The organism is Bradyrhizobium sp. WU425, from assembly GCF_021052305.1.
GTDB classification, from domain to species: Bacteria; Pseudomonadota; Alphaproteobacteria; order Rhizobiales; family Xanthobacteraceae; genus Bradyrhizobium; species Bradyrhizobium canariense_D.
This window is the reverse complement of sequence record NZ_CP088089.1, coordinates 6,569,204-6,799,889: the sequence shown is the minus strand read 5'-3', so window position 1 is coordinate 6,799,889 and position 230,686 is coordinate 6,569,204. Positions and strand designations below refer to the sequence as shown.

The window sequence follows — 230,686 nt, the reverse complement described above, 5'->3', positions numbered from 1 at the left end:
TTCCAACCCGAAGGAAGCTGGTGAGGCGCCTCTACGTTGCTATCAGAGAGTAACATGAACGCGGGAAGGACGGCATTGTGCGTTCTTATAATTCTCATCATAGGCAGCGCGCCGCGGAGCGTCGCGACGACTTTGTCGGCGACTGCCGGCGTTACCAGGTCGGTCTTGTTGAGTAACACATAGTCCGCGACCGCCGCCTGATCGATCGCCAGCTCAGTGTTTTCGAAGTTGAGGTCCGGAAAGTTCTCGGCATCGACAATGCAAATCGTACGATCGACCTTTAGTCGGCGAGACACTGCCGGCTGCATAAATGCATCGGCGATAGCCATCGGATTGGATACGCCACTCGTCTCGAGCAACACTCCGTCGAACTTCGGCTCTGAAGATGCGATAGACAGAATTGAACTTAAGAGATCATCTTTGATGCTGCAGCACACACATCCATTTGTAAGAGAAATGATGGTGTCACTCTGCGATGCAACCAGCTTCACATCAATGTTGAGCGCCGCAAAATCGTTGACGAGAACAGCCAGTCGCTGCCGCGTCTGCTGCAGTATGTTGTTCAGAAGAGTCGTCTTACCGGCACCCAGAAAGCCGGACACGATCGTAAGTGGTAATGGTTGCTCCCGGGCGAAATGCAGCATCGCGGCATATCCTCGGTGCCTGCGGCAGCGGTTTACACTCGTCCGCCGCCCATCACACCGTTCCTGAACGAAGTGCGCGTGGCTGGAGCACCACTGAAGTTCGCAACGACGAAACCAGATCTCAAATAAATTGTCGCTACATTTCTGTCAATGTGAATTTTTTTCGAATAGTTTCATGGGACGATTGTGTTAGGCTGGGCGGCCCAAAACGCCCACGCCACTTTATACGCTCGACAATGGCATATGGGCGTCACACCAACCCGAACCGGTTGAGATGTCACCGGGGCATTCCGGCAGAATGCGTCAAGCAACTTCGTGAGACCAGCACCTGTCGCAACGACCTCGCCAAGCAGAGGACCGCCGCTGCGATTACGGATAGCAGGCCGGGAGCGGAGAGGCTCGCTGCGCCGGCGAGGTCGGCGCTTTAATTCTTTAATTGACATGCGTGCCTCTTTCACAATGCCGATCGCCAAGCTCTTTGAGCGTACATTTCTGTTACGCGCAGGCCCGACTGCTATCGCCGTTGCCCAGCGCCCCCGTCGTTCGGGATGGTTGCCCACCACCGTCCCAAGGAAGACAGGTGATTAAGTCCTGACGAGCCGCCGGTCGCCGTTTCTCTTACCCCGTTGTGTCGCGCGCCATGGAAAACTGCCCCCTCGGCGCCATGAGGAATTGCCCCCTCCTTGGGTAGCCAAGGAGAGAGCAAATGAACGAGGAGCGAATCACTAGAGGCTCGTCGTGGAGTGATCCACGGGGGCAGGTGATGAAGACGCCGGATGACGTGGCGGAGATGTTGCGCCTGAGGGCGTGCGGGTGGGGTGTGAAGCGGATTGCGCGGCAGTTGGGCTGCAGCCATCACACGGTGAAGGACTACGTGGCGGCGGGCGGGGTGAAGCCGTTTAAGTCGCCCGAGAGGCCGCAACGGCTCCATGGCCTTGAGGGCTGGCTGCGCGAGAGGTTCATTCGCCATCGTGGCAATGCAGACGTGGTGCGCCAGGATCTATTGAATGAGAAAGGCGTGACAGTCAGCCGGCGAACGCTGCAGCGCGCGGTGCGGCCTTATCGGCAGGCGCTGAAGGCGGAGGCGCTTGCGACGACGCGGTTCGAGACACCTCCGGGTCGCCAGCTGCAAATCGACTTCGGGGAGCGCCTGGTCGAGATCGGCGGAACGAAGGTCAAGGCATTCGTGTTCGTGGCGACGCTCGGACATTCGCGACGGCTCCATGTGCGAGCGTTCCGTGCCGAGAAGCAAGAGCACTGGTTTGCCGGGCTCGAGAGCACATTCACCACCTTCAGCGGTGTACCCGAGGAAGTGCTGATGGATAACCCACGCGCACTTGTGGTGCGCCACGACGCGGTGAGCCGGTCGGTTCAGTTCAACGACAGGCTGATTGCCTTCTCGAAGCACTGGGGCTTCCGTCCTCGGGCCTGCGCACCATATCGGGCACGCACAAAGGGCAAGACGGAGAATGGCGTTGGCTATGTGAAGAAGAACGCGATCGCAGGTCATTCGTTTGCAAGTTGGGAAGCGTTTGAGGCCCATCTCGCCAGGTGGGAGCGAGAGGTTGCGAACGTCCGTATCCACGGCACGACCGGCGAAGCACCGATCATCCGCTTCGCACGAGACGAGGCCCACCGGCTAAAACCGCTCGGCGGGCGGCCTTCGTTCGGATCCTTGCGCGAGCTAACCCGGATCGTCGGCAATGATTGTTCCATCGAGATCGACACCAACAGTTACTCGGTACCTTGGCGCCTTATTGGTGAGCGCGTCGCGGTGACCGTCGCGGCTGGCGAGGTGCGGATCCGCCATGGCGTGCACCAGGTCGCGGTTCACGAGCAATCGAAGGGGCGCCGGCTGCGGATCGTCGATCCGATCCATCTCGATGGTGTTGCCGGGCGCAATGGCGCGGTCCGCCGCCCGGAGATTGCAGCGGCGGTGCAGGAATCGTCTCCCCCGCATTCATTGTTGCGTCCGCTTGCCGAATATGAAGCCGTGATCGGGGGAAGCTTCTGATGACGCGCGCAAAGAAGGCAACCGAAGCACCGACTGATCCCCTTGATGCCATGCTGGCGCGATTGCAGCTCTCCGGCATCCGCGATCAGCTCGACAGCCTGCTCGACGAGGCGGCGCGCGCGAACCTGTCGGCCCGTGAGACGCTGATCCTGCTGTGCGAACGTGAGATCGCGCGCAAGGATCATCGCCGCATCGATATGGCGCTGAAGCTTGCACACTTCCCCGCCGTGAAGGAGCTCACAGGCTTCGACTTCGAGGCGCAGCCCTCGATCGATCCCAAGCAGATCCGCGATTTGGCCGCGTCACGTTGGATCGCCAACGGCGAGAATGTGCTGCTGCTCGGCCCGCCGGGCGTCGGTAAGACGCACTTGTCGATCGCACTCGGGCGAGAAGCGATCCTGGCCGGTTACACCGTGCAGTTCACCACGGCGACGACGCTCGTCGCGGGCCTGGCCAAGGCGCATGGCGAGCGGCGCCTGGACGAGAAGCTGCTCGCGCTGGCGAAGCCAAAGCTTCTTATCGTTGACGAGCTCGGCTATCTGCCGCTGGAGCCGGACGCCGCGCATCTGTTCTTCCAGCTGGTCAGCCGCCGTTACGAAACCGGTGCCATGCTGATCACGTCGAACCGCAGCGTTGCCGAATGGGGCACCGTGTTCGCCGATCCCGTGGTCGCCACCGCGATCCTCGACCGGCTCCTGCACCACAGCCACGTGCTGACGATCCGCGGCGACAGCTACCGGCTCCGCGCCAAACGGAAGAGCGGCCTCATCAAGGCGCCGCCCGCCGGTGACGGCCCTCCGGTCGGCTCCGCCTCCCTCCGTCCCGTCACCGGCGGAAACGACCATCAAACAACATCATGAAACCGAGGGTGGGGGCAGTTCTTCATGACGCAAAGGGGGCAGTTCCGGATGGCGTTTGACACCGTTGTTATGGGCCGGCGGCCCCAGAGGAGGTAACGATTGGTCACCTGCGCTTTCTCTTTCGATCACGTTACGTATGGGTTGTGTCGTACTACGGTTTGAGCGACTCTCGGACGGGCCTTGCTCGTGAAACGCTTAGGCATTGCTAGTAGTGCGGAGGAGTGATCGCCCACACGACCTTGGCAGGCTCCGTTCCAGGGTTCGCGCAGCGATGTTGCGAAATGCTACTAAAGGAGAAGCTGTCGCCTTCCTCGAGCTGAAACAGCTTCCCGTCGACCCACAGGTCCAGTCGCCCCGCGATCAGAACCCCCGCCTCATTGCCGTCATGGCTGTATTCCCCGCTGTCGGCACCGGGCTCAATTGTACTCATGAGCAGTTCTAGCGGGCCGGCGAGATTGGGTGAGAGAAGCTCCTCGGCGATGCCAAGGCCGGTGAAGGTCAATCGGCGGCGGTGCGCCTTGCGAACGACGACGTCACGTTCGTCGGGCGTAGCCTGCATGTTACCGTTGAAGAACCAGTTCATGTGCACGCCAAGGACGTCGCTTAGCTTTTTCAAAACCCCGATCGGCAGCTTGGATTGGTTTCGTTCGATCTGACTCAAATAGCCCACCGAAATGCCGGCTGCTTGGGCAAGCTGGCTCAGCGTCAGCTTCTTGAGCTTGCGTAGCTCGCGAATCTGTCCGCCCACGGCAGCCCCCAAGTCGCCCTTCGGTTCAGAGGCCGTCCATTCATCAGCTGCGCGTATCGATCTAATCGCCATGAACTCTCTCGTCCTTCACGCGGGCCGTGTTGCTCCACGACATGGCCCCCTGCAACCCAGTCAAGCAAGCCACTTTCAACACTCGGTCACTCGGAGGGCTTTAATCGTTGGAGCGCCTGCCACCCGAGCGTCAAAGTGCCCGATTCTTTATAGGAGCCACAGCTTTGGAAAAAAATACCGAGCGTCATGAAATAACTATTCACATATATGAAAAAACGTGGAATAATTTCACGATGGTCGTTGGAGTTTAGGTATGGCGGATCTTCCGAAGTCGGCTCAAGTCGTCATTGTCGGCGGCGGTATCATGGGTTGCAGTCTGGCTTACCATCTGACCCTTCGCGGTTGGACCGATGTGGTCTTGCTTGAACGTAAGCAACTCACCTCCGGAACGACATGGCACGCAGCTGGTTTGGTTGGTCAGCTCGGAGCAACGCACAATCTGACGCGGTTGGCCCAATATACGACCGAGCTCTATGGGCAGCTCGAACGAGAGTCGGGGCAAAACACTGGCTACCGCCAGATTGGGTCACTGGCAATTGCGACCCATCAGGAGCGCTTCGAGGAGTTGAAGCGCGGAGCGTCAATGGCTCGCTGTTTTGGGTTGGAGGTAAACGTCCTCACGGCGAAGGAGGCGGGCGATCTTTGGCCGTCAATGGCAACCGAAGATCTCGTGGGTGCGGTTCATCTTCCCAAGGATGGGCAGACCAATCCGGTGGACACGACGCATGCGCTCGCGAGGGGCGCCAAGCTTCGTGGGGCGAAGATATTTGAGGGCACCGCTGTAACCGAGATCGTGATCGAAAATGGTCGCGCGGTCGGTGTTCGCACCAAGGACGGCGAAATCGCCGCCGAATTTGTGGTCAATTGCGCAGGCATGTGGGCGCGGGACCTCGGTGCAAGCGCGGGTACGACCGTCCCGCTTCACGCGGCCGAACACTTCTATATTGTCACCGAGCCGCTGCCCGAGATCAAAAGGCATCTTCCCGTGCTGCGTGATGCCGATGCTTGCACGTATTTCAAGGAAGATGCCGGCAAGCTGCTGGTCGGCTGGTTCGAACCGGTTGCGAAGCCTTGGGGGATGGAGGGCATACCCGACAGTTTCGAGTTCGATACGTTGCCGGACGATCTCAATCATATCGAACCGCTGCTTGAGGGGGCGATCCGTCGCGTTCCGATGCTGGCGAAGGCGGGAATCCAGTTGTTCTTCAACGGACCGGAGAGTTTTACCCCGGACGATCGCTATATGCTTGGCGAGACGCCGGAGGTGCGAAATCTGTTCGTGGCGGCGGGCTTCAATTCCATTGGTATACGTTCCGCGGGTGGAGCGGGCAAGGTGCTTGCCGATTGGATCGTCGATGGTCACCCGCCGATGGACCTGTGGGACGTCGATATACGACGCGTGATGCCGTTCCAATCCAACCGTCGCTATCTCCGCGATCGAACGGTCGAAACGCTTGGTTTGCTGTACGCGATGCACTGGCCGTTCCGGCAGCCGGAGACAGCGAGAGGTGTCCGACGTTCTGCACTCCACGATCGCTTGCTCTCGCGGGGGGCCTGCTTCGGTGAGGTCGCGGGCTTCGAACGACCCAATTGGTATGCGCCAAAGGGGCACGAAGCCAAGTACGAATATAGTTTCGGGCGGCAAAATTGGTTCGACTATTCCGCCGAGGAGCATCTCGCGGTGCGCGAGAGCGTCGGGCTATTCGATCAATCGTCCTTCGCCAAACTCGTGTTCGAGGGCGAGGACGCCGAGCACATTCTCAATAGGATCTGTGCGAATAACGTCTCGGTTCCGGTCGGGCGCATCGTATACACTCAGTGGCTCAATGACCGTGGTGGCATCGAGGCGGATCTGACGATCACCCGCGAAAGCGAAAAGCGCTTCCTCATCGTAACCGCCGTCGCCACGCAGGTCAGGGACTTGGCCTGGTTGAACCGCAACATTCCGGAAGGTGCACGGGCGGTGGCCGTCGACGTTAGTTCGGCTTACTCGGTCCTCGGTGTGATGGGTCCGAAGTCCAGGAGTTTGTTGAGCAAGCTGACGGATGCCGATCTGTCGAACGGTGCATTTCCATTCGCGACCTCGAAGGTCATCGATCTTGGTTATGCCAAGGTGCGGGCAAGCCGCATTACCTATGTCGGCGAACTGGGATGGGAATTGTACGTTCCGACCGAGTTCGTCCAGGGCGTATTCGACGTTCTTCTGGAAGAGGGTGCTTCATTCGACATGCGCCTCGCCGGCTATCACGCGATGAATTCATTGCGAATGGAGAAGGGGTACCGGCACTGGGGCCACGACATCACGGACGAAGATACCCCGCTGGAGGCCGGGCTCGGCTTCGCCGTCGCTTGGTCGAAGCCGCAAGGATTTATTGGGCGCGATGCCTTGCTGCGTCAGAAGGAAGCCGGGCCCAAGCGCAAGATGGTCCACATTGCTTTAGGGGATCCCGCGCCGCTGCTCTACCACAATGAACCAATTTGGCACGATGGTCGGCTCGTAGGACGCGTCACGTCCGGCATGTACGGTCACAGCATCGGAGCGTCTCTTGGTCTGGGCTATGTCGAGAACCCCGACGGCGGAGGAGTCGATGCGGCTTATTTGCAGGGCGGCAAATTGGAGGTCGAGGTCGCAGGCGTGCGCGTGCCCGCCCGTGCTTCGCTACGCGCGTTCTATGATCCCGCCAACAATCGGGTGAAGGACGTCGAAGGTGCTGGGGCCCTGTCTGCGTCGGCTTCCTGATCGGTAAGTGTCATGTCTAAAATTAGCATCATATCCACCAGCCCCTTTGCACAGAGTTCGCCTGTCCCGGGATTGAAGGAACAAATCAATCGGCCCGACTTTGTCTTGACATTCTCCTGTCCGGATCGGATCGGCATTGTTCACGCTGTCTCTGGCTTCCTCACGAGCCATGGATGCAATATCCGAGACAGCGCTCAATTCTCCGATCGCAGCGTCGGCAAACTGTTCATGCGCATTTCATTCGACGCGCTGGATAAAATCGCAATCTCACGCTTGCAGTCGGAGTTTTCCGAAGTCGGAAAGTCATTTGACATGACGTGGCAATTGCATGATTCCAGTTCGAAGCCACGGGTCATGATTATGGTCTCCCGCGCCGGACACTGCCTAAACGACCTTCTGTTTAAATATTCCACGGGAATGCTCGATCTCGAAATTCCGTTGATCGTTTCAAATCATAAGGACTTCTATCGCCTCGCCGCGTCCTACGACATTCCTTTCCATCATCTGCCGATCACTGCCGACACAAAGCTCGTCCAGGAAGCAAAGCTAATGGAGCGGGTCGAGCAGGAACGCATCGATTTGATTGTCTTGGCCCGATACATGCAGATTTTGTCGGATGGGCTCTGTCAGAAGATGTCCGGACGGGTCATCAATATCCATCACTCGTTCCTGCCAAGCTTCAAGGGAGCGCGTCCGTATCATCAAGCCCAGTTAAGGGGTGTCAAGTTGATCGGCGCGACAGCCCACTATGTCACCGCGGACCTGGATGAGGGGCCGATCATCGAGCAAGACGTCTTACGCGTTGATCATTCCCTCACGCCCGAGGAACTCTCGGCGGTCGGACGAGATGTGGAGGCCGCAGTATTGACGCGAGCCGTCAAGTTTCACGCCGAGAACCGGGTCCTGTTGAACGGCGATCGCACGGTGGTCTTTCGATGAGCATCACGATACGGGCAAACGGAAGATGAGCGCAGTGCTGATCAATGGCGTTGCCGCTGCGAGGCAGCTTCACGACGAGTTGTGCAGTGCCGTCGAAACTCTCGTGGAACGGGGGGCGACCCCTGGTCTTGCCGTTGTGCTCGTTGGCGATGATCCTGCAAGCTCGGTTTACGTTCGCAACAAGGTGCGCAGGTCGGTCGAAGCGGGATTGCGATCGTTCCATCACGAGCTGCCCGCCTCAACCAGTGAAAGTGATCTCCTGGCGTTGATCAAGCGCCTGAACGCGGCCGAAGACGTTGACGGCATTCTCGTTCAACTGCCGCTACCCCCTCACATTGATGCCCAGAAAGTGACTGCCGCCATCGATCCGGCAAAGGACGTGGACGGTTTCCATCCTATCAATGTCGGCAACCTGTCGCTCGGCGCACCCGCTTTGGTCGCCTGCACGCCACTCGGATGTATGCTTTTGATCAAGGGCGTCCGTAAGGATCTTGCCGGGCTTTCCGCAGTCGTCGTCGGCCGTTCAAACATAGTCGGGAAGCCGCTGGCACAACTCCTGTTACGAGAAAACTGTACGGTTACCATAGCGCACTCCAGGACCAAGGATCTTCCTTTGGTCTGTTGTGGTGCGGACATTCTGGTTGCCGCGGCCGGACGGGCAGGGTTCATTCGTGGCGATTGGATCAAACCCGGTGCAATCGTCATCGACGTCGGCATCAATCGCATTGAACGCGACGGCAAGCAGCAATTGGTCGGCGATGTGGATTTCGAAGGTGCGCGCAGCGTCGCCGGCGCGCTGACACCAGTTCCGGGCGGAGTGGGTCCGATGACCATCGCGTGCCTGCTCAGGAATACGATCGAGGCCGCCTGCCGCCGCCGCGGTATTTCTTCGCCGCTTGCCAATGCCGCTGACTAATCGCCGCAGCGCAAGCGCTTGCCCCTCCAATACTGATCGAACACAACTTCCGACGAGGTGCTGAAGTTGGATTAGCTGGAGAGCTGACGCTCCGTCCCGGCCGCGGAGCCGTTCTCGTTGCGCGCTCTACTTCTACCAAGTGGCGGCTAACGGGGAACCGAGGTCTATGAAGCTTATTGCGAACGAGGCGGACGATGGCTTGAAAGCCAGCAGCAACGTCGGGCGGTCAGCAAGCCAAGACGTGCCACCAGGTTTGATCCCGGCCTCTTCGCTCGCGGTTTTGGATGGATGCGTACCACCTCGGCGATCGGTTCGCAGGTGAGGAACGCGAAGATGTCGGCGGTGATTTCGCCTTGCTACCAACCCGGCTCGCGCTATTTTGTCGTTAATGGTGCGATTGGACGCACATCAGCTATACGCCAGATCATCCTCTGCGGTTTGAACACCTGAAGTCGAAGGCCCTCGTCTTTAACCCCGACGACCGGATCGTCGATGTGTCGACCTGTTCGGCGAATCGCGACGGAGCCGGGCGCTATCACTTAAGCGATAGTGGGAGATGCGGGCGAGGCCGAACCCATGCCGCTTCGCACCGCCAGTGCCGACTAAACTACAATCCGGATGTCAGGATGCGTGCGATGAGTCACATATCCGAATCACATATCCGAATAGCCGGCCACTCAGGTGACCATTCCTGCTGACGCGTTGGAAAGCGGAAGGCCCTCTGCTTGATGACGACCATTTATGACGCGGCGACGGCTCACATCGTTGATCCGGTGGTCGAGATGATTCTCGTCGTCCGACAGCGTCGGCAATGTCTGCCGTCGGCTTCGATAATACGTTGCCAATCAGTATGGCGGTGATGAACCACCACGTGGAAGCGGTCGCTCGTACCAAGCCGCGCGCGTTGCTCGTCGCCGATATGCGCTTTCTCAGCTTTCACCTCGGCATTGAGGACACGATCCGTCATGCCAGTTCTGCAGCGGGGCGCGGCTGCCGTGAAGCTCAAGGCAGGGCGCAAGCGGATCGAAATGGTGCGTTTCCAGGTCGATTGCGAGATCCCAGTGATGGGCCATCTCGGCCTCGCCCCGCAAAGCGTCAACGCCATAGCGGGTCAAGGTGCAGGGCCGCAGGGCGGATGATGTCTTGCGCCTGCTCGAGGACGTCTTTCGCCTGCAGGAATCAGGTTGTTTCTCGTTGGTCTTGGAAAGCGCGGCGCGGGCAACCGAGTCATTAACAATCCTACCCATCGGAATCGGCGCGGGTCCTAGCTGCTCGCTGCAGATACTAGTGTTTGACGACCTTCCCGGCCTGACTGAGGGGCATCGGCCGAAGCTGCAAGCAATCGAAGACCAATCGAGGGGCAGGAAGTTTGTCTGCGTCTCGCCGATTTCGTGACGAGCTTCCCCGACCGCTTGCGCTCGTCCGTCGGCGCGCTCGTTTTAATCGAACGCCGACGCGTGCTGCGCCTTGTGAAGGAAGCCCGACAGGATCATCATCCGCCACTCCATTCCCTCCCATCCACCGTCCGAAAGGCGATCATCATGATGTGTTGTTAGGCTGAACGATGCTCCGCGTTGACCCAGCATAGGGAAATATTTCAGGGGCTTGTACTGCTGACAATCCCGCGGCAAAGCCGAAGTGTGAGCAAATCTGTGGAATCAATGCAAGGACGCAGAATTTCGGACAGTGGCGGCGCCCCATCAAAGAATTTCCAATTTAGATTTCGCTAAATTCCGCTGTTGTGGAACGGCATTTGCTGACGCGAGTCCCAGGCGCTTCGCCGAGCCCACGAAGGCGCACATACCTTCGGCCCTATGCATCGGTTTGTGCAGATCTTCGCTCCGATTCACCAGGAGGGTGTCTTGGCCGAACAAGAATTGGCGTCGAGACATCCGCCAACGCATAGCCATGAAGGTAACATGACGATTGAAAGCCCCCCTTCACCATTGTCATCAACCACCCTGAGGCCGAAGCTTATGCGCGAGTGTTGGGTGAACGTTTTCCGCAAGTCCGAGTCATTGTGGCGCCGGATTCTGATCGGCTAGAGCGATACATAGGTGAGGCGCACGCGTTGCTTGCTTATCAATTCCCAGTCGAATTGTTCGACCGGGCAACAAAACTGCGTTGGTTCCAATCCCTTAGCGCGGGTGTTGATTCCATGTTACCGATCCGTGACAGAGCGGACGACATAATCGTGACCAATGCTCGTGGGATGCATGGCGGCTTAATTGCGGATTACGTCATGGGCGGCGTGACGATGCTGAATTGGGATTTTCGCAAACTTCTGAGCGAGCAGGCGGACCGCAAATGGAACTTTCGATCGGTAACGCCACTGGCCGACAAAACGCTTGGCGTTGTCGGGTTGGGTTCGATCGGGACGACGATCGCTCGGCGCGCGAAGAGCGCGGGGATGACTGTTTTGGGTGCGAAGCGGGATATTTCAGTCCCGGTCGAAGGTATCGACCGGTTGTTCGGCTCCGATGAGCTGAAGGGTTTACTGCCGCTCCGCGATTTCGTGGTTCTGTCCGTGCCAGCTACGCCGGAGACAGCCGGTCTTATCGGTGCCGACGAGATCGCATGTATGCGACGTGATGCATTCTTGATCAACATCGCCCGGGGCAGCGTCGTCGTGGAGTCCGAATTGATTGGCGCCCTACAGGCGGGCACACTCGCAGGCGCGATGCTCGACGTGTTCGAGCGCGAGCCGCTGCCGCAGGATAGCCCGCTGTGGGGCATGGCAAACGTGATTGTAACGCCACATATTTCAGGAATCGTCACAGACTATGTGGAGCGAGCGTTTGAAATTGTTGCAGACAACATCGAACGCTACCTTAAAGGACTGCCGCTGAAGAATTTGGTTGATCTGCGACGAGGCTATTGAGCGCTTGACGCGAGCACCGCGAAGATGCGCGACTGCTTGTCCTAACGGTGGCAAGCTTTGCTGGCCCGGTGAGGCTCGCACAATGCCGGCTTTCTGGTCGTGAAACGGGAGCGCCTGAACGGTAGCCTGATAGTTGAGTAGTCACAGTTGGGAGATCACACTAATGCCAAGCCCGCTGCATGACTGAATGTTGACGGCACGGGCAGAACTAGACCTGGCGCGTCGGAATTGAATCCGAGAGTGGGCGACAAGCTCTCACCCAGCGAGGCACGAGGGGCACCGCATCGTGGAAATGGCAGACAATTGTCTGTTAGGTTTGTCGAGTCCGCGACATATGCTCTCAGCGCCTCGCCTCTTCCCGCCATGATGTAAGCCGTTGAAATTAATACTATAAATGGACATTCATTGGACTGCGTCAATTGGCACGAGTTTTGAGAGCCTGCCGTCAGAACCCAACGAGCTACAACGATAATCATGTCTCGAGCGAGATATCATTCTCTCCCTTTTCGCCAAAGGGCAAAACGGCGGCTGATACGGAGACTTAGTATGCGCGCGGCGCTGAAAAGCTTGTCTCGTTTTGATTACGCGGTGGTGGCCCATCTAAAGATAGAGCCAGAGCAAGAAGACTTTGTGGACTCACTGGAGTTGGTCTTCTCCGAACTTCAAAATAACTCATGGGCTGGCCTTGCGCACGCCTTCTCAATCGTCGCCACCGATGAGATCGTCGGCTTTTTTGTTCTCCGAGAAGGGGCAGCGTTGCCTGAATGGGCCCTCCCAAACGCGATGACTTTGCACAGCCTTTGCGTGGACCGAGCATGCCAGGGCAATGGATATGGTAGGGCAGCGATCAAACTTGCCGCTCGATGGGTCGCTACAAACCGTCCATCTGTTAACAGTCTCATGCTTGGCGTCAATGTACGCAATGAGACAGCTAGAGCTGTTTACCTGAAGTCGGGGTTTCGGGATACGGGCGCGACTCACTTCGGCCCAAGCGGCCCTCAAAACATTCTTGAACGCAAGATCGGTTTGGGAGGATAAGTGTGATCATTGTGTTCCTTTTGACCCTTGTGTTGGCAAGGCATTCCAGGCACCCAAATCTCAGCGAGCCTACATTGCCGGCGCGACCGGCGGTGCCTGCTTGGATGAGGGCGTTCTCAGCAGCAGATTACGGATTTCCGCCCGCGCCGCAGCGTCGCTATGCCGTCCATCCGCGGCATCCTCGGCATCTCCTCCTCCGTGCAATGCGTGAAGGGCACGATGGAATATGCGGTGCAGCGCATCCGCGCCGAGCAAGCTACTGACTAGAACCAGCCTATCGCGGCGGCAGTTGGGTCACCTCGAAACAAAATTCCACCACTGGCCCCGGCCCGCCCGCTGTGGCGTGGAGAGCAGCACAAGGGTCGTTCCACTCATTACAAAGCAGGAGGAGAGGCACGCTATGCTGCACCAGACCATAACGCAGTTGATCGGGCAGACGCCGGTAATGTCGATTGATATTCCCAACCGGGACACCCGTTTGATGCTAAAAATCGAAAAAAACAATCCCGGCGGCTCGATGAAGGACCGCATGGCGCGAAGCATGGTTGTGGCTGCACTGAAAGATGGGCGCCTCGCTCCAGGCGGCACCATTGTTGAATCTTCTTCTGGTAATACCGGTATAGGCTTGGCTCTGTCCGCGTTGGACTTTGGCCTGCGCTTCATCGCCGTGGTCGACCACCATGCGGCACCCGACAAAGTCCGGATGATGCAGGCCCTCGGCGCCGAAATCCGCTACGTCGAAGGCGAGTTTGCTGAAAACGAAGTCGCCGTTGTCGAGAGGCAGCGCCTAGCGGCACAGCTCGCCGCAGATCTTAGCGGCGCACTGTTCATGAACCAATCTGACAATCCCGCAAATCCGGAAGGCTACGCCGCTCTCGTTGATGAGCTGATCTCTCAACTTCCCAACGGCATCGACGCGTTTGTCGGATGCGTTGGGACCGGCGGGTCAATGAGCGGTATTGCGCAACGGCTCAAGCGCTACAAAGAGACGGTGCGCACGATCGGTGTGGAGCCGGCTGGATCCATCATTTTCGGAAAACCCGCGCATGCCTATTACCAGTCCGGCACTGGCATGCCCGCGGGTGACGCGGTCGGCAAAGTCCTGGACTATGGATGCATCGATGAGGGCGTACAGGTGACCGATACTCAAGCTTTCGAGACCGCGCGTTACATCGCTAGGCGCAAAGGACTTTTAGTCGGTGGGTCTTCCGGCGGAGCTATCTACAAAGCTCTGGAATTCATCGCCGCAGGCAAGCTCACCGGTACTGTCGTAACACTGGTCGCCGATGGGGGCGAGAAATATCTGAGCACGATTTTCAACGAGGACTGGATGGCAAAGCGCAGCTTGCTCGATCCAACGATCGCCCCCCAGTTGGACCAGTGGCTCTTCGGAAAGGAGTCGTCCGTGAACAAGGCTCTAAGCGATTGAGCAGGATTCAGTTTTCGGTTGCGGTGGCATTTGAGATTGTAGGGATTGGGGGCTTGAGGCCCCCAAACCTTGCAATTTCCGTTTGTGGATTGAACGAAGCCGCTGCCGCGGCGTGAGGGTTAAGGTGGCGTAGATCGCCTCCTGATTGAGAGGATATGGGTGTTGGAGCCCATCCTCCTCAGACAAGAGTATTGAGATGACCGATTTGAGCATTTGAGCCCTCTTCGCCGCCGCATGATCGAGGACATGACACTCCGCAATCTGTCGCCGGCGACGCAGCGATCCTACATCAGCGCGGTTTCGAAGTTCAGCCGCTATTTCGGCCGATCGCCTGACCGGTTAGAGCTGGAAGACGTCCGCGCCTTCCAGGTGCGTCTGGTCTCGACCGGCATCTCATGGCCAGCGCTGAACCAGATCGTCCGTGCGCTGCGGTTTTTCTACGGCGCCACGCTCGGCGAGGCGCTCATCCCGGAGCGCATCCCTATGCGCGAGAACCGCGCAAGCTGCCGGTCGTTCTCAGCGCCAACGAAGTGGTTCAGTTCCTCGAGGCTGTGTCCAGCCTGAAGAGCCGCGACGCGCTCACCACGGCCTATGCGGCCCGACTCAGGGCCTCCGAAGTCGCGGGACTGCGGATCGAAGACATCGACAGAGCCCGCGGCGTCATCCAGGTGCGCCACGGCAAGGGCGCGAAGGATCGCAACGTGATGCTGTCGCCCCAGCTGCTGGGCATCCTGCGCACCTACTGGCGGCTCGCCCGGCCGCGGCTTTATCTGTTCCCTGGTCATGACGAAGATCATCCGATCGATCAGACCGTGTTGCACGCCGCCTGTCGGTCGGCGGTGAACGCTGCGGGCCTGACCAAGCGCGTCACGCTCCACACGCTGCGCCACAGCTTAGCGACGCATCTTCTCGAGAACGGAACCGATATCCGGATCATCCAGGTCTTGCTCGGGCACAATAATTTGTCGTCGACAGCGCGCTAGACGCAGGTCGCCACCGATACGATCCGTAAAATGGACCCGCGGAGCGGGACCACCTGAGCCGGTTTGGTAGTTCGGAAACTGACCGCTCCTGATCACTTTCTATCATGCTGCTAGAGACTCTGTCTGCTGCTGTTGCTGTGGGCATGTGGTCAACGCGTCAGCGTTGTCCACCATGTCCACAGCCTTCGCGGTGCGCGTCCGGTATCAGCGGCAGTTGCGCATTCTGCGCAGCCGGCTCGGCCTGATCATCCGCGACACCCGCCGCAGGATCGAGGGCCAGCCGGCCTCCGGAGGAGGCGTTCGCCGTCCCGCTTGGCCGGGCCGTGCAGGTCCGCTCGCAGCAGCAGCGACAGGGCGGCCGGAAGCTCTATTCCTTCCATGCTCCGGAGGTGGAATGCATTGGCAAAGGCAAGGCCGCCGCACCTTACGAGTTCGCGTCAAAGCCTCCATCGTCACCAACAACCGCCGGGCTCCCAGTGGCCTGCTCGTGCTGCACGCCAGGTCGTTGCCCGATAATCCCTACGACGGTCATACCCTGCGGGACATCATCGACCGGACCGAGGCGCTCACCGGCTGTGCGATCGAGCGGGCCTACATCGACAAGGGATATCGCGGCCACGCAAAATCCCCCGTCGCGTCTTCATTTCGGGCCATAAGCGCGGCGTGTTCGTCGCCATCAAGCGCAAGCTGCGGCGCCGCTCCGCCATCGAGCCCATCATCGGACACCTGAGGCCGAAGGTCACCTTGGCCGCTGCTACCTCAAAGGCCGCGCCGGCGACGCCGCCAACGTCGTGCTCTCAGCAGTCGGCTACAAATTCCGCCGTATCCTCGCCTGGCTCAGAGAACTCTTGTGCCTCTTCATGATCCAGCTATCGCATACGCTTGCATCTCCAGTCCCGCTCAATTCGGCTTCTTAACCGACGACTACCTAATCTATCCAATGACAACGCGCACGGCTCGCTCCACAGCATGATGACCGAAGTAGAGAGGCCGCATTATCTATCGTATTTGCGGAATCGCATCTAGTACAGCCTCGTTGTACTGTTCGGCGATCTCTCGTATCAGTTCAGCCGCGCTAACGATCGAGCTCACCCCAGAAACGGAGTGACCTGCACTCCAGATATCAACCCAGCGCCGTGGCCCTTCGCTCGAATCGTTCCCGCCATATATCTGCGCGGCACGTGGCTGGGAGATGGTTTCGTCGAGTTTAGAAGGGTCAAGACCTGCGGCTACGATCGACGGCCTTAGCATACTAACTTCTAATCCCGTAAAGGCTTTGGTCAAGACCACGTCGTCCAGCGTACTGGCGACTAACATTTCTCGGTAGGAAGGGCTTGCCATACTCTCTCGTGTTGCGATGAAGCGAGTCCCCATGTACCCGAGATCACAGCCAAGCAAACGTGCTGCCGCAAGGGCAATTCCATCGCTTATGCCACCCGCAAGGATAATAGGACCGTCGAACGCGGCACGAACGGCCCTCACGAACGCAAACGGATTCGCCCAGCCGGTATGGCCTCCGGCTCCCGCGGTAAGCAAAACCAAGCCGTCAGCACCGGCCCGGATCGCCTTTTCAGCATGGCGGAGCGACGGAACGGCGGCGAGCACCAAACAGCCGATTTCGTGCAAGGCGTCGGTCACCAAGCTGGGCGATCCCATGCTGGTTATCACAATTTCCACCTTGTGACGAATGAGACAGGCAAGATCATCCTTTATTCGCGGGTGTCGTACGATCAAGTTTGGACAATGGGGGGCTGCCGGCCGGTCTAGCTGAGCCTGATCATGGTCGATTCGAGTTAGCCAGTTATCGAGCTCCTCAACCGATCGAGCATTCACAGTGGGGAAGGCGCCGATCGCACCAGACCGGCAGACAGTGGTCACAAGCTCCATCCCCGACACGAAGAACATCGGCGCTGCCACAAGCGGTACCACAAGTCTGGATGCGATAGCCGCCGGTAATCGACTTCGCTGGACACGTGCATTCATAGGTAACTCTCCCTCCAAACTGAGCTGCGCATTGCAAATCGGGCCAACTCGATCCGATCCATTTTTGACGTCAGCGCATTTTCAATCTGCTTTGCAGTCGACGCAATGAGCGAGCGCTTTCCGCAGTGAATGCCCTTTTATTGCGCGAAGTGTGAACACTCACAACAACCGGGACCGTAGTTGAGCAAAGGCAGGTCGCCTGAATTCTCGGGATGGCTCACAAGCGTCGGAAGCATTGAAAAGAAAATACCTCTGGTGTTGCATTCTGAGCAGGCATCTCTGATTCAGCGGCGCTTGGTAGGAGCAATGGCATGCGCCTTTGTTCAGGACGACTATCGAAAGAGAGGAGTTGACTTGCCCCGGGGAACGCTGGTCGCGAGAGTGCAGTTCGCAAGATATGAAGTAGCAGTGTGCTCAGGTGATCGCCTGAAAGCCGCAATTGAGCCGTAGTATGAAGCTTGCTGTGCCCAATTGTTTTAACGCACCTCGCGCATTTAAACCGCAACAACAGTCAAATTAATCCATCGGAAGACTCTACACATCCTGCGGCGCGACGCCGTGGAATCGGCTGAAGCTTTCCAACACGAAGACTGACCGTTGCCCTTTCTCGATCCGTGCAAGTTCTCAGGCCGAAGCAAGACTATAGTGCCAAGCTCTCCTCAGAACCATGCTTGGCCTGCCGGGTCCACCTCCTGCGCGCCTCCTCTGAGCCAGAGAGCACCTTGAAGATCTCTCGCCACAAACGTTGCGGGTAGGTTGGTCGGCATGCCAACAGAACTCGCGAAACTTGCTGTGGACATTTCGAAGCTCGGGCGCCAGCCGTCTCGCAATCGCTCGGCGATGGCGGGTCGCCTCGTAGCCAACCGTGCTGCGGGATGGATCACATCCCTCTCTCCTTCTTACCTCGCCGTAGCTCATGGGATCGAGACCAGCGCGACCACTCACCAAAGTGGTTACGGTGAGACCGGTTGAGTTGCCTTGCTCATAAGGGCGACCACTACCGCGCCCTTCGCGGCATTGCGCCAGAGGCGCGGCTGCGGGGCATTGATTATTTAGCGCAGCAGGAGCCTGGGCACTAACGAATTTCGTTCTCGTTGAACGATAAACCCTACTATCTCGTTTACTATTCCACTCGCGGCCTGCATCCAACCGATCATGTCGCAGCGTTCCACTTGCGATAAGCGGCGTTTTGCGCGATCCGGTCAGCGAGAAGAGCGTCCAGTGATTGTCGCGGCGGCAGTGTCACCGCGTTTCTGTCTGAGCATTGACCGACCTCATTAGATCCTCGCCGGTTTTCCAAAAAAGCCAATCGTCGTCCACAATACCCTCTGCCACCAGACGTAGTATTGAACCACCCGGTTCACATTGGGATGCGTCGTAGACGCGCTTCTCGACGGACCACCGCCCGGCAAGATAGCAGGTAAAATCGGGAGCCCACATCGCAAGAGAAACGCCCCGCATGATTCCGGCCGTGATATTGACCATACCCTGTCCCCTAAAATCTTTGCGCACCCAAAGATCGCCGTGATAGGCAACCTTTCCAGTGATCTGCCGCGCAATTGGGGCTTTGCAAATACAACGATCACCGGGATGTGCATGCTTACTTGGCTGAGCGTAGAAAAATTTCAAGTTCTCAAGATGTTCGGCAAGATTGCTGTTCGATAGGTCATATAGTCTCGCAGCTTCGACGAGAACGACCTCCTTATTCTCGTTAGCGCCTACGACCCAATAACCGTCGCCGGGTCTAATGGGGGACCGATCGGGGCGAAAATTTGGGTATGTCCGCCCCTTTGTCGGGATGCCGCTCGTTATCGAGACGTACTCATCAAAATCGAACCCTATCGAAAGCTTGACGCCTTTCTGAATAGCGGCAGTGTCATACACTTGGAGGAAGCGCGAAATTTGAAGCGGATTGGGCCGTTTCATTTTGCACCTTGTCTTCCTGTTACCGCGAGCGGTAAAGCGGTGCTAGGATGGTTGTTGTGGCCGTAGTTCAGTGCTCCGGCACTAGAGAAGAAATCAATGACCTTTCGGCCATCTTCGGTTAGCATAATAGAGCCGCGAGCGCGGCTGAAAATGGCAGGAAACGAACGTGAGTAGCGAACATTGGACTCGAGGATTTCGAAACGTTCCATTTTGCGCGACTGGTCGAGTGCGTTAGCCATGGTTGCCTCCTCGGCAGCTGGTTCGACGAACAAGCACGTTATCTTCAGACGCAGCCGCCCTATAACGGGCGGCTCGTCACGGGCCACGTCTTTCCCGATGTGGGTCTCATCTCCGCTAGTTAGCTGAGAAGCCCGTCACGGCGAACCTACTAAGAGTGGTAGTACTCTTGCGTTTGCTTAAGATGGCGAGCACGATTCGGACCTGCGCCATATTGCGGAATAAACGAACCTACGCTAGGGCGTATCTTCGCGCTGGAGCGCCTTGTTGGCGAAGAAGGTGCCGGTTAACGTTGAATCTCAACCGGTGAGGGTCATGACCCATGGTGGCTTTCACAGCCGAGCCCGCGCGAACGCAAACAGCAGCCGAAACTATCTCTCCATTAGGCAGTCGCACCGCTCAGCTGGGAAGAGTAAGCTAGGCCTATTCACGCAGTCCGACCTCGGGGGCCTTAGAGAGCGCGGCCGTCAGTGGCTATTCGGTCCCCGCGCGCCGCTGTAAGGATGCGGCTTGAGCCACCATCCTTGCTGCGAGGCGGCAGCGTCTCAATCTCTGGTGACGGCGCGATCGCGCAGATCCCTTCACATGTCTCAATTGAAGCGCGGAGGGTGTACAGCCCTTGAGCTGACAGCTTTGCCTATTTCAGTGCCAGCTTAATTCTGAATAGTAAGCGTAGCTCTGCGGCCCTCTTGAGCGAGGGTTGACGTCTATTTGAGCCGCGTGGCGCGTTCCAGCGGCCGTGAGGAACCTTCGCTTGAAGTCTGTGTCCGCGCGGCGCCCATCCCCGCAGGGGCACCATATCGGTCCTGGTACATGCCTCGTCGATGAAGACCAGCCCCTCAGTTTCGACGCGATCTTGGTACTTTGTCCACTGCGCTCGCCGCCTCGCGACCTTGGGTCGATCGCGTTCGCCACCCGCCCACGCCTTTTTTGTAGCTGAGCTTCTCGGCATGCACGAAGTCTCAGACCGAGTGGTAATCGACCTTCAGGCCGCGACGGGCGAGCTCGGCAACGAGACCGCGGATGGTGAAATCGCGGTCCCTGATCCGCTGCGATAACCACACAGCGTGGTCTCCCGAAACCGCGTTCTTGTGACCGCCCATGTGGCCAGGCTCAACGCTGCCGGTCTCATCGACACGCTGCATCCAGCCGATGGCGGTGATGATCGCCGCCAAACTGCTTGGCCGCCTGGTTGCGGACATCCCGCCCTCGATCGCAGTGGCCAAACGTCCGCTCTAAGCTCGATCCGGTTGGATTATCAAGCCCTCTCCTACCGTGCCGTCTTCGGCGAGAGGACGCTGTTTGCAGATATTCGAAAGCGGCAGCCTGGCACCTTGGCTGAAAATCACAGCGCAATCGCACGAACATTCACGTTGGTGGGATCCTGTCTACCTCAATGAGAGTGATGATTGCAGTTCTCTCAAACGCTTGATTGGCAGCGCCGTGGAGGAACATTTGCTGCCGCACACTCCAGTCGCTGCGCTGCTTTCCGGAGGGCTCGATTCAAAGGCACTCGTCGCAAAAGTCGACACGCTTTACTGAAATCGTATGCAACGATGCATACGGCGAAAGCCCTTATGCTGTCGAGGTCGCGAAATCCCTCAAGCTCTCCCACGTCTTGGTCCAGCTGCCTGGGGCAATGAGCCTGGATGTCGCTAAGCGCTTTACAGCATTACGCGGTCATCCAATCGACATGCACAACGAAGCGGCGATGTATTTGCTTGCGCGAGCGGTCAGCCACTCTCACAAGGTTCTCCTTACCGGCGAAGGTGCCGACGAGATATTCCTTGGACATAGCCGGATCTTCAGATTGCCCTTTGACCTTCATCGACTAGCGTTGCTGGCCGCTTTGCCAGATGTCATTGGCCGCCCGGCGCGGCGTTATGTCGGCTTTCCCAAGTTCAAACCGAACGAGTTCGAGTTCTTTCTCGCGCGCTACACCTACTTTCCTCAAGCGAGAAGTTGGTGCTGGCCACGTCAGCATGGAGAAAGGGAATCGTTCATGATGCAGGCCCGATCGATTTGATGATCAATGCCTACCATTCAGGCGGCGCCACTCCGGTCGAGCGCAAAATGCTATTCCTTGTACGGCGTCATCTACCGGCGCTGCTCGAGATGGTGGACAACACCACAATGGCAGCGGGGGTGGAGTCTCGCGTTCCCTTCGCAGACCACCCAATGGAAGTTCCTCTTCTGCTGGTACAGAGGGATGTTCCTGATCATTTGAGTTGTTGAGCGTTCGACGTCCGGACGCGACATGACGTCTCCTCAGATGGCTGTGGAAGAAGCTGGGCGAGGTCCCGTCCGGGGTAGGGACGCGCTGATTGTCATGAGGGCGATCGCTGTCCCCGATGACGAACCCTGGCGCGAGGGCGATCCACCAGGTGGTCAGCAAATAGTCACTGCCGAATCCCGCTATATTGCCCAAGCTGGACGGGGGCGGTTGTATCCCCATTCCCAGAAAGCTCAGGGTGCTTTCCAGGAGAACCGTCTCGGTGAGCCCAAGCGTCGTGCCGACCACGATGGTCGGTGCACAGGCTGGGAGAATATGCCTTGCGTAGATATGAACCCGCGAAGCGTTATAGGTCCGGGCCGCCGTTACATGGAGCCGATTGCGGGCCATCAAAGCAAGGCCTCTCGCGATGCGGGCTTGGCGTTCTCAGCCGTGCACGCCCACAAGACAGACGAAGGGTCCCAGCGAATTGCCAAATATCGTTATGACAAGAAGTGCGGTCATCATGAACGGCACAGCAGCCTGCACATCGACAATGCCATGACTCTCTCGTCGATCATGAAATGGACCCGCGGAACGGGATCAATTGAGCCGGTTTGTTAGTTGCAAACTGACCGCCCCTGATCACTTTCTATCACTCTGCCAGAGACTCTGTCTGCTGCTGTTGCTGTGGCATGTGGTCAACGCGTCAGCGTTGTCCACATGCCACAGCCTTCGCGGTGCGCATCCGTTCGCGCCAGAGCGCCATCGGCGCGCGATAGCCGAGCGCCTGATGAAGGCGGCGATCGTTGTAGAAGGCGATCCAGTTTGCGATCCCTGCTTTGGCCTCGCGGCCGTCGGCATAGCCCTCGACATAGATATTCTCATGATTAAGCGACCGCCACAGCCGGTCGATGAAGACGTTGTCCATCCAGCGGCCGTGGCCATCCATCGAGATCTTGATCCCTGCGCCCGCCAGCGCGCCGGTGAAGGCCGTGCTGGTGAACTGGCTGCCCTGGGCCGGTGTTGAAAATCTCCGACGTGCCGTACTTCGCCAGCGCCTCTCCAAAACCGCCACGCAGAACGAGACGTCCATCGTGTTCGACAGCCGCCACGCCAGAATCGCATGGTCAATTGCCCGATCTTGGCGTGCAGCTTTTCGATCTCGCGTTCGCGCGTTTCCTCGCTCTCCCGCCCGACACCCGCGTCAAAGGCCCGCGCCGCCTGTTCCAGAAGTTGTTTCTTCCACGCATAGATTTGGTTCGGGTGCACCTCACAGCGCTGAGCCAGCTCGGTCACCGTCGCCTGCTCCCGCGCCGCATCCAGCGCAATCTTCGCCTTCAGTGCCCCGTCCATTTTCCGTCTCGTCTTCTTCGTCATCATGCCCTCCGTCTATCAAACGGAGCGGCCCTTTTCCAACTTAGCCTCTGGTCCCCAAACCGGGATCCATTTCAATCAGTCCGCCAAGCTCGGCCGCGAGGAAGCCCAACGAAACGCCCAGCAGGGTACTGATGAAGGTCCCGCCCACCGCAACGAGCATGCTGATCTGGATCGAATATATCAAGCGAGCCAGGTCGTCCCGACCGAGCTCGTCAATGCCCAACAAATGGTCCAGCTACCGCCGAAGAATGGTGGCGGCCAAAGCCGTGCATCCAAGGAGATCTGTGCTGGAGGATAGGCGGAGATCACCTGTGCGGCAATCAACACACATCCGACAATCCATATCGCGGCACCATGGAGTCCCATTTGGGCTGCTTACGAGAGCGGCGTTGGGCTTTCGAAGAACGAAAGATGTTCCAAGTCCATTCATACGCCCAGGCAATGCTCATCTATGTCTCTGAGGAGTTCGAGCGCGGACCGAGCCAGGTGTAACCGAGATCGACGGCCAGGTTGGTGATGATCATCGCAGTGCCAGCAAGCAGGACAATTGCCTGCACCACTGGAACATCCCTGTTTGCGACTGAAGTGAGGAAGAGGTTTGTATACCCGGCCATGAGAAGACCGTCTCGACCACGGTAAGGCGGTTACCGTTCGGCCGATGAAGAGGCCAAGAATCGTCAGGATCGGAGCCGCCGCATTGGGCAATACGTGGTGGATCAACATCCGCCAGAACGGAATGCCGCGCGTAAGCGCAGCCGACACATGCCGGCTGTCCAGCGCTTCGCGAACGGCGACATGGGTGTAGCGGGCAAGCACGGCGGAGCTTGCGGGCGCTATGGTGACTGCCGGCAGAACCAGGCTGCGCCAGCTCTCCGCACCGCCGGAGGGGAACCAATTGAGGTGAATTAACAACACCAGCATCAGCACGATGCCCAGGCAGAAGCTGGGAAAGCACAGTCCCACGCCGGTTCCGATCGTGCACACACGGCCGATGAGGCTCGACGGAAGGACCGCGGCAGCTATTCCTACCGCAACGCCCGTCACCCTATATTGCGGCCTTCTGGTTTGGGGCACTAGCATTGCGGCAGCGCGGCCACCTTACAGTAAACTATCCAACAAGCAGCTATTTGCCGATCAGCCAGCGCGAACTTCGCTCGATGGGCGATGTAGCTCCACTAAATTCTCAAGCAACAAAGGGCCAATCATTTCAATCCGTTTTGAGCCACCAGCTGTTTCAGTGATTGTCGTCTCAACTCATCGAGGTTCACCGAGCAAGATGGCAGTGGGACATGTAGCCGGTGTCGTGTTGTCTTGTATTTCATCAGATCACCTGAAAGGCCGGCTTTGATAATACGCGCCGCATCAACAGGTGCCCCATCGGCCCAATAGGTTACTTCCAAATTGGGGTCGTCGTAGGAAAGCAGGACGCATGGAACGACGGCCAAACAGAGTCCGATCGCACAGAAGCAGCGATGGTGACCGTCCATGATCACAGAATGGCTGCGTTCAACTAAGATCGGCTCCGTCCACCTGCCCTCTTCCTTGATTGCCTTTGCCAGCAGCCTAGCTCGTTCAATGTCAATTTCTTCGGTGGGTCTCAGCCGCGTGACTTGCAGTTTGATTATGGAGTAGTTCGATCCAGCGTCATTCATTTAAGTAATCGCATCCCATCTTCGCTCCGCCACGGGGCGCTTGGATAAACACAAGCGATCTGCGAAAGAGCTCTGACGAGAATATGAGCAGGTATCGTGCCAAGGTAAGCAATTTTGAGGGCACTGATCGCAAGGCGCTGCGCCTTATATGTGATCGGAGGCCTGAAAATTACTGTCCGGCAATTTGCGTCTTCGAAACTCATATTATCGTAGTTCGGCCGCACTGTGGAGGCGAACATCCGGGTCAATAAGCAGCGCTTTGCGACTTTTGGTAATGCATTTTAGCGCGCCGGGGATGCACGTGAGTACGAACAAAGACTGGCGCGTTCGGCCCGGCACAGGTTGTCGGAAATCTTACGCATCGATTGTCTTTATTCTAACATCGACACGCCTGACCAGCATCGTATTGGATGGCGATGATTTCATAGAACGCTCTGTATCGCTCCCTCGAGAACGCAACCTCGAGCCATCTTGGTCCGTGCCTGTTACTGTTTTGCATAGTCGAGCCACTGACGTTCTAATTTCGGACCTCTGCCGTGAGCCTGTCGGTGCGACAATTGCGTCAAGTCCACAATCTGGAACAGCGAACCTGGCCAGGTGCGCGATGGTAGCGTGTTGTGGATCGGGTCGGGCGGGCGCTCAAGAACCGCGAGCGAATGGGTCTGAGCGACGGCTCGATCGCGCAAATCTCCTCAGCCGTCACCGCTCGGCGCTCGAGGCCACCCCTAGCCAGCAGTGCGGAAACCCGAGCTGCCGGGTCGAACTTGGTCTTGCTGTGACGGAAGTGCAGGATTCTTCTTTTCTCTCACACTCGACCGTGATCTCTTCATCCTGCGCCATCCGCATCGGATGAGTTCGCGCCCTTCGCGTGCTGTTGCGATTGTGTTCTCTTCGTATTTCGGGATGGACGTAGCGAATTGCGCCATCCACGACATCTTGTGCCAAGACGGTGTCGGATTGACGAGAAGCAAGGCTCCCGCCGTGAACATCAACTTGATGTCCTTCAGTACCGTGGACCAGCTGTTCCAGACCTCGGCGTTCGAGGCAGAGAGCCGGCCACCGTTGGTGAAGGGAGTTTCCACCGCAGCGCAGGCGTCATGGCCGCATAAAGCTATTGCGATAGCGGTCCAGCCTCCGGTCCGATCCTGGCCAGATCGAAACCGAGCGAACCAAAGCCGTGCAAGATTCCGCGCAGGCTGTTCTCAACGTCCAGCAGCTTGCTCTGCACCAGCTTGCGCGCCGTCAGCAGGGCTCGCACTTCCGTAACCCTACGCGGTAGGCCGCAGCGCGCTGATCTTTCCAGTTAACCGTTAGAGCTCGTCGGACTCCTCGGTTTTCGGCTTCATCGTCGCAGCGAGCACTTGGCGGCGTTTTTCGATGATGCTAGGGTCCTCTTTGTGGATTGCGATCAGCTCTTTGAGGTTCTCGATCCCCTCATCGGTGAACGCCATCACCCCATCTTCACCGACGCCCACGACCCATAGCTGGCCATCCTCGGGGTCCATTTCTTCGGCGACCTCGAACAGCCATTCCTCGTCTTCTCCAAGCATCTCGGCGACATGGCCGAGGGTAAACACGTGGCTGACTTTGTTGACGGGCCCCATCAAGCCGCCTGCGCCGCGAGGCCTTGCTGTTGCGCAATCTTCCAGTTCCAGGGCAGCAGCTCATCGAGCCTGTGGGCGGGGTGGATGGCGATGCGAGCGAGTACATCGGCAAGCCAGACCTGAGGATCGACGTCGTTCATCTTCGCAGAGACGATGAGGCTATACATGGCGGCGGCACGACGCCCTCCGCGGTCGGACCCGCAGAATAACCAAGACTTTCTGCCCAATGCGATGCCGCGCAGCGCTCTTTCGGCGGCGTTGTTCGAGAGACAGACGCGGCCATCGTCGAGGAAGCGTGTGAAGGAGCCCCAGCGCTTGAACATGTAGTTCATGGCCTTGGCCAGATCGTGACCGCGGGAGAGCTTGGCGCACTGCTCACGCATATAGGCTTCCAGATCGGCAACCAACGGAGCGCTCTGCGCCTGGCGGACAGCCTCTCGGTGGTCGGCGCCTTGGCCATTGATCGTGCGCTCGATTCCGAAGAGGGCGTCGATGCGACGCACGATCTCGATCGCAATCGGCGAGAGGGCGATCTCCTTCTTGCCAGCAGCCTTACGTCGCGCGTTTTCCTCAAGATCCGCCATGGCGAAGAACGGGCGCCGGGCATGCACCCAACAGGCCGCCTCCCTGATAGGCCCAGGACTTCGCGGGGGCTCGTAGAGTTTGGTGTATCCGCCGAAGGCGTCGGCCTGCAGGATACCGCTATAGTTGGCCAGATGCGCCTGCGGATGCTCGCCCCTTCGATCGCGCGAGTAATAGAACATTGCCGCCGGCGGATCTGAGCCGCCGAAGGGGCGGTCGTCCTTTACATAGACCCAGCATCGAGCGACATCGCACTTGCCCAAGGCCAGCACGGGCACGGTGGTGTCGTCGCCGTGGAGGCGTTCGGATGCCATGACGTGGGCTTCCAACAGACGCAACAGCGGCTCCAATACCGTGCAGCACGCTCCGACGGCGTCGGCTGCGGTCGACAGACTGATCGGCACGCCTTCCAACGCGTAACGCTCGGTTTGCCGGTTCAGAGGCTGATGCTGGCCGAACTTCTCATAGAGCAGCATGGCCAGCAGGCTCGGCCCCGCCCACCCTCGCGGGATCACATGGAATGGCGCCGGTGCCTGGCTGATCTTCTCGCAGTCGCGGCAAGAGAACTTCTCGCGCACCGTCTCGATTACCTTCCACTGACGCGGCACCGATTCCAGCGTTCGGGTCACATCTTCGCCGAGCTTGCGCAAGCGATTGCCGCCGCAGCATTCGCACGCCGTCGGCGGATCGATCACCACCCGCTCGCGCGGAAGGTGGTCTGGGAACGTGTTGCGCTCAGCGCGCTTGCGCGTAAATCCGTCAACCGTCTCGTCAACGCTGACACGCTTGCCGCCACCGAAGCTTCGGTCCCGCCGAAACGACACTCGCCAGGCGCGCCCGCCGCCGCCACGTGAACACCAAACTCGTCGAAATGCCGTGCCGCCGCGCGATCTCCGTCACAACCGCGCCGGGCGCCAGCGTCTCTTCGATGATCCGCATCTTATCGTCGCGAGACCAGCGACGACGACGCTCAACCCCGCCCAGGACCTCTACCCGCATCTACCGACCTTAAGGCTAGCCTTAAAGCTAGATCCTCGTCGGATACCTGCAACTCAACAAGGCGGCCCACCCCGGAGGAATACGCACTTCCTGCGCGTCGATAACTTGCAGTGCACCGGCCGTAATCAGGCTAGCCGCATCAGCTGCGCGATGTTGCGCGCGTCGTTGCGGTCCGACTTCACCGGCGTCGTGTCGAAGGCATCGTTTCCCTCCGGTGAGGGCCGCCTTGTTGGGTTAGTCCAATTGGTGCGTAACAGTCCTTATGGACAGCCATAAGCGCAGTACTCAGCTTGAACGGCTTGAGGTGGTCGAGACTGGTCGTCGTCGGCGCTGGTCGGATGACGAGAAGCTGCGGATCGTGAGCGAGAGCTTTGAAGAGCCGCGTGCTATATCGTCGACGGCACGGCGCCATGGCATATCACGTTCGTTGCTGATGACATGGCGTCGCGCGTTCGGGCCCGAGCCGATCAGCCCTCAAAGCGAACAATCTGGCTTTGCGCGGGTCATCCTGGCCGCTGAGGTCGAGCCGGCGGTTGCTGCCACACCGCCGAGTGGGCAGATGGTGATCGTAGTCGGCAGGGATCGTCGAGTGATTGTCGACGCCAGCGTCGATGCGGCGGCGCTGGCGCGGGTGCTGCAGGTTCTGGAGCTTCGATGATACCGATCTCTTCGAACGCCCGGATCTGGATTGCGACCGGCCACACCGACATGCGCAAGGGCATGCAGGGTTTGTCATTATTGGTGCAGGAAAGCCTTGGTCGTGATCCGTTCGCCGGAGATGTCTTCGTGTTCCGCGGACGCGGCGGTTCGCTGATCAAGGCCTTGTGGCACGATGGAGTTGGACTGTCGCTCTACGCGAAGCGGTTGGACCGTGGCCGTTTTGTCTGGCCGGCGACGGTTGGCGGTGTGGTGGGGCTGAGCGCGGCGCAGATGAGTTATCTGCTGGAGGCGATCGACTGGCGCAATCCGCAGCACACGTGGCGGCCACAGAGCGCAGGATAGGCTCAAAAAGTTCTGAGGTGCGGAAGAAAAGAGGCCTCAAATCGCCTCTTTTGTGATTCCATCGGGGCCATGGGTGACGACCTTGAATCGCTGCCAGACGACGTCGAAACGCTGCAAGCGGCATTGATCGTTGCACGGGCGGAGGCTGCGGCCGCCCGTGCCCGGCAGTCCGACGACCAGGCGTTGATCGCCCATCTGAAGCTGCAAATCGAGAAACTTAACCGCGACCGCCATGGTCCGCGCTCGGAGCGTACCGCGCGGCTATTGGATCAGCTTGAACTGACGTTGGAGGAGCTGGAGAGTTCGGCGACGGAGGACGAACTCACCGCCGAAATGGCCGCGGCCAAAACCACGAAGGTGGCGTCGTTCACGCGCAAGCGGCCGTCACGCCAGCCGTTCCCGGAGCATCTGCCTCGCGAGCGGGTGATAGTGCCGGGACCTGTGGCGTGCGCCTGCTGTGGCGGCGCGCGGCTGTCCAAGCTCGGCGAGGACATCACCGAGACGCTGGAGGTGATCCCGAAATCCTGGAAAGTGATCCAGCACGTCCGCGAGAAGTTTACTTGCCGTGATTGCGAGAAGATCAGCCAGGCTCCGGCGCCGTTCCATGTGCTTGCCCGCGGCTGGGCGGGGCCAAGCCTGCTGGCGATGGTGCTGTTCGAGAAGTTTGGTCAACATCAGCCGCTGAACCGGCAAGCGGAGCGCTATGCCAAGGAGGGTGTGCCGATCAGTCTGTCGACCCTGGCCGACCAGGTCGGCGGCTGCACCGCGGCGCTGGCACCCTTGTTCAAGCGCCTCGAGGCCTATGTGCTGAGCGCCGAGCGATTGCACGGGGACGACACCACGGTCCCGGTCCTGGCCAAAGGCAAGACCGACACCGGCCGGATCTGGGTCTATGTGCGCGACGACAAGCCCTTTGGAGGGCCGGCCCCGCCGGGGGCGGTGTTCTATTACTCGCGCGATCGGGCCGGCGAGCATCCCCAGGCTCACTTGGCCAACTACAGCGGAATCTTCCAGGCCGATGCCTATGGGGGCTATGGCAGGCTTTACGAACCGGGCCGCAACGCAGGTCCGATCCTGGAAGCCGCGTGCTGGGTCCATGCCCGGCGGCCGTTCTTCGTGATGGCTGATCTGGCCGAGAATGCGCGTCGCAAGGCTCAGGGCAAGAAGCCGGCAGTGATCTCGCCGCTGGCGCTGGAAACAGTCCGCCGGATAGACGCCCTGTTCGAGATCGAGCGAGGCATCAACGGCGAGACGCCCGAACGGCGCCGGGTCGTCCGCCAGGAACTGAGCGCGCCGCTGATCGCCGATTTAGAAGCCTGGATGCGCGAGCAACGCGCCAAGCTCTCACGTCGCAACGACATCGCCAAAGCAATGGACTACATGCTCAAGCGCTGGACCGCGTTCACACGCTTCCTCGACGACGGCCGCATCTGCATGTCCAACAATGCGGCGGAGCGTGGCGTGCGCGGCATCGCTTTAGGTCGCAAGTCGTGGTTGTTCTGCGGCTCGGATCGCGGCGGCGAGCGGGCGGCGGTGATGTACAGCCTAATCGTCACCGCCAAGATGAACGATGTCGATCCGCAAGCCTGGCTCGCCGACGTTCTGGCGCGCATCGCAGAGCATCCCGTCCAAAGGCTCGACGAACTGCTGCCATGGAATTGGCGCTCTGCTATCCGGAACGTTGATCAAGCCGCCTGAGCCGAAAATGACCCGCGCGCGGTCTTCGCCGGATGCTTACAAGGCATCGCTCACATGCGCGTCTCCAAAAGCTCGACTGCAAGGGCTAGCGGCCGAAGACTGTCGCCCGGCAGCCACGCCTGGCGAGGTGATAGGCCGTTGTGATGCCGGTAATTCCAGCGCCGATTACGGAAACGCAAGATGTATCGGGTGTGGTCATAGGTGTTACTTCCCGCCCACGGCGGGTGATTTGCCCCCCTCTGTCATTGGCCTATGGGCTTCATCGCACCCACTCACTAGGGCTACGACTTTCACCATCGGCGCAGAACTGCCGTCCTGCTTTTCAGAGCTAAACCCCGAAAAGCGGTACTTTTGTCTAAGCGTTTCCGGGGCGATTGCTCCGTCGGCGCCGTTTCAGCCTTGAAGCAGAAACGAACTCTCCCGCTGTTCCTGAGATTGCCCCGTCGATATCTCGAACGTTAAGCGTGGGTTACGTGCAGTTGCACATCAGCCCAAGAGAACATCCGACATTCTTTCAAGATCGCGCCAAAGTTCTTCAGCGCTTTCCAGACCAAGGCTCAGTCGGATATAGCTTCGGTGCAATTCCGAGGGCATTGCCTGCCGCTCGCCTGCGACAGTCATGGGGGCGACAATGCTTCGCGTTCCTCCCCAAGAAGCACCGATGACAAACGTCCTCAACTGGTCGAGAGCACGGTCAACTTTGCCGACATCGACGCCCTGCAGTAGAAGACTAAAAACACCGGAGCAGCCCGCGAAGTCACGCTGCCATAAGGCATGCCCAGAGAACGAAGGAAGAGATGGATGCAAGACCTTAAGACCTGACCTTTCCAAGCGATGCGCGAATAGCTCGCCAAGTGCGCCCGCGTGCCTTATCCGAAGAGCCATCGTTTGGATGCCCCGTAACGCCTGCGAGCAATCATCGGGGGATGTGCCCACCCCCAGAGCGCCCAAAGTGCTCCGAAAACGCGCATACAGATCAAGATCATCAAGAATGATCGCACCGAGAAGGAGGTCGGAGTGACCACCTGCATATTTAGTAAGCGCCTCGGCCACGATATCCACGCCCAGGCTTAGAGGTCTACACAGCAAACCAGTCGCCCATGTATTGTCGCATCCCAGAAGCGCGCCAGATCTTCTGCACCTCGCTGCGATGGCCGGGATATCGCAGATTTCCATCGTGGTTGAGCCCGGCGACTCAACCCAAACTAGCTTGGTTGCGCCAGGTCGGAACTTGGCGTCGAGGTCGGCGAGACGAGTCGGATCAAAGTACTCTGTATCGACTCCAAAGGACTGAAGGATTGTCCGCGCGAATAGCTTCACCGGAGGATAGACATTGTCGGCGATCAACAAGTGCTCGCCATGGTTCACCAGGCCGAGCATAACGGATGTTATCGCGCACTGCCCCGACGGCACGATGATAGATCGGCTTGCGGAATGAATTGCCGCCAGCTGGTTCTCCAACGTCCGGGTTGTTGGAGTTCCAGAGAGGCCATAGGTATAGCCATCCGGCGACCGTGTCGCACGCGCGCGATAGGCCGCTGCGTTTGGGAAAACAATCGTTGAAGCTCGATAAAGCGGTACCGAGAGACTAGCAAACCCTTCGAGCGACGCGGGGGGCGGAGCGACGCACAGCGTTTCGTTGTTGTTCGAGCTGATGTCCATGGGGCCTAATATCAAGCGCTTCTGCTTTTCTGCGCGGACCTATCGCGATACGTACCACCCGAAGAGGGCCGGCCGGCATCGTATGAACTGCCCGCGAGCGGCAGGTCTGGAGGGCTATTTGGGTAGTCTAACGATAGTCGATTCCGCAAAGCTATTTCGCTGTAGCAGGCGTTGCATCACGCTCAGGGAAGTCGTAGCTCATGATCGTTCTTGCGACAAAGCCTTCACGATTTTTCTGAGCGAGGCATTGATCTCGATCAAGTCGCGGAGTTATTTGTCCTCAGGTCGAAACTCAAAGGACGGACGCGTTGCGTTGATGTGAGCCAGCGCTTCGTCAAGTCCAGAGAACGCATCCTTCAATAGATCAACCGAAGCGAAGTTGCACCATTTCCCGGTGTCGAGATTCGAGACAGCGCCACGCCAGGTAAGGTAAGCATGCCACGCGCTTCATGTGACAGAGTCTGAGCGTTATCCATCACGATCATGCCTATGTGCGCTTTTGTGCCAATGCCTCCATCGCCTTCATATGATGCTTTTGACCTCCGCCGGGGCGCATCTGCGTCCTTGGTTGCAACCATTGGGTCCCTTTTTAGAATCTTCTGCAGCGCTAGAACGATTGGTAGGCGCTTGCGTCGGGCAGATTCGCTGCGCCACTTCGGGCGAGTATATCTGGTATGTCGGCTCTGAGGAAGCCGGCTGACATAGCAGTATATCGCGTATGATGTTAGCCGCCGCAGCTTCAAACCTTGGCAGAACCGCCCTCATACCGGCCAGTCGCCTGCGAAGTCGACCTCATGCAAATGAAATTAAGCGATGGAGAACAACATGGCATTGCCTCCACCTGCCTGGGTGAAGCGGAGGTCATTGCCCGCCTGTGCGCCAACATAGCAGATGCAAATGTCGATGCCGTGATTCTGACCTCATGGCAGAATTGTGATTATTACTCCGGGTTCAGAACGCTATTCTGGACTCTGGATACCAGGCCGCTGTTAGCGATTGCGCGACGTGATCGCGCCAGGATTGCAATAATCATTAGCAGCTCGGAAGAGCGCAATGCGCAAGCATGGCCGAACCGCCATGTTCAGCCCATGTATCATCATGGCTACACCGAAGTCGCAGTATCCGCCGCAGGCGAGTTTCTGAATGATCTCTCGGCCGGTGCTGCTGTTCGATTTGACTATGGACCCGACATGTTTGGGCGCGGATCGATCGCACTGATCGATTACTTGAGGGCGGCGCAGCGCAAGTGTAGGCTATCGCACCAGGCCGACCTCATCTGGCAGCAGCGGCTCGTCAAAAGTCAGCACGAGCTGGCCACCAAACGTCAGGCCCGTCGCATAGCAACGGCAAGCTTTTTTGCTGGTTTGGCCGATCTGCGCCTCGACATGGATGAATATGAGTTCGGCCAATTGCTCAAGCAGCGAATGATCGCGCTGGGGGCCGATAGCGTCGACCGGCTTCCAGTTCGCTTTGATCCCGCAGGAAAGAGTTACGAACAACCGAACTACAACGTTCCATTGGCTCCCGGCAACTTCATCTGGGTAGGCGCACGCCGTGCTGATCAGATCAGTGATCTGGATCGGGTCGCGAAAGATCAGTAAGGCAACGCCAGAGCAGGAAGACCTGACGGGTTCGTGAGAGGCGTGACAATTCGATTAGCAGAGAAGGTAAGGCCTGGGATGACCGGCGCCATGGTCTATCGTCCCTTTGAGGAACTCTGGTCGGAGCGCAACCAGTCTCGCCTGACGGCGGCGCGTCGTGTTGGCCACGGCTCAGGTAACGCGTTAACGGAACTGCCATCATTGATGGCCGGCTCGAACGAGATCATTCTGGAAGACATGGTCCTGCATCTTGAACGCAAGCTTGAGATGACGGGCGGCGTGTATCAGACCGAAGAAGTCTTTCGAGCTACCGAAAGTCGTCCTGAATTTCTGAGCGAGATCGCGCCCGAGCGATTGCCCAGTCGATCTGTAAAATCTATATCAAGCGCGCATGGTCCCGCCCTAGTCGTCGACCTGCAAGCGAAGAAAATTTCGTTGCGTGAGCCGAGCGATGACAGCCAGATCGCTTACTGAACAGGGTTAACAATGAAAAGCCGCGTGTGGAGCAAGATCGATTTTTCGGCAACTGGAATGCAGGCGGACTATGCCCGCGTCCCATATTCGTCCGACATATCCGCCTACGGCTGGATACCTGTTCCCATACTCTGTTTCAACGGCGGTAGCGGACCAACCGCTCTATTGACAGCAGGAACGCACGGCGACGAGTACGAGGGCCAAATCGCGCTACGCAATCTCGCACGGGAGTTGTCTTCAAGCGCAAATCTGCGCGGTCGAATCATTATCCTTCCTGCTCTGAATTGGCCTGCCGTTAGCGCTGGTCGCCGGAATTCTCCACTCGACGGCGGTAACCTCAATCGTGAGTTTCCGGGCCACGCAAATGGTGGGCCAACCGCAATGATCGCCCACTATGTGACGTCAGAACTTTTTCCTCTGGCGGATGTGGTCCTTGATCTTCACTCCGGAGGCCGGTCGCTGGACTATTTGCCGGTCGCGCTCGCCCGGTCCGGCCGGAACGACGCTGAGGCTGCCGCGATTTTGCGGCTTCTGAAAAGCTTTGACGCACCATTTGGGGCGATTACCCATGGCGCGGGTGCAGGTGCCGGGTCAACTCTCTACGCCGCTGCTGAGCAACACGGAATTCCTGCTCTGACGACTGAGCTGGGTTTCGGGGCCACTCTCTCACAACGTGGGCTGCGGATCGCTGAGCGTGGCCTGAGACGGGTTCTGCACGATTATGAAATTCTTCCGGCTATGGACCGCATCGAGCCCAGCTCGTCCGTGATTCTCAAATATCAAAGCCCGCACAACTCCATCTACGCGCCTTGCGACGGCCTGTTCGAGCCATTTGCCAAACCGGCCGATGAAGTCAAGGCGAACCAGCCGGCGGGACGGGTCTATCCATTAGGTGATGTTGCTGCCGAACCGGCCGAACTGAAGTTTCCTGCCTCTGGTGTCGTTGCTTACCGACGCTTTCCGACTTTGGCTCACACGGGTGATGCGCTTTTTGGTCTAATGTCGTTGATGGAGGATGTCGCTTGATACTCGCGCTCGGTGGCCATGCCACGCTGTCCTCCAGCGAACTCCCTATCATGCGCTTCAACGGAGCATGATCCGCCAGAGTTCAAGGCCGGTTCCGAAGTCAGGCTGGGACCAAAAACGGAAAGCGGTGACCATCATTTCATACATCTCAAAGCCAAGCAAGATTTCGTCTTTGTATCCTGGAGATTGCTACTAAGGCCCAATTCCAGCTGCCGTAACGCAATTCAATGCAGCACGTTGACAGAAAATGCCAAGCATAAGGTATGCCATCGCCCTGGGCTACGTGTTCGCAATCAAGGCACCTCGCTGACGATCGAGATTGCTAGGGACAGTTCCACTAGCCGCAATCGGAATGCGAATACGTTCGGCCAGAGGGAGATCGGAACGAAATGTCGACAGCACCTTCTCGTCTCCGTCCCAGCTCATCGCTTCACATCACGGTAGGCAAGGAGATTCTGAAGCGCATCTCCAATGAGACTTATCAGCCGGATGCTCCAATTCCGTCCACTGCTATGCTTGGAGAGGAATTCGGAGTCAGCTCATCACGATTAAACGGGCGCTTCGCGACCTCCAAGCTGCTGGCGTGACCCATCTCTGTTGCGGAGAAGGGCACAACGTCAAGAAGCAGGCCAGAATTCTGCGCACGCTAGATTTACGGCTCCCTCCTTTGAGGGACGACAATGAAATTGCTTTCAGAGAGAATTTCAGACCCGGTTATGCTTACCTTCCGCCCGCCGAGGGAAGCGATGCTGTGCGTCCGCAAGACGATATTTATCGACGATATGCCGTTCTTGTATGACTCGACCTATCTGTCTACAGATGTGGACGGTGAGATCGTAGACGAGTTTGCTGAGCAATTTGTCGCTCAAGCGCTGCGCCGTCACAGCATTCTTGTGACAAATACTGATCTTATCATTGATGCCGCTCCCGCCACCGGTCAGTTCGAAGAACTATTCGGAGTCCCAACTGGATATCCCATTCTTCGACGGTGTTACAAGTTCAGTACGGATACTGCAGATGATCGGTCTATGGTCTTCTCCAGGCGCCATTCGAGCGTCTTTCCTGTTCTGTCAATTTTCCAGCGCGTGGACGCGCCTCGCGCGCAGCGGGACCGCGCGTCAATGCTTCACGGCCTCGTTCCTAGCACGCCCAAGCACTCGATGAAAATCTGTACTTTGTTAAGCTCGCGCACAATGGCAAAACGCGATGCGTGAGCTGCGGCAGCACATCTAACCACACAGCTCATGCGCGTCAATTCTTCCACAAGGTACCCATCCGGTGAAGCTTTCAATTACTCACAAATTCTCCTCCAACAATGGCGCCCGGCGCGATATCGGTGAGGCGTGACGGCCCGCGCCACATGACGGTATTGACAGGCCGCGGTTCGCTGGCGCGGGGGAGATAACCGCCAGCGGGGCGATCTTGATAGATCCCGTTATGTAGCGCGTTGTGCAGGATGGCAGTGCCATGGATTTGGGCTAGCGGTTTCGAGTTTAGATCCGTAAGCGGTCGCAGTCGAGAGCCAACTGGCAGCGGCGAGAATGAGAGCATGCTTGGGAGCTTTCAGAGGCATTTCATTCGCCTTCTTCATCCCGCGTTCGCCTCGCAAGCATCGTGAACGCCTCTGTTCAGTGCTAAGTGCCGAGTCTTGTCCGACCATCCCAGAAATTTTGAGGGGTAGGTGTGAATGGCGAGCAACGCATACACCTGAATCAGCCGCCGTGTGAGCTTCCTTCAGCGTCAGGGGCAGATGTTTATCGATGTTCCGGAGCTGTCCCCGGATGTTAGGTCGCGGGCCTTGCTGGCTGATACTGGAGCGACACCGACGAGAGGCTTAGGGGCGCATCGGCCGGTTTTGAAGAAAGGAACTTTAGGTGCCAACCCTGCTGACATGGACTAACTGGGCTGCAGATATTGTTTTTCGGCCGCGGCGAATTCGTCATACCCCAGAAGCTCGAACAATGCGCTGAGCGGTGCGATATGGGATTCAATGCCCGCAATGCCCTCCTGCGCTGCGATACTGTCGCAGACGCGCCGCATTGCAGCTGCCGCAGCTCGCAATGAGTGATTGGCCCAGACGACCGTGGAGATTCCCGCCTCACGAGAGGTCGAGGCGTTCAATAGTATGTCGTCGGAACAATCACAACAGGTAGCCGGTTCCGCCACTCGCTGACAAACGAAGCATCTCGTCCGCGGTACTCTTTCGCGAATGAATCAAGATTGCGTCGGCATCGGCATGAGCACGCAAGACGGCTTCGTTCAATCCATGGCCGGCGATCAGCGCTTCGATCCTAACCACGAGAACAAGGTTTTCAGCGACCGTATCCTTCACAGCCCGCAGACGACCGGAGAATTCGTCGACATTAGCCAGCGTATGCCGCTCTCCAATGAGCGAGTTCATCTTGGAAAGCAGCTGTCCTCGAGCGAGCCACCCTGACGGAGTTTGCGTGCCAAGAGGCGCTCATTGTTGAAATTACCGAACCCCCCGTCGCCGTCAACGAGCCACAGGTAGCTCGGTCGAATCCACTATTCGTTCGACGCTCTCGACGAGCTGGGTCCATGAAGCTTCATTGGCATCGCGATAGCCGAGCGAGCTAGCAATCGACAAACCAGATCCTGACCGGTGAGCGATTGTGGCGGCCAGGCCGTCATGCGCTTCCATCAGAAACGAGAGCTCGCCATTCGAGCAGACCTGGCACGAAGCATTTCGACAGGCGACGGCCGAGTGCACTGATGACCTGCGTTGGGCCGGGCGGATTGTGGTTGGTGCTTCATAAGAAGTCCTGGAGGCCGAGCTTCGGTTGGCGCAAGCCCACTGCTCATACCGTTTTGTTGTGATGCCGATCAATGACCAGCGTTGGTAGTTGATTGGACGTGAAAGCTTGCATTATCGCCATAGGGTGGCGCCGAACAGCGGGGCTGTTGTGGTGGGTGGATCGGAGCCGACACGTTGGAAGGAAAGCTTTAGTGCAAATGAAGGATCTCGGCTCGCGAGCCGGGTGCTACGGCCTTCACACAGCATTCACCCTTTGCGGGAGGAACGCTTGACCAAAGGGTGATGTCTAGCTCACGCAGATGTTCAGCAAATATCGACCTGCTACGGTTGTCTCAAATACTGCAGTTGCGTTTTCGACATATGTCGCAATCCCGTCCATAGGGCTGCAGTTGGATTGCAGTCTCCGGAGAAGTGAACCGGCAATCTCCCAAGATCTTGTCCTGCCGCGAGAGTTTGCGGTGCCACTGACTGGTATGGCATTTGCTGATCTCGATCCACGTCCTCTCGGCTTCAGGAGAAACTCATGGCGGATGTGCAAGAGGTTGCGCTGTCGGAACGGGAAAAACAGTGCTTGCTATGGGTCGAGGAGGGGAAGTCATCCTGGGCCATCGGAGTCATCCTGAAAGTAAGCGAGAACACCGTCAACTTTCATGTCAAAAATGCAATGCGAAAGCTGGAAACGACCAGCCGTACGCAGTGCGTCGTCAAGGCACGGCGTCTGCGTCTTATTTAAAGTAACGGCCGCGCTTCCGTTCCCGCTGACGCAGATCTGTCGAAATGTAAGGGGCGACTGTGGGTTGCTCCGGCGAAATGCGCAGCGAATTGCGCGCCCGCAGCTAGCTTAATGAACTACCTTTTCGCGGACCACCAATGCGAAGATTGCGATGATCTAGCGGCTCAAATCATAAGCTGAATATGTTTGCGGCGGACGCCGCGAATCTGAGTGTTTCTGAGTATCGCTGCGAACGAGATGGCGCTACGCCCGCGAACGCATTCCACCTCAAGATAGCCCGATGCAGATGAAACTGACTAGTTCTTTAACTTGTGCGCTATGCTTGCGTAATGAAATGTGTGCCAGATGGAACAGTCGATGGTGCGTCCTTCTCTCATCTTGGGTCGTCGCAGTCGAATCAGGACGGCTGATGTTCAGGTTTATAACGATGTGGCGCTCATCGAGCGGAAGCACGATTGGCTGATTGCCGACGATAGAACCTGCAGCGGGAAGCCTGTGGGCTGCCTAATTGAAGGTTGAAGTGAGCACACTCAATAACATCGATTAGCGAGTGCCCGGCTCCGACGGGTCAGCGGATGCAGAAGGCGGTCAATCCTTCGTGTTCCGCAGTTCACGGGCTGGGAATATCGAGCTCGATCTCACGCGCCACTTCGATGATGTTCTCTGGTTGGCGTCCGTTCTTGAAGAGAGCGTATTTCAGAGCTTCGGCGCGGTTGATAAAAAGCCCGCCAAACGCGCCCCGTTTTTCGCGGGCAATCCAGTTACCAGCCCGATTTTTGCCGACAAAAACAATGGGCGGAGCGCAGTCACTTGAACGGGTATCGAGGACCTGAATCACCATGCCCCTTCGCTGGGTGACAGCTCACATTCATGTGGAACAACCCATAGCGGAGCTGCTCCGGCTCAAGCGACTGTCGACTTGTCTTGCTACTCACACCGCAGCACTCGAAACCAGCATCAGCGACTTCAAAGTTCGGCTATTGGCCGCCAATCGGCTGTGGCCGTGGTTGGGCGGCAAGTATTCATCGACCTGGAAGGAATAGCTCAAACGGGAACGGAGTTCTACTATCAGTTCTGAGAAGAGGAAAGGGGGTCCGCGAGGTGCGCTGTCCGAGCGCGCCGAGAGCGAAAAGTATCCTGTGGGCGCTGTTGATTTAGGGGGCAGACGATTCGGTCGATGGCTTCGTTACGCCCATCCAGCGATCCTGCTCGGGCAGAACGCGGGACCGGTTGTCAGCGTGCCCGCTAATCGCCCGACCGCATTGCGTGGCTGAACGGACCATTGATGCGCTGGACTCATTCATGACGCATGATGCGGCGAGGATCCGGGCTCAACATCCTGCATCCGTCTTCGACGTGCGTCAGGTTCTGCAAACCATGGATCACGAGCCCAGGCCGCCGCAGGGTGAGGCAGCTACCAGTCGTTGACATGCAGGGGCGGCGAGTGGCAACGGAGCCGGAGACGCGATATTCGATTTCTCATCGACTGACCTCGGGGGTCTTGCCCGTAGTCGCGGTGCAACTCCCGGCAAAGCCGAGCGCGTTCATGTTGGCGCGTACGCTTGCCGTCGAAGGTGTGCCATATCGCATGGATCTGTCCGGCGGAAGCAAGTTAAAAGCGCCAAAGCCAACTCTGTCGCAAATCGCAGCGACCGGTCCGGGCGAGCCTGGGCCCTATAACTCCCGGGGGAAAGCCCCTGGCGATACCTTATTCCGAAACCGCTCCCGGCACCGCGTTCGAGCAGCTATCCCGCGCCTGGGCCCCGCTCAAAGAGGCATATTATTACACTCAGCGCAGAGCGTTCGCGGCGCCACCTGCACTCAGTGATCTCAGCCCTCACGACTACGTTTTCGTAGTGCTGCCCCATGCGGCCCGCCAGCGTGCGTAATCCACGGAGGGCCAAATAGATATCATCTGGCCCACCAATCTCCCCGAAGTGAAGTGATCTGCGGCGCAAGCGTCATCATTGGCGCGTAGCCCGACCCCTCGAGCCCGTGCTGCTGCCCGCTCAAGGATGGGCGCGCATGCAACTGGTCAAGACATGCACGCTGGATGTTCCTCTTGCCCTCAATCTGGCTGCCCAATCGCGCGGGAAACTCAATTATGCGCCACGATTCCCCTATTCTGCGGACGCGCTCTTTACGGGTTAGTCCCTGTGAACCTGAGGTCGAGTGGACCCCAGAGCAAAAGAGGCCCGCTCAGCGCCACGTTGCCAAATCGAACAGCAGCTTCGGAAGGTACGGGCCTCATCTGCCGGGTTCGTCACCCTCGCGTAACTGAGGGGGGCGGAGATTGCGATGACTAGCGCAGGGGAACGGCTTTCTCAGCAAGCGCGGTCTCCCGGAATGCTGTGTGCCTCCTGTACACTAGGCCAACAGGTCAAAAAAAGCCCCGGCCATGGGCCGGGGCTTTCGATCAGCCGATTGAACGGTAGATCAATATTTGAGAAGAATCGGACGGCCGAACTTGTAATTGAGCCGTGCAGTCAAAAGATCCAAATCTTGGCGGACGCGGTCGACCCCACCAGCGGGCTCGGTGAAGCTGACCATGGCAGGCCGCATGAACAGGTGTGCGTACTCGGACCCAACCGACCGATTCGGTGCGAAGCCGTACTCGATACCGGCTGCCAACGCGCCGCCCCAAAGAACGTGCTTGCTTTCTCCACCCGGCTCGCCCGTCGTCCAGATGTTTCGAAACGTGTTGCTCGTCACCGCGGCGCCGCTTTGGCCTAAAGCAGTGCGTGGTCGAAGCCATAACCGATCTGCCCTTTACCAGGCCGATCGCATCAATCTTGGTCGGGTTGATATCCAAAAAAGCAGCGCTGGATTCCAGCCGGTCAAATCAGCCCAGTTCCCCTGGCCTTCAAGACCAAGCACGATCTGGCCCATCTGCCATCGATAGCCGATCTGGCCACCCACGCTTCCGCCGGTCGCATCATGACAGCCCTCAGGCTTGCCGCCATCGCAATCCCAGCAATTCGAGCTTGAGGCCAAGCCGCCGTTCATACCCACGTTGTAGCCGCTCCAGTCGTAGATTGCAGCCGCGACAGGCCCCGGAGCTTTGGTGTAGAGAGCTTGGCTGGCAGTCCAGTCAGATCTGCACCGAATGCCGGCGCCGCCGCGCCAAACGCCACAATGCTTCCAATCGCAAGCAACAAGTTCTTCATTTCAACTCTCTTGTCTTGGCGCCCCCAGCCTCGTGCGTCTTAACAACGTCGGTGAGAATTGCTGTAACTGCATCCTAACCTTAGCGCCTAATGGAATGTTCGAACCGAACGCTGGGTCAGGTTGCGGCTTTTCAGATCATCTCCAACGACGCCGCAGTGCTCACTCGCGTGCGAACACAGTGACGCTCAGGTGTGGACGAAAACCCGGCTGCTGATTTCAGCGGATGAAGCGCACCGCAAGCCAGATGACCCCCAGCCAAACCGCAACCGAGAAGAGCAAAGCGCTTTGCAGCGTCCTTGCGCGTATCCTGTGGCGCCACGTAAGGAGCTGCGATGAGCAACCGGTGAAGCGACGACCGCGTACAACAGCTATTACTTCATCGTAATCTGTGAACCGGAAGTGAGAGCGATGCTTGCGAATATACGCCAGCCGCTCGGTGGGTGAGAGGCACTGTGCCCACACCTCCCATGCCTCATTATCAAAACACGCGCTGTTTTCGATTACTTCGGCGAGGCGCTCGTCAGGCTTCATGATGCATCCGCTGTACTGACCATCGCAAGTAGAGTTCTAGGCAGGAAGCCGCACCTTCGAAACCTCTCAGTTTAGGTAGGCGAGTTCAGCAAATCGAACTGGGCAAGGAACTATTGGTCACGGTGAGCTCAACGTTGATCCTGATGCGAGATCAAAGCGACGTCGGGCGAGCGTTCTGGATCTCTCTTCTCTTAGCCTGACACAGCTCTGCAGATCACTTGCGGAGCAGTCCACACGCGGTGATCGTTGCAGGAAAGGAAACTCGTGATGGCGATCGATGTGGTCTGGTCAGAGTGGTGCACTTGTCTCGACGGCATCGTCCCACGCGCTGGCGCAACTGTCGTCACGCGCTGTTTGCGGGTTGGCAGGCTGCCAGCCGGCCGCATTGAAGTGCAAGGGGACCGCACTCATCCTCTGAGACCGAGGGCCGGAATTACGAGCGATGGTGCCGGAGAAGGTGCCGTAGCCATCTTTCCAGGCCTTGCCTACTGATGGAACAATCTGTGATGAGAAAGACGCTGCCTTACATGCATCGCTTGGCAGTCTCGAAAAAATGGAGGCGATGTCTTCTTGTCGCCGGTTTGAGTAGGTTAACCTAGCCCTTTCGCGGCAAGCGCTCGATGGAGCGGAGCAGGCGTCAATGCATCTTGCGATGAGCGCTGGAGATACCGATTTCGCTACGAGCATGCGGAGTGCGGTGCGGTTCGCTGGACATGAACATTTTCATTGCAGAGCCGAGCGATCTGTATGCGCGGTCGCGGGCCGCCTGCGGCAAATCGGGAGTTGCATCAATTGCAGCGCGCGCGTCGCCCACGATCTTGTCCTTTGCGGCAAGAAGCTTTGCGTCTAACATTATGTGAAGCGTCTCTCGAACATCAGGTGGGATCGAGCTGTCGCCGTCGATCATTTCTCTAAGTTTCCAAAACATACGCTCGACCGCTACCATCGACCCGAGGACTGACATCAGTCTTGGTGACATCATCGGCTATCTCCTTCTGCAGCCAGGTTCTGGCGCGCATCCCAGCGAAATCAGATTTGTTCCGTTTGACACCGGTGCGCGGGCCGAGGCCCGAACAGGCGAAATGACCTGGATACACTTGCCGCTGCTACGGGTGTGAGACGGACGTTCGAGTTATGATCAGGGAAACTCGCAACTGTGCGACTTGCGAGCAAAGCATCTCTCTTCCTATGCTCTAGGCCGTAAGCGTGCGGTGGCTCACGTTCAAAACCGAGATGGAGCGTGTGCGCCGCGTTCCATTTGCTACAAGACTTGCTGCAGCCGGGTGGAACGTTTGGTGGCACGCGTCCGTGCTCTTTCGTTTGTTCACTCGGATCCCTCTGTTGACAAGACCGAATCGACTGAGTGATCCCGGTCACGTAAAGATGGTCATCCGATGTGCAAGTGCTCGGGGCGCCGACGCGTTTTGTGATTGCGTAGGCCATCGAAATCGAGCCTCGCGGTCTTACGTCGGTGTGTTGGTCGTGCGCCACGTTCACCTCGACGAATCTCTTGATTGGCTGTCGCGTCGAGCCCAGAGGAGATACCAACGTGAACGCACAGATCATTTCCATGTGCCGCTTCCGTATCTTGATCCATTCTCTCTTACTGTCCTCGTCACTGCACGGCTATGCTGTGCAAACCGTGCATTTCACCCACCAGCGACCACCGCGTTTCTCCGCACGCAACTTGCCGCGGCGGATCCGAGAGAGCACGGCTTCGGGACTTATGTGATTCGTCGCCGCGAACCGCTGAACAGTGAGGTAGTCATCATCGAGAGGTGGCGGGGTGCTAATGCCGTGCCCAGCCAGCAGAATGCGCAGCGAAGCCAACTCCGCCAGCACGATCTCGAGCTTACGCGCGATCTCCTCCGTCCGGTCGGAGCGCCGCCGGCACTGCGTCACGACAGGCCCAACCGGGCGATAGGGCACACCCTGGAATTGTGTAAAATGCGATCGACGAACTGGCGCGCCAAAGCGGGATCAGCGTGAGCCAACTCACCTGTCCATGCCGGCCACTGTTCGGTCGATACCAACGCACGCAAAATTAGAGTCAGGGCATTTACTGCCGTTAAGCGCCCTGTTTGGTAATGTAGTCGAACGGATCGCATGCGCGTAATTGCCATTTGAACGATAAGAGCAGCCTGATCGATGCATTCGGCTGCGGTACTCACTGGCCTGGCTGTCGCCATTTATTGCCGGGTCAAGGGCGAACTTATTGGAACCGCTGTCGGGTCACCGTCAGCGATCTGCCGCTATGAGCTCGGAGTGAATGGCATTTGCGGTGTTGAGGCAGGCATCCAGTGACAGAGATCCGAAGGCGAGCTGGCAAAGGAGATAGTTGATGCCTGCCTCTTCGACCTGATCGAGAAGAGTTTGGCGCACCGAAGCGCGCGTTCCGACAACGCACAGTTCACTCTCAATTGCGGCATCCAAGGTCAGGGGCAGGTTGGACGGAGGCGGGATGTCATTGAGCTCGTACAGGAATTTAAAGCTTTTGAGCCATGTTTCGTAGGCGGGCGCGGCGAGGGAACGGGCCGCTGCTTCAGAGCTGGCAATCACGATCATGCGGAGCAACGCGAGAAATGGCGCTGAGCTGTTGGCGTCGCCCGTGACGTTTCGATTAGCGCGATAGACATCGGTGATCTTGCGAACGGCAGAAGAGGGGCCCATGCAGGCAAGATTGGCGCCATTTGCCGCCGCCCAGCGGGCGGATTCCGGCCGATTTGTTGCAATCCATGTCGGGGGACAAGGACGCTGGTGAGGTGAAAGCGTCAAAGGGACGTCGCTCAGCGCAAAATGCCGCCCTTCGTATGTGAGCGGGCCGCCATTCATCGCGCCAACGAAGATTTGAGAAGCTTCCTCGTAACGGCTCGAGGCGACATCGGCTCCAACGCCAAAATAGCTCAGTTCGATCGGCAGAGAGCCGCGACCAAGGCCGACCTCAACCCTGCCGCCGCTCAGGTGATCCAACATGCAGATCTCCTCGAATGCACGCAGCGGGTGATAGAGGTTGAGCAGCATGACCAAAGGACCGACGCGAAGTCGCCGTGTGCGTTGTATGACGCTTGACAGAAACAAATTCGGCGACGGACCCAGTCCATGTGGAGTGCAATGATGCTCCGCCAGATGATAGGCATAGAAACCGAGCCGGTCGTAGGCCTCCGCCAGGGTAAGGCGGTCAGCGTATTGCCGGGTGATATCGCGGCCGTCCTCGTCAAGATGGTCAAAGATGCCGCAGGTCAGGTTCGAGGGAACAACGTTTCTCACTCAGTTATCTCCTATATAGAGAGGACCGGAGTCCGCCGGGTTTCGGGAGTGCAAGAGGTGCTCGCTGGTAATGCGCTTTATTACTGCGAAGTCGTTCACAACGGGGCGTAATGCGGCGAATGGAGAAAAACTGACTCAGGGCTGCGTCGCGAAGCCGCATGATGTGTGGGACCGGATCGATTACGACGGAGATCTATGACATGAGTGGAAGGGACCACTAGCCACGACATCCCACTTTCCTAAGAATGCTGCCGACGGCCGCAAGAAACGCATCCATCTGGCGCTTTGTACCGATGCTAACCCGAATGCACTCTTCCAGGCCGGCATCCGGAAAGAAGGCAACAAGGACTCTCTGGTCTTGCAACGCCGCCTGCCACCATCTGCCACCCTGGCCTAACGGCACACGGGCGAGGAGGAAGTTCGCGTGCGAAGGCGTTACGCAGAATCCAACGTCTGCGAGGGCGGCCGTTACACGTTGACGCTCAAGCCTGACGTGGCGATGGTTCTCCTCATAGGCGTCCCGATGCGCAAGGATGCTCATGCCCACCGCGTGAGCGACCACATTCATGTTGAAAACGTTCTGGATGTTGCGAAGCCGCCCAATCAGCTCGGGATGGCCGAAACCGAAGCCCACGCGAATGCCAGCGGCCGAATAACTCTTGGAAAATGTGCGCAGGACCAGAAGATTCGAATGGCGCTCAACAAGGCGTAGGCCGTCCTCAGGTGCGAAATCGACGTAAGCTTCGTCCAATACGATCAATCGATCAGATCGTGTAACGAGGCGTTCGATCTCAGCGAGCGGAACAAAGGTTCCGGTCGGATTATTCGGATTGGCCAGCAGAATGAACTTGGCATGTTTAGCCGGACCGACAAGCAGCTGGTCCATCGGCAAGCAGTCAGGTGCAGACCAGGGAATTTCTATAAAGCGGGCCCCTTGCAACATGGCAAGCTTGAGATTGAAGGAAAAACCCGGCGACATCATTGCGACCTCGTCGCCCGGGGCAAGAAAGGCTCTGTAAATCAGGCTGAGGAGTTCAGACGATCCATTGCCAGCGATCACGCGATCAGTTGCAATGCCATACGCAGCTGCGGCCGCTTGCCTCAAGCTGAGATTGTCGTCTTCTGGGTAGCGGTATTGCAGCTCAAGAGCTGCAATTGCGCTTCGCATCACGATGTCTGGCAAAGGAAATGGGTTCTCATTCGTGTTCAGTTTCACGCAATTGTTGTCGGTGGTGGGACGCCCCGACGGTAGAGCATCCAGTTCGCGAGCCACCGGCGAGAGCGAGGAAAGCATAGTCTGCAACTTTGCATCCAAAGTGGTGTTCTCCCTTTTTGTCGACGAGAGTAGTTGAGGGCGTTCGGCGAGCCTACGTGGGTGCGTGCGCTTTGTTAGGACCCAAGAAGGGCGAGGCCTGCATGAATGTGAGTGTTGGGAGGCAGACCTGGCTCTAAGGGCCGTACCGGTTCAGACTCCGTCCCAAGGCCGGATAGCGATCAGCACGGATCAGGCGTCGCACGGCGTTTTCCGAACCAATACCTGTTTCCAGGAAAGAGATGGAAGGCCACGTCCCTCGACCGAACACCGCAGCTAACGATTGGCTCGAACCCGCGCAATCGGCAGAGGGAACGCGCGTGACTGACATCGTTTCAAGACGTACGTTCGTTCTAAAGAGGGCCTGACAGCTCACTCCCGAGAGCGAGGCGCGCATCAATTCCAATAGCTGGAAGAAGGCACGGATATTCGTCTGCCTTCCGAATGTGGAAGTGATGCTCATTGCAGTGGCACCAGACGAATGGGAACGTACTCTTCGGGCGGCCCTGCGGGCGCGCACGACAGCTTTGATAGCATTGCTGCGAGGGTGAGAAATGCTGCGACTGCGGCGATTGCGAGGCACGTGAGCAGCGCGTAATCGATATATCGAGGATGGTTCATCATTCGAACGCTCCGTACGGTGTTGGCACGGGCGGTCAGTTCTGCTCGACCGCTTCGACGGAATTGTCGCGCCAGCGGTAAACGATGAAGCCAGGGGCGGCATTGTCTCCCTTGGAGTCGAATCTAACAGTGCCAATAGCCGTGTCGATTGACTCGGAGCGGAGGGCCGCAGCGACTCGCATAGCATCGAAGGTGCCGGCCCGTTTGACGGAGTCGGCCCATGCTTGAACCGCGGCATAAGCGTAGAGCGTGTAACCTGCGGCGGTTAGGCTCGAACCCTTGAGCTTGGCGACCGCAGCTGCGCCTGCAGCATTCTTCGTCGGGTCCGGCATAAAGGTAAAGAGCGTGCCGTTCGCGGCCTCGCCGGCAATGGCCAAAAAGCCGGTGGTCATCAGCGGATCGTTGGCGATCACGGTCAGACGCGCGCCCGCCTCCGCGGCTTGACGCACGATCAGGCCGATCTCGTTGTAATAGCCGCCAATATAGACGAGCTGGATCCCCTCTCTCTTCAGTCGCGAAACGAGAGCGGTGTAATCCTTCTCGCCTGCAACATAGCTTTGTCGAACGGGATGCTCGCCGGCTGCACGAAGGCGCGATTCTACGATATCGGCGATACCCCTGCCTGCTGTGCTCTTGTCGTCGAGGACTGCGAGCTTTGCACCTTGGTGATGCCGCGCGATGTATTCGGCGGCAACTCTGCCTTGCTGGTCATCGCGGCCGCATATCCGAAACAGGGTCGTTAGGCCACGCTCTGTCAGACGGGGATTGGTGGACCCAGGTGAAATCTGAATTACCTCGGCTTCGGCGTATATGTCTGAAGCCGGAATCGACGAAGATGAACAGAAGTGACCAACGACGAGCTTGATTCCGTCAGTTGTCAGGCGATTGGCAACAGCGACAGCCTGCTTGGGATCGCATGCGTCGTCGGCGATTCTCAATATGAGCCTTGTGTCAGGCAGCAGACCCGAAGCATTTATCGAATCCACAGCTGCGGCCGCTCCATCGCGTATCTGCGCGCCGAGCGCCGCAGTGCTTCCCGTCATCGGATCCGCTATGGCAATGTAAACATCTTTTGCCCTGGCGCTCGAGCTCAGGGCCACGGAAAGGAGCGCAGCAGCTGCAAGCCTGTGAATGCGAAGGATCGTCATACATGACTCCCGGTGTCTCGCGAGACGACTTGGTCTGCTTCGCCATTCTGGTATGACGCGGCGGCCAACAATGATGTTTGGATTGAACTCAGGTTGCGTACGAATAGGGTCAGGTTGTTGCCAGGTTGGGCCATAAGCTTCGGGCGGGCACGGACGAGCAGACGTTCCGACACTGGTCAAGAGAAGCGGTCGTCTAGGGGCTGACAGGACCAATATCGAACATTCTGCTGATACCCGGTAGATTCGCCAGTCTCCCGTGCTCGACAGGCGTGTGCCGAGGAGGCGCTTGGAAGGCGCGCACGACCATCCATCGACTTGTTCTCGTCGAGAACTCTCACCGAGAACTTCCGAAACTAATGCCGATCATTGGAGTCTCCCTCGGTTTAACCGGCGCTCTGTCTGTCGCCCCGTCGCTGCGTCGATGCTTTAGAAGGTACAATGTGACGCTACGTACGAATCAAGTACTTCGAAGCGTGCTCGTTGAGGTTGATTGCCAAGATCGACAGAGCGAAAGACCCAACCGACAACGCAGAGTCCGAGGCGACTGCTAGGGACGAACCATCCGCGGTCAGACAGGATCACCATCACCTCATGCGGTTTAGAGACATTTCAGTAATAGGGCGTCGCGACGGGTGCGCTCAACTCATTCCCAGCTGGTCCTCCAGCGCGGCGAGGGCGAGATCGAGGTATCGCATGAGGCTTGCATCCCAGCCGGCGAGATTGTGTGGTTCGGTCAATCGCGTCAGCACCTTAAGTATCATCGAGACAGTCGAATCAACTCCTGCGATCTCAGTCAGCAGCGAACGAGCCTGACCCGCGATTGCATTTGCCCGCTCGCAGCACGGAGGCTCACCCCGGTCCATGCAGCTCCGCAGCTCGTCCCGAATCTTTCGCCACCGATCTTCGCGGCTCGCGTTAGAGGCGCACGTGCAGATGGCAGAGGGGGTACGCTCCTCAATCCGCGACATGGCATCTAGCGTCGCCGGCAGCTCGTCGACACTGACTTCTGTCTCACCTTGCGTCGTCATAGTGCGCAACCGATCCCGTAATAATGTCGCGCGCGCGACTTGAAGCTCAATCCGCTCCAGATGGTTTCGCAACAGGTCCGTGAGAGATGTCCGCCCCTCGATCGCCTTGCGGATTTCAGGAAGCGAGAAGCCGAGCTCACGTAGAGCGCGAATCTGGGAGACGCGTTGTAGGCTTTCCCGATCGTACATGCGGTGACCGCCACAGGTACGTTCCGACACCGTCAATAACCCGGTATGTTCGTAATGATGCAGAGTGCGTACGGTTACACCGGTCGCCTCTGCAAGTTCTCCAATGCGCCATCGGCGCCGTCGTGGTATCGCGTTTGTCATGATCCTCAATTTGCAAGCCTACAACCTGACGTCACGTGAGAATCAAGCTATTTCAATGATCTAGATGATGCGTCTCTTGCTGCAGGCTCCAGAAGGTTAGAGTGCATGCCGGTGCTCAAGCGGCCTAGACAAGTGCAAGCATCAAGTGCGCGAGCGACGCCAATTCGTCCCTCGCTGCGCGTTGCATCACCAGTCTGGCGATCGCTACGCGATTCTCGCTGGTTCGCATGCATGACGGTAAAGACGCGATCGCTTGATCGAACAGCCTTCCCAAGCTCGCGAGATCATCCGGATCGTAGACTCCGCTCGGCGTTTCCAACAGAAACCTCCTTTGGTGATTGCACTCGCGCCGCACGTGACGAAGCCGTTTGGCTGTGGTGGGGCAAAAAGGAGACGGAGCGGCGACGTGCGTGAAAGAATGTGACAGGTGCGTCCACGTGATGCCGTTGTGCAACCTGGCGTTTGCTTCCTCTGCCCGACAGTGGGCTAACCCAAAGTGTGCAATGTCTCCTGATCCTGCAGCAGCGGTGGCTATTCTGCGGCCTGATCATCAGGAAAGCGAAAGCATGTGCGTGACAGCCCGCTGAGACACGGCCTCCCGAAACGGCGAACCCAGACACAGCACTGATCTCATCGGATGGCTCTCTTTCAGTCGCAATCCTTCGTGACGTCTATCACCTCGGCGCGCGCTGCGGTTGATTGGGTTGATCATCGCGGATCAGTCGCACCACCAGTCGTGGCGCGGTGGCGGGCTTGGCGCCTATCAGCTTTTTCGATCGTCCGCTAGTCCTGTTGTGGCACTGTGGGCTCAAAGGCGTTGCTCGCGTGATCGCTGCCCAGGTTTTGAGTGCTGGAGATGACGGCTGCTCTTCAACGGCGCAGGTCCGCCGCCGTGAACGTCGGGAGAATGACGGAAGGCGAGCTCAAGACCATTCCTGAAGGCATCATCTCAACGCAGGTGCCCCTCAAGCGTCTGGCAAAACGTTGCTCGCAATTAAGGACCGGGTCTCGAACGATCGTGCCATATCCGTTGCATGTGGCGGCACTCAAACGCGTCTAGGACGGGCCGTGACATTGGCTGATCTCGGACGGAGAGACCATCGTGGATGCCTGCTGCCAGAATATGTTGCGCAACCACATGCTTGCAGGATCAGTATTATGAATGGCGGGCCATTGGACGGCCTCTGTGAATGTGAGAAGTCGCAGGGGAGGTTCGACAACCCGCAGCGGCATCGTCTGTGCGAAATGGGTGACCAATCTTGAGGGCATGCTCGCTATACGGTTGGTGCCCAATAACATAGGCGGAATCATGCCAAAACCCTGCACCGCGACCTCGGTGCGTATCTTGAAACCATGCTCGAGCAAGAGCCATTCGTGGAAGGAGGGCCTCAGGGACCGCCCGAACTGGGCTTCCACGTGCCCGATCGAGATGTATTTCTCGAACGTGAGACGCGAAGCGAGCTGCTTGTTCATGGGGCAGCCCACGCAGACGAAAGTGTCCTCGAACAGAGCCGCCTTCGGATGCGCGCTCGACATAAACATCTGCGGATACATGAGAAAATCGACTTCACCGCGCCGGAGAAGCTCATCAGGTTCCTCTGCGGGCGGCAGCAACTCGAAGCTGATTGTTGGTGCTTCCCGCGCGACGCGGTCCACGACCCCTCGAAGAAACACGACAGTCATGAAGTCGGACAGGATGATCCTAAATCGCCGATTCGATTGAGACGGATCGAAGCCGTCTGGAGAAATAATGGAGTGCTGAATGTGAGCGAGAGCCTCGCGAATCGGGGCTGCGAGCGCTTCAGCCCGCGGCGTTGGGACAAGCTTCCGCCCCTTCATGGTGAATAGCTCATCGCGAAAGTAAGTGCGAAGCCGCGCGACGGCGGCACTCATGGCAGGTTGACTGAGGTTGATGCTTCTTGCCGCCGTAGTGAGATTGCCTTGCGTCACCAGGGCGTCGAACGCGACGAGAAGATTCAGATCAAGGCCCTTGAAACGCATAATCCGGAACGATCCACGCTGTGAATGTGTTCTATCGATATAATCGATTTTACCATTTGTACCGAATGAGGATAGCAAACGATAGTTTAGCGAGATGTCAGATCCATCAGAATGGTTACAAATCGTTGCGCGTCTCAGCCCAGCGCTAGGTATCAATCAAGACGTCTCGATCGAGCGGTCGCAGTTTCGCGCGTGTTGCGCAAGCCATATCGCCGTGAGCTAGAACGATCGGAATCCGCAAAATTGCGTGGGCGTATACGACGAGCAAACCATCGTATGGCTTCGCCAACCCATTCTATATCCACGGTGTACCGCCGTAGAATTGAGCGAGCCCTCAACCAGGCCGTAGATTGCCGTCCGGTCGCACCCCTCCGGTTGCGGGTGCCAAATGTGCCTTGGTCGCATCCGATTGGATTGCGTCCTTGCGACGGTGAAATCGTGCGGAACATGCAAGCGAAGGCGTCCTTGGCGAATCTGATGAAAGTTGCGCACACGCGCGATGTGGTCGCGATTGTGAATGCAGATCAGTCAGTGCGTGAAGATCTGACGGATATGGTGTTTTCCGCAGGTTACGTGCCTGAACCATTCGAGACCGCAGAGGGGTTCTCGAAATCAGACCGCCGTTCGATCACGTCGTGCTTGATCGCGGACATGCACTCGAGCGCGATGAGTGGCCTCGAGCTCTTCGATCATCTGGTTGCATCCCGAGGCGCGATTCCCACCGTTCTGCTCACAGGCCATTCCGAACACGATGTGAGGCGAGGCCCTGGACTCCAGTTCATGAGCAAGCCTTTCGAAGGTAGCGAACTGCTGGCCTGCGTCAGGAGCCAGATAGCGAACAGGAATGACGCCCTATGAACATGATCGTGCCCGAATCCACACGAGGTGTTTCGGCGCGCCCTCCAGTCCGTTGGAGGTTGTGCTGGGAGAATGACCTTGAACTTGCTGACCATATTGAATTATCCGACTTCTTCCGGAAGACCTATGGTCCGACCGGGGAATTCAATGCAAAGCCCTTTGAAGGTCATCGAAGCTGGGCCGGCGCAAGGCCTGAAATTCGGGCAATCGGCTACGATGATCGTGGCGTTGCGATTCACATCGCGGCACTACGCCGCTTCATAAAAATTGGTCAGACCGATCTGCTCGTGGCTGAACTCGGATTGTACGGGGTTCGCCCGGATCTGGAGGGGCTTGGAATAACCCACTCGATCCGAGTGATGTATCCCGTATTGCGAGATCTTGGCGTGCCGTTCGGCTTTGGCACGGTCCGAGCTGCCCTGCAGAAACATATTACCAGGCTGCTCGGGCGACAGGGATTGGCGACTATTCTGCCAGGGCTCCGCGTCCGGTCCGCTCGTCCGGACATCTACCTCACTGTGCCTCCGACGCGTGTGGAGGACGTGGTCGGCCTCGTTCTGCCGATTGCGAGACCCATGAGCGAATGGCCGGCGGGTGACACGATCGAACGGAACGGGCCAGAACTGTGAAGTCCACAAACGACGCGACTGAAGCGCGGAGCGACTACCCCGATGCCGGCGGAGAGCCTTGCGTCTATCTGAGCTTTGATGATGGTCCCAACCCGCTTTGCACGCCGGCTATCCTGGATGTTCTGGCGCAGCATCGGACGCCCGCCACCTTCTGCGTGATCGGTGCATACGCGGCGGCCCAGCCGCAGCTGATCCAGCGCATCATTGCAGAAGGGCACGAGGTCGCAAACCACACAATGACGCACCCGGACTTGGCCAAATGCATAGCGGATGAGGTGGAATACGAGATCCTCACGACGAATAAGGTCATCGGAATGGCCTGCCCCGGGGCCTCTGTGCGGCACATGCGTGCGCCGTACGGGATCTGGAGCAAGGAGGCCTTCGCTGTGTCGGCGAAGGCCGAACTGGCAGCCCTGCACTGGTCAGTCGACCCGCAAGACTGGTCGCGTCCCGGCGTCGAGGCGATTGTTGCCGCGGTGCTGGCCTCGGTCCAGCCGGGCGCAATCGTGCTCCTGCACGACGGATGCCCTCCCGACGAGTTGGGACGCTGCCCTCATACTGGTCGGCGCGACCAGACCGTGACGGCGCTCGCCCAACTCATTCCAGCACTGCATGACCGTGGATTTGCAATCCGGTCGCTTCCTCAACCTCACTGAATAGATCGATTCCCATGAGCCTGCTTGCCACCATCAGCACCGCTGCTGTTGCCTCCTACGCGTTGCTCTCCAGCGTCCACAAGAGCGCGCAGGCGCTTTATGCGCTGCGAAGCGACGCTCCACTGCCGCCGTACGACCGGGTCGACGCCGATGCTCTGCCCAGCGTCGATGTCATCGTGCCCTGTTTCAACGAGGACCCGCGCACGCTGGCGGCCTGCCTGAAGTCTATCGCAAGTCAGGATTACCCAGGGCGATTGCAGGTCTACGTGGTCGACGACGGCTCGGCAAATGTCGGCGCAGTGGCCGCGGTCCACGCGAGCTACGCGTATGACCCGAGATTCACCATCATTCTGCTGCCAAGCAATGTTGGAAAACGCAAGGCGCAGATCGCAGCGATTCGCCGCTCATTCGGCGATCTCGTGCTCAACGTTGACTCCGACACGGAAATCGACAGCGACGTGGTCAGCAAGCTCGTGCGCAAGATGCAGGATCCAGCCGTCGGCGCGGCCATGGGCCAATTGAAGGCCAGCAACCGAAACGACAGCTGGCTGACCCGATTGATCGACATGGAGTACTGGTTGGCTTGCAACGAGGAGCGCGCGGCGCAGACGCGGTTTGGTGCCGTCATGTGCTGCTGTGGGCCGTGCGCCATGTACCGGCGCTCCGCGCTGCTGTTGCTGCTCGAGCAATACGAGACGCAGTTCTTCCGGGGAAAACCCAGCGACTTCGGTGAGGACCGTCATCTGACCATCCTCATGCTCAAGGCAGGGTTCCGAACGGAGTACGTTCCGGACGCCATCGCCGCCACGGTGGTACCGGACACGCTCTTGCCGTATCTGCGCCAACAGCTCCGCTGGGCGCGCAGCACCTACCGCGACACCCTGCTCGGTTTGCACCTGCTGCCCAGCCTCGACCGGTACCTCACGCTGGACGTGGTTGGACAGAACCTCGGCCCGCTGCTGCTCGCCATCTCATCGATTGCCGCGCTCGCTCAGCTCGCGCTCACGGGCACCGTGCCCTGGTGGACCGGTCTGACCATCGTCGCGATGACCCTGATTCGATGCAGCGTGGCAGCCCTGCGCGCCGGCGAGCTTCGATTTATCGGCTTCTCGCTGCACACCCCGATCAACATCTTCCTCCTGCTCCCGATGAAAGCCTATGCGCTCTGTACCTTGAGCAACAGCGATTGGCTCTCGCGCAAAATAGCGAAATCACCAGACGTTGATGAATCGAAGGGCTCGACCGAAGACGCGACAACTGGACCAAGCCTTAACCCCGGATCGGAAATGCCTGGCGCGATTCGCAGGGCAGGTCTTTCGCGCGCCCCATCGCAGCTGATCGCGCCGGATGGCATTGCGGCCGAGACTGAGTGAGCAGCTTTGTAGGAGATTAGGTCGTGAACGTGCACCAGACATATCAATCGTTGGAACGGGAGCTGTCTAATGAGGATCCGTGGCGGCTCGACGACAATCCGTTCGAACGTGAGCGTCACACCCAATTGCTGCGGCTGTCGCTGTCGAACAGCGCCGTCTCAAATGGCCTCGAAATCGGGTGCGCGGCCGGTGCGTTTACAGAGAAGCTTGCTCCTCACTGCAAACGGCTCACGGTCATCGATGTTATGCCGCGAGCGATCGGTCGAGCGGTCCAGCGGACCAAGAGGTGGTCGCATATCAGCTGGGCGGCGACTGACATTCTGCAGTTCTCGGCCGCAGAGCTGTTCGATCTGATCGTGGTCGCCGAAGTTCTCTATTATCTCGAAGACATGACACAAATGCGTACTGCAGTCGACAACATGGTCAAGATGCTTGCTCCGGGTGGGCATCTGGTCTTCGGATCTGCACGTGATGCGACCTGCAAGCGATGGGGGCATGTCGCTGGCGCCGAGACGGTCATCTCGATTCTGACTGAAGCGCTCATTGAGGTCGAACGCGTGCAGTGCCAGGGGCAGTCGGCTGACGAAGACTGCCTTTTGGTCCGCTTTCGGAATCCGGAGCCATCTTCGATCCCACCCAACGGCCGAGGCTGAGAGGAGCCACTATGCGTATCTGCGGTATCAAGTTGACGCATGACGGGGCCGTCGCTCTGATTGAAGACGGGCGAGTGGTGTTCTGCGTCGAGCAGGAGAAGCTGAACAATAATCCTCGTTATCAAACCATCGACAACCTGGATTCCGTTGTTAGCGCCCTGGCGGAGCACGGGCTTGATCCGAGCGATGTCGATCAGTTCGTCATTGATGGCTGGGATGGAGAGTTCGAATCCCAGTTTGAAGTCCTTAGTGGGACGACGACCGTCAAGCTCAAGGGCGCACCGTATATCGAACGCCAAGGCGATAGCCCCCTCGCGTCCCGCGATCGCATCGGCCTTATGCTTGATGGGAAACTATATCCCTATCAAAGTTATCCGCATGTCACCGGGCACGTAGCATCCGCATACTGCACCAGCTCGTTCGCCAAATCCGCACAATCTGCTTTCTGCTTGGTGTGGGACGGCTGCATGTTTCCGCGCCTCTACTATGTCGAGCCGCACGGCATCCGGTTCATCGAGTGCCTGTTTCCGATGATAGGCCACGCCTATGCGACCGCAGGACATCACTTCGGACCTTACAGGCGGGCAGACCGGACCAGCTGGGATCTCGGCATCGCCGGCAAGCTGATGGCCTATATCGCAATGGGAGCTCCCGACGAGGAGATTATTGCGACGTTTCAGGAGCTTTACCAGGCGCACTTTGCCACGGATGCTGAGGGCGCTTGTCATGAGCTTGCACAGATCAACAGCTCACTATCACCACTTGAAGCTCTGCACGACTTCTTCGATGCGTGCGCACTGCGATTGAAGGCCAAGCAGGCCGAAGACATCCTTGCGTCATTTCACGTCTTTCTAGAGCGCCTGCTGGTTCGCACAATTGCTGATGTTGTGCAGCGACATTCGGATCTTGCGGGGGTGCGTAACCTCTGCATAGCCGGCGGCTGTGGCCTGAATATCAAGTGGAATAGTGCATTTCGCGCGACCGGCCTGTTCGATGACGTGTGGGTGCCGCCCTTTCCGAACGACAGCGGCTCAGCGATCGGTGCTGCTTGCTCTGCACTGGCGGCACAGCAAGGCTTTAGAGCTCTGGAATGGACGGTCTACAGTGGACCGGCCGTTCGTCCCAGCGAAGTCCCGCCCGGATGGGACGGCGCGCCCTGCACTATGGGCGAACTTGCGGCAATACTCGCGAGTGACAAGCCCGTGATCTTCCTTGCCGGGCGTGCCGAGCTCGGACCACGTGCGTTGGGTGGCAGAAGCATTCTCGCGGCTGCGAGCTGGGAGGGAATGAAAGATCATCTCAACGACGTCAAGCTTCGTGAGCATTTCAGGCCGGTAGCGCCGATATGCCTGGAGGATCGTGCGGCGGAGATTTTTAGCCCCGGAATAGCCGATCCGTACATGCTGTTCGATCACCAGACGCGACCGGAATGGCGGGACAAAATTCCCGCCGTCGTGCATCTCGATGGATCTGCTCGCCTACAGACGGTTTCCAGAACATCTCAGCATAAAGTGGTCGAGCTTCTCATCGCGTACGAGAAGCTCACAGCCATTCCGCTGCTTTGCAATACCAGCGCCAATCTGCATGGACGCGGCTTTTTCCCGGATGCTGCCGCCGCGTGCCAGTGGGGACGCGTCGATCACGTGTGGTGTGACGGCCTGCTTTGGACGAAAAAGCACGCGACCAAGGACGCGGTGCGAACAACGTCCGTCGCGATCGCGTAAGCAAATGTCAAGCCCGGCAATCGACCTTTTCGAGGTGAGTAAGTCCTACAAGGACCGGACGGTCGTGGACGCTCTTTCGTTTACGGTCTCGCCAGGAGAGTGCTTCGGTCTGCTGGGACCAAACGGCGCGGGTAAAAGCACGCTTGCGCGTTTGATCCTCGGTGTTGCATCGCCCGACGCAGGTAAGATCTACGTGCTTGGCGAGCCGGTGCCGGCACGTGCGCCGTTGGCGCGTCGGGGCATCGGGGTTGTCCCACAGTTCGATAACCTCGATCTTCAGCTCACCGTGCGCGAAAACTTGCTCGTATTCGGTCGCTACTTCGGCATGAGCGCGACCGAGGTCAAAGCGGTGACGCCGTCACTGCTCGAATTCGCTCGCTTGGAGAACAAGGCGGACGCGCGCGTCGCCGAACTGTCCGGCGGCATGAAGCGGCGACTGACGCTGGCACGTGCCCTCATTAACGACCCGCAGCTCTTGGTGCTTGACGAGCCGACGACTGGCCTCGATCCGCACGGCCGGCACCTCATCTGGGAACGCTTGCGCTGGCTATTAGCGCGCGGCAAAACGATTCTTCTCACCACCCATTTCATGGAAGAGGCGGAGCGATTGTGCGACCGCCTGTGCGTGCTTGAGCACGGCGGCAAGATCGCCGAAGGGCAGCCTCATGCTCTGATCGAGCAGCAGATCGGGTGTCAGGTGATCGAGATTTACGGTGGTAACCCGCATGAGTTGCTGCCGCTGGTCAGAACCCAAGTGCAGCACGCTGAGGTGAGCGGGGAGACGCTGTTTTGCTATGCCGCGGATCCCGAGCAGGTGCGTCGCCGGCTTGCCAACCGTCCGGATCTCCGTCTTCTGCAGCGACCTCCAAATCTGGAGGATGTCTTCTTGCGGCTAACCGGGCGAGAGATGAAGGACTGAACGATGTGGCAACGTTTTGCGCCCGCGCTCCCTGCTAATCCATGGAACTGGATCGCGGTATGGCGCCGCAACTTTCTGGTCTGGCGGAAAGTCGCTCTGGCATCGATTCTTGGGAATCTGGCCGAGCCGATGAGCTCTCTGTTCGGTCTTGGCTTTGGCCTCGGAATGATCGTAGGTGGCGTTGAGGGAACTTCATACATTGCGTTTCTGGCGGCTGGCATGGTCGCCACAAGCGCAATGGTCTCCTCAACCTTTGAAACCATCTATGGGGCTTACGCTCGCATGCAGACAGGTTGCACGTGGGAGGCGGTGCTCTGTACGCCTCTCACGCTCGGCGACATTGTTCTAGGTGAAGTGGCATGGGCAGCAAGCAAGGCCTTGCTCGCCGGGACCGCGATCACGATTGTTGCCGTCGCGCTGGGGTATGCAGAGTGGTCGTCCATTCCCTATGCGTTACCGGCCATCGCCCTCACTGGCGTTGCTTTCGCGAGCCTCGCAATGGTCGTTTCCGCTCTTGCACCGAGCCACGACTATTTCATCTTCTACCAATCCCTTATCCTCACGCCCATGATGTATTTGAGCGGGGCGATCTTCCCAATCAGCCAGCTGCCAGGTTCATTTCAACGCATCGCGGCCTTGTTGCCCCTGACACATTCGGTCGATCTCATTCGTCCAGCAATGCTCGGTCGGCCGGTCGACAGCGTCGGTTTGCATGTGGGCACACTGTGCATCTACGCAGCCATTCCCTTCATCGTCTCAGCTGCGCTGCTTCGGCAACGCCTGATGCGGTGAGAGGAACAAGACCTAAAGCGAAGCGTCGCGCGTGCGAGATCAGACACGGACGTAACGAACTTTCGGTTCGCGGCCGACGCTTATACGAGCCTCGTTTCGTTGGCGATGCCTGCGGCCCCGCGGCGACGTGCAGCCTACTCGCCAAGCAAGCGATATGAAATAGGCCAACAGGCCTCTCAAAATGAACGGAGAACAAGATGCTGTGTCTAGGATTGAGTGGCGGGCTTGACAGGGTCTATGAAAACCCGCTGCAACTACCGAACACGTTTCTGCACGACGGCGCCGCGGTGCTCGTCAAGGACGGTCGCGTGATCGCCGCCGTTGAAGAGGAGCGCCTCAACCGCATCAAACATTCGAACAAGCTCCCGAGCAGTGCGATTGAATACTGTCTAGCAGCCGCGGGTGTGGAGCTTCGCGACGTCGATCGTATTGCGTTCTACGCGACTGAAGCCTACTGCAATTCGATGCTCGAACGGTTGTTCATCTCACAACCTGAGATCTCAATTCCGCTGGATGCGAATCTCCTGTTGCGGCACCTTCTCGCGGCAGAGTTCGGTACCCAAGTTGACCCTTCGCGGGTGTCATTCGTAGGCCATCATCAGGCCCATGCCGTAAGCGCTTTGGCAATGTCCGGTTTTGAAGAAAGCCTGGTTCTCGCGATCGACGGCTGTGGCGACTTCCTCTCGGGTCTGTTGGCGGTGGGGTCGGGCACCGAAATGACCGAGCTCATGACGTTTCCAGAGACCAACTCTCTCGGACTGTTCTATCTGGAAACGATCCGATACCTCGGCTACGGCCTGTTCGACGAATATAAGGTCATGGGATTGGCTCCTTATGGAGATCCCGCTCGCTATCGCGAGCTTTTCTCCCAATTTTATGAGCTCTCCCCCAACGGTGCCTACCGCGTTCACCTCGACCGTATCGGCCCGGCATTGCTGCGCAATATCGAGGTCCGGCGAAAGGGAATGCCGTTCACGCAACAACACCGAGATGTGAGCGCTTCATTGCAGGAGGCGCTGGAGCGGATCGTCTTTCACATTCTTCGGCATTATCGTGAGCAGACCGGAATGAAACGGTTGTGCCTGGCTGGCGGGGTAGCCCACAACTGCACGCTAAACGGAAAACTGCTGTACTCAGGGCTATTCGAAGAGATTTTTGTGCAGCCGGCCTCGCATGATGCCGGATGCGCATTGGGTGCGGCGCTGATGGTGTCGAAGGAGGCCGGGCAGGCTCCGCCCCGCGAACGACTACAGGCGGTTTATTGGGGGCCCGATGTCGGCAGCGACGACAGCATTGAACAGGAACTGAAGGGATGGGCCGGACACCTCGAGATTGAACGGACCGCTGACGTCGCAGCCAGAGCAGCCGAGTGGATCGCTGATGGCGCTGTGATCGGGTGGGTACAGGGCCGGTCCGAGTTCGGCCCTCGTGCGCTCGGCAACCGCAGCATTCTTGCGGACCCGAGGCCCGCGGCAAACAAGGACCGGATCAATGCGATGGTCAAGAAGCGCGAGAGTTATCGACCGTTCGCGCCATCGGTTCTCGAGGAGGATGCGGGCGCGTTCTTTGAGTTGCCGGATGGTCGCGCAGAATATCCCTTCATGAATTTCGTCGTGCGCGTGCGCGAATCCATGCGTGCATTGCTGGGCGCGATCACGCATATCGATGGTACGGCTCGGCTGCAAACGGTGTCCCGCACGAGCAATGCCGCCTATTGGGAACTTATCAATGCGTTCAAAGCTCGAACGGGCGTCCCGATTCTGCTCAATACGTCGTTCAACAACAATGCCGAACCGATCGTAGATTCCGTTGCCGATGCGATTACGGCGTTTTTGTCGACCGAGCTGGATGGCCTTGTGGTCGGGTCATTCCTCATCAAGAAGCGGGCAACAACGCTCGAAAATTGGACCGCACTCGCTGTATCACTGCCGCCCCATGTATCTCTTTACCGGGTTCGCGCTCATGCGGGCCTAGACCGCCAGGAGACAATCTGCGAGATCCGCATGGGTCACTCCAGCCATGACAGCGTACGCGTCTCGCATGACCTGTTCGACATGCTGATGCAAATCGAGAAGGAAGCTGTTCTGGCCGATCTTCTCGCCAGGGTCACCTCTGACAGGACCAGGCGCGAAGCTCTCCTGAACGAACTGCGCGGGCTGTGGGATCAGCGTCGTATTCGGCTGCATCCGTCACAGACTGGGCCGTCGTAAAAGGTGCGTAATGTGACACCTCTAGCATGACCTGCCAATCGCAGTGCCGTGCAGGATGAGTTTGCGGGTTGGGTGACTTGCGTCCAGGTGACCAGCGCCCGGCGTAGATCGGCATCGCGGATGAGTTGGTGCGCCACACTCGCGCAACGAGAAGGGTTTGATAACGTGACGAAGGAACGCTTTGTTGTTTCTCGGAGGCGCACCGGCTTTGGTGATTGCCTCTGGTCGTTGGCATCAGCCTGGTCGTACGCGCAGCGGACCGGGCGAACGCTCGTTATTGACTGGCGCGGTTCCTGTTATGTCGACCAACCCTTCAGCAATGCCTTTCCGGTGTTCTTCGAGCCGGTTGAGGAGATCGCTGGCGTGCCGGTGATTTGCGATGACAGGCTCAACCAGCTCTCGTTTCCCGGCCCGTTCTTCCCGCCGTGGTGGAATAGGCCATCGATCGACTGTATCAATCGTCCGGACGAGCAGATCTTCCGAGAACGTGACGAACTGACTGAGCTGTTCCAAGCAGGAGACGATAACGAGGCCAACACCATTGTCTGTGACGCTTGCCTGATGTGGCGTTGTGGTGAGGAAGCCGAACGACTGATCTTCCGAAACATCAAACTCAGGTCTGAGATTCGAGCGCGGATCGAGGACTTGTATGAGCAACACTTTAACGGCCATAGTATCATCGGCGTTCATGTTCGGCACGGCAATGGCGAAGATATCATGGGGCATGCTCCGTACTGGGCCGATTCGGAGCTCGCTCTTCGTCAGGTCTGCATGGCAATCCGTAAAGCCATGGCTTTGCCATATCCAAAGCCTGTTAAGATCTTCCTGTGCACGGATAGCGCACAGGTGCTCGATCACATATCGGGTCTGTTTCCCGATATCTTCGCCGTACCAAAACGGTTCCAGGCCGATCTGGCAGGGCCCTTGCATAGTGCGGAAATGGGAATTGAAGGTGGAGCTTCCGCGCTCATCGACATGTATCTTCTTGCGCGATGCGCCACCGTGATCCGCTTTCCCCCCACCAGCGCCTTTACGCGCTATGCCCGTCTGCTCGTGCCACGCATTATTGAATTCGATCTGAGCAATCCCGAGCAGTTGACCCTGGTCGATAATCCATACGAGCATTTCGCGGCTTCATGAGGTGCCGCGAATCTGAACCTGAGCAATCGTCGCCTAGATCGTCGGCCTGATACTGCTGGCTTCCACAGCATCGGGTTTCGCAACGTCCGCAGCTGAGGGCTGACCGACGCACTGCCGGGATGCAGTGGTACAGCGAATGCCCGGCGAAGCGTAGGCGAATGCCGGCGAGCTCGGCGGCCTTGTCCCGGGATACGTCGGACCGCGACGTGTAAGTCGACTGGCCGGAGAAAAGGTTAGGGTCCCGGCATCGCCGGGCCGAAACCGCCATCGGTGGCCACGCGGTGAAGAGCACGGTAATGGTGGCCCGGGCAGCCGAGGAATCTGACGTAGCAGACGGTCACGTCAGAATGTCCCAGCAGCAAGGACGCGCGTCAGGTAGACGTATCGCCGTTTCTGCGTTAATCCCATCGCGGTCAGCTCGTCTTCTGGACGACGGCCTTGTTCATGCGCTGGTTGCGAAATACTTTCGACCGCAGCTGATCAAGGGCACGAGCCCCAGCCCATCGATGTCGAACCAGAGCCGCATCTGCGGCGGCGCGTCCAACCGAGGAAATTGAACGAACTGGCCATCGATCCTGATCTCCGCACAAGGCAGCTAAACTATCTCCGCCAATTCGAATGAGCCACAGACCACCCCTGGAGTGCGACCCAGTCAACGCGCGCGGGGGCTTGACGCGGCGTTGCTGTTGTCGAAAAGCAAACAGGCCAGATGTTCAGAACCTGCCATTTGTCGCAAAAGTGCGCCCCTTATGCCCTGCGTCGCTTTGGCCCGGATCCTGCACCAGGTGCACAGCCGATGGGAGCGGAAGGGAGCCGCGTGTGAATCTAGATCTACCAGATGACAAAGCGGTCGTACCTCAATCGTCGGAAACGGACCCTAGCGGTCCAATTCACGCCGATCGAGCGGGCCGTCCGCTGCGTGAGCGAAAGACGCTGGTATTGACCGGGGCATCGCGCGGTATCGGTCGCGCCACCGGAAAATTGTTTTCGAAAGCCGGTTGGCGCATCATTTCTTGCGCGCGCCAACCATTGGACGCGGCGCGTCGCCCATCAGACTCAGAGGGCGACAGCTATATCGAAGTCGACCTGGGCGATCATCGGATGCTGCCGCGCGTGATTGCCGAGATCAAGGAGCGCCTTGCTGGCGCACCGTTGCACGGACTGGTAAACAATGCCGGCAACTCACCAAAAGCGGCAAACGGTACCAGGCTGACATCGCTGGCGACCTCAGTCGACACCTGGATGAGCGTGTTCCACCTCAATCTGGTGGCACCGATCCTACTCGCTCAAGGCCTGTTCGACGAATTGAAAAGGGCGTCAGGCTCGATCGTCAACGTGACGTCGATCGCCGGCTCGCGGGTGCATCCATTTGCTGGCTCGGCATATGCGACTTCGAAAGCTGCGCTCGCTTGTCTCACGCGCGAAATGGCCCACGATTACGCCGCGCATGGCATTCGCGTCAATGCGATCGCGCCCGGCGAAATCAAGACGGACATTTTGTCGCCTGACACGGAAGCGCATCTTGTGCCAAAGATCCCACTCCGCCGAGTGGGTACACCCGAAGAGGTAGCCAAGGTCATTTTCTTCCTATGTTCAGATGCGGCAAGTTATGTCACCGGCGCCGAAGTGCCGATCAATGGCGGGCAACACTTATAATTCAATCAGCCCCTAAAGAGCCCCGGCTGTTCTGAGCGTCATCGATGGAAGTCATGTTGGCCGGGGTGAATCCGCGCAGCGAGTTGGAAAACAAAGCGGCAAAGCGAGTTACTCTAAGTGCTGCCGACGTGCCATGAAGAGGGGTAATCTCTCGTCCCGCCCTGAGAACTGGATGTCAGATCGGGCATGCAACACGAATCCAACGAGTCCGATGGGGAGGATCGAGAAAGGAACGGAGAAGTCGTCATGCTAGACAGCATTTCCCTGCGCGAAAACCCAAACTCAACCTCCGACGCGGACGCTTCCGCTTGTATTGTGCGGTCCCAAGAGAAATCGCTAAGCACGATTGTTCAAATAGCGCACACGCTCACTGGCCTATGTCGGCTCGAGGCTAAGCTGACGAGCGTCATCGAGCGCCTGGGATCGCTCGTGCAGATGCGGCGCGGCATCGTATGTCTGTTCGAGCATGACGGCGGGCCGGAGATCATCGTAGAGGACGGCAGGAGCGAAGACCGCGACGCGCGCTGCCGGGTGCGCTTGCCGCAAGGAGCAATCGATCAAATCGTCGCGTCGGGGCAGCCGCTCATCGTGGAGAATCTAGCGCTGCATTCGGCCTTCAGTTCTTCGGAGGTCGATATGCTAAATGCCGGCGGTCATACGCGTGTTGCGTTCATCGGCGTTCCCATAGACGTTGACGGCAAAGTTGTGGGTACGCTGAGCATTGACCGCATCGCGGACAATGGGACGCGTGCGCAGCTCGAGGACGACCTCCGCCTTCTGACGATGGTCGCCAGCCTGCTAGGCCAGACGACGAAACTGCATTGCTCGTTTGTGCGCGATCGCGGGCGCCTTATGGACGAGGAGTTCCGGCTGCAGAAGCAACTCTCCGAGCTCAAGCCTCATGGGCGGGACCGTAAGAAGGTCCAAGTCGAGGGAATGATCGGCGACAGCCCGGCGCTGCGCGCGCTACTTGACAAGATCGAGGTGATCTCAAAATCAAATAGCACGGTTTTGTTGCGTGGCGAATCGGGTACCGGCAAAGAGTTGGTCGCGAAGGCTATTCACGAGCGTTCAGCGCGCGCCAAACGCCCCTTTATCAAGCTGAATTGCGCAGCCCTCACCGAGACCGTGCTGGAATCCGAATTGTTCGGACACGAGAAGGGGGCGTTTACGGGCGCATTCAACGCGCGCAAGGGGCGCTTCGAGATCGCCGACAAGGGAACACTGTTTCTGGATGAGATTGGAGAGATCTCGGGCTCGTTCCAGGCGAAGCTTCTGCGCGTGCTTCAGGAGCAGGAATTCGAGCGGGTGGGCGGCAATCAGACGATCAAAGTCGACGTCCGCGTGATTGCGGCCACGAACAAAAATCTTGAAGAGGCGGTGGCAAGGAACGAGTTCCGTGCCGATCTCTATTACCGCATCAGCGTTGTTCCTCTGCTATTGCCGCCGCTGCGGGAAAGACGCACTGATATTCCGCTTCTCGCCGCTCGTTTTTTGAAGAACTTTAACAATGAGAACGGCCGCACTCTGGTATTCGATTCAAGTGCGATTGAGGTCCTCATGAATTGCGGATTTCCCGGCAATGTCCGTGAGCTCGAAAACTGCGTGCAGCGGACCGCGACGCTAGCGCGAGGATCGTCGATCGTAAGAGATGACTTTGCGTGCTGCCACGGGCAATGCCTGTCGGCTTTGCTATGGAAGTGTGGACCGGCGGAAATGGCCCGACAGCCGAGCCCGACAATCTCACTGCCCGCGAGGCTGAGCACGCCGCCAACACAAGCCGTCACACCCGTTCAGCCGGTGAGCAGCGAGCTGACACCGCTGGGGCCACCCGGGCGCCCCGTGGTGGGTGCCGCGAAAGTCACCGATCGCGAGCGCGTCATCGCAGCCATGGAAAGATCCGGGTGGGTACAGGCGAAGGCGGCGCGCCTGCTTGGACTGACCCCGCGCCAGATTGGCTACGCCTTGCGAAGACACGGCATCGAGATCAAACGCTTCTGAGCCAAGCGTCGAGCTCGCTCCTCTCTCTCTCTCTCTCTCTCTCTCTCGCTCGGCCGACTGGCATAGGAGAGCGTGGAAAAGAGGCGCTCGCCAGCTCGGATGCATGACGGGGATGCTAGCGTTGTGCCTTGGGTTGGGATTTACTCGCCGGCGACGCGTAGGGCGTCTTCGCTTCGGCCAGTCTTGTCATCGTCTGTTTGCAACGTACGCGACCTGAAAATGGCTTTGGCGTCGAAGCGGCGCGTGATCGCTGCGGCTCCGTTGCCGCCCCTGACTCCGATCAGCTTGAGATCACGCCGGTGCGTAAACCATCGCAGTTGCGACAACCGGCTCGTCGTCAGCCTGCATTCATTCCTCGTTGGCGAAATGCCTTGGATGGTATGACATTTGCTGCGTCGGGAGTCGGCTCGGCATCTTAGGAGAAGTACATGCACAGCATCGTCTGCATCAAACAAGTCCCCGACTCCGCGCAAATCCGCGTGCACCCTGTTACGAACACGATCATGCGCCAGGGCGTGCCGACAATCATCAACCCCTATGATCTCTTCGCATTGGAAGCTGCGCTCGAGCTAAGAGATCAATTCGGCGGCGAAGTCACCGTCCTGACAATGGGACCGCCGTCGGCCGAAGAATCTCTCCGAAAGGCACTGACATTTGGTGCCGATCGCGCTGTCCTGCTCACCGACCGTAGCTTCGCGGGCTCGGATACGCTGGCGACGAGTTACGCGTTGGCGAGCGCGATTCGCAACATCGGCAAGGAATATGGCCCACCGGACGTCATATTCACCGGCAAGCAGACGATCGACGGCGATACGGCGCAGGTGGGACCTGGCATTGCAAGGCGGCTCGGGGTCCAGCAGCTCACTTATGTTTCCACGATCAAAGCGTTGGACCTCAAGCTACGGACCATCGAGGCCGAACGGCGCTGCGAAGGGGGCGTCCAGGTGTTGGGTTCCAAGCTGCCGTGTCTCGTCAGCATGTTAGAGGCAACAAATCAAATTCGCCGCGGCGCAATGATAGATGCGTTGCGTGCCGCCCGCACCACAATCGTAAAATGGAGCGCCCAAAGTGCTGGCGTGGATGACATGGCCAATTGCGGTCTGAGGGGATCGCCGACCGTGGTCAAGCGTGTGTTCGCGCCCTCCGCGCGAGCGGAGAAGGCGACGTGGGTGGAGGCGGCCGAGCAGCCGGCCCAAGCATTGATCGACGCTATGTTCAAGCGCAACCCTATGCTCGAAACGGAGCTCGCACAGCTCGCCTCATCTGCGCAAGCTCGCGGTGCGTGAAGTCACGGCTGATCGAGCGCAGCGAGCAACAGCCTGGGTCTGGTTACGCATTGGCCCATCGCTCGTTGTACAGGCACGACCAAACTTCTCGACCACTCCCCGCCAGATGCGACAAGAAGGTGAGCCTTCAACCTGCGTATCCGAGCGCCGAGAGGTCGGTATCGGACCAGGATACAAGACGGCCCGCTACGCTAACGTTTGTCGCTACCTGCGAGACGACCAGTCCGCTGGGGAATTCACGCAGCCCGAGGATGTGCGCCTTCGAGTTTTGTGGCGGCCGCACAGAATATCAGAGCGTGGAGCTCGCGCGAGGGATCCCAGTCCTCGCGCGAAATCCGCCGTGTTTCACGCAACTGCAAGTGCGGGCAGCGCACCGTCCGACCACCGGACGGAATCGAGGTTGGCTGATAAGCTAAGCCTTTCCCGGTCAACATCACCGCCAGCTCGCCCCTATACTGCCCCAGATCACATAGGAAGAACCGTGATCGGCAGAACGGCCGCGCAGCATCGTGAAAATCACCGCAGGGATAGTCGCGCACCAACTTCAGTTCAGCCTTCGGCCCCCAACGTCCCGCGGGCGCGCGTGCTAACGCGTGGTAAATTGCGCGCTTACCGCCAAGTTAGGCCGCTCGGGTCGCAACGGCTTTCGCAACTCTCTTGGTGTTTCCTGGATAAATCGTGAGCGCGGCGATAATGCCGAGCAAAGCCGCAAACATCAACCAGAGACCGGGCGACGCCTTGTCATCTGTCCGGTCGATCAGCCAAGTCGATGCAAGCGGCGTAAAGGTGCCAAACAGAGCCGCGGCGAGTGCGAACGCCAAAGAAAAGCAAGTTGTGCGAATGCGCTTCGGCACGATTTCGACCAGAGCGCCCAACATGGCGCCGCTATAGGTGCCAAAGTAAAACGAGAACATCATCTCCACGATCAGCATCTTGCCAAAGCTTGGGTCCGTTACAAGCCAAGACAACGCTGGATATGCAGTCACCAAGGCTAGGCCGGCAATGGTCAGCAGGACCGGTTTCCGGCCGATTCTGTCGGAAATCGCGCCGCCAATTGGGTTCCACATGAAGTTCGTCACCGCGACCAAAAGCGTCACCAAGAGCGTGTTCTGCGTGGACAACTGCAATACGTGCCTGCCGAACGTAGGCGTGTACACCGTCACGAAATAGAAGGTCGTGGTCGTCAGCATCGCGATCATCATGCCGAGAATGACGATGCGCCAGTTCGCAAGTGTGGAGGCAAAGATCTCGCGGGCCGTCGGGTGGTTCTTCATGACCAGAAACTCCGGAGTTTCCTCCAGCGTCCGGCGCAGGAAGAAGATAAGCGGTACGATCAAGCAGCCAAGGAAGAACGGGATCCGCCAGCCCCAAGCGGCAACCATTTCGGCCGGAAGTGCTTCGCTCAAAAAATATCCGATAAGAGCCGCGACAAAGATCGCAACCTGCTGGCTCGAGGACTGGAAAGATGTGTAAAAGCCGCGGTTGCCCGGAGTGGCAATCTCGGAGAGGTAAACGGAAACACCACCAACCTCAACGCCGGCAGAAAAGCCCTGCAACAGCCGTCCGAACAGCACGATCGCAGGTGCGGCAATGCCGATCGTCGCATAGCCCGGACAAAAGGCGATGATGATGGTGCCAATGGCCATGATCGAAAGCGTGATGATCAGGCCCTGCCGACGGCCAATCTGGTCAATATAGGCTCCAAGCACGATCGCACCAACAGGTCGCATCAAGGCACCCAGCCAGAACACACCGAAGGTGTTAAGCAGTGAAGCGGTTTCGCTTCCTGATGGAAAGAACGCGTTTCCGATGGCACTGGCGTAGAACCCGAACAAGAAGAAGTCGAACTGCTCGAGGAAGTTGCCGCTGGTGGCACGTAAGATGGCGCCAATGCGCGATTTGGCATTTGAGGCGTGCGCAATGGGCGCTGGTGACATGGCGAGTTTCCTCTCGATTTTGAAATGGCCGCTTCCGGAGAAAATCTCACCGCAGCCGCGTGCAGTTTCATGGCCGCGAACCGGCCATCAGGGCACTGTCGACCAAGCCGTAAGCGCCTGACGTTTCCGGCATATTTTCGGCAATTGCCGCAAACCCTCACAATTTTCGCTCGTTATTCCGCTCGTGCAGCAGGAGTGGCTCTCAAGCTACTGGGAACCCTCGGGCAATTCTCGGCGCCAAGGTCGGCGACAAGGTTGTTGTCTTTGGCGTGGCCGAAGTTCTCATCAAGCGTACCGATATGCAGTGAAAGGGGAAGGACGAGATCGGTGGCATACAAGCCGCAGCGAGGAGCTCCGTGAGATGTCGTGCTAGAACAGCTCGCGAGCCTGCGATTGGGCCGAACTGCGCTATTATCCCGCCCGATCTCCAGCGATCTCGATATGCTCAAAGTTAACCGGAGGTTCGCCGAATAGGATTTTGTGAGCGCGCCGGCGATCAAGCGCGGCGCCGATGGCCATGCTTGTAAACAGCCCCGTTGTCGTCGAGCGAGGCGCGCCTCGTACTTCAAGTGGCGCTCCGCTTCGTATGCGATCCAAACCCGGCGTCTCCGTAAACAGGGCAAGAACAGGCACAAGCCTCGGTGGCATAGGGGCCTGGAAGTGGGCGGCACATCGTGATTCGATCTGACCGCGGCTTGCGCATTCGGAATCTGACCACGACAACCCAGGTCGCATCACTTTGCCCTATTCGACGGTCACCGATTTCGCGAGATTTCGGGGTTGGTCGACGTCCGTGCCCATGAGGATGGCCGTGTGGTAGGCTAGGAACTGCACCGGAATCGCATAGACAATCGAGGTAAATGTCGCACCCATGTCCGGCAGCACAATCGTCGCGAGTGATTCGATGGATACTTCTGCGGCTCCCCTGGCGTCCGTTATCAAGATAATCTTGCCGCCGCGTGCGGCGACCTCTTGCATGTTCGAGAGCGTCTTTTCGAACACCCGGTCGGAAGGAGCGATGACGATCACGGGAACGCTCTCGTCGACCAAGGCGATCGGGCCGTGCTTGAGCTCTCCGGCCGCATAGCCCTCGGCGTGAATATAGGAAATCTCCTTCAGCTTCAGTGCCCCTTCTAGTGCCAGTGGAAACGACACGCCGCGACCAAGATATAGCACGTCACGCGATTTGGCGATGTCGCGCGCGAGCTTCTCGATCTGCGGCTCGCTGGCAAGCGCTCTTGAAACTAGCCGGGGAATTTCGATCAGCTCGCGTACCAGATCGATGCTGTCGCTCTCCGACAATTCACCGCGGGCGTTGCCGGCAGCGACCGCCAGCGCCGCCAGGACGACCAGCTGGCATGTGAACGCCTTGGTCGAGGCAACACCGATTTCGGGCCCCGCGAGTGTCGGCAATGCTGTCCCGCTTTCGCGCGCAATGGTCGAACTGGGTACGTTCACGATCGAGAGCGTATGCAGGCCTTGCGATTTGGCGTAGCGGAGCGCGGCCAGCGTATCGGCGGTCTCGCCTGACTGCGAGATGAAGATAGCAAGGTCTCCCTTGCGCATCGGTGCCTCACGATACCGAAATTCGGAGGCGACATCGAGCTCGACCGGAATACGAGCCAGCCGCTCGAACCAGTATTTGGCGATGTGGCCGGCGTAGCCGGCCGTACCGCAAGCCGTGACCGAGATATGTCCGATCTCATTGAAGTCGAACGGAAGCTCCTGCGGCAGTACCACGCTCTCGGTGGCAATATCGACGTAATGGGCAAGCGTATGCCCGATCACCTCTGGCTGTTCGTGGATTTCCTTCGCCATGAAGTGGCGGTAGTTCGCTTTATCGACGAGTGCCGACGACGCGCCAGAGTTCACCACATCCCGGCGGACGACTGTGCCTTGTGCGTCGTAGACCACGCTGAAGTTGCGGTTGAGCACAGCCCAATCGCCATCCTCAAGGTAGGTGATCAAGTCGGTAAGCGGCGCGAGCGCGATAGCATCCGATCCGAGATACATTTCGCCTTCGCCATGCCCGATCGCCAGTGGTGAGCCCTTGCGCGCACCGATCATGAGGTCGTGTTGGCCCTTGAACAGGATTGCAAGCGCAAACGCGCCCACTAGCCGCGGCAGCGACGCTTTTACTGCCTCCTGCGGCGAGCAGCCATTCTTCAGATAAGAGTCGATGAGATGTGTCACCACCTCCGTGTCTGTTTCAGAGGCGAAACAGGCGCCACGCTGTTTCAGCTCCGCGCGCAGCTCCCGGAAATTCTCGATTATGCCGTTATGGACGACTGCAACATTGTCCGTTGCATGCGGATGAGCGTTGTGTTCGGTTGGCTTGCCATGAGTAGCCCAGCGCGTGTGCCCAATCCCGACATGGCCTGAAAGCGGATGGCAGCGAACACGTGTCTCAAGGTTTTTCAGCTTTCCCTCGGCGCGTCGAAGCTCGATATGATTTCCTTTGAGCGTTCCGATGCCAGCTGAGTCGTAGCCGCGATATTCCAGTCGTTTAAGCGAATCGATGAGGCGATCCGCGACCGGACCGCGCCCCAAGATGCCTACAATTCCGCACATGGTAACCAGTTTACCTCAACTTCAAAACAGAGCGTCTCGCAAGACGCGCCTGACCAATTCGCTCGCTATTTATCGACCGGTGTAGTCGTGCCGGCCTTCCATCGCGCACGCGTCACTCGGCGTGCGCGAGCTCAAAGCAACACCGGAAACCCAATCGAAGTCGCCAGACGATCCGAAGCAACTTTCTGGGAATCGGACAATGAGCGCCGTCAGCAATTAACAGCTGCATGATTTTCTCCTTTGTCCGATACCGCTAAGAAGTCCTGATAGGTCTGCCGCATTCCATCTGTAAGCCATGTCCTCGCGCGCCAGCCGAGCTTTGCGAGGCGGCTGACGTCGAGCAGCTTGCGCGGCGTGCCGTCGGGGCGCGAGGTGTCGAAGGCGATCTCGCCGCTGTAGCCGACGATCTCTGCGACGACGCGCGCGAACTCGGCGATGGTGACGTCCTCGCCGGTGCCGATGTTGATCAGCTCTGCTCCCGAATAGGTCTTCATCAGGTACACGCAGGCGTCTGCCATGTCGTCGACATAGAGGAATTCGCGCCGTGGCGTGCCGGTGCCCCACACGGCAACGCTCTTGGCACCCGCGACCTTCGCCTCGTGGAAGCGCCGGATCAGCGCCGCGACGACATGGCTCAGTTCGGGATGATAATTGTCGCCGGGGCCGTAGAGATTGGTCGGCATTACGCTGATGAAGTCGCTGCCATACTGGCTGCGATAGGCCTCCACCATCTTAATCCCGGCGATTTTTGCAATTGCATAGGGCTCGTTGGTCGGTTCCAGCGGGCCCGTCAGGACCGCATCTTCTCGCAACGGCTGCGGCGCCAGTTTCGGATAGATGCAGGACGAGCCCAGAAACATTAGCTTCTCGGCGCCGCTCTGGTGCGCGGCCTGGATCACGTTAGCCGCGATCGCAATGTTCTCGTAGATGAATTCTGCACGCAGTGTGTTGTTGGCGGCGATGCCGCCGACCTTTGCCGCGGCGAGGAAGATCACCTGCGGCCGCGTTCTTGCGAACCAGTCGAACACCGCCGCCTGGTTGCACAGATCAACCTCGCGCCGGTCCACGGTGACGAGCTTGACGTCCTCCCGCGCCAGCCGGCGCGCAAGCGCGCTGCCGACCATGCCGCGATGGCCGGCTACGTAGACACTCTTGCCTGTCAGCTCAAACGGAGCGTTTGCCACTCGTCGCGTCCCGTTTTGCTACCGCCAGATCGCTCGCCATCATCTCCGCGACGAGCTCTGCAAAGCTCCGCTTCGGCCTCCAGCCGAGCACCTCGCGCGCCTTGCTGGCGTCGCCGACGAGGAGATCGACCTCGCTGGGCCGGAAATAGGTCGGATCGATCTTCACCACCGTCTTGCCGCTCATCTCGTCCACGCCGGTCTCCTCGACGCCTGTCCCGCGCCATGCGATGCGGCGACCGAGCTGGGCGAACGATAGCTCGACCATCTCGCGCACCGAGTGCATCTCGCCGGTGGCGAGCACGAAATCGTCGGGCTTGTCGGCTTGCAGGATCTTGTGCATGCCCTCGACGTAGTCGCGCGCATGGCCCCAGTCGCGCTTGGCTTCGAGATTGCCGAGATAGAGCGTCTCCTCCAGCCCGACCTCGATACGGGCGACAGCGCGCGTGATCTTGCGGGTCACAAACGTCTCGCCGCGGATCGGGCTCTCGTGATTGAACAGGATACCGTTGCTCGCGAACATGCCATAGGCTTCGCGGTAATTCACCGTGATCCAGTAGCCGTAGAGCTTTGCGACGCCGTAAGGCGAGCGCGGATGGAACGGCGTGGTCTCCTTCTGCGGGATCTCCTGGACGAGGCCGTAGAGCTCCGAAGTCGACGCCTGGTAGAACCGCGTCTCCTTCTCTATGCCGAGGATGCGGATCGCTTCCAGCAGGCGGAGTACGCCGATGCCGTCGGCATTGGCCGTGTATTCCGGGCTCTCGAAGCTGACGGCGACGTGGCTCTGGGCGGCGAGATTGTAGATCTCGGTCGGCCGGATCTGCTGCACCAGGCGGATCAGATTGCTCGAATCCGTCATATCGCCGTAGTGCATCAGGAACGGCACGTCGCCGACATGCGGATCCTGGTAGAGATGATCAACGCGCGCGGTGTTGAACGAGGACGAGCGCCGCTTGATGCCGTGCACGACATAGCCGAGCGACAGCAGATGTTCGGAAAGATAGGCGCCGTCCTGGCCGGTCACGCCGGTGATTAGAGCGACCCGCCGTTTGCTCTCTTGGCTTAACAAATGATTCCTCTGCGCAGGCTAATGTCGTTCCCCGATCGACGACGTCAATCGCGGCTGGCTCTTCGAAATGCGGAAGCGTCACGCTCTCGAACTGCCGAAGTGTGGACCTCTACAGGTATTGCGTCGATTGCTCAACTGTACGGAGGTAAACCTCCCACCTCGAAAGAGTTTTGAAGGACTATACGAAAGTTTGTAGTCCGGCAGATTTCGTTCGGCCTTCGTCAGGCGCTTCTCTATTGCTTGAGTGCGCTCAATGACTTGCGGCGCAGTCAAAAGGTAAGCAGACCGTTCGGCCGAGAAGCGTTCTGCAGTCTCTCCATGCTCAGCTCGCGCGTCGAGCCAAGGAGTGTCCCTCATTTCTTGTCCTTGCCTAGAAATTTCGAGTCTTGCTGTTCATCCAGTGCAACTGCGAGCAAGCCCGGCAACAAAGCCTTGAAAGGTGTTCTCTGTCGCGCAGTCCGTTTCATCGATCAATCTCGGGACGATCGTGTTGGTGGTCGGACAAGCATAGGTGAAGGCGCGCATATTGCAGTCCCACGGCAGAAACACGCGGGATGAGCTGATCGTGGAGGGAGCCGACTCGGGCTGTTTAAGCACGCGCCGCCTGCTCGAATGCGCCAAAAGGGGCGTGAGCTTAGAGGCGCGCCATCGAAATGGATCGCTGCCTTATCGGGTTTGAACGCCGCCGAGATCAAATCTTCGATCGCTCGCGTGCCTAAACTTCCACATCATTTCCGTTCCAAGGCGATCACATGAGGTTTCCAATGCTCGTTCGTCGGGTGTTGAGGGGCTCGTTGCCTGCATCGGCGTTCGGCCCTGGGGCAATCGTCAGGCCTGCATCTCGAGCAGGCCCAGCTCGCGGAGCTAGCGGCAGCTCTCTTGCTGCCGCAATCAGCCGCTTACCATGCCGCGCGCTCGTCCCGGACTACTCGTTGTCAGCTAGTCTGCTTTTCATTTAAGGACGGGCGCGTCCGTCCGACCATGGCATGACGTGCATTCGGACATGGTGATAAGCGCACCATGATGACGGCTTTTGGCGCAGTCCCGTCACAATTGGTTCCCCGCACATATACGCTCTTCCAGGATCGCCATTCTTGAAGCCAACAATTGCCCGACATTGGCCCTCACAATGGTCGACGAGCAACACCGTGTTGGATCCATCGGGTCTTCTCACATCACCGCTCCAGGATAGCGCATCAGTCTCGCGGCGGCTCGTTGGCACTTGGCGCTCGCAACCGTATTTCGAAGTCTCCAATGCTGGATTGGTCCTTCTTACATCTGGGCAATCGTGACCTCATGCGACTTGGCGATTTGCGTAGACAGAACAGGAACAGCGTCCTTCGCACTCAGCGCGATCCTCAGCCGCTTTGGCAGAACACCTCTCATGACACGCGATCGGCTTGCTCCGCTTTTGTCCACAGGAATTCTAGGGCGACTGAAGATTGGAGCCAACTAGCAGGGGCACTCTACAATCTGACGCTACGTACGATTCAATCCCCTGCGGGGGTTATCGCGGGAATATGTCACGCCAGGAGCCAGCCGCGACGGGAGGAGGGCGGGAGGCGCTGCGCCAAAGCGGCTGGCTTTCGCTATTCGTCCTCCGCGGAATTGCGCAGCCAGGGTCTGCTCAAGTGTGCCGGCATAGCCACGCCGCGGCAGTGAGGCTGCTGGTCGTGGCAATGAGCGATCACGCGTGTCAATGAAGTTCTTGTAAGGTCCATGGAATAGGAGCGCGCTCGCCGGCCGAATCAAGCGTCCATGGCGAGGATGCTCTGTGGCATCTGTGCGAATTGGCGCCTCGTCTATCCGGCCGAGCTCTCCCGCTACGCTGTCTGGATGGGGCTGCTTCCCGGGATTTCTAGAGGCTGGCGTCGCTAGGCAGAATGGGAAACGAGGTCCATCGGCAGCGGTTATTCCGGTCAATGAGTGCAATTCCCGTCAAGGCACTGAGCAGTGACTTTGCCGTTCCAGACAACTTGGACGATGGACCTCGAAAGGCGCCGTCAGGTGCAGGCCGCGTCAGGTCAACGATGATTGCGGGTTCGATCCATGTGGGGGCCGTCATGCGTTGGAAGACGGCGCCCAAGCGGTGCTCAGCCCTGGTCCCGTTCAGAGCATCGCGGCTTAAGTCCGGATTGGTGCGTTTGCTACAATCGTGGCTGGTCTCCAACAGTTGCTATGGGCGCGTGCAACTCCAGAGCGGCCACGGAAAAGGCGGAAAGTCTGCCGGCAATCAAACGGCTGTTGGAACGAGCGGCGCAGCCCATGCTGTCGGATCGCCGGGCAGGGCCTCGTAGGCGCCGATCGGCGCTCCTCCCCATTCATCTTGAGGCGCGAGCGACTGTTAAGCCGGCACTCTCAAGTGCATCCAAGATCCTATCAGCAACCACCCGGGGATCGCGCTGGTCCTCTATGCTCACGCTACAGGCCAAGGTAGCTGCCATGATCGCGTGAGCCGTTTTGCGCTGGAGGCTGTCGTACTCGGCATACTCGCCGCAAATGTTGCAGGTGATCACTGGTCGGCCGGCCCAGGGGTCGTGCATTGCGATCTCGCACCAGTTATCTCCGTGACATTTCTGGCAGAGCATAATTAGAGAGTTCCTTGTGGTTTGAGCTCGCGCTACGTGGTCGTCTGTTGAACGACAGCTTGGCATCCAAAGCTGCAGAAGCCACTGCACTCTGGAGGCGCTGTTGCCGTCCTGAAAAACACGATGTACGCGAGCTCCGGAGCAATCCGCCCGAAAGGGCTGCGGCGTGAGCGAACACTTAATGCATCTCTGCCGAGAGCGGCGGCGATGACGCGCCTCCGTGCTCTTCTGGAAAATCCGTTGAACGCAGAGCGCCGAGCACCTGCAGAGATCTGCCGCGGCCGTTCAATGTACCATTCGACATAGTGCCGCCCGTCAAAACCTCGCTACTCACTACGCGTGGATCATTGCCTTTGATGGCTGAAAGTACGACCAGAAATCCGCTCCGCTGAACGAGCTTGCGAGCCCATCTCGTCGCCTATCTCGATCACCTCGCGCCTAAAAGTGTGGTGCCGTTGGTCGCGCCGCTTGCTCGCGTCATCCTGCATTGAGTTATGGTCCTTTGGAGCAGCACCGCCCTTCGTGCCTTACGAGCGGTGTGCAGCCGTGTTCCGTTTGCTTCAAAACGCCGCATGACATGGTGTTCGTCGTCGGTCACCTAGCGCTGTCCAATTGCCGATAGCCGCAGCGGCTCGATGACAGATCGCCACTTCGGGCCACTTGGCTAACCCATTCGCCAAGTATGCGAGCTCTTGCTCGGTGAAACGCGCAGTCCCGGTGAGGCGGCGCAGGACCTCCTGGGAGATTACGACGGCGACTTCGCGACAGGTGACCTCTTTCGGCCAGTGACTGAACGCACGCATGAGCTGAGCAAGCTCCTGCTCGCTAAAATCACAAACCTGGAAAGTGCGGCGAAGAATCTCCTGCGCGATGGCTACCGTCGCATGGCGAGAGATCTCCTCTTGTCGCCATTTGCTGAAGCCGTTGGCGAGGATCGCCAGTGCTCGACGCGTAAAATGAGAAAGCCGGTCGGAACGGCAGGCCCGAGAAAGGACCTCGTGCGCGATCGCAGTCTTAGCTTCGCGCAGCGGAACTTCCGTTGGCCATTTGCTGAAGCCGTTCAACAGAATAGCCAGTCCTTGCTGCGTAAAATCACAGAGCTGACCGGCCCGTCGGGCGCGGTAAACGACCTCCCGGGCGAGCGCAGCCGTCGCGTCGCGAAGAGACAGCTGTTGTGGCCACTTGCTGAACCCATTTACGAGGTTCGCCAGTGCCTGTTCAGTAATGCAGGAGACGCCGTCGGCGCGGTCACAGCGGGCGAGCACTTCACCGGCAATTTCAATTGTGGCTTGGCGGCAGCTCGGGTCCTGCCGCCATTTGCTGAAACCGTTTACCAGCACCCCGAGTTCCTGGTAACGAAAATAAGAGAGGCGCTCGGCACCGCGAGCGTGACGGATGACTTGATCCGCGATCGCGACGCTCGCCGCGAGACAGGCAACCTCCGCCGTCCATTTGCTGAAGCCGTTTACCAGACTCGCCAACTCATGGTGATCGACGGAAAGCCCGCGACGAACGAGTTCTCCTGCAATCTTGGCGGTGGCTTGCCGAGGCGCGAGCTCGCCCGGCCACCTGCTGAATCCGTTTACGAGCTTAGCCAGGCGCTGCTGACTGAAATCGGAGAGCTGATCGGAGCGGCGGAGAAGTTCGTTGCTGATCGCGATCGCTGCCTTGCGACAACTCGAATCTTCCGGCCGCTTGCTAAAGACGCTGATCAGATTCGCCAGCTGTTCCTGGGTAAAATCGGAGAGTCGATCGCTTCGGCGCACAAGCTCATCTGCGACGATCACAACCGCCGTGTGAAAGCGTTCCTCTGCTAGCCATTTTCCGACGCCGTTCACGAGCAATGATAGATGCCGCGGGGTGAGCGCTGAGAGGCGATCATCCGAACGCGTACGGCAAGAAATCTCAGTCGCGATCCTGAGAGCGGCTTCACGAACCGCCGGTTGATCCGGCCACTTGCTAAAGCCGCTTATCAGCAATGATAGGTGCTGGCCGGTTAGGTCCTGGAGCGGCTCGCTCTTGTCGCGGCAAACTTCAGCAATTCTGATCATGCCATCGCGGCAGTCGGAAGACGCAGGATGGCGGCCAAATGAACACGCAAAGAGCGAAAGTGATGTGAAGTCGACTTGTTCCATCAGTGCATCACTAAGGCGGGAGAGCTGAGCCGCCAGAGCTTTGGAAAGATCGGTACCTGCCTGACCGCCAGACTGCCGGCTGAGCGCATCACATATTGTGGCGTATTTCGATGCTAGCTTGAGGCGGATGTCTTCCTCAAATCGTGGAACAAATGCGATCCTGAACGCAGTCGCGGCCTTTCGCAGGAAGCGTGCGCGATTTGATCTCGTGAGTTGCTTGGAATCGTCGAATAGTGAACCTGAGAATGCGCGCACGTCCTGACAACGGCAAGCGTGCCTGATTGTTGCGAGAAGCTCATCGAGTGTGGCCATCGTTCGATTTGGTGGCTCTGAGTGCTCCGCGCGAACGTGCTGCTCGAAGCGGAGCCGGTCGAGTGAGACTGCTTGTCCAGGGCGCGTCATCTGTCGACCCTTCCCTGGCCAGGATCTCGAACTGAAATCGGATCGCGACATTGCTCACGCAAGCTGACTCGAGTTCGGACAGGTAGCGCTGGCGCCCTCACCCCGTAATGTCTGCTGCACAGGCCAAGTGCGTTCCGTCTGCAAGCCGTCGCTCCCAAGCCATCGGCAGGCGATCGTGGACGCTCGCCCGCAAGAAGACCCTACAATCTGACGCTGCGTCCGATTCAAGCCATTTATGTCGAGAGCCGCGCATTTCGCGCAGAAGTCTGCGTGAACGGCCGGTGAAGCCAAATCTCGTCCATCATGCCGCGTGGCCCTTCCAATCGGCCTTCTCAACCGAGGGATTGCAGTGAAGCTTACTCGCCGCGCTTACGTTTCGGCCAGCGGCTTGTCCCATGTCGGACATTAACAAAGCGAGTGACAGCGCTAACGGCAAATGAGGTGCTTTAGTGAAAGCCAGCCTACGGGATCTTACGTAGGGCCCGTGTCGCATTTTCTTGATCTAAACATTGCATCCTCTTTTGCATGAAGCAGAAAAATCTATTCTCAGACGCCAAACATTGGCGAGGCCGTGCGGAAGCGACCCGACTAAAAGCGGAGTCGATCGAGGACGACACATCTAGATGCAGGCTCCTCAAGGTCGCTGAGGAATATGACAAGCTGGCTCGCCTCGCGGAGGGGCGGCAAAGAAGCGAGCTTGACGGGCAGTTCTGATCGCTACCGGAGCGAACTGTGACTGCGGCCACCGAAGTCTCGCCGTGTTGGAGCTCGATGCCCTCTAGGGCTGAACTGCGAAGCTTCGTCACGCGTTCCCTGGCCGTGGATCCATTGTGACCGGCCACATAGATGACGCATTGACGGTGTCTCAGGCGGTAACCGGCTAACCGCTCGACATGAAAAGGACTGAGATGAAAGCCCACCGTCAGATCGTCGCAAGAGCAAAGCCTCTCGTTGACGAGCTGGCGATACATTGGCGTCGCTTTGCATCATGTGCTGAAGCCGATGACGTCTGTTTGGTGCCAAACTAGCCGGTTCGCCGGATCATGCCGCGCCAAATGGCCTCCGCCGCCATTGTTGATCTAAGGCATTTCAGTCGGTTCTGGCATCAAGCACCAACGCCATACCTTGCGGACTTGTTTAGGCGAAGGGGCGGCAGCAGCTCCTGCAGGCCCGGCTTGCCGCGACAACCATCGTAGATGTCTGTGCCGATTGTCTGCATGAGGCAAGTTCGCAACGAAGGCACGAATGACGCGAAAATCCAAGGAAAGATTCAGATGTCGAAAGATAAACTGCAGGAGAAACTCTCCGCTGGACGATCCGGACAAAGCCGATGTTCGTCTTCCAACTAAGTTTGGTGCAGATGGTCCGCAGTAGTTGGGATTGCCCATGCCGGCGCGGCGGCCGGTCAATGTATGAGTCGGACAACACGAGTGGTGCCGGATTCGACCCTATCGGTCAAAAGAGGGAGGAGGTGTGAGGAAGCAAATTGTAGAAAGGCTCGAAGCGGGACGCGTGCGCGATGGCCGGTTCGCCACCGCACCCGGATCTGGTCCTTCCGGTCTCTTCTTCGTGCAGGGGCCTTGTGGCTGCCAGCTCAAGATCATCGGCTTCGTTCGTCCGGGATGGGAGCATGTCTCTGTGTCGACGCCTCGGCGATCTCCAAATTGGGAGGAGATGTGTCTCGCCAAAGATCTGTTTTGGCATCAGGAGGAATGCGTGATGCAGCTGCATCCTCCTCAGTCACAGTATGTGAACAACAGTCGCTATTGCCTGCATCTCTGGAGGCCGACCCGTCAGGTCATTCCGATGCCTCCGTCAGCCTTCGTGGGCATCGTCGGGCTGGGGCCGTCTGAAGCGGCAATTCTGTTTGCGCAGATGAGTGCCATGTCTTAACGGACCCGGCCGCATCGATGCCAAGTCGAGCGGCGGCACGTAATCGAGAGCGCAGTGGCGCTGGAGCCTAGGCGGCCACAGGCCCGCCAAGGGCCCGCGGGCACCACTCTGCGCACCAAAGGCCGCTGCGCTTCTCAAAGCGGCAAGGCACGTCGCAGAATCGGCTCGTCTATTGTGCGCAATATGACGCGCATAACAACGCCAGCGAGGAATCGGCCAGGTGACGAATTAGAGCGGATCGGTCGATCCGGTACACATTGCGGGCGGCCAAATCCTCGCATCAGTAAAAGACCTACGGGGCGCAACTACGTACGCATCGGCTAGTGACCTGGGTGAGGCGCGTCGGGCAGCGTTGTTGCGCGTGCCTCGATGCTGCGATCAAATCCTGGAAGGCGGGCCGGCTATTAGCCTGATATGCGCGCGATGGCCCGCGCAACTCGGCGATATTTCTCCTTCATTACCGGGCAAGAGTGCGTTTCCGGAGCTGCGCATGTGGGTGTTGCTTGTATCCAGTGGACTGAAGGCGGCTCGCTTGATGGATCGGTCTGACGTGGTCTCCGCCGCGCAACGGGCCAAGGCCGCCGGGGCGACCCGCTTCTGCGTGGCCGCGGCCTGGCGCAATCCAAAGGACCGCGACCTCGATCAGGTCTGCGATATGATTGCGGCCGTTAAAGATTTTGGCATGGAGACGTGCGTAATGCTCGGCATACTCACGCCAAAGCACGCCGCACGGCTCGCCGATGCCGGCCTCGATTTCTACAATCACAACGTGGACACCTCGCCTGAGTTCTACCGCAGCATCATCACGACCCGGACCTTGCAAGAGCCAATCGACACTCTTACGCCCGTGCGCCAGGCGGGCATCAAAATCTGCTGCGGCGGAATTTTCGGCATCGGTGACGACGCCGAGGACCGTCTCGGCATGCTGCTACTGCTCGCCAATCTTCCGAACTATCCGGAAAGCATCCGGATCAAGCTCTGGAACAAGGTGAATGGCGTGCCGGTGAGGCTCACGGCGGAGCGTCCCGATCCGATTGCACTGGTGCGCCTGGTGGCGACCGCGCGGATCATGATGCCCAACAGCGTCATACGGTTGGCCGCCGGGCGTGAGTACATGACTGATGAACTCCAGGCCCTATGCTTCTATGGCTGGTGCGAATTCCATCTTTGTCGGCGATGTGTTGCTGACGACCAAAAATCCGCAAGTTGACCGGGATGCAAGTGTGCTAGCCCGGCTCGGTATTATGCCTGACCGCTTAAGTCATCCAGAACAATGGGCGTGGCGCGCGCAAGCCATCAGCGTAGGTAAAGAAATGCAGATTGTCCTGATTGAAGGGAACGATTCATTGCACCTCGGTCACTGAATCCGACCTGCACTATGAAGGCTCGATCTCGATTGATCGTGCGCTGCTGGACGCGGCCGGTATCCGATTAACGTTCGCGTCGAACTGTACAACCTCGAGACGGGAACACTCTTTGCAACGTTTGTGACAGAAGCGCCACAAGGGTCCGGCACCGTAGACGTAAACGGTGCGGCGGCGCGACTGGCGATGCCCGCAGATAAGATAAGTATTGTTGCATACGCGTCACTTGACGAGGAGGATGCGAGCATCTTCAGGCCGCGCATTGTGCCGGCTGATCGAGAAAATCCCATCCTGCAAGTTTGAACCCACAAGCCAACGCGGGAAGACCCTGTCCGGCCAGTTGGGAGTTTTGCGGCGTCCATCGTTGCTCAGCGAGTGATGAATGAATTCCGTCATTGCGGGTATGTTGCTGTGCTGACAAGGCTGTCGCAACAAGACGACCTGCTCGTCCTTGATTCGCCGGTTCACTCCAGTATTCATGAAGGAGCGCGAACGGGCCGAGCAACGTTTCGAATCAGTGCCCATAACAATCCGCAGGCTATCGAAAGCGGCAATTTGCGACTGGCGCCCGGCCGCAGGAGCCTGGCGGGTCTGGATCGTAGTCGAGAGCCTCTACAGCATGGATGGCGAAGTCGCACCGCTTGGAGACCTGCTCGGGATCGCGCACCTGCACGACGCGTTCATGGTTGTCGACGAAGCTCATGCAACGGGCGTTTACGGCGAGCAAGGGCGAGGGCTCACGGCGGCCTATGAAGGACGCGAGAATCTCCTCGTTGTTCATACCTGCGGTAAGGCGCTGGGAGCTTCCGGCGCGCTTGTCACTGCCACAGGCGTGCTGCGCACGATCAATCGCTGTCGCCCGTTCATCTTCGCGACCGCTCGGTCGCTGTTGATGGCGGTGGCCGTGCGGGAGTCTCTCTTGATCCTGCAGGGGGAGCCGGAGCGAAGAACGGTTGACGAAGCTGGTCGCGTTCTTGCATCGGGAGATGGCTGTGCGAGGCGAGAGAAGTCCTTCGAATTCGCAGATCCTGCCCTATATCGTTGGCGAGAATCGTTTTGAAGGGGAGACCGATAGCCAGCTGGTTGCACGGCTGAGGGGTCTTCCGGCCGATCGGATCGTTCCGGAGCGTTACCGCCTTAAAACCTTAAAATACCCGCTTCCCCGCATCATTCGGCCGAGATAGACGGAATTCGCATCGACCCGGATTCGCTCATCGGGCCGCAGGCCGGGGAGCGACCGCTCGTCATCGAAGGCGCCGGCGGGCTGATGGTGCGTATTCCTGCGTTGAGGGCCGCCTTGTTTGACGGACGGGAACGCTGCAGGTCCTAGGGGTAATCCTAGGAGAAGCGCTATGACGATTTCGAGGGCGGAGGTGATCACGTCGGTCGAGCGGCGGCGCCGGTGGTCGCAGGATGAGAAGGAACGGCTTGTTGCAGCATCGCTCGAGCCCGGAGCCTGCGTTTCCGAGGTGGCTCGCATGGCTGGCCTTCATGTGAGCCAGCTGTTTAGGTGGCGCAAAGAGCTTTGCAAGCACGCTGAAGCGAGTATAGCGCCGTTCGTGCCGGTCGAGATTGGGTCGTCTGTGCCGCCGCGGGCGGTGGCCGAAGCGCCATTGACGACGACGGCGGCGCGTCGACGGAAGAGCCATGGCATCATCGAGATCGACCTTGGTAGCGGGCACCGCATTCGGGTCGACGGCGACGTTGATGGAGACGCCCTGCGTCGGGTTCTCGAGGCTCTGGTGCGCCGATGATCCCGGTTCCGACGGGCGCGCGCGTGTGGCTTGCGACAGGCTACACGGACATGCGGCGAGGCTTTCCGACGCTGGCACTCCAGGTGCAGGAGGTGCTGCGCAAGGACCCGCTCAGCGGTCATCTGTTTGTCTTCCGCGGTCGCCGAAGCGATCTTGTGAAGGTGATCTGGCACGATGGCCAGGGAGCATGCCTGTTCACCAAAAGACTGGAGAGAGGGCGGTTCATCTGGCCTTCGGTTGCCGGCGAAGCAGTGACGATCTCTCCGGCGCAGATGAGCTACCTGTTGTCCGGAATCGATTGGCGCAACCCGCAAGAAGCCCAGCGTCCGACGCGGATCGGATAGCCGTTTTGGGTTTGAATCTGCTGCTTGATCTGATTCAATGGCTTCATGATATCGAAGCCGGACGAACTTCCATCGGACCTTGTGAGTGCCCTGGCGGCGCTGCAGGGCGAGCGTGAGGCGCGGCTGCTCGCCGAGGCGGTGGCTGCCAGTGCGCGGGCGGAGCTGTCGGACAACGCGGCGCTGATCGCGCATCTCGAGCTGCGGATCGAGAAGCTCAAGCGCGAACTGTACGGGCAGCGCTCCGAGCGCACGGCGCGTCTGATCGAACAATTGGAATTGGAACTCGAAGAACTCGCCACCACGGCGAGCGAGGATGAGCTTGCGGCTCAGGCCGCGGCGGCGAAGACCCAGAGCGTGCGCGCCTTCACGCGCAAGCGGCCGGTACGCAAGCCCTGGCCGGACGACATCGAACACGAGCGCATCGTTATCGAGGCTCCGACGAGCTGCGCCTGCTGCGGCGGATCGCGGCTCGCGAAGATCGGCGAGGATGTGACCAAGACGCTGGAGGAGATCCCGCGCCGCTTCAAGGTCATCGAGACAGTGCGCGAGAAGTTCACCTGCCGCGATTGCGAGAAGATCAGCCAGCCGCCGGCGCCGTTCCACGCGACGCCGCGCGGCTTCATCGGCCCACAATTGCTGGCGACGATTCTGTTCGACAAGTTCGGCATGCACATCCCGCTCAATCGCCAGAGTGCGCGCTTTAAGGCCGAGGGGATCGACCTGCCATTGTCGACGCTGGCCGACCAGGTCGGCCACGGGACCTTCGCCGTCATGCCGCTCTTCCACTTGATCGAACGCCATGTGCTTGCTGCCGAGCGCCTGCATGGCGACGACACCACCATCCGCATCCTGGCGAAGGGCAAGTGCAAGACCGGTCGGATCTGGACATATGTGCGGGATGACCGGCCCTTCGCCGGGCCAGCGCCACCGGCGGCGGTCTATTACGCCTCGAGCGACCGTCGAGGCGAGCATCCACAGAAGCATCTGGCCGCCTTCGCCGGTATCCTGCAAGCTGATTGCTACAACGGCTTCGAGCCGTTGTTCGATCCGCAGAAGAAGGTGCTGCCGATTACGCCGGCGTTTTGCTTCGCCCATGCGCGGCGGGGCTTCTTCGAGCTGGCCGACATCGAGAAGAACGCCCGGGAAGGCCACAGGGGCAAACCGGTCTCGCCGATCGCGTTGGAGGCGGTCAGACGCCTCGACGCTTTGTTCGAGATCGAGCGCACCATCAACGGCTGCGGCGCCGACGAGCGGTGCGCCGTGCGCCAGGAAAAGAGCAAGCCGCTTCCTCGAGGACATGCATGCCTGGCTGCTCCTCGAGCGCGAACCCCTCTCGCGCTCCTCCGAGGTCCTGAAGCCCATGAATTACATGCTCAGGCGCTGGGACGACTTCGCCCGCTTTCTCGATGATGGCAGGATCTGCTTGACCAACAATTGTGCTGAGCGCGCATTGAGAGGCATCGCCCTGGGAAGGCGCAATTGGACCTTCGCCGGCAGCCTGCGCGGTGCCGACCGCGCCGCCATCATGCTGACGATGATCACCACCTGTCGTCTCAACGATGTCGATCCCAAGGCCTGGCTCGCCGATATCGTCGCCCGTATCGCCGATCTTCCCGTATCGAGTCTGCACGAACTGCTGCCCTGGGAATGGAAGCTCCTCCGCCAAGGCGACACTCCCGCCGATCAGCAGGCTGCCTGATCTTCACGCAACGCCCTTCATAGAGCTCGTCGCGCTCGCGCGCATGCGTCAATCAGGCGGCCTTCGTCGTATGCGTACGATGGTGCCGCTGAACCGTAGCCCACTCTACATCGACATCTTCGAGCGGCGGCGGCTTCCCGTCGTGCTCCGCGCCCGCACGCTACTCGGGACCATCAATCACTCCCTGCTGCCGATTGAGGCCTTGCGAAAGCGCCAGATCGACATTCTTGGGATCGCATTATCGGGGGAAAGAAATGCTGAAACTGAAAGCGCAATTTGTGACATCGCGCGGGTGCGTTGGTTAGGCCGGCTGCCCTGGATTTCTCCTCTGACGGCAGACAGCCTACGGTCGTCTTCAAAGACTCGTTCATTTCCAGCGACTTCCAGCCATGAAGCCAAACAACAGGTGGCCCATCTGGCATCCATTCGCGCAGCATGCGCTTCACAAGAGATGACCAAGGTTGTGCGTAGCGACGGTGCTTATCTCCACACTGCGGATGATCATCGAATCATAGATGCAGTCGCATCCTGGTGGGGTCGTCACTCACGGCCATTGCCATCCGCAGATCGTGAGCGCGATTCACGAATAGGCCGGCAAATTGAAGCGAGTCATTTTCGCCGGCTACACGCATGATCCGGCCGAGGAGGTCGCTCGGCTCCTTTTGAAACTCATAACCCAAGGCTTGGACCATGTGTTCTACTCGGACAGTGGCTCAGCCGCTTGAAGTCGCCCTTGAACATGGCACTCGGCTATTGGCACAATAGAGGCAAACAGGGAACACGCATCGTTGTCAAGCACTCCCATCACGGCGACACGTTCGGCGCGATCTCGATTGGTGCCCGCGGTGTCTTCAACGCGGCGTACGGACCGCTCCTGTTCGACCTGACCTCAATGCCATTCCCTGCGAGCGGTCGTGAGCAGGCAACGCTTGATGTGCTTGAATCAGCATGTCGGCACGAAAATCGCGCAGCCCTTATTGTCGAGCCTGGTGTTGAGGCAGGCGGAATGCTGAGGTACCCAACTTGGGTGCTAAGTGAGATGAAGCGGATCTGCGAGGCGTCGGACGTCCTGTTCATTGCCGATGAGGTCATGACGGGCTGGAGCCGCACCGGAACAATCTCGCCTGTGAGCAGGCCAATGTTGTGCCAGATAGAGCGTGCTATTCAAGGGCCTCACGGGAGGGGCGCTGCCGCTCGCTGTGACACTGTGCTGGCCAGGGATTTTCGATGCTCATTACTCGAAAGACCGTACGCACATTCCTTCACTCGAGTTCGTTCACGGCAAATCCGCTGGCCTGTGCCGCCGCCAAGGCTAACCTGGAACTGTGGAAAGACAGGTCAGACGCATTGCTGCGCTCGCAACCATGCAAGAGCAGGCAATTGAACCATTCCGCGGCGATCCGCGCTTTGCAACGTTCGCCGTAGCGGCGCCATCACAGTGCACTCGATCTGAAGACGAAGGATACCGGCCATTGGCAGGCGTCGGCCCGAAGCTTCACGCCTTCTTTAGGAGTCTGAGTTGTCGTCGGCTTCCGGAACGAGTTGAGAGTGCCTTGCCATAAGGTGCCGAAATGGACGATGGTTACTCGCATGTTACGTTACTCTATGCCGACCGGCTCGGCCGGTGGACGCCGACGCCGCCCGATCGGGCTTCGAACGCTATTCCGGCGGCAGCACAAGGCGATGCCATCGCAACATCCTGCCGTACTCGGACGATCAAATGCATACAGCTAGTTCATTGCGGGTTTGACTCGCGGGAGACCTGACCGCGGTGGCATTCCAAGGACGAGCTGAGACAGATATGGAACGCCGCGAACAGTCGAACGGACCACTAGCGCGATCGCAACAATTGCCGCCCCGAGCAGACCCGCGATGATCAACCGGCTCGTGAGATCCCAAAGTTCTCCGAGCTGTATGAAATCCATTAGACGGAACACGGTACCCTGGACAAGGTAGAGCAGCAGCGTGGTCTGGCCCAACTCCATAGCTATAAAGCGGGCGATTCGGGTTGAGTGGCTAAAGCGCCAGCATTGCAGCAAGAGTTCGATGGCGATTGCTGAGGCAGCTGCAGCGCCAACAAACATCAGAAGCACGTCTTTGGCCGACCGAAAATCGTGAATTAGTCCAAGATTATTGTAGACATAAGTGTCCTTGCCCCAGGCTACAAAACATACGCAAGTCAAGACCGAGAGAAATAAAATCAAGAGCGGCTTGTGAGATCGCGATGTAGTCGTCCATCGTTCGTTCGATTGAGCAAACAAGAATCCCAAGCAGAAGAACGGGTAAGTGAACCTGATCAAGGGTGATATGGAGAACGTCAGAGGAACGAGTGCAATCAGTATCGCTGAGCCAGATATGACCAACGATCGGTGGCTCAGCCTGGTGAGTATCTTGATGAGAAGGTAAGAAACAAACGTGGCCCAGATGAACCAGTATGTGCCGGCAAGATCGTCTACAAATTCCAAAAGTCCGGTAGTTAGGCTGGTCGCGCGCCACAATGCCGCTGACTTAGCTGTCTCCATGAGCGCCCACCAAAACAGCATGGGCAGTAAGAGCTGCGTCGCACGGGCGATGGCGGCCTGAGTGAACGACTTCTGCAGCAACGATCGAGAAGAAAGATAGCCGCTTATCGCCATAAAGAGTGGCATGTGAAACATATAGATTGCTTTGTAGTACGGCGAATACCAAAAGCCGCCGTCTCGATAGATGACATACTGGATCAGGTGCCCAACGATTACCAAGACAATGAGCGCACCTTTCGCGAAATCTAAGCTCAGATCTCGATCGCTTGCCCCGGTCGTGCGCGAGCTCGGGGCCATTATTCCAGTCACGCGTTGCAATCTATCAAACATCTAGATATCTGTTGTTGATGAGCCGGCGGCCCGTTGTCCGCTTCTTCTGCCTCATTTTTGGTTGAGACGAAAGGTGATGGTGGGAGTTTTTGGAAGGGCAACAAGCTCAACTGGTTAGGCCTTGAGGAACTAGCCGTGGGCCGAGCATCTCTGTACGCCTCAGCAAACTGTGCGGTAGAGAGCCGATATTTGGTTTGAGACGCTGGGCTAGCAGTGCGGGCACGGCATGCTAGTTGCAGACGCGGCTCTGGGAGAAGACTGTCGCACTCAGTCTCCCACTCAGCCCGACGCATCTCGGACCCGGCAGATGCGTCGGGCTTCTTCGGTTCGCCCAGCATAGTCGACATTTGGTCCCGTCGACGCCGGGGTGATCAAGCTAACGGGGCGTCTGATAGCTGAACTCGATCACGCCAACTTGGGGCTATGGCATCGGGCTGGGGGGCACACGGATATCGGTGCTCCGAGTTGTGGAGCAAAAGCCGAGGACCAACGCTTTTGAATTGAGCTGCTCGTTCGGCTTCGTGCAACTCACGCCTGAACCGCGCTTGCCGTGACGACTTTTGTCGTAAAGCCGCCGCCGCAGTGATTGCTGCCGCATTTATGGTGTAAACGGCTCGGCTGGATCGCAGCTGCGGAATGTCTACGGTCCTGACAAAGTCCGCACCCGTGTGATGGACCCGTGCTCATGAAGGCCAGGCGTGAAACGGGCTGCGCGTGTGGAGTACCATCTCTAGCTGAAGCTCGTCGCTTATGTGCATCCGGGGGAGGCCTGGTTGATCGTACTTGGGCGGATGACCAACTGCGTTCGAGCAACATGACCTAATGCTCCAAGGAGCCCAGATCTAACGCAGGAGTGCGTGAAAGAGCACGGTCAGATGCGCGTGCGCGACGTCGCCGAGGCAGGCTTCTCGATCAATATCAGCTGAGCTTGGCGTGGGGATGAGGCGGTAGATCGCAGCGGCGGGCGGACTCTCCTCACTTGTGGACTGGCTTAGATGCGATCGTCATTCAATAACTCGTCGCGCAGCACTTTGAAGGCCTACTACACCATTCGACTCCGCTCCGCCAACGAGGTCGCCTTCGGCGGACCTAGGGGGCTCCACACTCACGTGTTGCGGACCAAGCAGGGAGCAAGGCGTTCTTCGCGCACCAGCGACTCAGCGGATCACAAACAGCGCTGGCGTTCAGGCGTTAGCTCCACATTATTGCCTCACAACCCCTGACCGTTTCGGCGCGAAGCAAGGGCCGACGCCAGTGTCGTTGGCGGCGATGCTGTCGCTAGGACCAGTGTCTCTCGTGTGCCGGCAGGTTAGCTTGGTCGGGTCAACTTCAAGGTTTCAGTCAATGACTCCTCGAATATATCGAGCCCCTGTTCCAACGTTTCTTCGGCGATCGTAAGTGCAGGCAGGAACTTGACAACCTGATCCGTCGGTCCGCATCGCTCGATAATCAATCCCTTCACAAATGCTCTCCGTGACGTCGCCTCTGCGATCTCGCTCGTTTTGCAATCGAAGCCGCATACCATGCCGCGTCCACGAACGGCAAACTCGTTTCCGTGCTGATGCGCGATAGCATCGAGTCGACGCCGCATAAATGCACCCAAGCGTTGGATCTGTTGCGAGAACGTCTGGTTGCGCCAATACAGATCCAATGCCGCCTTGCCAGAAACGAGTGCAAGGTTGTTTCCGCGAAATGTTCCCGTATGCTCGCCTGGTTCCCATGCGTCGATCGCTTCCTTGATCAAGAGCATCGACAATGGCAAGCCGTAACCACTCAGCGATTTCGACATCACGACAATGTCTGGCGACAACGCAGCGAACTCGAAGCTGAAGAACTCACCTGTGCGACCACAGCCCATTTGGATATCGTCAACTATGAAAATAGCTCCGACTTCTTTTGCCAAAGCCTGCATTGACTGCAGCCATTCCTTGCCGGCGACGTTAATGCCTCCCTCTCCTTGCACGGTTTCGACGAGAATGGCGGCTGGAAGATCAGTACCACTGCTCTCGTCCATTAACACCTTTCGAACGTAATCCGCCGGACTGTACGAGGAGCCAAGATACCCATCATAGGGCATGAAAGTTGTGCCGGATAAGGGAATCCCGCTGGCTTTACGGTAAAAGCGGTTACCGCTTGCGGCTGTGGCTCCCAAGCTTTGGCCGTGATATCCGTTCGTGAAAGAAATGACGTTGTGACGCCCTGTGATTTTACGCGAGAGCTTTAGAGCTGCTTCAACGGCGTTAGCTCCTGTAGGCCCGGTGAATTGAAAGCGGTAGGAAAGATTCCGTTCCCGAAGAATAACAGAGCTAAAGGTCTCCATGAATTCGACTTTTGCTGGAGTGGCCATGTCCAAGCCGTGGACGACCCCGTCCGACTCCAGATAGTCGCTGATTGCTGCTTTGATCTGCTGATTGTTGTGGCCATAGTTTAGCGTTCCAGCGCCAGACAGAAAGTCTATGACCTTTCGGCCGCCCTCTGTGAACATAATTGAACCGCGCGCCCCATTGAAGACAGCAGGAAAGGAACGTGAGTACGCACGCACATTGGACTCTAGCGTTTCAATTGTCTTCATTCGGCTCCCCTGTGTACTCCAACCATGCGGTCGTCGCGTCGACCAGACAATCTGCCCGATGAAACAACGCGGGCCAACATCGTGCAGGACTGGCAGGCCATGACCGCGGGTTCCGCGCCTCTCGGCATCGTTTGGGTTGCGCGTAGCGCATCTAAAAATCAGCTCCAACGGGTTACCTGAGAACCAGGCGGAACAAAGCTACCATCTCTAGTAGCTTCGTCCCCATCCAGCGACGGCCCCCGTGTTAAGTCATCTTTCGCGAACAGGTTTACCTAGCCGCGCGGGAAGACGTTGCGCATGCGTGCGGTACCTTGCGTCAGGATACCGCGAGCCGGAAGCGACATGCTCAGGCCACGGTCTCAGGGACTAGAAGGACACGCCCGCCGCCCGACCGGTTTTGGCCTTGCGCTTGGTCGACACAATCGCCGGGCAGTCGTCGGCGTGGATGGATTCGGCAGCAAAGGCATGGCTTGAGATCGAATCTGCCAGCGGCACTTGTGTTGCCATTCCAACGGATGCGTAGGCTTCCGGTGCTTCAGTCCGAAGAGTTGCTGGGATCGAACCGAATTTAGCGGATCTGGCGGTGCAAACCGTTCGATCCGCCAACATTCGATCTGCCAACATACGTCTTTGCGGCTTCTCGGAATTCCGCAGCGAACGTCTTGACAAACTCCGTGATGTTGGCCGCGATCGCCGCCTCCTCTTCCCCCAAACTCGGCGGCCGGATCCGTGGCACTTTCGCGCCGAACTCAGCAATGGTTGTCGCACTCAAATCGCGCGCTCCTGCGTTAACGCGACGAGCGCTTCGGCCTCGTCGGATTACGCGATCATACGGGAGGCATGTTGTCAGGGGCCCGGACTAGCAAGTGCTTCAACCAGACGTCGAAAGTGCGACAACAGCGACAGGAGTGCGGCTACATCAAAAGGTGATGGTCGCCACTGGCGCGGGGTAAGCACGAGCAATCGCGCGTTGATCGACATCGTGAGCGCCGCGCGGGCGCGGCTTGGTCCAGATTGCTTGCCCCGCTTTCAGGCGTTTGTTCCGGGACGGTGCTCGCGGAGTACTTCATCGACGCGGGCCATCAACTCCAGAGGGGGAAACGGTTTAGCGAAAAAGCCGGTCACGCCGGCGCTCAAAGCGCGGGCTCGCGTGCGATCATCCGCGAAGGCAGTAATCAAAATGAATGGCGCAGCGTGGCCTTGGGCCCGCATCTGTTCTAAAAGTTCAAAGCCGCTCATCGTGGGCATCTGCACGTCTGCAATTACACAGGACGTGCTGTTCAATTGAGACGACTCCAGGAATTCCTCGGCCGAAGCAAACGTATGAACGATGTGGCCCTGTGATTTCAAGAGGTTGTTCAGCGCGACACGAATTGAAGGATCATCGTCGACAACGGAAATAGTGTTAGACAAGACCACCCGTCCTGGTTGGGCGAAGGCACTGGCCGAAGCATGGCGGCCAGCTGAAGGGTGCGCGTGTACGAAGAAATTGTAAAATCATACTTAGGTTTGTACTCTGAAACGGTCGGTCCCAATTCCCAGCCTCTCCGCCATTCTAATCAAATCGGCTAGTGATCGAGCACCCATCTTCTTCATCACGTGCCCCCGGTAGATTTTGACTGTAATCTCGGCAAGCCCGAGTTCCGCGGCTACCTGTTTGTTCAAGAGGCCCGTGGCGACCAGTCTCAAGACATCCTGCTCTCGTGGACTTAGAGCCTCGAACAAGGACTGCAGCTTCGTGACAACCTTGTCTATAGCTCGTCTCTTGCGATCCTGTTCGATCGCTGCGACCACTCCATCGAGCAGTTCCTGATCGCGAAACGGCTTGCCGAGAAAATCGATTGCTCCATTCTTCATCGCTTTGACGGTCATCGGAATATCGCCATGAGCGGTGATGAAAATAATGGGAATGTGAACCTTCAGTTTGGCTAATTCAATCTGGAGCTCCAGCCCGCTCAAGCCCGGCAGTCTGATATCAAGCACAAGGCAGCTGGGAACATCAGGAAGCTCGCTCTGGAGCAGTTCTTGGGCCGATCCGAAAGCAACAACGTCTAGACCGATCGAACGAAACAGGTTGACGAGCGATTCGCGCATTGAGAGGTCGTCGTCGACGACCAACACGCTCGGTCTCACCTCCGGCCCTTCGACAGTTGCGGCTTGCTTCCGCGGTTCAGAGCGCTTGGTCACGATAAAAGCCTCACTTTTGCAATCGTGGTAGAAGTTCCGTGGAGCCACGACCAAAGGTTGCTCGTGGCGGCCTTCTCAGGAGCTTTCGCGCAGTGCAAATCTCTGAGATCTTCCAGGTATGCGAACGGCCAGCCGTTTGCGTGCGTAAGACATTATCACGAAAGTCTAGCAAAAAGGGCCCGAGTGGTCGAGAACTGGCTTCCGTCTGTCCGCCGTCCCGTTGGAACGGCCCGGCGGCATTGATCAAATCAATCAGCAGCCAAGTTGAGGCGCTCGCTCTAGCTGGCGGCGGATGCCGCTTGGCATCCCCGTTCAGGCGCATGAGGCGTCGGCGGACTCTCGTTAAGCGGCCGGATCAAAATGCCCGCCGCCTCGGTAGCTGCACGCGGGGGCGCGAGCTGAGCGAATTGGGGCCAATGTGCCTGTGCATGCGCCGATCCCGCCGGCGTTGTTGAGATCGGCATGAGGCGTAGACTATCGCACCCGCAGTAAAGAAAATGGACATCAGAACGAGTAGCAGCGGCATCAGCACATAAATTCTTTTTTGCGTCGTCAGAGCGCCTGTGAGTTGCGTCTTTAGCGAGCTTGGGAAAGCACCTTGCATCGGTTTCGTACAACCTGACGCATGGTGCGATTCAAGTCCTTTCGGTCGTGCTTTGTAGGAAATGTAATCATCTCGAGCTGCGGGGGCGACGTTCGTGCGTCCTGCCGATTGCTTCGCTGCTCGTATCCGAAGATGATGTGTGTAATTCAAATGGAGAGGGCGCATTCGCGGGATTGGCGGGCACCATAGGTGCGTATCGAGCACGCTGATTCGAAGCTTAGCTCCTCAATGCCGCAGTATAGGGCTGAAACTGGCTCGAGCGGTCCGCTTGGAGCAGCCGCCAACCGCCCACTAGCTCATCAATCTTCCGACGCAACTCATTAAGGCGGCCCGGCGCACTCCTTTGAGAAGAAGTGTGCCGGGTTCGCCCCACATCGCCAGTACATCCGTGGTGATGGTGTCCCAGATGATGTGACCCGCGTGGCAAAACTGAGACTCGTTTAGCAGCCAAAGTAGATGGTGACTCCCTGCTACTTCACACAGACGGGAAAGGCTTGAATCGTACGTAGGGTCACGTTGTACATGTCTTTTAGATTGATCGAGTTAGCATCTCTCGAGCCGACTAGGTGGAGTTCGTAGTTGGCAAGTTAGATCTGTCGCAGCGCGACTGGGACGAGAAGGCGTTCCGCTGTTCTCCAGTGGCTGGGATCTCCAGTCGGAGGGTTTCGGAAGCTTCATGCGGTGTTTGGAGTCGTCCGTTGGCCTGCGTCCTGGCCCCGGGTGGTCGAGCGTGAACGAGATCGTCTTAACGGCCCACTGTCGTGCTGACATTGCGGGGTTGTTCGCCAATCCAAGGCTGGTGGCCGGCCTTGGTCAGGGCAAGGAACACGTCGTTCAGGATCGCAGCCGTCTCCGTTCGAAAGGGCTATCGAAGAAGGGCTCGCTGGAACCCAGCTTGTAAGGAGCGTCGCTGGGTTTTAGGCAGCGCACCCATCTTCGTCGAGGAGATGACGGATCAAAGTATGTGCCGATCCGAGATTGCCCACAAAGCGAACCTTGTGCTCTCCTCATCCGAAGCCGGTGAACGCGCATTGCAAAACACCATTCGTCGGCGCAATCGACTTTCAGTACGATCCGTCCTGGCTTGCCTGGGAGCATGCGCTGCCCGTGTCGCTATCTCTGCTCTGCGTGAGGGACCGCTATATCAGTGCCGCTGTCGTCGCCGTTTCCGACAATCTCCTGCCCGACAGCATGCCCATCCGCCATCGTATGGCGGAGCGAGTCCACGCTCAGGGCATCGACGCTTACAACCTACTCATTGGTGTCGGACGGGACTGCGTCGGTCCATTGCAATTCCTGCCGGACGGCATCGAACCCGGCCGCTGCCGGGGCTGTTGACGGCAGACCCGTTGACGACGAGAATCGCCCCGCTTCTCGGCGACCTTGCATCGGCTCTCCTTGAGCTTGGTGAGGACGAGGACTTTCGGATCTCGATCGCCGGCGCCCAGGAAAAGACCGCGCTCTTGTTCTGGAAAGGGCGTTGGTACAAGCCGCTGGCGACTACAGCCACGACGCACATTCTCAAACCGCGGATTGACCGACTACCGAACGGCCTCAATCTTTCCTACAGCGTCGAGAATGAGTTCTTCTGCCAGCTGACAGCAGCTCTCGGACTTCCGAGCGCCGCCATCGCGATCGAGGAGTTTGAAGGCAACCGTGTGCTCGTGGTTGAGAGGTTCGATCGCCGCTGGACCGGCGACAACCGTCCCCTACATTTGCCTCAAGAGGATTGCTGCCAGGCTTTGTCCGTGCCGCCGCCTTGAAATACGAATCAGAGGGCGGCCCGGTATTCCAGCTATCTTTAACCTTTTCGTGGCAACCCAGCGGCATCACGCAGTTTCGGGCGCTCCAGCCGGGCGAGTTGTTCCTCTTCAAAGTAGACGTGCCAAACAACTTCATTGTTAGTGGCGGCATTTTCGGCCACACGTCAATCGAGCCGCTGTCCTTGGCGTGGGAAGCCTTCGGCTTGAGTCGCTCTATCGCGAAGGACTCCTTCCGCGCCGGCGCGCTGCGTAGTCCGGAGCCGCCGCCCGGGCTCGAGCTGCGCGCAGGGCTGCGCTCGATCGACACGATCGGGCTCTAACATACAGCTTGCGTCCGTTATATTGTGCTTGCTGCGGGCTCTCTTTGGCGGCCATGATCCGGACCCTGCAGCGAATTTTGTGAAGTTCCTTCACAATGGCGCCTCTTATGTGTCAGATTTGGCGCGCGTCTTCTTAGTCTGGTCAGGCAAATGCCGCGCGCCCCTCCCAGCCGAAATGTGTTCGGCTCAAATCTCGACAACGACATCCAGCCCCTGTGGAGGGACGGAGGTCGTGTGTTCTGCCGTGCGTGGCGGCAAATCAACGGCAGCAAGGCTGTCGTGCTTCTCGTGCGGCCCACCGGGGAAGACCCCGCCACGATCGAGTGCCTCGCCCACGAGTATGAGCTGAGAGAGGAGCTAGATGAGGCATGGGCGGTGCGACCTCTGGAACTCATCCGGGAAGCTGGTCGTACCATGCTGGTCCTGGAGGATCCATGCGGCGAGCCGCTGCTAAACTTAGTTGGAGTCGGCATGGAGCCTCAGCGCTTCCTGCGCCTTGCTATTGGTGTCACGAGGTCCGTGGGCAAGCTCCACCGCCGCGGCTTAATCCACAAGGACCTGAAACCCGGTCACATTCTGGTCAATTGTCCTGACGAACAAGTGCGACTCACCGGATTCGGGCTGGCGTCCCGGCTTTCCCGCGAGCGGGTGCCGCTTGAGCCTGCCGAGTTCATCGCCGGCTCGCTGCCCTACATGGCGCCCGAGCAGACCGGACGAATGAATCGCTCGGTCGACTCTCGCAGTGATCTCTATTCACTTGGGGTGATATTCTACCAGATGCTGACCGGCGCGCTGCCGTTCACGGGCTCAGACCCGTTGGAGTGGATTCATTGTCATATTGCAAGAAAAGCAACACCGCCCCTCGAGAAATCGCAAAATGTCCCGGAGCCAATCTCTCACATTGCGATGAAACTCCTCGCGAAAACCGCCGAGGAACGCTACCAGACTGCCGCTGGCCTTGAACACGATCTGCAACACTGTCTGGCAGCATGGGCCAACCATGGTCGCATCGAGCCTTTTGAACTTGGCGCAGACGACACACCTGATCGGTTGATCGTCCCCGAGAAGCTCTATGGGAGAGCCCGCGAGATCGAGACCTTGCTTGGCTCTTTCGATCGAGCGGTGAAGAGCGGCGCGCCGAGGTTGGTGCTGGTTGCCGGTTATTCCGGCATCGGTAAGTCTTCGCTCGTCCAGGAGCTACACAAAGTACTCGTACCCTATCGCGGGCTCTTGGCATCAGGCAAATTCGACCTAGTGAAGCGCGATGTGCCATATGCGACACTAGTGCAGACCTTTCAGAGCCTTGTGCGTCCTCTTCTCAGCAAAAGTGAGGGCGAACTCGCGACTTGGCGGCAGGCGTTCCGGGAGGCGCTCGGTGGGAATGGACGGCTGATGGTCGAATTGATCCCCGATTTGAGCCTTGTTATCGGCGAGCAGCCCGCGGTTCCTGAGCTTCCAGCCCGCCAAGCGCAAATCCGTTTCCAGCTCGTGTTTCGTCGCTTTATTGGCGTGTTCGCCCGGCGAACCCATCCATTGGTGCTCTTCCTCGATGATTTGCAGTGGTATGACGCCGCAACACTCGACCTGATCGAGGATCTGCTGACCCAGCCGGATCTGCACCTGCTGCTTATTGGAGCTTACCGCAGCAACGAAGTTGATGCAGATCATCCGCTCAAACGCAAGCTCGAGTCCATCGGGAGAGCCGGCCTAAATCTACAGGAGATCACGCTATCGCCGCTCAGCGCAGACGACGTCGGGCAGTTGGTTGCGCATACCCTTCGCTGCGGACCAAAACGCGCTGCCCCGCTTGCGAAGTTGGTGCATCAGAAGACGATGGGCAATCCGTTCTTCGCCGTTCAATTCTTGTCTGAACTAGCCGGAGAGCAGCTGTTGACGTTCGATCACGTGTCGGCGCGCTGGCGTTGGGATCTGCAGCAAATTCACGCAAAAGCGTACACCGAGAACGTCGTCGATCTGATGCTCGGCAAGCTCATCCGGCTGCCCAAGGAAACGCAGGAAGCGCTGCAACAGCTGGCCTGTTTCGGCAACATCGCCGGGACGGCGGAGCTTGCGATTGTGCTCGAAATTCCAGAGGAGCAAGTGCACGCGACCGTGTGGCCGGCAATCCGGCAGGAACTGATCGTGCGGCATGGGACAGCCTACCGCTTTGTCCACGATCGCGTTCAAGAGGCGGCCTACTTGCTGATGCCGGAATCCTCGCGCGCTCCTTCCCATCTGCGGATCGGTCGGATGCTCGCGGCACACATCCCTGCGCACAAACGCGAAGAGGCCATCTTCGACATTGTCAGTCAGCTCAATCGAGGCGTCGCGCTCATCGCTTCCGGTCAGGAGCGAGAGCAGCTCGCCGAGTTGAACTTGATCGCAGGGCAGCGTGCCAAGGCCTCGGCGGCCTACGCCTCGGCGCTAGCATATTTCACCGTCGGTGCTGCGCTGCTCGCGCCCAATTTTTGGCAAAGGCGCCGCGAGCTCGCGTTCGCACTCGAGACCAGCCGGGCCGAATGCGAATTCTTGGTAGGCCAGCTGGAGATTGCAGAGCGTCTCTTGTCCGCACTGTCGAAGCGAGCTTTGAACGGGCCACAACGAGCAACGGTCGCATGTTTGCGGGTCGATCTTTACTTGACGCTGGGTCAGCACGGCCGGGCAGTGCTCATAGGTCTCGAATATCTTCGCGACGTCGGGATCGAGTGGTCGCAGCGTCCGACGGACCATGAAATGCTGGCCGAATATCAGCGGATGTGGTCACAGCTGCCCGACGCAATCGAGGATCTTGCTGGTTTGCCTCGAATGACAGACCAGGCCAAGCTTGCCACGCTCGCCGTGTTGACGCGGATTCTTCCGGCTGCAGGTTTCACAGACGCCAATTTATCCGCTTTAGTGATCTGCCGAGCGGTCAGCATCAGCCTCGAATACGGCAACACTGATGCTTCCTGCGCCCATTACGCATGGTTAGGCCGAATCTCGGCCGGACGCTTCGGTGACTACCAAGCGGCCGATAAATTTGGTCGTCTTGCTTGCGATCTGGCTGATCGCGGCGAGTTCTCTCGTTTTCGGGCTCACGTCTATTTGGCCGTCGGAGCCACCGTGATCCCGTGGACGAAGCCGCTTAGAGACGGCCGAGTTTTGATCCGGCGAGCCCTCGAAGCCGCGGTCAGTAGCGGTGATGTCATCTATGAGGCGTACAGTTCGGTCCATCTAACCGGAAGTATGATGATGGCCGGAGATCACCTGAAAGAGGTACAGAACGAGTTAGAGAAAAGCGCTGCTACGATCCGGAACAGAAAGGTACAATTTGCTGCTGAGGCGGTAGCCGCTCAGCTCGCAATCGTCAGAACCATGCGCGGCCTCACGCGCTCGCTCGGTTGCTTCGACGACCAACAATTTGACGAGCTAGACGTTGAACGATCGTTGGCAGGAAGTCCGGAGTCACCTAGCGAAACCGTTTACTGGATCCGCAAACTTCAGGCGCGCTTCCTATCCGGCGATTATGCTGCGGCTGTTGAGGCTCGCTCGAAGGCCGAGCCCAAACTATGGACCATACCAACAGAGCCCTTGACCGCGGAGTTTCACTTTTATGGTGCGCTATCTCACTCGTGTTATTGCGACAGGCTGGGCGAAGGCGAACAACAGCCACACCGAGATGTCATTGATGCTCATTACAGGCAACTGCAGACATGGGCGACGAATTGCCCCGACAACTTCGAGAATCGGGCTGCCTTGGTCGGCGCTGAAATTGCGAGGTTAGAATGCCGGGATGCAGACGCAATGCGACTGTACGAACACTCGATCCAAACCGCAGGACGTAACGGTTTCCCCCACCACGAGGGGATCGCTTGTGAACTTGCAGCGCGCTTTTATGCTGCACGCGGTTTTGCCAGGATCTCCCGGGTTTACCTGCAGGACGCGCGGCGCGGCTACCTTCGTTGGGGAGCGGATGGTAAGGTGCGTCAACTCGAGGAGCTGCATCCGCATCTCATGCATCAGGAGCCCCCGCTTGCCGTGAATGGCATGACGATCGGAGCTCCGGTTGAGCAACTTGATCTGGCGACGGTGATCAAAGTGTCGCAGGCGATTTCCGGCGAGATTGTGCTTCAGAAGCTAATTGACAAGCTTATGCGGACTACCATTGAGCAGGCCGGCGCCGAAAGAGGTGTGTTGATTCTGCTGCATGGCGACGAGCCACGGATCGAAGCGGAAGGCAAAACGGTAGCAGATGCGCTCGTTATAAAGGTGGATGAACAGCCCGTAACTCCGATGGCTCTTCCCGAATCCGTGCTGCATTTCGTGCTACGTGTCCGCGAAAACGTGGTTCTCGAAGACGCTGTCGTCCAGCCTTCATTTGCCGAAGATCCTTATATCCGCGAGCGCAAAGCGCGTTCTATTCTTTGCCTGCCACTCATCACGCAGGGCAAGCTGATCGGCGTACTTTATCTGGAGAATAATCTCGCCCCGCGCATATTCTCGGCTGCCCGAACATCAATGCAGAAAATGCTTGCCTCTCAAGCTGCAACAGCGCTCGAAAACAGCCGGTTGTACAGCGAAGTTCAGCAACGGGAGGCGAAAATCCGGCGCTTGCTCGACGCTAACATCATCGGAATCTTTATCATTCACGAAGGGGGCGAGATCATCGAAGCAAATCAAGCCTTCCTCACGATGGTTGGATACGAGCAAGAAGATCTCCTCGCAGGCCGAGTGAACGGTCTCGATCTGACGCCTCCAGAATGGCACGAGCGCACAATGGATGCTCACACAGAAGCAAAAAGGACCGGAGCTGTTCAGCAGTTCGAGAAAGAGTATGTTCGGAAGGATGGCAGTCGCGTGCCAGTGCTCATTGGCCTCGCCGTGTTCGATGTGCGAGAGGACCAAGGTGTTGGCTTCGTCCTGGACCTGACAGAACGAAAGAGAGCGGAAGCGGAGGCCCGCGAAAGCGAACGGCGCTATCGCGAGACTCTGATGGGCCTTGCACATGCCAATCGGATCACGACAATGGGACATCTGGCCGCCTCGATCGCGCATGAGGTGAACCAGCCGATTGCCGCGATCAGCAGTAATGCGGGGGCGGGGCTAAATTGGCTCGGTGCTCAACCGCCAAATCTGGAAGAGGTTCGGCAGACCTTCGGTTTGATTGTTCGTGACAGTATGCGCGCAGGAAACGTGATCCGTCGGATCCGCGCTCTTATGAACAAAGCGCCCATGCAAACCGAGCTTCTTGCAATTGACGAATTGATCGTAGAGGTGTTGGCCCTAGTCCGCGCGGAACTTGCACAAAATGACGTGTGGGTGCAAACCCGAAGGCCTGAGGCTTTGCCGCTCGTTCGGGCAGATCGCGTTCAGGTACGGCAGGTGATTCTCAATCTGATCACGAATGCCACCGAGGCTATGAGCGAGATCAACGAAGGCGAACGCGAATTACTGATCACGACGCGCACAGATGGCTCGAATAATGTGTTGGTCAGCTTTCGGGATACAGGTCCAGGACTCGATCCAAACAGCGCAGACCGTATGTTCGAGGCGTTCTACACCACCAAGTCAGAAGGCATGGGCATGGGGCTGGCCATTTGCCATTCCATTATTGAGGCGCATGGGGGCCGGATCTGGGCGGGCGCCAATGATCCTCACGGGGCCTTCTTTCAGTTCAGCATACCCGTTGCGCCGGAGGGCGTCGAGCAGGCGAAACAGGTCTCTTGGACGTCTTAGGCCGAATTCGAGGTCGAGCAGGTGGTCCGGGAGCCCCGATCATTGTGACAGAAGTGAGCTGCGCGACCTTGCAAATGTGAGACATTCGCGTTTCTTGCTGCCCGTCGGGAGTGTGCGCGACCGCAGATTGTCGTGAAGTGTCAGAGAGTCTGCAATCTGACCGCAATGTCAGATTCCAGACGCTTGGAGGGCTCCTTGCAAATCTCTTGAGACTTGCACGCCATAAAAGCTGGAGTTGGCCTAGCGGCTTGGGCGTTCGCGGTGCCGCTCGCGGACGCCGCGCGTTCCTGTGCTGTGTAAAGCACCTGCCGCGAGCAGAAACCCGCCGCCCGCGCGTGGTTGTGCAGAAGGACAGCAGTCGAGGAAGTGGAGGAAGTCCACGTGACACCGGTTCGTTTACAATACCTCGATCGGGTTCGTCATCCTTTCGGAATGAGGTGAGCCGCACGACGGTCTTCCTCACGGTTGCTCTTGGATAAGCCCTCGATGACGCCGGCGCGATCCGCGGCATTGCGGTTCTGGCTCATCTTCCGTGAGCCATCTAGCCGTGTAATTTGCAATCGCAGGCCGATAATCCCCTCGAGCTCCGCTTTGATGAAATCGGCAGGTGCGTCCGAGACCGCCCAGCGGTCTTTGCTTGAGCGCTCATGTACATCGGTCAGCCGCGTGACTACCTCTCGGAGCCGATCGGAATCCTCGAAGAACTCAACTTGTCCGTAGGCATGCACAGCGACATAGTTCCACGTTGGTACGGCCTCGCCTCTCTCGTGCTTGGTCACGTACCATGAAGGGCTGATATAGGCCTCCGCCCCAGCGAAAATTGCCATCGCCTCTCCGGTTGGTGTCAGCTTCCACTGCGGATTAGCACGCGCCACGTGCGCGTAAATCGTGCCCATCGAGCCTGCGCTCTCGTCGAGTACTACGGGCAGCAACGTTCCAACAAGCCCCTCGTGAGTGGCGGTGACCAGTGTCGCTGTCCGTGCCTCGCGCATTGTTTGTTGAAGGCCGGCGATATCGAGAACTTGGAAGCAGGACGGCGTGTACATCAGTGAAGCTCCCAGACAGCCCGACGGAAGCCGGGCGTCTCATGATTTGAACTGCGGTACGCCTCATTCGGGATCACAGGAACAGCCAGGTTTGATAGTTGCATTCCAGGGCCTTAGGGCAGCTAGCCCATCAAGCGTCGAAGGCGCAAATCAAAGAGCGCGGTTGCAAGCTGGTCCCGCCGTTGCCTTCGAGCCGTGCGCGTTACGGTGAAACGTGGGATAAGATGTTGCTTTCATTCTGACCGCGTTCTCGAAGCATCGACCGCTGTTTTCATCAGTCGTGAGCCGCTCAATGGCTACCCAGGTCGATTCCATCTGGCACGGTGCCCGCGGCTGCACACCTCGACCGTTGTTTAGCATGCTTCCGATGTTACCAGCCTGCCTTATTGACGACGATCTAATGGCGTTAACGCCGCATGCTGATGGCCCCGTCTAGTTCAGCATTTCGGCTCGAAAATTCAGGTTGTCGTGCGGAATTGCGGAGGTAAGAGAGAGCATCATATGCCTATGAAACACACGATGGAGCACATCAAGCGTTCGTTGCGCGTGCTCTGCGGACTTGCTGCCGTCCTCGGCGTCTCGTCCCTCCTCGGACCGAACGATGTGCGATCGGAGGCCATCATGGGCTTTGGCTCTGCAGCGACGGGCGGGCTGGGAGGCGAGATAGTTCAAGTCAGATCAACCAAGCTCTTAATTATGAGTTCTGTCGGTGGTACAGCTTCGGCCAGTGCAATGACGATAGTTCGCGCGAGATCCAGGTAATCCGAACCATGGACTTTACCGGTACGGAGGGGCGAGGCGAAGGGCAGGGGTCCCAATACGGCCGTGCCTGTTCGGCACCTTACAAGCGTGAGTCCCTTCTTCTTATCGATGGAAACGACGCGCATTGCGATGGCAAGGAGAAGACGTCGGTCGCATTCGACAGGGCCGGCAAGCGCCCGCTGGAAATTGGCTCAAACAAAACGGTGATCGGCATTGGCTCGGCCGCTACAATCAAAGTGAAGGGGTGGGGTCAGCAACGTCGTTATTCGCAACCTGACCATCAGTGATATCAATGAAGGCGTGATATTTGCCGGTGATGCTATTGCAATTGCACGAGCCGACCTGGTGTGGATCGATCACAACCGATTTCACAATATCGGGCGTCAGATGATTGTCGGCCGCTTTTTCCCCACGACGAATATTACGCTTTCCTGGAACGACTTCGATGGCAGCGATGTCTATTCCTCCTATTCTAACGGGAAACACTATTGGAACCTCCTGTTTCTTGGTGTCCCGGAGACGATCACTATCGCAAATAACTATTTTCATGAGATCTCGGGGCGGGCGCCGCACATTGACGGTGCGCAGGCCATTATCCATCTCGTTAACAATTACTTCCACAACACGAATGCGCAACACAGCTGCGGAGTTTTCCATGCAGTGGTTGCTGGATCATCTGTGCAAGCACTCGTCGAGGGTAATTACTTCGACAACATTGAAACACCTATAACGACCGGTAGTGGACATATCTTTGCCGTCTTAGGCAAAGCCACCGGGACAATGCCGAGCATCTGCCTCACCGCCCTCGGACGTCGGTGCATCGAGAACATCGCGATCCCAGTGCCGCGGGTCAATGGCTTTCGCCTGGATGAAACCGTAGTTCAATCGTTTGGGTCTCTTCCAAGGTCATCTATTCCTCTTCCATTTCCAGCGGATGAAGCCGGTAGTGATCGCAGCCAGGGCAGGTCCCGGACACCTTCAGAGCCGGTGATGGCTCGTTCGCAGACGCGGCCCGTATTTGGCCGATTGCTGCAAACAGTTGGGCAGGTGCCATACTGGACGAGAACGGCACGCACGGCTCGCTGCTCAAAGTTGCACGAAGGCCGTATGGCGCGTTTCTGTTCGGGTACCGAGCGGTACAATTCCTCTCGGTGTTGCGTGCCTTTCGCCCCGGACCGGGGCGCTAGCCTCAGAGTTTTCACCTCTGGTGTATTTGCGGGTTCGGATTGCAAGAGGATTGGAGGTGCCATCGAACTCCTGGCAAGCTGTTCGGATCATCAACCTGACGTTCACAGCTCGTGTCCGACTGGCATGGTGCTTGCTCAAGAGTACCCGCAGCGCGAGGTTCGTCATCGAAAGCGAGTGAGATGCACCCTCGTCTGCTTGAACAATCCGCAAAACTTGGAAAAAATTGCAATGAAAGAAACGGCTTCGACCGAGCGTGTCATTCCAGCGACCGACATCGTCAAGCGCGCCGCGCGCATCGGTGTTGAAATCAGAGATATCAAACTTTCGGGTGATTTGCCGAGCCAAACCGCCGCTGCAATCAATAGCCTGCTGCTCGAACATAAAGTGATCTTCTTCCGCGATCAGCGGCATCTTGATGACGCGGAGCAGGAGCGCTTTGCCGCTTGTTTGGGAAAGCTGGTGCCGCATCCCACACTCGGTACGATCAATGGAACGACCTCGATCCTCGAGCTTGATTCCGCGCGTGGAGGTAGCCGAGCCGATGTATGGCACACCGATGGAACCTTTCTAGCGGCTTATCCCAAAGCTGCGGTGCTGCGAGCTATTGTGATCCCATCGTCCGGCGGCGATACGATTTGGTCGAATGCTGTGGCGGCCTACCTCGATCTGCCGCGGCCGCTCCAACGGCTTGCCGACGAACTCTGGACCGTTCACAGCAACGCCTTCGACTACGCCGGGACCTGCCGTGTTCGCGACATCGATCAGAAGCATTTTGATGAGGTCTTTACCAAAACAATCTATGAGACGGAGCATCCGGTGGTCCGTGTACATCCCGAGACCGGCGAGCGCGCGCTGGTGCTCGGCGATCTGGTGCAAAGGTTTATTGATATCCCAAAACGCGACAGCCAGAAGCTGTTTCAACTATTCCAGTCCTATATCACGGCGCCCGAAAATACCGTGCGCTGGACCTGGAAAGAAGGCGATGTCGCGATTTGGGACAATCGCGCAACACAGCATTATGCCCTTAACGATTACGGTGACCAGCATCGCGTCGTTCATCGTGCCACACTCGATGGTGACGCGCCCGTCAGTGTCGATGGTCGATGCAGTGTGACGCGCCTCAAAATGACGAAGCACCCGTCCACGAAAGTTGCCTAGCAGTGCGCGGCAAATTCACATAATTGCACTGGCCTTGTCGCATGTTCGCGCGAATAGATGTTTGCGAAGAGAAGTTAAGCCGAGCAGAACGCCACGCGCAATTGGATGGGAGGAGCTAACGCGCGCGCAGACCCGGGAGGCGACCTACTTGCTGAAGTAAGATGCTCAAGCTCATCTCGTCCGGCCGAAAATGATTCAGCGCCGAGTGGCGCGAGTCATCCGGCCGCGTCCGGTTGACTTTCCCACGGAAGGGGGTGCGTTTCCGCCGACCTTGCGCATCGCCTTTCGGACGACGGCACGACCGTCGGACAGACAGAGCGCGATTGCCGGAGCTGGCTGAATTTTGGCATCTGTGTCGCGGTTCCACTTACCAAGTCTCGTCGCGGGAATCTCCGAGGGCACGATTTCGGCGTTGTCATGGCAGAGTAAGAGCTCGGACGCGAGTCTGACGAGCTGCAGGAGCAGCTAACGTGAAACAATGTCGCTCCGCAAGAGGATACGACTTTTGCGCGATACGGCGCCGGTCTATCGCTCGTAGACCGAATCAGCAAAGGCTCCAAGCTACCATTCCCAACAGCAGGCTACCTTAGGCATGCCTAAATTCACGCGGTACCCGGCCTCGCGCCAGGAGCACAGAGATAGCAAAACGCCGCGATGACCGGCCCAAGCCGTTGAAAGTGAACGATTGTGATTTCGACTACATGCCGGTGAATTCACGCCCAGTCCTGAGCCCTTAGAAGAATACCGACGTAGATACTAACATATTCAGGGCGTGTCCGGTTTGCGGTGTGTAGGTAATGCTTGTCGGGTGATTGATGTAGGTCAGTCCTACGGTTGTATATATCCCCGGCGCCAGATGCGCCGTGTACAGTCCTGAAATAGCAGTACTGTCACGGTGCGCCAGCTGTTCTTTTGCCAGTGCAGCGTCCACCGCGACATGGCTCCAGATGGTATTGCTGACAACAAGACTCATCTGATCTGTGGGCCGGCTGTCCAATAGGCCCTTCGCATAAAGGCGAATCTCGTAGTATTGACTAGCTCTATTTAGGTCAGGCGGAGCATACATTGCAGAGAGCCCGCCATAGACTCCGCGAGATGCCGAGCCGTGGACGGCAGACTGCCAGAATTGCCTGTCCGCACCTACATAGTAGACGCTGTTGGCCTTGGTCGTCGCTTCTGTCGGATGCTGCAGGTCCGTGTAGCGGCTGTTGTTGAAGCCCGCGCCAGCCCGCAGCCAAGTCTCCATTACACCCGGAGTAGGCTTGTTCCTGTAGGAAAGCTCATCAAGCAAAAGAATGCCTGCGTCGCGCGTGCTCCAGTTCAAGCCAGTGGGATTCTCGCTTACATGCGCATATTGTCCTGCTGGACTGACCGAGCGCTGGATTGAGAGCTTGTTATATAGGCGATCATCAAAATTGTACTTCAGATTAAGAGCCGGCGTTGGCGCCCAATTGTTGCTCATGCCAGCTTGGAACAGCATTTTCGATGAGGGTCCGAACACTTTGTCTCCAGCGCCCGCAAACTCATGTTGGTTCCTGAGGTAGCCCACTTTGAGTTCGATCCTTCTGTCGAATAACCTTTGATAGTAAGAAACTGCATTGAGGCCCAGCCGATCTGGCCCAGCGCTCTGCCATGTCCAGTGTTGATGCTCGGCTCCGACCACGATCTGACCATCGGGAATTCCAAGCCGAGCGAGGTCATAAGTAACGATCATAGAGTTGACCGTACTAAATGTCGGATTCTGGCCGACATATTGCTGATTGGCGATGGTGCTTCTGGCGGCATTGCCGAGTTCATTGTCGACAAACGTGTTTAGCGTCCAGCCAGCAAATCCAATCCCGAGATCCGAAAATTGGGATCTGAGAGAAGCTGTATCCTGATCTATCGTGTCCGCAGGACCAGGAGCAGTGAAAGCGCCACCTCTTTCGCGAAGCTTCTCGAATTTTGCGAATGGGTCGATCGGCTTTTCAATTCTGCTCTTGGCCGTCTCCATGGCAACGTCGCGCTTAATTGTGGTCGAAGCTGTTTTTGGCAAGGAGCTCCTAGAAAGGCGCGCTGCTCCCTTGGGCCGCCCGCTTCGGAATGTGATGGCCGGATCCGAAATTGCTCTGCTTGTTGCCTCATCGAGCTCATCGGGGCTGGGGCTTCTTGGGCCAGAGATCTCGCGACTCGGCGCCGCCGAACTGCTGGCGAGACTAGCTATGAGACAAAGGACAATACGACCTCGTGGCTTCGCAGTTGGTCCAGACATGAAAGCAACGACGCCAGCCAGGTATGCTTGCGTGGATAGCGGCGTTATAACGCAACGATGCATGGTGAGTTTCGCGCTCATCGATTTGAATAAAGTGCACTTCCACCTGACGGCCTTAGAGCGGATGTCAAATCTTGTCCCTCAATGTGGTGGGAGACGCTTGACACCAGGCGGCCTCTCTATGTCAGCGAGACCCACCTTGCGCGCTATCACCACAGCGGCGCCGCTTGGCCTACGTGTGGGTACACAGCGCAAAACAACCCAGTCGCTCGATCGCTAATCAAGGCGAGCTTCTGCTGGAGGGTGTCGAGACATTAACGGGCTGCTCGGCGTGCGCGTTCGCTAGCAAGAGATTGGTGGCCGATACACGGAGCCCAGGAACCTTGCGACAAACCCGCTGCCAAAACGAAGGAGAATAGTTTTCAACAGAGAGCAGCGGCAATAGCGGGGCTCGCAGAACAACACGCCCGATCCAAGAAACGCCGCTCGCTGCTCGGTCGATGGGATGAAGCACGGGCAGGCAGAAGGGGCTGACATCCTTGGCGGCCCGTAAGCTCGCCGCCACAAACCCTCGAGTGGCTCTTAGAGCAAGATGGAGGGCACGATTGGAGACAGTTTGATACCTGGGGACGACGAGGCAAGACATTCATCAGCTCCATTGATCGATGAAATCGCGCGGCGACTTCTTATGTGGCCCGAGCGAATTTCACCGCCACTGACTGGCATGTGTCCGTCGTCTCCATCAATTGCTAGGTTTGGTAGTTGACTGAGCGGGAGGTCGGCTGTCGCTGCGTGAATCGTAGCTAATGTATCGCTCGACTCCACAGCCCCGGCGTTCCCGGCCGATCGGTATCGCAGCGTCGGCGGGTGAATTCTAGGCGTTTGCTTCGATCCACGTCGCGCGAAGCTCTTACAGGGAACGATCTTTTCGAAGACCGTGATCCCGCCGGATCTGGTTGTAGTTGTGGCGCTCGAATATCCTTTGCGCCGTATCACGCATGATTTCGGCTGCCACCGCCGGAGCCAAGGGTCAGATGTCCTTGTCCATCCGGACGAGCTCGATCAGGGTTTTCGATCCAGAAGTCCCTAAACGTCGAGATGTCATCATCTCGACGACATAAGATGATCAGTTCTCGATCTCCAGTTGGTTGGCGGCGTCGCGCAATCAGTCGTCGTTCCCATCGAGATCCTTGGCTACACGGCTAATGGCGGTGATGGGATGAAACTTGTCGAGATGTAGGGTCACGCTGCTTGAGCGAGGAGCGTTGTTGTCGGGGCGTCCAATTCCCGGCAGCAGTGCGTCCAGCTTGTCTTCGCGGCGCGGGTCAGGGCGACTCTCCGCCGCACAGCTTCGCACGGCGTCGTTGATCGATTTGGAGCTGGTTGTGAGTGTGCCAGATGAGCGAACGCATTCCTCAGGCTTCCTGGCGCGTGCAGCAAAACGTGATTCATTTCATCCAATCATTGCGTTGGCTGGCCTGAACAGAGGGGGCGCGAAAGTAACAATCGAATGCGGCTGCCACAGCCCGCGTGAGAAAACGATGCTCCGGCCTCACGCGGAGGAATCCCTTTTCCATTTCGACGATCCCATCCTCAGCGAGCATTGCCAAGCGTTCGCCTGAACCGAGCAAGCCGATCGGGTCAAATCCATGAGCAGCGCAAATTGCCGGCACGTCCACCTCGAAATCGCACATTAGCCGCTCAATGATCGCGGCCCGGACGCGGTCTTCAAGGCTGAGACAGTAGCCCTTTGACGTCGCCAGACGGCCGGCGTTGATTTGGCCGCTGTAGGAACCCGCTGTAACTTCGTTCTGGACGTAACCCTCGCCAAGCCGGCCGATCGCCGACGGTCCGAAGCCGATCACTTTATTGCAGGTGTCGGCGGAGTAACCGAGTGAATTCCGCCGCAGGCGACCGGCTTTCTGCGCCAGCGCGAGCTCATCGTGCGGCAAGGCGAAATGGTCGAGTCCGATCTGGCGGTAGCCCGCTGCAGTCAGTGTATTGGCCATCGCGGCTGCTTGTTCTGCACGGGCATGGCTGTCTGGCAGCGCTGCCTCGTCGATCAGGCGCTGATTCTTCTTGAAGGAAGGAACGTGCGCGTAGCCGAACACCGCAAGCCGGTCTGGTCGCATTGCCAGCGCCGTTGTCGCGGTCTGAACGCAGGACTGCACCGTCTGATTTGGCAGCCCGTAGATGAGGTCGAAGTTGACGCGCATGATTCCATGCTGCCGCAGCGCCTGGACAACGCGCTCTGTTTGTGCCTCACTCTGGACCCGGTTGATGGCTTTTTGGACAATTGGATCGAAGCTCTGGACGCCGAGGCTCGCGCGGTTCACGCCGGCAGCCGCCAATCCTTCGCATGTGGCGAGCGTGAACGTGCGCGGGTCGATCTCAACAGCAATGGCGGCCGTGTTCGAAATCGCAAAGCGTCGGCGCAGAAGCCCCATCAACCGGCGGAATTCCGTTGGCTCGATGAGGGTCGGCGTTCCACCGCCGAAGTGGACGTCGCTCACAGGCAGCGGTTGCGCAACCTGCGCCGCGACCAAATCGATCTCCTTACGAAGAACCCCCAAAAAGTCGAGGATAGGAGAATGCCGGCGAGTGATGCTTCGAGCGAAGCCACAATACCAGCAAATCGATCGACAGAACGGAATGTGGAAATAGAGCGACACCGATTGGTCAAGCGGCAGCTGCTGCAGCCATCTCTCACAGGCGTCGCCGCCGACTGCTTTGGAGAACTGGGCTACAGTTGGATAGATGGTGTACCAAGGAAGGCGAGCATCGTAATACGTGCTTAAGATCGAGGTCTGCAAGGATTGTTATCCCATGTTTACGAAGTTTTACGTCGCAAGCGAATTGTCCTGCATCCCTTTGCTTGCCAAGGGCGATCGGGACTGTCGCTAGGCAATTGGGAGCTTGCGTGACGGCCGATCTGCGGAAGAAACGCGCTGTCGGATGACGATCCGCTCCCCTCGGACACAGAGAACAAGTTCTGCAAGCGAGATACTCGAATCAACACAGCCACGGCGGGGTCCCCAATTCGTCCGCCTTGATAATCTTTGATCTTCGGCAACGAGACACCCATCAGGGCCGTTTAAGCTGCTAGACCTCGAACTGCTCCACGATTTGACTCGTGCGAGGTTCAATGACCAACATTGATACGGTCCCGTATTCTCCGTCAACTGACAAGGTTGGTAGTTGATTTTGCGTGGCGTATTCCCCATCGGTCCAGGAATAATGGGTCCGCTTGGCTCCGTCCCGGTATGTAGTGAAATTCGCCAATGAAGGGATTGTCGGTGGGCGTCTTCATGGATCCCTCGCAGAAGAAGTCCTTTCATGCGTCCGTTACTCGGCGGCAATATCGCTACGAGCGAAACTCTCCTATCGGCGGCTCTCGCGCAGCTGGCGTGACGAAATGAGCCGGGTAGGTGAGCGAGAACGGATGGGTGCAATTGAACAGCCGGCCGCCTCAGAGGCGCCGCCGGTTTTGCGCAGACGTCAAGGCACCTACGTTGGTGGTAGCCGTTTTCGTGTGTCTGCGCACCGCAGGAGCCGACCTTTTAAACGACGTCAGGCAATATCCCGCGAGGGCAGCTCGTCAAGCCGCTCCAACGCTAAGCATAGCGCCGCCCGACGACAGGCGATTCTATCGGAGGTTCTTTCGGGAGAACAGGCGAAGATCGAATAGTGGAGCTATCTGGTACTCACCGCTTCACCTTCTTCCGTTTCATCTCCGCCGTCAGCTCAAACCTATCGAAGCCGGCGAGGAAACTCGCGCCTTCGTCTAAACCCAGAAGGTCCGATCACAGTCGGAGGGCCACCGGGCTCACCCCCGGAAACGTCGTACCTCGATGATTTGCCGAGTGTTCAGTCCCAGTCCAGCTCTCCACACGCCTGTCGCAGATATCGAAAGTGGTTGAGGATCAAGCGGCTTCACCCGGTCTCGTGTAGTTCGTTGGGCGCGGTGTGCCGAAAGTTCCGAACACCGCGCAAACTAGGACGGCGGGCGCTTCCCCAAAACGCATACCCGGAAAACTCAATAAGCAGAACGCTCTCTTCTCTCCAATTCAGCGCATCCGGCCTCTTGAGATTGGATGACTTGATGTACGATCGAGCCCTCCTGCCGCGAACGTTCTACTGGACGCCGCTGTTCGTCGGATAGGCACAAATCGCGAGACCAAATAGCCCGAATGAACCGACTACGGCGGCCTAGACCCGGGAGATCGCGGCGCCGATAGCTCTAGACGGTATTCCTGACCGCCTCAGCTAGGATTGCGTAAAGCTGCCGCTTGCTCATTTCCTGAGGCCGCGTTTTTAGCGCCTATTGCAGCAGCTTCTTTCGGACGCGATCGCGGCGGGCAGCCATCAACGTCGGCCCTCCGCTTGGGCACCGATCTAATCTTGGGTTTTGTGCTGTTGGTGGCTTGTGACCTCGAGTGAGACCCAACCGAGTCGGCCTGCCGCAAACGGCGTTGCGACTGCACTCGAGATGACCCGCGATCTGCGCGGCACTCTGTCCCTCGGACCAGAGCTGTTTCAGCTGTGCCAATTCTCTTCTATTCCAGCGCATGGAAGATACTTTGTTGCCAGTTCGGACGTCCGTCGCCTCGGCAATGTAAGTGGTCGAGTGGCAAAGGGGCTGCCTGCCCGAGAAAATGACGATAACCGGCTGGGTGCCACAGCTGCGAGTGCTTGCGGCTTGATGTTGAGTACCACAAAGGGCGCGTTCGCGCGCCTCCCAATCCTGATAGGGGAGCTTCGCTCGCCTTTCCATTATTCTTCGTTGACGGGGACCAAACCGAAGTCCGTAACATGATTTCAGATTTCGGACCTCGCGCGAAGTCCAGCCATGATCATGCGTGACACATCGTTAGTGCACCGCCCAAGCTCGTCGTGTTTCGAGCGCGCTTCCCCCGAACACAGCGCACTCAGCTGATCCAGCAAAAGTGCAAGCCAATGTCAGCGAGACAATCATGACAGCGTTATCGACAGAAAGCGCCTGCGAGAGCACTGATATCCCGCTGAGCCGTCTTGATGTAAGCGAACCCAAGCGCTTCGAGGATGATACCGTTTGGCCTTATTTCGAACGGCTGCGGAGGGAAGATCCCGTTCATTATTGCGAAAACAGCCCATACGGACCATATTGGTCGATAACAAAATACCGCGACATCATAGCCGTGGACTCAAATCACACAACATTCTCATCAGAGCGAAGCGTCACAATAGTCGACCCGCCGGAGGAGTATTGGACCCCCAGTTTTATCAAAATGAATCCTCCTCTCCATGCTCAGCAACGTAAGACTATCAGTCCGATAGCGGCATCGGAGAACTTGGCAAATCTTGAAGGCTTGATCCGCTCGCGGGTTCAGAAGATTTTGGACGGTTTGCCGCGCAACGATACCTTCAACTGGGTCGACAGGGTCTCGATCGAGTTGACGACCCAAATGCTGGCCACGCTGTTCGATTTTCCATTTCAGGATCGGTGGTTGCTGACCTACTGGTCGGACGTAGCTGCCTTGACTCCACAAATGGGCGACCAGATCGACAGCTGGGAAAAGCGAAAGGTGGTGCTGTCGGAGTGCCTGGACTATTTTACGCGGCTTTGGAGCGAACGGGTCGATTGTGAGCCGCGCGGTGACCTGATCTCGATGATGGCGCATTCACCGGCGACCCGAAACATGGAGCCCCGCGAGTTCCTGGGCAACCTCATTCTGCTGATTGTTGGAGGTAACGATACTACGCGCAACTCAATTACCGGGGGCGTCTTGTTCATGAGTCAAAATCCATCCGAAATGCGAAAACTCCGGGATGATGCTTCGCTGGTGTCCGGCGCGGTATCCGAGATTATACGATACCAAACCCCCATTGCACACATGCGCCGGACCGCTGTGGACGATTTCATGATAGGCCACAAGCGAATCAGGCGAGGCGACAAAGTTGTGATGTGGTACATCTCTGGCAACCGAGATGACGAGGTCATTGCGAGAGCCAACAGCTTCATCATCGATCGGGAAAATGTACGGCAACATCTCTCTTTCGGATTTGGGATTCATCGCTGCGTGGGTAGGCGCCTTGCCGAGCTGCAGCTGAAAATCCTGTGGGAGGAGATGCTGAATCGATGTTTGGAGGTAAATGTGGTCGGCGAACCGGAGCGAGTTCAATCGAATTTTGTGCACGGTTATTCCGCACTGCCGGTGCAAATCCCAGGTTAGTCTCGGCTGCGGCCGACCTTCAACACTGTCATGCCGTTCAGAGCCGGCGGTTAGGACAATGACTTTCTGGAGACCAGTTTTCTGGGTAAGTTCACCGGCGTTGCGTGACGGGCTTACGGTTGTTTCGAAGGTTGCGGGCAGGGGCCGCTATCGCGTCGAGGATTTTGGCCGGGCGGCTACGATACTCATCACGGCCTGCTGGAGCCGTGCCAGCGTTCAAAGTCTAGGGAAGCAGTCCGTCCAGTCGATGAACTGAATGACCAGAGACCGGCCATACGAGGGGGCTTACTTCATGTGAAGACGAGGACAAGCAGGCTCGAGCAGAGTAGCGCAAATCCGGCTGCGGTCAGCCCGAGGAAACTGCTGGAGACAAGATCATGACTGCCCATGAACGACCTCTGCGGCGAGGAATAGAGATCGGCAATCGCCGCTCCGCTTCCCTTTCTGGCCAATCTCGGCATTGTTATTCAAATGAGCCGCATAATTCCTGCCGGTCTCGTGGCAGAGCGCACTTTTCCAGCAAGATCGAGCGACAGTTCGCCGCGTTCCGGCGGGCATCCTCGTTAGTGCTCTCGTGGTTGCAAACGGATCGCTCCGCCAGAAGCTGAGTAGACCAGAGCATCTTGACAGCAAAACTCACTCAATCGTGCCGTCCGCGTTTGAGCGCTTGCAGGATTGAGCGCCCATCTGAACCGCCGCCGCGGATTTGGCGGAGGCTCCAAGTCTTGAGAAGGTGGAGCCATGACAAGCAAGACGACGAGAAATGTTCACCCGAGGCCCGAGCCCGACGGGGTCGTATAGCTCTGTATCAGGCCAACGAGCACAGGTCGCGCTGGACGACGGTGACTTCCATTGCGGCCAAGATTGGCTGCACGCGCAGACCTTGCATGACTGAGTCAAGTAGGTCGAGATCGACAGTGGGCAGCGGGCCGGCGTTCCGACCGAGCTGGCCGAGAAGCCCAAGGCACTGGAACGGAAGAACCGCGAGCTTCGCCAGCAAACGAGAACCTGCGCAAGGCAAGCGCTTATTTTGCGACGGCGGAGCTCGACCGCCGGTCCAAGCCATGATCGCATCGACGATGATCGTGCGGCGCGTGGGGTTGAGCCGATCTGCAAGATGTTGCCGATCGCCCCCTCGACCTACCGCGGAAGCAGATTATTCCCAAAGGCGGGCGACATGCCACCAGCGATGTTCAGATCTTCGGCAGAAGGCGATCTCGGGGCAATAGCTCTCATTGGTAGAGCACGAAGAGATCGCGCCTCTCAAGGTGCAGGGCCAATCGATCCAACAGATTGGACGTCGCCTGGGGCGGGCTGATTCGACAGTCTCGCGTGAACTGCGGCGCAACGGCCGCCCGCGCCGAACCAGAGGGCCATGGCCGCCCATGTGAGGACCATAGCGCCCGCATGAGGCCGGCCCGGCGCTCAGGGAAATGCGAGAGCCCGGAAATCCGAGCCGTACGGGACGATTCCGTCCTCCTCGCAACGAGACGTTTCGAACGCGGCGCGATCGTTTCAAACGCAAGCGCCGCGCGAATTGCGAGGATACCAAGCCGCGTCAAACCATGAATTCACTTCTGCACGCGAGAGGCTTTTAACCGCTCGGCAAATGTGCGCTATACCGAGTGCAAAGAGGGCACTAGCCTTATCGCATTATCCCTCGAAAGGAGAGATGGAGCGTGAGCGAATTTACGGGAGAGGTTCAAGCGAACATGGGCCTGGTCTTGGATCAGGTCTGGGCGGGGCTGCCGAATGGCGGTGACCACGAGAGCCGCCGGTATGTCGCTGAGCAACTGATCCAAGCGGTACGGGCGGGAAAAACGACTCTGGGGGAGCTGACCTCTGCGGGACGTCGCGCTGTCGTCTATCTGAAGAATGCGCCGAAATCAGCCTAGCAGTCCCTTGTTGCCGGCCCGATCTGCCCTGCGTTCGCTCGCAGGCAACCGCTTACCCGACAGACCTCGTGGTGTTAGGGCACATTGACGGGTGGCATGGGCGCCGTCGGGCGCGGCATGAATGCGCTTTGGTGGTGGCCGCGTGCCGCCAATATGATCGCGAAAGCCGTGAGAACGATCAGGAGTCCACGCATATCGACAGATTACTCGGAGAGCTGTATCGCAATTATGAAACGGCTCATAGCCGGTGTGCCGAATCAACAAGAAAACGAAGCTGTTGTATCATTCGATGAGGCGAACGCGGTTGGGCTGCAAAGCGCCAAAGTCATAACGCTTGGTCTTGCGGCAAGACGGCAAAGTCATGCCTTTTGTGCCGAAAACGTGCGTACGGGCCTCGTTGGAAGCAGAAATCTGCGGCGGATTTCAATCGTAGGATCAATCGCTGGATGCCTTCGTTCTTGGCCTTCTCTTGGGCTTTCGTCCCCGTCACGAGTTCACCGAACGGGCCGCGGATCATGAGCGTCTAGGCCTCCAAGCTTCTCCTGACCACTTGCGACAGAGACTGACCCACGAGCTGTTCGTAAGCGCCAGGACGTCGCGCCCTCGGTATTGATGAGGAAGACCCGTGCGTCAGGTTCAAGACCAGTCAAGCGCGCGAGGTCGAATCGGCCGCAACTTTCAGCAACCCTGCCAACCAACCCCGCCACTTTCGCCTGCAACGATAGCCGGATCACCGTCCCGGGGATTGGCCAAACGGTTCATAATCCCGACGGCCTCCTCGTCATCGACAATCATAAAAGCGTCGGCTGCGCGCGAAAGGATGCGCCAAGCGACGAGCGAAGGTTCGTAGCACTCGAGCATCGCCATCACCGTCGGCTGCCCATGAGCTACCTTGACGCGATGCCAGGTTCGAGCGCTTTCAAACAGGCACGCTGCGCGCGATGGATCGACAACCGTGAAGAACGGGCGATTATTATCACCTAACAACACCGAAAAATGTCCGGCGACCGCTGCGGCAAGTCCACCGACTCCTGCCTGGACGAAGACGTGGGTCGGAGGTTCGGGCAACTGTCGTAGTGCTTCAGTCAGGAGCGCGGTATATCCCTGCATTACCAGACCAGGAATACGCTCGTAGCCCGGCCAGGACGTGTCAGACACCGTGATCCAGCCGTTGTCTGCGGCAACTCAGGATGCTTCGGCAACGGAGTCGGCGCTGACGCGGATCATCTGCGCGCCATGTCAGACGATTGCTGCGCTACGCTGATCGCTGACGCCCGAGTGAATGAATATAGCGCAGTTCGCCCCCACTAGCTGAGCGCCCTAACGCTACGGAGCTGCCATGACTGCCGTCCGTGGCGCAGGATACCGTCATCCCCCCTGCTACGGCCTTCACCTCAGGTGCGTGAAGCTCCGAGATGTCAACAGCCCTGCCGAGGCGCGGAGTTGCTGCTTCTAAGACGAGCCGGATGACGGCATAGGAGCCGGCCAAAGCCTTAACTGCCAAGGCCGCGTCGGTGACCTCGTCCTTGACTTGGATCGAGCCCACGCCAATCTCGTTGGCGAGGCTCGGCAAAGAAATCGGCGGTGTTTCCTTGTGGGCATTGCGATATCTAAGAAACCGCTCAACCTCGCACGCAGCTTCGCAATTCTGCGGATTCCGATCGATGTCGCCCAGGATTCCGAGATGATCTCGCCCACCATTCCGATTTGAAGTCGCCCACCCGTTCCGAAATGATGTCGCCCACCATTCCGGGATGATGTCGCCCGGGTGACGAGGCCTCTTCTGGCTCCCATAGGGTCAACTCTTTCGGCTTTGCGAAGGGGACCCTGGATGCCGACGGAGAGGCTTGCGATGCGCCGTGTGCGCGATGTGATCAGAATGAAGGCGGCCGGGCTGCCGAGCCGCGAGATTGCGCGACGGGTGGGCGCGGCGCCCTCGACGGTGCGCCTGGCGCTCCGGCGGTTCGAGGCCGCGGGCTTGAGCTGGCCGTTGCCAGACGACGTCACCGACACGGTTCTGGAACTTCGCCTGTTCGCGAAGACCGGCAATGGCAACCGTCAGGGTCACCGCCGCATCGCCGAGCCCGACTGGGCGACCGTGCACCGCGAGCTCAAACGCAAGCACGTGACGCTGTCGATCCTGTGGGAGGAATATATCGCCACCGAGCCCGGCGGATACCGGTACTCGCGCTTCTGTGAGCTCTACCGCGCCTGGGAGGGCCGCCTGTCGGTGACGATGCGCCAGGCCCATGCGGCCGGCGACAAGTTGTTCGTCGACTATGCCGGCGATGGCGTGCCGGTGGTGGTCGACCGCCTGACCGGTGAGCGCAGAACGGCGCAGATCTTCGTCGCCGTGCTCGGCGCATCGAGCTTCACCTACGCGCAGGCGACGTGGACGCAGGGGCTCGCCGACTGGATCAGCGCCCATGTTGGCGCCTTCGCGGCGATCGGCGGCATACCGGCGCTGGTGGTGCCCGACAACACCAAGGTCGCGGTCATTAAGGCGAGCCTGTACGACCCGCAGATCAATCGTACCTACGCGGAGATGGCGGCGCATTACGGCACCGCCATCTTGCCGGCGCGGCCGCGCAAGCCGCGCGACAAGGCCAAGGTCGAGCAGGCCGTCCTCATCGTCGAGCGCTGGCTGCTCGGCCGCCTGCGCCATCGCACCTTCTACAGCCTGGCCGAGGTCAATGCGGCGATCGGCGAACTGCTCACGAGGCTGAATGAGGAACGGCCGATCCGGCGGCTCGGCGTGACACGCCGCCGGTTGCTCGAGGAGGTCGACCGGCCGGCGCTCAAGCCATTGCCGGCGTCCCCCTATGTCCTCGCCGAGTGGCGGATCCGCCGCGTCAGTCTCGATTACCACGTCGAGGTGGAGAAGCATTACTACAGCGTTCCGCATCGCTTCGCCCGCGCCGAGGTCGAGGTGCGGTTCACGGCCCGTACCGTCGAGATCTTCCACAAGGGCGAGCGGATCGCCGCGCATCAGCGCATGAGCGGCAATCACAAACACACCACCGTGCCGGAGCACATGGCCTCCAGCCATCGGCGCTACGCCGGCTGGACCATCGCGCGTATCCGCCAGGACGCCGCCGCGATCGGGCCGGCGACCAGCGCGTTGTGCGACCTCATTCTCGACGAGCGCTCGCACCCCGAGCAAGGCTTCCGCGCCTGCCTCGGCATCCTCAGGCTCGCCGCCTCCTATGGGCGCGAACGGCTGGACGCCGCGGCTGCGCGGGCAATCGACATCGGCGCGCGCACCTATGGCTCGGTCAAGTCGATCCTCGCCAACAATCTCGATCGGCGTTCTGCTCACCAGCGTTCCGCGGACGATGCGCCGATCCTGCATGCCAACATCCGCGGACCGCGCTACTACAATTAGGAGATCATCCCTTGCTCACCCATCCGACCCTCGACCGCCTCAACGCCCTCGGCCTCCACGGCATGGCCAAGGCCTTCGCCGACATCGAAGCCACCGGTGAGGCCGCAAGCCTCGGTCACACCGAATGGCTTGCGCTGCTGCTCGAACGTGAAGCCTCGCTGCGGCACGACAAACGGCTCGCCACTCGCCTGCGCTACGCCAAGCTGCGCCAGCAGGCGTGCGTCGAGGACATCGACTACCGCACCCCGCGCGGTCTCGACCGCCCGCTGTTCGCTAAGCTTGTCGAGGGCCGCTGGATCGACGACCACGTCAATCTCCTGATCTGCGGCCCGGCCGGCGTTGGCAAGAGTTGGCTCGCCTCGGCGCTCGGCCACAAGGCCTGTCGCGACAATCGCTCCGTGCTCTATCAGCGCGTCCCGCGACTGTTCGACGATCTGGCGCTCGCCCGCGGCGACGGCCGCCATCCACGCCTGTTGCGCGGCCTTGGCCGTGTCGATCTGCTGATCCTCGATGATTGGGGACTCGAGCCGCTCGACGCCGGTGCCCGTCACGACCTCCTGGAAATCCTCGAAGATCGCTACGGCCATCGCTCCACCATCGTCACCAGCCAGCTCCCCGTGGACCAGTGGCATCTGCTCATTGGAGATCCCACCTATGCCGACGCCGTGCTCGATCGCCTCGTCCACAATGCCCATCGGCTCGACCTCACCGGTGAGAGCCTGCGCCGAACCCGGCAATCCGCCCGAAAGACCTGAGCCCGTGGCGCTGTGGACATGCCGCTGCGCTTGGACAACGCAATCGCGTTGCCCACATGCCCACAGCAACTGCAGAAGAAGAAAAACAGGTTGAAGTCGCGATTCCAGATTGACCACGCGGCTTGACCGATGCCAGAGAACCAGCCGGCCAGAACGCCTCGCCGCTGGGCGAGATCAAATCGGAAAGGTGGGCGACATCGTCTCGGAATCCACGGGCGACTTCATATCGGTACGCCTGGGCGACTTCGTCGGAATCCGCAGCAATTCAGCATGTTGGAATCCGCACCATCCAAAGGCGCCCGGTGGTCAGTGCGATGGTTAAGAAGCAACGTCGTTCGAGTTCCTGGGGCGCAGATCTAAGCATGCGGCGATGCGCTTGTCGAAACACTGGCGGGAATCGCAGCGATGTCACGCCTTCTCGCTAATCCGCAGGAAATGGGAGGCCGCTCTCGATGAAGACCCTGACGGTGCTCAGGATCGGGCGGGTGATCCCTGATAGAGAAAAAACCGGCGGGAGGGCGTTGCGGGCATCGCTCACCCGTTCCGCGCTGCACTCCTCGTTTCGAACTCGAGGAAGGATGACGATTTCTAGGCCGTGGACACGAACTCGGTTCTCATCACGTATCCAGATCCACCAGCACGAGAGCAAAGGAGGCAGCAGAGGCAAGCGCGTTGGATTGCAGTGGCGGGCCTTGGTCCCCGGCCGCTTGATACGTGCCTTCATGTTCTGCCGGCCCGGACGGCCAAAGCGCGGCCGAAGTCGAACCAGCATGTGAAGCAAGGACGTCCGGCGGCAAGGCGTCCTTCGTAGCCGAATGGAGACCCTGCGCGCTATTCGAGCGCGGAAGTTCGGCAGCGGTGAACTCGTGCGGCGTGCGAAGAGTAACGTCGGCCCCAGCCCGCAGATGATGGCGCGCGCTTAACAAAGAATGAAGGCCTTTTTGCAAAGCCATCCCTCGTCTTCGGAGCCCAATAGGTCACAATCAGGTCTACGCTCGTGTTGAGTCCGACCGAAATGAGCCCAGGACGATGAACTGCATGCTGACACTCCCAGATGGGTCGACGAGTTGCGGGATGAACACGAGAAAGCATTCGGCTGTCTTGGGGTTCAGCGCCTCTACGACGATGCCCTGGCGAAAAGCAGAAATGCGCATCTGTCATCTGCAATTCTATCGAATCGACGCTTGCCTCGCGCCACGCCTTGATCCCGAGCCAGATGAGATATAGGCCTCCGGCGATCTTTAGCAAGGTGAACGCTTGCGCGCTTGCGACAACACGGCCAGACAGACCGACGGCGCCGCCGAAAACGTGGACAAGCCCTCCGGTACCCAGGCCAACGCTCGATGCGAGCCCTTCACTTCTGCCGCCAGCAAGCGTCCGGGCCACAATATAGAAGAGACCCGGGCGCGGCGTAACCACCACAAACCATGCCACGCCAGGAACAAAAAAACGTATGCGAGTCGAACATCGAGCCCGTTAGACTGGCGTTCGTGGCTCCAATCTTCGTGCATGATGGCTAGACCCGTTTCACGCCTGAGTGCAATTGCAGAAAGCTCAGGACTGCAGCGGCCGTGTGGCTCGCTGCAAAGCCATTTGTAACGCCGCCGGCCGGCTGCTGGACGGTTCTGGCTCATTTGCGCTCTTATCGGAAGTGATGGAATGCACAGCCGACGCCTCGCAGGCCTTTGCGCCGATGAAAGCGGCGGCGCGTGGCTGAGGGACCAAAGGCTTCGCGGTCATGGCTGTCCAACAGTCGGATGACCCATTTCGGCTGCTCGAAGAAGGAATGCACTTCTTCTCTGAGAGATCTTCCTACTGCCGGGTTCACGGCCTTGACCAAAACCAGAGGACGTCAATCTGGTACAGCAAGAATGCCGCAGACTGGCTCTATGGAATGAACCAGTTCTGGCCTACATCCGTCTCATGAATGCTCCACAGCATAGGAGACCCGAGATGAGCAATGAAAGCGCTCACCTGCACTCTGAAACAGCGATCGGCGCACCGGTTTACAAGACCTGGATGTGCGCGCTCTGCGGGGTTGTTTACAGCGAGCGGGAGGGATGGCCGGACGAGGGCATTCCGCCGGGCACTCGCTGGGAAGACGTCCCCGACGAGTGGATCTGCCCCGATTGCGGCGCAGACAAGAGTGAATTCCAGATGACCGAGGTCTGAACGAAATCCCGTTGATGCCGCGAGCAGCGTGCGCGGCATTCATCAATTGCCAGGGAGCTAGCATGTACGTCCCCCCACATTTCGCCGAGTCGCGCCCCGAGGCGCTTCACGATCTCATCAACAAAAATCCTCTCGGCATCCTCTTTACCAACGGGAAGAGCGGGCTCGACGCAAATCACCTACCTTTCGAGTTGCATGAGAAGGAAGGGCAGCAGGGCGTGCTTCATTCACATGTGGCTCGCGCAAATCCCATTTGGCAGGATATCCCCACGGGGAACCAGGTGCTGATCGTATTCCGCGCCGGGGATGCCTACATCGCGCCGAACTGGTATCCCAGCAAGGTCGAGTTCAAGAAGCAGGTCCCGTCCTGGAACTATATGGTGGCTCATGTGTACGGACGCGTGACGATCCGCGACGATGAGCGTTACGTTCGTGGCATGGTCGCGCGGCTGACGCGCATCCATGAGGCGAAGCAGGCCGATCCTTGGAAGATGACTGACAGTCCCAAGGACTACATCGACATGATGCTCAAGATGATCGTCGGAATCGAGATCGAGATCACACGACTCGTTGGCAAGTCGAAGCTTAGTCAGAATAAAGAGGACCGGGACATTCTCGGTGCAGGGAACGCGCTCAAGGCCCAGGGCAAGGATGTGATCGGCGATGCAATGCTGGCCGCCGCTGTGGCCAAAGCGGAGCAGGCCTGACTCATATCCGACGGAGCGACACGCTCGGAGAAATCGTGGCGCAACGCCCTACTTGTGATCCTCGGGTATGGCGGGGCCAAACCCATCGGCGGCCCTGCGCAAGCATGGATAATCTCATTCGCCCTACGATCGTCTGCCGCTGGCGAAAGCTGTAGTTGGACTCAAAAACTGGAGATCAGTGCGCGTTCTTCCCCGCGCGCTGCGGAGCACTCCAACCCAATCTTCAAGTTAGGGCGAGCGCCGATTGCCGCGAAAGAGACCTGAGCGCGGCCATCCAGATATTATCTGGCAGTTTCCATCCGTGGGCGCTTGGACAGTTTGGCCTTTCTGTTCGCGCGGACCGATGCCTCAAGGACACCTTTCAGGCGGACTGCGGCCGCCTGCAATTCCGCGACGGAAAAGCCGCCGAAGCCGAGCATTAGACCGAACCGAGCAGGCGCATTTTGGTACATGGGCGAGATCGGTCGCACAACCAGCCCGGCCTTGTGTGCTTGCTCGGCAAGCTTGACGTCGTCGAGGCCGGCAGGAAGCCAAAGCACCAGGTGCATACCTTGGTCGCTGGGTTGGAGCGCTGTCCAGGACGGCAGCTCCGTCTCAATGGCGGAGATCAGGGCCACGCGCCGTTCTGCGTAAGCGCCCCGGATGCGCCGTATGTGAGCTTCGAAATAGCCCTCGCGCATATATTGCGCGAGCATATATTGATCGGCTGTCGGAGAATGGCGGTCAATAAGAGCACGGGCGCCCGCGAACGCATCCACCAGCGGAAGGGGAACGATGGCGTATCCGATCCGCATGGATGAAAACAGCACTTTGCTCATCGTCCCGAGATAGACGACACGTGTAGGATCGAGTCCCTGCAGGGACGGAAATGGATGTCCCGCGTAGCGAAGTTCGCTGTCGTAATCGTCCTCGACAATCCAGGCATTGTTTTGACGGGCCCAGGACAGCAGAGCCGTGCGTCTCCCCATGCTCATCGGCATGCCGAGCGGATATTGATGCGATGGCGTAACGAACGCGACCCGAGCCTTCGGGCATCGGACGAGACCTTCGTGGACGTCGATGCCCTGCGCGTCGACGGGAATGCGAGAGGTCTGGACGTTGAAGTTTCCGAGAACCGCGACAATACCGGGATAGGCGGGGTCTTCCGCCCATACTGCGTCTCCGTCCGCAAGAAGAACGGTTGCAGCCAGAAAAAGACCCTGCTGCGTACCCGCCGTGATCACGACTTGGCCGGCCTCGCATTTCACTCCACGGGCTTTACGAACGTAGTCAGTAATCGCGAGCCGCAAATCAGGCAATCCTTTCGGGTCGATGTATCCCGACGGGGCAGCCACGCGCAGCGCTCGGACGCGATTACCGAGACGGCGCCACTTGTCATCCGGGGCGACCGCGCCTGCCGGATGAGCGATTGCAAATGGCGCCGTCCCTTGCGGCCGAAGAGCTTGCGCGACCTCTGCAAGACGGGCGACGTTCTCCCGCAACACAGGGCCGATCCGCGGCGGCGCAATGAATGCCTGCGGTGGGCTGACGAGTTCGCGACCGCCGTTGACGTTGGCGACGATCGTGCCGCCTCTGGCGCGCGCCTCGAGGTAGCCTTCCGCATGTAGCTGACCGAACGCCTCAATGACCGTACCCCTCGCGAGTTGGAGCGATGCCGCGAGGGCGCGGGTGGACGGCAGCCGTTCGCCCGGCTTCAACATCCCGTTTGATATCGCCTCGCGAAGTGCCTGTGTAAGTTGTTGTCCGACCCGGCCTGCGGCCTTGTCGAGAGAGCCCAGCGAGGGAATTGCGATGATGTTTCGGCGCCTTGCCATTGCCGTTCTGGTCTACCTGTCCGCTCGTACTTTGAAGTCCAGAATAGACCAACTCTGTGAGTCATTGAAAGAAATCGTCACATACCGCTCTACCGCTCGGTTTCGACATCCAACCCGCCGAGCAGCGATGGCCTTGCGGGTCAACGACCATTTCCCCACGACGTAGGTAGCTCGGCCCGAGGCCGTGGAAGATCGCCTCGTTGAATCGACGGGCTGAGCATCTTCGTTGTTGAGAGGCTATCCAGTTTCGAAGCCCGTCGAGAGTGTGAAATCCATCGGCCGCGTAGCAGCGGACGTCCGGAAGGAAAGCCTGCATCAATTCGGCGAGCGCATGTCCCGGATCGAGGTCCAAGCACCCTGCTGGCCCTCAGCTCTGCCAGGGCCTCCGGGGTCCCGACCGCTCGATCAGGCGCGCGAGCTGCAAAGTGAGCTTCACTGTTGCATCGCTTGCGGAGAAGATGCGCTCGCCGTCGCCTCCTGCGATCAGAATCCGCTGGCTTTCGATCGGCCTCGCGCCTGCTGGCGGCGAGCGCCTCTTGCAAGGGTTTGCGGGCGCGCGCGAGCCGTGACGTGCGGGAAGTGATCTCAATGCGTGTCTATATGTTGAAGGCGGCTGCGGCGCTCAGGCGCTACATCGATGATCGCCTTGTACAGATGGATCGGCGAGCATCAGCGATAGCTCCCTACCAGATCAATGAAGAATGCATGATCTGAGGTTCTCCGCAGGCGCGGACGCCCCCGCGGCGAGGGTTGCTGTTCGGCGCCAAGCAGAGGTTTGCCCTGAACCAAGCTCCAGCCAGACCTGCAGTTCATTGCGAGGAGCGGGCGTCTTCACCGTCGAGCTGAGCCAGCAGCCAGTCTGCAAACGCTCGTACGGCCGATCTTTGTCGGCTGGCGCGCGGATAGATGAGACGGTGACCGACGTAACTGATATCGGTCGCACGTCCCGCCAATGGGGCAACCAATCGCCCATTGGCCAGTTCAAGCTGGGCCAGGAGGGTTGATTCCAACGCCACTCCCAATCCCTCCGCAGCGGTCGCAATTGCAAGAAAGCTCCGATCGAACCTCATGCCGTTGAGCGCGGGGGCTTCCAATCCGTTGGCAGCGAACCATTGATGCCACTGCACCTGCTTCACGTCTGAGCGGATGAGCGTCTGATCGAGGAGATCAGCGGCCTTCCTTATCGATTTTGCGAGCGAGGGAGAGCAGAGCGGCGTGACCGTCTCCTCTGGTAGTGGAACAATCTCGACGCCTTCCGCGCGCGGCGGACCGTAGACGATGTCGATATCGAAATCATCGTTGCTGAAGCGCGCATAATCCGTGCTTGCGGCCAGTCGAACCTCGAGCTTCGGGTAAGCAGCGAGAAACTGCGCAAGCCGTGGCGCCAGCCATTGCGCAGCAAAACTTGGGGCGGAATGGACGCGCACCAGTTGTGGGCCGCGGGCGGCGACTTCTTCAAGCCCGCGGCGGAGCTGATCGAACGCCGCCCCGGTGTGACGCCTCAGATTTTCGCCGGCTGGCGTGAGCCGCACAGATCGCGCGCTGCGCTCGAACAGAACGGTCCGAAGCGTGGCCTCCAGCTTGCGAATCGCGTGACTGACGGCGCTCGGCGTCAGGTGAAGCTCATTCGCCGCATCGCGAAACGATCCGGTCCGGGCTGCGGCTTCAAAGGCACGAATTGAGGATATCGGGATCTTCGAGAGCATTCGATAAGTGAACCAGATTCATCGATCCGTGACAACTGCGCGTTTGTAGGGCCGGCCTCCGCAGGTCATTCCTAAATCCAGCAAGGAAGAACAATTTGCGGGAGGAATTGATGCTGCTCAGCGGTAAGACGGCAATCATTTCGGGCGCGGCCTCGCCGCGGGGCATCGGGCTCGCAACCGCCCGGCGGTTCGCCGCCGAGGCCGCTCGGGTGGCCATTCTGGATATCGACGCGGGCGCCGCGGCGGAAGCTGCGGCATCGCTTGGAAAGTCCCACATTGGACTGGCGTGCAACGTCGCCGACAAATCGCTCTGCGAACAGGCAGTCACCCGTGTGATCGAAACCTTCGCAGGCATCGATATCCTGATCAACAATGCCGGGATCACCCAGCCCGTCAAGTTCCTGGACATTTCGCCGGCCGATTGGGATCGAATTCAGGACGTCAATCTCAAGGGTATCCTGTTTCTGTCCCAGGCGGTGATCCCGCATATGCGCGCACGGAAGTCCGGGTCGATCGCGTGCATGTCGTCCGTCTCGGCCCAGCGCGGTGGTGGAATTTTTGGCGGGCCACACTACTCGGCTGCGAAAGCAGGGGTCCTTGGCCTCGCCAAGGCGATGGCGCGGGAGTTCGGCCCTGACGGGATTCGCGTCAACTGCGTTACGCCCGGCCTGATCGGCACGGATATTACGGCAGGCAAGCTGAATGATGAAATGAGAGCGAAAATTCTGGAAGGCATTCCGCTCAATCGCCTCGGCACGGCAGAAGATGTCGCCGGTATCTACACCTTCCTGGCCTCGGACCTATCTGCCTACGTCACGGGTGCCGTGATCGACGTCAACGGCGGCATGCTTATCCACTGAGCCAGCGAGATAAGGTCCAGATCGATGGAAACGCCCACCAATGCGCTTATCAACGCGCCCAAGCTAGCGGACCGCGCCTACAACATCCGCCGCAATGCGCTGCGCATGGGCGAAGTCCAGGGGCAGGGTTATATCGCGCAGGCGCTCGACATCTCCGATGTTCTCGCCGTGGCCTATTTCCACGCCATGCGTTACCGGCCTGAAGACCCGTCCTGGGAGGGCCGGGACCGCTTTCTGCTCTCCAACGGACATTATGCCATCGCACTCTACGCAGCTTTGATCGAGGCGGGAATTGTCCCGGAGGAAGAACTCGAAACCTATGGCAGCGACGAGAGCCGCCTGCCGATGTCGGGCATGGCCTCCTACACGCCCGGAATGGAAATGTCGGGCGGATCGCTCGGACTTGGGCTGAGCATTGCCGTCGGCATGAGCCTAGGACTCAAGCGCAAGAGATCCGAGGCACAGGTATACACGTTGTTTTCCGATGGCGAACTCGACGAAGGCTCCGTCTGGGAAGCGATCCAGTCGGCAGGCCACTACAAGCTCGACAATCTGATCGGCATCGTCGACGTCAACAATCAGCAGGCGGATGGTCCTTCCACGCAGGTTATGGCCTTCGAGCCGCTGGTCGACAAGCTTCGGGCCTTCGGCTGGTTCGTGCAGCGGATCGACGGCAACGATCTCGATGCCGTACTTACCGCGTTCGACGCCGCCAAGTCCCATCCCGAGCCCAAGCCGAGGATGATCGTCGCCGACACTCTGATGGGGAAGGGCGTTCCTTTCCTGGAGCAGCGCGAGAAGAATTATTTCATCCGCGTCGAGCAGCACGAATGGCAGCTCGCGCTTGCCGCGCTGGAAGCTGGGAGGCAGGCATGAGGACCATCAGATCAGCACCGCAGCCGCGCAAGCCGCGCCTGACCACCTCCGCCATGATCGCATCGATCGCTTCTGAAAGACAGAAGACGAAACCGGCGCCCTTTGGACATGCGCTCGTCGAGCTCGCCCGCAGCCGCCCTGAGGTTGTCGGCATGACGGCCGATCTGGGCAAATACACCGATCTACACATCTTCGCGAAGGAATTTCCGGACCGTTATTATCAGATGGGCATGGCCGAGCAGCTTCTGTTCGGCGCTGCGTCGGGCCTTGCCGCCGAAGACTTCATGCCGTTCGCGACCACTTACGCCGTGTTCGCATCGCGACGGGCTTACGACTTCATACACCAGACGATCGCGGAGGAAGATCGCAACGTGAAGATCGTCTGCGCGCTGCCGGGGCTGACCTCGGGCTATGGCCCGAGCCATCAGGCCGCAGAAGATGTCGCCCTGTTTCGCGCGATGCCGAATATGACGGTCATCGATCCCTGCGATGCTCACGAAATCGAGCAGCTGGTGCCCGCCATCGCGGCCCATCACGGGCCTGTCTACACCCGCCTGCTGCGCGGCCAGGTGCCGCTCGTGCTGGACGAATATGATTACAAATTCGAGCTCGGCAGGGCCAAGCTGATTCGTGACGGGAAGGACGCCCTGGTCATCTCATCCGGCATCATGACCATGCGTGCGCTCGAGGCGGCGCAAACCTTGAAGGGCGACAGCATCGACACTGCGGTGCTGCATGTTCCAACCATCAAGCCGCTCGACACTGAGACGATCTTGCGTGAATCCGGCAAATCGGGCCGTCTTGTCGTCGTTGCCGAGAACCACACGTCGATTGGCGGCCTTGGCGAGGCAATTGCCGCGGTTCTAACGCGTTCAGGCGTTCATCCGCGTTTCCGCCAGATCGCATTGCCGGACGAATTTCTTGACGCTGGCGCACTTCCGACACTGCACGACCGCTACGGGATTTCTACCGCAGAGGTCGCAAGGCAGATCAAGCAGTGGCTTGCACCGGCGCTAAGCGCCAATCCAGCCAAGTCCTTGTGAGGAGCTACACCCGTCGCATGTTGCGGCGGCGAGCGATGACTCTTGCCTACATGCCGGCGGTCGAGAGCGGTGAACCAAGAGACGCGAAAGCTGCACGCCAGCGCAGGCTGATGCTGTCGGCACCAACGTCAATGCAGGATCAGGAGGAAACATGATTGTCTCGAAGCCCGGAAGGATGAGCCGCCGTACGCTATTGATGGCAGCCACGGCCGTACCTCTCTGCGGGATTCTTACTCGTCCGGCTTCCGCAGCCGAGTTCGTTTACAAGTTTGCGACCGGGCAGGATCCGACCCACCCCGTGAATATCCGGGCCCAAGAGGCGATCGACCGATCCGCGAAGCGACGAGCGCGGGCTGGAGATCAGGCTGTTTCCGGCCAATCAGCTCGGCTCCGACACCGAACTCCTGACCAGGTACGCAGCAGCGTGAGTTCTTCAACCAACCGTCCTCGATCCTTGCCACCCTGGTGCCGAGCGCGGGCATGCACCGTCTTCGCATTCGCCGATTACGACAGCGTGTGGAAAGCGATGGACGGCAAACTCGGCACCTAAGGAATTCCGGTCATTGCCCGTCACGACGACATGCTTCCTTTTGCGAGCTTTATTGTCCCGAGGATGCGCTTTGGGTCTCCCTTTTCGCGGATGAGAACCAGCCCGTCGTCGTCAAGACACTCAAGCGGACCGCGGCGATCGGCAGCTATCGCCGAGCTGTCGGCTGGACCCATGAGACGCGGGGTCGGCGCGGCATCGACAGGAGCTATCTACTTTTTGGTCAATGAGTTGGGCTGCCGCCACTCCCTGCCCACTTAAGATGCATGCGTTCGCGGGCTTCGCGGCGACGCTGGCGCCGTTCGCGTCGGCGCTTCGCTCGCTCTGCCGGCAGCGGCAAGGATGGCACTGGTGGCCCGGCCGTTTCGACCGGCACCTTCTCGACCGGCTCGTGTTCGGTCCGGCGCGCCTCCATGGATTCGAGCACGGCTCGTCCCTTCACAGTAATCCTCCAGCCGCCTTTTTGACGCTCGACGAGGCCGTCCGAAAAAATGTCGAGCTCGGGTACGCGCGTTGCCATCCGCTTGGTGCGCTCGGCCCATTCCGGGCCGCTGGTCGCCAGGATGGCCATGTCGCGCTTGAGGTCCGCCATCACGGCGAATCCATCCGGATAACTCACCAGGATCTTCAAGACCGTGACCTGGAAATTCACTGCGCACCTCGCCTGATCAACGCCACATCCTCGGCGCTTGTGTCAGGGCTTTCCGGCCAATCTGCCGCAGCTCGTCCGGTGTCGTTTCGCCGGTCTTTGCGGTTCCGAGGATCTTGCAGGCCACATGGGTGCGAGCGCCCGTCTCGTCGCGGGCTAGCTTTTCGCAGACCTCGTCAAGTACCGCTCGCAATAGAGCGGTTGTAGCTTGTTCAAACATGGGTGCGCCCCTTGGAAAGCCCGATCCTACCGCAAGTCTTTCCATTTTGGGATTCATGAATGTGAACTAATGAACTCTGCCGCACTGCACACGACCTGCGCCTGCGCCCCTCCTGAAATCCTGCTCGAAACTGCGCCTCTCAAATCGGCCAGGCCGAGTTGCGGCTCACCTGCCCCTCACCGTGGGGCGAGGACAACGATACTCCGAGAAGCCGAACCGGCTTTGGAGCAGGCATCTCGTTTTGAAGCAGCGCGATCGAGAAGTGTTCGAGCTCGCTGTGGTTCGACTTCGCGATCGGCATGGACCTGCTGCGCGTGATGATGTCAAAATCGTTGACTTGAGCCTTCAGCGTGACTTTCCGGGCCCGCGCGGTCCTTGTCCTCCCAGTGCCGCCAGACCTTCTCGATCAGCGGGCCCAACTCGGTGGCCATTGCGTCGAAAGCGCTAAAGATCGGTTGAGGACGTATTCTCCGCACCAACCGACTTCCGGATCCGGTTCGCGCGGACCTCGCGGTGATCGATGCCCCTCGATATCCGGTAGTATTACGCGCCGGCCTTGCCGAAATTGGCTTGCAGAGTCGAGCGACTGATTGCGGACGTCGAGGCAGTGTACCGCCCGATAGCATTCATCTTGGCGCAAGTCGCCGGACCGATGCCGTGGGATTTGCTGACAGGGAGTGCCTCCACGAAGCCGGGGCTCATCTCCGGCGTGATGACGTACTGGCCGTTTGCCGCGCCAGGCTTTCTGCAGATACGCGCCGGCCGCGGAAACTCGCGTCCGAGGGGGCGCGCTAGCTGTGGTCTCTCAGGAGGTTGTCCATCTGGTCTGAACCGAGGAAGCTGAGGTTGCGAAGCTTCAGTTTTCCAAGGAGAGACCAGATGAACATCCACAAGAATGCGCCTCTGACGCCCAAAGGTCGAGAGGCGATGGTCCGAAGCGTGGTGGAAGGTGGGCTGAGCCAGGCCGACGCTGCCTACCAGTTCAACACGACGCCGAAGACCGTCGCCAAATGGGTCAAGCGGTTCCGCGGGGAAGGTGTGGATGGCTTGCGCGACCGCTCGTCGCGACCCCATTCACCGAGCCAAACCCCGCCAGCCACGTGTGCAGCCATCGAGGCCTTGCGCCGGCAGCGCCACACCGGCAAGCAGATCGCAGCCGAGGTCGAGGTGTCGGCGGCCACCGTCAGCCGCGTCCTGCGCCGCTTGGGCTTGAACCGGATCCGTGATCTGGAGCCGGCCGAGCCGGAACGTCGCTATGAGCGCGAGAATCCAGGCGAAATCATTCACCTCGACATCAAAAAACTCGGGCGTTTCCAGCGTGTCGGCCACCGCATCACCGGCGATCCGAGTGGCCCGAACAAAAGCCGTGGCTCCGGTTGGGATTTCGTCCACGTCTGCATTGACGACCATTCCCGCGTCGCCTTCTCCGAGATCAAGCCCAATGAGACGGCGGAGAGTGCTGTTTCCTTCCTCAAGGCGGCTGTGGCTTATTACAAAAGCCTCCGCGTCACCGTCGCGCGCGTCATGACCGATAATGGGAGTTGCTACCAGTCCTTCGCATTCCGCGATGCTTGTCGGGATTTGGGCATCAAGCATATCCGCACCAAGCCCTACACGCCGAGAACAAACGGCAAGGCCGAACGCTTCATCCAGACCGCACTTCGGGAATGGGCTTACGCCAAAGCCTATCCAACATCAGATCGGCGCGCCCAAGAACTGCCAATCTGGCTGCACCAATACAACTGGCACAGACCACATGGTGGTATAAACTCGCAAAAGCCAATCAGCAGACTCGGTCTAACCGAGGACAACCTCTTGAGGCTCCACAGCTAGCTCGCCCTGGTCAGTGCTCTGGAGCGGGACATCGCTGACGGTCGGCTGTCCGATGGCGACTGCCTTCCGCCGCACCTTGAACTGGCACGAGAGCTCGGCCTGTCCGTCGGCACCGTCAGCAAAGCCTATCAGAAGGCCGAACAACGCGGTATCAGCGGACATGTCGGGCAGGGCACCTTCGTCCGGCGTCATTCGCCGCGCAGGCCGAGGCGGCCACGGCATGACATGAACCGGTCAATTTAGCGCTGAGCGTGCCCGGCCACGGAAGCGAAACGCAGGTCCTGTCCGCGTTGTTTGGCGAGGTGGTGCGCGAACCTGATCTTGCACTGTTGTTGGGCTACCATCCTCACGCTGGCCTTTCCCAGGAACGTGAAATCATCGCAGCCTCGCTCTCTGACAACGCCTTTACGGTCGCGCCGGCACAGCTGATTCTGTGCAACGGCGCCCAGCACGCGATCGATGTCGCCCTGCGCTTCGTGGCAAAACCCGGCGACAGTGTCTTGGTGGGTGCTTTCACTTATCCCTGCTTCAAAGCCATCGCCGCGCCAGCCACCTTAATTTGGTGCCCGTGGACATGGATGAGGACCGAATCGACCCTGAGGCGCTGAAAAAGCCTGCCGGGCGTCCCAGCGCGAGTGCTCTATTGCCTGCCGACGTTGCAGAGCCCCACGGCTCGCACGATGAGTCTTGACCGCGGCCGCGCATCGGTGAATTCGCGGAGGAGCTCGATCTCGCCATCATAGAGGATGACGTTTACGGCTTTTTCTTCCCCGAGCGTCCTGTGCCGATCGCCTCATTGGTGCCGGCCCGCTCCTTCTAAATCACGTCCTACTCCAAATGCCTTGCGCCAGCCTTCAGGCTCGGGACAGTAACAGTCCCGCCGGCCTACATCGCTCAAACTCAGCTCCTCCTGCACGCCTGTGCCTGGTTTGTTGCTCAGGTGTTAGGCGAGACTGTGGTGCGGTTGATTGAGAGCGGAAAGCTGGAAGAACTTCTGCGTGAGCGGCGGCGTCAGGCGCACGAACGTTACGGGGTGCTCCTAGACTTTTTCCCAATGCCGCAAACTTCAGTTCTCAGCCTTCTACGGATAGTTGCAGTTGCCGCAAGAGTGGTCCGCAGATCGGTTTACGGCCGCTGCGCCAGGACGAGGCATACTTGTCCCCCCCGCATCGCCTCAGCGGTGGGAAAGGGGGATCCTGGCGCCATTCGCATCTGTTTTGGCGCCCCCAGCGATCCTAAAGAACTGTCCGATATATTTCAGATACTTCGGGACATTATGGCTCGCCGGCCAGTAAACGTCGCTTCTCACGCGTAGGTGTCCGTCTTCGTTTCGGTACGCGTGGCGAATCCCTTCGCACGACAGCCCCTTTTCTTGGCTGCGACGATAGATCGGCTGCCATCAAGCCGGTGCTGCCGAACTAAAGAAGATCACCGATGGAAATTCTCGGCCAGGTCTCGGTCTGCCGAGCGGCTTTAATCTTCGCCGACCAAGCGTCGATGAGACTGTCGAGGACCAATCGTCCGTTGCCACGAGTATCCGGCCATTTCATCGTTGGTGTTCCCAGTGGCAGCGAGATCACCCCATGCGCCGCCGATAGCAGGGCGGTCGCGAGGCGCTCCGTCAGCCTTGGCGTCGCCTCCACCCCTAATTCGGAAAGATACTCCGCCATCGAGGTCACAAATAGCCCGTAGCCCTTTCGTGCGATCTCAGTTTCACCGAAATAAACCCCGTCGGGAAAACGCCTGTCCTCGACTGTGCCGGCCATCGAATAGAGCGATCGAAAATGATCGGGGTTGTTCACCCAATACTCGATATAGGCCTCCATGACACGCCGCAGCCGGACCTCACCGCTGGAATGAAGCGCGCGGACTTGGTCGAGCCGATCCGCCATTTCCTCGAGATTCCTCTCCTTCACTGCCAGCAGCAGCAGGATCTTGGTCGGAAAGTATTTGAGAACCGTACCCTTCGAGTAACCGAGCGCATCGGCGATCTTCTGGATCGAAACGGTTTCGAGTGTGCCGCTCGCGAACTCCTTTCGCGCTGTTTCCAGGATTCGAGCCTGCAACGCGCGCTTATCAGCTTCTTGGCGTGCGCGCTTCTGAAAGCGTCGCATCCCCTTGGAGTTTCCTGATCTCTCGGCCGACATCCAATCTCCGCCCGGTCTGTCCTGGTCTGTCCTGCAGCTACATGGCTGTTATCACGAGCAAAAAAACGCCACTCCATTCCTAGCTTGCCATCTTCTGCAATAAATGACTATAGTCAATTAAGTAGAAGCGACCAAACGGAGGCAAACAGTGGCAACTTCCGCACGCGAGTATGCCTGCAGCGATTTCGATCCGTTCGACTGGGACACTCGCATCGACCCCTATCCGGCCTATGCCGAGCTTCGTGCGAAGGCACCCGTCGTCAGGCTCGAGAAATACGGCATCTTCGCCGTGCCGCGTTTTGCCGAGATCAAGGCGGTCTTTGCTGACCATGTGAACTTCAGCAATGGCGGTGGTGCTGGCATCGTCAATTATTTCAAGGAGAAGCCGTGGCGTCCGCCGAGCATCGTCCTCGAAGCTGACCCACCGCTACATACACGCACCCGAAAGGTGCTAGCTCGGATCATGTCGCCGGGTGCCATGCGGGGCCTCGAGAACGGTTTCAAGGCCAAGGCCGCCGCGCTGGTCGACGAACTCATTGAAAAGAGATCATTCGACGCCGTCCGCGATCTTGCCGAAATATTTCCGGTGACTGTATTTCCGGATGCCCTGGGCATCGACAATGAGGGCCGCGAAAATTTTCTGACCTACGGCGCAATGGTGTTTGCCGGCATGGGGCCGGAGAACGATTATTTCCGAACTCTGATGGCCAAGGCACCTGAGGTTTTGCCTTGGGTTGCCGCGAAATGCCAACGGGACGCCTTGGCTCCCGGCAGTTTTGGCGCACAGGTCTACGAGGCCGCCGATAGCGGCGAAATTACCCATGACGAAGCGCCTCTGCTCGTCCGGTCCTTTCTTTCGGCGGGACTGGATACGACTATCAGTGCAACAGGCATGGCCCTCTTTAGTTTGGTCCGTCATCCGGAGCAGTGGGCCATTCTGGCCGCCAATCCTTCGCTGGCGCGCGGCGCGTTCGATGAGAGCCTGCGCTATGATTCCGCCGCACCTTACGTCTTTCGGACCACACCGCATGAAACCGAGATCGCAGGGGTGCCGATCGGTAAGCACGAGAAAGTATTGCTGCTGATTGGTTCTGCAAATCGCGACGAAACGCGGTGGGAGCAGCCCGACCAGTTCGACATCACCCGGCGCGTCTCGGGCCATATCGGCTTCGGCACCGGGATCCATGGCTGCGTGGGGCAAATGGTCGCGCGGCTCGAAGGCGAAGCCGTTCTGGCCGCCTTGGCGGCGAGCGTCGCATCAATCGAGCTAACGGGCGAGCCGGTATACCGCGACAGCAGTGGATTGCGGGCCCTCAGCTCACTGCCGGTACGCGTTACGACGAAATAGCGCCAGCCCGGGCTCTTTGCGGCGGCTGTCATTGCCCGCCAGGACGGCTGGCGGACCTGCTTCCTTTGCGAGCTTATTGCCCGAAAGGTGTTGTCGTGCAAGCGCCGCTGCTTCTTCGACGTAGTTGCTATAGTTCAGCACGCCTTTCGCATGGAAGTTCGTTGAGCCGAGAAGGGATCTTGTTCTTGAAAAGGAGCTCCCAAGGGCCCGAAGGATCAACGATCGCCTTGATAACGTTTGCATCGAGAATCAACGCGGGCCCTCTATCAGCCTTGCGAAATACGCCATCGTCATCGTGGCGAACCCCAGGCAGGTCACCAGATCAATGCCGGCGGCGAGCAGCGCATCGCGCTGCAAGTCCGTGCTCTCGCCGTCGGAGTCCGACGACACGCATGTAGCCAACCAACATAGGCGGATACGCATCGGAAATAGGTTTCCGTATTGCAGCGCGTGGCGGCAGAGTTTTCCGCATATTTTTTGCGCCACCAAGCGTTTAGTTTAGGACGCTACTACAAGATTCGGTAGTTGGCTAAAGCCACTTTGAGGCCCTAGGTTCCGGCCGCCGTCCCCGCCGATCATCATCATCGACGAACAGAAGCGAACGCAAGCGCACGTGAAGCCCGCACCGTCTGCCGGTCACCTTCCGCCCTTCCATCGCGTAGAGACTGAAGTGTCACCATGTCCGAACAACCCTTGCCGACGCTGCCGATGTGGCGCGTCGATCACATCGAGCCCTCGCCCAAGATGTTGGCGCTACGCGCCAACGGTCCGATCCACCGCGTGCGCTTCCCGTCCGGGCACGAAGGCTGGTGGGTGACAGGCTACGACGAGGCCAAGGCGGTGCTGTCCGACGCGGCGTTCCGGCCCGCGGGAATGCCGCCGGCGGCATTCACCCCGGATTCGGTAATTCTCGGTTCGCCGGGGTGGCTGGTCTCGCACGAGGGGGGCGAGCATGCCCGGTTGCGCACGATCGTGGCGCCAGCCTTCAACGACCGCAGGGTGAAGCTGCTCGCGCAGCAGGTCGAGGCGATCGCCGCGCAGTTGTTCGAGACGCTGGCGGCCCAGCCCCAGCCCGCCGACCTGCGGCGCCACCTCTCCTTTCCGCTTCCGGCCATGGTCATCAGCGCGCTGATGGGCGTGCTCTACGAGGATCACGCGTTTTTCGCCGGCCTGTCCGACGAGGTAATGACGCACCAGCATGAAAGCGGCCCGCGCAGCGCGTCGCGCCTGGCTTGGGAAGAACTGCGCGCCTACATTCGCAGCAAGATGCGGGACAAGCGCCAGGATCCGGGCGACAACCTGCTGACGGACCTGCTCGCGGCGGTCGACCAGGGCAAGGCGACCGAGGAAGAGGCGATCGGTCTGGCCGCGGGCATGCTGGTGGCGGGGCACGAGAGCACCGTCGCGCAGATCGAATTCGGCCTGCTGGCCATGTTCCGCCATCCGCAACAGCGCGAACGCCTGGTCGGCGATCCATCCCTGGTGGACACGGCGGTGGAGGAAATCCTACGCATGTACCCGGCGGGCGTGGGCTGGGACGGCATCATGCGCTATCCGAGGACCGACGTGACCATCGTGGGCGTGCATATTCCCGCGGAGAGCAAGGTGCTGGTCGGACTGCCTGCGACGTCGTTCGATCCGCGCCATTTCGACGACCCGCAAATCTTCGATATCGGGCGCGCCGAAAACCCGCACCTGGCGTTCTCCTACGGTCCGCACTACTGCCTCGGCATGGCGCTGGCCAGGCTGGAACTCAAAGTGGTGTTCGGTTCGATCTTCCAGCACTTTCCCGCGCTGCGCCTGGCCGTGGCGCCGGAAGAACTGAAGTTGCGCAAGGAGATCATCACTGGCGGGTTCGAAGAGTTGCCGGTGCTCTGGTGATGCGCGGACACCGCCGGGAATCGCGATCTTCTCCGCAATTTGCCGGCGCGCCTGGCGCGCGCCGTTCCGATCAGCAAGCCAACAGTTAACCAAGATGGACGTGCAAGAAACCACGGCAGCATGCCGGGACGCCTTCGCCGAACTGGCGTCGCCAGCGTGCATCCACGACCCGTATCCGTTCATGCGGTGGTTGCGCGAGCACGATCCGGTGCATCGCGCGGCGTCGGGCCTCTTTCTGTTGAGCCGCCACGGCGACATCTACTGGGCGCTCAAGGCCACGGGCGATGCGTTTCGGGGACCGGCGCCGGGCGAACTGGCGCGCTATTTCCCGCGTGCAGCGACCAGCCTGTCGCTCAATCTGCTGGCGTCCACGCTGGCGATGAAGGACCCACCGACGCATACGCGTCTGCGCCGGCTGATCTCGCGCGATTTCACCATGCGCCAGATCGACGACCTGCGGCCGAGCATCGCGCGCATCGTCGCAGCGCGCCTGGACGGCATGGCGCCCGCGCTGGAGCGCGGGGAGACGGTGGACCTGCATCGGGAATTCGCGCTGGCCTTGCCCATGCTAATCTTCGCCGAACTGTTCGGCATGCCCCAAGACGACATGTTCGGGCTCGCCGCCGGCATCGGCGCCATTCTGGAAGGCCTAAGCCCGCACGCCAGCGATCCCCAGCTTGCCGCGGCGGACGCGGCCAGCGCCAGGGTGCAGGCCTACTTCGGCGACCTCATAGAGCGCAGGTGCACCGATCCCCGCCACGACATCGTGTCGATGCTGGTCGGCGCACACGAGGACGATGCCGACACGCTGTCGGATGCGGAGTTGATCAGCATGCTGTGGGGCATGCTGCTGGGCGGCTTCGCCACCACTGCCGCGACCATCGACCATGCGGTCCTGGCGATGCTGGCGTATCCCGAACAGCGGCACTGGCTGCAGGGAGACGCCGTGGGGGTGAAGGCATTCGTCGAAGAGGTCCTGCGCTGCGACGCGCCCGCCATGTTCAGCTCCATTCCGCGTATCGCCCAGCGCGACATCGAACTAGGCGGCGTGGTGATCCCGAAGAACGCGGACGTGCGCGTGCTGATCGCGGCCGGCAATCGCGACCCGGACGCCTTCGCCGACCCCGACCGCTTCGATCCCGCGCGGTTCTACGGCACCAGTCCTGGCATGTCGACCGACGGGAAGATCATGCTGAGCTTCGGCCACGGCATCCACTTCTGCCTCGGTGCGCAACTGGCCCGGGTGCAGTTGGCCGAGAGCCTGCAGCGGATCCAGGCGCGCTTCCCCACGCTGGCATTGGCCGAGCAGCCGAGCCGGGAGCCCTCCGCGTTCCTTAGGACGTTCCGCGCGTTGCCGGTGCGGCTGCATGAGCACGGGGACTGAGATGCGCGTCGTGGTCGACCAGGATATGTGCGGAACCACCGGGCAGTGCGTGTTGACGCTGCCGGGCACCTTTCGCCAGCGCGAACCGGACGGCGTGGCCGAAGTGTGCGTGGCGACGGTCCCGCAGGCGCTGCACGCCGCCGTGCGGCTCGCGGCCAGCCAATGCCCGGTCGCCGCCATTAGGGTCATCGAAAGCGACGCTGGCGATGACGAGCGCGCCACCGCCGACCCTGCGCCTTCTCCGGCCGAGGCCGAGCGGCATGCCGCGAAAGACCAACGCAATCGACGAGGACACGATGGGACGGTTTGAAGGCAAGGTGGCCGTGATAACCGGCGCCGGCGCCGGTATCGGCAAGGCATGCGCCCTCGCTATCGCGCGCGAGGGCGGCAGAGTGGTGGTGGCCGACATTGACGGCGCGGCGGCCATCGCCTGCACCGCGCAGATCGCGGCCGAAGCGGGCCACGCGCTGGCCCTGGCGATGGACATCGCCGATGCGCAGGCGGTGGCAGCGCTGTTCGAGACGGCGGAGCGGCACTTCGGCGGGGTCGACCTGCTGGTGAACAACGCGAGCGCCATGCATCTGACCCCGCGCGACCGCGCGATCCTCGACCTGGATCTGGCGGTCTGGGACCAGACCATGGCGACCAATCTGCGCGGCACCCTGCTCTGCTGCCGGCAGGCAATCCCACCGATGATCGCCCGCGGCGGTGGCGCGATCGTCAACATGTCGTCATGCCAGGGGCTCAGCGGTGACACCGCGCAGACGTCCTACGCCGCGTCGAAGGCGGCGATGAACATGCTGTCGGCCTCGCTCGCCACCCAATACGGTCATGCGCGGATCCGCTGCAACGCGGTTGCGCCGGGTCTCATCATGACCGAGCGTCTCCTCGCCAAGCTGGACGAGGGCATGCAACGGCATCTGCGCCGGCACCAGCTCCTGCCGCGCGTCGGCCGTCCCGAGGACGTCGCCGCGCTGGTGGCGTTCCTGCTTTCCGAGGATGCTGCGTTCATCACCGGCCAGGTCGTGTGCATTGACGGCGGCATGCTGACGCATGTGCCGACGTACGCCGACGGTGGCAACAGCCGCGCCGCGCGGCCTGCCGGCAACACCGCCGAAGCGGCTGCGGCGCCGCGCTGCTGATGGACATGCTGCTCAACCCGCTGGCGCGTCGGCACCGGCTGCGGTACGACATCCCGATCGTGCCCGGCGCTTTCCCCCTGGTCGGGCATCTTCCCGCCATCGTCTGCGACCTGCCGCGCCTGCTGCGGCGCGCGGAACGGATGCTGGGCAGCCACTTCTGGCTGGATTTCGGCCCTGCCGGACACCTGATGACCTGCGCGGATCCGGACGCGTTCGCGCTGCTCCGGCACAAGGACGTGTCCTCGGTGCTGATCGAAGAGATCGCGCCCGAATTACTTGGCGGAACGTTGGTCGCCCAGGACGGCGGCGCGCACCGGCAGGCGCGCGATGCGATCAAGGCGGCGTTCCTGCCCAAAGGGCTGACTCAGGCCGGCATCGGCGACCTGTTCGCGCCCGTCATCTGGGCGCGGGTGCAGGCGTGGCGTGACCGCGGCGACGTAACCATCCTGCGCGAAACCGGCGACCTGATGCTCAAACTCATCTTCAGCCTCATGGGTATCCCCGCGCAGGACTTGCCAGGATGGCATCGCAAGTACCGGCAACTGCTGCAGTTGATCGTCGCGCCCCCGGTCGACCTGCCCGGGCTGCCCTTGCGGCGGGGCCGCGCCGCCCGCGACTGGATCGACGCGCAGTTGCGCCAGTTCGTCCGCGACGCGCGCGCGCATGCCGCGCGCACCGGGTTGATCAACGACATGGTAAGCGCCTTCGATCGCAGCGACGATGCGCTCTCCGATGACGTCCTGGTCGCCAATATCCGCTTGCTGCTGCTTGCCGGTCACGACACCACCGCCTCGACGATGGCCTGGATGGTGATCGAGCTGGCGCGGCAGCCTGTGCTGTGGGACGCCCTGGTCGAGGAGGCGCAACGCGTGGGCGCGGTGCCGACCCGGCACGCGGACCTGGCGCAGTGTCCGGTCGCTGAGGCCCTGTTCCGCGAGACGCTGCGCGTGCATCCGACGACCACGCTCCTGCCGCGTCGGGCGCTGCAGGAATTGCAACTCGGCCAACGGCGCATTCCCGCGGGCACCCATCTGTGCATCCCGCTGCTGCATTTCTCGACCTCGGCGCTGCTGCACGAGGCGCCTGATCAGTTCCGCCTGGCGCGGTGGCTGCAACGCACGGAGCCGATCCGGCCGGTGGACATGCTGCAGTTCGGTACCGGCCCACACGTCTGCATGGGCTACCACTTGGTGTGGCTCGAACTGGTGCAGTTCTGCATCGCTTTGGCGCTGACCATGCACAAGGCCGGGGTGCGGCCGCGGTTGCTGAGCGGCGTCGAAAAAGGCCGGCGTTATTACCCGACCGCACATCCGTCCATGAAAATCCGCATCGGATTCTCATGAGCTGGCATCGCTTGCGCCTGTGTGGCGAGGCAGCGACGCCGGCAACACCGCGGCGGCCCGCTCTGGCCGTCTCCTGTCAGGTACAAGGACATGAACAGCATGCAGACCGGTTCCACGCTACACGACGACCGAACTGGCGTTTCCGCGCTCCGCGGATTGGGCGCGCAGGCGCGCGGCGCTTCCGGCAGGCTGATGCCTGAGATCTGGATGCAGGACGGCGCAAAGCGGGTCGAACAAGCGCTCGCGCGTCGTCTCTGCGTCGAAGACAAGGGTGAGACCGAGCTGATCGCGGCAATGCGCTACGCCACCTTGCATGGCGGGAAGCGCACCCGCGCCTTGCTCTGTCTGGCTGCCGGCACACTGGCCGACACGCCGGCGCACATGCTCGACGACGTCGGCGCCGCGATCGAGATGATGCACGCCTGTACCCTGGTCCACGACGACCTGCCCGCGATGGACAACGACGTGCTTCGCCGCGGCCTTCCGACCGTGCATGTCAAGTTCGGCGAAGCCACCGCGATCCTGGTCGGCGACGCGCTGCAGGCGCACGCCTTCCTGACCCTGGCGAGCCTGGATGCGCCGGGCGACAATCCTATCGCGCTCGTGCGCGAACTGGCGCAGGCGGTGTCCGCCGAGGGTGCCGCAGGCGGGCAGGCCATCGATCTGTCGCTGGTCGGAAAGCACGTCGAGCTGGACAGGATCGTCGCGATGCACCGGATGAAGAGCGGAGCGCTAGTGCGCGCGTCCGTTCGCATGGGCGCGCTATTCGCCATCGCGGAGGATGCCGCGCACGCTGCGCTGTACTGTGCGCTCGATCGCTACACCGCCTGTTTCGGCCTGGCGTTGCAGGTGGTCGATGACATTCTCGATGCGACGGCGGATACCGCGGCGCTGGGCAAGACCCCCGGCAAGGACGCGGCGGCGCAGAAGCCGACCTGCGCGTCGATCATGGGGCTGCAGGCTGCGCGCCAGTTCGCGCTCGATCTGTTGCGCGACGCCGGAGAGGCCATCGTCCCGCTGGGGCCGCGTGCGGAACGGTTGGGGCAGATGCTGCAGCGGGCCAACGCGCACCTGTTCAAGCACGCGCCATGCGCATGAGCGCGCCCGTGCGCATGGAGTCGCCCTTGTGCCGCTGCGATCAGCCGGCGGTAGCGGTGCATGCTGCACCGTGTCCGAGTCCGCGGCGCCCATCGCAGCGGTTGCCCTGCACGGCCGCGGCGCGCTGCCGCCAAGCCTATGCGGCGGACCGGCGCCAGCGTCGGTGGCAAGTCGCCGCGCCAGAGCAGTGCGGCCGTCCGGCGCTGCCCATCGGCCGGGCCGCGACGGACCTGCGGCGACGTGTGCGGCGTCTGCCCGATCCTGGTTCTCGTCAACCGTCTGCAGAAGGAACATCCCGCGTGAACGCGCAGTCCGAACAGATCCTTTCCGAATTGCGCCACCTGCTGAGCGAGATGAGCGACGGCGGCAGCGTCGGTCCGTCCGTCTACGACACGGCGCGAGCTCTGCAATTCCACGGCAACGTCACCGGTCGGCAGGACGCCTACGCGTGGCTCATCTCGCAGCAACAGGCCGATGGCGGATGGGGAAGCGCGGACTTCCCGCTGTTCCGTCATGCGCCCACGTGGGCGGCGTTGCTGGCATTGCAACGTGCCGATCCTCTTCCCGGCGCTGCCGACGCGGTCCAGGCTGCAACCCGGTTCCTCGAACGCCAGCCCGATCCCTACGCGCATGCGGTGCCGGAAGACGCGCCGATCGGCGCGGAGCTGATCTTGCCGCAATTTTGCGGCGAGGCCGCATCCTTGCTGGGCGGCGTGGCGTTTCCGCGCCACCCGGCGCTGTTGCCGTTGCGGCAAGCGTGCCTGGTCAAGCTGGCGGCGGTGGCGACGTTGCCGAGCGGCCATCCGTTGCTGCACTCCTGGGAAGCCTGGGGGACCTCGCCGACCACCGCATGCCCGGACGACGACGGCAGCATCGGCATCAGTCCGGCGGCCACCGCCGCGTGGCGTGCGCACGTCCTGACACAGGGGAGCACGCCGCAGGTCGGGCGCGCGGACGCGTATCTGAAGGCGGCATCGAAGGCGACGCGCAGCGGCATCGAAGGTGTCGTTCCCAACGTCTGGCCGATCAACGTGTTCGAACCATGCTGGTCGCTGTACACCCTGCATCTGGCCGGGTTGTTCGCGCATCCCGCGCTCACTGAGGTGATGCGCGTGATCGTCGCGCAGCTCGATGCCCGCCTTAGCGTGCGCGGTCTCGGCCCGGCCTTGCACTTCGCGGCCGATGCGGATGACACCGCCATTGCGTTGTGTGTCCTGCGCCTTGCAGGCCGCGACCCGGCGGTCGATGCGTTGCGCCAATTCGAAAGCGGCGAGCTGTTTGTCACCTTCCCCGGCGAGCGCAATGCCTCGATGTCGACCAACATCCATGCCCTGCATGCGTTGCGACTGTTTGGAAAGCCTACCGCCGTCGCCAGCGCCTATGTCGAAGCCAATCGCAACCCGGACGGTGTATGGGACAACGAAAAATGGCACGTTTCATGGCTGTATCCCACCGCGCATGCCATCGCTGCGCTGGCGCAAGGCAACTCCCAGTGGCGCGACGAGCGCGCGCTGGCGGCGCTGCTGCGCGCGCAGCGCGACGACGGCGGCTGGGGCGCCGGTCGCGCGTCCACATTCGAGGAAACCGCCTATGCGCTGTTCGCGTTGCACGTGATGGACGGGAACGAAGAGCCGACAGGGCGCCGGCGCATCGCGCAGGCGGTGGCGCGTGCGCTGGAGTGGATGCTCGCCCGCCATGCGGCGCATCCATTGCCGCAGACGCCGCTGTGGATCGGCAAAGAACTATATTGCCCCACGCGGGTCGTGCGCGTGGCTGAACTCGCCGGGTTGTGGCTGGCACTTCATTGGGGGCGGCGCGCCCTGGCCAAGGGAGCAGGAGCGGCGCCATGATCCAGACCCAACGCGCGCTGCAGCAGGTGCTGGAGTGGGGGCATTCCCTGACCGGGTTCGCCGATGAGCATGCCGTGGAAGCAGTCAGGGGCGGCCAGTACATCCTGCAGCGCATCCATCCGAGCCTGCGCGACGCCAGCGCCCGCACCGGCCGCGATCCGCAGGACGAAACGCTGATCGTGGCGTTCTATCGCGAACTGGCGCTGCTGTTCTGGCTCGACGATTGCAACGACGTTGGCCTGATCGCGCCGGAGCAGCTCGCCGCGGTGGAGCAGGCGCTGGGGCAGGGCCTGCCGTGCGCGCTCCCCGGATTCGAGGGCTGCGCGGTGCTGCGCGCCTCGCTGGCCGCACTCGCCTACGATCGTCGCGACTATGCTCAGCTTCTCGACGATACCCGGCGCTACTGCGCAGCGCTGCGCGACGGACCCGCGCAGGCGGCAGGGGCGGAACGCTGGTCCTACGCCGAGTACCGGCACAATGGCGTCGATTCGATCGCCTACGCGAATGTGTTCTGTTGCCTGTCATTGCTGTGGGGGTTGGACATGGCGACCTTGCGCGAGCGTCCGGCATTTCGCCAGGTCCTGCGGCTCATCTCCGCGATAGGGCGTCTGCAGAACGATCTGCATGGACGCGACAAGGACAGGACGGCGGGCGAGGCCGACAACGCGGCGATCCTGCTGCTGCAGCGCTATCCGGCTATGCCTGTGATGGAGTTCCTCAAGGACGAGCTGGCCGGCCATACGCGCATGCTGCACCGCCTGATGGCGGAAGAATGCTTTCCCGCGCCGTGGGGAGCGTTGATCGAGGCCATGGCCGACATCTGCGCGCAGTACTATCAGACCTCGACCAGCCGCTATCGCAGCGACGCCGCGGGGGCAGGCCAGCGTGCGCCGGGCTGAACGCGCGGGAGGCGGAGGCGAGCGCCCGCTCCCCTCGGTCAGATCGGACGCAACGCCGTCGCCCGATGGAGCGAGCATGAGCGACACCGCCATGAGCCCGTGCAAGGACGACTATCTGGACGTCGTGCTGGATCGGCGAACGGCACCGGCTCCGATCGCCGACGGCTGGAAGTATATAGGTTTCGAACACTGCGCATGCGACTTGGACCTGACGCAGATCGAGCGCTGCGCCTGGCTGGTGGGCAAGATCATGGCGCGAAGCGGCGTCCATAGCGATCACCGAGAAACCCGGTACGCAACGATCCCAGATCATGCCGACGAAGGTCGCGGAGATGAACACCGCATTCTGCGCGAGGGTCCAAACCTGGTCTTCGGCATCACGCTCAGCACGGTACCGGCAATGTAGATGAAAAACATTCCGATGCCGATCAGCAGCATGAGGCGGCCATGGAATGGCCCGACCAGCAGTCGATCAAGACGAGTGCCTGCGTTCACGGATTCGAGTTTGACGCTCTCCCTTGATGCGGACCGCCTTCTTCGAACGTCTGCCGCTTGTCTTCTGTTAGGGTCTGTACCTAATTAACTGCTTCTGATTCGCTCTTGCCAAGTTGATTCGGCATGGGGGCTTCGATGCGCAAAGGACTGTTCTGGCTCAACGACAAGCAGTGGGCTCAGATAGACCGCAGCTGCCAATGAACCAGACCGCGCCGGCGCGCGAAGACGATCGACGCATCATCAGCGGTATCGTTCACATGCTCCAGTGCGGCGCACGCTCGCGCGATTGCCCGCCCGACTATGGCCCTTACACGACAATCTACAATCGGTTCAATCGCTGGGCTAAGCGCGGACATTGGCAGGCTATCTTTGAAGCGCTCGCCCGCTGCGGCAAGGACGGCCTGACTTTGTCGATCGACTCCACCTCGATCAAAGCGCATCGCTCCGCGAGCGGCGGAAAAGGGGGGAGCATGAACAGGCCGTCGGCCGCTCACGCGGCGGGCGGAGCACGAAAATCCACGCGCTGAGCGACCCCGATTGCAAACCTTGCGCATTTCATCTCACTCCGGGACAAGACGCAGATCTTGCCGCAGGGCCGGCCCTTTTGAAACTCGCGGCGCCCATGTCTTCCCTCATTGGGGACAAAGGCTACGATGGCGACGGCTTTCGCACCGAAATCGTCAATCGCGGCGCGAAACTCGTCATTCCGAACAAGTCCAACAGGGTGCCCCTCCACAGCTTCAGCAAACGCGCCTATAAAGGACGCAAACGTTATCGAGCGCTGCTTCTGCCGGCTCAAGGATTTCAGGCGTGTCTCTACTCGCTACGACGAACTTGCTAGAAACTTCTTGGCCGCCGTCCACCTCGCCGCCGTCGTCGCCTATTGGATCAATTGAGTCTGAACCCTAGTCTCTGTCGCGGCAGTTCTTCGTCTTGTGCGGTCCAAGAGCATGTCAAACAAACTAAGAAAATTGCGTATCTTTACCGACAGAGGTCCCCTGATTGCGCTAACCATCGCTGGGGGGATGGTGGTCGGCGTTGTCGGCCCGACGTCGGCGCAGTTCTTCAATTTCGGTGGATATCAGCAACGGCCGCAGCCGCAACGCGGTGGCGGATTCGGCGGCGGCTGGTTTGGTAACGACATGTTTGAGCCGTCTGCTCCCCAGCCTCGTTGGGATCGGCGGCAAACCTTGCCGCCCGCGCGCGAGGATTTTTCGAGGGCGCCCGCGGCCGGAAAGCGCGATACTGTACCGGAGCGCCATGTTCTTGTGCTCGGTGATGCCATGGCGGACTGGCTCGCCTATGGTCTTGAAGACGCCTATGCCGAACAGCCTGACATGGGCGTGATCCGCAGACATAAGACCGTCTCAGGCCTTATCAAATATCAGCCGAAGGGCAATCCGGCCGATTGGGCCGCCGCTGCCAAAGGCATTCTCGCGACCGAAAAAGCGGACGTCATCGTCGTCATGCTCGGACTCGATGACCGAGTCGGGATGCGCGAGCCGCCGGCTGAGAAATCCGATATCAAGCCATCGGACAAAAACGCAGACAAGAAGGAAGCCAGAGGCAAACCGGGCGTCAAGCCGGAGGGCGGTACGAACGTCGACGCGAAGCCGGATGGCAGACTGGTCGATACGGAATTGTCGCCAAATGACGCCGCCGACGCGCCGGCTATCGAGCCGGAGAGTAGCACGCGCTCGCCGAACGGCCTCTATGAGTACCGCGAGAAACGCTGGATCGAGCTCTACAAAAACAAGATCGAACAGATGATCGGCGTGCTCAAATCTAAGGGGGTGCCGGTGCTGTGGGTTGGCCTGCCGGTGGTACGTGGCCGTAAGGCAACAGCCGACACCCTGTTTCTGGATTCGCTCTATCGCGAGGCGGCCGGCAAGGCCGGCATCACTTATGTCGATGTCTGGGACAGCTTTGTCGATGAAGCCGGCCATTTTATGCAGCGCGGTCCCGACTTCGAAGGCCAGATCCGTCAGCTGCGCTCCTCCGATGGCGTGTATTTCACCAAGCCCGGCGCCCGCAAGCTTGCGCATTATGTCGAACGCGAAATCAACCGGTTGTTGGCTACTCGTTCCGCGCCGATCGCGCTGCCGACGGAACCGGCAAAGCTCGACGTCAATGCGCCGCCGGGTCAACCGGACCTGCGCCCGCTCGCCGGACCGATCTTTCCCTTGGTGGCCCCCTCTTTCGGCGCCGATCAATTGCTCGGCGGTCCAGGGGCGCCGATGGAAATGGATGCGCTAGCAGCGCGTGTCTTGGTCAAAGGTGAGCCCTTGTCGGCACCGGCCGGTCGCGCCGACGATTTTGTCTGGCCGCGCCGCGAAGTCGGACGCGAACAGTCTAAGGATACTCCAATGGCTTCGGCTTCGCCCGATGATCGCATCCCGGTATCTGCGCCGGCGCCAATGCTAAAGCAGAAAAAGAATCGCAGCCAAAGGTGAGGCGCTGACGTTTTGGCCCGCAGGTTTCGCTCAGTGGGGCCGCTTCGGGGACAATCGCATCGGTTTGGGCCGGAGCCTGTGGGCGTGGCAAACGCAGTTCGCACCTGGAGCAACACTGTTCAGCCGCTTCTGGTTGGCCGTGTCGCGATACCAGTCGAACGGCTGCTCGTGCGTGGCGATCATCACGCTCTTAGTGTTGAAGTGGTTGTCGAAGGTTTCGGTGCGTATTCGCGGACGGTGGCGGAATAGCCGAGGCCCCCCAAGGCGAGGCGGGGTCGAGCACCGGTGATGATCGTTGACCCAGACGACGCCGGCCGACGAAGGGGCAACTCGATGCGCGCGGGCGACGTCACGGGTGCGGATCGCTGCGGCAAGGCCGAAGGGGGAAGTCGTTGGCAATCCTTAGGGCGAATGCCAAGCACCTACCTGGGTTGGCAGGTTCCAAATTATACTGCGGTGCTTAGACTCGTCGAGCGAATGCAACTCGCAACATTTGGCGAAACAAGATCACCTTGTAGCTCAAATCGTCTTTTCGCTGCTTTCGGAAGGCTGGCAGAGTTGTCGACGCCGATAAAACGGACCCATTCTTCGGAAAGCGCGGGATCCAGATGACGCTCTCATGGCGAAAAGCACAAGTCCTCGCCAGATCCAGATCCAGCCCCAAGGGTCAGGGCCTCCAGCGAGGAATCTCCGTCCGAAGCGGCCGTCGAAGGCGGTCTTCTGAGGCAGGATGAGCGCGGGAGACGGAAACTAAAGGGATCCGATGAATGTTCGGGGGCACATCCATTCCGCTCACGTCCAAGGTATCGGTCCTGTGCTCCAACCTTCAACTCTGCGATCCAAAAGCGGTGAAGCATGACAAGAGAGCCGGGCGTCACCTCGGCGAACGCAAGTATTCGGGCAAGAATCGTCTGGACGATTGTCCTCGGCTTTGCCGCCGATCCTTTGATGCGTTGGAGTTGGCCGGACCCTGGGCAATATCTTGGCAGCATGACTCAGTTCATCAAGGCCTGTGGCGGACGAGCATTCGAGCATGGCACAGCATACGTCACGGGAGAGACTCGCGCGGCGGCCCTGTGGCTGCCTCCGGGCGTGCAGCAGGATGAGGATGCGCTGGACGCAATCATGGCGCTGTCCCTGCGCCCTGAAATCAGCGAACATATGGCACACCTGCGCCAGGGAATGGCCGAACATCATCCCTCCGAGCCACATTGGTATTTGCCCCTGATCGCTGTCGATCCGAACTGGGCCGGACAAGGGCTTGGCACATTGCTGATGAAGTACGCTCTTCAACGCTGTGATGAGCAGGGCCTCGCTGCCTACCTCGAAAGTTCGAATCCTGAAAACATTCCCTTTTACCAACGCCACGGGTTCAAGATTATTGGAGAGATACAGCACGGTTGCTCACCTCCACTTACGCCGATGTTGCGAAAGACGCGGTGAGCGGAATTCGGAGACGCTTCGCATGCTGCGGCTCCCGAAGCGTCCTTGAGACGCCGAACTGAGGCGCATTGCCCCATCCGGATTGTTACTGAACAACTTCTCGCCGGTGATTGGGTGGCTGCCATCGAATTGGTCCGGTGGCGTCTATGGCGGGAAAGATCAGCATGGGCGCGGGGCGGCAGGTGGTGTCGGCCGAAAGGGATCGTTGCCGGTCGGCCACCCGGGCGAAAAGAGGCGCATCTCGATGCGATATGCGCGACGACCGGCTGGCATCGCAAGTATGCGGTGCGTGCAATTCGGGAACGCGCAACAGTTGGACCGAGGCCGGTCTAGGCACCGCGAGAGCACAAGCGTTGATACGGGGCTACGATCAAGGGACGCGATGACCGCAGTGTGGGGCGTCGGATCGGGTCTGCGGCAAGCGGCTCAAGGGCCGGGTTTCGTCAACTCCTGCAGCTACGCCAATCATGAGGCTGGCTCCTTTTGTGTCTCGATCGACGGCAGTGGCCCACCATGGATCTTTGACTCAAAGCTCCGTAGCCGCTGATAGATCGAGATCAGTTCGACGATCGTGCTCCAGGAGTTGACGAGATACTGAAACGAGGTTCGTACTTGCGTGAACGCGTTGAGGATCTGGTTCATCGCGCCGAGGGTGATCTTGCCCGCGATGATTGTGGGCGCAAGCAGCAGATAAGGAAAGATGACGTCAGTCTGGAGATAGACGATCCGGCCGATATTGAAGTACATGAAGTTCAGATAGAGCCGGAAATAATTCCTGCGAATGTCTCTAAACAGCACGCTCAATGTCGGCGCATTGGCACGCGCCGTATCATCCTCGCCGAGCACGAGCTCCTTGCGATAGGCCGCTTCGACCCGCTGGTTGAAAAATTCAATTCCGGGCAGGCGGATGCCGATAAGCGCGAGAACGCCGGTGCCCAGGATTGACCAGATCACCGCGGCGAACACCAGCGGATAGGGAATCGAGCCGAACAGAGGCAACTCCGTGACGTTGCTGGACAGCCTCACCAGAACCGGCAGGAAGGCCAACAGTGTCAGCACGGCGCTGATGAGATTAACGCCTAGACCTTCCATGGTGCTGGCGAAACGCATGGTGTCTTCCTGGATGCGCTGGGAGGCGCCTTCGATCGTGCGCAGCCGTGGCCAGTTGGCGACATAAAAATCGTTCATCGCCGTGCGCCAGCGGAAGATGTAGTGGCTGACGAAGAATCGCGTCATCACGCCGACCACGACAGCCACGAGCGCTATGCCGGCAAAGGTCGACAACTCGCTGTAGAACTGCTCGACCGTGACCGGCGCCGACTTCGAAAGCGCAGCCTGGACCAGGTCGTAGAACGGTCCATACCAGCTGTTGATCGCGACCGAGACCTGGACCTGAAAGTAAGAGGTGAACAGGATCAGCGCCGAACCAAGAATGGACCACGTCGCCCAGGGATGCGGGGCAAATAACATCCATGCAGCCGCGAACACCGTAACGGCCAGCGCAAAATAGAGATCAAACCACAGCGCCGAGGCCGACCAGAACGTCGCAAGCCCGACCGGCTTCTCCGGGGCTTGAAAGAGATTGCCGGCAAATACATACCAAAACGCCATCGCCAATGCCGTCCAAAGAATTGACGACGCAAAGAACAACTTTGGTCGAGGGAAGAATGAAACGAACATACTCGCTGTCCTTTATCGACTCAGAACTTCAGCTCAGAAGATGAACACACCGCGGCCGCTGGCCACCACCGGTCGGCAAGCGTTATCGGCGATCTGGGCATTGGCGGTGTGGTAGGAAGCCTCGGGTGGAGAACGGCTCGCTCAACCAATAAGCAAAATCCTTCGGGCCGCATCCTGCATCCGCCGAGGGCGGAGGTTGTGTTTCGCATGCTCTGTCGACCGCGGGACACAGCGGCATCTGCGACGAACGGGTCAGCACCTGCAGGACATTGATTCTATCGAATAGTCATCTGATCTCTCGGAGCCGGTGGGTGCAACACGAGCATGTCGTAACGGGGTCTTTAGTGGCGGCACGGGACAAGAGCAAGAGTTTTGCAAACCGCTTCATTCTTCTCACTTGCGGTGTGGCTTGCGACGATCTGACTTGCGTGCGCTTACTCCGCTGAAATCAGCGGTCGCAATCTATGCTCGCACCCGAAGGTGGATTGCGACGCTGTTGGAGATGATCTGCAGCGCAACCTGACGCAGCGTTCGGTTCACGCATTTCTTTCAACGCAAATGTTGCGATGCAGTTACAGCAATTCGCGCGGACGTTGTTACGACGCATGAGGCTCGGGGCACTGAAGAGATGAGAGTAGAAATGAAAAACTTATTGCTTGCGACTGTGAGCATTGTGGGGCTTGGCGCGTTGGTGCCCGCATTCGGCGCGGATCTGGCTGCGCAGCCGGCCAAGCTCTCTACACCAAAGCTCCGGGGCCTGTCGCGGCTGCAATCTACGACTGGAGCGGCTACAACGTGGGTATGAACGGCGGCTTGGCCTCAAGCTCGAATTGCTGGGATTGCGATGGCGGCAAGCCTGAGGGCTGTCATGATGCGACCGGCGGAAGCGTGGGTGGCCAGATCGGCTATCGATGGCAGATGGGCCAGATCGTGCTTGGTCTTGAAGGCCAGGGGAACTGGGCTGATTTGACCGGCTGGAATCCCAGCGCTGCTTTTTTGGATATCAACCAGACCAAGATTGATGCGTTCGGCCTGGTAAAGGGGCAGATCGGTTATGGCTTCGACAACGTACTGCTTTAGGCCAAAGCGGCGCCGCGGTGACGAGCAACACGTTTCGAATCATCTGGACGACGGGCGAGCCGGGTGGAGAAAGCAAGCACGTTCTTTGGGGCGGCGCGTTGGCAGCCGGTATCGAGTACGGCTTCGCACCGAATTGGTCGGTTGGGTCCGAGTACGCACACCTGTTCATGCGGCCTGCCATGGTCAGCTTCACCGAGCCCGCTGGTGGGGTCGACCGCGTCCGCCAAGATTTGGATCTTTTGACTGCACGGCTCAATTACAAGTTCGGCCGTCCGATTCTTCTCAAATATTGATCTATCGTTCAAAAGGTAGATAAGGCCTTGGCCCATGGGCCGGGGCCTATTTTGGTGCGCCAGGCATGGCGCGGAGCGCCGCGACTGGCGCGGTTGACCGGCTTTCAATTGCCCATAACTTTCTCCGCTTGAGCTGATCCGCCGATCAGCAAAATCTTGAAGAATCACTTGTGATTCCTTGCTGAGCACCTGATGCGCGAGGGGGTGCTCTATGGGGCTCACATTGAGGGATCGATCGGCAAAAGGCCGTTTGCGACTTGTAGGCGGTGAATGTTGGATTGATCGAGAGACTAGTGGATGCCAGTCTAGGGACGCGCGGCTCGGCGACAGATTCCGCTGCTCACGCAGATTGGAAGCGCCATCGGACAAAGTATTCCGCTCGTCTGCCAATTGGGCGAATACCAAGGCAGCTTATCGCTTCTTCTCTAATGACCGGGTCAGCGAAGCGGACATTCTGGCGGGCCACTTTCAATCGGCGCGTGAGCGCACGATTGCCGCCGGCGGTCCGGTTCTAGTGCTCGATGATACGACCCAGTTCAGCTATCAAAGATAGAACTCCGACCGATCGGAATCACGAAGAGCATAAACAGCGGCCGGGGACAAGGCGGGCTGCCTGAGCTCGCACACGGTTTGCGGCATCCTGATGCACTCGAGCCTGGCGGTGACGACTGAAGGGCTCCGCCTGGGCTGGCCGCCGTCAAATTCCGGACCCAGAAGAAATTCAAGGGGCCGCCGCGCCCAAGAAGACTAGGATCCAGATTCAATTGAGCCAATATGCGACGAGAGCGGCAAGATGCGCAGCGGCCAAGAAATTCCGGTGCACCGCGGGGCGATGCGCCGGAAGTCCTTGAGCCTGCAAAAGCAGTGTTCGAGACGTTTCGGCCTTTGTAGGCGCGTTTGTTGAAGCGCTGGATGGCAACACGGTTGGATTTATTGGGGATTACGGGTTTCGCGCCGCGACGAATGATTTCGCCGCGAAGCTTGTCGCCGTCATACCCTTTGTCGGCGAGGAGCGCACTCATAGGTGGCGCGAGCGCCAGGACATCGGGAGCCGCTGCGATATCGGCATCCTGGCCTGCCGCCAGATGCAGGACGACCGGCCGGCAAAGGGATCGCTCAGCGTATGGAGTTTCCTCGTGCGGCCTGCACGCGAGCGGCCGATTCCCAGCAAGTGTGAATATGGTTGGCGGCGGTCAACCGATCGGCGGAGCGGTGAGGAGGCGGTTTGATCGGCCGCAGGTTCATCGGGCCGTTGCTTTTGCTGCAGCAGGGTTAGGGTTGGTGGGGCATAGTATGTTGCAAGCCCTAGTCCGCACTGAAGGAAATTCAGCAATCCGTCGAAGCTTCGAATACGCCAAGCACGACACTGCACGGTCCTGTGAAATATCCGCGACATGCCGCTAAGTCCCGATCTATCTCAGTATAGGCAAGAGCCTCAGAATGTTCGACGACCCTTGAGCGGCCATGCGAACAGCGCCGGCCGCAGATGTGTCGGTTCTTGCACAATCGATGTCATCGCTTGCGCGCCGCAGCCGACCTGCAGCACCAGACCATTATCAGGCGCCGACAAATGCAATAAAATCACTAGCCAGAAGAAGTCTCCGCGTGCATTAGTCGCGGGTGCCATGCAGATCGCACGTCTACTACAACATCCGGTAGATGCCAGCGGTGACGAATGGGTGGCGTTTTTGTGCGGTAACCCACGCGCGCTCGTGGTGCGCCATGACGCAGTGAGCCGGTCGGTTCAATTTAACGACAAGCTCATTGCGTTCGCGAAGCATTGGGGCTTCCGTCCTCGCGCCCGCGCTGCGTATCGGGCGCGCACGTAGAGCAAGATGGAGAATGGCCTCGGCTACGTGAAGAAGAACGCGATCGCGGGTCATTCATTTGCGGGTTGGTCGGACCTCGACCTGCTTTGCAGGGTGGCGGCAACCAAGCAGGCCAAGCACCCTGCGCTCTGACATCGTCGACATCGCTCCCCAAGCGTTGATGCGGCTCGACCAAGAGATCATCTGTGCCGCGGGCAGCGTGCAATGGCGTGAGCCAACAACCGCGGAAACGGACGGACTCCTGGTGAAGCGTCAAGGCGGTGTCGACAGCATCACGTGAGTCGGCGGGACCACTGACCCGGCCCCCGACTGACCACCGCTTCACCTTTCCGCCACTGGAAGACCATAAGCTAATCGCAGCGCTTCGGCACGACTAGATCCGCGCACCCTGCGTCGTCCCGTGCGCTCTCATCTGGAATGGCTCCGACCGCCCCAGCGCGCCTTGAGGCGCGGTGTGACTCAAGGTGCTTCCACATGACAATTTGGATTTTGGAAGTTCTTGCTTGTTGGTCGCGCGACCATTGGAATGTTTGTGCACTCGGTCGCGACCTCGGAGACATATGTTTCTTTCTTCCTTTCACGGTTGACAGTTTTCTCTTGTCCTCCATACGAAAGCATGGTCCCAGGATGCGCGTAATACTCAGCCGCGTCGCTCGCAACATCGGATTGCCGTTCGGCTAGTTGATGGAACGTATCAAAATGAGCCACGCTTCGGAAGTGTCAGTTGAGCGGGTCACAATTCCAATCTTGCAGCAGTGGAGGCAGGAGCGGCGGCGTGTCGCCATGACCACCGCCTATGATGCGGTTACGGCAGGCATCGCCGACCCCATCGTCGACATCATTCTTGTGGGCGACAGTGTTGGCAATGTCTGTCTCGGATTCGACAACACGTTGCCGGTCAGCATGGCAATGATGAACCATCATCTGGAGGCTGTTGCACGCACAAGGCCCCGTGCCCTGCTGGTGGCCGATCTGCCGTTTCTTAGCTTTCACCTTGGTCAGGAGGAGACGATACGTAACGCTGGAGGGTTCCTGCAGCGAGGCGCAGATGCCGTGAAACTCGAGGGCGGGGCCAAGCGCGTGGAAATGGTGCGTGCCTTGGTCGATTGCGAAATTCCTGTCATGGGCCATCTCGGCCTCACCCCGCAAAGCGTCAATGTCATGGGCGGATTCAAGGTGCAGGGCCGGAACGCCGATGACGCTTTACAGCTGCTCGATGACGCTCACCGTCTGCAGGAGGCCGGATGCTTCGCGTTGGTGCTTGAAGGCATTCCGGCCGAGCTAGCCCAGCGAGCGACCGAATCGCTATCGATACCAACCATCGGAATCGGCGCGGGTCCCGACTGCTCGGGCCAAGTGCTCGTATTCCATGACGTGCTGGGGCTAACCATAGGTCATCGGCCCAAATTCGTTCGCGCCTATGCAGATGGTTTTCAGATGTTACAAGAGGCGCTCTCGCGCTGGGCTGCCGATGTCCGCACCGGTGCGTTCCCGGCGCCGCAGGAGTGCTATAGGCTTCCTGAAAGCCTGAGTGACATTATCGCAACCTGGGCTCCTCCCAACCCAACCTGATGTAAGGTGCAACGATGCAGACGATTACCACGGTCGCTGAGCTTCGTCGTGAGCTAGCGAAGGCTTGCAGCGCGGGCAAACGCGTCGGGTTAGTACCTACAATGGGGTATTTGCACGATGGCCATCTGGCCCTGGTCGAGGCGAGCCGAGCGCAATGCGATGTCACCGTCGTTAGCATTTTCGTCAATCCGGCTCAGTTCGGACCAAACGAGGATCTCAGCAGCTATCCTCGCGATTTCGTGCGCGATGAAAAATTGTGCCGCGATGCCGGTGTTGAGATTGTGTTCGCGCCGGGTGCACAGGAAGTCTATCCGGCTCAATTCGAGACCTTCGTCGAGCCGGGCGAACTGGCGAAACCACTCTGCGGGGCTTTCAGGCTTGGGCATTTTCGGGGCGTGGCGACCGTCGTGTGCAAGCTGTTCAACATGGTGCATCCGGCCGTCGTGTTTTTCGGGCAAAAGGATTTTCAGCAATGCGCGGTCGTGCGTCGCATGGCGACAGATCTCAATCTTCCCATCAAGATCGTCACCGTGCCAACCGTTCGGGAACCGGACGGGCTCGCGATGAGCAGCCGCAATCGGTATCTCAGCAAGGAAGAACGTCGGCGAGCCGTTGCCATCAGTCGTGGACTGTTCGCCGCGGCGGAAGAATTCCGCGCAGGAGTGCGCGAGGTGGAGAAGCTGATTGCGATCGCCGAGCGGCAACTTGAGACAGTTGATCGGCTGCAATATCTTGAACTTGTCGACGGTGATACGCTCAAGCGCGCCGAGAGTCCCCTGCGGTTTCCGGCGGCGCTCTGTGTCGCAGCCTACGTTGGTTCGACCCGACTGATTGACAACGTCCTACTGGGACTACCAACTCCGTAGCGCAATTCAGAACCAAATCGATAAACCTATCTTCTCGTCATAATCCACGGATCGGCCGACCGATTCACCTGTTCAGGCCGTGGGCCCAACCCAGCGATTTGAGACGGTGCAGGTCCGGGATTTGAGCGTCGGGCACTCCGCGACCCTTGTTCCGCCGACGCAGCGCAAACCTTAGCATCTGGATGTGGGTCGGACATGGATTTAGCGATGAAGGGCTGGGTGCGCAAAGTACAAGCCGCTCAGCGTCGTCAGACCAGAACTGCCCCGATTTTGAACGAATATGAACCTTACTCGTGAGTGGAGGGGCGTGAATTGTCTCTCCCGAGCAGCACAGAACTTTCCGTGCTGTCCTCCCTGAGCCAGAGCGGCGAGTTGGGCGATGGCGGATCGCGAGATCCGGAGCACCTTGTCTGGGATTAGGATCGTCCCTATGAGGGGGATACGGCCTGCCTTATGCGTCGATGTGAGAGGTTCTGACGAACTAGCCGGACTCGGCTCTGCGTTATGTGCTACCGAAATCATTGGCCTTTGCCATGTCAAACACCATGGACGTGGAAGCGAGGAATTCGCGATGTCGCAGATGAATGGCGCCCGATTCACGGACGATCCGCGCTCGTTATTGCGCTCCAATCTTGATGAGCTTGAGCTGCGCATAAATCGGGCTTGTATGCGGGCTCGCCGCAGGCGTTCAGAACTTCGTGTTTTGCCTGTCAGCAAGACCGTACCCGCCGCGATTATCCGTATCGCATCCGAACTCGGCCTTTGCGAGTTCGGCGAGAACAAGGTCCAAGAGGCGGAGAGCAAGGTCCGCGATTTGGCCGACCTGTCGTTGTCTTCATCCTGCGGGAGGAACCAGAGCGACAGCAGCGGCTGGCCAAGCTGATCGCGTTCACGCATCGAGAGATTGGCGCGCCCCAGTGGGTGAAGTTCCTCGGAGTTGCAGATCGTGCGCTATATCCTGGGCGACAACGCGCGTGCGATGCGGCTCGCATCGAGACTGCAGGCGCGCGGTTTCGATATTCGCGCAATCCGGTCGCCGACTGTGCCGGCGGGCACGGCTCGTCTGCGAATTTCACTGACGCTTGCGGAGGATGACGTGCGTGCAATGCTCGATGCTATGTTCGAGGAGACAAGAGATGGAGCTCGAGCAACAGGTTCGTGGTGACCGATGCAGAGTACCGGATGAGATAGACGTTTTTGCGGCCGGGCTCACCCATCTCTTCGGTGCAATCCTGCTGCGAACCGATTCAGGCCGGCGTGGCAGTAGGCAGTGAAGGGGCTCCAGAACTAGACGCCTCTCGTGCTTTGCTCAGGCAGACCCAGAGGCCTCGAGGCTTGTGAGATGAAAGCTTTGCAATCTCCTGATTAGGTGCGGAATTCGGCAACGACCTGCCCAGCATTGCGGAAATTCGGCTCAGAATCCGGGCAACATAGGGCGCAAAGATGAAGACTTCCGGGACCAAGGTCGGAGCGGACAAGGTGCGTTCAGGGCTCGGCGCGTTTATTGAAGAGACGAGAGGTGAAGCTCGATGAGTCAGCGGATCGTGGTGACAGGCACAGACACCGGAATCGGAAAAACGGTGTTTTCCGCGGGGCTCGCCGATCTCCTTGGTGCCAACTATTGGAAGCCGATTCAGGCCGGTCTCGAAGGAGAGACTGATGCCGAACTTGTCGCGCGGCTCGGCGGTCTCTCGCCCGATCGCATCATGCCGGAGCTTTACCGACTTCGCACTCCCGTTTCGCCCCGTCAGTCCGCTGAAATTGACGGAGTTTGCATTGAGCCAGATTCGCTCAATGTGCCAGACGCCGGGGAGCGACCGTTGGTGATTGAGGGCGCTGGCGGCCTGATGGTGCCGCTCAGGGGGGATACACTCTACATTGATGTGTTCGAGCGATGGCGACTTCCAATCGTGCTTTGCACGAGCACGGCACTTGGCACCATTAATCATTCGTTGCTGTCGATAGAGGCTCTGCGAAAACGCCAGATCCCCATTCTTGGGATAGCCTTCATTGGGGAACCCAATCCTGAGACCCAGATCGCAATTCGCGAGATTGGGCGGGCGCGTTGGCTAGGGCGATTGCCCTGGCTGTCTCCCCTGGCGGCAGACACGCTGCAGGCCGCATTCAAAACCGCTTTCCATGCCGATCAATTCAAGCAATGACGACGAAGCCGAAGTCGCCGATCTGGCACCCGTTCACACAACATGCGCTCCAAGAGGAGATGACAAAAGTTGTGCGGGGAGATGGCGCTTATCTCCACACCGCTGACATCGCCGAATTATCGATGCTATATCATCCTGGTGGGTGGTGACCCACGGCCACTGCCATCCACATATCGTGAGCGCCAACCAGGAACAGGCAGGCAAGCTCAACCAGATCATCTTCGCAGGCCACACCCACGAACTGGCGGAGGAGCTTGCTGCGCAACTCTTGAAGCTCACACCCGATGGCCTCGAGCATGTCTTCTTCTCGGACAGTGGCTCGGCCAGCGTGGAAGTGGCGCTAAAAATGGCAATCGGCTACTGGCACAACATAGGCAAACAACGAAGACGCATTGTCGTGATGCAACATTCCTACCACGGGGATACAATTGGTGCGTCGGTGCCCGAGCGGTGTTCAACGCGCCGTTCGCGCCGCTCCTGTTCGACGTGACCTCAATCCCGTTTCCTGCGAGCGGTCGTGAGCAGGCGACACTGCATGCGCTGGAGTCGGCTTGTCGAAACGAAATGCCCGCCGCTTTTATTGTGGAGCCCCTGATCTTGGGGGCAGGCGGGATGCTGATGTACCCGGCGTGGGTGCTAAGAGAGATGAAGCGGATCTGCGAGGCCTCTGACGTCCTCTTCATTGCCGACGAGGTCATGACGGGCTGGGGCCGCACTGGAAGCTTATTCGCCTGCGAGCAGGCCAATGTCATTCCCGATGTCGCCTGCTACTCCAAAGGCCTCACGGGAGGGACGCTTCCGCTCGCGATGACACTGTGCCGGGCGGATATTTTCGACGCGCATTATTCAAAGTATTGTACACGGACATCCTTTCATTCGAGTTCTTATACAGCGAACCCCGTAGCCTGCGCCGCCGCAAAGGCCAACCTGGATGTCTGGCACGATCCGGAAACTCACCAGCGCGTGGCGTCGGTCGGCACGATGCAAGAAGAGGCGGTTGAGGTACTCCGCGGCGATCCGCGCTTCGAAAACGTCCGTCGGACTCGCACCATCGCAGCACTCGATCTGAAAGCGAGCGATGCAGGCTATCTGGCCGAACTCGGTCCGAAACTTCAGGCCTTCTTTAAAGAGCGAAATCTGCTGCTGCGAACCGCTCGGGAACACGATCTACGTTATGCCTCCCTATTGTGTCACACCGGCAGACCTTGACGAAATCTACGGTAGGATCAGGGATGCGGCCGCCGCGCTGACCTGAAGTGCTTGCCACCTTCTCTGCGGAACCCACGCCCCTCAGTTTGGCCAGGCAGCCACAACTCTGCGTCTCATTAAGCCGCAGTGATCATGCCTGCCCAAAAAACCGAGGAGGAAGTCAGGCTCCGTCTTTGACCCTGCAAAGGGAGGGCCTCGGCGCTTACAAGCTCTGGAGTGGTGCTACGCGCTTTGTTTTTGGGCCACGCCAGCTGAAAACCATCGAACAACGTTGCGATAACGCAGCATTTCGTGGCCAGTGAGCGACTCATTGCATTAATGGAGATTAGACAATTGTTACATTCGCCAATGTAGCCGATGCACTCAGATGGAGGCCGGCGCGCACTTCAGTCTCAAACTTGCGCGCGATGTACAGGTTGCGAAACTTGGCACCGCCCCACTCTGCGTGCGGGCGTGGTGCTACGGCCACAGAAAAATGCCAGAGGTGTCCACGTAACGCCGACAGGAGGCGACAATGCGCAACAGCTCCAGTCAAGGTGCTGCGCGATGTGCGGCGGAAAGTTCGGGCTGATCCGCCATTATTCCTGGCGAACGGCTCTCGTGCTCCAAGAAATGCGTTTGCCGCTTCAGGGCGCGGCGGGAGGCCGACCACACCTGGCTTTGCTTGCTGCACTCGGCTCAAGACACGGCAGAGTAATTGCGGCAGCGAACGTGAAGGGGACAAGGGTATTAGCTGAGTAGGTTCAGGATGGTATCGAAGTATCAAACCACAGAGAGGTCGGCGACAATCATCGACTTCACTGCTTATAGGAACAATAAGCGTGCTGCGGCCGGGTGCTCAAGAACCAGGTTTGCTCGACTGCATCCGATATCGCGATCGTACCTCTCTATCTCCATTTGGTCTGATGGATCTGCCCGCAACGGAAAACCAGCCTTCATGAGGCCGAGGACGCTGCTGGCTCGTTGGTTTTCCGTGCTGCAATTCGATTCGGTCGCTCAAGGTTCCTTAGCCCCGCGCAGATCGAAAGGTGCTGTGGCATTTGTGTTCCAGCCTCCCGTGAAGATATGATCGTGAAGTGACTCTGCCGATGCGCCATGCGTGCTATCCGTTCCTGCTCCCAATGCTCTTAAGCCTTACCGTCGGTCATGCTCACCCAGCCTAGGGCGGCGCCACGCCTCGATCGGGACAACGGCGCCGGCGCGCCCGTCCGGAATGGCAGCCAGCAGCTTCTCGAAGCCGGGCCGCGTAACGCCACCGCCAGAGCGGCCAAGATCGTCCTCGATGATGGCGACATCGCTCCAGCCGAGCTCCGCGCCCGATCGGCAAGTCTATATTGACGGCGCTTGCTTTCCAGATTGCTGGCGCTCTGATCAGCTGTGATCGACGTATCTAGGCGACGGGTGAGGAGCTCAGGCGCGATGTTGCTCATCAGCGACCCCCGTTGCCTTGTCGCTGGCCGCGTGTGCCGCGACGTTGTCGTCGGATAAGGCGACCAGCATACGCTCGATGGTGATGTCCATAATGCTGTTCAACCTGGAATTCCAGGAATACATATACCGGGCAATGTGCATCACGTGAGATCCTTCTTGGATGGTACCCAAGGCATGCCGCGCCCCAAAGCCGCCGAGGGTGGCTTGGGCAAGCTATCGTTCCAGCGGAGCTACCGACATTCAGCCCTCGATTGGCGGTCCGAGCCGCATGAGCTCGCGCGACCAAGTTTGCCTCGCGAGACGCTGCATCACCAATACTGACGGTCAAAAAGAATTCTTTATCACAAGAACAAAGTCGGGCACGAGCTTAGACTAGAGAGCAAACTCGCGACGTGAGATGATGCATCGATCAGATAGGGCTTCCTTCCTGCTCCTGATCTCTAGTTTCATGCTCTGTCGCTGCCTCTGCTCAGCAAAGCCGACTATCGGCCCAAGTTCGGCCGGAGCAAACATCGCCCCAGCCACACCACGCCCAAACACAAAACGCCCCACCTCAGCCGGAGCGAAGGAGCGAATACCGCAGCAGGCAGATCGAGCACGCGACTCCGATCTTAGCGCTGAGGAGTCACCGGAGGCGTCCGGATGGAAGCCGTGCCGTGCGCCGGAAGAGGGTGCGATCGCTCGAGAGCCTCAGAGCCTCGGCATTCTGATCGCTCTCGACGACTTCGGGACCGGCGATTCCTCATTGTCCTATGTCGAGGCTTTCCCTTTCGAGCGTACGAGATGGTCGCGCTTTTCGATCAGCTCGGCCCTTCGGAGGAAAAATTCGCGCGCGGTCTTGCGAACAATGCGCGGTGCGCGAAGCTCATCTCCTGTTCGGATGCCTTGTTGATGAACAGATAGCAAAGTGCGCGCGTCCTTGGCGATGATTCTGCCTTACCAAGACCGCAAGATAAGTGGTGGCCTTCACCGCGGCGGCGCCACCGCAGGTCGAAACTCGCCGCTCACCGGCTGAACCTGCCCAAGTCATTTGGGTACCTTGGCGTACCCAACTGTCTTGACTGTCTTTGATCCGTCTCGCGCCGCCAATTGAAGCAGCCAATCATCGTCAGTCCTCCCCTCGACGACTGTCGCATGAGAGGTTAGCCGTGAGCCGATCAATAACGGCGAGATGAACTTCAGGGCGAGCTCGGCTCCGTCGAACATTTTGAGGCCGAAGTGGCGCAGCAGAAGCGAGCTGAGTTGGCCCGCGGATAGCAAGCCCTGAACCACTGGCACGGGAAAGCCTGCGCGTCGTGCAATTTCATAGCTTGTATGCAGGCCTTGCCGCAAGTTCGGCGGATCCTGCAGGATAATGGATATCCTGAGAAGATTACGCTTTGCTCCAATCCCACCCATCGCGTCACCGGCCCGAGCACCATTCCTTGCTTGAGCGGCTCGTTGGGAACTGCAAAGACACTCGACTGCGGAAGCTCGGCTGAGACCAGAGGCAGGGCGTCAGACCAGCTTTCCGGAACCGCGCCGAAATCGGAGCCGTTGTGTCCGTATACCCGACCGTCTCAGTCGGGAGCATCTCCGCAATCAGCTTGGATCCGGATTTGATACTGCTTCGCACCGACCGGAAGCGGCGCCCGCGGCGCACGAACTTGGCGGCGTGCGTACCAGTGATCGTTACTGAGGCTCCAATCGGCAGGGGAGCGTGGTATTTGATCACCGATTTGGCGTGCAAGCCGCCGCCAGAGCCTGGATCGGTGCAGTCATAGCGAACTAAGAACAGCTTAAGTAAGTCATTGACCAGCAGGCTCGGAGGAACAAACGGTCCAACTCCGGGCAACCCATTAGTGAAAATTTCAGGATTCTCCCCGATGGCGAAAGCATGCGCCAATACGACGCCCTCGCTCACTTCTCCGGCGACTAAGGCATCACATTGCCACACATATACCGATCCTCTGAGCCGAATTCTGCCAATCTGAGAGGGGGGACGCTTGAATTCCGCATTGGATCGAAGAGTACGAAGCTTTCGTGTGTTGCGGCAGTATCCGCTATTCACGTGACGGCAGCTCGTGTGTTCCGCATTGGCGCTTTCGTCGCCAAACTTGATCCCGCCGTGCAAAGCATTGTTCGGCGCGCTCAACTGCTAAAGCCTGGAGCCCGCTTCCGCCGCGCGCTCCGAAGGCGCGGAGAAGATTTAGTACATCACCAAAACATCAATCGTCGGCTTGCAGGGGCGTCCTTTCTCGGAATTAAATCGAGAATTGGATCCGGTAAGCGTACACCGGCCTTCTACGAAGAACTCATCGCGAAGGGACGATTGACGGTGTGTCTGCGCGACAGTGTTGTGGTTAGATTTGTCGAGCCGAGCCTGGTGAAGTAACTTGATATTTATCTTGCCTGACGTCGCTGGTCTCGGACTCGGGCGCCGCCTGCTGGAGTTTGGAATCAAGCGAGCCCGGTTGGGCCATAACGGTCCAACAAGGCTCGGGCGACGATTAATGCTGACGGGATTTTATCGAAGCGTGGATTCAGAAGCCTAGGCGGAGGCTACTTCTCCCCCGGTCTCCCGCGAAGCGATTGAGATCGTACGTGTGGAATTGTGAATTCCTGTCTTTGCTGCGGTCAGGGAGTTAGCCTCCCAAGGGGTACGTCGCGTAAGAAACGCTAATACCAGGCGACCTGGCGATCGCGGGTCGCCGCGATTTGTCGGCCAGCACGAGCGCGCCATCGATACGTTGAACTTGATCGAAATAAGCCGGTCGAACGCAGAATTTAGGCGTCAGGGGAAGCTAGAGGACGCTCTGCGGCGAGGCGCTGGAGTCGCAGATTTCTTTCGATCAAACACACTTGAATCGCGCAACGCGAAATGTGCATTATCTTCCTCACTAGGGATGGCGGAGATCTTCAATTGTTGGACGCCGTTACCACCGCGCTTCTGCGCGCGATCCTGGACGAGGTCTGCGAGAGCCTTTCCCCGTACGATACCGGTGCCCGCACCTACGTCGCCTCGAAGATTCTGGACGCCTATCAGAGGTGAGACGACGCCGGACCGCCTCAAGCAAATCGGGCGCGAAGCCCTCTCCGAAAGACCGACCATGTGGAGGTAGTCCCTCCAATGAAATTTCCAGGTCAGAGCCGTGAAGATTCTGGCGAGCTATCCCGTCGAGTTCGCAAGATGGCTGTGTTTATGGCCATTTTGGCGACGCCTGCCTCGCCCGCGTTGACCCAAAAGTTGACTCCCGATCGCGGCGTGCAAAAGCCAGGCGTCCTTTCGTTATCTCCGCCGCAGGACGGCGGAGTGAGCCGCAATCACGTTGGAAAAATGCATTCCCTCGAAATAACGGCAGTAACAGTGCGCCGGTTTTGAATATCAATTTGTGTGTTGACCGGCCTAACGCGCATCGCAGCGACGGCTGCTCTCTCTTCTGCTGTGCAATCGAGGGTAACTCATGCGCAATCATGACCTTGTTTCTGCTAGCTTCCTGGCGCTGACCGCCGCCGGCCTCGCGCCGCTCTGCTCGAGCCTGCTCGTCTTTGCCTTCGCTTAGCGGCGGCATCGGATGACGGGGAGCCGATCGAGATCGTGCATATGGAATGTTGAATCCAAATGGTCTCGCTGCGGTGAAGGATACATCGGCATCGGGGGCGTCCCGCGGCATTGGCGGCTTCGCGAAAAAAGGGGCGAGCGCCGTCGGCGCATGCCGACTATCCGAAATCCGTCGGAAAACGCATTAGAACGCGGAATTCACGCGTCAGTGCCCGCGACATTGCATCAATCAATATCGCCACATGGCTAATATGTAGGGACGAACGTAACCATTGCACGAGCCGACGTTTGTGGCGGCCGGCAAAGTACAATTGCGCAGCTAAACCCGTCCCATTCGACGGAGCAGCAAATGATCTGGCTGCAAGACAACCTGATGCGCTCGGGAGCGAAGTAGTCCGATCGGAGCGCTGGTCGACTGCCACGGGTCAGCTAGTCCGGAATGGAAACGAGGCGGCTGACACCACCGGCAAGGCTAACATAACCCACGTAGAACGGGAGGACTATCTTGTTCAAAACCGCAACCGGACACCCGTCCGGGGAAGGCCTTGATGGCAGATGTCTGCACGGACGGATCCTGCTTCTTGCGAACGTCGTGACGGCGGTGCTTGCCGGCATTACAGTTGCCGCTGCGGCCGACTACCGCGTGAGGACGCGCTTGGGACCTCGCGCGTGCTCACCGTTGACACCAACACTTATCCGCGGGTCGGACCGAAGAGCTTTCCCCAAACCCTCCCCTTGGTCGACCACGAGGTTGTGCTGACCTTCGACGACGGGCCCAGGCCGCCGTACACGGAAGAGGTGCTGGCGGCGCTCGCCCAGGAGTGTGTGCAAGCCACGTTTTTCCTCGTCGGCAAGTCGTCAGCTCAATTTCCCGAGCTTGCGGCGCGCGGCCACGCAAGGTCACACTATCGCGCACCAGACATGGTCGCATTCGATGGCGTCAAAGATCAGCGTCGAAAAGGTGAAGGAGGAGATCGACCGCGGGATTGCGGCCGACGAAATGGCGCTCCATGGCATATCGACAACTGCCCCCACGACGCCGTTCTTCCGCTTCCCCTATTTTGGTTCAACGCCTAAGACGCTCGATCTGCTCCAGTCTCGGGGCATCGTCGTGTTTGGAGCGGACCTGTGGGCCAGCGACTGGGAGGAACTGACGCCAGACCAGGAGCTGAAGCTCATCACCAGCCGGCTGAATGCCGCGGGCAGGGGGATCATTGTGCTTCACGACGGTAAGGCACATACCGCCCGCGATGAAGCCCGCCTTCCTACGGTACCTGCACGGCAATGGCTATCACGTCGTTCACATCGTTCCGACGGCGCCGCTGCAGAGGAATGCCGATACGCCTTGATGGCGGAATGTCACGATGCCGCAGATTGGATATGGTCCCGAACCAACTAAGCCGTCCTTCATGCTAGCCGGTGCAATGATGAAGGCGGAATCGCGCCTGAGCCGGCAAGCTCCCGTCATAGGAATGTAGGAAAGTGACGTAAGTCACTTCAGACGTCTGCCTCATCCATGCCGTTTACGCGCCGACAGGAGTGGTAGGCGCGCATAGCCGCTACGAATCGTCCTCGTGCAGCACTTCCTGATTTTGGAATGGCAGAAGCCTACCGCTTATGCCTGAGCGATCTTCTGCTGAATGCCGCGACATTCTCGCGGAGTAACGCGTGTCCGCAAGCATAGAACAGTCTTTCAACAAACAGATCGTAAAGTGATCCAAGTGAACGATAGAAACGTCTCGCGCGATACGGCCCGACGATGCTCTCAAAGCATTTAACGGCTATGCGATGGCAGGCGGTGAACCCGGCTCATCAGGACGGGACGTTGTCTATTCGAAGAACACGAGAGAAGCCGGCCTCAATCGCGAGCTCAACTATTAAGTTGCACGCGTTCGTCGGGCGTCCGTGATGTTCTTCATCGGCGCGGCAACAAATGGCGCGTCCGATGAGAAATTAGAAAAACTGATTATCTAAACACTACCGAAAACAGTGTGCCATGGACTCGCGTGCTCCACGATTCTCTGAGAGCATAGATGCCAGCAATGACGGCGGTACGGACGCTCATGATCCCCAACAACAGCTTCGACAAGGTGAGTAATTCAATTATTGCCGCGGACGGATGAGCGTTTTTTCCGCCACGCGCGCAACCACCGTCATGCGACCGTCAAATGTGATTGATCGAGACTGGATCCGGCAAATTGCTGGTCGGCCTGCCGTTCGAGCTTTCTACGAGGGGGGAGAGTGGACCCTAATCCGTGAGCCTGTTCGCAAGCGGTTAGCCTCGCTCCTGTAACGTCCGCGCATGAACACGATCCGCCCGATGTTGGGCGACACGCAAGTCCAAAGAAGAAGAGACTGCTCCGTGCGATCATCACGATGTTCGGCAAGTTATCTTACGAGTTTCCCAGATAGTTTTAGCTTAGCTAGGAGCGACACAAAGACGCTATCACCGCGGTGTGAACTAAACGTCATCTGACCTTCAACCCTGCGGCATATCTGTTTTGGATCGGGTGCTGCGGCCGGCTCGTGCCCCGATGCCGCCGCTGGACCAGGTCGTACATTGGTAAAACTTGAAAGAGGATGTGACATGGTGACCACGCGTGAAGTCTCTAACGGCGACGCTACAACGGTGACTCACATGGTTGCCGCCCTACTTGCCGAACTTGAGGGCGGACAAAAGCAGGGCGGACCAGATACCCAGCTCGTTGTCGACCTCTTGGCCATGAAAGAGCGCGTCCATGGGTTTTTGGCCTTCACGGAGTCACGCCCGGTCGGCCTCATTATGTTGTCGGAAAGCGCCGCCCTTTTTGCGGGCGGAACCTACGGTATTATCACCGAACTCTACGTGGTGCCGGATCAGCGATCGTCTGGGGTCGCGATGCGTCTCATTGAGGCTGCGGTGGGCCTAGGGACGGTAAAAGGCTGGGGCCAGCTCGAAGTAGGGGCGCCGAGGCAACCAATGTGGAGCCGTAGCCCCAACTCAGCATTATACCTGAAGGCCGGTTTTGCAGAGATCGGCCCACGCCTCAAGTTGCCGTTACACGGCTTACCTGGTCAACGTGCGAAACGTGATGCTGCGGGCAGCTCGCGGTTAGATCCTCGGCAGCAACGCGCACTGAGCCGCTGTCGCTCGCATCCGACTTCTGCGAGGTTTGCGTGAGCGTCGATTTGCCGGCGCCCGATTGACCCGCGATGAAGTTTGTAGTGCCGGGTTTGAGTCCGACCGACAAGTCAGAGAGAACCGGCGCATCTCAAACCCCTCATTGTGAGTGAGCCAATTCGCGTGCCCAGCTCGAAGGGACATGAACCCCTGCGCCGCGCAGAGGCCGGCCTCTGCGCAGCGATGAGCCTTCTGTAAGGGCGGAACGCTGGCCAGTGTGCCAAGGCGTACGGATGGGACGGGCTTACGAAAGGCTCACGAGCTCGCCCCATCAGTTGACCGGTTTAATATTCTTCGAGGTCACTTGCGCTGGCGTCGCACCGATGAGCTGGTCGTACAGGAGAGGATCTGTCGCGCCCTCGGTGTTGATCAGAAAGACCCGTGCATTGGGTCCAAGACCGACCTTGCCACGCAAGGTCAGGTCAGAAGCAGCCTTCAGTAATGCTGCGAGGCCAACACCACCACTCTCGCCTGCAACGACAGCGGGATCGCCATCCTTCGGATTTGCCAGTCGTTTCATCACGCTGATTGCGTCCTCGTCGTCGACAGTCATAAAAGCATCCGCCGTGCGCGAAAGGATGAGCGACGAGCGAAGGCGCGTAGCATTCGAGCATCGCCATCACGGTCGGTTGCCCATGATCTACCTTGACAGGATGACCGGCGCGCGCGCTTCCGAAGAGGCATGCTGCCCGCGAGGGATCGACAACTGTGAAGAAGGGGCGGTTGTCGCCCAACAGAATTGATAGATGTCCAGCAACGGCTGCGGCGATGCCACCGACGCCTGCCTGGAGGAAGACGTGCGTCGGCGGCTCCGCCAAGTGGCGTAGTGCTTCGCTCACAAGTGCGGTATATCCCTGCATTACAAAACGTGGGATCCGCTCATAGCCGGGCCAGGACGTGTCAGACACTGTGATCCAACCTTCTTGTGCCGCAACTCGCGATGCTTGGACGACAGAATCGTCATAGTTGCCGTCGACACGGATCATCTGCGCGCCAAAGCGGGCGATGGCGGCGATGCGCTCGTTGCTCACGCCTGAATGAACGAAGATGACGCATTTTGCGCCAACGAGCTGGGCACCCTGGGCAACTGATCTGCCATGGTTGCCATCCGTGGCGCAAGAGACCGTCATACGTCTTGCCACGGTCTTTACTTCAGCTGTGTGCAGCTCGGACGCGTCAACATGGCGACCGAGCTGCCGAGTTGCTTCCTCGAGCACCAGGCGAATCACTGCATAGGAACCGCCTAAGGCTTTGAAACTCCCAAGCCCGAGACGTTGGCCTTCGTCCTTTAGATGGATCGAACCCACTCCAATCTCGCGGGCAGAGCCTGGCAAAGAAATAAGAGGGGTTTCCTTGTGGCCATCGCGATGCTCGAGAAACCGCTCGACCTCGCGAGCGGCTTCGACGCTCACCGCGTCGGCGTCCGAGGCATCAAGGGGAGCGAGGGCGGGACCGAAGATCAATCTCTTCGCAGCAAAGTGTCATGTCGGTAGTCAGGCGATCAAATCGACTTCCACCGATGAAATATCCCCCTTCATAGCCTTGACGCCGAAGTTTGCGTCCGTCGACGATCAGCTTTGATACCTTCTTGTACGTCCTCGTCGATGTAGCCTCGGACCTTATCGAGCTGGCTTTGTTGCTAGTGACCCCATTTCGGCATCGGGACAAGTGCCAGGACCGACGTTCAGGGCGCGGATCTTAGGCGCCAGCTTTTTCAGATCATCAACCGCGTGGTCCATGTCGGCGTCCGGCATGACAATCATGTGGTTCATGGCGCCTCCGAGAGCCTGGCAGTGCTTGCGGCAACAGGATGCCCCGAAACCGGCGGTCGGATTTGGTCGAGGATTGAGGCCGGTGCCGGTGCGACAAGATTGCCCAATTGCGCGTGAGGCCGATGAGCCATCCCGTTCCGATCGTTGTACTTGGCGTCCCGAGGCAACTGAGGGCGCGAGCGTACTCGAGCGAGGACGTCCACCCAGGCGGAAGCCCAACGCTTAACCAGCACGGGAGGTCGATCTATAGGAGCAAAGACTGATGTTTCGACCACAGTTGGCGATCACGCATCAGTGCAGGTGCCCTCCTTCTAGCTGGAATGCATAGATCGGATTCATCCCGCAATAGGCTAGGGTACCAGAGGCATAGGTCGAGAACTGGCAATTGCCTGGATATCCCCAGATACGTCCCTGAAGGCAATAAACGTCCTGCCGAGCCGGTGGCATGAAAGAACGACCTCGCGGAGCGGCGGTCAATGGCGATTCAAAGCCGATTAGGATGGAAAGTGCAAACACACAGATAAAGGGAAGGTTGCGCATGAGACCTTTAGCCTCCGTTCAGACTTGAGAGGATAGAAAATCTAGAATTGATGTTTTGATCTTGGTCAATGGCAAACAGCTTCGTAGACGGCTTGGCCGATGGACTTCGTCGCGATCTGCAAGAGCTCTGCGAATCCACAAAGGCTTAGCGGCTGACCGCGTGTAACAGGTTGGGGACGCCAGAAATCTGGAACTCCGCGGAGAACTCTGGCCTCATACCGCATGCGTATTGGTCGTCCAAATCGACTCGCTCCCGATCCACAAATGTAACTTTAGCCTGTCACCGCTGGGACTGGCCGACCGGCACGAGGAACCGATGTGCTCCTCATGATGGCGGTGCTTCACATGAGGGCATGCGGCCCTCGCATTCAAGCAACCGTTGCTCATCCAAAGCGCCTCCCTTCTAACGTCGGCCCCTCCCTCGGTCTGACGCCCCACCGGTATCCAGTTCGGCTTGCAGGCGAGCTCTCTCCAGCCGCTTCCTGAGCCCTGCAAGTCGGCTCGACAGTCTCATCGATTCCTCGATGCCAAACTCACCGAAAACGAATTCATCCAGTTCCTCCTGTTGTGCAGCGATTTCCGCAAGACGCTTACGGGCTTTGTCCGTTAGCGAGAGCTGGACGACCCGAGCATCCCTGATACCGGTCTTGCGCCGCACAAATCCGAGTTTCTCCAGCGCCTTCGAATGTAGCGTGATGAAGGAGGGGTCGACTTTCATCAGTTTTGCGACTACTCCGGCCGGAGCACCGCCATCCTTGTCTAAGTCCATCACCGCCATCAAGATCGCCAATTGTGTTCCACTAATGCCGAGTGCCTCGGCTCGGACGTGAAGAAAATCCTCCAGACAGACGTTGAGGGATCTGATCTCCAACGTTAATCGCCGTACCAGCTCCTGACTCTCAGCAGAGCCATTTCCCCCTCGCGTTGCTTGCTTAGCCAAATGCGGTGCCGCCGAATGTTAGGACGCTATTGAAAGCTCGTTCGCGCTGAGAAGGTTCAAGTTAGGGACAATTTGTTGGTCCTCACGTGCTCACTTCCGTCGACAATTGGCGAATGCCGAGAAGTGGCCCGACTATGTGACTCCCGGCGAGACCCCGGCCTAAATGTCGGCGACTACTGCTTGCCAACCTATTGGCTTCACCAAAGATAGTAGGCTCGCCGAGAAGCACGTTCAAAAAGACCTCGATTCGTGTGTCCCACACCGGCGCGAGACTACATCACTTACGCTCCGGCACAGGCTGCCCCAAATGCGGGAAGACCGTTCTCGGATCCGGGCAACAGGCTCGAATGACTTTTCTAAAGTGGCGCAGCTCCGCGCTTAACGAATGGCAACTTTGCACAATCGATACGGTGGAAATCATCAAAAACGATCGCCCAAACGCCGGATTCAAGCGCCGGCGTTGCATCTCGTGTATTGCCACCCACGAGCGGGTGTTGCCGCCCGACAAGCGAGAGGATTTCGATCGTCGGCCGTCCGACCATCCAGCCCTCTAATCGTCGAGGAACAGGGAGCGAAGACCGCATCCAACTCCTGCCGTATTATCGGCGGGAGCGCGATCGGTTCGGGTCATGTGAAAGCGGAAGCGATGGAAAACGTACGGGTAGCCCCGTCGGACCAGGCACATCTAGATCCCGCCTTCCGGCCCCAAGTCATTCTTCCTTGCCGTCGAGACTTGATCGCCCGCCGGCTAAACCCGGCGCGACAACTCACCATAAGCTGTCTGGAAGGCACGGCCGCGGAAGGACAGATCTATTCGCCGAAGCCGTGAAAACCTGGTTCACCGGGAGTGAACCTCGCTCAGACCCTGGGTTGCTATGAGGGGCATAGAGAAATCTCCCTCGCTTACGCCTTAGCCGCCCAGCGACCCAATGAAAGCAACCCGTTAGGCGTCTGTCGTGCCATCTTCAAACCAGTGTTCTCACGCGAATTATGCGATCGCCTCAATGGCGTTGGAGAAGATGCTGGCCGGCCGGCTCACGCCGTAATGATCGCGCAGCGTTGTGCCCGTGTAGTCGTGACGGAACAGGCCGCGCTTGCGCAGAATGGGCACGACCTGCTCGGCGAAGATGTCGAACCCACCGGGCAGCCAGGGCGGCATGACGTTGAAACCATCGGCTGCGCCGTTCTCGAACCAGGTCTGAATGTTGTCCTCGATCTTTTCCGGCGGTCCGGCAATCACCCAATGGCCGCGGGCGCCGGCCAGGCGCTGTACGAGCTGACGAATCGTCGGCTTCTCGCGATCGACGATGTCGATCACCAGCTTGAAGCGGCTGGCAACGCCGTGGGCGCCCTCGGTATCGATCAGATGGCGGGGAAAGGGGCCATCGAGGTCAAACCCGGAGAGGTCGAGACCGATCATCTGGCGCAGCTGGGTTAGCGAATACTCGGGCTGGATCAGCTCGTTGAACTCGTCCTGCAGCCGATCGACCTCGATCTGCGTGCTGGCGATGAAGGGACTGATGCCGGGGAGAATCTTGATTTGATCGGGACTGCGGCCAAAGGCGCGCGCCTGACGTTTGATGTCGGCATAGAATTCCTGGGCGCTCGCCAGTGTCTGATGCGCGGTAAAGATCGCCTCTGCGAAACGCGCTGCAAAGGCGCGTCCGTCGTCGGAAGAGCCGGCCTGCACATAGACCGGTCGTCCCTGCGGCGTCCTTGACATGTTGAGCGGCCCTCGCACGCGAAAATGCTTTCCGATGTGATTAGATCGCGTGGATCCTGCCGGTGTCGGCGAAAACACCCGAGATGGGGTCGTTGACGAGCGCGTCGTCCTCCCAACTGTCCCAAAGCCGCGTGATAATATTCCCGCGCCCGCTCATAGCGTTCGTGATGCGGAGGGTGCTCGGGCAAGCCAAAGTTATGCGCGGACTGCGGCGTGCTCGTTGTCACGATGTTCCAGCCGGCCCGGCCGCTACTGATGTGATCCAGCGAGGCGAACAGCCGCGCCGGGTTGTAGGGCTCGGTGTAGGTCGTCGATGCGGTCGCGATCAGGCCGATCCGCTGGGTGGCGGATGCGATCGCGGTGAGCAGGATGATCGGCTCGAGCCGAAACCGCTGGGCGTAGCAGACATCGTCCGCCAGGGCCGGACCATCGGCGAAGAATACCGCGTCAAACCTGTGCGCTTCAGCGCGCTGCGCGTAGCTCCTGATAGTAGGTGACGTCGAGGATGCGATTGGCTGCCGAACTCCTGTGGCGCCAGGCAGCTTCGTGATGACCATCTGGATACATGAAGAAGTTAAGGGAAAGCTGCCGTCGTTCGCTCATTTGTGAGATCCGCGTCCATTGGGAGCTGTAGCAAGCGAGACTCTACGTCTGCAGTCCCGCTGATGTCGATGAAATGAATTTGCGTTGTTGAGGTGGATGCAAGCATGAAGCTTGCGACCAGAGCGCCAATCAAAAACCAGGCCAGTCGTCACGATAAGAAACGACGGCGGCTGTAACGATCTTATCGCGTCTTTGGACGAGAAGTGCGTTGCGTGGCGTCAAATTGCGCGCTCTTGCAGCCGGGCAGGCAGTCATCATTGCAAATCTTTCAGTGTCAGCATTGCTAATGAAGCGTTCGTTGCCTCTCGCCGAAAACAAAGCTGGTTTTGTTTCATTTGACTGACGATCGATCGCTCGTACCATTCAGGACTTCAACGCGAGGTCGTTTCATCATGCTCCAATTCGATCGCAGTGACCGATATCCCGGCTCGGGCCGTCTGCCGGAGCACGTTGCGGCCGAGTAGGGCCCGTAGCCTGAAATGATTTTATCTATCTCCGCCGTCGTTTCCGCGACCGGCGCATGGCGGAGCTTTGTCCAGGGGATCGCAGTGACGAGAGCACGACCATGAGCAACACGACAAACATCGATGATGTCATTCCGCGCACCGACATCGTCAAGCGTGCGGCCAGGCTTGGCGCCGAGATCAGGAACATCAAACTGTGGGGCGACCTTTCGGACGAGACCATTCGTGCCATCAATCAGGTGCTGCTCGAACACAAGGTCATCTTCTTCCGGGACCAGGGACATCTCGACGATGCCCAACAGGAGCGCTTTGCCATCAGACTCGGCAAGCTGGTGCCCCATCCGACGGTCGGCGCGATCAAGGGCACGTCGTCGATCCTGGAGCTGGACTCGGGGCGAGGCGGTGGCCGCGCCGACCAATGGCATACGGATGTCACCTTCGTCGACGCCTATCCGAAAATCTCGGTGCTGCGCGGCGTGGTGATTCCACCCTACGGCGGCGACACCGTCTGGTCGAACACGGCAGCCGCCTATCTCGACCTGCCGGCGCCCCTGCGCAAGCTCGCCGACGAACTGTGGGCCGTTCACAGCAACGCCTATGATTATGCCGTGAAGACGCGGGCAATCGAGGTGGACAAGAAGCACTTCGACGAGGTGTTCACCGGAACGATCTTTGAGACCGAGCATCCGGTGGTGCGCGTCCATCCCGAGACAGGCGAGCGCACGCTCGTGCTCGGCAATTTCGTGCAGCGCTTCGTTGGCCTGCCGAAATCCGACGGCCAGAAGCTGTTCGACCTGTTCCAGTCGCATATCACGGCGCCGGAAAACACCGTTCGTTGGAGCTGGGAGGCCGGCGACGTTGCGATCTGGGACAATCGCGCCACGCAACGTTACGCGGTCAACGACTATGGCGACCAGCACCGCGTTGTGCGCCGGGCCACCATCGATGGCGATGTACCGCTCAGCGTCGACGGTCGCCGCAGTGTGACGCGCGTCAAGACATCCAAGCCCCCGCCCCCCCAAGCCGCTTGATCCGGATTAGCTCACGAGAGTCACAATGATGAACGCTATACTTCGATTGCTTCCCGCAAGGCGCGCCGGGTTGGGACGGGCCACCCGCAACACGTTGCGGGTTTTGTTGGCGGGCGCCGTGGCGCTCGGCCTCGCGGCCCCGGCATTGGCCGAGCCGCCGCTCGAGAAGACCGAGATCCGATACCAGGGATCGGCCGGGCAGGTGAGCTGGCCGAGGACCTCGGCTATCTCGCGCCGCTCAAGCTCAAATGGGTCGGTAACACCATCAGCGGGCCACAGGACATCCAGGCCGTCGTCACCGGCGATATCGACATCGGCGGCGCGTTCTATGGGGCGATCCTCAAGTTGATCGCGGCGAAGGCGCCGGTCAAGGCGGTGGTCGGCTACTACGGCTCCGACGCCAACACCTATTGCGCCTACTTCGTGAAGGACGACAGCCCGATCAAGACCGCGCATGACCTGATCGGCAGGAATGTCGCGGTCAACACGCTGGGCGCACATTTGGAGTTCGTGCTGCGCGAATATCTGGCTAGGTCCGGCCTCAGCGCTGGTGAAGCCAGGCAGGTCACGCTGGTGGCGATCCCTCCGGTCAGCGGCGAGCAAGCGTTGCGCCAGGGCCAGGTCGAGGTCAGCGCGCTGGGCGGTGTCCTGCGCGACAAGGCGCTGGAACGGGGTGGCATCCGCTCGCTCTTTGTCGACACCGATCTGTTCGGCCAGTTCACCGGCGGTGCCTATGTACTGCGGGACAAATTCATCAAGGATAATACCAATGCCTCGCGTAAGCTGGTGCAGGGGATTTCGCGGGCCATCGAATGGGCCCAGACCACACCGCCGGAAGAGGTGCGGGCCCGGTTCGACAAGATCATCGCCGAGCGCAAGCGCAACGAGGATGCCTCCTCGATTAAATACTGGAAGAGCACCGGTGTTGCATCCAAGGGCGGCTTGATCTCGGACAGCGAAATCCAGGTATGGATCGACTGGCTGGTGAAGGACGGCCTGTTCAAGCCGGGTCAGGTCAAGGCTTCCGACACCTACACCAATGCGTTCAACTATTTTCGTCCCGGAAAAACGGCGGAGGCCCGATGACCTTCGTCAAGATCCGTTGCGAGCATGTCTGCAAGGACTCTGTCCTGCGCGGGGAGGGGGGCGCACCAGGCCGCCACTTCATCGCTCTGGAGGACATCACGCTCGATGTTCGCTCGGCGAATTCTTGGCCCTGGTTGGCCCAAGCGGCTGCGGGAAATCCACATTGGTCGATCTGCTGGGCGGGCTCACGCTGCTGACCAACGGCCGGATTCTGCTCGATGGCCGGCCGATTGCCGGACCCGGTCGCGACCGCGGCATCGTGTTCCAGCAGTATGCGCTGTTTCCCTGGCGCACCGCCGCTGAGAATGTTGAGTTCGGTCTCGATATCGCCGGGTTCAAGGCCAAGCAGCGGCTCGACATCGTGCGGCATTTCCTCGAGCTGGTCGGGTTGTCCGGCTTTGCCGACCGCTACCCGCACGAGCTCTCCGGCGGCATGAAGCAGCGCGTGGCGATCGCGCGAAGCCTCGCCTACGATCCGGAAGTGCTGCTGATGGACGAGCCGTTCGCCGCGCTGGACGCCCAGACGCACGAGACGCTGCAGGGCGAACTGCTGCGGATCTGGCGCGCCACTGGCAAGACGATCGTCTTCATCACCCACGGCATCGACGAGGCCATCGTGCTCGGCCAGCGGGTGGCGGTGATGACGTCGCATCCGGGCCGGATCAAGCAGATCATCGACATTCCGGACGTGCTGCGCAGCGAGGCTGATGACGTGCGCTCGCTGCCTGAGTTCAGCCGCGTGCGCCACGAGGTCTGGAGTCTGTTACGCGACGAAGTCTTGAAAGCGCAGCAAGGACAATTGGCCGTCGGCGCTGGTGCGCGCGCCGATCGCAAAGTGGAGGAGGTCACCCATGTCTAGCCTCGAGATGCTGACATTGCTGGAGCTTGCGCACGGGCGCCGAGAGCCGCTGACCAGCGTGGAAAGCCCGGCATCGCCGGTTGTGGACTGGATTCACCCCGCGGCCCGCGGGCTGGCTGCCTTCGGGCACCGCTCGTTGCTGCTGGTTGCCATGTTGGCGGCATGGGAGGTGGCGCCGCGGCTCGGGTTGATCGATCCGGTGTTCCTGCCACCCTTCTCGGAGGTGATCGCCGCGGGCAGGCAGCTTGCGCAAACCGGCGAGCTCTATGATGACGTCTCCGCCAGCCTGCTGCGTGCCTTGAGCGGATTTCTGATTTCTGTCGCCTTGATCGTCCCGCTTGGCGTGGCCGTCGGTTGGTATGCGCGTCTCGGCAATCTCGTGAACCAGTTCATCGAGATCTGCCGCAACACCGCGCCGCTTGCGCTGCTGCCGGTCTTCATCCCTGCTGCTCGAAATCGGCGAAACGTCGAAGATCACGATGGTGGTCTATAGTTGCGCTTGGCCGCTGCTGCTCAACACCGTTGCCGCGGTGAAACAGGTCGATCCGTTGCTGATCAAGTCGGCGCGGACCATGGGTGCAACCCCGCAGCAGCTGTTTCGCAAGGTCATCCTGCCGGCTGCGCTTCCCACTATCTTCGTCGGTATTCGTCTGGCCAGCGCGTCGGCCATGCTAGTGTTGGTTGCGCCCGAAATGGTCGGCGCCAAGGCCGGCCTTGGCTATCTCATCATCAATAGCCAGTACAGCTTCCTGATTCCGCAAATGTATTTCGGCATCCTCAGCATGACGGTCATCGGGCTGGTGTTCAATGCCATTCTGGAGGCACTGGAGCGGCGCGTCATGCGGTGGAAAGCGCCATTGACGGCATGAGATATGGAATCAGGCGCCGCTCGCAGGTTCCGCGCTGGCCGCCTGCGTAACCATGCTGTTCGGCGGATCTGTCAGAGATTGCCGCCGATCATCGACTTGTCGTTTTCGACGCAAACAGCAGCGCCAGCATCAACATCCCCGCGGTCGGCATGCCGATATCGATGTCGATGTCGACCACGGTCGGTCGCTGCTCGCGATCGGTGGCAGCCGCGTAGTCGCTGCTGCTGCTGGCATCACCTCACGTTAGAGGTGCTCTTTCGAGGCTCCGCAAAAGATGATTTTTCCTCCGCGGCTTTTCCAATTCCGCGGGGCGCTTCAGAGCACTCTTGCCCACCCCATTCACCCGGCACTCCCGTGGACACGGCTGCGCAATCACGACGGTTAGGCGTCTCGCCCCTCGTAAGGCGCCGGATTAGCCAGGGCTGAAGATCAAGCAGAGCAGGATCGCCGCCAGACCAATGTCCAACCGATTGACGTGGCGAGAGCCCATACTTGGATTGGCATCGGACGAACTCTCCCGACGAGGCTAAGACACTGCTGGCGGGGGACAGCGGCCTCTTGAAGTTACCTCAAACCCTGTTCGAGATAAAAGCTTTTACTTGGGGATCGCCAGAATCAAAAGCCGGACTCGCCACTTGTGAAGTCAAAAACGATTTCAGACCTATGATCTTTCGCCCGTGCCTAGACTACTGTAGAGGCGTCCATTGCGCGCAGAGGGCGATCGAAAGTGAGTAGTAGCAATCGGCGCTCAAATTGGGCGGCATCAGCCTAGTTGTTTACGAAGCCAAATGGGCTTCGCGTCGCGATTGTGCCGCGCCCAAGACGTCGCCGCGTTCGACAGTCCTGCTCTGCATCTGAACGCAGGTGCTACGCGCCACAGGGTTGAACGGTGCGGGAATGCGGCGCACTGCTCGCTGATCGTGCTGGAAACCAGCGGCCCATTGGGAGACCAGCAGGAATTATGCGCCGTATTTGAATAATCTCATGATGAGCCGGCGAACCGAGGATTACGTGATCTCTACTCCTCGCCAAAATTGAGCTCGGTCATGGGCATTGTTGATCTTGTCAGCAGCAGCTTCTGTTGCCGTCGGCAGCTGGAGTTGCGCAACTCTGCTTCCGCTCGTCTTCACGTAAAGTGAGTTGGTCGGTAGTGTTGCCATCTTGTAGACGTCAATCGCTGTTGTCCCGGAGCTTCTCCAACTACGTCGCTCAAACCCGCACGAACCATCTTCGGAAAGTGGTGGCGAGAGCTGCGTCCGCTTTTCAGTATCTTTGCTTTCGTATCAAGCCGACAGATATTTTGCCTTCTTGGTAGTTGTCATTTTCATTTGATTGCAGATGCGAGGCCAGATGAGGAGCAATTTGACTCCGCTTCGCCCGGTCTGGACTGAAAGCCATTGGATGTGGGATAAGCGAAAATCAAAGCGCGTTCACTTCGAGCACGAGTACCGGGCAACCCTTTTAGGTCTAGACGGCACGTGGCGGCGCGATTGCATTCTCATCGACGTTTCCGACACCGGAGCACGCCTTCGAATTTATGGATCGACAGACGTGCTCAAAGCTCGCCAGTTCTTCCTGCTGCTTTCAACCGTCGGATTAGCTTACCGGCGATGCAAGTTGATTCGACTGGACGGCTCGGAAATCGGGGTCCAATTTGTAACCAGCCGGAATATTCGCTCGGGCTAATTGCCAGAGAAACCAAATCCAGTTCGAATTGATTCAATGAGGAGGGTCGTCCTCCCAACTCACTCCTGAATCGACGCTACCTGGCAGCAGCGATGCCCCTCATTCTTATTGTAGGGGCGGTCCATCCCGGGTATCGAACCCTTATGCGATTGCCTGAACGGCGCCCGAGAACATGCCGTGCGGCGGTCTCAGGACGTAGTGCTGCCCGTGGCGCTGCAGCGGTATAGTCGTTCCGGAACACGCCATATCGCCGCAAATGCGGACTACCTGCTTCGAACAGTTGGGACTAAGTCAGCGTTTGATGACATTCAACTTTGTCATCGATCGCTGACATTCACAAATTGTCAACGAACGCCGACTTATGCTAAAGTAAGCGAACGTAGACATTTGGATGTCCCATGCTCATACGCACACCGGCCGAACTCGGCGCCATCCTTCGCGACCGGCGCAAGAAGCTCAAACTCGATCAATCGACGTTTGCCAAGAGCATTGGCGTCAGCCGCCAATGGGTGATCGAGGTTGAGCACGGTCACCCGCGCGCTGAGCTCGGGCTGATCCTTCGCGCTCTCGATGCCCTGGACATCCGCCTGGATGCGGGCACCGAACAAACGCCAGCCCGCGGGACCACCAGGCCAGCCGTCGATATCAACGCCATCGTGGCCAAGGCCAGGAAAAAAAGGGCATGACGAGCGAACTTGTTGCTCTGCTCGATGATCGGGAAATCGGCCGCGTGCGCAATGACGCCCGCGGCCGGCTCACCCTTATCTATGACAAGGACTGGCGCCGGGCCGAGGGAGCCTATCCGCTATCGCTGTCCATGCCGCTCGCGGCCGAAGAGCACGGTCCTTCCGCCGTGCAGGCCTTCCTCTGGGGACTCCTGCCCGACAACGAGCGCGTGCTGGAAAGGTGGGCCCGAAGATTTCAGGTGTCCGCGCGCAACGTGTTTGCCCTTATTTCCCATGTCGGCGAGGACTGCGCGGGTGCCGTTCAGTTCGTCACGCCCGATCGGCTGGGCGCCTTGCGAAGCGGGGCCGAAGACAAGGTCGAATGGCTTGATGAGACGGCGATCGCCAAACGCCTGCAAACCTTACGCGAGGATCACACCGCCTGGCGATTGCCGCGCGACACCGGACAATTCAGCCTTGCGGGTGCTCAACCCAAAACCGCCTTGCTTCTGCAAAAAGGCAAGTGGGGAATTCCCTCTGGGCGCATTCCGACCACGCATATCCTCAAACCGCCGACCGGCCATTTCGATGGGCACGCGGAAAATGAACATATCTGCCTCATACTTGCGCGCAGTCTCGGTCTGCCCGTCGCCGACACCCAGGTGATGCGTTTCGGAAAGGAAATCGCCATTGTCATCGAGCGCTACGACCGGCAGTTCAGTGGGAACGAGATCGTCCGTGTCCACCAGGAAGATATCTGCCAGGCGCTCGGCATCCTGCCGACCATGAAGTATCAAAACGATGGCGGGCCAAGCCCTGCCGATGTGATCGAGCTTTTGCGCGCCTACTCCACGGATCGGGTCGCCGACGTTGACACGTTTGTCGACGCGCTAAGCTTAAATTGGCTGATCGCGGGTACGGATGCGCATGCCAAGAATTATTCGCTGCTGCTGGCCGGAGGCCCTCATGTACGGCTCGCCCCGCTCTACGACATCGCCAGCATTCTTCCCTACGATGACGTCGATCTTCAGAAGATCAAGCTCGCGATGAAAATCGGCGGTGACTACAAGCTCAGCCAGATTAGTTTGCGCGATTGGCAGAAGTTCGCGCGCGAAACGCGGCTCGATCCTGACAAGGTGATCACCGGACTGATTGCCATGGCCGAGCAGCTTCCCGATATTGTAGCCGCTGTACGGAAGCAAGCCCGGAAAGACGGATTGGACAATGCCATCATCGGGCGTCTCGCCGAGCACCTGATCGCAAGAGCCGGGCAATGCCGTCGACTCCTCGGTGAGGCATAGGTTCCGGCGACCGCCGCCAGCAGCATGATCGACATGTCGTTTGACGATGCCAATGATGATCATGATCGGCAGCACCAGCATCAGCACCACAGTGATCGGCATGCCGATGTCGATGTCGACATCGACGATGTCAGTGGGTGCTCGCGATCCGTGGCAGCCGCGTAGTCGCTGCGGGTAGCATCACCATACGGCATGTCCTTCAAAGCTCCGACGAACAGCGATTTTTCCTCTGCGGCTTTTCTAATTCGGTAGGACGCTCGTAGGTCCTCTTTTTGACGGGGCCCCAAATCAATGACGTTTAGGCGTCTCGGCCCGCTTAGGGGGCCGCCGGATTAGCCAGGTCCGAAGATCAAATAGAGCAGGATCACGGCCACGGCGACTGTCCAGCCGATCGACGTAGCGACAGCCCATACTTGCATCGGCATCGGATGGCCCTCCCGATGAAAGCTAACGAAGAGGCCGCTGGCGCTGGACAGCGACCTCTTGGACCCGCCTCAAAATGTCTTCGAGATAAAAACCCCGGGTCGCTACAATCAAACGCCGGACTCGCCACCCTGTGAAGTCAAAATCGATTCGAGGGCCAATGGAACAATTGTGACGTTGCGAGAGCGACACACCTAACAAGCTAGGCGGTACTGGTGAAGAGTTCTGACTCGGGCGGAAGCCAACCAATTTGCCAGAGATAATGTGTGAAACTGCCTGGCGCATAAGCCGGGAATAATTTGTGGGCTATTTCACCTGATATTTGAAGTGGGGTAGATAAGCGTTCGCCGCCCGTTGGGGCTGGGCCGCAGGCGACGACGGCGGACCGTCCTACTGTTGAGGATTGCCGATGTCGAGCGCGCCTAGACGGTAATCTTCGCCCAGCGATTGGTCGGTCGTCGGCCGGGCAGTCAAGGTGAATGTCGCGTCGGGGTAGCGGGCCCACACCTCAATGTCCTCTGAAGTAACGGTTAGATATCCGAAGAAGCACTTGTACCGACCCGGCTCCGTTACCCGGCCGACTTTGTCCCAATTGATCTTGTTAACGCGCATCCCTAGCTCCACTCTTTCTCAGGCAGCGAGCCGGGCGGAGCTTTGAGTTCTTCGAGGCCGGCTTCGATCACCGCCAATTCCTCTTGGATTGCTTTGGCCGCGTTTTCTGGGTTGATGCCCGACACGGCTTCCAACTGGGCGAGCACCTTGCGCCGATGCGCCAGCAAGTCGACTAGAACCCGTCGGTCCCGCAGTTTCACGTAGCCAGTGACGATCAATTCCATGGCTTTTGACACGTTCGTCGTTTCCCACCGGTTTGCGGGTTATCGGGGGCGGCTAAGTTCTGTCAGACCGGCTGCGGTCATACGATATTCGACACCTTCGCCGGTTGAGCGTCGCTCCATCCATCCGTTTCGTAAAGAGCGAGCGTTGTTCCGGGGTGATCGGGAAGCTTCGAAGAAGACACCCCATCGCGGTCACCAAGAGGCATGGCCCGTTTGTTGCCATCGCATTGTTTACGATCAATTACGGATCGGGAACAGCGGGCAATCTTTTCTAAGTGGTTCATGGATATTGTTCTGCGGCATGGATCATGAGGACGCATCTGCTTGGTTCGTTCCGGCTCTCAGGCGAAGCTACGCTCGTCTAGCAGCGTGGATGACGCGCGGTAATCGCGCGCCTGAGCCCAGCCGCTTGCCGGAGCCGCCGCGTCAGAGCGGCCAGCTCGCTTTCCCGACACCCGCCGCGGCGGCCAGTGCCGCCGCGCATTTAGGCATTGCAGGCATTGCGAATGACGAAGCACATCTACGCGTCCGTGATTGCCGGACGAAGAGGAGCGGAATTGCTCTCGCTCTTTGGCGCAGGTGCCATAGCTGAGGAGGGCGGCGAACGGCGAGGCCGCACCCGCCAAGCGGTCGACGCTCGCTTGCAGCGCTTTCAAAAACAGCGGGGGCGAGCGAGTAGGACGAGTGGGAAATTCTTTGCTCAGTTACTAGACTATCGTCCGTTCAGCCGGGCTGAAGTAACCCTCAACCGATACATCCGGGGAGTTCGCTTTCGCATCTGCTCTACCTTCAGAAAGTCCACAGCGGATCGGTGGATAGCAGGGATCTGCTGCCCTTCTATACGTATAGAGGCGTGGAGATGTTCCATGCTTCCGCGGCGGCTAAGTTTGCGATCTTTGCTGTCGAAATTGATGATGATGGCGATGTGACGGTAACGCTAATGCTCGCGGCGGAGCATGGCGTGCCGATGTACGCTGGAGGGTCTTCCTGGAATGGCGGCGATTATAACGCTTTGAAGACCGGAATACTGAATGCGCGAGCTTCAGTTTGGTTCGTATGAAGAGTGGAGGCTGCAATGGTCAAACTCAAAATCGACAAAAGTCACAAACGTAGAGTGCGAGCCGTTGCTGAGGTTAGCAGTAAGGGGCGTGGTCGTTCGCTTGCTGATCTGGTCGAAAGAATCGAAAGAGCTGATGCAAGCCTTGCAGCTGAAAAGGAACTGTCGAGTGCGGCAATGCGTGCTGGGGAACTAGTTCGGGCCATGCGCAAGGATGCCAGATTCTCTCAGTTACAATTGGCGGATAAGTTGGGTGTTAGCCAGGCTCGAATTAGCGAAATCGAATCGGGAGTCGGGACCTAGGGGCCAACTTGGGATCTGATGGAACGAATTTCGGTTGCATGCGGCAAGACGCTTGGCGTTGCTGCCTCTAGCGATGACCTAGAACTCGCGGCGCACATGCCAATGGCTGTTTAGTCTGATCCGTCGATGAGAGCCTGAGATACATGGCGTACTCTTGGTGGGACGCTCTCAAAGACGTGCTCGGCGCCGCGAGTCCAGTATGTATCGCCGTGCCGTGGTTCAGAGATTTTTGGCTGCGCGCTCACAGATCGAAACTCGAGCGAGTCGAGGCAACAGGACGGCTTGGCAGGCCGAAGGCGTCTGTCGAAGGTTCAATCCGTCAGAAAATTGAGTCCCCCAAGCTGGCCGACATAGTGTGGACCACACTTGGGCTAGTGCTAATGTTCATAAGCTTCTTGATTGCCATCATTCGAGGCCTCGCTGATCTCTTGGGCGGAACTTAATGCAGCGTTCCCCCAATGAAGCGTGCGTTCAGAAACTGGTCGGCATCTGCGCGCGGTAGTTGTTGCGGCATGTTTCTCACCAAAGCCAGAACTGCGCTAAGCCGATGATAGCTCCGCAGGCCAGGCTGACGCGAACCTGCAACCAGAAGGCCGCGTGGTGTAGATCGCCAATCAGATGCGCCAGCAACAACAGCGCTTCAGCTTTGGTGGCGACATTGAAGGCCGACGGGGAGGGGCGTTTCAACAGCACGGCGACCGCATGACCTGCCGCTGAACTTTCATCCATTGGCGATTAGAGTCTCGGCGGATGTTACGCCGTTTGGCGCGGGATGAGCAACGTGCGATCGGCGAAGCTGGTCGGGGTTGCGCAGCCGGTCGCACGTTGCGGTGAGGTTGGCGGAATAGGCCGCGGGTGTCAGATAGCCCAGCGACGAATGCGGGCGGTGGCTATTGTAGCACGCCGCAATCCTGGTTAGGGCGTGATCAAGGCCGAAGAACAGGGTTTCGTTGAGAAGCTCGTCTCGCATCCGGCCGTTGAAGCTTTCACAGAAGCCGTTCTGCATCGGTTTGCCTGGCGCGATAAAGTGCCAGGCAATCTGGTTGTCCTCCGACCAAGTCAGAATGGCGTTGCAGGTGAACTCGGTGCCGTTGTCCGAGACGATCATGCCAGGCTTGCCGCGGCGACCAATCAACGCCGTCAGCTCGCGCGCCACCCGCCGTCCCGGGATCGAAGTATCGGGGATCGCCGCCAGGCATTCCCGGGTCACGTCATCGACGATGTTGAGGATCCGGAACCGGCCCCCAGTCGAGGAGGACCGAGCGAGGCGGCGCCCGATTTCGTGCATAGAGTGGCCCTGCACCTTGAGAAGTGCGATCTCCTCGCGCTCGGCAAACGACAGGTACCGCCCGGAGAGCGGCTTTGCCGAGGATCTGAACATTGCTGGTGGCATGCCGCCCGCCTTTCGGAACAATCTGTATCCGACAGGCTGCGATACTCCCGGCTTCAAGCGCAGCTTCTTCACTGCTTAGCCCCGCGGCAATCCCCCGCCAAAATCTGCTCTGTTCATCACGCCCCGCAACTTGCGGCCGCCCCGGCGATGGCATTGGCGCTCGTCCAGATCGTGCCGATCTCCGTCCTCCAATACTCATCGCAACCTCCAATGTGCGAGTGTTGCGACCACCGTTTGAATCCGCCCAGTACGTCAGCGAGCAGTTCCAGCGCCTGATGGCTGATAGCGGCATCGTCTGCAGCACGAGTCGGTCCGGCAACGTCTGGGACAATGCGGCCATGGAGAGCTTCTTCTCGTCGCTGAAAACCGAACGCACCGAGCGCAAAACTTATCGCACCAGGAACTAGGCCAGAGCAGATGTGTTCGATTACATCGAGCGGTTCTACAACGCGACCCGACGTCACTCGACGATCGGATACCTCAGCCCTGTTGAGTTCGAGCGCAAGGTGGGATTAGTTTAACCCGGTGTCCATCAAACCGGCAGCAGCTCAGCTTCCGGGCTTCGCGCCGATGTTGGTCAAGATGCTGGCCGACCCATCGCTTTGCCTTGGCGAAATCAATCTTGCCGTCCTTCCGGGCGGGCAGGCCCTCCTTGACCACTGCGACACGCGCTGCCGGGTGACGTCGATCCGTCGGCCGAATTCTGTTTTCGAAATAATTTCAGTCGTCATCGGCCGTTCACCAGCTTCGCGCGAACGCGGCGCTCGACCTAGCGTAATGTCGCGAGGTCAAGGGAGGGCATGCGAATCGGCGAACGATCCGCACCTAGTAAGGACGCCCGATTGCTTGCTTGTTGAGCTTGCCGGCACATTCAACCTGTTGGCACATCTGAGCCCATGGCGTGGGTCCAACTCGCAATAGATCTGTCCCACTCAGGCGGCCGAGCAATAAGTCGGTGGATGCAGCGGGCGAGCGATTTCGAGCGACGTCACATTCTCAGCCGCGTCCTTGCCGCGAACGGAAGGTGCGCTTGCCAAAAAGGTGTTGCCCAGCGGTGTGCGGCTGCTTGGTAAATCGAAAAAAGCTGCCGCACAGAATGGTGCCATGTTTCAGCAGTTCGTACGGCGAAGGCCTCCATGGCGACGCAATCGCCGAGGAGTTGACGGCCGATTGCCTCTGCACCGTCCACGGCCGATGCCATGGCGTTCGCAAGGCCTTGAGAGGCGATCGGATCAAAGCTTGCGGCGGCGTCGCCGATTGCCAGCCAACCCTCACCGGTCGGATGATCGAGGAACGACGGCGAGGCGTCGACGCTCTGCACATGGCCGCTACAAACCAGTTCCTTGGTCCAACGAGGAAGTGAGTTTGTGTCGTCGATCGCAGCGAGAAGGGCTGACCGCGCGGCGTCGCTTCGGGCGAGGGCGGCATCACCGGTGAACAGGGCGCACGTAAGCGTCTGCCCCGGGCCGCATACCGCGTACCACCATCCGACCGCAGTGGCTTCGACGGTCAGTGACGCCGGTTCGCTCTGCCTTTCTGTGTCGGGCGCGGACTGGATATGAACGGCGAGCAGGCGAAAGAGACACTTTCGTGTCGCGCCGAGCCGGCGAGCTAATGTCGACGTAGGCCCGCTTGCATCGACCACGAACGCCGCCCGCAGGGAGGCCAGACCATTCCTCGAACGGCTCTGCACAGACCAATATCTATTGCAGCGGCTTAGACCGCGAACGTGATGGCCGGGAAAGACACGGACGCCGGCCCTCATGGCTCGGCTCACGAGCAATTGCTCGAGGGCGACGCGGTCGATCACCCAAGCGCGCCCACCCGGGTGACGGAGAAAATGCTCGCGGTCCGGCCGAGCCGTCGACCATGCGCGATCGATGCATGCGAGGGGACATGCCAGATTGCCATTCGCTTCGATAACGTTGAGGAGACCGAGATGAGACAGAATAGGAATGGCGTTCGGCGTCAGTACCTCACCGGGCTTGCCCTTAGGCTGCAGGTCTTTCTCCAGGAGTGCGACGAGCAGACCCCGCTCCGCGAGAGCCGCGGCGGCGACCGCTCCCGCCGGGCCCGCGCCGACCACGAGAACGTCCCAGACGCGATCGTCCTCCAGGCCGTTCACACCTCGCCCTGACGGAACTGATGGCGCGGCGGCGTGGTCGCTTCGGGCGGCGCGTCGAGGCCCGCTTGGAACGGAGTCGGCTCCGGTGTCCGCTCCCGCAGCGACTCGATCCGCGTAATCAAGGCAATTTTTTCGTCGGAGCCGGCATTCGCGCGATCGCGGCCAGTCTCCACGTGGACTGTTTCCGGGAAACCAACCTCGCGCAGCGCCTGCGGCGTTTGGCGTGGTTCGACAATCCCGAGCGTTGCCCAGAGCTGAACCATCTTGTCAATGCGCTCGTAATAGGTGCGGCCGCGCACGTCGCGCAGCCAGTCCTCCCGCAGCAACGCGTGCTTGAGACGCTGCAGCTTTGGGTCATCAAACGGATCGGTGAGGTTAGCGCTCGCTCGCTCGAAAGCGGCAGAGCTCAGCACTTGGTCGGGCACGCGCGCGCCCCAGAAGCTCGGGAACGACAAATATGTGCTAGGGGAGTAATCGGCGCTGGAGTTGCACGATGCTTCGTCGGTCTGCCAGGGCAGGCCGAGCCAGCGCGTGAGCGCACCGGGGCCCGCAGCTGTGATCGGGCCTGCGGGTCCGAGGCATGTGTCCCGCGTCAGTTGTGAACCGAAATCCTGGCGCACGGCTTCGCCCTCAGGGACAAGGTTTAATCTGTACAGCAGGCGATCGTCGCGTTGGGCCGCGTGATGCAGCGCCCACAGCTCAGGCCGCCGCATCGGCCATGTAAGCTCGATGCCTGGGTGGAACGGGCCGCCGAGGCACTCGGTCAGGCCCACGCGCATCAGCTGAGATACTTGCGCATCGGCGGAGAGGGCCGCGAAGTCCGGTAGCGACGGTGGTCCCTGCCAATCGGACACAAACGTGCCCGCGGCCCACCGATCGAGGTGTGCGAACATCGTAGGCGTGACCGACAGAAAGGTCAGATCGACGTCGCGGGCCTCACCAAAGAGGTCCCCGTATATGTAAGGTATCTGCCGTTGCGAGCCGGGGCCGGGAGATACCGGGCGGAACAAGGCAAAGACCTGTTGGCGCCAGGGCGCGTTCCCGGGACTGGCGTCGGCCAGGCGTGAGATCACCGAGACGGCCCGCGCATCGAGCGGCGACCCCACGCCGTGCGCGACAAGGAATCCGTGATTGATCCACTGCAGCGCGGTTAATCGGTCGAAGATCGGCCAAACGTTGTGCGAGAAACTTGTCCTCATCGGTCGGGCGAGCCAGCCGGCTGCCATGAACGCCTCCCGGACGGTGTCGTCCATCGTCACAAGACCGTTAAGGCCGGGCGCGAAATTGGGCGGCGTGACGATCACATAACCGGGATCAGCTTCGAACTCCGTGGTGCCCACGGTTACGCGCGCGCGCACCGGCCCGTCGCATGTGTCGTCATACCAACGATCGTTGTTGGCGAAGGTGACGGGGCGCATACTGGTGTAGAATGGCGCCGACTTGCCAAAACCGCCCAGGAAAATGAGCCGCCCGGCGTCGTCGGTTCGTAGCTCGCCAAGCGTGACGAAGAAATTGAGAATCTGCCCATCGTCGAAACGGAATTCGGGCCCGGACAGGTTCAGACCGCCGATCTGCCGCGCTGCCGGGCGAATGTCGAGCTCACGCCGCCGAGCATAGTCCACGTTGCGCCGCGCCGCTGGAACCACGAACTGCGCCGGCAGGTCCATGGCCTGGTTGAATTGGTACCAGCCGGCTTTGAGATTGGCGACTTCAACGCGCCAGGAGATCTTCACGTCCGGGCCCTGGACGAGTTCGATGGTCTCGCCTGACTTCAGCCGCGCATAGACGTGGAAGCGCACCCCTTGGCGTTTGATCTCGCCGGCCGCAGTCTGAAACCCGCCGCGCGCATCGGGCGTTCCGCCGATCACCTCGGGCGCCAGCGTGTAGTCGTCCTGCCCCTGCGCGTTGCCCAGGCGAGAAATGCCGATCGGCGGATAGACGCCTATCCAGGCAATCTCGGATGCACTCACGCCCGCCATGTCGTCCCCCCAGTATGCTGCCGCCTATTCCTTGAATCGAAGGTCCATCTCGTCTTCAGCGATGATGCTGTCGTTAAAGCCGGTCGAGCGCAGCACACGAACGGTGGCACGCTCCGCGGCAGGAAACTGGTTGCGGTCAAGCACGACCTTCGGGCTCTTCTGGCCAACGGCGATCGTTTGCCATGTTTTCTCGCCGGCAGGCCGCACCTGGATCGTGTAACTGACGCCCGGCTCATCGGGGGCGGCCATGGACATCGATCGCTTTTCGGGATGTCCAGGCGGCCCCGCGCCCATTTCCAATCCTTGAGACCGGGCTGCCACGGTGGGGTCCGGAGAGCCTGCCTCGAACGTGTTCACGACCTTGCCATCGTGCAGCAGCACGAGACGGGCCATGCCCTCCGCATACGATACGTTCTGGTCGATCAGCCCGGTCTTCGATGCATGGTCGTCGCTGGGAAGGAGAATAGTTGGCCGCACGCGGCTCAGCTCCTTCCCATCCGCCGCTTCCACGACGAGTTCGAACCCGGTGCCTTGCGGCGGCTGGTTGGCGGGTGGAGCCGCGCCTTCCGTTGCTGATTGGCTTGCGGCCGCGGTGGCCGGATTGACATAAAGGAATTCGCCCGTACCTGATCCGATGTCGACCGATCCGACGATGTGAATAACTTTGTTCTCGTATGACATCATTCGCCTCCTGATCGTGAGCCGGTATCACGCGCTCGGCGGAGCGAGCGCCGTATCCTCATGGACCAGGCGATCGTGAATGGCCTCATAAGTATACGCCGAGAGCCACTGGCTGTCGGCATAGGTCATCACATCGTGATGGATGTTCCCCGGCAGCGCCCGCATCTGCAGGCCGAGGGCGGGGTCGCCGAAATCGAAACCCGCGAACTCCTGCGCTGGTGAGCTAATCAAGCCACCGGCATAGGGAAAGGTCGTTTCGAGGTTGTCTCGGGGCTGACCCGTCCCCTGAACAGGATCAAAGGTCGGGAAGCCCGGGTGCCGGCGCTGGAACGTGTGGCCAAGTTCGTGCGCGCCGTACCAGTCCGCGAAACTCGCGTCGCTGTCGCCGGTCCAGCCGTTAGGCACGCCGCAGGGGCCGCATGCCACCGCCCCGAAGATGGTGGTCGCCTCATCGTAAAGGGCGCTGCCGCGCATAAAGCTTTTGCCCGCCTCATTGTCCACCAGGCCATAATAATGGGTCCGTGGATCCATTCCGGATGAAATCTCTCGCATGCGCAGGGCCGATAGCTGGGCGTTGACCAGGATCGACTGATTGCCCCCGAATGGCGGCCTGAGGCGGTCGCCATCGATGACAATCTGTGACCATTCGAGCGCGGCAACCGGGTAGGCCCGCGTCAGATAGGACCGAAGGTAATCGAAATGGATTGCGCCAGGTGTGATCGTCGCCGTCGGGGCGTTCGTGCTGCTATAGCGAAGCCCGATCGCCCGGATGCGCAACACCGGCGCTGCGACGAAATTGGCGGTCATCGCCGGTTGCGCCGCGAGTGGCAGCTTCTCTCCTCCCGGCACATTGAGGTGGTCGAGACGAAGTTCGATCGATCCGGCGCCGAGCGCGTCGGTCGGAAGAACAAAATTCAGGCTTTCGGCGACATCGAAGCGTTGTCCCATGAGATCGGGCGTGCTCGCCGGATCCAGCTTCACGCGGTTCATCGCCGCGAGATAGAAAGCGCCGCCGTTGGCGCGTCGCCACGTAATCTCGCCAGTCACCAGCGTCGAGGCAGCGACCGTGGCGGGGTCGAGATAGACGCGCACGATTGTGGGTTTGCCGGCAATGAGCCGCACACGGTTGTCGAGCGCCTGGATTACCTGCACGATCTCGACGCCGCGCACGCCGACATTGGCCGCCGAGCCGGTCCCCGCTGGAGCCAAGGCCGCTGCCGCCATTCGTGCCCGGCGCGGCCTCCTGATGGTTGGCTGTTCGTAGGGCGAGGACCCCACCGGATCATATTTCGGCGCCGCCCTGCCGCTGGAGCTCGGCGCATCCGCCGCTGACTTTCTTGGCCGTCGCGCACGTGGTTTTGTGTTCAAGGCGCCCTCCCTTCTCTTCTACAGCAGCCACGCTTGATGTTGCGCATGGCTACCGCGCGATGTTCCCTCAACTTTGGTCAGCGCGCTCGATGATGAAATGATCACGCGTTATACGTTGCGCTAAAGTGCCAATCGCTTCACAGGCCTGATGCCACTCGGCGAATATTTCGGCACTGAGCGGCAGCGGATGCTCGTCGGGCTGAAACGTCGTCCCGAGCGGATAAAGCTCGCCGGGCGTCCTTGTCATCTCAATATGATTTCCGAGCACGACTGAAACCGGGTGCTCGGATGCGAACGCCGCAAGGCGCGCCGCGCTGTGTCGATAAGCCGCCCAGTCGGCAACAGTCAGCAGGCCAGGGTAGAGCGTGTCCCCGGTCAGCAGAGCCTGCATGCGAGGGTCATAGACGGCGATGTGATCGGAAACGTGGCCCGGAAGGGGCAACACGACCAGCGCACGGCTGCCGAGATCGAACGTGGCTTGCCCTTCCGGCCAAGCGGGGAGATTGAACGCGTGCTGAACCGCGCCTACGCCGCGGCCGATAACCCTTGTCTGGGGCCGCCCGGCAAACTGCCTGTCCCAGAAGACATGATCGCCGTGGCCATGTGTGTGCGCTATAATAAGCTCGCCGATGGCGCGACCTTCTTCGGCACGCCGTGACAGCAGCGTATCGACAGCCTCGCGGATCGGCAGGATTTTCCGTGGGTCGCCGTCGTCGGGACTGGCCCCCGTATCGAACAGCACGGCCTTCTCGCTGCCCATCAGCAGGTACATGAACGGTGCTTCGAAACTGAAGCACTTGCTCTGCCGGAGCACATGGGTGTCGTCATCGACCGACACCACTTGCAGCGGCGGATCGGTGTTCGCCGCGCAATCGGCGGAGCCGTGGATCCAACTGACCTTGTCAATACGGAGCGGCACGGCTTGCCCCTAGAGCCGTCCGCGCGTGTGGCCGGCCGAAAGCACCGCGCTCACCGAAAGCGGCCCGCCAGGACCGCCCGCGGCACCCGCTCCGTCGCCGACGCAGCCGCGAACCGGCTGCGCCGTACTCTGGCCGATGCGCGTTGCGAGCGCCCGGATCGTCATTTGAATCCGGTCTGCGATCTGGCCACCGAACTGGATCGCTCTTCCGTCGATTAGTACATCGCCCAGCACGTAATTGCGGTCGCTCGGCACTTCGATGACGGCTCGGACCGGACGTTCTGGAGTTCCGCGCGTATACTTCCAGAAAGCGGCAGGATCGCTGCCGTCGGGGGTTTCCCATTCCTGCATGTCCAGGCCGCCGAAATAGATGCCGACAGGGTTCGCGACAGTGACCTCTGCCTTGCTACGCGCATGAAAGTTCACGCGCGCGCCGATGAACGGGTCGCTGTGTCGCTGTTCGGCGCCGTATCGGCCACACCGGATCAATTCCAGGGTATCGACCATTGGCGAACCATCGGCGCGCAGCCGCGTAACCGTTGCCGCGCCCGCGATCTCGATCTCGGCGCCCAGTGTGTTGTTCCTCTGCACGAGGTGCATGGCCCCGTTGGAGGTTGAATTGTTGAAGCGATTGCGCAGGATGTAGGCGCCCGATGGGGTGAAGAGGTCTGCCTGCGTTGCCGAGGCGTCGACATGTTGCTTGTAGAGTGCGAGCGTTTGGGTCGGGTCGGTTGCGGCGAGAAAGCGCCAGTACTCCGGCCCTTCGCAGGTAAACGTGACCCGCGTGATCTTGTTCGTGCCGGATTGCCGGGTCACGCTCCACTCACAGTACTCGTCCTGAACGTCGCGTGAGGCATCGGCAGAGCGCCACCGCTCCATGTCCGAGCCGCTGCTGATCTGCACAATGCGGGGAAACGCTGTCCATTTCACATCCTCAAACGCCGGGTTGGGTCCCGCCTCGACCTTGGCGGCATTGAAGAATTGCGCCCGGGGCGAATCGAACGGATCGCCGCTACCCTCTTGAGCGGAGTTCAGCGCGTCGGAAATGAACTGATGCCAGGCATCGCGTTGGGCCGGTCCGAAATCGTCCAGAAAACCCGGTGGGTCAAATCGTTGCAACGCCATATTCACCTCCCTGATGACTGCGCGACAGGACCGGAAATCTCATCGTTCGACCACCTCGGCATCCCTGGTTACTGCCAGAGGCGGCGCGTTCTCGTCGATGTTGCTGAACGGTAGCGTCAGGCCGAATTCAGCTATCTTGCGCTTGCGGAAAGCGCGCCTGCGCCAATCGGCGACACGCATGAAATCGAGAACGCCTTGCGACGTCGCGAGACGCGCGCGCACTTTGGCAACGAACGCGTCAAGCTCCGCGGCGGCCCTTGTGCGCATCGCTGCCTCGTCGAGCGTCAGGTAGTCGGCTGCGATGCGTTCCGGTGCCTCCGGAGGCAGGCCGGCCGCGGCGATGTTGATGTTCCTGCGCGTTTCGGCCTCGATCTGGCCTGCTGGCGTTGTCCCCGCCGGGACGTACTGCAGCAGACTTTCACGCGCGGCCGAGTCAGTCGGATTCCAGGCGTCCACCATCAGGAGCCCAAGAGCAAAGCCGGGAGAAAGGATGCCTCGTCGCGTGAGCTCGCCCACGACCACGCAGTCCTCGAATGCCCGCTCCGAAACCGGCCAGGCAAAGAAGGCATCGCCGGCCTGCTGGAAGCCCGCATCCGAGCGCTTCAGCACGAGCCCGAGTGCGGCGACGGCGCTTTCGTAGTCCGGTCGTCGCACCTGAAACGCCTGGCCGAGTCCGGTGATATCGAGCGCGAGCTGGTTGACGATGCTCTCGACGTCGAAGAAGAAAGTGGCCGGCAGTCCGAACTCAGGCTTGCTCCCGCGGCTTCGCTCCTCGCTTGAGACGATGTTGACGGATGTGGCCGCGAGCAGGTGGCGCAACAGCTCCCTGGGCGCCGCGATACCGCCTGGCGCGCCGAGCAGGCGATCAAGGCGCGCGCGGGTCCAGCGTTGAACGGCCGGTCGTACCACCCGCCGCTCCAAGATGTCCGCGCTCTGGCGGGCAGCGAAAAGCGGATCGGTCCTCACCGGGTGATCTGGCGGAAAGGACTCAAGCGGGATCTCCTGCGCTGTGCTGTTCCAGTGCAGCCAGGGCAAGCGCAGTTCTTTCATGACCAGCGTGCCATTCACGTGGCTATCGAATGGCCCTTTGCCCCGCGCTGCATCATCGAACGCGTGCCAGGAGGAGCCTTCCCACAACCATGCGTCTCCTGCGCGCTCGTAGAAATGAAACACCTTGTTGCGGCTGTCCCAGCCAGCGACCTGCAGAAAAGCGGTCGGATCGGTCGCGGGGGGTCGCGTGCTGACCAGAACTGTTGGTCCATTGGCGGAACGGCCGCGGGTGACCACGTAGCGGACGCTCCTTGGCAGCCGCGAGTTCGCTTCGTTGAATGGAATCTGGCCGGCTTCGGCGACGACGAAGACCATTTGCTCGGGCAGGCCTTCGGGGGCGCCATTCGACTCGTTCAGGATGGCGAGGAGTTCGGCAGTCGTCCCTGGGAAGCGCCCGCGCGCCAGTACCAGCTCGAAGAAGGGGTCGCCCAGGGACGCGCGTTCGCCGTCTGTCATGGGTCGCCCATTGGGATCTATACCGACCACTCTGGCGCGAAGGCTGGATGGAGATGAACCTGCGGAGTCGGAGGGACGATCGAGTCCGGCCGCGGCATACGATAGAGGATGGGAGCGTGTAGGATTAAGCGGATCTTGGCCGAGACTCATGGTGAGCCTCCCTTCCGACGCCTTTGGTGCTTGCCCTTCCAACCATCAGCGTCCCCCAATTTCATGAAGTATTCTTGTCGCAATCTAATATAGCATTGACTATCTGCTGATGCCTCGGGTTGCGCAACAATTTTTTGCTGATTGCCACGCGCGGAATGTCGCAGAACCGCTTGCGATGCTGCAGCGCGAACAATTGCGGATCTCGCTTTCGCCACATTGCGATTCGTTGCGCGGCCAAGAGATCGAAATCGCCGATGCACGGTGGCTGCCTTTCGAGAGGTCAGCCGCTAGACCGAGCCCGCATCCCAGCGCGAAAGCCGAACGAAATGGTGGCAGTCGCAAGTAGAAGCGGGACACACTACGCTTGGTGCACTGCGCCGTCGGCGTCGAAAAGCGAATTATTTTCGACGGCGGATAGGGGGTAGCTAACCAAATGCCGCCGGAAATCGCCCTTACAAGACTGCTATTTTTCAGGTTTCGACACGCCCAAGCGCGTCGAGAAACGTCGCATGGTCATTTCGCTGGGTGACCATGCCTTCTGGCCCTAAACATGGGGGGCTTGAATTGGACCTTCTGGTCCTGCTACGGCATTCGAATATTGAAATTGAATGGGCACCGTACGAGTGCCATTGGTGAGATTCACCTCCTTCATCACGCGGCTCAGATTCGCACCAGCTTCGGTTATTGGGAAGTCGCCGCACTCTTCACCCTGTGCGGACGTCCATCCGAGAAACTGGACCGCATTGGGGCTGCTGCCGGCCCGAATGGCATCCTCCACGTCGGGGTCGGTCCGCGCCTCGTTCAGTTCGTGATAAAACGTCGCAACGATGTTTTTCCATGGCTGATCGAACGCGACGATCCCGTTATCGGATCCGCTCGGTCGCGTTTCGGAGAAGACGCCGATAGCGTAGTAGATCGTGACCTTGCTGGTCGGATGGATTGAGCCATGATAGCCGCCCAACCCTCGCAGCGAGCTGGCTTCATCCTCGACGGGAATAACAGCGGCGGCGGCATTGCCGACCGGGCTGATTGCAGCCGTCGGATCCTCGTCCGTCGTCAAGATCGTTTCGCTCGGCAGCAGGAAATTGAAGACGGTCGAGCCGAAATCGAAACCCTGCAGCGCGCCCTGCTGGAAAAGGCTGTTGACCAGCTGTTCGACGTCGCCTTGCGAGAACTGGGATGGCCTTGCGCCAGGCAGTATGTGCGAGGGCTGGAACGTTGTGGTGATCGGCTTGTTCTTGAAGTACTGCATCATGACGTTGTTCAAGTTGGTGTCCGCCATCGCGGCTGCCAAAGCATCGTCGATATTCTTGATGTCGCTTGCCGCCCATGACGATGCGCCACCGATATAGAAATTGGTATAGACGAGGTCCTGGATGATATTTCCACCGTGATTGATCAGATTGTGCGTGGGAGTTGGCGCGAATGTCGACGCGGTAGCCGCTACAACGGCAGCCATCGGCGCGGCCATGCCCCGGTAATACGTTTCAGCCGGCGAACCCGGGGTGGTAACAACGTTCATCGGACGAAATTTGATCGCCCTCTTGGTTGATCTCTTGGTGGGTGATTTCTTGGACTTGCCCGATTTCGCTTTCGTAACTGACTTCTTCTTTGTAACCGAGTTCTTCGTCTTTGCCTTGGCCATGAGACTTTCCACTCCTTAAGTAACTCGACATCCGGGCGATCGATATCGTCGCGCGCGTTCGCCGCAACGACGCACGAAATGCGAGAACGTCGATGGCAGCTCAATTAGTGAGCCCATCGGGCAGATCGCAGCCGCGATGGACTTTCCATCGATCCTCCAGTCAATCTCCCGTCGCTCCGCACGAGCATGCGAAGTGCTTCGGCGCGAGCGACAAGGGGCGCGTGCGAGCGCTGCCGATCTCACGGCTCGAGCGTGAGCACTCCCGGCATGAGGCCCTTGTGGACCACACAAAAGAAGTCGACCGGATCCTTGAACTTGTCCGTGACTTCCAGCCGGAGGCTTCCAGTGAACCCGACGCCGAACTTGCTGGTGGTCCCGTTGCAATCGAGTTCGCGGAGCGCGGCGTTGGGTTTCCCCGTCGTGTCGTCGCAGGCAAGCACGGGACTCTTGTCCTCGGCCGGAGGCCCGCCATCGGTTCGCTTGATGGTGACAAATCCGTGATGGACGGGGCCGCTGGGGATCTGAACCTCGACGATGTCACCGACCTTTAGATCATCGACGGCGAGAGGTATGGAAGCCGTCGATTTCTTGTCCTTGTAGGTCCAGGCGAGCCCCTGGACACCGATCACATGGGTGTCCGCCGCAGATGCAGCACCCGCAAATGCCAGAGTTGCACCGACAATGATGCTCGCCATCGGAAACGGCATTGACAACGTCCTCATTGGTCTCCTCCTCACTCGGCGTTTTGACGCTATTGCGCTGCCAGCCCGGGACCCCAAACCTCGATAGGAGCCATCAACCCTTTGTCCTCATGCTTGAGGATATGGCAATGGAAAACGAAGCGTCCGAGCTGCTGGCTTGTATCGAAGCTCATCACCACGAACACCGCCCCCCCCGGAGGCAGAGGAATTGTATCGTGCCAGCGTCGCGTCGCGCCGGGATCCAGGTCGCTATTTTTTTGATCGTCATAGAGATCATAGTTTGGCACATCCGCCGGGCATGCGCCCTGGCCGCAGGTGCGCGCCGAATCGGGAGGCTTTATGAAATAGCTGTAGAGTTCATCGGCTGTCGCCAGGCGAAATTTCATCTGATGAATGTGGAAATTATGCAGAGTGCTTGTTTGATTGGACAGAACCCAAAGCTGTTTGTGGCTACCCTCGTGAGCTTTCTTGTCGATGAAGACGCACACATGCTTCTTGTTCGTCCAATCGACGAGCCCATCGCTCCCGACATATTCCTCGAACGGGATGCCCCCTCCGTTAAGCCCGACCGTCGTTTTGTCGGGATCTTCGTCCGCTGGTGGGTTGTGCATCGGTTCGTCCTGCGGGTCTGGTCCCGTCGGGCGCACTATCTGGGTGAAAACGCTCCAATCGGTCGTTTGCCCGTGGCTTGTCGTGACGCCATCCAGAAACATGACCCGGCGATACTCACGAAACGCCGGGGCCAGATCGCGAATGCATCCCGCGGGTAGCTCTGCAGTCTCAATCGCCAGGGCCGGGCTCGCAATTTGGGGCGGACCGGGGGTGGCGACGGCAGCATTCAATGCGATCCGCACGTTGCTGGCAGTGGCATTAGGCTCCAGCACGATACGGGCCAGCTGGATCTCCGGCCATTCGTCCGTTCCCGCTTCGACCCTGTGTCGCTTGGTCTTCAGAATATAGACCTGCCGGGTCGGACGCTTGTCGTCGTTGCGCACGTAGATCTCCGCGCGCGTGGCCGGCATCATCAGCACATCGTCATAGTCGACGGCCTGCACTGGTTTCTGTGCCTGCCCGGGTGCAATCGGTATCGCCGGTACTACTCCATCGAGGCTGAGGATCGTCATCCGCAGAGGCTTCTTGTCGGCCGCGTCCTCGTTCCGCAGCTCCAGCCAGTACGGGATGTTGGCGCTGAGGTTGCCCAGCCGGAGGAGGAGATTCTTGCCGCCCTCCACAGTGATCGTCGGGTATCGCTGCCCGTTCACCGTAAAAAGCAGTGCCTTCGTCTGCTCGCGCTGACAGAAGCCGGTTCGCAGCTTCGGATCGAGGTCCGGTCCGGAACCGTCCGGATTCCACACCCCGCACGACTTGCCCGGAGTAAAATCCCGCGCGGCCGGATCCGGATCCCACGTCGCAGCATCGCCGTTCGCCTCGCCGGGGAGCTTGGCGATGTTCATTACCGGCATGTCGCGGAGCAGCGCATAGCGCACCATGGTGATACGTTTCAGGTCGCTTGTGTCCTTCGCGAGGTCGTTGGAGCATTTCTCCTTGTCGTTCGGATCCGGCAGACAGCCCGCCTTCACGTTGGCCGTTGCTTCGCCGACCGAAAGCAGACCCGACATTCCGCCCATCACCTGATCTGACGAGATCCCGTGCAGATGCGAGTGATACCAATTCAGCCCAAGAGGGTGCGGGATGAGTCCCGTGCTTTCGAGAACGCGTGCGTCGATCATGTCATTGCCGGGGATCGGCGTCTTTCCCGGGATCGGCACCTTGTAATCGAAACTCAGGCCCGGCTTGAGATGGACATAGACGTTGTCGCCCATGCCAAGCTCCGCGGCCGCGGGTCGCGCGTTGTTCGGGGATACGATTCCGCCATGAAAATAATGAAGATTCGTCGAACCGTCATTGTGGTCGTGCATGCTGCCGTTGGCGCTGGAGGTCAGCGCGTTGATCAGATGCGCCGAAACGGTATCGCCCGGCATCGCTTCAACGATGGGCGTCAGATAGTTGTGATTGTAGTTTCCGGAGGTGACCTTGTAGCCGCCCATGGCGATCTCGGCGCTGGCTGCCTTCAGAGTGATCTGCACCTCGTTTTGGCCATTGACGAGCGGCGTAATGGAGCAGATGCCGGCGAGATCAGGCTGTCCTGCCGTTGCTTCAGAGCAGATTGGTGGCTGAACGAGCTCTGCTGCGATTGCCGCCTGAAGCAGGAAACCCAGGGCGACCCCGGTCACCCATGCAGCCTGGCCAAACCGGATTGGAAGCCGCGCTTCCCACTGATTTAAGCGTTGCATCGCGTGACTGCCCAAACAACGGTGCGCACATGACGCCGCGCTCGAAAGCGCGGACCAAATTCAATCGATTCAAAAAGTCGTTCGAACTCATAAAAAGACGTGAGCGACCTCACGTTGCCATTGATACTACATGCGCCTTTCTGATGTAGTCAATCCATTCCACGCAGCCAGCGACGAAGACCCCAGATGCGACCATTGAATGAAATGGCTGGTCTGAGGACGTTTCCGGCTCCGCGGGGACGGCCGGTAATATAGGGACAAGCAAACAGCCGTTCGGAGGCAGCTGCGCCGGCTGATCCGCAGACTGTTTCAGCTCCTTCTGCGGGCGGTCGCCGGAGCGTCCAGTCCGGCCGTGATGATACCCTTCCGCCAAAGCCAACCCAGAACGGCTAGGGCCTTCTCCAGCAAAAATGCGGTTCGCCAGATTGCGGTCAGTTCGGCCGCGGTGGACAATGTCGACATCAATGCGAGGACCGCATGAAGCGGTACGCCGTCCATGAAGGCGACGGCTTCCTGCAAATTCAGATGGGAACAGGGAGGTGGTGCGGACAACCTGGGCCCCGATCAGGCTGGGTGTCTGCGCGAGCTCGGCTGCTGCACTCGAGGCCAGTATTTGGTTCCGCGGCGGCAATGGTGTTCCTAGCGCGGCGTTTTTCGACACGCGGCGGCATGCGCGTCGCCCGAACACGCCAAAACTTAGTCGCGTGGACATGGTAGGCCTCGGCGTATCGGTCGCATGACCATCTGCGATGTGTCGCGGCTTGCGGGCATCTCCATCCGCATCTCCGCCCAGAACGAGATCGCCTCATATCCTTCATCGCCCATTCGACGGAGCAACTCGTGAAACCCTTTGCCCTGCAGCGAGAAATTGTCATCGTTGATGGTGACCAGGGTCTGCGTACCTGCCAGCATAGCTGCCGTCTTTCCATAGCGCCGCGATCGCATTCGAGGAGTAGATGGCAGTCGGACGCCAGTATCGGCGCGAGCCGCCGAAGCTCTTGAAGGCAACTTGCCGTGCAGTGGCGCGAAGGCGGCGACCTCCTCGGCCGAGGGGGAGACCAGCGTGTCGGGAATGGCGAACCCCAGCTCGGTTGCGACGCGCAGCTGCAACAGATTGCGGTCGGCCGCATCGTCGGCGCGCCAGTCGTTGTACCAGACTGTGTTCGGCGGTAAGAGCGCCAGGAAGCCCGTCCAGAAGAATTCGCATTGGAATGTCGAGATACCGTCGACGCTCGTGGTCTTCCGTCTCGCGGTGCGCAAATGCCAGCGGCCGTCGCACCAGACTGTCCTAACCTGATCCAAAGCGTCGATGTTCGGATCATCAAGCGCCAAGCGCACATTGCCCGAAGGCTCAAGTCTAATGCTCGCCGCGTATCTTGTCAGATAGGCAGAGTAGTCGATGACAACCGGTCGCGACGCGGCCACAAGCTGCGCACGCCGTCCCAACGTGGGGGTCGGCCATGCTCCCGACAATGGCAACGGTCGGACGCAACAGCGGCCCAACTATGCGGTATCGGTCGAGACGCTCGTGTTGCCGTCAAGTGCCGCCACCTCCGAACGCAGCTCAAGCCGCCGCGTGCGCCGTATCGGATGACCCGTGCGTCTCGCCCTCGGGCAAGTCCTTGGCGAGCATCTCCGCCAAAACGATGGCGTCGTTTGCGAGAAAGAAGCGCACCGTGCCGCCAGCGCCTGGCTCGATTGGATGTTGCGATGTAAGCGACGCGTTTGGAATGGAAAGTGTCTGCGACCCGCCATCGTGATGATGTGGGTCTGCTCTTTGGTCTTTCGATCCCGATCGACGTATCCGATCAGCCCGACCAACGTTGGTTCTGCCATGGACTTCCCCCCCCGGCGTCTTTCTCGCATCGATTGCAATCGTAAGGGTGTGCCAGTATTTGCTAACTTCGCCGGCGCACCCGAGCCGGGGATTACGGGGGCCACTGACGCGCTTCAGCGCGTCGGTCCTTCACATAATTTGTCGAGCTCGAATGTGTATTGGGCAATCAGATGCTTCGCGACCAGCATAGCGTCCAGCCGCAGATAGGATGGCGCGCTTGAAAAAACAGGATCGTGCAGCAGCCCCTCGCTCGCCCGAAGGGTCAACGCTTCCAACACAGCGCTGCGTACCAACGCATCGTTCTGTTGCGATGCGAGCAGACGATCCACCGTGAATGCATCCTGGGCCGCCAATGCGACCGCGAGCGCGCGGAACAGCGGCTGCAGCCCTTCGTACGACCAATGGTTTGCCGCATAGCGCGCAAGCACAACCGTCGATCTAGTCTTCTCATCCGCGCGGCCCAAAATTGACGCCGCTAGTGCATGCGCGGCCGCGATATCCGTGACCTCGATCACGCTCACTCCGGTCAGCGGATCGGTCGCGCGCGCCGGCATAATGCGCAGCTGGTAGTCAAGACTGCTCTCCAACGCCTTGACCCAGCGGTCCGGCAGCTTACTCCAGCATCCAACGTCCCTGATCTGCGAGCCGTAGAGCGCGATGCGGTCCTGCTGCATGCGCTCATCGAGCCGTTTCAGCAGCATCGATTGCTCCGACGGCTCGAGAAAGCCCCCCTGCGCGCTCAGGATATTGGCGGCCATGTCCGCATCCAGGTCTGAGCAGGCAACGTGACTACCAGCAATGTGAAACGCGCAGCGTTCGAGCCCACCCTTCCACGATGATCGAAACTTGAGCACGCGGGCAAAGCGTGGCAGCCAGATCGGATCGATCCAGATCGGCTTCCCTATAGCGATGAATCGGAAAAAGCGGATGATCCAATCGAACTCGGCCTGGCCGAGATCGCCGTGGCGCGCGAGCAACAACAGGGCCGGGAGCGCCCAGCTGCGCGCACCGTCGCCCTCGGCATCACGTCGATCGGTTACGCGCGCGATCAGCCACGTCAGCATTCCGGGGCCGTTGCCGACGCCCGCGGCATCGGCCCCGGCGGCAAAAAAGGCCGCGAGCTTTTCGGCAAGCTCACACCAACTCCGCGCGCAGGCGTTCAGCCGCGGAAACGTCGCGGTATCTGCCGCGACGTCGAGGCGCGGGCCCTTCGCCACATCCTCAAGAAAGCGCATATACGCGAGCCAGTCCGCCTCGCGCACCACACCTTTCTCGGCGCGGATCGAGACCAAAAGTATAGCCGCCTCTAGCGCACGTCGCCGCAGATCCGGGTCAGTGAGCTCGCGATAAGCGAACGCGAGGCCGACGAGATATATACGGATTGCCTGATCGGAGAGCTCGCTCAAACCAAAGTCGAGATGGGTGGCTGGATTCGTCACCGTATAGAGCGCCTCGACCTCTGGCCCCTGCTCAAGGAAGAAGACGGGCGCGCAGGCGCGCTTGCGATCGATGAGTGCGGCCTCGACCGCGAACTGATAGTCACGTGCACGGTCGCGACGCGGCTCGTTCGCGGCGCATACCGAGCCCAGCCCGTCGCGCGCAAGCGCGAAATCTACTCTGCGCTGCGCTTCCCGCGACAGCTCCGGCCACAGCTTGAACTCCCAGTTCTCTCTTCCCTCGATCGTGTGCGTCGCAAGTCCACCGATCTGACCGGCGAGCAACTCGGCGCGTTGCGCGATGCGCCGTTCGTCCCAGCGGGGGGAGGGGGTGGCGAGATCCGTCACCGCGAGCGGGAATTGCACGCCGACGTTGATCCCTTGCGGCACGAGCGAGGCCATCCAGGGCGGCCCGGCCCGCATCTCGACCCACCCTTCGGGGCCGACGGTCAGATGATATTGCAGCAAAAATAGCAGGCCGCCGGTCAGCAGCGCGAGGGTCGCGCTCCATCCTACGATTCGGCGCAGCCGAGACGCAAACGCCCGGCGCGGCTCCGGTGCCTTGGGTGGCGCGATTGCGTCCGCGGTCCATGTCAATCCGACCCTTCCTGCTCCGTAAATCTCTGGGGCCTGGCGCTTTCCCCCGGCATAGAGATACGCCAGTTGCTCGGTTCGCTCGCGAGCGAACACGAACAGGCTGGCGAGGTCCGTACGTGGCCCTCCCGCTTCGGACGGTGCGGCAGCGAGCGTGTAGAATGCACGCTCGGTGACCGCTTCGTGCAGCGCGATCGTGAACAGCCCGCGTCCAAGCGCGGGGTGCTCGTAGGCAAGCTCCGCGGCTGCTGCACCGGCCATCACCAGCACGGCGCCTGCATCGAGATCGGCCTCAAGAGCGCGATGCAGGTCTGCCGCGACCCCGCCGGCGTGACAGAAATCCAGGATGGCCGTCACGCGGCGCGCGCCGGCCATCCGGATCAGATCGGCGAGATCTGCACCTGTGAGGTCGACGGCCCCCGGGCGGGCCTGGAAGGTGCAAAACCATGATTGGCCATTGGCTTCGTCACCGTGACCTGACAAGATCAAGCACAGGTTGAGGGCGGCGTCTTGCTTGGAGTCTCTTGTGGCGGCGATATCGGCAAACACTTGCGCAAGGTTCTCGCGCGTAAGTGCTTCATCTGTAACGTCGGTCCGTCGGTCGCAGGAGGCGAGTTTTACGAGCGCAGAGCCAAGGCCGAGTGCGCCTTCGACTGCAAACTGAAGTCGCACACGTGATCCCATGTAGAGGGGATCGGCGAAGCGATCGGCTGCGAGAATGATCAGGATTGATGCGCAATCGGGAGGGAGGGACATATGACCGGCGGGGTTGTCTTGGCTAGCGCTTTGGCCGTTTTTCTGGTTGGCTTGTTCGGTGGTGCCGTGGCAGAGCTCGTTCATTGGTACGGTTTGCGCACCAATCCACGATTTCCCGAGTACTGGAGCAGCATTAAGTACTGGACCATCACCGTCGCGATGATCCTTGTCGCCGGTATTTTCACCTGGCTGAATTTCGGGAGCCAAGCACAGGCCCTCACGGCATTTCAGATTGGATTGCTTACACCGCTAATTCTTCAAAAAGCAATCGCGAGCGCCGCCGGAGGCGAGACCGCACGATCACCGCGTGCGAATGTCACCGACTTCCTGCGCGGGTGAGCTTCGCCGCACTTCTCCCCATCGCCACGACCCAGCCCCGCCAGCAAGGCCAGACGGACGCGCGCCGGGATTCCAAGCGTCAGGTTATAGGGTCCATGCCGAATAAGGCCACGCAGGGGATGGTTGTCGAAGCTACTACCAGCTGTCCCCCGTCAGCACCATGAGACAAATTGAGGGTCTTCACGGAGCGAGGATTTCTGGTTCATCGTAGCCGCAAGGAGCGAAGATGAAACAGAAATCCGGACCGAGCAAAGCGCCGGCAGAGCAAGTGCTGAAGGACATTCGGCGTCAGACGCGCCGGCAGTATTCGGCGGAGGAGAATATCCGCATCGTACTGGAGGGCATGCGCGGTGAGGAGAACATCTCCGAGCTGTGCCGCCGCGAGGGCATCGCGGCTTCGATGTACTACGGCTGGTCGAAGGAGTTCCTCGAGGCCGGCAAACGCCGCTTGGCAAGCAACACAGCCCGTGCCGCGACCTCCGGCGAGGTGAAGGATCTTCGTCGAGAAGCCATCGCCTTGAACCACAATCCGTAGACCCGAGCCAACCAAATCCGGCCGTAGTTGAAATGTAAAAAACCCTTTAGTTGATGGTTGTTATGGCCTTGTGCGGCCATAAGAGCCCATAGGCGACCTTGCTACATTTTGTATGCCCCCGTTGTGCCCGCCGTGGATTTTCCCTCGGGGCACGAAAACGGGGGAGGTCTGAGACCCGGTTCTGTTCGAGGTTGGCCGCCCTTGTTGCGGGGCACATCAGGGCACTGAGAGAGGGAATGGATCATGACGGAGCCGGCCAACCAGCTGACACTCACCGATGCGGTGATCCGCACCGCAACGCTGCCGCCGGGTAAGGCGCAGCATTATCTCCACGACGACAAGCTGCCCGGCCTTGCCTTGCGCATGCGCGCCACAGGCGGCCGAACCTGGGTCTGCCTCTTCACTAAGCCGGGGGTGAGGGGACCCAGCGCAAGGCCCTCGGCGCGTGGCCCAAATATAATGAAAAGGCCGCGCGCAAGGCCGCCACTATCGCGGCAGGCGAGGTCGTCAAGGGCTTGGACCCGAACGATGCGAAGCGCGAGGCGAGGCGGCAACAGGCAGCCGATAAGCAGCGCACCACGCTCGCGGCCCTCATTGAAGATGGTCCCTACCAGACGTCCTTGACCGAACGTCAAGTCGTCAACTGGAAGCCAGCAATGTCGGCCTTGCGGCGCGGGCTCAAGGATCACGCCGAGAGCGGCGTGGGGGACCTGACGCGACGGCAAATCATGGCTGCGGTCGACAAGATTGCCAAGACTGGCAAGCGCGGTGCCGCCAAGGACTTGCGCAAGCACGTGCATACCTTCCTCGAATGGTGTGTCGGCGAAGGTTACGTCGAGCACAACGTGCTCGCCGGCTATCGCGCGCCCAAGGAAACTCGCGCGCAGAGAGTCGGGCGCCGAACAAAGGGCCGCGCGCTGACCGATGAGGAAATCATCAAGGTCTGGGATGCATCCGGCAAGCTCGGGGCTTTCGGTTTCCTGGCACGCATGTGCCTGCTCGGCGGCCCGCGGCGCAGTGAGCCTACCATGATCGAGTGGCGAAAGCACATCATGGACGACCGGATCACGTTCGATGCGGCGTGGACCAAGATGGGGCTGCACCACGACGTGCCGCGCACTCATCTGGTTGACGAGGTGCTCACGGCCGCGAAACATTTCCAGCGCGCGACGTCCGACTATGTCTTCCCGTCACCGAAGACCGGTGGGCAGATGTCGGGCTTCACCAAGATGGTCAACCGCCTGGTCAAGGAAGCGGGCGTTGCCAAGTTCACCATGCATGACTTCAGGCGCAGCTTGCGCACCATCATGTCGCGCTGTGGCTACGACAACGAAATCCAGCGGTTGTGTGTTGGGCAGAAGCCAAGCGGAATCGATCAAGTCTACAATCACGACGAACAGTGGATCATCCGCAAGATGGCGTTCGAGGCGGCTCACGACTACATTGCAGAGCTGGTTGGCGCGGAACGCATCGGGAAGATCGTGCGCCTGCAGCGGACGAATCCGCTTGACCCGATCAAGGCCGAGCTACTCGGCCGTCTCCGTGAGCACTATGCGGCCGAGGCGACCTAGTCGTCTTATCGCACTTGGCCAGATAGTCCCGCACCGCATCGACACGATAGAGGGGTCGGCCATCGACGTAGCGCCATTTCAGCGGGTGGTTCGGATCGCGCCGCCACTGCTCCAGCGCTCCGGGCGTGCGCCGGATGACCGCGGCCGCTTCTAATGCCGTTAAATTAGAGCTGCCCGGCAGCGTATCGATATCGAAGGTCGCGGGCGGCGGCATGCCACGGTTCTTACGACGGCGCTTCGTGGCGTGTGGCATCTTCCGACTATTTGGTAGCTCTAACGCCTCGATCGGAACCTTTGCGTCCTTGCCGCTCATGCCTCAGTCCCGAACCGCGATCGGTCCGAGCCGATAAGATCGTACGCTGCTCTAACAGGAAAGAAATCAAGTTCGCAGGTGCGGCTGCTGGGTCGCTCTGGCGTACGAATAGGACGAACCGCTTCGATTCGTCTGGGACGCGCCCGGGAGCCCCTTCGCTTCATCCCGAGCGCATAGGTTCAAAATCCTCCCCTGAAACGAAGTTTCTTCTGAATAAAATCAATGGATTATCCCGCCTTCGGCGGGTTTTTTCATGTGGGGTAAGGGATTTCCACACGGTCTCGTTCGTCGGCACGGGCCTGAGCGTGGACATCGTCCCCGTCATTGAAGACTCGCAGCGCGCAGGTTACGGCTGGCAGTTCGATTTGCAGGACGGCTCGAAGCTCCAGACCTGCGCTCCCTGCGGATCAAGTTCGTGCGCGACCGGAAGAACAAGGACAAGGACTTTCGCACGTTGGTCCGCTTGACGAAGAAGTGGCGCAATCACGCCGAGCTGAAACCGCTCAAATCGTTCATCATCGAGCTGCTCGTCGCGAACCTGCTCGACACGGAGGGCAACACCGGATTGATTGAGCAGCGGTTCCGGCGCATCCTTCTCTACATCGCGCAATCCGGGCTGACGGAGCGCATCCAGTTCGCCGAGAACACGCCGCCGTTCGGCACGTTCAACGACCCTGTCGTGATTATCGATCCGGTCTACAGCCTGAACAACGTCGCTAGCCGCATCACCGAGGCCGAGCGGCAGGTGATTGTGGCAGCCGCGCAGAACGCCTGCGAAGCCGCGCACTTTGCTTCGGCAGAGGATGACACCGAGTTGTGGAAGGAAATCTTTGGATCCCGCTTCAAGATCGAGGAACCTGCATGACCCACTCTGCAACTGCCAGTCAGACGTATTCTTACACCAACGCCGACGTCGAGGCGGTGGCGCGGAGGTTTACGGCCGATCTCGTCATGATCGCCCAGAGCTCCGGCGCCATCACCGAAGCCAAGGCGCGCGAGTATGCCCACGATGCGAGGCCCTCGCCAAGAAGGGGTTCCTGAAAAGGTTGACATCACCTTGCCCCGCGACTTCACGGAGGAGGTGTGCGCGGTGCAATACACCGTCAACACTGCCTCGGGCGATCTCACCATGAGCCGCGACGGCGGGGTCATGTGGCGGCCCAAGGTCGCCAATCCGTACTTGCGTATCGTTCTGTTCCACACCGACGATTACACGTTCCCCGAGCGCGCCGCGATGAGCTCCAAGCTGAAGATCAACTGGAGTCCAACAAGCGACGACACCAGCCATGCGACGCTGAAGTCGGCGGGCAACCGCGACTATGCCAGCAACGCATTCGGTATGCAGCGAAAGGACTTTGCCTCATGAACCAGCCGGCTCCCAAAGTCTTCGACAGCGAAACTCCGCTTCCGGACCCTGCGCTAACCGCCAAGGCGAAGATGCTGCTCGGATTTGAGGAGCGGTACAAGCGCGTTCACAATCAGCTTCGCCTCCTTTTGAGCCTCGATGAAATCGGCGTCTGGAACAAGAAGCACCACGGCGGTAAGTTGCGGCTGTCCGAACTGGTCGCCGAACAGTATCCCCTCGCCATCTTTCACGGCGACATCGGCACAGGAAAAACGGCCAACGCCGAATGCCTGGCCAACCGCATTGTTGCAGAGACTCGTGCGGACGATTCGATCTTGTTCAAGCTCAGCAACCGCGTTCGCGGTAGCGGCAAGGTCGGAGAGATGGGCACGCACCTTTCGGAGGCGTTCCATCGCGTGACCCACTCCGCGGGCCGCGGGCGGCGTGCCATCCTTATTATCGATGAGGGCGATTCGCTGGCGACTTCTCGGTCTCAGGACCATAGCCACCACGAAGATAAAGTTGCCGTCAACACGCTGATAGAAGGTATCGACGATCTGCGCAGGTTTGGTGGCCGTGTCGTCACCTTCCTTTGCACAAACAGGCTTTCGATCCTTGATCCCGCTCTGCAGAGGCGCGCGGCCATCGTCGAGGAGTTCAAGAGGCCGACGGCTGAAGAACGCAGGCAGCTATTCAAGCTCGATTTGGCAGCCCTTGGCCTACCAGAAAGTCAAATCGCGCAACGGGTAGCCGCGACTGAAGCAAAGAATGGGCAGCCGTCCTGGACGTACTCGGATATTCGCACCCGCCTTTATCCGGATGTATATGACAATGCGGGGCAGTATTACGCGCGGAAAGGAAGATGGCAGGAGGCGGAGCAGCTGTTTCGTAGGGGCGTGGCCATGGACGACCCCGACTCCATGATTTCTCTCGCGGATGCAATTCGAGGCGCCAAGTTAGCCGCTAAATGGCCGGGTGAGGACTTCCAGCTCTACGACAGGGCTGCAAGTCTCGGCCATAAAGGCGCGCAAGCCGAGGTAGCCTAGCGGCCAGCCGTTCCTAATGGCCTTCGGAATGTGCCTCCAGTCGTAAGAGAATGGGGCGGTGCAGTCTTGCGGAATATGACCCGTTGAACGACGGGCAGACGCCCATTCCGGAGCGTCGGCAACGGCGAGCCCTCCGCAGTCGCGGCAAGCGGCGTCAAGGGCGGGCTCTTTTCCGCTCGTGCAACCCTTGATGTCCGCGCGGCCGCGGCGGCACCGCATACACTCGTTTGTTCACGTATGACAAAGCCGTAGCCGAGCTTCGCAGAAACAGATGCTTGCACGCGCTTATTCTCGCACATCGCCTGCAACGGCTTGGTTCTCCTGGCAAGAACATGTCACCTTACAGGCGATGCAAGTCGTTTGGGTGCTGCTGCGGATAACCTCACTCGCCATCCGGCTTGGCGTCCGCATACTCATCCTGCTCACATCCATTGCCATCGCGCTCCGGCGCTAGGGCGGCCTTAATCCGGGCCGCGCCCTCGGCTCGGCACGGTTCGCCAACCGACGGGAACTGTTCTGGTCCGGCGTGCGACGCGGGCAAGGACCCATTGTCGGCCGAAGAGGCCGCTCTTTTTTGCGCTTCAACAGGGACGGGATGATTGCGGTGTTCGCGCCGATGGGTGCCGGCAAAGGTGTTGGGGTGGTCATCCCAAATCTTTTCGACTACCGCGGCTCATCGTCTGCACCGATATCAAGGGCGAGAACAGCGCCGTCGCCGCATGAAATTCGGCAAGGTGCGGATTCTCGATACCACCAATCCCCACGCGTCCGATCGTTTCAACCCGCTGGACATGATCCGCACGGATGGGCTCCACGAGAAGGACGACGCCGAGGCGTTGGCGCGACTGATGGTGATCCCCGACGCCAAGGAGTCGCACTGGGACAGCAAGGCCGAAGGCCTGCTGACCTGCCTTATCCTGCACGTGGTGCGGCTTGAGCCGCATCTGCGCACCATGGCTCAACTGCGCACGCCCTCAACACTTCCCCCGGAAAGTCTCAAGGAACTGCTGCACGCGATCGCCAGCGAGGGTACGCGGGCGGCCCGCGAATTGGCAGGAAGCTTCCTCGCGATGGAAGGGAGCGAGGAGTACCGCAGCGCGCTGTCCAACGCGGAGAGGGCCACCCGGGTCTAGTCTTCCGCAAGCCCTGCCGGCGAAATCAGCACTTCATCCACCTTCCAGCTCAGCGAGCTGGTGAGCGAGGTATCCACCATCTACCTCGTCGTCGACGAGGAGAAGCTCTCGGTTTACGCGGGATTCCTGCGCGTGATGGTGGGCTGCGTCATCAACGCGCTGACGCGCGGTAAGAACCTGCCGCGGCCCAAGAAAAAGGTTCTGCTGCTGCTTGATTAGGCGGCTGCCCTCGGCAGCCTTGAGCCGCTCGAGCGTGGAGTAGGGTACTTGCGCGCCTACTGCACGCCCCTTCTCGTCTTCCAGGACATGAGCCAGCTGCGCGAGCTCTATCGCCGCTCCGGCTCATTCCTGGCGAACGCGACCTGTAAGGGCTTCTTCAACGTCGCCGACCTGGAAGCCGCAAGGTTCGTCTCCGAGATCATCGGCCAGGCGACTTCATTTTCAAAGAACCAGGGCACCTCGCGGTCCAACATGGACATGGTGCGCGAGCAGCAGTCCATGGGTCTCTCGGAGACCGGCCGCTGGCTGCTGGACCCGTCCGAGGTGCTGCGCCTGCCGGGCAGGCGCTCCCTGGTCCTTTAATCGCAGCGACATCGTGCGGTATCCGGTGCTCGCCTCCAAGGTCAACTACCGTTCATGGCGCCACTGGCTCTGGTGGGGCGTTTACGACCGGTGGCCAGCTGCGGTTAACTCGCGGCAACGTGAAGTTGCGAACCAAACCATGACAAGTTAATCTCGGCAAGCCTCGCTCATGATGGGGTTTCCAGTATGGCTAGATCTGACGCGAGTGTTGGCGGCAATCTCGAAAAGCGTGTCGAGAGCCTTTTGAACGGATGCATCGGCGCAAATCCGCTGCCGGGAAGACCCGATCGAAGTCTGCTACCCGACTCTCCGTTGGCGCAAGGTCTTATTGCGGGTTTAAGCTACGCGTTCCTTTTCTGTCTGATACCGGTCGTGTGCTTGCAGTTCTTTGAAGCTCGGCCCGAGCGTCACCTGTTCTTATTCTCAGTCTACGGAAGCTTGTACTTCGCCTGGGCCACGATCATCGCGCGACTTACGTCGATCCGACTGCTTGAAATTGTCAGAAACCAGATCGTTCCGACTCTTTCACCGAAAGGAGCGACGCAAGTCCATACCGAACTCGAAGAGCGCTTCAATGAGTGGCGCATCGGCACCGTCTCCTGGGCATGGGCGCTCTTGGGAACGGGTGCCGCTGCATGGGCGATTTACCGCGATGTCGGTTTCTTTCCGCTGCAGATCTTCTGGTGGTCTTTGGGCTGGCTGATGCTGTTTCTCACGGCCGCACGGACCACCTTCGTAGGAAGGTTCTACTCCTGCTTCGCGAAGCAGCTGGATGAAGAAGAGATATACGCTCTCGATCCGGCACAGTCCATACTGGTGCAAGGCGTAGCCGCGCTTGGTCAGGCGATGCTTGTGTTTTGGTTTGGCATCTTGCTGTCCATCACGCTTCTTATTCCATTTGCGAGCCTTGGGGACCAGGAACTCACATCTCCACAATGGTATGCGCACCTGCACTCCGCCTTTGTATGGCTCGTGGTGCCGGTCACGAGCCTGTTTTCAATCCCGTTCGGGACTCTTGTCTATCTGAACAGCGAGAAGGCAATTCGCAAGGTCGTAACGAGGACGCTTCGAACGACAAAGTTGTCGGTCGAGCAACAGGTCGGGCCCCTCTTTGCCAGATACAAGGACCTAGGCGAGGCGGACCTGATGCGCGTGAATGGTTTGTCGGCTATCTACAGCAGACTGGCAACGTCAGGGGGTTACAAAAGTGCGCTTGCGATTGGCTTCAGCCTGCTCATCCCGCTGATCGGACCGGCGACTGCGGTTGCGAAGTTCATCCTTGATCATCAAAAGCACTGAAAGCCAGGCGGCTTCTGCCGTGCTGGCGAGAGGTACCCTTGCGGAGTGACCGCGGGCGATTCGACCAGACCGTGAAACGAACAAGCTGGTTCTCACGCAAACTCAGCAACTCAAAGAACAACCGGTCGAGCTGCACGATGAGCCACTGGACTTGTGCCGCCCGCTTGCGGGCATGCAGGGTACGCTCCCATGCCGAGGCACGATCCTCTCGTGCCGCACCAATCGCTTCCGAGTCGCGGATGCGGCTTGCGTAGTAGACCTGCCGCGTCTTCAAGCGCGTGATGTGTCGTTGCGCCTTCGCCGCGGCGAAGCCAAACCTCCCAGCGTTCTGCTGAATACGGCTGACGTTGAAGTCGGCGCGGCTGCCCTCATCGAGCTCGGTGTAGACGACCTTGCGGCGTTCCTTGTTGCCGGCGGGCCTGCGCCGAACCGGCCCGGCGATCTTGTCCTTACTGAGGGGCGGGCGTTCGCGCACGGCCTTTCTGACTTTGGGGCCGACGTGCAACTCCGGAAGACGTTCAAGCGCAACCGCCCGCACGTGGTCGCCCCGCGACAACGCCGACACTTTTTGGGCGGCAAGGCTGCGGTGGTCACGGCGCGCATTGTGACCCCTTCCCCGCAGGGCGTTGTTCTGGCGGCGGGCCCAGGCCTCCCGCCATTTGATGAGCATGGCTTCGCTATTCCATGCCCGCGTCTTGACGCGCCTTAAGCCCAAGGGCGTGGCCTGCCTGAGCGTCAGCAGCAGATGAGCATGGAAATTGCGCGGGTCGTCCCCCTTCTCGGGGACGGGGGCAAGCTGCGCAGTGTAAGTGCGCCATTCACTTAGCCTAGCTTCTTGGTTTCCTAGCTAGAACAGTTGCAAGAAAACGTCGCACTCAGGCGCGAAATTGCGTTTTATTTCGCGGGGCTGCCCGATGTCGGTGGTAATATTAATCCGCGTGAGACAAAGCCCCGATTCTCGCGCGGCACGACCTGCGCAGAGAATTGAGCCAATTCACGGGAAGAGACGACTAGATTGTTCAGATTGGCTTTGGCCTAGTGGCGCGTCTTGGGCTTATTGATGTAATTGCGCTGCGCTATCAGAGCGGCGATCCGGAGAAATGAAAGCGTTATCCTCGGCGGGCCGTAGCCGGTGTCGCGCACAAAAGCCTCGACTGGCTTGCTTACTTTCTTGAAAAAATTTTCAAGAAAGTCGCTCATAGTCTCAATCTCTTTGGATGTGGGGGCCTTCAGCCGCGCTATCAGTCTGGAGACGGGGTCGTGCACATCCGAAAAACGTTCGATGATTTTGTCAGAGCGCCGTCCCTTGTGAGATGATCAATCACTTTGTGTAGCTCGCTATCATCCGGATGCTCAGCCCGAGCAGCCGCGCGTGTCCCAACTCCAAGCTCATGCAAGATGCCAACTGCAAATTGGCGCCTGGCTTCGAGCAGCGGCGTTCCCTGAGGCAACAGGTCGCCGGCCCTGAGAATGCGTTCAGCTGTAGAAGGCTGCAGAAGAAGTCCGTCTTCAATCATCGGTACATCTCGGCAAACGCCGGCTCCAGCCAGTCATCGCGATGGTCTGACCGGTGCGCGACCGGTAGTGGCAGAGATATGGCGGGTCAGTGAGAATGAAATCCACACACGCGGTGCCCACGCGGCATGACCTTGACGCAATCACCGGCAAGCACGGTGTTGCAGATATCCTGGACGGGTAGGGCGCTCATGAACGCACCTCCCTAGGGGGCCTTGCGTCCCAGCCGAAGTCGCTGCGGACCAGCTCGAAGCCGTCCATGGTGCCGAGACTGTCGGTGACATAGATGGCCTCGGCCTTGCGGATCGCGTCCTCGCGGCTGGCAGCCTCGACGACGATCGCCCATTCTTCGTAGTCAAAGCATTTGACCAGGAAGCGGGGAAGGGAAACGGGGCTCATCGCCCCGTCTCCTTGTCGGCCTTCGGTTCGCGGACGACCAGGCGGCCATCCAGAGGCAGGCAGCTGAGCTGGAGGTTGAAGCCCTTGCCGTCCTCGTGCGGCCATGCGGCGCCGATCTTGGTCCAGAAGGCGTTGTCGCCCTGTCCTTCGACCACATAAACTCCATGTGGGCGCTGGTTCTTTTCGTTGCGTTTCATTTGGCGATCTCCCGTTTGGTTTTTGCCGGCTGCGCCAATCGCGGCCGGACGGGAAATTCTTGGGAGACGAGGATTTAGCGGCGGCGCAACGGAGGGTCCGGCCGAGGGACCCGCTTGCGGGATACGGTTGGATGCGTTGCGCCGACACGCCTCGGCGCCAGTTTCCCCGTCCTGCTGGCCGATGCATTGGGGTTAGACGCACCATGGGAGGGGCTTGAGACGTAATAGGACCGCGCCTGCAGGGGTTTCTGGCCGTGGGTGAGAAAAAGGCTGAACATGCGGACTAAGGGAGCAGCGCTCTGAATCTTTCGGGGCGTCGGGCTAAGCACGTCTTGCCGCGCTGCAATTGCTGTGAGCCACGGCAGATCAGCCTTGACTAGTGCGGGGCGGGACGTTCAACTGACGGATATTGCAACCGTTTGTTGTGGGCGATTTCCGCGCTTTCGGCGCAAACGCTGATCTCATTTTTGATTGAGGGAAGACCATGCCAAGACGGATCGTGCTCCTCTCCGATGGCACTGGCAATTCATCGGCAAAGGTTTGGCGGACCAATGTTTGGCGCATGTTCAGTGCGCTCGATCTCACCAAGGACGACCAGGTTGCCTGTTACGACGATGGCGTGGGGACGTCGTCGTTCAAGCCATTGGCGATGCTTGGCGGAGCCTTCGGCATAGGCCTTCGCCGCAACGTCATCACGCTCTACAAGTTTGCCTGCCGCAACTACCGAGCTGCGGGAGATGAGATATACGCATTCGGATTCAGCCGCGGCGCATTCACAATTCGCGTGACCATAGGTTTGATCCTGGATCAGGGTCTGATTCCTGCGAAGGACATTTCGGATAGCGAACTCGACCGGCAGGCCAAGGCGACTTATCGCGCCTACCATAAAAGACATTTCCATACGAACTGGTACCTGATGATTCAGGGGCTCAAGAAGCTGCTGGGACGGGAGATGTCTGCGCCCTCTGCGGGAGCCACCGCAGGAAGGCACACGCCAATCATTCGCTTTCTGGGGCTTTGGGACACCGTCGCCGCGTACGGACTTCCGGTTGACGAGATGACCCAGGGAGTGAGCCAATGGATATGGCCGCTTGAACTCCCAGGCCACACGCTTCATCCCGAGGTGAAACGTGCTTGCCACGCTTTGTCTTTGGATGATGAGCGAACGACCTTCCACCCGGTTCTCTGGAATGAGCGTCGCGAGCCGCCGCAGCCGACGGGAGCCACCCGGTACACATCCAATGAAAGGCTTACGCAGGTCTGGTTTGCCGGCGTCCATGCCAATGTCGGGGGCGGCTACCCGGACGATTCACTGGCGCACATTCCGCTTTACTGGATTATGGAAGAGGCGCGGGCCTGCGGCCTCTCCTTCAAAACGTCCGATCCTGCGGCCGTGGCCGAAACCAAACAAGCGCAGGACAAGGATGGTCGACTGTACGACTCTCGCGCTGGCTCGGGCAGCTACTACCGATACGGCCCCAGGCGGATCTCCCGACTGACCCGCCAAAGCTTCTCGTGGACCACAGGAGATGAGGTCTACGTCGAGAGGCCCAAGATTCACGAGACGGTTTTGCGGCGCATTAAGAACAACGCACACGTCTATGCGCCCATCGGAATCCCACACAACTATGATGTCGTGTCGCCTGAGATCGCTCCAGACGGCTGCGTCCGCTTCCGAATTGACAGCCTTCCAGAGAGGGCATCGGGGCCGACAATCAGCACCCCTGAAACCTCCGATCAGGCCCAAGGCCGCGTCGTCGCGGAGCGGCAGTTCATCTGGCCATTGGTCTACCTGCGCGCGGGGCTGTATTTCCTCACCCTGGCGGCGACCATCGTCTTCGTGCTGTTTCCCTTCACGGGGCGCAGCGATCCTCTGGGCGAGCGGGTCAATGCGCTCAAGTGGGTGTCAGACATCATCCGAACCCTGTCCGGCTTCCTGCCGTCCTGGGTCTCGCAGTGGTTGGTGTCCTACGCCCAATATCCGGTGACGTTCCTGATCCTGGGGGGTGTCATCGTCGCTTTGCTCTTCGGCGGCAAACGGGTCGCATCTGCGATCGACGACCGGATGACCGCACTTTGGCGAGATGCGTTCGCAGGCGAGCTTATCGCGCCATCAGCGGCTCCCAGCGCCAGCCCTCATGGGCGCGAGCTATTTCTTGTCGGTGTGCGCAAGGCATGGCGCTACTATCTCGCTCCGGTACTTTCCGCGGTTGTCATCGTCTATCTGGCAGTCACGGTCGGTAATCGACTTGCGTTCACCGCGGTTGATCAAGCGGGGCTGGTTTGCAAGCCAACGGACAGGCTTGAATTTGTCCCCGACGCCGGCGCGCTGGTCTCGTTCGATGCGTCCGACCTTTGCTTTTCGACCGGTTATAAAGTGGGACGCCTAGAGCGATACCTCGTCTGGACCAACCCGGACCCGATTGCCCTGGTCAGGCAGTACAAGGACTACACTACCAGCCGCGCAACATGTCAGGTAGCGGCGGGAGACTTGCACAATGGCAGCGTCGTCACGGATGCACGTGGCTATTCGACTTTCCATAATCCGGATGACGGAACACAGCTGTCCTGGACCGAGACCGTTGTCCATATGCTCGCATCACCTTTGCGGCGTTACTACTTCCAGCCCTGGTTCCAACCGGTGGCGCGCTATGGCGCGCTAGGTAGTGAAGTGGACTTCCTCGAACCTGACCCCGACCGACGGGTGAAGAAAATATCTGAATATGTGACGCCGAAGGTGGCGGGCGAGTTGTTCTTTTACTTGAACGATGCCGTTCTTGTTCTCCCACGCAAATACCAGTGGCTTTATGGCGATAACGGGGGGTGCGTTTCGTTCTTCATCAAGCCGTCCAAATAACGATGGCGTGGGCCGACGTGAGCGTATGGGGATCTGATGGATTTCAATGGGACCTATATTGCCGGGCTGGTCGTGTCTGGCGTAGCGACAATCGTCTTCTTCGGCGCGAACCATCGGTTCAGGGAGGCGGTCGATCAGGCAATCGCCCCGATGAAAGTGCCCGAACGCCGATGGCGCGGGTATAGCGCGCAAGATCTCGCCGATTTCAAGAGAGTCGGGCTCGAACGGCCGACAACGTTCGGGAAGTCTGCGCTCGATGTGTACCGTGATCGCGTGTTGGTGCTTGACCTCGGTTTCGCCGTGGCCTTGGGCTTTTTCAGCTTGCTGTCCTGGGTTGTGGCCGTACAGCAAATCGGTTCGCCGCTGGTATCGTCGTTCGCCATGTTCGGCGGCATGGCAGGGTTCATCTACGGCTGCTCCGACGTTGGCGAGGATTTCATGCTTCGGATGCTTCTCCGGCCGGAGCGAATCGTCCGCGATGACGATGCTCGGAGAGCGACTGCTCTTACATGGCTCAAATTCGCGATGATTGGCATCTCAATTGTCGGAGCCGCCGTGTTCGGAATGTTGACACTCGTTTTCAGGGCGATGCCGTCCGACGCCAAGTCATAGAGTTTGAAAGACCGGCCGATTGGTTGCGGACGACTTGCAGCTCATCGAGCGCAAGGTGTGCCTAGAGGCCATAGGCCGACGCCGCGCGCTGGTCGCGCGCGGCGAAAATTTGGGACGCCAAAGCCGGAGCCGCGCATGCGGCTCCGGCTCGTTTGGTGGTCGTGACGTCTACGCAGCCATCGGCGCTGCGGTGCTAACGGCCTGCGGCAATCGCAGTACGGTGGGCAACCAGCCCTTGTCGGCCAGCAAACGCTCAGCAGCCTCGGCCATCGCGGGCTTCTTCGAGTCCGCCAGTTGCGCGGCGGCTTCCTCCGACACCCTTGGCGGACCGCCTCAACAATAACCGCCTTGGTGACCTGACCAAGGTAGTTGACGGCGGTGGGCTGCCAGTGCGCCGCCATGTCCAGCGAGACCGCCTGGGACAATGATTCGGCGTGTTTCAGGGACGGGGATGAGCCTGCGCCCGGACGGACGACCGCATCGAGCGCAAGGGCCGCGCAATGCGCGAGCAGGCGCATCAACTGCTTCTGCGTGAACCCCAGCAAGGCGTCCCACAGGTCTTGCACGTCGGCGGGTAGCGCCTTGGCAAGCTCGGCTTGCCGGTCGCTGCACGTGCGCCCCCGCGCGCTCTCATCTATCCCGGCCAAGTGTCCCGACAGATATCCGGCGGCCACTGAACCGTAGAAGCGATGAAAGCCGTTGTGCACCGTAAAGCGGTATGGACCTGTGTCGCGCGGTAAACCCCGACCGGCGGAAGCGCGCACTCAGGAGACTGGAACGCGAAGAGGACCGGGATCATTTTGAGCTTCTTCAGCATGGGGACGTCAGGATTGCGGCGAGGTGGCTCGATGTCAGCGATGGGTACCACGTCCACGTCATTTTCGGGCCGGACCCCGGTATGGATAATAGCCGCCAGGACTGGGCTGGAAATGCTCCATTTCGGCGAAGCGCCACCAGTCGTCTGGAATCTCGAACGTGCCGGCACCTGTTGGAAGGTTGAAGCGCATGACTCTATCCTTCGTTTACCCGTCAGCCGGCAAGGAGACGTCTGACTGCGCGAGCGATTCGCTGGAATAGGCTCGGCGTCGGCTGAGGCATTTTCTCGATGACAGGATCTCGGTTGGATGGAGGAGCGCCAGTCACCTCAAAGCCACAGTGATCCCCTAAGGCGACTACATCGGGAAACAGACACTCGGCGCTGCATTTCCCGTGTTGGGGTGGCTCCAAGTGTATTTCGGCATGGAATAAGGGCTCTGACTCATATGTGGAACGGCCCGGGCTGCAAGATCTTTCTCTGGTTGAACAAGGGATGACGGTGCGGTCATATGTTCGGCCTGTGAACGCGGCGCCTGGCCGCTGGCCACGATGATATCCGCGGAAGCAATCGCCCAATCAATTTCTCGCGCTCGAAGCGCAGTGAGTCAGGCGGTCTGATTGCTACCGGGAATGACGTCATTCGGGGTTCATCCAGATTTGCACCTTGCCTCCTCGGCAGCGTTCTTCTTCCGCCGGAGAGCTCTTGAGATTAGGATTTCAGCATTGCGGCCGGCGCCTGATAGTTGCCGCCTCTGACCAGCAAGGCCCAGATCGTGCGCGCAATCTTATTAGCGAGCGCGACCGATACGACCTTGACCGGCCGTCTTTGCAGCATGGTCCGAATCCAGAGTGGGACTTTCAAGCCTCGTTTAGCAAGCTTGATGATAGAGGTCGCACCAACGATCAGGAGCGTCCGTAGTTGCCGATTTCCGCGCTTTGATATCGCGCCGAGCCTTTCTTTCCCGCCGCTCGACTGTGCCCTCGGTGTGAGCCCCGTCCAAGCCGCAAAATCTCGTGCAGTCGCAAAATCGCGAGCATCCACGACGGATGTCCGAACGGTAGCGGCGATGAGAGGACCGACACCCGGAATGCTCATCAGACGCCTTGCATCAGGGTCCTTTCTGACGGCAACCAAAATCTCTCTGTCGAGCTTCTCTATGCGGGTTGTAAGCAGCTCAATCTGTTCAGCGAATAGGATCAGGGCAAAGCGGGCGGCGCCGGGAATCCTATTGTCTTTTTCGTCCCGGAGAAGCACCAGGAGTTTTGCGATGCTTGCCATGCCTGTGCCAGCGATAATGCCCAATTCGGCCATATGGGCACGCAGGGCATTTGCAGTCTGGCTGCGCTGCTTCATCAGCATCTCTCGCGTTCGCAAAATCATGCTGGCTGCTTGTTGTTCGGCAGTCTTCACGGGCACGAACCGCATTGTCGGGCGGTTGACCGCCTCACAAATGGCTTCAGCATCCGCCGCGTCGGTCTTGTTTCGTTTGACGTAAGGCTTCACGTAGGCTGGCGGCATCATGCGGACAGAGTGGCCCAACGCCGCTATCTCGCGTGCCCAGTGATGGGCACTCGCACAGGCCTCCATACCTACCACGCAAGCTGGAAGGCTCCGAAAGAAGGGCAGAACCTGCGATCGCCGCAATGTGCGACGAACCAAGACTTTCCCGTTTTCGGCGATGCCGTGAACTTGAAAGATCGACTTGGCCAAATCCAAACCCACTGTGATAATCTTCTCCATGGAACGGTCCTTCGTTTGTGGCGCCTCTCTACGCGACCACGTTAGGCACTTTTGATGCCGGTTCGAAGGGCCGTTCCACACCATCACTTTTGATGAAGTTCAAGCGTCGGCTCGCGTTGGTTTCACAAAGGAATCAATATGATGCAGCGAGCCCTACGTCCGTCGGCCTTGGTCCCTCGCGGATTTGACGTGGAAAGCGCTTTTTGTGATGGCGCTACGACCGTGATCACCATACGCGCCACGAGGGGGACGAGTCTCTGTCCCAGCTGCGGGACCAGTTCTGGGCGGATCCATAGCCGATATCAGAGGCGCCTAAATGACCTGCCGCTGGCGGGGCGGCAGGTTCGCCTGGTGGTCGTGGCGCGCCGCTTCCGCTGCGTTACTGTTCTGTGCGGTCGGCGTATTTTCACTGAGCGCTTCGACGACGGCGCTCTGGCACCGTGGGCGCGGCGAACGACCCGGCTCGATCTGATCGTCCATCACCTTGGCCTTGCCTTGGGTGGCCGCCCGGCGGCGAGTTTTGCCCGTCGACTTATGCTGCCCGTGAGCAACGACACATTGCTTCGGGTGGTTAGAAAGCGCGGGTGTCCGCCCTTTGCTGCGCCGAGCGTTATCGGCATCGACGATTGGGCCTGGCGGCGCAATCAGCGGTACGGAACGATTATCTGTGACCTCGAGCGGCGACGACCGATCACTCTCTTACCCGACAGAGAGCCAGCCACTGCGCAGGCCTGGCTCGCGGGGCAGCCACAAATCGCTGTGGTCGCGCGCGACCGCGGCGGTGGCTATGCCCTTGCTGTGGCCAAGGCACTCCCGCACGCCACCCAGGTGGCCGACCGTTGGCACCTCATGGAGAACGCCAGCCACGCCTTCCTGGATGCGGTTCGCAAATCCATGTGCCAGGTCCGGATCGCGGTCGGCTCCGCCACCATAAATCCCAACTTGTTGACCGCCGCCGAGCGCATTCAATATGAGGGCTATCTTCGGCGAGAAGACACCAACGCGGCAATTCTCAAGCAGGCTGAGACGGGCGTCTCCATAAAGGAGATCGTACGGCTCACCGGCCATAGCCGGGGCCTCATCCGCAGGGTATTGCGAGGTCAGCGATCCGACGTGTTCAGGGTGCGCGAGAGCTCGCTCGAGCACTACCTGCCATGGCTCGAAGTTCAGTGGGCCGCTGGCCATTGTAATGGCGCCGACCTTTGGCGTCGCCTCAAGGCGCAGGGATTTAGAGGCTCGGTGCGAGTCGTTGCCGAATGGGCGACACGCCGTCGGCGTGCCGAAACGCCCGATGCTCAGAGCCTGCAGCGGGTACCATCCGCGAGAACGATCGCCCGCCTGATGACCAATGGCCGCGATACGCTATCAAAGTCAGAGACCGTCACCATTGCGGCGATTGAGCAAGGCGTTCCTCTCCTGGTGGAAGCTCGAGAGATCATAGCCACTTTCCATGCGATGATCCGCAAGAAGGCCCACGGAGAGCTTGAACCATGGTTGAAACGAGCATGCGCAAGCCTCGTCATGTCTTTCGCCAATGGCGTCATCAAGGACAAGGCCGCCGTCAGCGCAGCGATCACGACGTCCTGGTCCAACGGCCAGACCGAAGGCCAGATCACCAAGCTCAAACTGGTCAAGCGCCAAATGTACGGACGCGCTAAGCTCGACTTGCTGCAGGCTCGGCTAATCGGCGCCACATGACCAGTGCTGCACCAAAATTGCGTCAGAGCCGAATAAGGACCCCGTTTTCGGGGTGATCGGCATCCAATCGGGGGTCTGACTCATTTCTGATGAAGTTTGCCGGCGACTGTGGTTCTCAAACGGAGAATCAGCGCCATGCGGACGGGCTTTCAGATCTCATCGCTAGTACCGAGTGGTTTGGTGTTTGATGGCGTAAGTGACTCAATGGATTCGCTTATTCTGGCAGTTAGGTCGGAAGCTGCGGAGGCTCGGTGCCCTTTGTGCGCGACAGCGTCGAGCCGCATCCATAGCCGCTACGTACGGCACGTTGCCGATTTGCCATCAGCGGGCAGGAAGGTGCGCCTCCGATTGCTCACGCGGCGCTTCACATGCGAGGTGCCGCATTGCCGCCGGCAGATCTTCGCGGAGCGGTTCGGAGAAGACGTCGTTCCGCTTCGGCGGCGTCGGGCGGCACGGCTCGAACACATCGTCCATCACCTGGGGTTGGCGCTCGGCGGCCGGCCAGCCGCCAGCTTCGCGAAGCGGCTCATGCTGCCTGTCAGCAACGATACCTTGCTGCGGGTCGTCCGACGGCGGACGGCGATGCCGACGGATCCATTGCTGGTTGTGGGTATCGATGACTGGGCGTTCCGGAGAAACCGTCGGTACGGGACCATCGTGTGCGATTTGGAGCGTCGGCGGATCGTTACCTTGCTGCCCGACAGGGAAACTGCGACCGTTCAGGCGTGGTTGTCGAAGCACCCGGGCATCAACATTGTGTCGCGAGATCGCGGTGGTGGATATGGCGAGGCAGCAGCCAAGGCGCTGCCGCACGCCATCCAGGTCGCCGACCGCTGGCATCTGATGGAAAACGCGAGCGCGGCCTTCCTTGATGCGGTGCGCCGCTCCATGAGCAAAATCCGAACCGCAATCGGGGCGACGAGGATCGATCTTAAACTGCTGACCTGCGCGGAAAAGCTTCGCTATCAGGGCTATCTGCGGCGCCAGGACAGCCATGCCGCAATCGCGGCTCTTGTCAGCGACGGTGTGCCGCTCAAGGAGATCGTCCGCCGCACAGGACATAGTCGCAATCTGGTTCGCCAAATTAGTCGCGGCGGCGGTACGGATATCTTCCGCACCCGTCAAAGCACCCTGGATGGGCACCTGCCGTTCCTGGACGCGCAGTGGTCAGGCGGCTGTCGCAACGGTGCCGAACTCTGGCGCCGTTTGAGAGGGCAAGGCTTTAAGGGATCACTGCGCGTCGTGGCGGAATGGGCCACGCGACGGCGACGCGCCGAGACTATCAGCCGTCAACAATTGCAGAAGGTCCCCGCCGCCAGGACGATAACGCAGTTGATGACGACGAAGCGCGACCACCTAACCAAGGCCGAGACCGTCACGGTTGCCGCTATTGAACAAAGCGTTCCTATGCTGGCCGACGCCCACGCTCTCGTTGGCCGCTTCCACGCGATGGTCCGAAAGAGGGCCGAGGTCGAGCTCGAACCTTGGATTGATGAATCCAAGCGGAGCCTCATAGGCTCATTCGCGAATGGCATCGCCAACGATAAGGGCGCGGTGCACGCGGCAATCACGTGAGCGTTCACCCGGCCGCGACCGCCTGAACAGCCACACGGCTCAGCGATTCAGCCGCCGACCAGCCGGGGGAAGAAGAGAGTTTCTTCCGCAGTGGGGTCGAACGATCGGATCTGCGACACCTGATTTGAACCGGTCCGGACCGCGGCGGTGAAGCCGACGTTCGTCAGCTCGCGGAATCGCTGCTCCGCCTTGGCTACTTCTCGTGCATCGTTGGCGTCGAAAAAGTGACGGCTGTCGCCAGTATCGTCCATCACAACTTGGATCGGCATGCGGATCCCTCCTTGTTGCTTCATGACTGAAAGTCTTTTTGAAGCTCCGAAACCGGCGCCGGAAGGCGCAACAAAAATGGGCCCCAGCTCCGGGGGGCAGTGGGAAGAGCCGCGATACTGCTGCGGTGCTCAGGCGACCTGCACGTGCGAGCTGGGATTAAGGTAACGCAGCAAGGCTACCGGCCGCGTCCTTCGCGCGCACCGGCCGGAGCTTCCTCGCATTGTCGTTGGCTAGCCGAAGTGTCTCTCTCAGAATGAGGACTTCCTCGTATTGCTCCTCAATGTGCGATCTGATGGCCAGGCGCCGGATCCGCTCGCTGAGGAGTTCGACTTGTGCAGCTATAGTCGTGCTCTTGATTGACATGTGAAGCTCCCCAGAACGTCACTGAAAGAGAAGCTGATGCTTCACCGGATCAAGTCTGTGTGAAATAACCGTTTTTTTGCCATTTTTTCCTGTTCCGCGCGAGGAACACGGATTGGCGGTCTCTTCCTTTTGGCAGGATGCCGATGGGCATCGGGTCGTCTACTCCCTCAGGGATGCGACATAATCGCTGCGAGCAGTTTCTTCCGCTTTCCCGCCAACATCAGACATCGAATCGGATCAGCGTGCTCGTGCCAGCAGATTGCGAGCTACTTGATGCGAGCTAGGGAGTCGCTCAATGTCCTCAAGCGCACCCGTGCTTGCGCCGCTCATTCAATCCGGTCGTTCGATGAAGTTCAAAAGGCCACGCCCGATCTGCGTTGTCGCCGGATTCAGTAGCGAATCCCCGCCCGACTGCATGCCACCGAAGCTATCGCGGGTAGTGAGACCGAAGCGATAGAGATCTCCCACCAGGCGACGGAAGAGTTCTTTGTCTTCGGTCACCTTGGGAAGTGCCGCCGTGATCACATGCTCCATGCTCCCCATCATAATTGACTTTGCCGATGCAACCGCCTCGGGGGACTCCTTCGGATTACTGAGGAATTTGAGCAGGACAACGTGCATCGGCGTCATCGATTCGATCATTTCCAGAAAGATTTGCCTGACGTTCTCGTCGATGGTCCCGATCGCACTATTGAGCACCGCATTCTGAAGCAATTCGCGTTTCTCTGCAGACGCGGTCGACGTCGCCAATCTTGCGGCTTGCAGCATCGTCGCCTGAAAAGCCTCGTTGCTGCGGAGGGCTTCTGCTGAGAGCTGATCATGGTTATCCTGGAGGGCGACCAGCCTCTCCATTGTCTCACGCAAAAAATCATCTCGACGCTCCTGGGCCGGATCGACGACAACAAAGTTGAAAAACTCGGCAAGTGCGCTGCCGACGACGGGTAGCGAGCCAACTCCGGCCTTCAAAGCTTTGTTCAGGAAGTCTTCAGTGCGGTTGCTGAACGGGTCGTCGGGCATCATCGATGCACTCCTTGAGATCAGGAGCGACTCTAATGCGATTCGGCCGCGCGGTGGGGTGTCCCAGCTGTTGCACCTGCCGGCGCCTCGGGCTTCAATTGATCATGAACCCGGCAGTTGTGCATTAGGTGCGCTGTCGAGAAGGGCTGGCTGGAGCTGCATGAGAGCGGCACCTATGTGCGCCTGCTGACGCCAGGCGAGGACTTGCTAGCGAAGGCATGACATGGTCCGCCAAGTTTGACGAACCGATCGTGCTGCCAGACTTTTGCGTCGCCGCTCTGAGACTCGAACTCGATTGCAGCGCCCATCATCGAAGAACTGAAGGACAGCTACCGAGTCGGCGGTGAAAATGACGGCTTGGACGAGCTTTAAATGGCGGGTTTAGCGTACGGTGGTGCGTTCGGCGAGCCTATCGGCTTCTTTGAGACTATCGGCAAGCCCTTCAAGCCGGAGAGTGATGTGCGCACCGCCACCGTAGTAATGACCAAGATCGCCAACATCGGCAACTGCATACGGCGAGGAGAGGTTGTTCTTAGCCGCCGCCTTCCGAGCACGCAGCCTCCGCAGATCGATATATCCGTAGATTGCCGCCGCTACACCGAGTAGCAGCGGCATGGCCATTGCAACGTAAGCGGCTGTCATTCGATCTCTCCCAATTGCTCGTATCCTATCTCATGTAGGACCCAAGCCACAAATCCGCAAAGAACTCCCAATCCGATCAAAGCGTACGCATCGAATTTTGATGGGTTCCCTAAGGCGAATGTGAAAAGCGGCGTCAGACCTCCCGCGCTCGCAACGGCCACGGCGAGGGTGTTCAAGCCACTTGCCCGGAACTTGATCCGTTCAATCTCGGCTAGGGTCACTCTGGTAAGTACCGGTTTTCTGGAGAAAATTGGTCATGAGCTTTTCGATGAGGGAGGTAAGCGGGCGTTGATCATCGACGGGCGCCTTTAACACGGATTTAAGACGACAAGATTGATCGATTTTTGATCGCCGCTTGAAAGCCGCATGATGAGCCAAGAGTGCGCGGCCCCTCGTTGGCCGCAAAGCGAAATTATCATCTCTGTCAACGGTCGTTGACAGTCTTGTTAAATGAGCGGATAGTTGGCTGAGCGTCATCCGGTCAGGTGCGGCAATGGTCTCCAGCGGAAAATTCATCGCCTACTATCGCGTGTCCACCGAGCGCCAAGGCCGGAGCGGGCTCGGCCTGGATGCGCAGCGATCAGCGGTCGCGACCTACCTTAATGGAGGTGATTGGCAGATCGTCTCGGCGTTCACTGAAGTTGAGAGCGGCCGGCGGGCGGATCGTCCCGCACTGGGGAAAGCTTTGGCTGCCGCGCGGCTTCACCGCTGCCCGCTGGTGGTGTCCAAAGTCGATCGCCTGACCCGCAGCGTAGCTTTCCTGAGCCGCCTGCTAGAGGCGAACGTTGACGTGAGGTTTGCGGACCTCCCACAGATTGAGGGCGCCACGGGGCGCTTTCTGCTTCAGCAGATGGTAGCTGTCGCTGAACTGGAGGCCGGGATGATTTCCGCTCGCACGCGTGCCGCGCTTGCTTCCGCAAAGGCGAGGGGGAAAACGTTGGGAGGCCCACGCGTCCGCAAGAGCGACGGGCTGCCAGTTAGGATCGGCAAGGCCGCCCAGAAGCGTGGGGCCGCAGCGAACCGCATGAGGGCCGTCGATCGCGCAGCCGATTTGGCTCCGACAATCGCGGAGATACGCGACCGGGGCGCTGTGACGCTACAGGCGGTTGCGAACGGCTTAAATGCCGCCGGCATCCCGACGCCGCGAGGGCAGGGCAGGTGGAGCCCGGTTCAGGTCAAGCGAACGTTGGAGGCCCTGAAAGAAGCTCTGGGGCCGGTGTAGATCGAGGTGAGAGCGATTATGAACGCGCGGGGCGAGCTTATGGGATAATGCCAGCGCCTTTGAGATGTTGCTTGATGTCGGACCTCGGGTGACCGAACTGAACCTCGATTTCGTCAATCACTTGCTTATCGGTCCAGCCCCTAGACTTCAGCTTCCTTGCCAGCGCCTCAATGTAAACAGCGTCGTCCGCGACGGTACTCATTAGCCCCCCTGGAGAAAGCTGAAGCGGTCAAACTTCTTTGTTGAGATGTTCCTTCAGTTCGGCCGCCCTCTCCGGGCCCAACACCCGTTCAATAGTACCGTCGGCCCACTCATCCCGCGTCTTTTTCACGGTCCGAGAGACGACGTTTAGCAGCCTCTTCTGGGCATTCTTATCGTCGATATGAAGTTCGTCAGCGACGGCTTTCGCGACCTGAACCTCTACCAAATCGTTCAAGACCTCAATGAGGTTAAGAGCATTCATTGTTCGCTCCTTTTGATCTA

Annotated in this window: 168 protein-coding genes, 40 pseudogenes, 1 riboswitch and 1 other annotated feature (2 of these 210 cut by a window edge); of the genes and pseudogenes, 116 read left to right on the top strand and 92 right to left on the bottom strand. The window is 59.5% G+C overall.

Annotated features, from left to right (window positions below; translation table 11 throughout):
• A protein-coding gene (locus BcanWU425_RS32685) for a CobW family GTP-binding protein (RefSeq protein ID WP_231189125.1) crosses the window boundary here: on the bottom strand, nt 1-644 show its 5' portion. It extends 385 nt beyond the left edge of the window; only the first 644 of its 1,029 coding nucleotides appear in the window; it begins with the start codon at nt 642-644; its stop codon lies beyond the left edge, outside the window.
• Nucleotides 645-1,350: 706 nt separating this feature from the next.
• On the opposite strand from BcanWU425_RS32685, the gene istA (BcanWU425_RS32680) reads away from it, so the two are divergent.
• Complete coding sequence (istA, locus tag BcanWU425_RS32680) at nt 1,351-2,658, top strand: IS21 family transposase (protein ID WP_231189123.1); 1,308 nt, start codon at nt 1,351-1,353, stop codon at nt 2,656-2,658.
• On the top strand, nt 2,658-3,518 hold the full coding sequence (gene istB / locus BcanWU425_RS32675; protein ID WP_231189121.1) for an IS21-like element helper ATPase IstB: 861 nt from the start codon (nt 2,658-2,660) through the stop codon (nt 3,516-3,518). Before istA (BcanWU425_RS32680) ends, istB (BcanWU425_RS32675) begins: the two co-directional genes overlap by 1 nt.
• Before the next feature lie 205 nt (nt 3,519-3,723).
• Here the strand turns inward: istB (BcanWU425_RS32675) and BcanWU425_RS32670 are convergent, their stop codons facing one another.
• A complete protein-coding gene (locus BcanWU425_RS32670; protein WP_231189119.1) occupies nt 3,724-4,338 on the bottom strand; it encodes a helix-turn-helix domain-containing protein in 615 nt (204 codons plus the stop codon).
• Between the two features lie 253 nt (nt 4,339-4,591).
• Here BcanWU425_RS32670 and BcanWU425_RS32665 point away from each other — a divergent pair, with 253 nt between their 5' ends.
• From BcanWU425_RS32665 to BcanWU425_RS32625, 9 genes and pseudogenes are all read left to right on the top strand, one after another.
• A complete protein-coding gene (locus BcanWU425_RS32665; protein ID WP_231189117.1) occupies nt 4,592-7,078 on the top strand; it encodes a GcvT family protein in 2,487 nt (828 codons plus the stop codon).
• 84 nt (nt 7,079-7,162) lie between these two features.
• Nucleotides 7,163-8,017 carry a formyltetrahydrofolate deformylase gene (purU, locus tag BcanWU425_RS32660; protein WP_231190955.1) on the top strand — a complete coding sequence of 285 codons (855 nt, stop codon included), beginning with the start codon at nt 7,163-7,165 and terminating at the stop codon, nt 8,015-8,017.
• 25 nt (nt 8,018-8,042) lie between these two features.
• A complete protein-coding gene (gene folD / locus BcanWU425_RS32655) occupies nt 8,043-8,933 on the top strand; it encodes a bifunctional methylenetetrahydrofolate dehydrogenase/methenyltetrahydrofolate cyclohydrolase FolD (protein ID WP_231189115.1) in 891 nt (296 codons plus the stop codon).
• Between the two features lie 691 nt (nt 8,934-9,624).
• Nucleotides 9,625-10,265 (top strand): annotated as a pseudogene (locus BcanWU425_RS32650) (3-methyl-2-oxobutanoate hydroxymethyltransferase); the annotation flags it as partial.
• 613 nt (nt 10,266-10,878) lie between these two features.
• Nucleotides 10,879-11,814 (top strand): D-2-hydroxyacid dehydrogenase, encoded by a 936-nt coding sequence (locus BcanWU425_RS32645; RefSeq protein ID WP_231190949.1) that lies wholly within the window; start codon nt 10,879-10,881, stop codon nt 11,812-11,814.
• A gap of 546 nt (nt 11,815-12,360) precedes the next feature.
• Entirely contained in the window at nt 12,361-12,852 is a 492-nt protein-coding gene (locus tag BcanWU425_RS32640; protein WP_231189113.1) for a GNAT family N-acetyltransferase, read from the top strand.
• A gap of 400 nt (nt 12,853-13,252) precedes the next feature.
• Nucleotides 13,253-14,281, top strand: coding sequence for a cysteine synthase family protein (locus BcanWU425_RS32635; protein ID WP_231189111.1), 1,029 nt, complete (start codon nt 13,253-13,255; stop codon nt 14,279-14,281).
• 234 nt (nt 14,282-14,515) lie between these two features.
• Nucleotides 14,516-15,261: pseudogene (locus BcanWU425_RS32630) on the top strand (tyrosine-type recombinase/integrase); the annotation flags it as partial.
• A 202-nt stretch (nt 15,262-15,463) separates the two neighbouring features.
• Nucleotides 15,464-16,181 (top strand): annotated as a pseudogene (locus BcanWU425_RS32625) (IS5/IS1182 family transposase); the annotation flags it as partial.
• A gap of 82 nt (nt 16,182-16,263) precedes the next feature.
• Here BcanWU425_RS32625 and BcanWU425_RS32620 read toward each other — a convergent pair.
• From BcanWU425_RS32620 to BcanWU425_RS37850, 4 genes are all read right to left on the bottom strand, one after another.
• On the bottom strand, nt 16,264-17,247 hold the full coding sequence (locus BcanWU425_RS32620) for an NAD(P)H-dependent flavin oxidoreductase (protein ID WP_231189109.1): 984 nt from the start codon (nt 17,245-17,247) through the stop codon (nt 16,264-16,266).
• A 1,242-nt stretch (nt 17,248-18,489) separates the two neighbouring features.
• Nucleotides 18,490-19,173 carry a hypothetical protein gene (locus BcanWU425_RS32615; RefSeq protein WP_231189107.1) on the bottom strand — a complete coding sequence of 228 codons (684 nt, stop codon included), beginning with the start codon at nt 19,171-19,173 and terminating at the stop codon, nt 18,490-18,492.
• Nucleotides 19,170-19,412, bottom strand: coding sequence for a hypothetical protein (locus BcanWU425_RS32610; protein ID WP_445818641.1), 243 nt, complete (start codon nt 19,410-19,412; stop codon nt 19,170-19,172). The genes BcanWU425_RS32615 and BcanWU425_RS32610 overlap by 4 nt, the downstream gene beginning before the upstream one ends.
• Before the next feature lie 960 nt (nt 19,413-20,372).
• Nucleotides 20,373-20,636 (bottom strand): hypothetical protein, encoded by a 264-nt coding sequence (locus BcanWU425_RS37850; RefSeq protein WP_445818640.1) that lies wholly within the window; start codon nt 20,634-20,636, stop codon nt 20,373-20,375.
• Between the two features lie 49 nt (nt 20,637-20,685).
• Between BcanWU425_RS37850 and BcanWU425_RS32600 the strand changes: the two are divergent.
• Nucleotides 20,686-21,436 (top strand): annotated as a pseudogene (locus BcanWU425_RS32600) (asparagine synthase-related protein).
• Complete coding sequence (locus BcanWU425_RS37845; RefSeq protein WP_445818639.1) at nt 21,376-21,645, top strand: asparagine synthase-related protein; 270 nt, start codon at nt 21,376-21,378, stop codon at nt 21,643-21,645. The pseudogene BcanWU425_RS32600 and the gene BcanWU425_RS37845 overlap by 61 nt, the downstream one beginning before the upstream one ends.
• 187 nt (nt 21,646-21,832) lie before the next feature.
• On the opposite strand, the pseudogene BcanWU425_RS37840 reads toward BcanWU425_RS37845, so the two are convergent.
• The 9 genes and pseudogenes from BcanWU425_RS37840 to BcanWU425_RS37820 form a co-directional block, all read right to left on the bottom strand.
• Nucleotides 21,833-22,033, bottom strand: a pseudogene (locus BcanWU425_RS37840) (ABC transporter permease subunit); the annotation flags it as partial.
• Between the two features lie 358 nt (nt 22,034-22,391).
• Nucleotides 22,392-22,745, bottom strand: a pseudogene (locus BcanWU425_RS37835) (transposase); the annotation flags it as partial.
• A gap of 125 nt (nt 22,746-22,870) precedes the next feature.
• Nucleotides 22,871-22,978, bottom strand: a pseudogene (locus BcanWU425_RS37830) (hypothetical protein); the annotation flags it as partial.
• A 723-nt stretch (nt 22,979-23,701) separates the two neighbouring features.
• Nucleotides 23,702-24,082 (bottom strand): annotated as a pseudogene (locus BcanWU425_RS37825) (ABC transporter permease subunit); the annotation flags it as partial.
• 122 nt (nt 24,083-24,204) lie between these two features.
• A complete protein-coding gene (locus tag BcanWU425_RS32590; RefSeq protein WP_231189105.1) occupies nt 24,205-24,654 on the bottom strand; it encodes a ParB N-terminal domain-containing protein in 450 nt (149 codons plus the stop codon).
• A 1,111-nt stretch (nt 24,655-25,765) separates the two neighbouring features.
• Complete coding sequence (locus BcanWU425_RS32585; RefSeq protein ID WP_231189104.1) at nt 25,766-25,912, bottom strand: hypothetical protein; 147 nt, start codon at nt 25,910-25,912, stop codon at nt 25,766-25,768.
• 52 nt (nt 25,913-25,964) lie between these two features.
• Complete coding sequence (locus BcanWU425_RS32580; RefSeq protein WP_007590556.1) at nt 25,965-26,258, bottom strand: hypothetical protein; 294 nt, start codon at nt 26,256-26,258, stop codon at nt 25,965-25,967.
• Nucleotides 26,258-27,604 (bottom strand): annotated as a pseudogene (gene tnpC, locus BcanWU425_RS32575) (IS66 family transposase); the annotation flags it as partial. The gene BcanWU425_RS32580 and the pseudogene tnpC (BcanWU425_RS32575), both read right to left, overlap by 1 nt.
• Before the next feature lie 7 nt (nt 27,605-27,611).
• Nucleotides 27,612-27,779, bottom strand: a complete 168-nt coding sequence (locus tag BcanWU425_RS37820; protein ID WP_445818638.1) for a transposase — start codon at nt 27,777-27,779, stop codon at nt 27,612-27,614.
• A 322-nt stretch (nt 27,780-28,101) separates the two neighbouring features.
• On the opposite strand from BcanWU425_RS37820, the gene tnpA (BcanWU425_RS32570) reads away from it, so the two are divergent.
• The 3 genes from tnpA (BcanWU425_RS32570) (at nt 28,102) to tnpC (BcanWU425_RS32560) (ending at nt 30,539) form a co-directional block, all read left to right on the top strand.
• Nucleotides 28,102-28,497 (top strand): IS66-like element accessory protein TnpA, encoded by a 396-nt coding sequence (gene tnpA, locus BcanWU425_RS32570; RefSeq protein ID WP_231188495.1) that lies wholly within the window; start codon nt 28,102-28,104, stop codon nt 28,495-28,497.
• Nucleotides 28,494-28,841, top strand: a complete 348-nt coding sequence (gene tnpB / locus BcanWU425_RS32565) for an IS66 family insertion sequence element accessory protein TnpB (protein WP_231188497.1) — start codon at nt 28,494-28,496, stop codon at nt 28,839-28,841. Before tnpA (BcanWU425_RS32570) ends, tnpB (BcanWU425_RS32565) begins: the two co-directional genes overlap by 4 nt.
• Nucleotides 28,842-28,910: 69 nt before the next feature.
• Nucleotides 28,911-30,539, top strand: coding sequence for an IS66 family transposase (gene tnpC, locus BcanWU425_RS32560; protein ID WP_231188500.1), 1,629 nt, complete (start codon nt 28,911-28,913; stop codon nt 30,537-30,539).
• Nucleotides 30,540-30,624: 85 nt separating this feature from the next.
• On the opposite strand, the gene BcanWU425_RS32555 is transcribed toward tnpC (BcanWU425_RS32560), so the two are convergent.
• Together BcanWU425_RS32555 and BcanWU425_RS32550 are read right to left on the bottom strand one after the other, a co-directional pair.
• Entirely contained in the window at nt 30,625-30,738 is a 114-nt protein-coding gene (locus tag BcanWU425_RS32555; protein WP_204513547.1) for an FAD-dependent oxidoreductase, read from the bottom strand.
• Nucleotides 30,739-30,872: 134 nt separating this feature from the next.
• Nucleotides 30,873-30,972: riboswitch (glycine riboswitch) on the bottom strand.
• 53 nt (nt 30,973-31,025) lie between these two features.
• Nucleotides 31,026-32,201, bottom strand: a complete 1,176-nt coding sequence (locus BcanWU425_RS32550) for a trans-sulfuration enzyme family protein (RefSeq protein WP_231189101.1) — start codon at nt 32,199-32,201, stop codon at nt 31,026-31,028.
• A gap of 794 nt (nt 32,202-32,995) precedes the next feature.
• On the opposite strand from BcanWU425_RS32550, the gene BcanWU425_RS32545 reads away from it, so the two are divergent.
• The 4 genes from BcanWU425_RS32545 to BcanWU425_RS32530 all read left to right on the top strand — a co-directional run bounded on the left by BcanWU425_RS32545 (nt 32,996) and on the right by BcanWU425_RS32530 (nt 36,516).
• Nucleotides 32,996-33,802 carry a hypothetical protein gene (locus BcanWU425_RS32545; RefSeq protein ID WP_231189099.1) on the top strand — a complete coding sequence of 269 codons (807 nt, stop codon included), beginning with the start codon at nt 32,996-32,998 and terminating at the stop codon, nt 33,800-33,802.
• Nucleotides 33,803-33,880: 78 nt separating this feature from the next.
• Nucleotides 33,881-34,276: a M24 family metallopeptidase gene (locus tag BcanWU425_RS32540; protein WP_204513550.1), complete on the top strand. Its 396-nt coding sequence runs from the start codon at nt 33,881-33,883 to the stop codon at nt 34,274-34,276.
• A gap of 12 nt (nt 34,277-34,288) precedes the next feature.
• Complete coding sequence (locus BcanWU425_RS32535) at nt 34,289-35,302, top strand: succinylglutamate desuccinylase/aspartoacylase family protein (RefSeq protein ID WP_204513551.1); 1,014 nt, start codon at nt 34,289-34,291, stop codon at nt 35,300-35,302.
• A gap of 680 nt (nt 35,303-35,982) precedes the next feature.
• Nucleotides 35,983-36,516, top strand: coding sequence for a UTRA domain-containing protein (locus BcanWU425_RS32530; RefSeq protein ID WP_231189096.1), 534 nt, complete (start codon nt 35,983-35,985; stop codon nt 36,514-36,516).
• 682 nt (nt 36,517-37,198) lie between these two features.
• Here the strand turns inward: BcanWU425_RS32530 and BcanWU425_RS32520 are convergent.
• A pseudogene (locus BcanWU425_RS32520) lies at nt 37,199-37,964 on the bottom strand (isocitrate lyase/phosphoenolpyruvate mutase family protein).
• 652 nt (nt 37,965-38,616) lie between these two features.
• Between BcanWU425_RS32520 and BcanWU425_RS32515 the strand changes: the two are divergent.
• A pseudogene (locus BcanWU425_RS32515) lies at nt 38,617-38,811 on the top strand (response regulator transcription factor); the annotation flags it as partial.
• A gap of 610 nt (nt 38,812-39,421) precedes the next feature.
• Here the strand turns inward: BcanWU425_RS32515 and BcanWU425_RS32510 are convergent.
• Nucleotides 39,422-39,652 carry a hypothetical protein gene (locus tag BcanWU425_RS32510; RefSeq protein ID WP_231189095.1) on the bottom strand — a complete coding sequence of 77 codons (231 nt, stop codon included), beginning with the start codon at nt 39,650-39,652 and terminating at the stop codon, nt 39,422-39,424.
• A 428-nt stretch (nt 39,653-40,080) separates the two neighbouring features.
• Between BcanWU425_RS32510 and BcanWU425_RS32505 the strand changes: the two are divergent.
• Nucleotides 40,081-40,658: pseudogene (locus BcanWU425_RS32505) on the top strand (shikimate kinase); the annotation flags it as partial.
• 589 nt (nt 40,659-41,247) lie between these two features.
• On the opposite strand, the pseudogene BcanWU425_RS37815 reads toward BcanWU425_RS32505, so the two are convergent.
• From BcanWU425_RS37815 to BcanWU425_RS32460, 8 genes and pseudogenes are all read right to left on the bottom strand, one after another.
• Nucleotides 41,248-41,978 (bottom strand): annotated as a pseudogene (locus BcanWU425_RS37815) (outer membrane protein).
• Nucleotides 41,979-42,195: 217 nt separating this feature from the next.
• On the bottom strand, nt 42,196-42,510 hold the full coding sequence (locus BcanWU425_RS32490) for a hypothetical protein (RefSeq protein ID WP_231189093.1): 315 nt from the start codon (nt 42,508-42,510) through the stop codon (nt 42,196-42,198).
• A gap of 637 nt (nt 42,511-43,147) precedes the next feature.
• Entirely contained in the window at nt 43,148-43,492 is a 345-nt protein-coding gene (locus tag BcanWU425_RS32485; protein ID WP_231189091.1) for a hypothetical protein, read from the bottom strand.
• A gap of 1,256 nt (nt 43,493-44,748) precedes the next feature.
• Nucleotides 44,749-45,777, bottom strand: a complete 1,029-nt coding sequence (locus BcanWU425_RS32480) for an LLM class flavin-dependent oxidoreductase (protein ID WP_231189090.1) — start codon at nt 45,775-45,777, stop codon at nt 44,749-44,751.
• 217 nt (nt 45,778-45,994) lie between these two features.
• The gene (gene hisC / locus BcanWU425_RS32475) at nt 45,995-47,071 is read right to left on the bottom strand and encodes a histidinol-phosphate transaminase (protein WP_231190946.1); all 1,077 of its coding nucleotides are present in this window, start codon (nt 47,069-47,071) and stop codon (nt 45,995-45,997) included.
• A 674-nt stretch (nt 47,072-47,745) separates the two neighbouring features.
• The gene (locus BcanWU425_RS32470) at nt 47,746-48,858 is read right to left on the bottom strand and encodes a branched-chain amino acid ABC transporter substrate-binding protein (protein ID WP_231189089.1); all 1,113 of its coding nucleotides are present in this window, start codon (nt 48,856-48,858) and stop codon (nt 47,746-47,748) included.
• Nucleotides 48,859-49,496: 638 nt separating this feature from the next.
• Nucleotides 49,497-50,216 carry a MerR family transcriptional regulator gene (locus tag BcanWU425_RS32465; protein WP_231189088.1) on the bottom strand — a complete coding sequence of 240 codons (720 nt, stop codon included), beginning with the start codon at nt 50,214-50,216 and terminating at the stop codon, nt 49,497-49,499.
• Nucleotides 50,217-51,272: 1,056 nt separating this feature from the next.
• A complete protein-coding gene (locus BcanWU425_RS32460) occupies nt 51,273-52,217 on the bottom strand; it encodes a LysR family transcriptional regulator (protein ID WP_231189087.1) in 945 nt (314 codons plus the stop codon).
• A gap of 465 nt (nt 52,218-52,682) precedes the next feature.
• Here BcanWU425_RS32460 and BcanWU425_RS32455 point away from each other — a divergent pair, with 465 nt between their 5' ends.
• The 13 genes from BcanWU425_RS32455 (at nt 52,683) to BcanWU425_RS32395 (ending at nt 68,114) form a co-directional block, all read left to right on the top strand.
• Entirely contained in the window at nt 52,683-53,075 is a 393-nt protein-coding gene (locus tag BcanWU425_RS32455; RefSeq protein WP_231189086.1) for a response regulator transcription factor, read from the top strand.
• The gene (locus BcanWU425_RS32450; protein WP_231189085.1) at nt 53,072-53,704 is read left to right on the top strand and encodes a NodA family N-acyltransferase; all 633 of its coding nucleotides are present in this window, start codon (nt 53,072-53,074) and stop codon (nt 53,702-53,704) included. Before BcanWU425_RS32455 ends, BcanWU425_RS32450 begins: the two co-directional genes overlap by 4 nt.
• Nucleotides 53,701-54,360, top strand: a complete 660-nt coding sequence (gene nodB, locus BcanWU425_RS32445) for a chitooligosaccharide deacetylase NodB (protein ID WP_231189083.1) — start codon at nt 53,701-53,703, stop codon at nt 54,358-54,360. The genes BcanWU425_RS32450 and nodB overlap by 4 nt, the downstream gene beginning before the upstream one ends.
• Nucleotides 54,361-54,374: 14 nt before the next feature.
• Nucleotides 54,375-55,733, top strand: coding sequence for a chitooligosaccharide synthase NodC (nodC, locus tag BcanWU425_RS32440; RefSeq protein ID WP_231189082.1), 1,359 nt, complete (start codon nt 54,375-54,377; stop codon nt 55,731-55,733).
• A gap of 23 nt (nt 55,734-55,756) precedes the next feature.
• A complete protein-coding gene (gene nodS / locus BcanWU425_RS32435; protein WP_231189081.1) occupies nt 55,757-56,386 on the top strand; it encodes a nodulation methyltransferase NodS in 630 nt (209 codons plus the stop codon).
• Between the two features lie 11 nt (nt 56,387-56,397).
• Nucleotides 56,398-58,110, top strand: coding sequence for a nodulation protein NodU (nodU, locus tag BcanWU425_RS32430; protein WP_231189079.1), 1,713 nt, complete (start codon nt 56,398-56,400; stop codon nt 58,108-58,110).
• A 4-nt stretch (nt 58,111-58,114) separates the two neighbouring features.
• Entirely contained in the window at nt 58,115-59,029 is a 915-nt protein-coding gene (gene nodI, locus BcanWU425_RS32425; RefSeq protein ID WP_231189077.1) for a nodulation factor ABC transporter ATP-binding protein NodI, read from the top strand.
• A gap of 3 nt (nt 59,030-59,032) precedes the next feature.
• Complete coding sequence (locus BcanWU425_RS32420) at nt 59,033-59,821, top strand: ABC transporter permease (protein WP_231189075.1); 789 nt, start codon at nt 59,033-59,035, stop codon at nt 59,819-59,821.
• 197 nt (nt 59,822-60,018) lie between these two features.
• Complete coding sequence (locus BcanWU425_RS32415) at nt 60,019-62,031, top strand: carbamoyltransferase family protein (RefSeq protein ID WP_231189073.1); 2,013 nt, start codon at nt 60,019-60,021, stop codon at nt 62,029-62,031.
• A 120-nt stretch (nt 62,032-62,151) separates the two neighbouring features.
• A complete protein-coding gene (locus BcanWU425_RS32410; RefSeq protein WP_166517534.1) occupies nt 62,152-63,171 on the top strand; it encodes a nodulation protein NodZ in 1,020 nt (339 codons plus the stop codon).
• A gap of 819 nt (nt 63,172-63,990) precedes the next feature.
• Nucleotides 63,991-64,827 carry an SDR family NAD(P)-dependent oxidoreductase gene (locus BcanWU425_RS32405; RefSeq protein WP_445818637.1) on the top strand — a complete coding sequence of 279 codons (837 nt, stop codon included), beginning with the start codon at nt 63,991-63,993 and terminating at the stop codon, nt 64,825-64,827.
• Between the two features lie 186 nt (nt 64,828-65,013).
• Nucleotides 65,014-66,828 carry a nif-specific transcriptional activator NifA gene (gene nifA / locus BcanWU425_RS32400; RefSeq protein ID WP_231189071.1) on the top strand — a complete coding sequence of 605 codons (1,815 nt, stop codon included), beginning with the start codon at nt 65,014-65,016 and terminating at the stop codon, nt 66,826-66,828.
• Nucleotides 66,829-67,256: 428 nt separating this feature from the next.
• Entirely contained in the window at nt 67,257-68,114 is an 858-nt protein-coding gene (locus BcanWU425_RS32395; RefSeq protein ID WP_007605808.1) for an electron transfer flavoprotein subunit beta/FixA family protein, read from the top strand.
• A 620-nt stretch (nt 68,115-68,734) separates the two neighbouring features.
• Here the strand turns inward: BcanWU425_RS32395 and BcanWU425_RS32390 are convergent.
• The 5 genes from BcanWU425_RS32390 to BcanWU425_RS32370 form a co-directional block, all read right to left on the bottom strand.
• Entirely contained in the window at nt 68,735-70,051 is a 1,317-nt protein-coding gene (locus BcanWU425_RS32390; RefSeq protein ID WP_231189069.1) for an MFS transporter, read from the bottom strand.
• 744 nt (nt 70,052-70,795) lie between these two features.
• Nucleotides 70,796-72,622, bottom strand: a complete 1,827-nt coding sequence (gene glmS, locus BcanWU425_RS32385; RefSeq protein ID WP_231189067.1) for a glutamine--fructose-6-phosphate transaminase (isomerizing) — start codon at nt 72,620-72,622, stop codon at nt 70,796-70,798.
• 209 nt (nt 72,623-72,831) lie between these two features.
• Nucleotides 72,832-73,806 carry a GDP-L-fucose synthase gene (gene fcl, locus BcanWU425_RS32380; RefSeq protein ID WP_326952114.1) on the bottom strand — a complete coding sequence of 325 codons (975 nt, stop codon included), beginning with the start codon at nt 73,804-73,806 and terminating at the stop codon, nt 72,832-72,834.
• Nucleotides 73,787-74,872 carry a GDP-mannose 4,6-dehydratase gene (gene gmd, locus BcanWU425_RS32375; protein ID WP_231189065.1) on the bottom strand — a complete coding sequence of 362 codons (1,086 nt, stop codon included), beginning with the start codon at nt 74,870-74,872 and terminating at the stop codon, nt 73,787-73,789. Before gmd ends, fcl begins: the two co-directional genes overlap by 20 nt.
• A 3,148-nt stretch (nt 74,873-78,020) precedes the next feature.
• Entirely contained in the window at nt 78,021-79,907 is a 1,887-nt protein-coding gene (locus BcanWU425_RS32370) for a hypothetical protein (RefSeq protein ID WP_231189063.1), read from the bottom strand.
• Between the two features lie 1,563 nt (nt 79,908-81,470).
• Here BcanWU425_RS32370 and BcanWU425_RS32365 point away from each other — a divergent pair.
• The 10 genes and pseudogenes from BcanWU425_RS32365 to BcanWU425_RS32320 form a co-directional block, all read left to right on the top strand.
• Nucleotides 81,471-81,890, top strand: coding sequence for a DUF7694 domain-containing protein (locus BcanWU425_RS32365; protein WP_094183635.1), 420 nt, complete (start codon nt 81,471-81,473; stop codon nt 81,888-81,890).
• Between the two features lie 511 nt (nt 81,891-82,401).
• A pseudogene (gene bioB / locus BcanWU425_RS32360) lies at nt 82,402-83,254 on the top strand (biotin synthase BioB); the annotation flags it as partial.
• A pseudogene (locus tag BcanWU425_RS32355) lies at nt 83,220-83,557 on the top strand (aspartate 1-decarboxylase). The pseudogenes bioB and BcanWU425_RS32355, both read left to right, overlap by 35 nt.
• 175 nt (nt 83,558-83,732) lie before the next feature.
• Nucleotides 83,733-84,314: an aminotransferase class I/II-fold pyridoxal phosphate-dependent enzyme gene (locus tag BcanWU425_RS32350; protein WP_445818636.1), complete on the top strand. Its 582-nt coding sequence runs from the start codon at nt 83,733-83,735 to the stop codon at nt 84,312-84,314.
• A 7-nt stretch (nt 84,315-84,321) separates the two neighbouring features.
• A pseudogene (locus tag BcanWU425_RS32345) lies at nt 84,322-84,533 on the top strand (AAA family ATPase); the annotation flags it as partial.
• Nucleotides 84,534-84,606: 73 nt separating this feature from the next.
• On the top strand, nt 84,607-85,008 hold the full coding sequence (tnpA, locus tag BcanWU425_RS32340) for an IS66-like element accessory protein TnpA (protein ID WP_204513673.1): 402 nt from the start codon (nt 84,607-84,609) through the stop codon (nt 85,006-85,008).
• On the top strand, nt 85,005-85,352 hold the full coding sequence (gene tnpB, locus BcanWU425_RS32335) for an IS66 family insertion sequence element accessory protein TnpB (RefSeq protein ID WP_231188510.1): 348 nt from the start codon (nt 85,005-85,007) through the stop codon (nt 85,350-85,352). The genes tnpA (BcanWU425_RS32340) and tnpB (BcanWU425_RS32335) overlap by 4 nt, the downstream gene beginning before the upstream one ends.
• A gap of 45 nt (nt 85,353-85,397) precedes the next feature.
• Nucleotides 85,398-87,051 (top strand): IS66 family transposase gene (tnpC, locus tag BcanWU425_RS32330; protein ID WP_231188506.1). Its coding sequence is split into 2 segments (ribosomal slippage): nt 85,398-86,639 and nt 86,641-87,051, totalling 1,653 coding nucleotides; the frame shifts between segments, so codons are not numbered across the junction.
• A gap of 79 nt (nt 87,052-87,130) precedes the next feature.
• A pseudogene (gene bioD / locus BcanWU425_RS32325) lies at nt 87,131-87,444 on the top strand (ATP-dependent dethiobiotin synthetase BioD); the annotation flags it as partial.
• Nucleotides 87,441-88,562: pseudogene (locus BcanWU425_RS32320) on the top strand (aminotransferase class III-fold pyridoxal phosphate-dependent enzyme); the annotation flags it as partial. The pseudogenes bioD (BcanWU425_RS32325) and BcanWU425_RS32320, both read left to right, overlap by 4 nt.
• Before the next feature lie 219 nt (nt 88,563-88,781).
• Here the strand turns inward: BcanWU425_RS32320 and nolL are convergent.
• The 6 genes from nolL to BcanWU425_RS32290 all read right to left on the bottom strand — a co-directional run bounded on the left by nolL (nt 88,782) and on the right by BcanWU425_RS32290 (nt 94,662).
• Complete coding sequence (nolL, locus tag BcanWU425_RS32315) at nt 88,782-89,903, bottom strand: nodulation factor fucose acetyltransferase NolL (RefSeq protein ID WP_326952109.1); 1,122 nt, start codon at nt 89,901-89,903, stop codon at nt 88,782-88,784.
• A 1,309-nt stretch (nt 89,904-91,212) separates the two neighbouring features.
• Nucleotides 91,213-92,475 carry a diaminobutyrate--2-oxoglutarate transaminase gene (ectB, locus tag BcanWU425_RS32310; RefSeq protein ID WP_231189061.1) on the bottom strand — a complete coding sequence of 421 codons (1,263 nt, stop codon included), beginning with the start codon at nt 92,473-92,475 and terminating at the stop codon, nt 91,213-91,215.
• A 366-nt stretch (nt 92,476-92,841) separates the two neighbouring features.
• Nucleotides 92,842-92,982, bottom strand: a complete 141-nt coding sequence (locus BcanWU425_RS32305) for a hypothetical protein (protein WP_231189053.1) — start codon at nt 92,980-92,982, stop codon at nt 92,842-92,844.
• Nucleotides 92,983-93,043: 61 nt separating this feature from the next.
• Nucleotides 93,044-93,247 (bottom strand): hypothetical protein, encoded by a 204-nt coding sequence (locus tag BcanWU425_RS32300; RefSeq protein WP_231189051.1) that lies wholly within the window; start codon nt 93,245-93,247, stop codon nt 93,044-93,046.
• A gap of 257 nt (nt 93,248-93,504) precedes the next feature.
• The gene (locus BcanWU425_RS32295) at nt 93,505-93,894 is read right to left on the bottom strand and encodes a response regulator transcription factor (protein WP_231189049.1); all 390 of its coding nucleotides are present in this window, start codon (nt 93,892-93,894) and stop codon (nt 93,505-93,507) included.
• Between the two features lie 84 nt (nt 93,895-93,978).
• Entirely contained in the window at nt 93,979-94,662 is a 684-nt protein-coding gene (locus BcanWU425_RS32290) for a response regulator transcription factor (RefSeq protein ID WP_085348765.1), read from the bottom strand.
• A gap of 1,624 nt (nt 94,663-96,286) precedes the next feature.
• Between BcanWU425_RS32290 and BcanWU425_RS32285 the strand changes: the two genes are divergently transcribed.
• From BcanWU425_RS32285 to BcanWU425_RS32270, 4 genes are all read left to right on the top strand, one after another.
• Nucleotides 96,287-96,604, top strand: coding sequence for a HipA N-terminal domain-containing protein (locus tag BcanWU425_RS32285; protein ID WP_231189047.1), 318 nt, complete (start codon nt 96,287-96,289; stop codon nt 96,602-96,604).
• An 11-nt stretch (nt 96,605-96,615) separates the two neighbouring features.
• A complete protein-coding gene (locus BcanWU425_RS32280; RefSeq protein ID WP_231189045.1) occupies nt 96,616-97,029 on the top strand; it encodes a HipA domain-containing protein in 414 nt (137 codons plus the stop codon).
• On the top strand, nt 97,026-97,349 hold the full coding sequence (locus tag BcanWU425_RS32275) for a hypothetical protein (RefSeq protein WP_231189043.1): 324 nt from the start codon (nt 97,026-97,028) through the stop codon (nt 97,347-97,349). Before BcanWU425_RS32280 ends, BcanWU425_RS32275 begins: the two co-directional genes overlap by 4 nt.
• Before the next feature lie 150 nt (nt 97,350-97,499).
• Nucleotides 97,500-103,064: a trifunctional serine/threonine-protein kinase/ATP-binding protein/sensor histidine kinase gene (locus BcanWU425_RS32270; RefSeq protein WP_231189042.1), complete on the top strand. Its 5,565-nt coding sequence runs from the start codon at nt 97,500-97,502 to the stop codon at nt 103,062-103,064.
• A 419-nt stretch (nt 103,065-103,483) separates the two neighbouring features.
• On the opposite strand, the gene BcanWU425_RS32265 is transcribed toward BcanWU425_RS32270, so the two are convergent.
• Complete coding sequence (locus tag BcanWU425_RS32265; RefSeq protein ID WP_007600152.1) at nt 103,484-104,110, bottom strand: FMN-binding negative transcriptional regulator; 627 nt, start codon at nt 104,108-104,110, stop codon at nt 103,484-103,486.
• Between the two features lie 770 nt (nt 104,111-104,880).
• Here BcanWU425_RS32265 and BcanWU425_RS32260 point away from each other — a divergent pair.
• Both BcanWU425_RS32260 and BcanWU425_RS32255 read left to right on the top strand, forming a co-directional pair.
• Entirely contained in the window at nt 104,881-105,159 is a 279-nt protein-coding gene (locus BcanWU425_RS32260) for a hypothetical protein (RefSeq protein ID WP_231189039.1), read from the top strand.
• 1,129 nt (nt 105,160-106,288) lie between these two features.
• Nucleotides 106,289-107,218, top strand: a complete 930-nt coding sequence (locus tag BcanWU425_RS32255) for a TauD/TfdA dioxygenase family protein (RefSeq protein WP_231190941.1) — start codon at nt 106,289-106,291, stop codon at nt 107,216-107,218.
• A 733-nt stretch (nt 107,219-107,951) separates the two neighbouring features.
• Here the strand turns inward: BcanWU425_RS32255 and BcanWU425_RS32250 are convergent.
• The 3 genes from BcanWU425_RS32250 to BcanWU425_RS32240 form a co-directional block, all read right to left on the bottom strand.
• A complete protein-coding gene (locus BcanWU425_RS32250) occupies nt 107,952-109,211 on the bottom strand; it encodes a carbohydrate porin (RefSeq protein WP_231189038.1) in 1,260 nt (419 codons plus the stop codon).
• A 1,706-nt stretch (nt 109,212-110,917) separates the two neighbouring features.
• On the bottom strand, nt 110,918-112,282 hold the full coding sequence (hemN, locus tag BcanWU425_RS32245) for an oxygen-independent coproporphyrinogen III oxidase (protein WP_231189037.1): 1,365 nt from the start codon (nt 112,280-112,282) through the stop codon (nt 110,918-110,920).
• Nucleotides 112,283-113,790: 1,508 nt separating this feature from the next.
• Nucleotides 113,791-114,039: a GcrA family cell cycle regulator gene (locus tag BcanWU425_RS32240; RefSeq protein WP_231190940.1), complete on the bottom strand. Its 249-nt coding sequence runs from the start codon at nt 114,037-114,039 to the stop codon at nt 113,791-113,793.
• Between the two features lie 403 nt (nt 114,040-114,442).
• Between BcanWU425_RS32240 and BcanWU425_RS32235 the strand changes: the two genes are divergently transcribed.
• The 4 genes and pseudogenes from BcanWU425_RS32235 to BcanWU425_RS32225 all read left to right on the top strand — a co-directional run bounded on the left by BcanWU425_RS32235 (nt 114,443) and on the right by BcanWU425_RS32225 (nt 117,576).
• Nucleotides 114,443-115,681 carry a cytochrome P450 gene (locus BcanWU425_RS32235; RefSeq protein ID WP_231189035.1) on the top strand — a complete coding sequence of 413 codons (1,239 nt, stop codon included), beginning with the start codon at nt 114,443-114,445 and terminating at the stop codon, nt 115,679-115,681.
• Nucleotides 115,682-116,406: 725 nt separating this feature from the next.
• A pseudogene (locus tag BcanWU425_RS32230) lies at nt 116,407-116,825 on the top strand (IS3 family transposase); the annotation flags it as partial.
• Nucleotides 116,704-116,816: a sequence feature (AL1L pseudoknot), on the top strand. Its footprint overlaps the pseudogene before it by 113 nt.
• A 124-nt stretch (nt 116,826-116,949) precedes the next feature.
• Nucleotides 116,950-117,072 (top strand): helix-turn-helix domain-containing protein, encoded by a 123-nt coding sequence (locus BcanWU425_RS37625; RefSeq protein ID WP_245286098.1) that lies wholly within the window; start codon nt 116,950-116,952, stop codon nt 117,070-117,072.
• Nucleotides 117,073-117,360: 288 nt separating this feature from the next.
• Nucleotides 117,361-117,576 carry a hypothetical protein gene (locus tag BcanWU425_RS32225; RefSeq protein WP_231189033.1) on the top strand — a complete coding sequence of 72 codons (216 nt, stop codon included), beginning with the start codon at nt 117,361-117,363 and terminating at the stop codon, nt 117,574-117,576.
• 678 nt (nt 117,577-118,254) lie between these two features.
• Here BcanWU425_RS32225 and BcanWU425_RS37810 read toward each other — a convergent pair.
• Nucleotides 118,255-118,734 (bottom strand): pyridoxal-phosphate dependent enzyme, encoded by a 480-nt coding sequence (locus BcanWU425_RS37810; RefSeq protein WP_445818635.1) that lies wholly within the window; start codon nt 118,732-118,734, stop codon nt 118,255-118,257.
• 694 nt (nt 118,735-119,428) lie between these two features.
• On the opposite strand from BcanWU425_RS37810, the gene istA (BcanWU425_RS32215) reads away from it, so the two are divergent.
• Nucleotides 119,429-120,961: an IS21 family transposase gene (gene istA, locus BcanWU425_RS32215; RefSeq protein ID WP_083843304.1), complete on the top strand. Its 1,533-nt coding sequence runs from the start codon at nt 119,429-119,431 to the stop codon at nt 120,959-120,961.
• An 11-nt stretch (nt 120,962-120,972) separates the two neighbouring features.
• Complete coding sequence (gene istB, locus BcanWU425_RS32210) at nt 120,973-121,716, top strand: IS21-like element helper ATPase IstB (RefSeq protein ID WP_007605871.1); 744 nt, start codon at nt 120,973-120,975, stop codon at nt 121,714-121,716.
• A gap of 831 nt (nt 121,717-122,547) precedes the next feature.
• On the opposite strand, the gene BcanWU425_RS32205 is transcribed toward istB (BcanWU425_RS32210), so the two are convergent.
• Nucleotides 122,548-123,102 (bottom strand): LysE family translocator, encoded by a 555-nt coding sequence (locus BcanWU425_RS32205; RefSeq protein ID WP_231190939.1) that lies wholly within the window; start codon nt 123,100-123,102, stop codon nt 122,548-122,550.
• 567 nt (nt 123,103-123,669) lie between these two features.
• Here BcanWU425_RS32205 and BcanWU425_RS32200 point away from each other — a divergent pair.
• Both BcanWU425_RS32200 and BcanWU425_RS32195 read left to right on the top strand, forming a co-directional pair.
• Nucleotides 123,670-123,888 (top strand): rubredoxin, encoded by a 219-nt coding sequence (locus BcanWU425_RS32200; protein ID WP_085357752.1) that lies wholly within the window; start codon nt 123,670-123,672, stop codon nt 123,886-123,888.
• 62 nt (nt 123,889-123,950) lie between these two features.
• On the top strand, nt 123,951-124,595 hold the full coding sequence (locus BcanWU425_RS32195; RefSeq protein ID WP_231189030.1) for an FMN-binding negative transcriptional regulator: 645 nt from the start codon (nt 123,951-123,953) through the stop codon (nt 124,593-124,595).
• A gap of 281 nt (nt 124,596-124,876) precedes the next feature.
• On the opposite strand, the gene pdxR is transcribed toward BcanWU425_RS32195, so the two are convergent.
• The gene (pdxR, locus tag BcanWU425_RS32190; RefSeq protein WP_231189028.1) at nt 124,877-126,409 is read right to left on the bottom strand and encodes a MocR-like pyridoxine biosynthesis transcription factor PdxR; all 1,533 of its coding nucleotides are present in this window, start codon (nt 126,407-126,409) and stop codon (nt 124,877-124,879) included.
• A gap of 809 nt (nt 126,410-127,218) precedes the next feature.
• The gene (locus BcanWU425_RS32185) at nt 127,219-128,115 is read right to left on the bottom strand and encodes a LysR substrate-binding domain-containing protein (RefSeq protein ID WP_231189026.1); all 897 of its coding nucleotides are present in this window, start codon (nt 128,113-128,115) and stop codon (nt 127,219-127,221) included.
• 110 nt (nt 128,116-128,225) lie between these two features.
• Here BcanWU425_RS32185 and BcanWU425_RS32180 point away from each other — a divergent pair, with 110 nt between their 5' ends.
• The 4 genes and pseudogenes from BcanWU425_RS32180 to BcanWU425_RS32165 all read left to right on the top strand — a co-directional run.
• Nucleotides 128,226-128,975, top strand: a complete 750-nt coding sequence (locus BcanWU425_RS32180; RefSeq protein WP_231189017.1) for an SDR family NAD(P)-dependent oxidoreductase — start codon at nt 128,226-128,228, stop codon at nt 128,973-128,975.
• Between the two features lie 24 nt (nt 128,976-128,999).
• Nucleotides 129,000-129,851 (top strand): transketolase, encoded by an 852-nt coding sequence (locus tag BcanWU425_RS32175; RefSeq protein WP_231189015.1) that lies wholly within the window; start codon nt 129,000-129,002, stop codon nt 129,849-129,851.
• Complete coding sequence (locus tag BcanWU425_RS32170; RefSeq protein ID WP_231189013.1) at nt 129,848-130,894, top strand: transketolase family protein; 1,047 nt, start codon at nt 129,848-129,850, stop codon at nt 130,892-130,894. Before BcanWU425_RS32175 ends, BcanWU425_RS32170 begins: the two co-directional genes overlap by 4 nt.
• Nucleotides 130,895-131,045: 151 nt before the next feature.
• A pseudogene (locus BcanWU425_RS32165) lies at nt 131,046-131,438 on the top strand (TRAP transporter substrate-binding protein); the annotation flags it as partial.
• Nucleotides 131,439-131,664: 226 nt separating this feature from the next.
• Here BcanWU425_RS32165 and BcanWU425_RS32160 read toward each other — a convergent pair.
• The 3 genes from BcanWU425_RS32160 to BcanWU425_RS37800 form a co-directional block, all read right to left on the bottom strand.
• The gene (locus BcanWU425_RS32160) at nt 131,665-132,093 is read right to left on the bottom strand and encodes a hypothetical protein (protein WP_231189011.1); all 429 of its coding nucleotides are present in this window, start codon (nt 132,091-132,093) and stop codon (nt 131,665-131,667) included.
• A 16-nt stretch (nt 132,094-132,109) separates the two neighbouring features.
• Complete coding sequence (locus BcanWU425_RS37805) at nt 132,110-132,310, bottom strand: hypothetical protein (RefSeq protein WP_231189009.1); 201 nt, start codon at nt 132,308-132,310, stop codon at nt 132,110-132,112.
• A 139-nt stretch (nt 132,311-132,449) separates the two neighbouring features.
• A complete protein-coding gene (locus BcanWU425_RS37800) occupies nt 132,450-132,629 on the bottom strand; it encodes a hypothetical protein (RefSeq protein WP_438744287.1) in 180 nt (59 codons plus the stop codon).
• Between the two features lie 560 nt (nt 132,630-133,189).
• Between BcanWU425_RS37800 and BcanWU425_RS32145 the strand changes: the two genes are divergently transcribed.
• From BcanWU425_RS32145 to BcanWU425_RS32135, 3 genes are read left to right on the top strand one after another with little or no spacing between them, the layout of a single operon-like run.
• Entirely contained in the window at nt 133,190-134,143 is a 954-nt protein-coding gene (locus tag BcanWU425_RS32145) for an IS481 family transposase (RefSeq protein ID WP_231189007.1), read from the top strand.
• A 6-nt stretch (nt 134,144-134,149) separates the two neighbouring features.
• On the top strand, nt 134,150-134,386 hold the full coding sequence (locus tag BcanWU425_RS32140; protein ID WP_326956081.1) for a GntR family transcriptional regulator: 237 nt from the start codon (nt 134,150-134,152) through the stop codon (nt 134,384-134,386).
• An 8-nt stretch (nt 134,387-134,394) separates the two neighbouring features.
• Nucleotides 134,395-134,751, top strand: a complete 357-nt coding sequence (locus tag BcanWU425_RS32135; RefSeq protein ID WP_231189005.1) for an aminotransferase class I/II-fold pyridoxal phosphate-dependent enzyme — start codon at nt 134,395-134,397, stop codon at nt 134,749-134,751.
• Between the two features lie 810 nt (nt 134,752-135,561).
• Here BcanWU425_RS32135 and BcanWU425_RS32130 read toward each other — a convergent pair.
• Nucleotides 135,562-136,290 (bottom strand): TetR/AcrR family transcriptional regulator, encoded by a 729-nt coding sequence (locus tag BcanWU425_RS32130; protein WP_007600176.1) that lies wholly within the window; start codon nt 136,288-136,290, stop codon nt 135,562-135,564.
• Between the two features lie 148 nt (nt 136,291-136,438).
• Here BcanWU425_RS32130 and BcanWU425_RS32125 point away from each other — a divergent pair, with 148 nt between their 5' ends.
• On the top strand, nt 136,439-137,638 hold the full coding sequence (locus tag BcanWU425_RS32125) for a cytochrome P450 (RefSeq protein ID WP_231189003.1): 1,200 nt from the start codon (nt 136,439-136,441) through the stop codon (nt 137,636-137,638).
• A 249-nt stretch (nt 137,639-137,887) separates the two neighbouring features.
• On the opposite strand, the gene BcanWU425_RS32120 is transcribed toward BcanWU425_RS32125, so the two are convergent.
• Complete coding sequence (locus BcanWU425_RS32120; protein WP_231189001.1) at nt 137,888-138,028, bottom strand: hypothetical protein; 141 nt, start codon at nt 138,026-138,028, stop codon at nt 137,888-137,890.
• Nucleotides 138,029-138,316: 288 nt separating this feature from the next.
• Between BcanWU425_RS32120 and BcanWU425_RS32115 the strand changes: the two genes are divergently transcribed.
• From BcanWU425_RS32115 to BcanWU425_RS32075, 9 genes and pseudogenes are all read left to right on the top strand, one after another.
• On the top strand, nt 138,317-139,519 hold the full coding sequence (locus tag BcanWU425_RS32115; RefSeq protein ID WP_231188999.1) for a cytochrome P450: 1,203 nt from the start codon (nt 138,317-138,319) through the stop codon (nt 139,517-139,519).
• Between the two features lie 94 nt (nt 139,520-139,613).
• On the top strand, nt 139,614-140,903 hold the full coding sequence (locus BcanWU425_RS32110; RefSeq protein ID WP_231188990.1) for a cytochrome P450: 1,290 nt from the start codon (nt 139,614-139,616) through the stop codon (nt 140,901-140,903).
• A gap of 1 nt (nt 140,904) precedes the next feature.
• Nucleotides 140,905-141,213, top strand: a complete 309-nt coding sequence (locus BcanWU425_RS32105; protein WP_231188988.1) for a ferredoxin — start codon at nt 140,905-140,907, stop codon at nt 141,211-141,213.
• On the top strand, nt 141,200-142,045 hold the full coding sequence (locus BcanWU425_RS32100) for an SDR family oxidoreductase (protein ID WP_231190937.1): 846 nt from the start codon (nt 141,200-141,202) through the stop codon (nt 142,043-142,045). The genes BcanWU425_RS32105 and BcanWU425_RS32100 overlap by 14 nt, the downstream gene beginning before the upstream one ends.
• Nucleotides 142,045-143,388, top strand: coding sequence for a cytochrome P450 (locus BcanWU425_RS32095; protein ID WP_231188986.1), 1,344 nt, complete (start codon nt 142,045-142,047; stop codon nt 143,386-143,388). Before BcanWU425_RS32100 ends, BcanWU425_RS32095 begins: the two co-directional genes overlap by 1 nt.
• Nucleotides 143,389-143,487: 99 nt before the next feature.
• A complete protein-coding gene (locus tag BcanWU425_RS32090; RefSeq protein WP_231188984.1) occupies nt 143,488-144,486 on the top strand; it encodes a polyprenyl synthetase family protein in 999 nt (332 codons plus the stop codon).
• 299 nt (nt 144,487-144,785) lie between these two features.
• A complete protein-coding gene (locus BcanWU425_RS32085) occupies nt 144,786-146,336 on the top strand; it encodes a hypothetical protein (RefSeq protein WP_231188982.1) in 1,551 nt (516 codons plus the stop codon).
• Entirely contained in the window at nt 146,333-147,235 is a 903-nt protein-coding gene (locus BcanWU425_RS32080) for a terpene synthase family protein (protein ID WP_231188981.1), read from the top strand. The genes BcanWU425_RS32085 and BcanWU425_RS32080 overlap by 4 nt, the downstream gene beginning before the upstream one ends.
• Nucleotides 147,222-147,488, top strand: a pseudogene (locus BcanWU425_RS32075) (type 2 isopentenyl-diphosphate Delta-isomerase); the annotation flags it as partial. The gene BcanWU425_RS32080 and the pseudogene BcanWU425_RS32075, both read left to right, overlap by 14 nt.
• 4 nt (nt 147,489-147,492) lie before the next feature.
• Here the strand turns inward: BcanWU425_RS32075 and BcanWU425_RS37620 are convergent.
• Nucleotides 147,493-147,730: pseudogene (locus tag BcanWU425_RS37620) on the bottom strand (MFS transporter); the annotation flags it as partial.
• A 135-nt stretch (nt 147,731-147,865) separates the two neighbouring features.
• On the opposite strand from BcanWU425_RS37620, the pseudogene BcanWU425_RS32070 reads away from it, so the two are divergent.
• From BcanWU425_RS32070 to BcanWU425_RS32060, 3 genes and pseudogenes are all read left to right on the top strand, one after another.
• Nucleotides 147,866-148,626: pseudogene (locus tag BcanWU425_RS32070) on the top strand (IS5 family transposase).
• Between the two features lie 54 nt (nt 148,627-148,680).
• On the top strand, nt 148,681-150,183 hold the full coding sequence (locus BcanWU425_RS32065) for an SGNH/GDSL hydrolase family protein (protein WP_231188980.1): 1,503 nt from the start codon (nt 148,681-148,683) through the stop codon (nt 150,181-150,183).
• A gap of 855 nt (nt 150,184-151,038) precedes the next feature.
• On the top strand, nt 151,039-151,626 hold the full coding sequence (locus tag BcanWU425_RS32060; RefSeq protein WP_094183269.1) for a GNAT family N-acetyltransferase: 588 nt from the start codon (nt 151,039-151,041) through the stop codon (nt 151,624-151,626).
• A 465-nt stretch (nt 151,627-152,091) separates the two neighbouring features.
• On the opposite strand, the gene sbmA is transcribed toward BcanWU425_RS32060, so the two are convergent.
• Nucleotides 152,092-153,306, bottom strand: coding sequence for a peptide antibiotic transporter SbmA (sbmA, locus tag BcanWU425_RS32055; protein WP_231188979.1), 1,215 nt, complete (start codon nt 153,304-153,306; stop codon nt 152,092-152,094).
• Nucleotides 153,307-153,946: 640 nt separating this feature from the next.
• Between sbmA and BcanWU425_RS32050 the strand changes: the two are divergent.
• Nucleotides 153,947-154,679: pseudogene (locus BcanWU425_RS32050) on the top strand (outer membrane protein).
• A 211-nt stretch (nt 154,680-154,890) separates the two neighbouring features.
• On the top strand, nt 154,891-155,232 hold the full coding sequence (locus BcanWU425_RS37795) for a transposase DNA-binding-containing protein (protein WP_445818634.1): 342 nt from the start codon (nt 154,891-154,893) through the stop codon (nt 155,230-155,232).
• Nucleotides 155,233-155,439: 207 nt separating this feature from the next.
• On the opposite strand, the pseudogene BcanWU425_RS32045 reads toward BcanWU425_RS37795, so the two are convergent.
• Both BcanWU425_RS32045 and BcanWU425_RS32040 read right to left on the bottom strand, forming a co-directional pair.
• Nucleotides 155,440-155,853: pseudogene (locus tag BcanWU425_RS32045) on the bottom strand (IS5 family transposase); the annotation flags it as partial.
• A gap of 261 nt (nt 155,854-156,114) precedes the next feature.
• A complete protein-coding gene (locus tag BcanWU425_RS32040) occupies nt 156,115-156,306 on the bottom strand; it encodes a hypothetical protein (protein ID WP_231188977.1) in 192 nt (63 codons plus the stop codon).
• A gap of 901 nt (nt 156,307-157,207) precedes the next feature.
• Here BcanWU425_RS32040 and panB point away from each other — a divergent pair.
• The 6 genes and pseudogenes from panB (at nt 157,208) to BcanWU425_RS32005 (ending at nt 162,363) form a co-directional block, all read left to right on the top strand.
• A complete protein-coding gene (panB, locus tag BcanWU425_RS32030) occupies nt 157,208-158,080 on the top strand; it encodes a 3-methyl-2-oxobutanoate hydroxymethyltransferase (protein ID WP_231190936.1) in 873 nt (290 codons plus the stop codon).
• Nucleotides 158,081-158,094: 14 nt separating this feature from the next.
• Nucleotides 158,095-158,946: a pantoate--beta-alanine ligase gene (gene panC / locus BcanWU425_RS32025; RefSeq protein ID WP_231188975.1), complete on the top strand. Its 852-nt coding sequence runs from the start codon at nt 158,095-158,097 to the stop codon at nt 158,944-158,946.
• 571 nt (nt 158,947-159,517) lie between these two features.
• Nucleotides 159,518-159,829 carry a hypothetical protein gene (locus BcanWU425_RS32020; protein ID WP_231190998.1) on the top strand — a complete coding sequence of 104 codons (312 nt, stop codon included), beginning with the start codon at nt 159,518-159,520 and terminating at the stop codon, nt 159,827-159,829.
• Nucleotides 159,778-160,111, top strand: a pseudogene (locus tag BcanWU425_RS37790) (8-amino-7-oxononanoate synthase); the annotation flags it as partial. The gene BcanWU425_RS32020 and the pseudogene BcanWU425_RS37790, both read left to right, overlap by 52 nt.
• 364 nt (nt 160,112-160,475) lie before the next feature.
• Nucleotides 160,476-161,108 (top strand): dethiobiotin synthase, encoded by a 633-nt coding sequence (bioD, locus tag BcanWU425_RS32010; protein WP_231188974.1) that lies wholly within the window; start codon nt 160,476-160,478, stop codon nt 161,106-161,108.
• Nucleotides 161,105-162,363 (top strand): annotated as a pseudogene (locus BcanWU425_RS32005) (adenosylmethionine--8-amino-7-oxononanoate transaminase). The gene bioD (BcanWU425_RS32010) and the pseudogene BcanWU425_RS32005 overlap by 4 nt, the downstream one beginning before the upstream one ends.
• A 1,364-nt stretch (nt 162,364-163,727) precedes the next feature.
• On the opposite strand, the gene BcanWU425_RS32000 reads toward BcanWU425_RS32005, so the two are convergent.
• Both BcanWU425_RS32000 and BcanWU425_RS37785 read right to left on the bottom strand, forming a co-directional pair.
• Nucleotides 163,728-163,892, bottom strand: a complete 165-nt coding sequence (locus BcanWU425_RS32000; protein ID WP_231188972.1) for a hypothetical protein — start codon at nt 163,890-163,892, stop codon at nt 163,728-163,730.
• Between the two features lie 882 nt (nt 163,893-164,774).
• Nucleotides 164,775-165,146, bottom strand: coding sequence for a MaoC family dehydratase (locus BcanWU425_RS37785; protein WP_445818633.1), 372 nt, complete (start codon nt 165,144-165,146; stop codon nt 164,775-164,777).
• A gap of 1,504 nt (nt 165,147-166,650) precedes the next feature.
• On the opposite strand from BcanWU425_RS37785, the pseudogene BcanWU425_RS31995 reads away from it, so the two are divergent.
• The 3 genes and pseudogenes from BcanWU425_RS31995 to BcanWU425_RS31985 all read left to right on the top strand — a co-directional run bounded on the left by BcanWU425_RS31995 (nt 166,651) and on the right by BcanWU425_RS31985 (nt 170,449).
• Nucleotides 166,651-166,849: pseudogene (locus BcanWU425_RS31995) on the top strand (hypothetical protein).
• A 995-nt stretch (nt 166,850-167,844) separates the two neighbouring features.
• Nucleotides 167,845-168,688, top strand: a pseudogene (locus tag BcanWU425_RS31990) (polysaccharide deacetylase family protein).
• Between the two features lie 1,188 nt (nt 168,689-169,876).
• A complete protein-coding gene (locus tag BcanWU425_RS31985; protein WP_231188970.1) occupies nt 169,877-170,449 on the top strand; it encodes a GNAT family N-acetyltransferase in 573 nt (190 codons plus the stop codon).
• On the opposite strand, the pseudogene BcanWU425_RS37780 reads toward BcanWU425_RS31985, so the two are convergent.
• From BcanWU425_RS37780 to BcanWU425_RS31950, 8 genes and pseudogenes are all read right to left on the bottom strand, one after another.
• A pseudogene (locus tag BcanWU425_RS37780) lies at nt 170,394-170,519 on the bottom strand (ATP-binding cassette domain-containing protein); the annotation flags it as partial. The gene BcanWU425_RS31985 and the pseudogene BcanWU425_RS37780 sit on opposite strands and share 56 nt — an antisense overlap.
• A 201-nt stretch (nt 170,520-170,720) precedes the next feature.
• Nucleotides 170,721-171,912 (bottom strand): annotated as a pseudogene (locus BcanWU425_RS31980) (diaminopropionate ammonia-lyase).
• Nucleotides 171,911-172,248: pseudogene (locus BcanWU425_RS31975) on the bottom strand (aldehyde dehydrogenase family protein); the annotation flags it as partial. The pseudogenes BcanWU425_RS31980 and BcanWU425_RS31975, both read right to left, overlap by 2 nt.
• Before the next feature lie 264 nt (nt 172,249-172,512).
• Nucleotides 172,513-172,761, bottom strand: a complete 249-nt coding sequence (locus BcanWU425_RS31970; protein ID WP_231188968.1) for a DUF3551 domain-containing protein — start codon at nt 172,759-172,761, stop codon at nt 172,513-172,515.
• Nucleotides 172,762-173,164: 403 nt separating this feature from the next.
• Nucleotides 173,165-173,632: a MarR family winged helix-turn-helix transcriptional regulator gene (locus tag BcanWU425_RS31965; RefSeq protein ID WP_231188967.1), complete on the bottom strand. Its 468-nt coding sequence runs from the start codon at nt 173,630-173,632 to the stop codon at nt 173,165-173,167.
• A gap of 619 nt (nt 173,633-174,251) precedes the next feature.
• Nucleotides 174,252-174,332 (bottom strand): hypothetical protein, encoded by an 81-nt coding sequence (locus tag BcanWU425_RS37775; protein ID WP_445818659.1) that lies wholly within the window; start codon nt 174,330-174,332, stop codon nt 174,252-174,254.
• A 357-nt stretch (nt 174,333-174,689) separates the two neighbouring features.
• Nucleotides 174,690-176,027, bottom strand: a pseudogene (locus BcanWU425_RS31960) (LLM class flavin-dependent oxidoreductase).
• A gap of 129 nt (nt 176,028-176,156) precedes the next feature.
• Nucleotides 176,157-176,390 carry a hypothetical protein gene (locus tag BcanWU425_RS31950; protein ID WP_231188966.1) on the bottom strand — a complete coding sequence of 78 codons (234 nt, stop codon included), beginning with the start codon at nt 176,388-176,390 and terminating at the stop codon, nt 176,157-176,159.
• Nucleotides 176,391-176,592: 202 nt separating this feature from the next.
• On the opposite strand from BcanWU425_RS31950, the gene BcanWU425_RS31945 reads away from it, so the two are divergent.
• The 8 genes from BcanWU425_RS31945 (at nt 176,593) to BcanWU425_RS31910 (ending at nt 183,988) form a co-directional block, all read left to right on the top strand.
• Entirely contained in the window at nt 176,593-177,522 is a 930-nt protein-coding gene (locus BcanWU425_RS31945; RefSeq protein WP_231188965.1) for a TauD/TfdA dioxygenase family protein, read from the top strand.
• A 45-nt stretch (nt 177,523-177,567) separates the two neighbouring features.
• Nucleotides 177,568-178,608: an ABC transporter substrate-binding protein gene (locus BcanWU425_RS31940; RefSeq protein WP_326956077.1), complete on the top strand. Its 1,041-nt coding sequence runs from the start codon at nt 177,568-177,570 to the stop codon at nt 178,606-178,608.
• A 163-nt stretch (nt 178,609-178,771) separates the two neighbouring features.
• Nucleotides 178,772-179,467: an ABC transporter ATP-binding protein gene (locus BcanWU425_RS31935; protein WP_231188964.1), complete on the top strand. Its 696-nt coding sequence runs from the start codon at nt 178,772-178,774 to the stop codon at nt 179,465-179,467.
• Entirely contained in the window at nt 179,460-179,960 is a 501-nt protein-coding gene (locus BcanWU425_RS31930; RefSeq protein ID WP_231188963.1) for an ABC transporter permease, read from the top strand. The genes BcanWU425_RS31935 and BcanWU425_RS31930 overlap by 8 nt, the downstream gene beginning before the upstream one ends.
• Nucleotides 179,947-180,336 (top strand): ABC transporter permease, encoded by a 390-nt coding sequence (locus tag BcanWU425_RS31925; RefSeq protein WP_231188962.1) that lies wholly within the window; start codon nt 179,947-179,949, stop codon nt 180,334-180,336. The genes BcanWU425_RS31930 and BcanWU425_RS31925 overlap by 14 nt, the downstream gene beginning before the upstream one ends.
• A gap of 1,338 nt (nt 180,337-181,674) precedes the next feature.
• On the top strand, nt 181,675-182,022 hold the full coding sequence (locus BcanWU425_RS31920; protein WP_317245072.1) for a PilZ domain-containing protein: 348 nt from the start codon (nt 181,675-181,677) through the stop codon (nt 182,020-182,022).
• 398 nt (nt 182,023-182,420) lie between these two features.
• A complete protein-coding gene (locus BcanWU425_RS31915; protein WP_231188961.1) occupies nt 182,421-182,708 on the top strand; it encodes a helix-turn-helix domain-containing protein in 288 nt (95 codons plus the stop codon).
• A complete protein-coding gene (locus tag BcanWU425_RS31910) occupies nt 182,705-183,988 on the top strand; it encodes a type II toxin-antitoxin system HipA family toxin (RefSeq protein ID WP_231188960.1) in 1,284 nt (427 codons plus the stop codon). The genes BcanWU425_RS31915 and BcanWU425_RS31910 overlap by 4 nt, the downstream gene beginning before the upstream one ends.
• Nucleotides 183,989-184,801: 813 nt before the next feature.
• Here the strand turns inward: BcanWU425_RS31910 and BcanWU425_RS31905 are convergent.
• A complete protein-coding gene (locus BcanWU425_RS31905) occupies nt 184,802-185,023 on the bottom strand; it encodes a hypothetical protein (RefSeq protein WP_231188958.1) in 222 nt (73 codons plus the stop codon).
• Between the two features lie 2 nt (nt 185,024-185,025).
• On the bottom strand, nt 185,026-185,259 hold the full coding sequence (locus BcanWU425_RS31900) for a hypothetical protein (protein ID WP_231188956.1): 234 nt from the start codon (nt 185,257-185,259) through the stop codon (nt 185,026-185,028).
• Nucleotides 185,260-186,106: 847 nt separating this feature from the next.
• On the opposite strand from BcanWU425_RS31900, the gene BcanWU425_RS31895 reads away from it, so the two are divergent.
• Together BcanWU425_RS31895 and BcanWU425_RS31890 are read left to right on the top strand one after the other, a co-directional pair.
• Nucleotides 186,107-186,307 (top strand): hypothetical protein, encoded by a 201-nt coding sequence (locus BcanWU425_RS31895; protein ID WP_231188954.1) that lies wholly within the window; start codon nt 186,107-186,109, stop codon nt 186,305-186,307.
• A 15-nt stretch (nt 186,308-186,322) separates the two neighbouring features.
• Nucleotides 186,323-186,607 (top strand): helix-turn-helix domain-containing protein, encoded by a 285-nt coding sequence (locus BcanWU425_RS31890; protein WP_231188953.1) that lies wholly within the window; start codon nt 186,323-186,325, stop codon nt 186,605-186,607.
• 519 nt (nt 186,608-187,126) lie between these two features.
• On the opposite strand, the gene BcanWU425_RS31885 is transcribed toward BcanWU425_RS31890, so the two are convergent.
• From BcanWU425_RS31885 to BcanWU425_RS37770, 3 genes and pseudogenes are all read right to left on the bottom strand, one after another.
• Nucleotides 187,127-187,336, bottom strand: coding sequence for a hypothetical protein (locus tag BcanWU425_RS31885; RefSeq protein WP_231188951.1), 210 nt, complete (start codon nt 187,334-187,336; stop codon nt 187,127-187,129).
• A pseudogene (locus BcanWU425_RS31880) lies at nt 187,329-187,853 on the bottom strand (integrase core domain-containing protein); the annotation flags it as partial. The pseudogene BcanWU425_RS31880 and the gene BcanWU425_RS31885, both read right to left, overlap by 8 nt.
• Nucleotides 187,845-188,199: pseudogene (locus tag BcanWU425_RS37770) on the bottom strand (helix-turn-helix domain-containing protein); the annotation flags it as partial. The pseudogenes BcanWU425_RS31880 and BcanWU425_RS37770, both read right to left, overlap by 9 nt.
• A gap of 37 nt (nt 188,200-188,236) precedes the next feature.
• Between BcanWU425_RS37770 and BcanWU425_RS31875 the strand changes: the two are divergent.
• A pseudogene (locus tag BcanWU425_RS31875) lies at nt 188,237-188,521 on the top strand (IS3 family transposase); the annotation flags it as partial.
• A 467-nt stretch (nt 188,522-188,988) separates the two neighbouring features.
• On the opposite strand, the gene BcanWU425_RS31870 reads toward BcanWU425_RS31875, so the two are convergent.
• The 12 genes from BcanWU425_RS31870 to BcanWU425_RS31815 form a co-directional block, all read right to left on the bottom strand.
• Nucleotides 188,989-190,086, bottom strand: a complete 1,098-nt coding sequence (locus BcanWU425_RS31870) for an NAD(P)/FAD-dependent oxidoreductase (protein WP_231190930.1) — start codon at nt 190,084-190,086, stop codon at nt 188,989-188,991.
• Nucleotides 190,087-190,121: 35 nt separating this feature from the next.
• The gene (locus BcanWU425_RS31865; protein ID WP_231188949.1) at nt 190,122-192,104 is read right to left on the bottom strand and encodes a LodA/GoxA family CTQ-dependent oxidase; all 1,983 of its coding nucleotides are present in this window, start codon (nt 192,102-192,104) and stop codon (nt 190,122-190,124) included.
• A 24-nt stretch (nt 192,105-192,128) separates the two neighbouring features.
• Complete coding sequence (locus BcanWU425_RS31860) at nt 192,129-192,785, bottom strand: hypothetical protein (protein WP_231188947.1); 657 nt, start codon at nt 192,783-192,785, stop codon at nt 192,129-192,131.
• 27 nt (nt 192,786-192,812) lie between these two features.
• The gene (locus BcanWU425_RS31855; protein WP_231188945.1) at nt 192,813-194,009 is read right to left on the bottom strand and encodes a hypothetical protein; all 1,197 of its coding nucleotides are present in this window, start codon (nt 194,007-194,009) and stop codon (nt 192,813-192,815) included.
• Between the two features lie 211 nt (nt 194,010-194,220).
• A complete protein-coding gene (locus BcanWU425_RS31850; RefSeq protein WP_231188943.1) occupies nt 194,221-195,072 on the bottom strand; it encodes an MBL fold metallo-hydrolase in 852 nt (283 codons plus the stop codon).
• 9 nt (nt 195,073-195,081) lie between these two features.
• A complete protein-coding gene (locus tag BcanWU425_RS31845) occupies nt 195,082-196,197 on the bottom strand; it encodes a hypothetical protein (protein ID WP_231188941.1) in 1,116 nt (371 codons plus the stop codon).
• A gap of 39 nt (nt 196,198-196,236) precedes the next feature.
• Nucleotides 196,237-197,703 carry a hypothetical protein gene (locus BcanWU425_RS31840; RefSeq protein ID WP_231188938.1) on the bottom strand — a complete coding sequence of 489 codons (1,467 nt, stop codon included), beginning with the start codon at nt 197,701-197,703 and terminating at the stop codon, nt 196,237-196,239.
• A gap of 694 nt (nt 197,704-198,397) precedes the next feature.
• Complete coding sequence (locus BcanWU425_RS31835; protein WP_231188936.1) at nt 198,398-199,498, bottom strand: hypothetical protein; 1,101 nt, start codon at nt 199,496-199,498, stop codon at nt 198,398-198,400.
• Between the two features lie 239 nt (nt 199,499-199,737).
• Entirely contained in the window at nt 199,738-200,220 is a 483-nt protein-coding gene (locus tag BcanWU425_RS31830) for a hypothetical protein (protein WP_231188934.1), read from the bottom strand.
• Nucleotides 200,221-200,249: 29 nt separating this feature from the next.
• Nucleotides 200,250-202,433: a multicopper oxidase family protein gene (locus BcanWU425_RS31825; RefSeq protein ID WP_231188933.1), complete on the bottom strand. Its 2,184-nt coding sequence runs from the start codon at nt 202,431-202,433 to the stop codon at nt 200,250-200,252.
• 756 nt (nt 202,434-203,189) lie between these two features.
• A complete protein-coding gene (locus BcanWU425_RS31820) occupies nt 203,190-203,939 on the bottom strand; it encodes a hypothetical protein (RefSeq protein ID WP_231188932.1) in 750 nt (249 codons plus the stop codon).
• Nucleotides 203,940-204,443: 504 nt separating this feature from the next.
• Nucleotides 204,444-207,200 (bottom strand): caspase family protein, encoded by a 2,757-nt coding sequence (locus BcanWU425_RS31815; protein ID WP_231188928.1) that lies wholly within the window; start codon nt 207,198-207,200, stop codon nt 204,444-204,446.
• Between BcanWU425_RS31815 and BcanWU425_RS31810 the strand changes: the two genes are divergently transcribed.
• The 10 genes and pseudogenes from BcanWU425_RS31810 (at nt 207,183) to BcanWU425_RS31770 (ending at nt 215,279) form a co-directional block, all read left to right on the top strand.
• Nucleotides 207,183-207,455, top strand: coding sequence for a hypothetical protein (locus tag BcanWU425_RS31810; RefSeq protein ID WP_231188926.1), 273 nt, complete (start codon nt 207,183-207,185; stop codon nt 207,453-207,455). The two genes, BcanWU425_RS31815 and BcanWU425_RS31810, sit on opposite strands and share 18 nt — an antisense overlap.
• 226 nt (nt 207,456-207,681) lie before the next feature.
• Nucleotides 207,682-207,975: pseudogene (locus BcanWU425_RS31805) on the top strand (transposase); the annotation flags it as partial.
• A gap of 258 nt (nt 207,976-208,233) precedes the next feature.
• A pseudogene (locus tag BcanWU425_RS37615) lies at nt 208,234-209,561 on the top strand (tyrosine-type recombinase/integrase).
• Between the two features lie 728 nt (nt 209,562-210,289).
• The gene (locus BcanWU425_RS31795; protein ID WP_231188922.1) at nt 210,290-210,739 is read left to right on the top strand and encodes a hypothetical protein; all 450 of its coding nucleotides are present in this window, start codon (nt 210,290-210,292) and stop codon (nt 210,737-210,739) included.
• Complete coding sequence (locus BcanWU425_RS37490; RefSeq protein WP_268738918.1) at nt 210,736-210,915, top strand: HORMA-1 domain-containing protein; 180 nt, start codon at nt 210,736-210,738, stop codon at nt 210,913-210,915. The genes BcanWU425_RS31795 and BcanWU425_RS37490 overlap by 4 nt, the downstream gene beginning before the upstream one ends.
• Before the next feature lie 49 nt (nt 210,916-210,964).
• A complete protein-coding gene (locus BcanWU425_RS37485) occupies nt 210,965-211,240 on the top strand; it encodes an HORMA-1 domain-containing protein (protein WP_268738917.1) in 276 nt (91 codons plus the stop codon).
• Nucleotides 211,237-212,265 (top strand): AAA family ATPase, encoded by a 1,029-nt coding sequence (locus tag BcanWU425_RS31785; RefSeq protein ID WP_231188913.1) that lies wholly within the window; start codon nt 211,237-211,239, stop codon nt 212,263-212,265. The genes BcanWU425_RS37485 and BcanWU425_RS31785 overlap by 4 nt, the downstream gene beginning before the upstream one ends.
• 719 nt (nt 212,266-212,984) lie before the next feature.
• On the top strand, nt 212,985-213,398 hold the full coding sequence (locus BcanWU425_RS31780; protein ID WP_268738916.1) for a type IV secretory system conjugative DNA transfer family protein: 414 nt from the start codon (nt 212,985-212,987) through the stop codon (nt 213,396-213,398).
• Between the two features lie 60 nt (nt 213,399-213,458).
• Nucleotides 213,459-213,980, top strand: a pseudogene (locus BcanWU425_RS31775) (type IV secretory system conjugative DNA transfer family protein).
• Between the two features lie 186 nt (nt 213,981-214,166).
• Nucleotides 214,167-215,279: a hypothetical protein gene (locus tag BcanWU425_RS31770; protein WP_231188911.1), complete on the top strand. Its 1,113-nt coding sequence runs from the start codon at nt 214,167-214,169 to the stop codon at nt 215,277-215,279.
• Here the strand turns inward: BcanWU425_RS31770 and BcanWU425_RS31765 are convergent.
• From BcanWU425_RS31765 to BcanWU425_RS31750, 4 genes are all read right to left on the bottom strand, one after another.
• On the bottom strand, nt 215,254-215,949 hold the full coding sequence (locus BcanWU425_RS31765) for a MobA/MobL family protein (RefSeq protein WP_231188909.1): 696 nt from the start codon (nt 215,947-215,949) through the stop codon (nt 215,254-215,256). The two genes, BcanWU425_RS31770 and BcanWU425_RS31765, sit on opposite strands and share 26 nt — an antisense overlap.
• Before the next feature lie 365 nt (nt 215,950-216,314).
• Nucleotides 216,315-216,479 (bottom strand): hypothetical protein, encoded by a 165-nt coding sequence (locus BcanWU425_RS31760; protein WP_231188907.1) that lies wholly within the window; start codon nt 216,477-216,479, stop codon nt 216,315-216,317.
• 504 nt (nt 216,480-216,983) lie between these two features.
• Nucleotides 216,984-217,193 carry a hypothetical protein gene (locus BcanWU425_RS31755; RefSeq protein ID WP_231188905.1) on the bottom strand — a complete coding sequence of 70 codons (210 nt, stop codon included), beginning with the start codon at nt 217,191-217,193 and terminating at the stop codon, nt 216,984-216,986.
• Nucleotides 217,190-217,390: a hypothetical protein gene (locus BcanWU425_RS31750; RefSeq protein ID WP_085394447.1), complete on the bottom strand. Its 201-nt coding sequence runs from the start codon at nt 217,388-217,390 to the stop codon at nt 217,190-217,192. The genes BcanWU425_RS31755 and BcanWU425_RS31750 overlap by 4 nt, the downstream gene beginning before the upstream one ends.
• Before the next feature lie 484 nt (nt 217,391-217,874).
• Between BcanWU425_RS31750 and BcanWU425_RS31745 the strand changes: the two genes are divergently transcribed.
• Both BcanWU425_RS31745 and BcanWU425_RS31740 read left to right on the top strand, forming a co-directional pair.
• Nucleotides 217,875-220,247, top strand: a complete 2,373-nt coding sequence (locus BcanWU425_RS31745; RefSeq protein WP_231188903.1) for a DUF2235 domain-containing protein — start codon at nt 217,875-217,877, stop codon at nt 220,245-220,247.
• Between the two features lie 36 nt (nt 220,248-220,283).
• On the top strand, nt 220,284-220,859 hold the full coding sequence (locus BcanWU425_RS31740) for a hypothetical protein (protein WP_085394449.1): 576 nt from the start codon (nt 220,284-220,286) through the stop codon (nt 220,857-220,859).
• A gap of 875 nt (nt 220,860-221,734) precedes the next feature.
• Here the strand turns inward: BcanWU425_RS31740 and BcanWU425_RS37480 are convergent.
• Together BcanWU425_RS37480 and BcanWU425_RS31735 are read right to left on the bottom strand one after the other, a co-directional pair.
• On the bottom strand, nt 221,735-221,866 hold the full coding sequence (locus BcanWU425_RS37480) for a hypothetical protein (protein ID WP_268738915.1): 132 nt from the start codon (nt 221,864-221,866) through the stop codon (nt 221,735-221,737).
• A gap of 518 nt (nt 221,867-222,384) precedes the next feature.
• A complete protein-coding gene (locus BcanWU425_RS31735) occupies nt 222,385-223,416 on the bottom strand; it encodes an IS110 family transposase (RefSeq protein ID WP_231188901.1) in 1,032 nt (343 codons plus the stop codon).
• Between the two features lie 141 nt (nt 223,417-223,557).
• Here BcanWU425_RS31735 and BcanWU425_RS31730 point away from each other — a divergent pair, with 141 nt between their 5' ends.
• Both BcanWU425_RS31730 and BcanWU425_RS31725 read left to right on the top strand, forming a co-directional pair.
• Entirely contained in the window at nt 223,558-225,114 is a 1,557-nt protein-coding gene (locus tag BcanWU425_RS31730) for an ISL3 family transposase (protein WP_231190928.1), read from the top strand.
• 135 nt (nt 225,115-225,249) lie between these two features.
• Nucleotides 225,250-226,686: pseudogene (locus tag BcanWU425_RS31725) on the top strand (ISL3 family transposase); the annotation flags it as partial.
• Between the two features lie 50 nt (nt 226,687-226,736).
• Here BcanWU425_RS31725 and BcanWU425_RS31720 read toward each other — a convergent pair.
• From BcanWU425_RS31720 to BcanWU425_RS31710, 3 genes are all read right to left on the bottom strand, one after another.
• Nucleotides 226,737-226,958 (bottom strand): hypothetical protein, encoded by a 222-nt coding sequence (locus BcanWU425_RS31720; protein WP_231190926.1) that lies wholly within the window; start codon nt 226,956-226,958, stop codon nt 226,737-226,739.
• A gap of 694 nt (nt 226,959-227,652) precedes the next feature.
• Nucleotides 227,653-228,342: a hypothetical protein gene (locus BcanWU425_RS31715; protein WP_231188897.1), complete on the bottom strand. Its 690-nt coding sequence runs from the start codon at nt 228,340-228,342 to the stop codon at nt 227,653-227,655.
• Between the two features lie 378 nt (nt 228,343-228,720).
• Nucleotides 228,721-228,981 carry a hypothetical protein gene (locus tag BcanWU425_RS31710; protein ID WP_231188896.1) on the bottom strand — a complete coding sequence of 87 codons (261 nt, stop codon included), beginning with the start codon at nt 228,979-228,981 and terminating at the stop codon, nt 228,721-228,723.
• Between the two features lie 493 nt (nt 228,982-229,474).
• Between BcanWU425_RS31710 and BcanWU425_RS31705 the strand changes: the two genes are divergently transcribed.
• Nucleotides 229,475-230,203, top strand: coding sequence for a recombinase family protein (locus tag BcanWU425_RS31705; RefSeq protein WP_231188895.1), 729 nt, complete (start codon nt 229,475-229,477; stop codon nt 230,201-230,203).
• 229 nt (nt 230,204-230,432) lie between these two features.
• Here the strand turns inward: BcanWU425_RS31705 and BcanWU425_RS31700 are convergent, their stop codons facing one another.
• A protein-coding gene (locus BcanWU425_RS31700; protein WP_231188894.1) for a hypothetical protein crosses the window boundary here: on the bottom strand, nt 230,433-230,686 show its 3' portion. The gene runs 265 nt beyond the window's last position; 254 of the gene's 519 nt are visible here — the last part of the coding sequence; the start codon falls outside the window, past its right edge; its stop codon occupies nt 230,433-230,435.

What these genes read in the sequence shown, in the direction of transcription:
- istA (WP_231189123.1), top strand. Translation starts at nt 1,351, where the DNA reads ATGAACGAGGAGCGAATCACTAGAGGCTCGTCGTGGAGTGATCCACGG.
- istB (WP_231189121.1), top strand. Translation starts at nt 2,658, where the DNA reads ATGACGCGCGCAAAGAAGGCAACCGAAGCACCGACTGATCCCCTTGAT.
- BcanWU425_RS32670 (WP_231189119.1), bottom strand. Translation starts at nt 4,338, where the DNA reads ATGGCGATTAGATCGATACGCGCAGCTGATGAATGGACGGCCTCTGAA.
- BcanWU425_RS32665 (WP_231189117.1), top strand. Translation starts at nt 4,592, where the DNA reads ATGGCGGATCTTCCGAAGTCGGCTCAAGTCGTCATTGTCGGCGGCGGT.
- folD (WP_231189115.1), top strand. Translation starts at nt 8,043, where the DNA reads ATGAGCGCAGTGCTGATCAATGGCGTTGCCGCTGCGAGGCAGCTTCAC.
- BcanWU425_RS32640 (WP_231189113.1), top strand. Translation starts at nt 12,361, where the DNA reads ATGCGCGCGGCGCTGAAAAGCTTGTCTCGTTTTGATTACGCGGTGGTG.
- BcanWU425_RS32635 (WP_231189111.1), top strand. Translation starts at nt 13,253, where the DNA reads ATGCTGCACCAGACCATAACGCAGTTGATCGGGCAGACGCCGGTAATG.
- BcanWU425_RS32620 (WP_231189109.1), bottom strand. Translation starts at nt 17,247, where the DNA reads ATGAATGCACGTGTCCAGCGAAGTCGATTACCGGCGGCTATCGCATCC.
- BcanWU425_RS32615 (WP_231189107.1), bottom strand. Translation starts at nt 19,173, where the DNA reads ATGAAACGGCCCAATCCGCTTCAAATTTCGCGCTTCCTCCAAGTGTAT.
- BcanWU425_RS32610 (WP_445818641.1), bottom strand. Translation starts at nt 19,412, where the DNA reads ATGGCTAACGCACTCGACCAGTCGCGCAAAATGGAACGTTTCGAAATC.
- BcanWU425_RS32590 (WP_231189105.1), bottom strand. Translation starts at nt 24,654, where the DNA reads ATGAATGACGCTGGATCGAACTACTCCATAATCAAACTGCAAGTCACG.
- BcanWU425_RS32580 (WP_007590556.1), bottom strand. Translation starts at nt 26,258, where the DNA reads ATGGGGCCCGTCAACAAAGTCAGCCACGTGTTTACCCTCGGCCATGTC.
- BcanWU425_RS37820 (WP_445818638.1), bottom strand. Translation starts at nt 27,779, where the DNA reads ATGCGGATCATCGAAGAGACGCTGGCGCCCGGCGCGGTTGTGACGGAG.
- tnpA (WP_231188495.1), top strand. Translation starts at nt 28,102, where the DNA reads ATGGACAGCCATAAGCGCAGTACTCAGCTTGAACGGCTTGAGGTGGTC.
- tnpB (WP_231188497.1), top strand. Translation starts at nt 28,494, where the DNA reads ATGATACCGATCTCTTCGAACGCCCGGATCTGGATTGCGACCGGCCAC.
- tnpC (WP_231188500.1), top strand. Translation starts at nt 28,911, where the DNA reads ATGGGTGACGACCTTGAATCGCTGCCAGACGACGTCGAAACGCTGCAA.
- BcanWU425_RS32555 (WP_204513547.1), bottom strand. Translation starts at nt 30,738, where the DNA reads ATGACCACACCCGATACATCTTGCGTTTCCGTAATCGGCGCTGGAATT.
- BcanWU425_RS32550 (WP_231189101.1), bottom strand. Translation starts at nt 32,201, where the DNA reads ATGGACATCAGCTCGAACAACAACGAAACGCTGTGCGTCGCTCCGCCC.
- BcanWU425_RS32545 (WP_231189099.1), top strand. Translation starts at nt 32,996, where the DNA reads ATGCAAATGAAATTAAGCGATGGAGAACAACATGGCATTGCCTCCACC.
- BcanWU425_RS32540 (WP_204513550.1), top strand. Translation starts at nt 33,881, where the DNA reads ATGACCGGCGCCATGGTCTATCGTCCCTTTGAGGAACTCTGGTCGGAG.
- BcanWU425_RS32535 (WP_204513551.1), top strand. Translation starts at nt 34,289, where the DNA reads ATGAAAAGCCGCGTGTGGAGCAAGATCGATTTTTCGGCAACTGGAATG.
- BcanWU425_RS32530 (WP_231189096.1), top strand. Translation starts at nt 35,983, where the DNA reads ATGAAATTGCTTTCAGAGAGAATTTCAGACCCGGTTATGCTTACCTTC.
- BcanWU425_RS32510 (WP_231189095.1), bottom strand. Translation starts at nt 39,652, where the DNA reads ATGGTGATTCAGGTCCTCGATACCCGTTCAAGTGACTGCGCTCCGCCC.
- BcanWU425_RS32490 (WP_231189093.1), bottom strand. Translation starts at nt 42,510, where the DNA reads ATGAAGCCTGACGAGCGCCTCGCCGAAGTAATCGAAAACAGCGCGTGT.
- BcanWU425_RS32485 (WP_231189091.1), bottom strand. Translation starts at nt 43,492, where the DNA reads ATGATGTCACCAAGACTGATGTCAGTCCTCGGGTCGATGGTAGCGGTC.
- hisC (WP_231190946.1), bottom strand. Translation starts at nt 47,071, where the DNA reads ATGCTTTCCTCGCTCTCGCCGGTGGCTCGCGAACTGGATGCTCTACCG.
- BcanWU425_RS32470 (WP_231189089.1), bottom strand. Translation starts at nt 48,858, where the DNA reads ATGACGATCCTTCGCATTCACAGGCTTGCAGCTGCTGCGCTCCTTTCC.
- BcanWU425_RS32465 (WP_231189088.1), bottom strand. Translation starts at nt 50,216, where the DNA reads ATGACAAACGCGATACCACGACGGCGCCGATGGCGCATTGGAGAACTT.
- BcanWU425_RS32460 (WP_231189087.1), bottom strand. Translation starts at nt 52,217, where the DNA reads ATGCGTTTCAAGGGCCTTGATCTGAATCTTCTCGTCGCGTTCGACGCC.
- BcanWU425_RS32450 (WP_231189085.1), top strand. Translation starts at nt 53,072, where the DNA reads ATGAACATGATCGTGCCCGAATCCACACGAGGTGTTTCGGCGCGCCCT.
- nodC (WP_231189082.1), top strand. Translation starts at nt 54,375, where the DNA reads ATGAGCCTGCTTGCCACCATCAGCACCGCTGCTGTTGCCTCCTACGCG.
- nodU (WP_231189079.1), top strand. Translation starts at nt 56,398, where the DNA reads ATGCGTATCTGCGGTATCAAGTTGACGCATGACGGGGCCGTCGCTCTG.
- nodI (WP_231189077.1), top strand. Translation starts at nt 58,115, where the DNA reads ATGTCAAGCCCGGCAATCGACCTTTTCGAGGTGAGTAAGTCCTACAAG.
- BcanWU425_RS32420 (WP_231189075.1), top strand. Translation starts at nt 59,033, where the DNA reads ATGTGGCAACGTTTTGCGCCCGCGCTCCCTGCTAATCCATGGAACTGG.
- BcanWU425_RS32415 (WP_231189073.1), top strand. Translation starts at nt 60,019, where the DNA reads ATGCTGTGTCTAGGATTGAGTGGCGGGCTTGACAGGGTCTATGAAAAC.
- BcanWU425_RS32410 (WP_166517534.1), top strand. Translation starts at nt 62,152, where the DNA reads ATGAGTTGGTGCGCCACACTCGCGCAACGAGAAGGGTTTGATAACGTG.
- nifA (WP_231189071.1), top strand. Translation starts at nt 65,014, where the DNA reads ATGCAACACGAATCCAACGAGTCCGATGGGGAGGATCGAGAAAGGAAC.
- BcanWU425_RS32395 (WP_007605808.1), top strand. Translation starts at nt 67,257, where the DNA reads ATGCACAGCATCGTCTGCATCAAACAAGTCCCCGACTCCGCGCAAATC.
- BcanWU425_RS32390 (WP_231189069.1), bottom strand. Translation starts at nt 70,051, where the DNA reads ATGTCACCAGCGCCCATTGCGCACGCCTCAAATGCCAAATCGCGCATT.
- glmS (WP_231189067.1), bottom strand. Translation starts at nt 72,622, where the DNA reads ATGTGCGGAATTGTAGGCATCTTGGGGCGCGGTCCGGTCGCGGATCGC.
- BcanWU425_RS32370 (WP_231189063.1), bottom strand. Translation starts at nt 79,907, where the DNA reads ATGGCCACACTCGATGAGCTTCTCGCAACAATCAGGCACGCTTGCCGT.
- BcanWU425_RS32350 (WP_445818636.1), top strand. Translation starts at nt 83,733, where the DNA reads ATGAAGGAGCGCGAACGGGCCGAGCAACGTTTCGAATCAGTGCCCATA.
- tnpA (WP_204513673.1), top strand. Translation starts at nt 84,607, where the DNA reads ATGACGATTTCGAGGGCGGAGGTGATCACGTCGGTCGAGCGGCGGCGC.
- tnpB (WP_231188510.1), top strand. Translation starts at nt 85,005, where the DNA reads ATGATCCCGGTTCCGACGGGCGCGCGCGTGTGGCTTGCGACAGGCTAC.
- nolL (WP_326952109.1), bottom strand. Translation starts at nt 89,903, where the DNA reads ATGTTTGATAGATTGCAACGCGTGACTGGAATAATGGCCCCGAGCTCG.
- ectB (WP_231189061.1), bottom strand. Translation starts at nt 92,475, where the DNA reads ATGAAGACAATTGAAACGCTAGAGTCCAATGTGCGTGCGTACTCACGT.
- BcanWU425_RS32305 (WP_231189053.1), bottom strand. Translation starts at nt 92,982, where the DNA reads ATGGCAACACAAGTGCCGCTGGCAGATTCGATCTCAAGCCATGCCTTT.
- BcanWU425_RS32270 (WP_231189042.1), top strand. Translation starts at nt 97,500, where the DNA reads ATGCCGCGCGCCCCTCCCAGCCGAAATGTGTTCGGCTCAAATCTCGAC.
- BcanWU425_RS32265 (WP_007600152.1), bottom strand. Translation starts at nt 104,110, where the DNA reads ATGTACACGCCGTCCTGCTTCCAAGTTCTCGATATCGCCGGCCTTCAA.
- BcanWU425_RS32260 (WP_231189039.1), top strand. Translation starts at nt 104,881, where the DNA reads ATGGACTTTACCGGTACGGAGGGGCGAGGCGAAGGGCAGGGGTCCCAA.
- BcanWU425_RS32255 (WP_231190941.1), top strand. Translation starts at nt 106,289, where the DNA reads ATGAAAGAAACGGCTTCGACCGAGCGTGTCATTCCAGCGACCGACATC.
- BcanWU425_RS32250 (WP_231189038.1), bottom strand. Translation starts at nt 109,211, where the DNA reads ATGGAGACGGCCAAGAGCAGAATTGAAAAGCCGATCGACCCATTCGCA.
- BcanWU425_RS32240 (WP_231190940.1), bottom strand. Translation starts at nt 114,039, where the DNA reads ATGCGCTGGAATAGAAGAGAATTGGCACAGCTGAAACAGCTCTGGTCC.
- BcanWU425_RS32235 (WP_231189035.1), top strand. Translation starts at nt 114,443, where the DNA reads ATGACAGCGTTATCGACAGAAAGCGCCTGCGAGAGCACTGATATCCCG.
- istA (WP_083843304.1), top strand. Translation starts at nt 119,429, where the DNA reads ATGCGCCGTGTGCGCGATGTGATCAGAATGAAGGCGGCCGGGCTGCCG.
- BcanWU425_RS32200 (WP_085357752.1), top strand. Translation starts at nt 123,670, where the DNA reads ATGAGCAATGAAAGCGCTCACCTGCACTCTGAAACAGCGATCGGCGCA.
- BcanWU425_RS32195 (WP_231189030.1), top strand. Translation starts at nt 123,951, where the DNA reads ATGTACGTCCCCCCACATTTCGCCGAGTCGCGCCCCGAGGCGCTTCAC.
- pdxR (WP_231189028.1), bottom strand. Translation starts at nt 126,409, where the DNA reads ATGGCAAGGCGCCGAAACATCATCGCAATTCCCTCGCTGGGCTCTCTC.
- BcanWU425_RS32185 (WP_231189026.1), bottom strand. Translation starts at nt 128,115, where the DNA reads ATGCTCTCGAAGATCCCGATATCCTCAATTCGTGCCTTTGAAGCCGCA.
- BcanWU425_RS32180 (WP_231189017.1), top strand. Translation starts at nt 128,226, where the DNA reads ATGCTGCTCAGCGGTAAGACGGCAATCATTTCGGGCGCGGCCTCGCCG.
- BcanWU425_RS32175 (WP_231189015.1), top strand. Translation starts at nt 129,000, where the DNA reads ATGGAAACGCCCACCAATGCGCTTATCAACGCGCCCAAGCTAGCGGAC.
- BcanWU425_RS32170 (WP_231189013.1), top strand. Translation starts at nt 129,848, where the DNA reads ATGAGGACCATCAGATCAGCACCGCAGCCGCGCAAGCCGCGCCTGACC.
- BcanWU425_RS37805 (WP_231189009.1), bottom strand. Translation starts at nt 132,310, where the DNA reads ATGTTTGAACAAGCTACAACCGCTCTATTGCGAGCGGTACTTGACGAG.
- BcanWU425_RS32145 (WP_231189007.1), top strand. Translation starts at nt 133,190, where the DNA reads ATGAACATCCACAAGAATGCGCCTCTGACGCCCAAAGGTCGAGAGGCG.
- BcanWU425_RS32130 (WP_007600176.1), bottom strand. Translation starts at nt 136,290, where the DNA reads ATGTCGGCCGAGAGATCAGGAAACTCCAAGGGGATGCGACGCTTTCAG.
- BcanWU425_RS32115 (WP_231188999.1), top strand. Translation starts at nt 138,317, where the DNA reads ATGTCCGAACAACCCTTGCCGACGCTGCCGATGTGGCGCGTCGATCAC.
- BcanWU425_RS32110 (WP_231188990.1), top strand. Translation starts at nt 139,614, where the DNA reads ATGGACGTGCAAGAAACCACGGCAGCATGCCGGGACGCCTTCGCCGAA.
- BcanWU425_RS32105 (WP_231188988.1), top strand. Translation starts at nt 140,905, where the DNA reads ATGCGCGTCGTGGTCGACCAGGATATGTGCGGAACCACCGGGCAGTGC.
- BcanWU425_RS32100 (WP_231190937.1), top strand. Translation starts at nt 141,200, where the DNA reads ATGGGACGGTTTGAAGGCAAGGTGGCCGTGATAACCGGCGCCGGCGCC.
- BcanWU425_RS32095 (WP_231188986.1), top strand. Translation starts at nt 142,045, where the DNA reads ATGGACATGCTGCTCAACCCGCTGGCGCGTCGGCACCGGCTGCGGTAC.
- BcanWU425_RS32090 (WP_231188984.1), top strand. Translation starts at nt 143,488, where the DNA reads ATGCAGACCGGTTCCACGCTACACGACGACCGAACTGGCGTTTCCGCG.
- BcanWU425_RS32080 (WP_231188981.1), top strand. Translation starts at nt 146,333, where the DNA reads ATGATCCAGACCCAACGCGCGCTGCAGCAGGTGCTGGAGTGGGGGCAT.
- BcanWU425_RS32065 (WP_231188980.1), top strand. Translation starts at nt 148,681, where the DNA reads ATGTCAAACAAACTAAGAAAATTGCGTATCTTTACCGACAGAGGTCCC.
- BcanWU425_RS32060 (WP_094183269.1), top strand. Translation starts at nt 151,039, where the DNA reads ATGACAAGAGAGCCGGGCGTCACCTCGGCGAACGCAAGTATTCGGGCA.
- sbmA (WP_231188979.1), bottom strand. Translation starts at nt 153,306, where the DNA reads ATGTTCGTTTCATTCTTCCCTCGACCAAAGTTGTTCTTTGCGTCGTCA.
- BcanWU425_RS37795 (WP_445818634.1), top strand. Translation starts at nt 154,891, where the DNA reads ATGGGGCTCACATTGAGGGATCGATCGGCAAAAGGCCGTTTGCGACTT.
- BcanWU425_RS32040 (WP_231188977.1), bottom strand. Translation starts at nt 156,306, where the DNA reads ATGGCACCCGCGACTAATGCACGCGGAGACTTCTTCTGGCTAGTGATT.
- panB (WP_231190936.1), top strand. Translation starts at nt 157,208, where the DNA reads ATGAGCCACGCTTCGGAAGTGTCAGTTGAGCGGGTCACAATTCCAATC.
- panC (WP_231188975.1), top strand. Translation starts at nt 158,095, where the DNA reads ATGCAGACGATTACCACGGTCGCTGAGCTTCGTCGTGAGCTAGCGAAG.
- BcanWU425_RS32020 (WP_231190998.1), top strand. Translation starts at nt 159,518, where the DNA reads ATGTCGCAGATGAATGGCGCCCGATTCACGGACGATCCGCGCTCGTTA.
- bioD (WP_231188974.1), top strand. Translation starts at nt 160,476, where the DNA reads ATGAGTCAGCGGATCGTGGTGACAGGCACAGACACCGGAATCGGAAAA.
- BcanWU425_RS37785 (WP_445818633.1), bottom strand. Translation starts at nt 165,146, where the DNA reads ATGGGTGGGATTGGAGCAAAGCGTAATCTTCTCAGGATATCCATTATC.
- BcanWU425_RS31985 (WP_231188970.1), top strand. Translation starts at nt 169,877, where the DNA reads ATGGTGACCACGCGTGAAGTCTCTAACGGCGACGCTACAACGGTGACT.
- BcanWU425_RS31970 (WP_231188968.1), bottom strand. Translation starts at nt 172,761, where the DNA reads ATGCGCAACCTTCCCTTTATCTGTGTGTTTGCACTTTCCATCCTAATC.
- BcanWU425_RS37775 (WP_445818659.1), bottom strand. Translation starts at nt 174,332, where the DNA reads ATGACCCGAACCGATCGCGCTCCCGCCGATAATACGGCAGGAGTTGGA.
- BcanWU425_RS31950 (WP_231188966.1), bottom strand. Translation starts at nt 176,390, where the DNA reads ATGGTACGAGCGATCGATCGTCAGTCAAATGAAACAAAACCAGCTTTG.
- BcanWU425_RS31945 (WP_231188965.1), top strand. Translation starts at nt 176,593, where the DNA reads ATGAGCAACACGACAAACATCGATGATGTCATTCCGCGCACCGACATC.
- BcanWU425_RS31930 (WP_231188963.1), top strand. Translation starts at nt 179,460, where the DNA reads ATGTCTAGCCTCGAGATGCTGACATTGCTGGAGCTTGCGCACGGGCGC.
- BcanWU425_RS31925 (WP_231188962.1), top strand. Translation starts at nt 179,947, where the DNA reads ATGGTGGTCTATAGTTGCGCTTGGCCGCTGCTGCTCAACACCGTTGCC.
- BcanWU425_RS31920 (WP_317245072.1), top strand. Translation starts at nt 181,675, where the DNA reads ATGCGAGGCCAGATGAGGAGCAATTTGACTCCGCTTCGCCCGGTCTGG.
- BcanWU425_RS31915 (WP_231188961.1), top strand. Translation starts at nt 182,421, where the DNA reads ATGCTCATACGCACACCGGCCGAACTCGGCGCCATCCTTCGCGACCGG.
- BcanWU425_RS31910 (WP_231188960.1), top strand. Translation starts at nt 182,705, where the DNA reads ATGACGAGCGAACTTGTTGCTCTGCTCGATGATCGGGAAATCGGCCGC.
- BcanWU425_RS31905 (WP_231188958.1), bottom strand. Translation starts at nt 185,023, where the DNA reads ATGCGCGTTAACAAGATCAATTGGGACAAAGTCGGCCGGGTAACGGAG.
- BcanWU425_RS31895 (WP_231188954.1), top strand. Translation starts at nt 186,107, where the DNA reads ATGTTCCATGCTTCCGCGGCGGCTAAGTTTGCGATCTTTGCTGTCGAA.
- BcanWU425_RS31890 (WP_231188953.1), top strand. Translation starts at nt 186,323, where the DNA reads ATGGTCAAACTCAAAATCGACAAAAGTCACAAACGTAGAGTGCGAGCC.
- BcanWU425_RS31885 (WP_231188951.1), bottom strand. Translation starts at nt 187,336, where the DNA reads ATGGATGAAAGTTCAGCGGCAGGTCATGCGGTCGCCGTGCTGTTGAAA.
- BcanWU425_RS31865 (WP_231188949.1), bottom strand. Translation starts at nt 192,104, where the DNA reads ATGGCGGGCGTGAGTGCATCCGAGATTGCCTGGATAGGCGTCTATCCG.
- BcanWU425_RS31860 (WP_231188947.1), bottom strand. Translation starts at nt 192,785, where the DNA reads ATGTCATACGAGAACAAAGTTATTCACATCGTCGGATCGGTCGACATC.
- BcanWU425_RS31855 (WP_231188945.1), bottom strand. Translation starts at nt 194,009, where the DNA reads ATGGCGGCAGCGGCCTTGGCTCCAGCGGGGACCGGCTCGGCGGCCAAT.
- BcanWU425_RS31845 (WP_231188941.1), bottom strand. Translation starts at nt 196,197, where the DNA reads ATGGCGTTGCAACGATTTGACCCACCGGGTTTTCTGGACGATTTCGGA.
- BcanWU425_RS31840 (WP_231188938.1), bottom strand. Translation starts at nt 197,703, where the DNA reads ATGACAGACGGCGAACGCGCGTCCCTGGGCGACCCCTTCTTCGAGCTG.
- BcanWU425_RS31835 (WP_231188936.1), bottom strand. Translation starts at nt 199,498, where the DNA reads ATGGCCAAGGCAAAGACGAAGAACTCGGTTACAAAGAAGAAGTCAGTT.
- BcanWU425_RS31830 (WP_231188934.1), bottom strand. Translation starts at nt 200,220, where the DNA reads ATGAGGACGTTGTCAATGCCGTTTCCGATGGCGAGCATCATTGTCGGT.
- BcanWU425_RS31815 (WP_231188928.1), bottom strand. Translation starts at nt 207,200, where the DNA reads ATGAACGAGCTCTGCCACGGCACCACCGAACAAGCCAACCAGAAAAAC.
- BcanWU425_RS37490 (WP_268738918.1), top strand. Translation starts at nt 210,736, where the DNA reads ATGACCCACTCTGCAACTGCCAGTCAGACGTATTCTTACACCAACGCC.
- BcanWU425_RS31785 (WP_231188913.1), top strand. Translation starts at nt 211,237, where the DNA reads ATGAACCAGCCGGCTCCCAAAGTCTTCGACAGCGAAACTCCGCTTCCG.
- BcanWU425_RS31780 (WP_268738916.1), top strand. Translation starts at nt 212,985, where the DNA reads ATGAAATTCGGCAAGGTGCGGATTCTCGATACCACCAATCCCCACGCG.
- BcanWU425_RS31770 (WP_231188911.1), top strand. Translation starts at nt 214,167, where the DNA reads ATGGCTAGATCTGACGCGAGTGTTGGCGGCAATCTCGAAAAGCGTGTC.
- BcanWU425_RS31765 (WP_231188909.1), bottom strand. Translation starts at nt 215,949, where the DNA reads ATGCTCATCAAATGGCGGGAGGCCTGGGCCCGCCGCCAGAACAACGCC.
- BcanWU425_RS31760 (WP_231188907.1), bottom strand. Translation starts at nt 216,479, where the DNA reads ATGAGCGACTTTCTTGAAAATTTTTTCAAGAAAGTAAGCAAGCCAGTC.
- BcanWU425_RS31755 (WP_231188905.1), bottom strand. Translation starts at nt 217,193, where the DNA reads ATGAGCCCCGTTTCCCTTCCCCGCTTCCTGGTCAAATGCTTTGACTAC.
- BcanWU425_RS31750 (WP_085394447.1), bottom strand. Translation starts at nt 217,390, where the DNA reads ATGAAACGCAACGAAAAGAACCAGCGCCCACATGGAGTTTATGTGGTC.
- BcanWU425_RS31745 (WP_231188903.1), top strand. Translation starts at nt 217,875, where the DNA reads ATGCCAAGACGGATCGTGCTCCTCTCCGATGGCACTGGCAATTCATCG.
- BcanWU425_RS31740 (WP_085394449.1), top strand. Translation starts at nt 220,284, where the DNA reads ATGGATTTCAATGGGACCTATATTGCCGGGCTGGTCGTGTCTGGCGTA.
- BcanWU425_RS37480 (WP_268738915.1), bottom strand. Translation starts at nt 221,866, where the DNA reads ATGCGCTTCAACCTTCCAACAGGTGCCGGCACGTTCGAGATTCCAGAC.
- BcanWU425_RS31735 (WP_231188901.1), bottom strand. Translation starts at nt 223,416, where the DNA reads ATGGAGAAGATTATCACAGTGGGTTTGGATTTGGCCAAGTCGATCTTT.
- BcanWU425_RS31730 (WP_231190928.1), top strand. Translation starts at nt 223,558, where the DNA reads ATGCAGCGAGCCCTACGTCCGTCGGCCTTGGTCCCTCGCGGATTTGAC.
- BcanWU425_RS31720 (WP_231190926.1), bottom strand. Translation starts at nt 226,958, where the DNA reads ATGCCGATCCAAGTTGTGATGGACGATACTGGCGACAGCCGTCACTTT.
- BcanWU425_RS31715 (WP_231188897.1), bottom strand. Translation starts at nt 228,342, where the DNA reads ATGATGCCCGACGACCCGTTCAGCAACCGCACTGAAGACTTCCTGAAC.
- BcanWU425_RS31710 (WP_231188896.1), bottom strand. Translation starts at nt 228,981, where the DNA reads ATGACAGCCGCTTACGTTGCAATGGCCATGCCGCTGCTACTCGGTGTA.
- BcanWU425_RS31705 (WP_231188895.1), top strand. Translation starts at nt 229,475, where the DNA reads ATGGTCTCCAGCGGAAAATTCATCGCCTACTATCGCGTGTCCACCGAG.